At 60.4% G+C, this 230,686-nt stretch carries 189 protein-coding genes, 1 tRNA gene and 1 riboswitch (1 of these 191 cut by a window edge); of the genes, 120 read left to right on the top strand and 70 right to left on the bottom strand.

Going from position 1 to position 230,686, the window contains the following annotated elements:
• Together E4P01_RS04655 and E4P01_RS04650 are read left to right on the top strand one after the other, a co-directional pair.
• Positions 1-261: the end of an NlpC/P60 family protein gene (locus E4P01_RS04655; RefSeq protein WP_005790175.1), read on the top strand. It extends 369 nt beyond the left edge of the window; the window shows 261 of its 630 coding nt (coding positions 370-630); its start codon lies beyond the left edge, outside the window; it ends in the stop codon at positions 259-261.
• Between the two features lie 144 nt (positions 262-405).
• Complete coding sequence (locus E4P01_RS04650) at positions 406-945, top strand: C40 family peptidase (RefSeq protein ID WP_005790173.1); 540 nt, start codon at positions 406-408, stop codon at positions 943-945.
• Between the two features lie 131 nt (positions 946-1,076).
• On the opposite strand, the gene E4P01_RS04645 is transcribed toward E4P01_RS04650, so the two are convergent.
• Complete coding sequence (locus tag E4P01_RS04645) at positions 1,077-2,390, bottom strand: sorbosone dehydrogenase family protein (protein ID WP_216091917.1); 1,314 nt, start codon at positions 2,388-2,390, stop codon at positions 1,077-1,079.
• A gap of 99 nt (positions 2,391-2,489) precedes the next feature.
• A riboswitch (cobalamin riboswitch) is annotated at positions 2,490-2,736 on the top strand.
• A gap of 78 nt (positions 2,737-2,814) precedes the next feature.
• Here E4P01_RS04645 and cobO point away from each other — a divergent pair.
• The 13 genes from cobO (at position 2,815) to E4P01_RS04580 (ending at position 14,246) form a co-directional block, all read left to right on the top strand.
• Complete coding sequence (cobO, locus tag E4P01_RS04640) at positions 2,815-3,426, top strand: cob(I)yrinic acid a,c-diamide adenosyltransferase (protein ID WP_005790169.1); 612 nt, start codon at positions 2,815-2,817, stop codon at positions 3,424-3,426.
• Positions 3,423-4,814 (top strand): cobyrinate a,c-diamide synthase, encoded by a 1,392-nt coding sequence (locus tag E4P01_RS04635; RefSeq protein ID WP_032880028.1) that lies wholly within the window; start codon positions 3,423-3,425, stop codon positions 4,812-4,814. The genes cobO and E4P01_RS04635 overlap by 4 nt, the downstream gene beginning before the upstream one ends.
• A complete protein-coding gene (gene bluB, locus E4P01_RS04630; protein WP_078821987.1) occupies positions 4,811-5,461 on the top strand; it encodes a 5,6-dimethylbenzimidazole synthase in 651 nt (216 codons plus the stop codon). Before E4P01_RS04635 ends, bluB begins: the two co-directional genes overlap by 4 nt.
• Positions 5,458-6,366 (top strand): adenosylcobinamide-phosphate synthase CbiB, encoded by a 909-nt coding sequence (gene cbiB / locus E4P01_RS04625; protein ID WP_032880032.1) that lies wholly within the window; start codon positions 5,458-5,460, stop codon positions 6,364-6,366. Before bluB ends, cbiB begins: the two co-directional genes overlap by 4 nt.
• A complete protein-coding gene (gene cobD, locus E4P01_RS04620; RefSeq protein WP_216091916.1) occupies positions 6,359-7,348 on the top strand; it encodes a threonine-phosphate decarboxylase CobD in 990 nt (329 codons plus the stop codon). Before cbiB ends, cobD begins: the two co-directional genes overlap by 8 nt.
• On the top strand, positions 7,345-8,796 hold the full coding sequence (locus E4P01_RS04615) for a cobyric acid synthase (RefSeq protein WP_216091915.1): 1,452 nt from the start codon (positions 7,345-7,347) through the stop codon (positions 8,794-8,796). Before cobD ends, E4P01_RS04615 begins: the two co-directional genes overlap by 4 nt.
• Positions 8,797-8,957: 161 nt before the next feature.
• Positions 8,958-9,479, top strand: a complete 522-nt coding sequence (gene cobU, locus E4P01_RS04610) for a bifunctional adenosylcobinamide kinase/adenosylcobinamide-phosphate guanylyltransferase (RefSeq protein ID WP_032880036.1) — start codon at positions 8,958-8,960, stop codon at positions 9,477-9,479.
• Complete coding sequence (cobT, locus tag E4P01_RS04605) at positions 9,476-10,531, top strand: nicotinate-nucleotide--dimethylbenzimidazole phosphoribosyltransferase (protein WP_216091914.1); 1,056 nt, start codon at positions 9,476-9,478, stop codon at positions 10,529-10,531. Before cobU ends, cobT begins: the two co-directional genes overlap by 4 nt.
• Positions 10,528-11,103, top strand: a complete 576-nt coding sequence (gene cobC, locus E4P01_RS04600) for an alpha-ribazole phosphatase family protein (RefSeq protein ID WP_032880038.1) — start codon at positions 10,528-10,530, stop codon at positions 11,101-11,103. The genes cobT and cobC overlap by 4 nt, the downstream gene beginning before the upstream one ends.
• 2 nt (positions 11,104-11,105) lie before the next feature.
• Positions 11,106-11,834 (top strand): adenosylcobinamide-GDP ribazoletransferase, encoded by a 729-nt coding sequence (locus E4P01_RS04595; protein ID WP_078821983.1) that lies wholly within the window; start codon positions 11,106-11,108, stop codon positions 11,832-11,834.
• 42 nt (positions 11,835-11,876) lie between these two features.
• Complete coding sequence (locus E4P01_RS04590; protein ID WP_005790150.1) at positions 11,877-12,281, top strand: MarR family transcriptional regulator; 405 nt, start codon at positions 11,877-11,879, stop codon at positions 12,279-12,281.
• Positions 12,282-12,344: 63 nt separating this feature from the next.
• On the top strand, positions 12,345-13,544 hold the full coding sequence (locus tag E4P01_RS04585) for an MFS transporter (RefSeq protein WP_216092186.1): 1,200 nt from the start codon (positions 12,345-12,347) through the stop codon (positions 13,542-13,544).
• 150 nt (positions 13,545-13,694) lie between these two features.
• Positions 13,695-14,246 carry a redoxin domain-containing protein gene (locus E4P01_RS04580; protein WP_005790144.1) on the top strand — a complete coding sequence of 184 codons (552 nt, stop codon included), beginning with the start codon at positions 13,695-13,697 and terminating at the stop codon, positions 14,244-14,246.
• A gap of 65 nt (positions 14,247-14,311) precedes the next feature.
• On the opposite strand, the gene E4P01_RS04575 is transcribed toward E4P01_RS04580, so the two are convergent.
• From E4P01_RS04575 to E4P01_RS04560, 4 genes are all read right to left on the bottom strand, one after another.
• The gene (locus E4P01_RS04575; protein WP_005790143.1) at positions 14,312-15,589 is read right to left on the bottom strand and encodes an outer membrane protein transport protein; all 1,278 of its coding nucleotides are present in this window, start codon (positions 15,587-15,589) and stop codon (positions 14,312-14,314) included.
• Between the two features lie 146 nt (positions 15,590-15,735).
• Entirely contained in the window at positions 15,736-16,218 is a 483-nt protein-coding gene (locus E4P01_RS04570; protein WP_078821982.1) for a hypothetical protein, read from the bottom strand.
• A gap of 275 nt (positions 16,219-16,493) precedes the next feature.
• Positions 16,494-16,718 carry a hypothetical protein gene (locus E4P01_RS04565; RefSeq protein ID WP_005790139.1) on the bottom strand — a complete coding sequence of 75 codons (225 nt, stop codon included), beginning with the start codon at positions 16,716-16,718 and terminating at the stop codon, positions 16,494-16,496.
• A gap of 442 nt (positions 16,719-17,160) precedes the next feature.
• The gene (locus E4P01_RS04560; RefSeq protein ID WP_216091913.1) at positions 17,161-17,466 is read right to left on the bottom strand and encodes a hypothetical protein; all 306 of its coding nucleotides are present in this window, start codon (positions 17,464-17,466) and stop codon (positions 17,161-17,163) included.
• 457 nt (positions 17,467-17,923) lie between these two features.
• Between E4P01_RS04560 and E4P01_RS04555 the strand changes: the two genes are divergently transcribed.
• Positions 17,924-18,247, top strand: a complete 324-nt coding sequence (locus E4P01_RS04555) for a hypothetical protein (RefSeq protein ID WP_032880044.1) — start codon at positions 17,924-17,926, stop codon at positions 18,245-18,247.
• A 175-nt stretch (positions 18,248-18,422) separates the two neighbouring features.
• Positions 18,423-19,787: a DNA recombination protein RmuC gene (gene rmuC / locus E4P01_RS04550; protein WP_177464428.1), complete on the top strand. Its 1,365-nt coding sequence runs from the start codon at positions 18,423-18,425 to the stop codon at positions 19,785-19,787.
• A gap of 61 nt (positions 19,788-19,848) precedes the next feature.
• Here rmuC and E4P01_RS04545 read toward each other — a convergent pair whose 3' ends face one another.
• The 3 genes from E4P01_RS04545 to E4P01_RS04535 all read right to left on the bottom strand — a co-directional run bounded on the left by E4P01_RS04545 (position 19,849) and on the right by E4P01_RS04535 (position 24,429).
• Complete coding sequence (locus E4P01_RS04545; protein ID WP_032880045.1) at positions 19,849-23,319, bottom strand: PAS domain-containing hybrid sensor histidine kinase/response regulator; 3,471 nt, start codon at positions 23,317-23,319, stop codon at positions 19,849-19,851.
• A 118-nt stretch (positions 23,320-23,437) separates the two neighbouring features.
• On the bottom strand, positions 23,438-23,821 hold the full coding sequence (locus E4P01_RS04540) for a YbaN family protein (protein ID WP_103733678.1): 384 nt from the start codon (positions 23,819-23,821) through the stop codon (positions 23,438-23,440).
• 20 nt (positions 23,822-23,841) lie between these two features.
• Positions 23,842-24,429, bottom strand: a complete 588-nt coding sequence (locus E4P01_RS04535) for a YecA family protein (RefSeq protein ID WP_005790129.1) — start codon at positions 24,427-24,429, stop codon at positions 23,842-23,844.
• A gap of 275 nt (positions 24,430-24,704) precedes the next feature.
• Between E4P01_RS04535 and recQ the strand changes: the two genes are divergently transcribed.
• Together recQ and E4P01_RS04525 are read left to right on the top strand one after the other, a co-directional pair.
• The gene (recQ, locus tag E4P01_RS04530) at positions 24,705-26,834 is read left to right on the top strand and encodes a DNA helicase RecQ (protein ID WP_005790127.1); all 2,130 of its coding nucleotides are present in this window, start codon (positions 24,705-24,707) and stop codon (positions 26,832-26,834) included.
• Positions 26,835-26,955: 121 nt separating this feature from the next.
• On the top strand, positions 26,956-27,390 hold the full coding sequence (locus E4P01_RS04525; protein WP_003193007.1) for a MarR family transcriptional regulator: 435 nt from the start codon (positions 26,956-26,958) through the stop codon (positions 27,388-27,390).
• 128 nt (positions 27,391-27,518) lie between these two features.
• Here E4P01_RS04525 and E4P01_RS04520 read toward each other — a convergent pair whose 3' ends face one another.
• On the bottom strand, positions 27,519-29,708 hold the full coding sequence (locus E4P01_RS04520; RefSeq protein WP_005790125.1) for a patatin-like phospholipase family protein: 2,190 nt from the start codon (positions 29,706-29,708) through the stop codon (positions 27,519-27,521).
• A gap of 84 nt (positions 29,709-29,792) precedes the next feature.
• Here E4P01_RS04520 and E4P01_RS04515 point away from each other — a divergent pair, with 84 nt between their 5' ends.
• Positions 29,793-30,080 carry a SelT/SelW/SelH family protein gene (locus tag E4P01_RS04515; protein WP_043049661.1) on the top strand — a complete coding sequence of 96 codons (288 nt, stop codon included), beginning with the start codon at positions 29,793-29,795 and terminating at the stop codon, positions 30,078-30,080.
• Positions 30,081-30,114: 34 nt separating this feature from the next.
• Here the strand turns inward: E4P01_RS04515 and E4P01_RS04510 are convergent, their stop codons facing one another.
• The 3 genes from E4P01_RS04510 to E4P01_RS04500 all read right to left on the bottom strand — a co-directional run bounded on the left by E4P01_RS04510 (position 30,115) and on the right by E4P01_RS04500 (position 32,260).
• Positions 30,115-30,396 carry a hypothetical protein gene (locus tag E4P01_RS04510; protein ID WP_003193002.1) on the bottom strand — a complete coding sequence of 94 codons (282 nt, stop codon included), beginning with the start codon at positions 30,394-30,396 and terminating at the stop codon, positions 30,115-30,117.
• Positions 30,397-30,526: 130 nt separating this feature from the next.
• On the bottom strand, positions 30,527-31,411 hold the full coding sequence (locus tag E4P01_RS04505) for a DMT family transporter (RefSeq protein WP_032880046.1): 885 nt from the start codon (positions 31,409-31,411) through the stop codon (positions 30,527-30,529).
• Positions 31,412-31,510: 99 nt separating this feature from the next.
• Positions 31,511-32,260 (bottom strand): AraC family transcriptional regulator, encoded by a 750-nt coding sequence (locus E4P01_RS04500; RefSeq protein WP_216091912.1) that lies wholly within the window; start codon positions 32,258-32,260, stop codon positions 31,511-31,513.
• Between the two features lie 137 nt (positions 32,261-32,397).
• Here E4P01_RS04500 and E4P01_RS04495 point away from each other — a divergent pair, with 137 nt between their 5' ends.
• Positions 32,398-33,207: a UDP-2,3-diacylglucosamine diphosphatase gene (locus E4P01_RS04495; protein WP_216091911.1), complete on the top strand. Its 810-nt coding sequence runs from the start codon at positions 32,398-32,400 to the stop codon at positions 33,205-33,207.
• A 66-nt stretch (positions 33,208-33,273) separates the two neighbouring features.
• On the opposite strand, the gene E4P01_RS04490 is transcribed toward E4P01_RS04495, so the two are convergent.
• The 3 genes from E4P01_RS04490 to phhA all read right to left on the bottom strand — a co-directional run bounded on the left by E4P01_RS04490 (position 33,274) and on the right by phhA (position 35,713).
• Positions 33,274-34,467: an amino acid aminotransferase gene (locus E4P01_RS04490; RefSeq protein WP_078821979.1), complete on the bottom strand. Its 1,194-nt coding sequence runs from the start codon at positions 34,465-34,467 to the stop codon at positions 33,274-33,276.
• Positions 34,467-34,823, bottom strand: coding sequence for a 4a-hydroxytetrahydrobiopterin dehydratase (locus tag E4P01_RS04485; RefSeq protein ID WP_005790113.1), 357 nt, complete (start codon positions 34,821-34,823; stop codon positions 34,467-34,469). Before E4P01_RS04485 ends, E4P01_RS04490 begins: the two co-directional genes overlap by 1 nt.
• A gap of 98 nt (positions 34,824-34,921) precedes the next feature.
• The gene (phhA, locus tag E4P01_RS04480; RefSeq protein ID WP_043049667.1) at positions 34,922-35,713 is read right to left on the bottom strand and encodes a phenylalanine 4-monooxygenase; all 792 of its coding nucleotides are present in this window, start codon (positions 35,711-35,713) and stop codon (positions 34,922-34,924) included.
• Between the two features lie 257 nt (positions 35,714-35,970).
• Between phhA and E4P01_RS04475 the strand changes: the two genes are divergently transcribed.
• Complete coding sequence (locus tag E4P01_RS04475) at positions 35,971-37,524, top strand: sigma-54-dependent phenylalanine hydroxylase transcriptional regulator PhhR (protein ID WP_005790109.1); 1,554 nt, start codon at positions 35,971-35,973, stop codon at positions 37,522-37,524.
• Between the two features lie 66 nt (positions 37,525-37,590).
• Here E4P01_RS04475 and E4P01_RS04470 read toward each other — a convergent pair whose 3' ends face one another.
• Positions 37,591-38,568: a hypothetical protein gene (locus E4P01_RS04470; protein WP_216091910.1), complete on the bottom strand. Its 978-nt coding sequence runs from the start codon at positions 38,566-38,568 to the stop codon at positions 37,591-37,593.
• Positions 38,569-39,154: 586 nt separating this feature from the next.
• Between E4P01_RS04470 and E4P01_RS04465 the strand changes: the two genes are divergently transcribed.
• The 50 genes from E4P01_RS04465 to yegS all read left to right on the top strand — a co-directional run bounded on the left by E4P01_RS04465 (position 39,155) and on the right by yegS (position 89,764).
• Positions 39,155-39,895 (top strand): flagellar basal body rod protein FlgF, encoded by a 741-nt coding sequence (locus tag E4P01_RS04465; RefSeq protein ID WP_032880052.1) that lies wholly within the window; start codon positions 39,155-39,157, stop codon positions 39,893-39,895.
• A 62-nt stretch (positions 39,896-39,957) separates the two neighbouring features.
• Entirely contained in the window at positions 39,958-40,743 is a 786-nt protein-coding gene (gene flgG, locus E4P01_RS04460; protein ID WP_005790105.1) for a flagellar basal-body rod protein FlgG, read from the top strand.
• A gap of 53 nt (positions 40,744-40,796) precedes the next feature.
• Positions 40,797-41,492 carry a flagellar basal body L-ring protein FlgH gene (flgH, locus tag E4P01_RS04455; protein ID WP_005790104.1) on the top strand — a complete coding sequence of 232 codons (696 nt, stop codon included), beginning with the start codon at positions 40,797-40,799 and terminating at the stop codon, positions 41,490-41,492.
• Between the two features lie 27 nt (positions 41,493-41,519).
• Positions 41,520-42,608 (top strand): flagellar basal body P-ring protein FlgI, encoded by a 1,089-nt coding sequence (locus E4P01_RS04450; protein ID WP_164699565.1) that lies wholly within the window; start codon positions 41,520-41,522, stop codon positions 42,606-42,608.
• 4 nt (positions 42,609-42,612) lie between these two features.
• Entirely contained in the window at positions 42,613-43,878 is a 1,266-nt protein-coding gene (gene flgJ / locus E4P01_RS04445; protein ID WP_032880054.1) for a flagellar assembly peptidoglycan hydrolase FlgJ, read from the top strand.
• A gap of 10 nt (positions 43,879-43,888) precedes the next feature.
• The gene (gene flgK, locus E4P01_RS04440) at positions 43,889-45,934 is read left to right on the top strand and encodes a flagellar hook-associated protein FlgK (RefSeq protein ID WP_005790099.1); all 2,046 of its coding nucleotides are present in this window, start codon (positions 43,889-43,891) and stop codon (positions 45,932-45,934) included.
• Between the two features lie 14 nt (positions 45,935-45,948).
• On the top strand, positions 45,949-47,559 hold the full coding sequence (locus E4P01_RS04435; RefSeq protein WP_032880055.1) for a flagellar hook-associated protein 3: 1,611 nt from the start codon (positions 45,949-45,951) through the stop codon (positions 47,557-47,559).
• A gap of 276 nt (positions 47,560-47,835) precedes the next feature.
• Positions 47,836-48,765, top strand: a complete 930-nt coding sequence (locus E4P01_RS04430) for a ketoacyl-ACP synthase III (protein ID WP_005790096.1) — start codon at positions 47,836-47,838, stop codon at positions 48,763-48,765.
• Positions 48,766-49,028: 263 nt separating this feature from the next.
• Positions 49,029-50,741, top strand: a complete 1,713-nt coding sequence (locus E4P01_RS04425) for a flagellin (protein WP_078821975.1) — start codon at positions 49,029-49,031, stop codon at positions 50,739-50,741.
• Positions 50,742-50,817: 76 nt separating this feature from the next.
• A complete protein-coding gene (locus E4P01_RS04420) occupies positions 50,818-51,165 on the top strand; it encodes a flagellar protein FlaG (protein WP_078821974.1) in 348 nt (115 codons plus the stop codon).
• Positions 51,166-51,248: 83 nt separating this feature from the next.
• Positions 51,249-52,616 (top strand): flagellar filament capping protein FliD, encoded by a 1,368-nt coding sequence (fliD, locus tag E4P01_RS04415; protein ID WP_005790092.1) that lies wholly within the window; start codon positions 51,249-51,251, stop codon positions 52,614-52,616.
• A gap of 128 nt (positions 52,617-52,744) precedes the next feature.
• Positions 52,745-53,134, top strand: coding sequence for a flagellar export chaperone FliS (fliS, locus tag E4P01_RS04410; protein WP_005790090.1), 390 nt, complete (start codon positions 52,745-52,747; stop codon positions 53,132-53,134).
• Between the two features lie 25 nt (positions 53,135-53,159).
• Positions 53,160-53,456: a hypothetical protein gene (locus tag E4P01_RS04405; RefSeq protein WP_014719354.1), complete on the top strand. Its 297-nt coding sequence runs from the start codon at positions 53,160-53,162 to the stop codon at positions 53,454-53,456.
• 169 nt (positions 53,457-53,625) lie between these two features.
• Positions 53,626-55,098, top strand: coding sequence for a sigma-54 dependent transcriptional regulator (locus tag E4P01_RS04400; protein WP_078821973.1), 1,473 nt, complete (start codon positions 53,626-53,628; stop codon positions 55,096-55,098).
• A gap of 110 nt (positions 55,099-55,208) precedes the next feature.
• Positions 55,209-56,420, top strand: a complete 1,212-nt coding sequence (locus E4P01_RS04395) for an ATP-binding protein (RefSeq protein ID WP_005790086.1) — start codon at positions 55,209-55,211, stop codon at positions 56,418-56,420.
• A 7-nt stretch (positions 56,421-56,427) separates the two neighbouring features.
• On the top strand, positions 56,428-57,804 hold the full coding sequence (locus E4P01_RS04390; protein WP_032880060.1) for a sigma-54 dependent transcriptional regulator: 1,377 nt from the start codon (positions 56,428-56,430) through the stop codon (positions 57,802-57,804).
• A 131-nt stretch (positions 57,805-57,935) separates the two neighbouring features.
• Positions 57,936-58,265: a flagellar hook-basal body complex protein FliE gene (gene fliE / locus E4P01_RS04385; RefSeq protein WP_005790083.1), complete on the top strand. Its 330-nt coding sequence runs from the start codon at positions 57,936-57,938 to the stop codon at positions 58,263-58,265.
• 16 nt (positions 58,266-58,281) lie between these two features.
• Entirely contained in the window at positions 58,282-60,057 is a 1,776-nt protein-coding gene (fliF, locus tag E4P01_RS04380; protein ID WP_032880061.1) for a flagellar basal-body MS-ring/collar protein FliF, read from the top strand.
• Positions 60,050-61,066, top strand: a complete 1,017-nt coding sequence (fliG, locus tag E4P01_RS04375; protein ID WP_003192957.1) for a flagellar motor switch protein FliG — start codon at positions 60,050-60,052, stop codon at positions 61,064-61,066. The genes fliF and fliG overlap by 8 nt, the downstream gene beginning before the upstream one ends.
• Positions 61,067-61,076: 10 nt before the next feature.
• The gene (gene fliH / locus E4P01_RS04370; protein WP_032880062.1) at positions 61,077-61,841 is read left to right on the top strand and encodes a flagellar assembly protein FliH; all 765 of its coding nucleotides are present in this window, start codon (positions 61,077-61,079) and stop codon (positions 61,839-61,841) included.
• Complete coding sequence (gene fliI / locus E4P01_RS04365) at positions 61,831-63,189, top strand: flagellar protein export ATPase FliI (RefSeq protein WP_248129905.1); 1,359 nt, start codon at positions 61,831-61,833, stop codon at positions 63,187-63,189. Before fliH ends, fliI begins: the two co-directional genes overlap by 11 nt.
• 3 nt (positions 63,190-63,192) lie before the next feature.
• A complete protein-coding gene (fliJ, locus tag E4P01_RS04360) occupies positions 63,193-63,642 on the top strand; it encodes a flagellar export protein FliJ (RefSeq protein WP_216091909.1) in 450 nt (149 codons plus the stop codon).
• A 119-nt stretch (positions 63,643-63,761) separates the two neighbouring features.
• Positions 63,762-64,067 carry an STAS domain-containing protein gene (locus E4P01_RS04355; RefSeq protein WP_032880063.1) on the top strand — a complete coding sequence of 102 codons (306 nt, stop codon included), beginning with the start codon at positions 63,762-63,764 and terminating at the stop codon, positions 64,065-64,067.
• On the top strand, positions 64,064-65,782 hold the full coding sequence (locus E4P01_RS04350; protein ID WP_248129903.1) for a fused response regulator/phosphatase: 1,719 nt from the start codon (positions 64,064-64,066) through the stop codon (positions 65,780-65,782). Before E4P01_RS04355 ends, E4P01_RS04350 begins: the two co-directional genes overlap by 4 nt.
• Before the next feature lie 30 nt (positions 65,783-65,812).
• Positions 65,813-66,169: an Hpt domain-containing protein gene (locus tag E4P01_RS04345; RefSeq protein ID WP_078821970.1), complete on the top strand. Its 357-nt coding sequence runs from the start codon at positions 65,813-65,815 to the stop codon at positions 66,167-66,169.
• 69 nt (positions 66,170-66,238) lie between these two features.
• The gene (locus E4P01_RS04340) at positions 66,239-67,537 is read left to right on the top strand and encodes a flagellar hook-length control protein FliK (RefSeq protein ID WP_216091907.1); all 1,299 of its coding nucleotides are present in this window, start codon (positions 66,239-66,241) and stop codon (positions 67,535-67,537) included.
• A 210-nt stretch (positions 67,538-67,747) separates the two neighbouring features.
• Positions 67,748-68,251 (top strand): flagellar basal body-associated protein FliL, encoded by a 504-nt coding sequence (gene fliL / locus E4P01_RS04335; RefSeq protein WP_005790069.1) that lies wholly within the window; start codon positions 67,748-67,750, stop codon positions 68,249-68,251.
• A gap of 9 nt (positions 68,252-68,260) precedes the next feature.
• Entirely contained in the window at positions 68,261-69,229 is a 969-nt protein-coding gene (fliM, locus tag E4P01_RS04330; RefSeq protein WP_005790068.1) for a flagellar motor switch protein FliM, read from the top strand.
• Positions 69,230-69,272: 43 nt separating this feature from the next.
• Entirely contained in the window at positions 69,273-69,740 is a 468-nt protein-coding gene (gene fliN, locus E4P01_RS04325; RefSeq protein ID WP_005790067.1) for a flagellar motor switch protein FliN, read from the top strand.
• Between the two features lies 1 nt (position 69,741).
• Positions 69,742-70,176 carry a flagellar biosynthetic protein FliO gene (fliO, locus tag E4P01_RS04320; RefSeq protein WP_148852731.1) on the top strand — a complete coding sequence of 145 codons (435 nt, stop codon included), beginning with the start codon at positions 69,742-69,744 and terminating at the stop codon, positions 70,174-70,176.
• On the top strand, positions 70,176-70,919 hold the full coding sequence (gene fliP, locus E4P01_RS04315) for a flagellar type III secretion system pore protein FliP (RefSeq protein ID WP_005790064.1): 744 nt from the start codon (positions 70,176-70,178) through the stop codon (positions 70,917-70,919). Before fliO ends, fliP begins: the two co-directional genes overlap by 1 nt.
• Positions 70,920-70,923: 4 nt before the next feature.
• Positions 70,924-71,193, top strand: a complete 270-nt coding sequence (fliQ, locus tag E4P01_RS04310; protein WP_003192936.1) for a flagellar biosynthesis protein FliQ — start codon at positions 70,924-70,926, stop codon at positions 71,191-71,193.
• A gap of 4 nt (positions 71,194-71,197) precedes the next feature.
• The gene (gene fliR, locus E4P01_RS04305; protein WP_005790062.1) at positions 71,198-71,983 is read left to right on the top strand and encodes a flagellar biosynthetic protein FliR; all 786 of its coding nucleotides are present in this window, start codon (positions 71,198-71,200) and stop codon (positions 71,981-71,983) included.
• Positions 71,984-71,986: 3 nt separating this feature from the next.
• Complete coding sequence (gene flhB / locus E4P01_RS04300) at positions 71,987-73,123, top strand: flagellar biosynthesis protein FlhB (protein WP_005790061.1); 1,137 nt, start codon at positions 71,987-71,989, stop codon at positions 73,121-73,123.
• 662 nt (positions 73,124-73,785) lie between these two features.
• Positions 73,786-73,989, top strand: a complete 204-nt coding sequence (locus E4P01_RS04295) for a cold-shock protein (protein ID WP_216091906.1) — start codon at positions 73,786-73,788, stop codon at positions 73,987-73,989.
• 545 nt (positions 73,990-74,534) lie between these two features.
• On the top strand, positions 74,535-76,649 hold the full coding sequence (gene flhA / locus E4P01_RS04290) for a flagellar biosynthesis protein FlhA (RefSeq protein ID WP_248129912.1): 2,115 nt from the start codon (positions 74,535-74,537) through the stop codon (positions 76,647-76,649).
• An 11-nt stretch (positions 76,650-76,660) separates the two neighbouring features.
• Complete coding sequence (gene flhF, locus E4P01_RS04285; protein WP_005790047.1) at positions 76,661-77,977, top strand: flagellar biosynthesis protein FlhF; 1,317 nt, start codon at positions 76,661-76,663, stop codon at positions 77,975-77,977.
• A 105-nt stretch (positions 77,978-78,082) separates the two neighbouring features.
• Positions 78,083-78,916, top strand: a complete 834-nt coding sequence (gene fleN / locus E4P01_RS04280; protein ID WP_003192912.1) for a flagellar synthesis regulator FleN — start codon at positions 78,083-78,085, stop codon at positions 78,914-78,916.
• Positions 78,913-79,653 (top strand): RNA polymerase sigma factor FliA, encoded by a 741-nt coding sequence (gene fliA / locus E4P01_RS04275; protein WP_005790042.1) that lies wholly within the window; start codon positions 78,913-78,915, stop codon positions 79,651-79,653. The genes fleN and fliA overlap by 4 nt, the downstream gene beginning before the upstream one ends.
• Before the next feature lie 167 nt (positions 79,654-79,820).
• Positions 79,821-80,195, top strand: a complete 375-nt coding sequence (locus E4P01_RS04270) for a chemotaxis response regulator CheY (RefSeq protein ID WP_005790040.1) — start codon at positions 79,821-79,823, stop codon at positions 80,193-80,195.
• Positions 80,196-80,213: 18 nt separating this feature from the next.
• The gene (locus tag E4P01_RS04265) at positions 80,214-81,002 is read left to right on the top strand and encodes a protein phosphatase CheZ (RefSeq protein WP_032880071.1); all 789 of its coding nucleotides are present in this window, start codon (positions 80,214-80,216) and stop codon (positions 81,000-81,002) included.
• A gap of 11 nt (positions 81,003-81,013) precedes the next feature.
• Positions 81,014-83,191, top strand: a complete 2,178-nt coding sequence (locus E4P01_RS04260; protein WP_216091905.1) for a chemotaxis protein CheA — start codon at positions 81,014-81,016, stop codon at positions 83,189-83,191.
• A 48-nt stretch (positions 83,192-83,239) separates the two neighbouring features.
• Complete coding sequence (locus E4P01_RS04255; protein WP_216091904.1) at positions 83,240-84,370, top strand: chemotaxis response regulator protein-glutamate methylesterase; 1,131 nt, start codon at positions 83,240-83,242, stop codon at positions 84,368-84,370.
• Positions 84,370-85,110 (top strand): flagellar motor protein, encoded by a 741-nt coding sequence (locus E4P01_RS04250; protein WP_005790033.1) that lies wholly within the window; start codon positions 84,370-84,372, stop codon positions 85,108-85,110. Before E4P01_RS04255 ends, E4P01_RS04250 begins: the two co-directional genes overlap by 1 nt.
• Positions 85,111-85,126: 16 nt before the next feature.
• The gene (gene motD / locus E4P01_RS04245) at positions 85,127-86,014 is read left to right on the top strand and encodes a flagellar motor protein MotD (protein WP_032880074.1); all 888 of its coding nucleotides are present in this window, start codon (positions 85,127-85,129) and stop codon (positions 86,012-86,014) included.
• A gap of 51 nt (positions 86,015-86,065) precedes the next feature.
• Positions 86,066-86,854 (top strand): ParA family protein, encoded by a 789-nt coding sequence (locus E4P01_RS04240; RefSeq protein WP_005790028.1) that lies wholly within the window; start codon positions 86,066-86,068, stop codon positions 86,852-86,854.
• Positions 86,854-87,645 carry a CheW domain-containing protein gene (locus tag E4P01_RS04235; protein ID WP_216091903.1) on the top strand — a complete coding sequence of 264 codons (792 nt, stop codon included), beginning with the start codon at positions 86,854-86,856 and terminating at the stop codon, positions 87,643-87,645. The genes E4P01_RS04240 and E4P01_RS04235 overlap by 1 nt, the downstream gene beginning before the upstream one ends.
• Before the next feature lie 79 nt (positions 87,646-87,724).
• On the top strand, positions 87,725-88,207 hold the full coding sequence (locus E4P01_RS04230; RefSeq protein WP_005790025.1) for a chemotaxis protein CheW: 483 nt from the start codon (positions 87,725-87,727) through the stop codon (positions 88,205-88,207).
• Complete coding sequence (locus tag E4P01_RS04225) at positions 88,208-88,600, top strand: DUF2802 domain-containing protein (RefSeq protein ID WP_005790023.1); 393 nt, start codon at positions 88,208-88,210, stop codon at positions 88,598-88,600.
• Between the two features lie 243 nt (positions 88,601-88,843).
• Complete coding sequence (gene yegS / locus E4P01_RS04220) at positions 88,844-89,764, top strand: lipid kinase YegS (protein ID WP_032880078.1); 921 nt, start codon at positions 88,844-88,846, stop codon at positions 89,762-89,764.
• On the opposite strand, the gene E4P01_RS04215 is transcribed toward yegS, so the two are convergent.
• From E4P01_RS04215 to E4P01_RS04205, 3 genes are all read right to left on the bottom strand, one after another.
• Positions 89,723-90,382, bottom strand: a complete 660-nt coding sequence (locus E4P01_RS04215) for a response regulator transcription factor (RefSeq protein WP_005790019.1) — start codon at positions 90,380-90,382, stop codon at positions 89,723-89,725. The two genes, yegS and E4P01_RS04215, sit on opposite strands and share 42 nt — an antisense overlap.
• The gene (locus tag E4P01_RS04210) at positions 90,379-91,272 is read right to left on the bottom strand and encodes a sensor histidine kinase (protein WP_032880081.1); all 894 of its coding nucleotides are present in this window, start codon (positions 91,270-91,272) and stop codon (positions 90,379-90,381) included. Before E4P01_RS04210 ends, E4P01_RS04215 begins: the two co-directional genes overlap by 4 nt.
• 325 nt (positions 91,273-91,597) lie before the next feature.
• Positions 91,598-92,047: a hypothetical protein gene (locus tag E4P01_RS04205; RefSeq protein ID WP_216091902.1), complete on the bottom strand. Its 450-nt coding sequence runs from the start codon at positions 92,045-92,047 to the stop codon at positions 91,598-91,600.
• A 548-nt stretch (positions 92,048-92,595) separates the two neighbouring features.
• Between E4P01_RS04205 and E4P01_RS04200 the strand changes: the two genes are divergently transcribed.
• Together E4P01_RS04200 and E4P01_RS04195 are read left to right on the top strand one after the other, a co-directional pair.
• Positions 92,596-93,531, top strand: a complete 936-nt coding sequence (locus tag E4P01_RS04200; RefSeq protein ID WP_005790014.1) for a chemotaxis protein CheV — start codon at positions 92,596-92,598, stop codon at positions 93,529-93,531.
• Positions 93,532-93,569: 38 nt separating this feature from the next.
• Positions 93,570-94,376, top strand: coding sequence for an MOSC domain-containing protein (locus tag E4P01_RS04195; protein WP_216091901.1), 807 nt, complete (start codon positions 93,570-93,572; stop codon positions 94,374-94,376).
• A 48-nt stretch (positions 94,377-94,424) separates the two neighbouring features.
• Here E4P01_RS04195 and E4P01_RS04190 read toward each other — a convergent pair whose 3' ends face one another.
• The 8 genes from E4P01_RS04190 to E4P01_RS04155 form a co-directional block, all read right to left on the bottom strand.
• Positions 94,425-94,706 (bottom strand): pyrimidine/purine nucleoside phosphorylase, encoded by a 282-nt coding sequence (locus E4P01_RS04190; RefSeq protein WP_032880083.1) that lies wholly within the window; start codon positions 94,704-94,706, stop codon positions 94,425-94,427.
• A 64-nt stretch (positions 94,707-94,770) separates the two neighbouring features.
• Positions 94,771-95,313, bottom strand: a complete 543-nt coding sequence (locus E4P01_RS04185; protein ID WP_005790007.1) for an exonuclease domain-containing protein — start codon at positions 95,311-95,313, stop codon at positions 94,771-94,773.
• A 74-nt stretch (positions 95,314-95,387) separates the two neighbouring features.
• Entirely contained in the window at positions 95,388-97,271 is a 1,884-nt protein-coding gene (locus E4P01_RS04180) for an acetyl/propionyl/methylcrotonyl-CoA carboxylase subunit alpha (protein ID WP_216091900.1), read from the bottom strand.
• A 108-nt stretch (positions 97,272-97,379) separates the two neighbouring features.
• The gene (locus tag E4P01_RS04175; RefSeq protein WP_216091899.1) at positions 97,380-98,141 is read right to left on the bottom strand and encodes an enoyl-CoA hydratase-related protein; all 762 of its coding nucleotides are present in this window, start codon (positions 98,139-98,141) and stop codon (positions 97,380-97,382) included.
• Entirely contained in the window at positions 98,138-99,295 is a 1,158-nt protein-coding gene (gene atuD, locus E4P01_RS04170; protein ID WP_148852721.1) for a citronellyl-CoA dehydrogenase, read from the bottom strand. Before atuD ends, E4P01_RS04175 begins: the two co-directional genes overlap by 4 nt.
• 17 nt (positions 99,296-99,312) lie before the next feature.
• A complete protein-coding gene (locus E4P01_RS04165) occupies positions 99,313-100,929 on the bottom strand; it encodes an acyl-CoA carboxylase subunit beta (protein WP_078821955.1) in 1,617 nt (538 codons plus the stop codon).
• Positions 100,930-100,933: 4 nt separating this feature from the next.
• Positions 100,934-101,806, bottom strand: coding sequence for an SDR family oxidoreductase (locus E4P01_RS04160; protein WP_103733698.1), 873 nt, complete (start codon positions 101,804-101,806; stop codon positions 100,934-100,936).
• Positions 101,807-101,818: 12 nt separating this feature from the next.
• A complete protein-coding gene (locus E4P01_RS04155; protein ID WP_216091898.1) occupies positions 101,819-103,597 on the bottom strand; it encodes an acyclic terpene utilization AtuA family protein in 1,779 nt (592 codons plus the stop codon).
• Positions 103,598-103,750: 153 nt separating this feature from the next.
• Between E4P01_RS04155 and E4P01_RS04150 the strand changes: the two genes are divergently transcribed.
• Both E4P01_RS04150 and E4P01_RS04145 read left to right on the top strand, forming a co-directional pair.
• Positions 103,751-104,374: a TetR/AcrR family transcriptional regulator gene (locus E4P01_RS04150; protein WP_005789994.1), complete on the top strand. Its 624-nt coding sequence runs from the start codon at positions 103,751-103,753 to the stop codon at positions 104,372-104,374.
• 92 nt (positions 104,375-104,466) lie between these two features.
• Positions 104,467-105,255 carry a transporter substrate-binding domain-containing protein gene (locus tag E4P01_RS04145; protein ID WP_078821952.1) on the top strand — a complete coding sequence of 263 codons (789 nt, stop codon included), beginning with the start codon at positions 104,467-104,469 and terminating at the stop codon, positions 105,253-105,255.
• Positions 105,256-105,830: 575 nt separating this feature from the next.
• On the opposite strand, the gene E4P01_RS04140 is transcribed toward E4P01_RS04145, so the two are convergent.
• Positions 105,831-106,382, bottom strand: coding sequence for an RNA polymerase factor sigma-70 (locus E4P01_RS04140; RefSeq protein WP_005789991.1), 552 nt, complete (start codon positions 106,380-106,382; stop codon positions 105,831-105,833).
• 301 nt (positions 106,383-106,683) lie between these two features.
• Here E4P01_RS04140 and E4P01_RS04135 point away from each other — a divergent pair, with 301 nt between their 5' ends.
• The 3 genes from E4P01_RS04135 (at position 106,684) to E4P01_RS04125 (ending at position 123,268) form a co-directional block, all read left to right on the top strand.
• Positions 106,684-107,436 (top strand): alpha/beta fold hydrolase, encoded by a 753-nt coding sequence (locus E4P01_RS04135; RefSeq protein WP_032880094.1) that lies wholly within the window; start codon positions 106,684-106,686, stop codon positions 107,434-107,436.
• A 51-nt stretch (positions 107,437-107,487) separates the two neighbouring features.
• Positions 107,488-120,384: a non-ribosomal peptide synthetase gene (locus tag E4P01_RS04130; RefSeq protein WP_216091897.1), complete on the top strand. Its 12,897-nt coding sequence runs from the start codon at positions 107,488-107,490 to the stop codon at positions 120,382-120,384.
• A 166-nt stretch (positions 120,385-120,550) separates the two neighbouring features.
• Entirely contained in the window at positions 120,551-123,268 is a 2,718-nt protein-coding gene (locus tag E4P01_RS04125; protein WP_216091896.1) for a hypothetical protein, read from the top strand.
• A 68-nt stretch (positions 123,269-123,336) separates the two neighbouring features.
• On the opposite strand, the gene dsbG is transcribed toward E4P01_RS04125, so the two are convergent.
• The 3 genes from dsbG to dsbD are packed head-to-tail and all read right to left on the bottom strand — an operon-like array spanning position 123,337 to position 126,646.
• Positions 123,337-124,098 (bottom strand): thiol:disulfide interchange protein DsbG, encoded by a 762-nt coding sequence (gene dsbG / locus E4P01_RS04120; RefSeq protein WP_216091895.1) that lies wholly within the window; start codon positions 124,096-124,098, stop codon positions 123,337-123,339.
• Positions 124,074-124,919 (bottom strand): TlpA disulfide reductase family protein, encoded by an 846-nt coding sequence (locus E4P01_RS04115; RefSeq protein WP_122732071.1) that lies wholly within the window; start codon positions 124,917-124,919, stop codon positions 124,074-124,076. The genes dsbG and E4P01_RS04115 overlap by 25 nt, the downstream gene beginning before the upstream one ends.
• Positions 124,919-126,646 carry a protein-disulfide reductase DsbD gene (gene dsbD, locus E4P01_RS04110; protein WP_148852716.1) on the bottom strand — a complete coding sequence of 576 codons (1,728 nt, stop codon included), beginning with the start codon at positions 126,644-126,646 and terminating at the stop codon, positions 124,919-124,921. Before dsbD ends, E4P01_RS04115 begins: the two co-directional genes overlap by 1 nt.
• A gap of 177 nt (positions 126,647-126,823) precedes the next feature.
• Between dsbD and E4P01_RS04105 the strand changes: the two genes are divergently transcribed.
• From E4P01_RS04105 to E4P01_RS04085, 5 genes are all read left to right on the top strand, one after another.
• Positions 126,824-127,504 (top strand): response regulator, encoded by a 681-nt coding sequence (locus tag E4P01_RS04105; RefSeq protein ID WP_005789979.1) that lies wholly within the window; start codon positions 126,824-126,826, stop codon positions 127,502-127,504.
• Complete coding sequence (locus tag E4P01_RS04100) at positions 127,504-128,823, top strand: ATP-binding protein (RefSeq protein ID WP_078821947.1); 1,320 nt, start codon at positions 127,504-127,506, stop codon at positions 128,821-128,823. The genes E4P01_RS04105 and E4P01_RS04100 overlap by 1 nt, the downstream gene beginning before the upstream one ends.
• Before the next feature lie 123 nt (positions 128,824-128,946).
• Complete coding sequence (locus E4P01_RS04095; RefSeq protein ID WP_216091894.1) at positions 128,947-129,714, top strand: N-acetylmuramoyl-L-alanine amidase; 768 nt, start codon at positions 128,947-128,949, stop codon at positions 129,712-129,714.
• Between the two features lie 248 nt (positions 129,715-129,962).
• Positions 129,963-131,360, top strand: a complete 1,398-nt coding sequence (locus E4P01_RS04090) for an aspartate aminotransferase family protein (RefSeq protein WP_078821945.1) — start codon at positions 129,963-129,965, stop codon at positions 131,358-131,360.
• An 82-nt stretch (positions 131,361-131,442) separates the two neighbouring features.
• A complete protein-coding gene (locus tag E4P01_RS04085; RefSeq protein WP_003192847.1) occupies positions 131,443-131,667 on the top strand; it encodes an MbtH family protein in 225 nt (74 codons plus the stop codon).
• A gap of 112 nt (positions 131,668-131,779) precedes the next feature.
• On the opposite strand, the gene E4P01_RS04080 is transcribed toward E4P01_RS04085, so the two are convergent.
• The 8 genes from E4P01_RS04080 to minC form a co-directional block, all read right to left on the bottom strand.
• Positions 131,780-133,126 carry an amidohydrolase gene (locus tag E4P01_RS04080; RefSeq protein ID WP_216091893.1) on the bottom strand — a complete coding sequence of 449 codons (1,347 nt, stop codon included), beginning with the start codon at positions 133,124-133,126 and terminating at the stop codon, positions 131,780-131,782.
• A 16-nt stretch (positions 133,127-133,142) separates the two neighbouring features.
• Positions 133,143-135,308 (bottom strand): mechanosensitive ion channel domain-containing protein, encoded by a 2,166-nt coding sequence (locus tag E4P01_RS04075; protein WP_078821944.1) that lies wholly within the window; start codon positions 135,306-135,308, stop codon positions 133,143-133,145.
• A 72-nt stretch (positions 135,309-135,380) separates the two neighbouring features.
• The gene (locus tag E4P01_RS04070; RefSeq protein WP_164699536.1) at positions 135,381-135,557 is read right to left on the bottom strand and encodes a hypothetical protein; all 177 of its coding nucleotides are present in this window, start codon (positions 135,555-135,557) and stop codon (positions 135,381-135,383) included.
• Positions 135,558-135,710: 153 nt separating this feature from the next.
• A complete protein-coding gene (locus E4P01_RS04065) occupies positions 135,711-137,000 on the bottom strand; it encodes a M18 family aminopeptidase (protein WP_005789967.1) in 1,290 nt (429 codons plus the stop codon).
• Positions 137,001-137,171: 171 nt separating this feature from the next.
• Entirely contained in the window at positions 137,172-137,807 is a 636-nt protein-coding gene (locus E4P01_RS04060) for an RluA family pseudouridine synthase (RefSeq protein ID WP_005789965.1), read from the bottom strand.
• A gap of 93 nt (positions 137,808-137,900) precedes the next feature.
• Positions 137,901-138,155 carry a cell division topological specificity factor MinE gene (gene minE, locus E4P01_RS04055; protein ID WP_003175252.1) on the bottom strand — a complete coding sequence of 85 codons (255 nt, stop codon included), beginning with the start codon at positions 138,153-138,155 and terminating at the stop codon, positions 137,901-137,903.
• Between the two features lie 3 nt (positions 138,156-138,158).
• Positions 138,159-138,971, bottom strand: coding sequence for a septum site-determining protein MinD (gene minD / locus E4P01_RS04050; protein ID WP_003192835.1), 813 nt, complete (start codon positions 138,969-138,971; stop codon positions 138,159-138,161).
• 199 nt (positions 138,972-139,170) lie between these two features.
• Complete coding sequence (gene minC, locus E4P01_RS04045; RefSeq protein WP_005789962.1) at positions 139,171-139,908, bottom strand: septum site-determining protein MinC; 738 nt, start codon at positions 139,906-139,908, stop codon at positions 139,171-139,173.
• A gap of 119 nt (positions 139,909-140,027) precedes the next feature.
• Here minC and E4P01_RS04040 point away from each other — a divergent pair, with 119 nt between their 5' ends.
• Both E4P01_RS04040 and E4P01_RS04035 read left to right on the top strand, forming a co-directional pair.
• Positions 140,028-140,963 (top strand): lipid A biosynthesis lauroyl acyltransferase, encoded by a 936-nt coding sequence (locus tag E4P01_RS04040; RefSeq protein ID WP_005789961.1) that lies wholly within the window; start codon positions 140,028-140,030, stop codon positions 140,961-140,963.
• A gap of 29 nt (positions 140,964-140,992) precedes the next feature.
• Positions 140,993-142,141, top strand: a complete 1,149-nt coding sequence (locus E4P01_RS04035) for a patatin-like phospholipase family protein (protein ID WP_216091892.1) — start codon at positions 140,993-140,995, stop codon at positions 142,139-142,141.
• Between the two features lie 108 nt (positions 142,142-142,249).
• Here E4P01_RS04035 and E4P01_RS04030 read toward each other — a convergent pair whose 3' ends face one another.
• The 8 genes from E4P01_RS04030 to puuE form a co-directional block, all read right to left on the bottom strand.
• Positions 142,250-143,035 (bottom strand): outer membrane protein OmpK, encoded by a 786-nt coding sequence (locus E4P01_RS04030; RefSeq protein ID WP_005789957.1) that lies wholly within the window; start codon positions 143,033-143,035, stop codon positions 142,250-142,252.
• Between the two features lie 23 nt (positions 143,036-143,058).
• On the bottom strand, positions 143,059-143,430 hold the full coding sequence (locus tag E4P01_RS04025; RefSeq protein ID WP_143508472.1) for a hypothetical protein: 372 nt from the start codon (positions 143,428-143,430) through the stop codon (positions 143,059-143,061).
• Positions 143,431-143,474: 44 nt separating this feature from the next.
• A complete protein-coding gene (locus tag E4P01_RS04020) occupies positions 143,475-144,818 on the bottom strand; it encodes a nucleobase:cation symporter-2 family protein (RefSeq protein WP_103733708.1) in 1,344 nt (447 codons plus the stop codon).
• A 177-nt stretch (positions 144,819-144,995) separates the two neighbouring features.
• A complete protein-coding gene (locus E4P01_RS04015; RefSeq protein WP_032880113.1) occupies positions 144,996-146,279 on the bottom strand; it encodes a urate hydroxylase PuuD in 1,284 nt (427 codons plus the stop codon).
• Positions 146,280-146,330: 51 nt separating this feature from the next.
• On the bottom strand, positions 146,331-146,834 hold the full coding sequence (locus E4P01_RS04010; protein WP_005789953.1) for an ureidoglycolate lyase: 504 nt from the start codon (positions 146,832-146,834) through the stop codon (positions 146,331-146,333).
• 118 nt (positions 146,835-146,952) lie between these two features.
• On the bottom strand, positions 146,953-147,948 hold the full coding sequence (gene alc, locus E4P01_RS04005; RefSeq protein ID WP_005789952.1) for an allantoicase: 996 nt from the start codon (positions 147,946-147,948) through the stop codon (positions 146,953-146,955).
• A 41-nt stretch (positions 147,949-147,989) separates the two neighbouring features.
• Positions 147,990-148,505: a 2-oxo-4-hydroxy-4-carboxy-5-ureidoimidazoline decarboxylase gene (gene uraD / locus E4P01_RS04000; protein WP_032880116.1), complete on the bottom strand. Its 516-nt coding sequence runs from the start codon at positions 148,503-148,505 to the stop codon at positions 147,990-147,992.
• Positions 148,502-149,428 (bottom strand): allantoinase PuuE, encoded by a 927-nt coding sequence (gene puuE, locus E4P01_RS03995; protein WP_216091891.1) that lies wholly within the window; start codon positions 149,426-149,428, stop codon positions 148,502-148,504. The genes uraD and puuE overlap by 4 nt, the downstream gene beginning before the upstream one ends.
• 401 nt (positions 149,429-149,829) lie before the next feature.
• Here puuE and uraH point away from each other — a divergent pair, with 401 nt between their 5' ends.
• Together uraH and E4P01_RS03985 are read left to right on the top strand one after the other, a co-directional pair.
• Entirely contained in the window at positions 149,830-150,213 is a 384-nt protein-coding gene (gene uraH / locus E4P01_RS03990) for a hydroxyisourate hydrolase (RefSeq protein WP_179119841.1), read from the top strand.
• A 159-nt stretch (positions 150,214-150,372) separates the two neighbouring features.
• Positions 150,373-155,607, top strand: a complete 5,235-nt coding sequence (locus tag E4P01_RS03985; protein WP_216091890.1) for a DUF6543 domain-containing protein — start codon at positions 150,373-150,375, stop codon at positions 155,605-155,607.
• Here E4P01_RS03985 and E4P01_RS03980 read toward each other — a convergent pair.
• Together E4P01_RS03980 and E4P01_RS03975 are read right to left on the bottom strand one after the other, a co-directional pair.
• On the bottom strand, positions 155,591-156,229 hold the full coding sequence (locus E4P01_RS03980) for a LysE family translocator (protein ID WP_032880122.1): 639 nt from the start codon (positions 156,227-156,229) through the stop codon (positions 155,591-155,593). The two genes, E4P01_RS03985 and E4P01_RS03980, sit on opposite strands and share 17 nt — an antisense overlap.
• Before the next feature lie 12 nt (positions 156,230-156,241).
• Complete coding sequence (locus E4P01_RS03975) at positions 156,242-157,588, bottom strand: NCS2 family permease (protein WP_216091889.1); 1,347 nt, start codon at positions 157,586-157,588, stop codon at positions 156,242-156,244.
• Between the two features lie 307 nt (positions 157,589-157,895).
• Here E4P01_RS03975 and E4P01_RS03970 point away from each other — a divergent pair, with 307 nt between their 5' ends.
• Positions 157,896-158,498 carry a glutathione S-transferase family protein gene (locus tag E4P01_RS03970; RefSeq protein ID WP_032880125.1) on the top strand — a complete coding sequence of 201 codons (603 nt, stop codon included), beginning with the start codon at positions 157,896-157,898 and terminating at the stop codon, positions 158,496-158,498.
• 8 nt (positions 158,499-158,506) lie between these two features.
• Here the strand turns inward: E4P01_RS03970 and E4P01_RS03965 are convergent, their stop codons facing one another.
• Positions 158,507-159,403, bottom strand: coding sequence for a LysR family transcriptional regulator (locus E4P01_RS03965; protein WP_032880126.1), 897 nt, complete (start codon positions 159,401-159,403; stop codon positions 158,507-158,509).
• A 111-nt stretch (positions 159,404-159,514) separates the two neighbouring features.
• On the opposite strand from E4P01_RS03965, the gene E4P01_RS03960 reads away from it, so the two are divergent.
• From E4P01_RS03960 to E4P01_RS03950, 3 genes are read left to right on the top strand one after another with little or no spacing between them, the layout of a single operon-like run.
• Positions 159,515-160,807 carry a citrate:proton symporter gene (locus E4P01_RS03960; RefSeq protein ID WP_216091888.1) on the top strand — a complete coding sequence of 431 codons (1,293 nt, stop codon included), beginning with the start codon at positions 159,515-159,517 and terminating at the stop codon, positions 160,805-160,807.
• A 1-nt stretch (position 160,808) separates the two neighbouring features.
• Positions 160,809-162,134, top strand: coding sequence for an acyclic terpene utilization AtuA family protein (locus tag E4P01_RS03955; protein ID WP_216091887.1), 1,326 nt, complete (start codon positions 160,809-160,811; stop codon positions 162,132-162,134).
• Entirely contained in the window at positions 162,131-162,451 is a 321-nt protein-coding gene (locus E4P01_RS03950) for a hypothetical protein (RefSeq protein ID WP_078821936.1), read from the top strand. Before E4P01_RS03955 ends, E4P01_RS03950 begins: the two co-directional genes overlap by 4 nt.
• A 61-nt stretch (positions 162,452-162,512) precedes the next feature.
• Here E4P01_RS03950 and E4P01_RS03945 read toward each other — a convergent pair whose 3' ends face one another.
• The 5 genes from E4P01_RS03945 to E4P01_RS03925 form a co-directional block, all read right to left on the bottom strand.
• A complete protein-coding gene (locus E4P01_RS03945; protein ID WP_078821935.1) occupies positions 162,513-162,884 on the bottom strand; it encodes a glutathione S-transferase N-terminal domain-containing protein in 372 nt (123 codons plus the stop codon).
• A gap of 101 nt (positions 162,885-162,985) precedes the next feature.
• Positions 162,986-163,531, bottom strand: a complete 546-nt coding sequence (folE, locus tag E4P01_RS03940; protein ID WP_005789928.1) for a GTP cyclohydrolase I FolE — start codon at positions 163,529-163,531, stop codon at positions 162,986-162,988.
• A gap of 76 nt (positions 163,532-163,607) precedes the next feature.
• Positions 163,608-164,165, bottom strand: a complete 558-nt coding sequence (locus E4P01_RS03935) for a Smr/MutS family protein (protein ID WP_005789925.1) — start codon at positions 164,163-164,165, stop codon at positions 163,608-163,610.
• 75 nt (positions 164,166-164,240) lie between these two features.
• Positions 164,241-164,561 carry a hypothetical protein gene (locus E4P01_RS03930; protein WP_005789923.1) on the bottom strand — a complete coding sequence of 107 codons (321 nt, stop codon included), beginning with the start codon at positions 164,559-164,561 and terminating at the stop codon, positions 164,241-164,243.
• A 136-nt stretch (positions 164,562-164,697) separates the two neighbouring features.
• Entirely contained in the window at positions 164,698-165,288 is a 591-nt protein-coding gene (locus E4P01_RS03925; protein ID WP_032880134.1) for a cysteine hydrolase family protein, read from the bottom strand.
• Between the two features lie 239 nt (positions 165,289-165,527).
• Between E4P01_RS03925 and prmB the strand changes: the two genes are divergently transcribed.
• A complete protein-coding gene (gene prmB, locus E4P01_RS03920; RefSeq protein ID WP_216091886.1) occupies positions 165,528-166,436 on the top strand; it encodes a 50S ribosomal protein L3 N(5)-glutamine methyltransferase in 909 nt (302 codons plus the stop codon).
• A gap of 59 nt (positions 166,437-166,495) precedes the next feature.
• Here prmB and E4P01_RS03915 read toward each other — a convergent pair whose 3' ends face one another.
• Together E4P01_RS03915 and E4P01_RS03910 are read right to left on the bottom strand one after the other, a co-directional pair.
• Positions 166,496-167,299, bottom strand: a complete 804-nt coding sequence (locus E4P01_RS03915; protein ID WP_216091885.1) for a hypothetical protein — start codon at positions 167,297-167,299, stop codon at positions 166,496-166,498.
• 99 nt (positions 167,300-167,398) lie between these two features.
• Positions 167,399-168,361, bottom strand: coding sequence for an alpha/beta fold hydrolase (locus tag E4P01_RS03910; protein WP_078821934.1), 963 nt, complete (start codon positions 168,359-168,361; stop codon positions 167,399-167,401).
• A 143-nt stretch (positions 168,362-168,504) separates the two neighbouring features.
• On the opposite strand from E4P01_RS03910, the gene aroC reads away from it, so the two are divergent.
• The 4 genes from aroC to E4P01_RS03890 all read left to right on the top strand — a co-directional run bounded on the left by aroC (position 168,505) and on the right by E4P01_RS03890 (position 171,856).
• Positions 168,505-169,596 carry a chorismate synthase gene (gene aroC, locus E4P01_RS03905; RefSeq protein WP_032880139.1) on the top strand — a complete coding sequence of 364 codons (1,092 nt, stop codon included), beginning with the start codon at positions 168,505-168,507 and terminating at the stop codon, positions 169,594-169,596.
• Between the two features lie 90 nt (positions 169,597-169,686).
• Positions 169,687-170,850, top strand: a complete 1,164-nt coding sequence (locus E4P01_RS03900; protein WP_032880141.1) for an MFS transporter — start codon at positions 169,687-169,689, stop codon at positions 170,848-170,850.
• Positions 170,847-171,377 carry an acireductone dioxygenase gene (locus tag E4P01_RS03895; protein ID WP_078821932.1) on the top strand — a complete coding sequence of 177 codons (531 nt, stop codon included), beginning with the start codon at positions 170,847-170,849 and terminating at the stop codon, positions 171,375-171,377. Before E4P01_RS03900 ends, E4P01_RS03895 begins: the two co-directional genes overlap by 4 nt.
• 209 nt (positions 171,378-171,586) lie before the next feature.
• The gene (locus tag E4P01_RS03890) at positions 171,587-171,856 is read left to right on the top strand and encodes a helix-turn-helix transcriptional regulator (protein WP_032880144.1); all 270 of its coding nucleotides are present in this window, start codon (positions 171,587-171,589) and stop codon (positions 171,854-171,856) included.
• A gap of 58 nt (positions 171,857-171,914) precedes the next feature.
• Here E4P01_RS03890 and E4P01_RS03885 read toward each other — a convergent pair whose 3' ends face one another.
• Entirely contained in the window at positions 171,915-172,193 is a 279-nt protein-coding gene (locus tag E4P01_RS03885) for a DUF3509 domain-containing protein (protein ID WP_003172952.1), read from the bottom strand.
• 405 nt (positions 172,194-172,598) lie between these two features.
• Between E4P01_RS03885 and E4P01_RS03880 the strand changes: the two genes are divergently transcribed.
• The 5 genes from E4P01_RS03880 (at position 172,599) to E4P01_RS03860 (ending at position 178,363) form a co-directional block, all read left to right on the top strand.
• Positions 172,599-174,425 carry a long-chain-acyl-CoA synthetase gene (locus E4P01_RS03880; protein ID WP_078821930.1) on the top strand — a complete coding sequence of 609 codons (1,827 nt, stop codon included), beginning with the start codon at positions 172,599-172,601 and terminating at the stop codon, positions 174,423-174,425.
• A 106-nt stretch (positions 174,426-174,531) separates the two neighbouring features.
• The gene (locus E4P01_RS03875; protein ID WP_032880147.1) at positions 174,532-175,047 is read left to right on the top strand and encodes an ankyrin repeat domain-containing protein; all 516 of its coding nucleotides are present in this window, start codon (positions 174,532-174,534) and stop codon (positions 175,045-175,047) included.
• Between the two features lie 40 nt (positions 175,048-175,087).
• On the top strand, positions 175,088-175,618 hold the full coding sequence (locus E4P01_RS03870) for a hypothetical protein (protein ID WP_078821928.1): 531 nt from the start codon (positions 175,088-175,090) through the stop codon (positions 175,616-175,618).
• A 68-nt stretch (positions 175,619-175,686) separates the two neighbouring features.
• A complete protein-coding gene (locus E4P01_RS03865; RefSeq protein ID WP_003172956.1) occupies positions 175,687-175,878 on the top strand; it encodes a PLDc N-terminal domain-containing protein in 192 nt (63 codons plus the stop codon).
• 397 nt (positions 175,879-176,275) lie between these two features.
• Positions 176,276-178,363, top strand: a complete 2,088-nt coding sequence (locus tag E4P01_RS03860) for an LTA synthase family protein (RefSeq protein ID WP_005789904.1) — start codon at positions 176,276-176,278, stop codon at positions 178,361-178,363.
• A 55-nt stretch (positions 178,364-178,418) separates the two neighbouring features.
• Here the strand turns inward: E4P01_RS03860 and E4P01_RS03855 are convergent, their stop codons facing one another.
• A complete protein-coding gene (locus E4P01_RS03855) occupies positions 178,419-178,571 on the bottom strand; it encodes a DUF3309 family protein (protein WP_003192767.1) in 153 nt (50 codons plus the stop codon).
• Between the two features lie 329 nt (positions 178,572-178,900).
• Between E4P01_RS03855 and E4P01_RS03850 the strand changes: the two genes are divergently transcribed.
• Positions 178,901-179,716 (top strand): SDR family oxidoreductase, encoded by an 816-nt coding sequence (locus E4P01_RS03850; RefSeq protein ID WP_216091884.1) that lies wholly within the window; start codon positions 178,901-178,903, stop codon positions 179,714-179,716.
• 127 nt (positions 179,717-179,843) lie between these two features.
• On the top strand, positions 179,844-180,047 hold the full coding sequence (gene csrA / locus E4P01_RS03845) for a carbon storage regulator CsrA (protein WP_005789902.1): 204 nt from the start codon (positions 179,844-179,846) through the stop codon (positions 180,045-180,047).
• Positions 180,048-180,056: 9 nt separating this feature from the next.
• Here the strand turns inward: csrA and E4P01_RS03840 are convergent, their stop codons facing one another.
• The 5 genes from E4P01_RS03840 to mnmC form a co-directional block, all read right to left on the bottom strand.
• The gene (locus E4P01_RS03840) at positions 180,057-180,284 is read right to left on the bottom strand and encodes a YheU family protein (protein ID WP_003192759.1); all 228 of its coding nucleotides are present in this window, start codon (positions 180,282-180,284) and stop codon (positions 180,057-180,059) included.
• Between the two features lie 75 nt (positions 180,285-180,359).
• Complete coding sequence (locus tag E4P01_RS03835) at positions 180,360-181,544, bottom strand: osmoprotectant NAGGN system M42 family peptidase (RefSeq protein WP_005789901.1); 1,185 nt, start codon at positions 181,542-181,544, stop codon at positions 180,360-180,362.
• A gap of 171 nt (positions 181,545-181,715) precedes the next feature.
• Positions 181,716-183,461, bottom strand: coding sequence for an N-acetylglutaminylglutamine synthetase (gene ngg / locus E4P01_RS03830; protein ID WP_216091883.1), 1,746 nt, complete (start codon positions 183,459-183,461; stop codon positions 181,716-181,718).
• A 3-nt stretch (positions 183,462-183,464) separates the two neighbouring features.
• A complete protein-coding gene (locus E4P01_RS03825; protein WP_216091882.1) occupies positions 183,465-185,237 on the bottom strand; it encodes an N-acetylglutaminylglutamine amidotransferase in 1,773 nt (590 codons plus the stop codon).
• A 134-nt stretch (positions 185,238-185,371) separates the two neighbouring features.
• Entirely contained in the window at positions 185,372-187,372 is a 2,001-nt protein-coding gene (gene mnmC, locus E4P01_RS03820; protein ID WP_216091881.1) for a bifunctional tRNA (5-methylaminomethyl-2-thiouridine)(34)-methyltransferase MnmD/FAD-dependent 5-carboxymethylaminomethyl-2-thiouridine(34) oxidoreductase MnmC, read from the bottom strand.
• Positions 187,373-187,584: 212 nt separating this feature from the next.
• Here mnmC and E4P01_RS03815 point away from each other — a divergent pair, with 212 nt between their 5' ends.
• The 3 genes from E4P01_RS03815 (at position 187,585) to E4P01_RS03805 (ending at position 195,230) form a co-directional block, all read left to right on the top strand.
• Positions 187,585-192,420, top strand: a complete 4,836-nt coding sequence (locus E4P01_RS03815; RefSeq protein WP_216091880.1) for an NEL-type E3 ubiquitin ligase domain-containing protein — start codon at positions 187,585-187,587, stop codon at positions 192,418-192,420.
• A 101-nt stretch (positions 192,421-192,521) separates the two neighbouring features.
• The gene (pap, locus tag E4P01_RS03810) at positions 192,522-194,036 is read left to right on the top strand and encodes a polyphosphate:AMP phosphotransferase (RefSeq protein ID WP_078821923.1); all 1,515 of its coding nucleotides are present in this window, start codon (positions 192,522-192,524) and stop codon (positions 194,034-194,036) included.
• Between the two features lie 237 nt (positions 194,037-194,273).
• Positions 194,274-195,230, top strand: a complete 957-nt coding sequence (locus E4P01_RS03805) for a DMT family transporter (protein ID WP_216091879.1) — start codon at positions 194,274-194,276, stop codon at positions 195,228-195,230.
• Here E4P01_RS03805 and E4P01_RS03800 read toward each other — a convergent pair.
• Complete coding sequence (locus E4P01_RS03800; protein WP_032880155.1) at positions 195,227-196,609, bottom strand: class II fumarate hydratase; 1,383 nt, start codon at positions 196,607-196,609, stop codon at positions 195,227-195,229. The two genes, E4P01_RS03805 and E4P01_RS03800, sit on opposite strands and share 4 nt — an antisense overlap.
• A gap of 195 nt (positions 196,610-196,804) precedes the next feature.
• Here E4P01_RS03800 and E4P01_RS03795 point away from each other — a divergent pair, with 195 nt between their 5' ends.
• The 4 genes from E4P01_RS03795 (at position 196,805) to E4P01_RS03780 (ending at position 203,594) form a co-directional block, all read left to right on the top strand.
• The gene (locus E4P01_RS03795; RefSeq protein ID WP_032880156.1) at positions 196,805-197,323 is read left to right on the top strand and encodes a DUF2059 domain-containing protein; all 519 of its coding nucleotides are present in this window, start codon (positions 196,805-196,807) and stop codon (positions 197,321-197,323) included.
• 6 nt (positions 197,324-197,329) lie between these two features.
• The gene (locus tag E4P01_RS03790) at positions 197,330-197,623 is read left to right on the top strand and encodes a BolA family protein (protein WP_032880157.1); all 294 of its coding nucleotides are present in this window, start codon (positions 197,330-197,332) and stop codon (positions 197,621-197,623) included.
• Between the two features lie 147 nt (positions 197,624-197,770).
• On the top strand, positions 197,771-200,482 hold the full coding sequence (locus tag E4P01_RS03785; RefSeq protein ID WP_078821921.1) for an RHS repeat-associated core domain-containing protein: 2,712 nt from the start codon (positions 197,771-197,773) through the stop codon (positions 200,480-200,482).
• A gap of 124 nt (positions 200,483-200,606) precedes the next feature.
• Positions 200,607-203,594, top strand: a complete 2,988-nt coding sequence (locus tag E4P01_RS03780) for an RHS repeat-associated core domain-containing protein (RefSeq protein WP_216091878.1) — start codon at positions 200,607-200,609, stop codon at positions 203,592-203,594.
• 163 nt (positions 203,595-203,757) lie between these two features.
• On the opposite strand, the gene E4P01_RS03775 is transcribed toward E4P01_RS03780, so the two are convergent.
• Genes E4P01_RS03775 through E4P01_RS03765 form a run of 3 tightly spaced genes read right to left on the bottom strand, consistent with a single transcriptional unit; the run spans position 203,758 to position 215,998 of the window.
• Positions 203,758-208,341, bottom strand: a complete 4,584-nt coding sequence (locus E4P01_RS03775; RefSeq protein ID WP_216091877.1) for a SpvB/TcaC N-terminal domain-containing protein — start codon at positions 208,339-208,341, stop codon at positions 203,758-203,760.
• On the bottom strand, positions 208,338-213,164 hold the full coding sequence (locus E4P01_RS03770; protein WP_248129901.1) for a neuraminidase-like domain-containing protein: 4,827 nt from the start codon (positions 213,162-213,164) through the stop codon (positions 208,338-208,340). Before E4P01_RS03770 ends, E4P01_RS03775 begins: the two co-directional genes overlap by 4 nt.
• A 44-nt stretch (positions 213,165-213,208) precedes the next feature.
• A complete protein-coding gene (locus E4P01_RS03765; protein WP_248129900.1) occupies positions 213,209-215,998 on the bottom strand; it encodes a Tc toxin subunit A in 2,790 nt (929 codons plus the stop codon).
• A gap of 350 nt (positions 215,999-216,348) precedes the next feature.
• Between E4P01_RS03765 and E4P01_RS03760 the strand changes: the two genes are divergently transcribed.
• From E4P01_RS03760 to E4P01_RS03735, 6 genes are all read left to right on the top strand, one after another.
• Positions 216,349-219,105, top strand: coding sequence for an RHS repeat-associated core domain-containing protein (locus E4P01_RS03760; RefSeq protein WP_216091874.1), 2,757 nt, complete (start codon positions 216,349-216,351; stop codon positions 219,103-219,105).
• Between the two features lie 131 nt (positions 219,106-219,236).
• Positions 219,237-220,178: a rhodanese-related sulfurtransferase gene (locus E4P01_RS03755; RefSeq protein ID WP_078821910.1), complete on the top strand. Its 942-nt coding sequence runs from the start codon at positions 219,237-219,239 to the stop codon at positions 220,176-220,178.
• Positions 220,179-220,181: 3 nt separating this feature from the next.
• A complete protein-coding gene (locus E4P01_RS03750; protein WP_078821909.1) occupies positions 220,182-220,817 on the top strand; it encodes a DsbA family protein in 636 nt (211 codons plus the stop codon).
• On the top strand, positions 220,810-222,612 hold the full coding sequence (locus tag E4P01_RS03745; RefSeq protein ID WP_005789883.1) for an ABC transporter ATP-binding protein: 1,803 nt from the start codon (positions 220,810-220,812) through the stop codon (positions 222,610-222,612). The genes E4P01_RS03750 and E4P01_RS03745 overlap by 8 nt, the downstream gene beginning before the upstream one ends.
• 71 nt (positions 222,613-222,683) lie before the next feature.
• Positions 222,684-225,146 (top strand): EAL domain-containing protein, encoded by a 2,463-nt coding sequence (locus E4P01_RS03740; RefSeq protein ID WP_078821907.1) that lies wholly within the window; start codon positions 222,684-222,686, stop codon positions 225,144-225,146.
• A 45-nt stretch (positions 225,147-225,191) separates the two neighbouring features.
• Complete coding sequence (locus E4P01_RS03735; RefSeq protein ID WP_032880165.1) at positions 225,192-226,004, top strand: iron-containing redox enzyme family protein; 813 nt, start codon at positions 225,192-225,194, stop codon at positions 226,002-226,004.
• Positions 226,005-226,025: 21 nt separating this feature from the next.
• Here E4P01_RS03735 and E4P01_RS03730 read toward each other — a convergent pair whose 3' ends face one another.
• Both E4P01_RS03730 and lldD read right to left on the bottom strand, forming a co-directional pair.
• Positions 226,026-226,952 (bottom strand): GGDEF domain-containing protein, encoded by a 927-nt coding sequence (locus E4P01_RS03730; RefSeq protein ID WP_005789880.1) that lies wholly within the window; start codon positions 226,950-226,952, stop codon positions 226,026-226,028.
• Between the two features lie 407 nt (positions 226,953-227,359).
• Complete coding sequence (lldD, locus tag E4P01_RS03725) at positions 227,360-228,496, bottom strand: FMN-dependent L-lactate dehydrogenase LldD (RefSeq protein WP_194438814.1); 1,137 nt, start codon at positions 228,494-228,496, stop codon at positions 227,360-227,362.
• Between the two features lie 100 nt (positions 228,497-228,596).
• Between lldD and E4P01_RS03720 the strand changes: the two genes are divergently transcribed.
• From E4P01_RS03720 to E4P01_RS03710, 3 genes are all read left to right on the top strand, one after another.
• The gene (locus tag E4P01_RS03720; protein WP_032880168.1) at positions 228,597-229,493 is read left to right on the top strand and encodes a LysR family transcriptional regulator; all 897 of its coding nucleotides are present in this window, start codon (positions 228,597-228,599) and stop codon (positions 229,491-229,493) included.
• Between the two features lie 60 nt (positions 229,494-229,553).
• Positions 229,554-229,629: transfer RNA gene (locus E4P01_RS03715), tRNA-Asn, on the top strand.
• Positions 229,630-229,750: 121 nt separating this feature from the next.
• The gene (locus tag E4P01_RS03710; RefSeq protein WP_248129898.1) at positions 229,751-230,566 is read left to right on the top strand and encodes a ParA family protein; all 816 of its coding nucleotides are present in this window, start codon (positions 229,751-229,753) and stop codon (positions 230,564-230,566) included.
• Positions 230,567-230,686: the final 120 nt, after the last annotated feature.

Raw genomic sequence — 230,686 nt, 5'->3', positions numbered from 1 at the left:
GAAATGATCAACGTGGATGCACCGTTGGTCGCACGCAACAACCTCAAGCCGGGCGATCTGCTTTTCTTTAGTACCAGTGGTCGTGGTCGTGTCAGCCACGCCGGTATCTACCTGGGCGATAACCAGTTTATCCACTCCAGCAGCCGCCGCAGCGGTGGTGTTCGGGTCGATAACCTGGGCGACAGCTACTGGAGCAAAACCTTCATCGAAGCCAAGCGCGCACTCGCCATGGCCCCGACTACGGTTACCGCTAGTAAGTAAAGTTAAAGTGATACTTGAAGTTTGACGTGTAAGCGCTAGAATCCCTGGACATTGTTGTTATCCGTTCGCGCGAGCTTTGCTTGCGCGTTCTGGTTTTCAACGTTCGGCAGCGAAAGCCGCATCCAGACCAGGATTGTTCTGCACATGTCGACCTCGGCCCGCCTGATGCTCATTGTTTGCGCCGCGCTGCTCAGCGCCTGCGCCAGCCGTCCACCGCCGCCCGCGCCTGTAGCGGTCAAGCCCAAGCCGGTATTCAACTACGCCACGCAGAATTTTTCGCCTGCTGCCGAAGACGTGCTCTTCCGTGCGCTGGGCCTGGTCGGCACGCCTTATCGCTGGGGCGGCAACACACCGGATTCGGGGTTTGATTGCAGTGGCCTGATCGGCTTTGTGTTCCGCGACGCCGCCGGCATTTCCCTGCCGCGCACCACCCGCGAACTGATCGTGATGCGTGGCCAGGACGTCAGCGAGCAGAACCTGCAAACCGGTGACTTGCTGTTCTTCGCCACAGGCGGTGGTTCACGGGTCAGCCATGCGGGAATCTATGTCGGGGAAGGGCGCTTTGTGCATGCGCCGCAAACCGGCGGTACGGTTAAGCTCGACACGCTATCCAAAGCGTATTGGCAGAATGCCTACCTGAGTGCCAAGCGGGTTTTACCGGGGAATCTGGCACGCAACCCTTGAGTCGTACATAGATCCAGTGTGGGAGGGGGCTTGCCCCCGATAGTGGTGTAACAGTCGGCACATACTCAGCTGACAGACCGCAATCGGGGGCAAGCCCCCTCCCACATTATTTGCAATGCTCTTGAGATGGGTTACTTGGCTGCAGAAACCCGCCACACCTTATTGCCCACATCATCAGCCACCAGCAAATCACCCTGCTGATCAATCACCACGCCCACCGGCCGGCCCATGGCTTTCTCGTCGCTGTTGAGAAACCCCGTCAGCACATCCACCGGCTGTCCTTTCGGCTGGCCCTCTTCAAACGGCACAAAAATCACCTTGTAGCCACTATGCGGCTTGCGATTCCACGAACCATGCTGGCCGATAAACGCGCCGTTGCTGAATTGCGTAGGCAACTTGCTGCCCTCGGCGAAGGTCAGCCCCAGTGAAGCGGTGTGCGGGCCTACCGCGTAGTCTGGCGCGATGGCTTTGGCAACCAAGTCCAGGTTTTGCGGCGTGACGCGAACATCCACATGCTGGCCGTAATAGCTGAAGGGCCAGCCATAGAAGCCGCCATCCTTAACCGAGGTGATGTAGTCCGGCACCAGGTCGCTGCCGATTTCATCGCGCTCATTGACCGCCGTCCACAGCTTGCCGCTCTGTGGTTCCCAGGCCATGCCATTGGGGTTACGCAGACCGGAGGCAAAAATGCGGTGTTGGCCGGTGGCGCGATCGACTTCCCAGATTGCAGCTCGGCCTTGCTCGACGTCCAGGCCGTTTTCGCCAACGTTGCTGTTGGAGCCGACGCTTACATACAGCTTGCTGCCATCCTTGCTGGCCACCACGTTTTTCGTCCAGTGGTGGTTCAAGGGGCCACCTGGCAACTCCACGACTGTTGTGCCTGGGGATGTGATTGCGGTTTCACCTGGCTGATAAGGAAAACGCAGCAACTTGTCCGAGTCCGCCACGTACAGGTCGTTGCCCACCAGTGTCATGCCAAACGGCGAATTCAGATTTTGCAGAAATACCGTACGCGTTTCGGCCACGCCGTCATGATCGGCATCGCGCAACAACGTAATGCGGTTCGGGCTCGGCACACCGGCACCGGCGCGGCCCATGACTTTTTCCATCACCCAACCCCGCACGCCTTTGGTGTCGTCTGGCTTGGGTGGCGCATTGGTCTCGGCCACCAACACGTCGCCGTTGGGCAGTACGTAGAGCCAGCGTGGATGCTCCAGGCCCTCGGCGAATGCGGCCACTTGGGTGCCGGCGGCAGCCGTTGGCTTGGCGCCTTCAGGCCAACCGATCGCCGGGGCGATGTTGACGGTGGGAATCAGCGTCTTGTTCGGCTCCGGCAGTTTGGGCGAGGGCCCGGTGCCATCGGAGACTTGCAAGGTAGAGCTTTCGCCGCAGGCGGCGAGGCTGCCGGTGAGCATGATCAGTAAGGCCAGTCGGGTTTTAGGCATGGTTTTCTCCTTGATACCTGTAAGGGTAGAGAAGCACGCTGTACGGATGGTTCAAGTACAAGGCCAGCTTTAATTGACGCTCCACCCCCAACCCACTAACCTTCGCGGCTTGTTCCAGGTGCTCTGTGGCGTGCGCGTCGACAGGGTGAAACAGGGAAGCCGGTGAGCGAGCGCACTTGTACACAGTGCTGCCGCGATTCCGGCGCTGCCCCCGCAACGGTAAATGAGTCAAGACGGTGCTGTTTGCCACTGTATCGCCCGCGATATGGGAAGGCGCGCCCTCGGCTGCTTCGACAAGACGCGCCACTCATGAGTCCGGAGACCGGCCTTGAACATTCAACAGCATCACGGTGGGCGATGCTTGGCTGTCTGTTTTTTCTTTTTCCTGCCCGCCGTTTTTGTCCAGCCCCAACGGAGAGCTGCCATGACCGATTCCCCCGACCGCGACGAACGCCACCTGGCGCGCATGTTGCGCAAAAAAGCCGTGATCGACGAGCGCATCGCCAATTCGCCGAATGAGTGCGGCTTGTTGCTGGTATTGACCGGCAACGGCAAAGGCAAGAGCAGTTCGGCCTTCGGCATGTTGGCCCGCGCCATGGGCCACGGCATGCAGTGCGGTGTGGTGCAGTTCATCAAGGGCCGCAACAGCACAGGCGAAGAGCTGTTCTTCCGGCGCTTCCCCGAGCAAGTTCGCTTCCACGTCATGGGCGAAGGCTTCACCTGGGAAACCCAGGATCGTCAACGCGATATCGCCGCCGCCGAAGCAGCTTGGGCGGTGTCGCGGGCAATGCTCAATGACCCTTCCATTGGCCTGGTGGTGCTGGATGAACTGAACATCGCTCTCAAGCACGGCTACCTCGACCTGGACCAGGTACTAAGCGACCTGCAAGCCCGCCCGCCGATGCAGCATGTGGTGGTCACTGGCCGTGGTGCCAAGCCTGAATTGATCGAAATGGGCGACACCGTCACCGAAATGGGCATGCTCAAGCACGCGTTCCAGGCCGGTATCAAGGCACAGAAGGGCGTTGAACTTTGAATCAGCCCCGCCAATGCCCAGCCGTCTTGATCGCCGCTCCGGCGTCCGGCCAAGGCAAAACCACGGTCACCGCTGCGCTGGCCCGTTTGCATCGCAACCTGGGGCGCAAGGTGCGCGTGTTCAAATGCGGGCCGGACTTTCTCGACCCGATGATCCACGAGCGCGCCAGCGGTGCGCCGGTGTATCAATTGGACATGTGGATGGTGGGCGAGCAGGAAAGTCGTCGTTTGCTGTGGGAGGCGGCGGGGGAGGCCGACCTGATCCTGATCGAAGGCGTGATGGGGCTGTTCGACGGCACCCCCTCCAGCGCCGACTTGGCGCGGCACTTCGGCGTGCCAGTGCTGGGGGTGATCGACGGGACTGCCATGGCCCAGACCTTTGGTGCCCTGGCCCTGGGCCTGGCGCGCTATCAGCCCGACCTGCCGTTCGCCGGCGTGCTGGCCAACCGTGTCGGCACCCTGCGCCATGCCCAGTTGCTCGAAGGCAGCCTCACGGAGGGCTTGCGTTGGTACGGCGCGTTATCCCGCGAGACCGGTATCGAACTGCCGAGCCGCCACCTGGGCCTGGTGCAAGCCAGCGAACTCAATGACCTCGATGTACGCCTGGATGCTGCCGCCCAGGCATTGGGCAGCAGCTGCGAAGTGGCCCTGCCGCCGCCCGTGACCTTTGCCGCGCCCGAAGTGATCAAGGCCGAACCGTTACTTGCCGGTGTGCGTATCGCCGTCGCCCGTGACGAAGCCTTTGCCTTTACCTATGGCGCCAGCCTGGATTTGCTGCGGGCCATGGGCGCAGAGCTGACATTCTTCTCACCTATTCATGATCGCCAACTGCCGCAGGCAGACAGCCTTTACCTGCCAGGCGGGTACCCGGAGCTGCACCACCAGGCGCTGTCGGCAAACACCTCGATGCTGGAGGCCATCCGTGCTCATCACGCCGCCGGCAAGCCACTGCTCGCCGAATGTGGCGGCATGCTCTATCTGCTCGATTCGCTGACGGATGTAGAGGGCGCCCGAGCCGAACTGCTTGGCGTGCTGCCAGGCGATGCGGTGATGCAAAAGAAACTCGCGGCACTGGCCCTGCAAAGTGTCGAATTGCCGGAAGGTACGTTGCGCGGGCACACTTATCACCACTCCTTGACCAGCACCGCATTGGCGCCGATCTCCCGTGGCCTGAGCCCTAACGGCGGGCGCGGGGCTGAAGCGGTTTACCGACAAGGGCGGCTGACCGCTTCCTACGTGCACTTTTATTTTCCGTCGAATCCTGGCGCGGTGGCCGCGTTGTTCGCGCCAGACCTTGAGACCGCTATCGCAGGCAAGCCAGCTCCCACAGTTGACCGAGTTGAAACCCAATCCAATGTGGGAGGGGGCTTGCCCCCGATGAGGCCATGACTGACAACGCCTTCCCCGAGGCCGACCGCCAGGCCGTATACCGCGCCATCGCCGAACGCCGCGACATGCGCCACTTCACCGGCGGCAGCGTCACCCCGGAACTGTTGCACCGCCTGCTCCAGGCCGCGCACCAGGCACCCAGTGTAGGCTTGATGCAACCGTGGCGTTTTATCCGCATCAGCGACCGCTCATTGCGCAGGCAGATTCAACAGTTGGTGGAAGAAGAGCGCGCGCGCACCGCGCAGGCCCTGGGCGAGCGCTCCGATGACTTCATGAAGCTCAAGGTCGAAGGCATCAGCGACTGCGCCGAGGTGCTGGTGGCTGCACTGATGGATGATCGCGAGCGCCACATCTTCGGGCGCCGCACCTTGCCGGAAATGGACATGGCGTCTCTATCTTGCGCAATCCAGAACCTGTGGCTGGCGGCGCGCGTGGAAGGCCTGGGCATGGGCTGGGTGTCGCTGTTCGAACCCCTGGCGTTGGCCGAACTGCTGGGCTTGCCAGCCGGCGCGAAACCCCTGGCCGTACTGTGCCTGGGGCCGGTGGCTGAGTTCTACCCGGCACCGATGTTGCAGCTCGAAGGCTGGACCGAGCCGCGGCCGCTGAGTGACATGCTGTATGAAAACAAGTGGGGAGTGAGTCAATGAGTGTGGCCTTGCTGTGTGTCGCTGCGGTGGCGCTGGATGCGCTGCTGGGTGAACCCAGGCGCTGGCATCCGCTGGTGGCGTTCGGCAACTTCGCCGGGCGCATCGAGCAGCGTTTCAATAGCGGTGGGCGTGGCTGGCGCAGCCATGGCGTGACCGCGTGGTTTATCGCAGTCGTGCCCCTGACCTTGCTGGCCACCGCGTTATCGTGGGCGCCATATATAGGCTGGCTCCTGGAAATCCTGGCGTTGTACTGCGCCTTGGGCATGCGCAGCCTGGGCGAGCATGTGACGCCGGTGGCCCAGGCCCTGCGCAGCGATGATCTGGATGAGGCACGCAAACGCGTGAGTTACCTGGTCAGTCGCCAGACCAGCGAACTGGACCGCACCGAAGTTGCGCGCGCCGCAACCGAGTCGGTGCTGGAGAACGGCAGCGATGCGGTATTCGCCGCATTGTTCTGGTTTGTGGTGGCGGGCGTGCCAGGTGTGGTGCTTTATCGCCTGAGCAACACCCTCGACGCCATGTGGGGCTATCGCAACGAGCGCTTTGAGCGTTTTGGCTGGGCGGCTGCAAAGATCGACGATGTGCTCAACTACATTCCTGCGCGGCTGGTGGCCTTGACCTACGCGCTATTGGGCAAAACCCGCCTGTCTCTCAAATGCTGGCGCACCCAGGGCCCGACGTGGGACAGCCCTAACGCCGGTCCGGTGATGGCTGCCGGTGCCGGTGCGTTGGGCGTCGAACTCGGTGGCGCAGCGATTTATCACGGCGAGGTGCATCAGCGCCCGCAGTTGGGCGAAGGCCCGCCGGCCGATGCCGACTCCATTGATCGTGGCTGGCACCTGGTGCAGCGCGGCGTATGGTTGTGGCTGCTGGTCTTGTGCGTAGGGGCGCAAATCTATGCTTGAACACGGTGGTCGGCTGCGAAAGGCCGCGATTGAATACGGGATTGCCGAAGCGGATTGGCTTGATCTGTCCAGTGGCCTGGCGCCCTGGCCGTGGCCGATTCCCGAGATCCCGCTGCGTGCCTGGGCCCGCTTGCCGGAAACCGATGACGGCCTGGAGAAGGCCGCCTGCGAGTATTACGGCGCCGCCCAGTTGTTACCGGTGCCGGGCTCCCAGGCCGCGATCCAGTTGCTGCCACGCCTGCGCCGCTCCGGCAAGGTCGGCGTGCTTTCGCCTTGCTATGCCGAGCACGCCGAAGCCTGGCGTCGCGCCGGTTATGTGGTGCGTGAAGTGCAGGAGCAGGAGGTCGACTTCTTTCTCGACAGCCTCGACGTGCTGGTGGTGGTCAACCCCAACAACCCCACGGGCCTGAGCCTGTCCCCGCAACGCTTGCTGGACTGGCACGCACGGCTGGTCCAGCGCGGTGGCTGGCTGGTGGTGGACGAAGCGTTTATGGACGTGACCCCCGATTCAAGCCTGGCGAGCCATGCCGATCAGGTCGGTCTGATCGTACTGCGCTCGTTCGGCAAGTTTTTTGGCCTGGCGGGTGTACGCCTGGGCTTTGTGCTGGCCGAACGCAAGTTGCTCAAGTTGCTGGCCGAACAGGTCGGGCCCTGGGCAGTCAGCGGGCCGACGCGGGTATTGGGCCAAGTGTGCCTGCGCGATACGGATGGGCACACCCGCCAGCGCAATCGATGCATCGAAGCGGGCCAGCGCTTGTTCGAACTGCTTGAGCGCAGAGGCTTTCAACCTCACGGCGGCTGCGCATTGTTCCAGTGGTTGATCACGCCTCATGCCGAGCGCCTGCACGAATTCATGGCCCAGCGCGGCATCCTGCTGCGCCTGTTTGTGCACGACAGCAGCGTACGTTTCGGCTTGCCCGACACCGAAGCCGACTGGTTGCGGCTGGACGAGGCTTTGGCCGCATACAAGGAAGCCACATGAGTACACTGATGGTGCAGGGCACAACCTCCGACGCCGGCAAGAGTACCCTGGTGACCGCGCTATGCCGTTGGCTGGTGCGCCAGGGTGTTGCGGTGGTGCCGTTCAAGCCGCAGAACATGGCGCTCAACAGCGCGGTGACGGCCGAAGGCGGCGAGATCGGCCGCGCCCAGGCAGTGCAGGCCCAGGCCGCCAACCTGGCACCCCACACCGATATGAACCCGGTGCTGCTCAAGCCCAACAGCGACACCGGCTCGCAAGTGATCATCCACGGTCGCGCCGTGACCAGCATGAACGCCGTGGCCTATCACGACTACAAAGCCATTGCGATGCAGGCGGTGTTGGCTTCCCACGCACGTTTGAGTCAAGCCTATCCGGTGGTGATGGTCGAAGGTGCGGGCTCCCCGGCCGAGATCAACCTGCGCGCCAATGACATCGCCAACATGGGTTTCGCCGAAGCGGTGGATTGCCCGGTGCTGTTGATCGCCGATATCAATCGCGGCGGCGTGTTTGCCCATCTGGTCGGTACCCTGGAATTGCTGTCGCCCAGCGAGCAGGCACGGGTCAAGGGCTTCATCATCAACCGTTTTCGCGGTGATATCGCGCTGTTGCAGCCTGGCCTGGATTGGCTGGAGGCGCGCACCGGCAAGCCGGTTGTCGGCGTGTTGCCCTACGTGATGGACCTGCACCTGGAGGCGGAAGACGGCATCGACCAGCGCCAGATCGACAAGGCCGCCCACGTGCTCAAGGTGGTGGTGCCGGTGTTGCCGCGTATCAGCAATCACACTGACTTTGACCCGCTGCGCCTGCATCCTCAGGTGGATTTGCAGTTTGTCGGGCCGGGCCAGGCGATGCCTGCGGCTGACCTGGTCATCCTGCCTGGCTCCAAAAGCGTACGCAGCGATCTGGCCTTCTTGCGCGCCAATGGCTGGGATGCGGCCGTGGCGCGGCATCTGCGTTATGGCGGCAAGGTGCTGGGGATTTGCGGCGGTTTGCAGATGCTGGGTGAGCAGGTGCATGACCCGCTTGGGCTGGAGGGTGTGGCCGGGTCCAGTGCCGGCCTCGGGCTGCTGGCGTTTACCACAACGCTGGAGGAGCAGAAGCAACTGCGCAATGTGCGCGGACGCTTGGTGCTCGAAGATGCTGAAGTGAGTGGGTATGAGATTCACGCGGGTGTGACATCAGGCGATGCCCTGCTCAGCGCTGCGGTGCTGCTGGAGGATGGTCGCAGCGATGGCGCGCTGAGTGCTGATGGGCAGATTCTCGGCACCTACCTGCACGGGCTGTTCGAAACACCGGCGGCGTGCAGTGCCTTGCTGCGGTGGGCCGGATTGCAGGAGGTGCAAGAGGTGGATTATCACGGGTTGCGCGAGCGTGATATCGAGCGGTTGGCGGACTTGGTGGAGAACCACCTGGATACGGATTTATTGCGTCGATTGTGCGGGATTTGACGGCATGTATAGGACGCAAATGTGGGAGGGGGCTTGCTCCCGATAAGTGCTTCACAGTCACTGAGGTATCGACTGATACACCTTAATCGGGAGCAAGCCCCCTCCCACAATGGATGGTATCAATCGCAATTTTTTCGGCTGGCTGGAAAAGGTATTTGCTCATGTATCAATTAATCCTCGGCGGTGCCCGTTCGGGCAAGAGTCGCCTGGCTGAAAAGCTCGCCTGCGACAGCGCTTTGCCGGTCACTTATATCGCCACCAGCCAACCGCTGGATGGTGAAATGAATCAGCGGGTGGCGCTGCATCGCGAACGTCGCCCGGATCATTGGGGGCTGATTGAAGAACCCATCGAGCTGGCGCATGTGCTGCGTGAAAACGCCGCTACCGACCGCTGCCTGTTGGTGGACTGCCTGACGTTATGGCTGACCAATCTGCTGATGCTCGACGATAGCGATCGTCTGGTGTTCGAGCGCGATCAACTGCTGCAAACCCTGGCCTCGCTGCCGGGTGAAATCATTTTTGTCAGCAACGAGACCGGTCTGGGTGTCGTGCCGCTGGGCGAATTGACTCGCCGCTATGTGGATGAAGCCGGTTGGCTGCATCAAGCCTTGGCCGAGCGGTGTCAGCGTGTGGTGTTGACGGTTGCCGGCCTGCCCCTGACTTTGAAAGGTACTGCGTTATGACGGACTCCTGGTGGCTCAACCCCTGCAAGGCCATTGATACTGCGGCCCATGAACAGGCGCTGGCGCGTCAGCAACAATTGACCAAGCCCGCCGGTTCCCTCGGCCAGCTGGAGGCGCTGGCGGTGCAGCTGGCGGGTTTGCAGGGCCAGGTCAAGCCGTCGGTGGAGCAACTGTGGATCGCGATTTTTGCCGGTGATCACGGTGTGGTCGCCGAAGGCGTGTCGGCATTTCCTCAGGAAGTGACCGGGCAGATGTTGCATAACTTCGTCACCGGTGGTGCGGCGATCAGCGTGTTGGCGCGGCAACTGGATGCGCAGCTGGAAGTGATTGATCTTGGCACGGTGACGCCCTCGCTGAACTTGCCCGGCGTGCGTCATGTGAATATCGGCGCGGGCACGGCCAACTTCGTCGATGGCCCGGCGATGACCCAGGCTCAAGGGCTGTTGGCATTGCAAGCCGGCCGAGACAGCGCGCACCGCGCTCTGGAACGCGGTGCGCAGGTGTTTATCGGCGGCGAGATGGGTATCGGCAATACCACCGCGGCCAGCGCGTTGGCGTGTGCATTGCTGGATTGCCAGGTGAGCGACCTGACTGGCCCGGGCACAGGTTTGAATGCAGCGGGCGTCAGCCACAAGGTCGCGGTCATCGAGCGCGCTTTGGCGCTGCATGCCGGGCAACGGGGTGATGCGTTGCAAACGCTGTTCAATCTCGGCGGTTTTGAAATTGCCGCGTTGGTTGGCGCTTACCTGGCCTGTGCGCAGGCAGGTATCGTGGTGCTGGTGGATGGGTTTATCTGCAGCGTTGCCGCGCTGGTGGCGGTGCGCTTGAGCCCGGCGTGCCGCGAATGGCTGGTGTTCGGGCATCGCGGTGCCGAGCCGGGCCATCGCCATGTGTTGCACAGCCTGGATGCCGAACCGCTACTGGAACTGGGCTTGCGCCTGGGCGAAGGCAGCGGCGCGGCGCTGGCGGTGCCGTTGTTGCGTTTGGCCTGTGCGTTGCACGGGCAGATGGCAACCTTCGCCGAAGCGGCCGTGGCAGATCGCCCCGCATGACCTTGCACCTGGACCTGCTGCGCCACGGCGAAACCGAGCTGGGCGGCGGCCTGCGCGGCAGCCTGGACGATGCCTTGACCGCCAAGGGCTGGGCGCAGATGCGAGCCTCGGTGGTGGGGCAGGGGCCATGGGATCGGTTGATCGGCTCACCGTTGCAACGCTGCGCCTTGTTTGCCCAGGAGCTGGGAGCACAGCTCGGCCTGCCGGTCAGCCTTGAGCCGGCTTTGCAAGAACTCCACTTCGGTGCCTGGGAAGGCCAGAGCGCCGCGGCGCTGATGGAGACCGATGCCGAAGGGCTGGGTTTGTTCTGGGCCGATCCCTACGCGTTCACGCCGCCCCAAGGCGAGCCTGTCAGTGCATTTTCCGAGCGGGTGCTCGGCGCGGTGTCACGCCTGCATCAGGCTTACGCCGGCCAGCGCGTGTTGTTGGTCAGCCATGGCGGCGTGATGCGCCTGCTGCTGGCCCGGGCGCGTGGGATGCCGCGCGAGCAACTGCTGAACGTCGAGGTCGGCCACGGCGCGCTTTTCAGCCTGCAGGTCGGTGCCGACGGCGTACTGAAAGAAGGATCGTGACGATGTTGCCGTTCTGGATCGCCCTGCAATTTCTCAGCTGCCTGCCGATCCGCTTGCCGGGTATGCCGCAGCCTCAGGAGCTAGGCCGTTCGTTACTGTTTTATCCGCTGGTGGGACTGCTGTTCGGTCTATTGCTGTGGGGGTTGAACCTGGTATTGATGGGCGCGCCCTTGCTGCTGCACGCCGCGCTGTTGCTGACGGCCTGGGTGCTGCTCAGCGGTGGCCTGCACCTGGATGGCCTGGCGGACAGCGCCGATGCCTGGTTGGGTGGCTTTGGTGATCGCGAACGCACGCTCAGTATCATGAAAGATCCGCGCAGCGGGCCGATTGCGGTGGTTACCCTGGGCTTGGTGCTATTGCTCAAGTTCAGCGCGTTGGTGGCCTTGATCGAGCAGCATAATGGCGCCGCCCTGATCCTGGCACCGTTGATCGGACGGGCTTCGATGCTGGCGCTGTTTCTTACCACGCGCTATGTGCGGGCAGGAGGGTTGGGCCAGGCCTTGTCGGACTACTTACCGCGGATTGTCGGCCAGCAGGTGCTGATCCTCAGCGGATTGACCTGCATCCTGATCGGTGGTTTCAACGGCGGTATTGCGGTGTTGCTGGCGGCGCTGTGCTTTATGGGGCTGCGTCACTTGATGATCAGGCGCCTTGGCGGTACCACGGGCGACACGGCAGGCGCGCTATTGGAACTACTGGAAGTCGCTGTCCTGGTCGGGTTGGCGCTGTAACGCTTTCTTGCAATTCCTTAACTCCGGGTATATACACGCTCTATGCTTGCTTCCCAATGTTTATGCACCAACCTGCGACGCGCCGCCCGTGGCGTCAGCAGGCATTACGACGGCGCTCTCGACGGCTTCGGGATCAACGTCGCCCAGTATTCTTTGCTGTGTAACCTGCAGCGCCTTGACCAACCGAGCATTTCCAGCCTGGCCGAAGCCATGGGCCTGGATCGCAGCACCCTGGGGCGCAACCTGCGTGTTCTGGAGGGAGAGGGGTTGGTGCAATTGGTCGAGGGCGATGACCTGCGAAACCGCCTTGTGCTGTTGACTGAAAGTGGCCAGCAGCGATTGGCCGCCGCGTTGCCGGCATGGGAAGCGGCGCAACAGAAACTGATTGATAAGCTCGGCGCTGAAAAGCGCGAAACCTTGTTGGCCTTGCTGGATGAACTCGCCTGAACGGCGGTTTGTTCGACTACAAGCGGGTATATACCCGCGAGCGGAGAATAAAAAATGACCTCGATGTGGCGCACCAGCGGTTGGATCCTTGTGGGGAGTGCGCTGATCCTGGCGTTGTCCTTGGGCGTACGGCATGGCTTCGGCCTGTTTCTGGCGCCGATGAGCAGCGAATTCGGCTGGGGGCGTGAGACCTTCGCCTTCGCCATTGCCTTGCAGAACTTGATCTGGGGCCTGGCGCAGCCGTTTACCGGCGCCTTGGCCGACCGTTTCGGCGCAACCAGAGTGGTGTTTGTCGGCGGCGTGTTGTACGCCGTGGGCCTGGTGCTGATGGGGATGTCCGACTCCGCGTGGTCATTGTCCCTGAGTGCAGGCTTGCTGATTGGCATCGGCCTGTCCGGTACCTCGTTTTCAGTGATTCTCGGTGTGGTCGGTCGCGCCGTACCGCCGGAAAAACGCAGCATGGCCATGGGCATTGCCAGCGCCGCCGGGTCCTTCGGCCAGTTCGCCATGGTGCCCGGCACCCTCGGCTTGATCGGTTGGCTGGGCTGGTCCGCAGCGTTGCTGGCGTTGGGCTTGATGGTGGCGTTGATCCTGCCGCTGGTTGCCATGCTCAAGGACCGGCCGTTGCCGGTCACGGTCGGTCAGCAAACCCTGCGCGAAGCGTTGAAGGAAGCCTGCTCTCACTCCGGGTTCTGGCTGCTGTCTTTCGGTTTTTTTGTGTGCGGGTTCCAGGTTGTGTTTATCGGTGTGCACTTGCCGGCGTACCTGGTCGACCAACATCTGCCGGCCACGGTGGGCACCACGGTGCTGGCCTTGATCGGTCTGTTCAATGTGTTCGGCACCTATACCGCTGGCTGGCTGGGCGGGCGCATGTCCAAGCCGCGCTTGCTGACCGGCCTGTACCTGCTGCGGGCGGTGGTGATTGTGTTGTTCCTGTGGGCGCCAGTCACTGAAGTGACGGCCTATCTGTTTGGCATGGCGATGGGGTTTCTGTGGTTGTCCACCGTGCCGCTGACCAACGGCACCGTCGCGACGTTGTTTGGCGTACGCAACCTTTCGATGCTCGGCGGGATTGTGTTCCTGTTCCATCAACTCGGTTCGTTCCTCGGCGGTTGGCTGGGCGGGGTAGTCTATGATCGAACCGGCAACTACGATTTGATCTGGCAGGTGGCGATTCTGCTCAGCCTGCTCGCCGCGGCCTTGAACTGGCCGGTGCGTGAGCGGCCAGTGGCGCGTGTGCAGGCGCAGATGGAGGCGGCATGAGGGTAGCGGTGCGCTTGATGGTGATGGCGGCAGGGTTGCTTCTGTTGCTACTGGCCTGGTGGGGTTGGCAGCAAGGTGGCCTGGCGTTGATGCAACTGGGCATGGCGATCTGTTAAGTTCAATGCCTGAACTGACTCAAGGACTTTGATCATGTTGATGCGCTGGCTCGCTGTACCCGTCCTCATGGCTGTTGGCAGCGTGGCCATGGCCGCCAGCTGCCCGTCGCTGCTTACGGGCCAATTGCCCAAACTGCGGGCCAAGGAATCCATTGACCTGTGCCAGCAATTCGCTGGCAAACCCTTGGTGATCGTCAATACGGCGAGCTTCTGCGGCTTTGCCCCGCAGTTCAAGGGCCTGGAAGGCTTATATCAACGCTATAAGGGCGAAGGCCTGGAAGTGATTGGCGTGCCGTCCGATGACTTCAAGCAGGAAGCCAAGACCGGGGAGGAGACCGCCAAGGTCTGCTACGTGAATTATGGCGTGACCTTCACCATGACCGAGCCGCAGAAGGTCAAGGGGCCGGATGCGGTGCATCTGTTCAAGGTCCTTGCCGAGCAGGCCGACGCGGCGCCGAAGTGGAACTTCTACAAGTACGTGGTTGACCGCCAGGGCAATGTTGTCGCCAGCTTTTCCAGCCTGACCAAGCCGGACAGCCCGGAGTTGATCAAGGCGGTCGAGCAGGCGATAGCATCCAAACCCTGATAACCAGCCACTGAAAAGCCCCGCCTCCTTCACAGGAGAGCGGGGCTTTTTTATACGGTCGCGGTTTAGAACTTGTAGGTCATGCCCAGGCCGAAACCGTTGGCACTGTTTTCATACTTGGCGTTGTAGCTGGCCAATTGGTTGGAGCGCGAAACCTTGACGTCTTCTTCCTTCAGGTAGGAGTAGGCCAGGTCGATGGTCATGTTCGGCATGACCTCGTAGCCCAGGCCCAGGCTGAAGATCGTGCGGTCGCCGGTCGGGATGCGTGGCGAACGATCCGTGTTGTTGGTAGGCGACTGGTCGAAAGTCAGGCCGGTACGCAACACCACTTGCTTGGTGAGCTGATACGAAGTACCCACGGCATAGGCCCAGGTATCGTGCCAGTTCTGGTCTTCCTTGATAGTGCCTACCAAGGCAGGGGCGAGCGCGCCGCCTGTTGCGCCGGACACGCCGTCGTTCTTGACGGTGATGTCTTTCAAGCGGCTCCAGCGTGTCCAGGTTGCACCTGCATACAGCTTCCAGGCGTCAGTCAGGTCTTGGGTCACCGACAGGTCGTAGGATTCAGGCGTATCGATCTTCAGCGACGCATCGTAGCGATTGCTGCGCAGGGCGGCAGCGGTCGCGGCTGGTGCGGTGACTTCGGTGTGGCCGTCCAGCTTGTAGCTGACCTTGGAGTGATAGGTCAGGCCGACGCGGGTGGTATCGGTGGCTTGTACCAGCACGCCGATGTTGAAGCCCAGCGCGGTGTCGTCACCCTTGATCTTGATGTTGGTGTCTGGCGCGAGAGCGTTCAGCGTCAGGTCTGATTCCAGGGTGCCGGCGATGCGGTTGATGGTCGGGCCAAAACCAACGGAAACACGGTCGTTGAAGGCGTAGCTGACCGTTGGCTGGAAGGTGATGACTTTCACTTCACTCTTGCTGCCAAAGCCACGGCCCTGGAAGCCGCTTTCGTAGTCGGTTACCAGGCCGAACGGTGCATAGACACCGAAGCCGACAGCCCACTGATCGTTGAGTTTATTGGTGTAGAAACCGAAAGGGACGGCGGTGAATGGCACCATGTCGCCTTTGTTGCTGCCGCGGGAGCGGCCGCTGACGTCGCTGATATCAGTAGAAGCATCAATGGCTGCAACGCCGCCGGTGATCTGTTGACCTTCCAGGCGTGCCATACCGGCAGGGTTGCCGAACACAGTGCTTGCATCATCGGCAGAAGAAGATCGACCTGCAAAACCAGTACCCATCCCGCTGACGCTCTGTTCGTTCAGGGCAAAGCCGCTGGCGAATAGTTGGGAGGATGCCATGGCAACGGCGAGGCTAAGTGTGGTCTTGAGCATTACTTTTTTCATTATTAGAACTCCGAGGTGATCACCGCAGCGGAAAGTAACAATAAATTTGCGATCGCGCTATAGGGTGTAATGCAGGAGATAGAGCGGTTTTGTAGGACAATCCGACCAGATTCGCTGTTTTTTGCCGAATCTTGCAATTTACCCGGTCAGCAGATCACCTGTTTCATGGCTGGAACACAGGTTTGCCAGGCTTGGGTGAAATCCCGCAGCCGACCTTGAGGGTGGAATATTTCTTTCCAGATACGCGCCATGGCCAATACGTCGCCTGGGGCGGGGAGTGCTGGGCGATGTTGTTCTACCAGCAGCCAGGCGATTGCCGTGGCGTATCGCAGGTTTACCGTCAACTCCAACTGGGGCGCACTCAGAAACGCATGTTGGCTGGCCAGCCCGCGCACCAGGCTTGCGCGTTCCGGGTCCAGCGCCAGGTATTCGTCCCAGAGGGCACGGTGGCGGGGTTCAGTGATGCTATAGAGGCCATGGCCGCGCCGATCATGCAGGGCCGACCCCAGTTCTGACTGGCTGGCGGCGATCCCCAGTAACAAGGACTCGGCTGTTGGGTTATGGCAGCCGAGGTAGGTCAAGGTCGGCCTGATCACATAACGACACAATTCGCTGGCGGCAATACCCATACAAGCCTCAGTCCATAAATGGGGTTGACGAGCCTGAGAATGAGGGCTTGGCAGCGGTGAATCGGATCTCAGGCCCGTCGCAAGCGGACGATGCCGCTTGAGTTGAAGTGTAGTGTCATATTCATGATGTAAAGGACTGTTTTTAAAACATCTTATCTATTCAGTTATAACGTTTATATCTATCGGTGCTTAGTAAATACCGGCCCGCGCCAAATTTCAGGCAATAAAAAACCCTGTTTTTCAGACAGGGTTTTTGTTTTCAGCGACTCGGTCGATCAGGCAGTCAGTGCCTGACGGGTACGCTCGATCACGGCCTGCAGCGGTTCTGCGCTGGAGTATTGATCGGGGTACAGGCGTTCGCTGTGACGAGCGATACCGTGTTCATTGACCAGGGTGAAGCTGAAGCAGCCTTTGCGAGCGGCCATGATCAGGCAGTTCATTGGGGCAAAAGCGTTAGTGAGGGTGCGAATGGCATCCTGAGTGTGGATTTGAGCGTTCATATTATTGGTGTTCCTACAAATGACACGGATAAGAACCGTGCAACGTTAAAACGTTCCAGTAACGCTGATCACCATTGATCAAACGAAGAACCTGACTGGAACAAAGCAGCCAGTTTGAAGCGCTAATAATTTAGGCGCGCTTGGGCTGGCAGGTAGGTACTTAGGAGGGCAGGCAACACAACAGGGGCAAAGGTTCTGGGCCCGGGGTGAAGATCCTGATCAATTTGCAGGTTGGTTCGGTCAGAGTATGTAAACTTCGCGACACCCTTTGCTTGTTCAAAGGCAGTGTCGTCGCAAGCGATACCTGGAAACCATCGAGGTGGTCGATCCCGTGTGGTTCAGGGGACTTGTTCGACCAGAATTGACTTTCAGCTTGGTACTAACGCCGCGGATAGTAACGGAATGAAGCAGGGAAGGGAAGGGGGTTGGTAAAAAACTTTAATCAGCCGCCGAGCAGTCCACGATAGACCAATACGGTCATAGACGCAGCCAGGGCGCAGCCCAGTGCGTAAGCGGCGAGCGTCAGGCGCAAGGACTGGCCGGTCTCGATCAGTTTCATGACCTCGTGCAGATCATTGATCCGGCCGTCACTCAGTTCGATGCACAGGCTCGCGGCGGTAAAGGCGGCCGAGAGCAAAATCGCGATAGCGAACAACGCGCCGTCCGGAGAGGGTAGCGCTGCATTGATTCCCAACGATGTCGCGCAGATGGCCAACAGCAGCATGGCGAAAAGCAGAATTCCTTTCATCGGCCCTACAGAGTTGCGTTGACGGTGGCGCAGTGTGGCGAGCCGGGACAGATTTGAAAAGCCCCCGGGTTTGTCCTGGCAGTAACATGTTTAACGCGTGTTGAATCAAAAAACGCCGGCGATATAACCCTTGAATAGTTACTTGTGCACATTGGTTGCGGCATGTGTAACCCTCCTGCCACTCACCGCGAAGGGCGCCCATTTGCCTGTAATCAAAATTTAAGTCAATGAAAAATCTGGCTTTTTTTTATTGGTGAAAAAATCGTCAGTTTGACCGGGGGCCCCGTTCCATGGGCCTTTGCGCGAGTTCAAGGAGGGTTGTCCACTGAGTTATCCACAGCTTCTGTGGATTGTCCCAAGCGCTTGCTCTAGGACGGGCGTGCAGGTTTTTTTCAGCTTTACCTGTACGAAAAAAAGAGTAGAGTGGCGCGCCTTCCGTTCTGTCCCACAGTGCTTTATGAAGTTTCGCTCAGTATCACCTTCTGTTACCGACACTACTCAAACTGTTACCGCACCCAAGCGTTTTTCCTTGAAGGTCGCTCTGTGGCTGCTCGACAGCCCGCGTCTGGGCCAGAGCCGCAACGTCAAGCACTTCGCTGGGCGTTTGCTCAAGCAGCCTGCCCGGGAAGGCGTGGTGGCCGCACAGAGTCGTCTCGGCCAGCTGATGTGCCGCGAGTGCGGAAACGCACGTGACCGGCGCATTGGTCATGATCTATTACGCTCGGCCGCTCGCGCCGGCGATCGTCGCGCCCAGAGTGAACTGCGCCAGGTCGAAGACTGAGCTGTCTTCGGGCCCTGTGCTTGGTTACCCTTGATCTTTTTTGGTGATGGCAGAAATGGCTATGGTTTTTGACTGGACCAGTATTGCCTTGGGGCTCGTTGGCGCAGCCGTACCGTTACTGGCGCTGTGCTGGCAGATTCAGCGGCGCTTGAACGCGCGCAACACCGGGTGGGAACTGCTGGAAGAACGCCTGGCAAACGCGCAACTGGCCCAAGAGGGGCTCGCCGCCCAGCTGGATGCCAGTCGCGATGAAATCAGCGACCTGAGCCAGGCCAACGCCGCCAAACAAGCCGACCTGGCGGCACTGGGTCGCGAAGTCGAACTGTTGCAGATCGACCGCGATAACGCCCGCGATGCCGCCCATGCCTGGAACCTCGATCGCAGCGCCAAGGAAACCGAACTGCGCCGTCTCGACGCCTTGGCCGCAGCCCTGAGCGCGGAATTGCGCGAGCAACAGGAGAGCCATCAGCAGCGCCTCACTGACCTGCAAGGCTCACGGGACGAGCTGCGTGCTCAATTCGCCGAGCTTGCCGGTAAAATCTTCGACGAGCGTGAACAGCGCTTCGCCGAAACCAGCCAGGAACGCCTGGGCCAGTTGCTCGACCCGCTCAAGGAGCGCATCCAGTCCTTCGAGAAACGCGTTGAAGAAAGCTATCAAAACGAAGCCCGTGAGCGGTTCTCCCTGGCCAAGGAGCTTGAGCGCCTGCAGCAACTGAACCTGCGCCTGTCGGACGAAGCCACCAACCTGACCCGCGCCCTCAAGGGGCAGAAAACCCAGGGCAACTGGGGGGAACTGATTCTTGAGCGGGTGCTGGAACACGCAGGCCTGGAAAAAGGCCGCGAATACCAGACCCAGGTCAGCCTCAAGGGCCCGGATGGCGAGCGCTTCCAGCCGGACGTGCTGATCATGTTGCCGGGTGACAAGCAGGTGGTGGTCGACTCCAAGGTCAGCTTGACCGCCTATCAACAGTACGTGGCGGCGGATGACGAAGTGATTGGCCAGGCGGCGTTGAAGCAGCATGTGCTGTCTTTGCGCAATCACGTCAAGGGCTTGGCCGGCAAGGACTACAAGCGCCTGGAAGGTTTGCACAGCCTGGATTTCGTTCTGCTGTTCGTACCGATCGAGGCGGCTTTTTCCGCGGCCTTGCAGGCTGAACCGAATTTGTTCCAGGAAGCCTTCGATCGCCATATCGTGATTGTCAGCCCCACCACCTTGCTCGCCACCCTGCGGGTGATCGATAGCCTGTGGAAGCAGGAGCGTCAGAGCCAGAACGCCCGGGAAATCGCCGAGCGTGCCGGTTGGCTGTACGACAAGTTCGTGTTGTTTATCCAGGACCTGGACGAAGTGGGCAACCGGCTGCAGCAGTTGGACAAGGCTTACAGTGCGGCGCGCAACAAATTGACGGACGGGCGTGGGAATCTGGTCAGCCGTACCGAGCAGTTAAGGTTGCTCGGCGCCCGAGCCAGCAAGAGCCTTCCGGCGGATTTGCTGGAGCGAGCGATGACAGATTCGGATGGCGTGGCGCATCTCCCCGAATAGACTTGGGGCCAAATGTGGGAGTGGGCAAGCCCCTCCCACATTTTGACCACGCACGACCCTTTTACAAGGGCAGGTGCCTGCTCAACAGTGCCCTCAACGCCGCCGGCTTCACCGGCTTGGCCAGGTAGTCCAGCCCCGCCCCATGCACCTGCGCCACCATCTCCGGGCGCCCGTCGGCACTGATCACAACGCCGGGAATAGGCTCGGCCAATTGCGCTCGCAGCCAGCCCATCAGTTCGGTGCCGGTTTCGCCGTGGTCCAGGTGATAATCCACCAGCGCCAGTTGCGGTCGCATACCGTCGGCCAGCAGCGCTGCGCACTGGGCCTGGTCGGTGGCGGTCCAGACTTCGCAGCCCCAGCGTGTCAGCAGGCTGCGCATACCGATCAGGATGCTTTCCTCGTTATCCACGCACAGCACCCGCGCACCGCTCAGGGGCAGGCCGTTCTCCACGGCGGCTTTTGGCTGCGGGCTGGCCTGGTTGCGCGCCAGCGGCACGCACACGCTAAACACGCTGCCCTTGCCCGGCCACGAGCGCACGCTCAGGCGATGGCCCAACACGCGGCACAGGCCGTCGGCAATCGCCAAGCCCAGGCCCAGGCCCTTCTCGGCGCGGGTCTGGTGGCTGTCCAGGCGCTTGAATTCTTCGAAGATCACTTTTTGCTTGTCCGGCGGAATGCCCGGGCCTCGGTCCCATACTTCCAGGCACAGTTCGCCCTGACGTCGACGTACGCCCAGCAGTACGGGCCCGTCGGCATAACGGAAGGCATTGGTCAGAAAGTTCTGCAACACCCGCCTCAGCAACTTGATGTCGCTGTCCACTCGCAGGCGGCTGCCGCGCCAACGGAAGCGCAAGCCTTGCTCATGGGCCAGCGCCTTGAATTCTGCGCCCAGGGTGTCAAATAGCTCATTGAGTACAAAGGGCTGGCGTTGTGGATTGATCTTGCCGTTTTCCAGGCGCGATATGTCCAGCAAGTCGCTGATCAGGTCTTCGGCTGAGCGCAACGAGCTGTCCAGATGCTGCACCAGTTGCCGCGCCTCGTCGGACAGGCCGTCGTGCTGGTGGGAGAGGGCGGCGGAGAACAGACGTGCGGCGTTCAGCGGTTGCATCAGATCGTGGCTCACCGCCGCCAGGAATCGCGTCTTCGATTGGCTGGCAGATTCGGCCACGCCTTTGGCGTCGGTCAGCGCCACGTTGAGCTGCGACAACTCATGGGTGCGCTCGGTCACTCGCTGTTCCAGGCCCTCGTTTGCCTCGGTCAGTGCCTGTTCGGCTTCGCGGAACGCGGTGATGTCGGTGAAACTCATGACAAAACCGCCACCGGGCATCGGGTTGCCGATCAACTCGATCACCCGGCCATTGGGAAACAGGCGCTCGGAGGTGTGCGCGCGGCCCTGGCGCATCCAGTGCAGGCGTCGCGCCACGTGCACTTCGGCTTCACCCGGCCCGCACAGGCCGCGCTCGGCGTTGTAGCGAATAATGTCGGCAATCGGCCGGCCGACGCTGATCAAACCGTCCGGGTAGTTGAACAGCTCCAGGTAGCGCCGGTTCCAGGCCACCAGCTTGAGCGACTGGTCCACCACGCTGATGCCCTGGGTAATGTTCTCGATAGCGCCTTGCAGCAGGGCGCGGTTGAATTGCAGCACCTCGGAGGCTTCGTCGGCGATGCGTACTACGTCCTCCAGCTGCATTTCCCGGCCTTCGATCGCGGCTTTCACCACTGCCCGCGTCGAGGAGGCGCCGAGTACGCCGGCCAACAAACGCTCGGTATGGGCGATCCAATCGTTGTCGGCATTCTGGTTGGGGTTGAAGCCTTTACCCTGGCGATAGGCAAAGCGAATGAAGCTCTGCTGGGCACGTTCTTCGCCGACGAAACGTGCAGCCAGGCTGAGCAGGTCGCTGATCTGCACCGACAACATGGAACGAGCATTGGCGCGCTGGTTGATTTCCTGGCCGATAAACCGGCCGGCCTGCCAGTGCTCGGAAACTCGCGTGCGCGACAGCATCGATACCCAGACGAAGAGGGTGAAGTTACCCGCCAGGGAGAACACTGTACCCAAGGTCAGCGACGTCACCGACAGCCCGAATGGGTGGGAGTGCATCCAGGTCAGGCCGGGGAAAAGGCTGAGCGACCAGCCAAGGCTTTTCGCCGTCACCGGTAGGACCAAGGTGTAGAACCACAGGAATGTACCGGCGGCCAGGCCGGCAAATACACCGCGCCGGTTGGCCTGCTTCCAGTAGAGCGCACCGAGCATTGCCGGGGCCAGTTGGGTCACGGCGGCAAAAGCGATCTGGCCGATGGTGGCCAGGCTGGCAGTCGAGCCCAGCAGACGGTAGCTCACATACGCCAGCAGCAGAATGATCACAATGCTCACCCGGCGTACCGAGAGCATCCAGTGGCGGAACACTTCGAACGGCCGCTCGGCGCTGGAGCGGCGCAGCAACCACGGCAACAGCATGTCGTTGGAGACCATGGTCGACAACGCGATGCTGGCCACGATGACCATGCCGGTGGCTGCCGAAGCCCCGCCGATGAACGCCAGTACGGCGAGGGCCGGGTGGGCCTGGGCCATCGGCAGGCTGATCACGTAGGAGTCGGGCAGCACCGAACCGGGCAACAGCATTTTTCCGCCCAGGGCGATCGGTACCACGAACAACGCGGCGAGGATCAAGTACGCCGGAAATACCCACTTGGCCAGGCGCAGGTCCTGCGGGTCAATGTTCTCAACGACAGTCACATGGAATTGCCGGGGCAGGCAGATGATCGCCATCATGGCGACGCCAGTCTGCACCACCATTGATGGCCAGTTGATCGTTTCTTTCCAGTATTCCTCCAGGCGCGGCGCGAGCATGGCCTGGCTGAACAGATCGCCGAAACCGTCGTACAAGCCGTAGGTCACAAACGCGCCGACCGCGAGAAATGCGAACAGCTTGACCAAAGACTCAAAGGCAATCGCCAGCACCATGCCCCGGTGGTGTTCGGTGGCATCGAGGTTGCGCGTACCAAACACGATAGTGAACAGCGCCAGCACCAGCGACACGATCAAGGCGGTGTCCTGAGCCCGGGTACCGGTGGTGTCGGGGCCTGCGCCGATCAACAGGTTTACGCCCAGCACGATGCCTTTGAGTTGCAGCGCGATATAGGGCAGCACGCCGACCAGACAGATCAGCGCGACCACCACCGCCAGGGATTGGGATTTGCCATAGCGAGCGGCGATAAAGTCGGCGATGGAGGTGATGTTTTCCTGCTTGCTGATCAGGATCATCTTCTGCAGCACCCAAGGCGCCAACACCAGTAACAGCACCGGCCCCAGGTAGATCGGTAAAAATGCCCACAACTGCTCGGCGGCTTGGCCTACCGCTCCGAAGAACGTCCAACTGGTGCAGTACACCGCCAGCGACAAGCTATAGACCCACGCACGCACCCGGGGTGGCAGCGGCGCATGGCGGCGGTCACCGTAAAAAGCGATGGCAAACATAATGGCCATATAGGCCAGGGCAACGGCGGCGATCAGCCCGCTGGACAGCGTCATGGTAACTCCGAGCATAAGAACACCCGGGCATTCCGGGCCCGGTTGGACAGTCTCGCATGATGCCTGTTGTTAGTCAGTGTCGACCAAGGTCGCGTGGGATCTAATGTCGCAGGTGCGTTCAGCGCGGGGGCAGGGTTTTCTGGCGCAGGATGTAGATCGTCACCAGCACGGCGCTGGTCAGCATGAAGCCGCGAGCCCACGGCAAGGGCACCAGGTAACATGATAGCGCGATGCTCAGCCACATCAGGCCGATGGCGTAGACCTTACCCTTGAGTGGAATGCCGTTGCCATCCAGGTAATCACGAATCCATGGGCCCAGCCGTGGGTGTTCCACCAGCCAGTGATAGAACCGCGGGGAGCTTCGAGCGAAGCAGGCGGCGGCCAGCAGTAGAAAGGGCGTGGTCGGCAATACCGGTAGGAAAATGCCAATCACTCCCAGCGCTACGCTCAGCCAGCCGATGGCCAGCAGTACGTAGCGCAGGAGCAGTGAGCGGTCGCCCATGGGTGCCACGGGCAAGCGACTCAGTGGTGACGTGGCTTGAGGATCGCCGGTTTTTCGTCAGGCGCGTTGCACAGCAGGTACAGCGCGGTCAGGGCTTCCGGGATCTGCACGATCATGTCGTCCATCAGGTTGGCATCGGCGGCGATGTCGGAGAACTCTGCTTCTTCTTCGAACAGGCCCGAACCAACCATGATCGGCAGGAGCATTTCGCTGACTTCTTCTTCGGCGGTTTCGAACCAGGCGGCTTCACGCAGGAACACGCCTTCCATGAAACCGATGCACCAGCCGCGCAGGTCGGAGTCATCCGGGTCGTCGCCCAGGTCGAGGTCGCATGGCAGCTCGAACTCTTCGTCGGAGGCCAGTTGGCGCGCAATGTGGGCCTTGAGGGCGATCAGGGTGGATTCGATTTCTTCGCGCTGGGCGGCGTCGCTGTAATGAGGCTCTTCAGCGAACAGCGCGTCGATCCATTCACGGTCCGGGACGGTTTCGGAGCAGATCGACAGGGCGGTCAGGTAGCCGTGGGCGGCCACGTAGTCCAGCGCCTCGTCATGCAGCTCATCGGCGTCGAGGAAGGCTTGCAGGCGGGTTAGTTGCTCAGCGAAGGACATTGAAGGGCTACCTTGGGAATAAACGATGCTGAATTCTAGGCTTTCTTGAGCGCCCAGGCCAGCCGCACGGCATATTTGCCCGGTTTTAGAGCGGGCGTCTATTCGTCAGTCGCGCCCTTTGGCCGATGACGCTCGGGTATACTGCCGCGTTTTGTGATGCCCCTGCAGGCTTAGCGCCAATCCGGGAAAACTTCGCTTACGGATTATTTTCCGTGAAAGCGTATTTTTTCGGCCAGCCTGTACAGAGGGATTTCGGCACCATTTTGGAGTTTTACATGCTCGAGCAGGCTCAACGCGTCCTCAAGGACATCTTCGGCTACGACAGTTTTCGTGGCCGCCAGGGTGCGATCATTGAGCGTGTGGCCAGCGGCGGCGATGCCCTGGTGCTGATGCCTACCGGTGGCGGCAAGTCGCTGTGCTTCCAGGTACCCGCGCTGTTGCGCAACGGCCTGGCGGTGGTGGTGTCGCCGCTGATCGCGTTGATGGACGATCAGGTTGCCACCCTCGAAGAGCTGGGCGTCGCCGCCGCTTCCCTGAACTCCACTCTCAGCGCCGAGCAGCAGCGCGACCTGGCCGCACGAATCAAGCGCGGTGAAGTGAAGATGTTGTACCTGGCGCCGGAGCGTCTGGTGCAGCCACGCATGTTGGCCTTTTTGCAGAGCCTGGAAATCGCCCTGTTCGCCATCGACGAAGCCCACTGTGTATCGCAGTGGGGCCACGATTTCCGCCGCGAATACCTGCAGCTTGGTCAATTGGCGGAGCTGTTCCCCGACGTGCCGCGCATCGCCCTGACCGCCACCGCCGACAAACGTACCCGTGAAGAGATCGTCGAGCGCCTGCATTTGCAGAATGCCGAGCGCTTCCTGTCCAGCTTTGACCGGCCGAATATCTTCTATCGCATCGTACCCAAGGAGCAGCCACGCAAGCAGTTGCTCGCGTTCCTGTCCGAGCGGCGCAGCGATGCGGGTATTGTCTACTGCCTGTCACGCAAGAAGGTCGATGAAGTCGCTGCGTTCCTGTGCGAGCAAGGCTACCCGGCGCTGCCTTACCACGCCGGCCTGCCCAATGAAACGCGCTCTGCGCACCAGAAACGCTTCCTCAACGAGGAAGGCCTGATCATGGTGGCGACCATCGCCTTCGGCATGGGTATCGACAAATCCAACGTGCGTTTCGTGGCGCACATGGACCTGCCCAAATCCCTTGAGGCCTATTACCAGGAAACCGGACGTGCCGGCCGTGATGGCCTGCCGGCGGATGCCTGGATGGTCTACGGCCTGCAGGACGTGGTGATGCTCAAGCAGATGCTGCAGAACTCCGAAGGGGACGAGCGTCACAAGCGTCTGGAGCAGCACAAGCTCGACGCCATGCTTTCGTTGTGCGAAGAAACCCGCTGCCGCCGTCAGACGCTGCTGGCGTATTTCGACGAAGACATGCCGCAACCCTGCGGCCACTGCGACAACTGCATCGACGGCGTGCAAACCTGGGACGCTACCGAGCCTGCGCGCCAGGCGTTGTCGACGATCTATCGCACTGGCCAGCGCTATGGCGTGGGCCATCTGGTGGATGTGTTGCTCGGCAAGGACAATGAAAAAGTTCGTAGCTTCGGCCACGAAAAACTGTCGGTCTATGGCGTCGGCAAGGCCCGTGCCGAGGGCGAATGGCGTTCGCTGTTTCGCCAGATGGTTGCCCGTGGCCTCGTCGACATTGATATCGAAGGCTATGGCGGGCTGCGCCTGAACGACAGTTGCCGGCCGTTGCTCAAGGGTGAAGTCAGCCTGGAACTGCGCCGCGACCTAAAGCCGCAGGCCAGCGCCAAAAGCAGCAGCACCAGCCAGGCCAGCCAGTTGGTGCGGGGCGAGGAGCGCGAGCAGTGGGAGGCGTTGCGTACCCTGCGGCGCAAATTGGCGCAGGAACACAGCGTGCCGCCCTACGTTATCTTCCCCGACTCCACCTTGCTGGAAATGCTCCGCGAGCAACCCACCACCATGGCCGAGATGGCTCGGGTCAGTGGCGTGGGTGCGCGCAAGCTGGAGCGTTACGGCCAGGCCTTCCTCGAAGTGCTCGGCGGCCAGGCAGAAGCGCCGAAGGAAATCGCCGATATTCGCCACGAACTGATCAGCCTGGCCCGCGCTGGCATGACCCCGATCCAGATCGCCGGCCAACTGCAATGCTCGGAAAAAAATGTGTATACCCTGCTCGCCGAAGCCATTGGCAAGCAACAGTTGTCGCTGGAGCAGGCCCTTGATTTGCCTGAGGATTTACTCGGCGAAATCCAGGATGCCTTCCTCGACGGAGAAGGCGAATTGCCACCTGTAGTGGAGATCGCTCCATTGTTCACCGGGCGTGTTCCCGAGGGTGTTTTGTACTGCGTGCGTGCCGCTTTGCAGTCGGAATTCGAAATTTAGTGTGGCAATTACGACAATGTAACGAATCAGTACATACCGGGCCTTGCCTACTGGCATGGCTCATGCTTAGCTGACTAATAATTAGCCACACTTTATTTTCAGTCTTAAACATGAGTTTTTTATGCCGTTAACCGATCAACACCGTTTTGGCATGCAGTTGGCGCAAATGTCCCGAGGTTGGCGCGCCGAGCTGGACCGTCGTTTGGCGGGGCTAGGGTTGTCCCAGGCGCGCTGGCTGGTGCTGCTGCATCTGGCCCGTTTTGTCGAAGCACCTACCCAACGTGAACTGGCACAAAGTGTCGGCGTCGAAGGGCCGACCTTGGCGCGCCTGCTCGACAGCCTGGAAGGCCAGGGCCTGGTGCAACGCCAGGCCGTGGTGGAAGACCGCCGCGCCAAACGCATTTTGTTGTGTGATACCGCTCAACCGCTGATCGACCAGATCGAGACCATCGCCACGGCCTTGCGCCATGAGCTGTTCGTTGGGGTGAATGAAGAGGATCTGCGCGTGTGCATGCGTGTGCACGAGCACATTCTGGCTAACCTGGAAAAGTCCTGACTCCCAATTCGCCGAGAACCAAATGTGGGAGGGGGCTTGCTCCCGATTGCGGTGGGCCAGCTACAGAATTGTTGACTGATACCCCGCCATCGGGAGCAAGCCCCCTCCCACATTAGTTCTGTGCTGTGTCAGAAGGTCTGGCCCAGGTTCAGGTACACCGCCTTCTGATTATCATCATTGAACCCATAGCTGAAATTCAGCGGCCCCAGTGGCGTATCAAACCCCAGGAAAATACTCGCGGCATTGATATACCCGCTGTCGAATTCGTTGTCGTTGTTCCACGCCCGGCCCCGTTCCAGTGAGGCACCCAGGTACAACGGGAAGTCCAGTGGCAGGTACGAGCGTGGGGTCAGCCGGCGGAAGTACACCGCGCGCATCAGGCTGACGTTCTGGCCCGAAATCGCATCCTGGCGAAAGCCCGACAATTGCCGCGCCCCACCCAGCAGGAAGCTGGAGATCACCACATCGGAATTATCCAGCGTGCGTCCATAGCGACCGCCGAGTATCAGAGTGTCCGGGCCATGGCTCATGGCCTTGTCCAGTTTGAACTCCCATTGACGGTAGCGCTGGTCCGAACCCAGTCCGGGTTCGAATTCGCGAAAGGCCAGGCCTATGTCTTCGCCGCTGTGCGGGAAGTAGACGTTGTCGAGGGAGTCGAAGGAATATTTAAGCTCATAGAACCCTTCGCTGAAACTCACGCTCGGCAGGTCGCGCTCGCCGATACGCACGTCCGCCTTGCCCCACGCCTCACCTACGCCGAAGCGGATCTCGCCGCTGTTGCCGATCTGGCGTCCTACGTTCAAGCCAAAGCCATAGCGTTCCAGGCGATATTCGGAGATGGGGTCGTTGTCCAGGATCAGCTCAACGTTCTGCGCCTCGGCTCTGATGTAAGGCGCGACGAAGTAGCGCGACCCGGTGTCCATCGGTTGGTAGAACTCGCTGTACAGCTCCTGTCGATCACCGATCTGCACCCGAGTCAGCCATTCCGCGCCGAGGCGGTTGATGCCGTTCACTCGATAGCTGGCGCCAAGGTTGAAAGCGCTGTCGCCGCGCATGTCATCCGACAGGTTCAAGCCCAGGCGCAGGTAGTCGGTGCCGCTGCGCTTGCCCCGCGCGCTGATCACCAGGGTGTTGTCCTGGCCCTTTTTGACCACGCGGTATTGCACCTGCTCGAAGTAATCCAGGCCGTACAGTGTGCCCATGTCCGATTGCAGGCGCCCCAGGTTCAGCGGTTCTCCCAGCCCCTGACGGATGTAATAGCGGATCACGTCGTCGCTGACTTTGGAGTCGTTCTCCACCTTGATAGCGGTGATCACCGGGGTGCGCTCGCCCGGCGTGCGTGCAGCCACCAGTTGCGCGTCGATGGGCTCGACCGGACGCAGGTTCGCCAGGCGCACATCCAGGGCGCGGGTGGCGCGGTAACCGGCGTCGATCATGTCTTTGGCGCGGCCGAAGTCGGTCACGCCATAGGCGGCCAGAGGCGGTTGGATCAGCACATCCTTGGGGTTCAGAGCCTTGAGTTGCTCCTCGGAATTGCGCCGGGTCATCAGGGTGATGGACTGGTTGAGCACGTCCACCACGGTCGCCAATTGCTTGCGCGAGCGCAGCGGGGTGCCGATGTCGACCACGATGGCAATATCGACGCCCATCTCCCGCGCCACATCCAACGGGATGTTGTCGGTCATACCGCCGTCCACCAGCAGGCGGCCGTCCAGTTCCACCGGGGCGAACACGGCGGGGATCGACATGCTGGCGCGTATCACCTGGGGCAGGTGGCCCTTGCTGAACACGACTTTTTCGCCGGTGGTAATGTCGGTGGCCACTGCGCGGAACGGGATCGGCAGCTTGTCGAAGTTACGCGTGTTGCTGCTGTGGGCAAACATGCTTTCCAGCAGCAGCGCCAGGTTCTGGCCCTGGATCACACCCAGTGGCAGGCCGAGGCTGCCGTCGTCGCGGAAACTGAGTTTCTGCTTGACCAGGAAATCCCGGTCGTCCTGTTTGCGCCGAAATGGTACGTCTTCGCGTGGTGGGGCGTCCGACAGGGCCTGTTGCCAGTCGATGCCCAGCGCCAGCTTCTCCAGTTCGTCGATCTTGTAGCCCGATGCGTACAGCCCGCCAATTACCGCACCCATGCTGGTGCCGGCAATCGCATCAATATGGATGCCCTGTTCCTCAAGGGCTTTGAGCACACCGATATGCGCCAGGCCACGGGCGGCACCACCGGACAACACCAGGCCGATTTTAGGGCGGGGTGCTTCCAAGGCTTCGGCAAGCAGGGGGACTAGGCACAGGAACAGGCAAGACAGCAGGCGGCGCATCATCAATCTCGAGGCTGGGCGATAAAGGCCGCTATTATAGCCACTCGATTCGCTGGGCCCGTCATGTCAGGAGCCGCTTAAATTATGTCTGCAAGCAAACCCGAGATCGTTATCACTTATTGCACCCAGTGCCAGTGGTTGCTGCGCGCCGCGTGGCTGGCCCAGGAGTTGCTCAGTACATTTGCCGATGACCTGGGGCGCGTGGCGCTGGAGCCGGCCACCGGTGGCGCCTTTCGCATCACCTGTGATGGCGTGCAGATCTGGGAACGCAAAGCCGACGGCGGCTTTCCCGAGGCCAAGGTACTAAAACAGCGGGTACGCGACCAGATCGACCCGCAGCGCGATCTGGGCCATAACGATCGTACGCAATGAAAGTCACCGCCACAGAGGGGCGGTGACCCTACCGCTACTTGGCAGCGAGCTTTTGTTTGATAAAACCGACGGCCCACGTCAATACCAACCCACCGACGCCACCGCCGACAATATTGCTGCCGATCGCGGCAACATCCAGCGCTTCGCCGCTGGTGGTGCCCGTGAGTGCGGCGACAATCTGGCCCAGCACCAAGCCGCCGACTCCGCCGAGAAAGGTATTGAGCCCTGTCCCCAGGCTCTGTTTGGTCATGCCGGCGATGTTGCCACCGACGGCACCGCTGATGATCTGGACCAGCAAGCTGATGAGCATTTCCATGATGAAACTCCTGCATCGCATTGAGGGGTGACCACTCGCTTGCAGCAACTTCAGAAAGCACCATGGCTGTCGTCGAGGAGTCTTTATCCGTTGAACGACTACAGACTGTTGCGGACGTTTAAAGTATAGATCAGGCTGTGGTTGCCGGTTGTTTGGCCTGGCTGGCGCTGCCCATCAGGCCGGAAAGCACGATGGCGAGGATGATCAAGGCGCCGCCCAGCAACATGCGTAAGGTCGGGGTTTCGGCAAACAACAGCCAGGCCACGGTGATGCCGTAGACAGGTTCCATGGCAAACACCACCGAGGCGGTGCGCGCCTTGATCACGGCAAGGCTGGCGACAAACAGGCTATGGGCAAGACCAGTACAAAACACTCCCAGCAACCCGATCCACAGCCAGTCAATCCCACGTACATCCGCCAGCCCTGGTGCGGCCACCGGCAGCAGGCAGGCCGCGACCACCACGTTCTGGCACAGCGCGGCCTGTACCGCAGGAATGCGCCCGGAGCTGGCGCGATTGTTCAGCGATAACAACGAGAACAACAGCCCCGAGGCGATCCCCCACAGTAGGCCGCTGGTGGCCTCGCTGGCGAGGTTGAAATCCGGGGTCACCAGCACCAGGCCAACGGTGACCAGGGCCACTAGCAGCACTTCATTGGCGCGAATGCGCTCGCGGAAGATCAACCCTTCAAGGATCACGGTAAAGGCCGGAAAGGCGGTAAACCCCAGGGTCGCCACGGCCACGCCGGCGACTTTGACGGCAATAAAGAACGTCACCCAATGCGCGGCCAGCAACACACCGCTGACCAGCAGGCGGCGCCAGTCGCGCATCTCCAGTGTCTTCCAGGGCGCGTTGCTGGCAAAGCGGGCAAACACCGCCAGGGCGAGTACAGCAAACGCGGCGCGACCAAACACGATGATGGCAGGGGAGGCCGCCGCCAGCTTGCCGAATACGCCGGTGAGGCCAAACATCAATGCGCCGATATGCAGGGCGCCGAGGGCTGAACGGGGAGTCATTGCGATCCTTGAAGCAACGGGGGTAACAGCCTCGCAGTCTAGAGGCATGGTTTGCGGGCGTCTGTCGCCGGCCTCGCGATTCTTAGCGTAGGGCTCTTGTCAGTCGGCCCGACGCAGGGCGCTAGGGGAGGCGCCAAACTCGCGAAGCATGGCTGCACTGAATGCGCTTTGCGAGGCATAGCCAACGCGCTCGGCAATCTCACCAATGGCCACCGGTGTGCTGCGCAAAAGCTCCAGGGCCATATGCAGGCGACGACTGCGTAGATAATCCATCGGCGTTTGCCCGCATTCGGCCATGAAGCGTGCATGCAGGCGCGCCACGGAAAGCCCGGCGATGCGCGCCAGGTCGGCCACCTGCAACGGGCGCGCAGCATGGCGCTGGATATGGGCATTGAACGCTGCATAAGGCAGGCGCCGGCCAGGCTGCGATTTAGCCTGGGGATGATTGAGGCTGGCCAGTAACAGCACCGCACCTTGCTGGACGATCAGCGGGTCGTCCACCGGGCTGTGCGCCAGCCACTGCACCAGTTGGCTTTGCCGCGGATCCAGCGTCAGTCGCGCCGGTTGCCCCAGCAAGCGGCGACTGGCATCGGCATGCTCGCCCAGGGATTGCACCACCCAATGCTCGGTCGGCACATCCAGCACCAGGCAGCGGCTGCCATCGCGGCTGCCACAGGCATGATGGGTGGAGAAGGGCAGCACCATCACACTGCTCTCGCGCACTTGGCTGCCACGGCCATCGACTTCCAGCTCCAGGTGCCCGGACAGGCCGAACACCAACTGCGCATGGTCATGGCTGTGGGCGATGGGGGCTTCGAGGTAGTGGCGTAGCGTGAGGCTCGGGCTCATCGCAATCTCCAGGGCGGCAAGGCGCCAGTCTACAACGCTTTGCGGGCATTTAGCGCTGTCATCAGACTGACGCACAGCTGTCATGGGCTATTAATCGCCAAGGCGCAAGCTCGCGAAAACAGCGTCGAGGGATGCCCATGACCCATGCCGAGTTCACCAAGCCCAGCCGCAAACAACGGGTGCGAACCCTGTGGATTTCCGACGTGCATCTAGGCACCCGGGATTGCCAGGCCGAGCACTTGTCGCAGTTTCTCAAGGGCTACCACGCCGACAAAGTCTACCTGGGGGGCGATATTATCGATGGTTGGAAAATGCGCGGCGGCATGTATTGGCCCCAGGCCCACACCAACGTGATCCGTCGCTTGCTGACCATGGCCAAGCGCGGTACCGAAGTGATCTACGTCACTGGCAACCATGATGAATTTTTACGACGCTATTCCAAGCTGATCCTGGGCAATATCCAGTTGGTCGATGAGGCAGTGCATGTGACCGCCGACGGTCGGCATCTATTGGTGATCCATGGCGACCAGTTCGATGTGATCACCCGTTATCACCGTTGGCTGGCGTTCCTCGGCGACTCGGCCTACGAATTCACCCTCACGCTTAACCGCTGGCTCAACCATTGGCGCGCGCGCTACGGTTATGGCTACTGGTCGCTGTCGGCGTACCTGAAACACAAGGTGAAAAGCGCCGTGAGCTTTATCAGCGATTTCGAAGAAGCGATTGCCCACGAAGTCACCAGGCGCGAACTGCATGGGGTGGTGTGCGGGCATATCCACCATGCCGAGATTCGCAAAGTGGGCGAGGTGGATTACCTCAATTGCGGGGATTGGGTAGAGTCGTGCACCGCGCTGATCGAGCACTGGGATGGGCATATCGAGTTGTATCGGTTGGCGGACGTCCAGGCCAGGGAGGCGCAGCTCAAGGCTGAAATGGTCGCTGGCTAAAAGCCTCGCCTCGGTAAAAATGTGGGAGGGGGCGTGCCCCCTCCCACATTTTTGATCCCGCAGTTTTCAGTTGGAAACGTCGGCGATAGCTTGGGCCAGCAGCGTCAAACGTGTCGCATCCACCCCGGCCACGTTGGCCCGGCCTGAACTGACCATATACACGCTGTGCTCCTCGCGCAGTTGCTTGACCTGCTCGGCACTCAAACCGGTATAGGAAAACATCCCGCGCTGCGCGCCGATATGGGCAAACTTCTCGGCCAAGCCATGGGGCTTCAAGGCTTCCACCAACCCGGAGCGCAAGTGCGCGATCCGCGAGCGCATGGCCTCGACTTCCTCGCTCCACAGTTTTTTCAGCTCGGTATCACCGAGGATGGTCGCCACCACGGCAGCGCCATGATCCGGCGGCGTCGACCACAGGTTGCGGGCGATATTCGCCAGTTGGCTGCGCACATCGGTGAGCTTTTCGGCATCCGCAGCACACACGATCAGTGCGCCGACCCGGTCGCGATACAGACCGAAGTTCTTCGAGCAGGAACTGGTGACCAGCACTTCCGGCAACTCGGCTGCAAACAGGCGCACCGCCCACGCGTCCTGCTCCAGGCCATCACCAAAGCCCTGGTAAGCAAAGTCGATCAGCGGCAGCAACTGGCGTTCCCGCACAATCTGCAACACCTGGCGCCAGTCATCCTGGGTCAGGTCGAAGCCGGTCGGGTTATGGCAGCAGGCATGCAGCAGCACCACGTCACCCTTGGGTACCGTGGACAGGGTCGCAAGCATCGCCGCCACATCCAGGCGATTGTCGCTGCCTACGTAAGGGTAGTGACTGACCTTAAGCCCGGCCTTGGCAAAAATGGTCTCGTGGATCGGCCAGGTCGGGTTGCTCAACCACACGCCACGGCCAGGCAGGCTCTGGGCGATAAAGTCAGCGCTCAGGCGCAGGGCGCCGGTACCGCCTGGGGTCTGGGTGGCGCCGGCGCGGCGTTCGCGCAACAATGCCGAATCGGCACCGAGCACCAGCTCACTGATCAGGGTGCCGAAAGCCGCGTCACCATGGCCACCGATGTAGGTCTTGGTCACCTGGGTATCAACCAGGCGCTGTTCCGCCAGCTTCACCGAGTGGGGAATCGGCGTCAGGCCCTGGTCGTCCTTATACACGCCCACGCCCAGGTCGAACTTGTTCGGGTTGGCATCCTGGGCATACAGGTCCATCAGCCCGAGGATCGGGTCACCGGGCACGCGGCCAATCGCATCGAAGTGCATTACTTGCGGCCCTCGGCAGTCTTGGCCACTTCGTCGGTGCGCGCAGCCATGATGAAGTCGTTGCGGTGCAGGCCCTTGATGGAGTGGCTCCACCAGGTCACGGTGACTTTGCCCCATTCGGTGAGCAGGCCAGGGTGATGGCCTTCGGCTTCGGAGATTTCACCCATGGCGTTGGTGAAGGCCAGGGCGAACTTGAAGTTCTTGAACAGGAAGACCTTTTCCAGCTGCATGACGCCGTCGCGCACTTCGATGTTCCAGTCAGGGATCTGCTTGAGCAGCACCGGCAGTTCTTCATCGCTGACTTGCGGGGCATCGGCGCGGCAGGCTTCGCAGTGGGCTTGGTTCAAGGTGGTCATGGGAGGTGTCCTGAATTCGAATGTTTGAAGGTCAGTGGCGTTACCCTAAAGCAACGCGCGGCCAGGGAACAGACTCACCTGGCCTAAAAAGGCACAGCTCAAGCAGCCTTGGGCTTTGGCGGGAATTTCGGTGCGTGCAAGCCCAATTCCATACCGCGCTCGACCATGCCCATGATGTCTTCCTGCGCCACGTCGAACAGGCGCTTGAGTTCGGGCAATACGAAGTACAGCGGTTGCAGGATGTCGATACGATAAGGGGTGCGCATCGCTTCCAGCGGATCGAAGGCTTGGTGCTCGGGCTCATCCGACAGGCAATACACGCTTTCTTTAGGCGAAGACAGAATGCCGCCACCGTAGATGCGCCGCCCTTGGGGCGTGTCCACCAGGCCGAACTCGATGGTCATCCAGTACAGGCGCGCCAGGTACACCCGTTGCTCCTTGGTGGCCGCCAGGCCGAGCTTGCCGTAGGTGTGGGTGAATTCGGCGAACCAGGGGTTGGTCAGCAGCGGGCAGTGGCCAAAGATCTCGTGGAAAATATCCGGTTCTTGCAGGTAGTCCAGCTCTTCACGGGTACGAATAAAGGTCGCCACCGGAAATTGCTTGCTGGCGAGCAATTCAAAAAAGGTCTGGAAGGGAATCAGTGCGGGTACACGCGCGACTTGCCAGCCGGTGGTTTCGGCCAGCACCTTGTTGATTTCGCCCAACTGGGGGATGCGATCCAACGGCAGGCCGAGCTTGTCGATGCCGTCCAGGTATTCCTGGCAGGCACGGCCTTCGATCACTTTGAGTTGGCGAGTGATCAGCGTGTTCCATACCGCGTGTTCTTCTGGCGGGTAATGGATAAAACCTTGCGCATCGGGCTCGCGGGCCACGTAGTGCGTCTGCTTCATACGGCTCTCCTGCTAGGCATTCGTTCTTGTTATGTCCTGCGATGCACCTATTGATAACCCGAACAGCGCCGGATTCCATCGCGGTCTTGCCTGGGTGCGTAGGAAAAACTACCCGTTTTCGTAAAGTATTCGTTACGGGTGTAGGCCTTATCTGTGTCTTGGGCTGTGAAAAGGTGACGCGCTGTCACATAATCTTGACGACTATCTGCGCCCAGCGGCAAAAAGACGCGGTGCCTCCCTACTTTTCGAGCCTTTCCATGCGTATCAAAGTGCACTGCCAGAACCGCATCGGCATCCTGCGGGACATCCTCAACCTGTTGGTGGAGTACGGCGTCAACGTCGCCAAGGGCGAGGTCGGCGGTGAGCATGGCAATGCCATCTACCTGTTTTGCCCGAACCTGGTGAACATGCAATTCCAGGCATTGCGCCCGCAGTTCGAGGCGATTGCCGGCGTATTCGGCGTCAAAAGGGTGGGGCTGATGCCGAGCGAGCGGCGGCATATGGAACTCAATGCGCTGCTCGGCGCCCTGGAATTTCCAGTGCTGTCCATCGACATGGGCGGTTCTATCGTCGCTGCCAATCGTGCAGCGGCACAGTTACTCGGTGTGCGGGTGGATGAGGTGCCGGGTATTCCACTGTCGCGCTATGCCGAGGACTTCGATTTGCCGGAACTGGTGCGTGCCAGCAAATCGCGGATCAACGGCTTGCGGGTCAAGGTCAAAGGTGACGTGTTTTTGGCGGATATCGCCCCACTGCAATCCAGCGAGCATGACGACAGTGAGGCCATGGCCGGTGCCGTGCTGACCTTGCATCGCGCTGACCGTGTGGGTGAGCGCATCTACAACGTGCGCAAGCAAGAGCTGCGCGGCTTTGACAGCATCTTTCAAAGCTCCAAAGTGATGGCTGCGGTGGTCCGCGAAGCACGGCGCATGGCACCGCTGGATGCGCCGCTATTAATAGAAGGCGAAACCGGCACCGGCAAAGAACTGCTGGCCCGTGCGTGTCACCTGGCCAGCCCGCGAGGGCAGTCGCCTTTGATGGCCCTCAATTGTGCGGGGTTGCCCGAGTCGATGGCTGAAACTGAACTATTCGGCTACGGCCCCGGTGCTTTTGAGGGGGCGCGAGCGGAGGGCAAGCTCGGGCTGCTGGAGTTGACGGCGGGCGGTACCTTGTTTCTTGATGGCGTTGGTGAAATGAGCGCGAGATTGCAGGTGAAGTTGCTGCGCTTCTTGCAGGATGGGTGTTTCCGTCGGGTCGGCAGTGATGAAGAGGTGTATCTGGATGTGCGGGTGATCTGTGCGACCCAGGTGGACTTGTCGGAACTCTGCGCCCGGGGTGAGTTTCGCCAGGATCTCTATCACCGACTGAACGTGCTGTCGCTGCACATTCCACCCTTGCGTGAATGCCTGGACGGCCTGGCGCCCTTGGTCGAGCATTTTCTTGACCAAGCCAGTCGGCAGATCGGTTGCCCGCTGCCCAAGTTGGCGCCCGCTGCCATGGAGCGTCTTAGCCACTACCACTGGCCAGGCAATGTGCGGCAGTTGGAAAACGTGTTGTTTCAGGCGGTATCGTTGTGTGAGGGCGGCACGGTCAAGGTCGAGCATATTCGTCTGCCGGATTACGGCGTGCGTCAGCCGCTTGGGGATTTTTCGTTGGAAGGCGGTTTGGAGGATATCGTGGGGCGGTTCGAAAAGGCCGTGTTGGAAAGCCTGTACGCCGAGCACCCAAGCAGCCGGCAACTGGGTAAGCGCTTGGGTGTATCGCACACCACCATTGCGAATAAGTTGCGCGACTATAAGGTGATCAAGTAAGGGTATCGCGATGCTGGACACTGCGTCTTGTGAACGCAGTGTCCGATCTGACAACTGTCCAGTGTGTCAGCCGTAGACAATGTTGTACTGGCCTATTTCTTCAATCTTGCCTGTACTTTTGTCCCTCCAGGCCAGCGTTGTGTTTTCGTTGTCAATTTTAAAGAGCTCAATCAGGCTGTAGTTCTTGTCATGTTCCAAGTTGCTCAAACTTTTTTGAATCTCGGGAGAGAGTTTTCCGTACTTGCCGTTTTTCAGGTCCTTGGCAGTTACGCCGTAATCCTTGAATTGTTGGGCTTCGGAATTCGAATTCAACAGCTTTAATAAATCCGTACCGCTCGTTGGCGTCATATAGCCGTTTTCTGGCTGTTCAATAAATACAGGCCTGCCACCGTCGACGGGTGCCCAGAGGTAGGTCAATGCGTATCCGTTAAACTGAGTCACCATCCGGTAGTCCCTATGTTCATCCAGTTTCCCCAGTTCCTTGGTAATACTGGGGGAGAGTGGCCCATATTTGCCGCCAAGCAGATCCTTGGTGGTGATATCCATGTCCATACGGATCATGGCCTGTGGCAGTGTGTCGATAAGTTTATCCAGCGCCTTTACGGCCGGGTTCCAATGTTGATTTATTGGTGCGTATTCGTCTGCGAGCCTTGGAGAGACAAGATAACTTGGCCGCTGATCAGCATACCTGTCAGTAGGGTAGTTCCAGTCACGGCGCATGTCTGGTACGCGCCGCTCGGGAAGGTAGTCCCAGTCGCGACGCATTTGCGGCAAATCCCGGCCAGGGCGATAGTCCCAGTCTGGTTGCATGTCCGAGATGCGTCGGTCGGGGTAATAGTCCCTGGCACGGTGCATCTCTGGAAAGTATCGGTCAGGACGATAGTCTGAAACATCGGCCCTGTGCTCGTGGGTGCACGCGTGATAATGGGGCGCGGCCGATGGGTAGTTAGGTCGGTATACATCATGGTCCGGTCTGCCACCCGCTCTTGTAGGGAAGTAAGGAACACTGAAAGGCAGGGTGGGTACTTGTGAAATAGTGGACATGATACTGATCCTGTAGTTAGTGATAGGTGTGTCGCAAACACGCAACTTTAAATACTCGGGGTGGTGATGTTGCGATGGGCAGAATTTACGCAGGCAGTAGGGTGTGTTCAAGTTGTCGTTGTTTAGTAATTGTAAGCGTGTGTCGAGACGTTTTAATTTGGTGTAAGTGTCGTGAGATGTCCGAGAAAGCAAGCGTAAAAACATGTATTAACTAAATGCTCAAGCGCCTGATAAAGATGGGTTTCACTCGCTGTACGTGAATTTGAAATAATAAGTCTGGTAGTCACCGCGTGTGTATTAATAACCCATCGCAACATTTCCCTCGATAAGAGCGGCCCAGGAAGCTGAAATGGCGACGCACCGGCGTAATTCAGGCATGGGGAGGGCTTCGGGCGTCAGGTCTTGCCGCAAGCGGCATAAGTCCGCCGTTTTTTCGACTCTTGAGAGTGGGTCTGCTCGACGCTCCAGCCCTCAACCCCCCGTATTCAGGGGGCTCCTTCGTTTTTTTTAAAGTTGGTTCGCAAATTGCTTAAGCCTCCTCAGTACAGCGGTGGGCGGCAAGCGTCCGTCAGAAAGAGGAAAGAGCGTGGACAAGTACCTTTATGTGGCAATGACCGGCGCCAGCCAGAATGCACTGGCGCAGAAGGCCCATGCCAACAACCTGGCGAACATTTCCACCAACGGTTTCCAGCGCGACCTGGAGCAGGCGCGTTCGATGCCGGTGTTCGGTGACAGCTTTCCGGCGCGGGCATTTGCCATGACCGAGCGGCCGGCCACTGACTTCTCCCCGGGCGCGATGATCGAAACCGGTCGCGACCTGGATGTGGCCGTCAGCGGCGACGGCTGGATGGCCGTGCAAACCCCCGATGGCGGCGAAGCCTACGTACGCAGCGCCAGCATGAACGTGGATGCGCTGGGGGTGCTGCGTGCCGGCAATGGTATGCCGATCATGGGTAACGGTGGCCCGATTGCCGTGCCGCCCCAGCAGAAAATCGAAGTCGGTGCCGACGGCACCATCAGCATCCGCGCCATGGGCGAAGGCCCGCGGGTGATGGCGGAAGTGGACCGGATCAAGATGGTCCAGCCCGACCTCAAGAACATGACCAAGGGCCTGGACGGCACCATCCACACCAAGGATGGCCAGCCAGCCCAGGCCGATGCGAACGTCAAGCTGACTTCGGGCTTCCTGCAGGCGAGCAACGTCAATGCCGTGGAAGAAATGACCGCGGTGCTGGCGCTTTCCAAGCAGTTCGAGCTGCACATCAAGATGATGAACAGCGCTAAAGAAGACGACCAGGCCATGACGCGCGTCATGCAGATGAGCTGATTCAAGCCCATTAACTAATTTGCAACGTAGCGCCCACCACCCGGCGCACGAAGGAGAACAGCATGCTTCCGGCTCTATGGGTTGCCAAGACAGGCCTGTCCGCCCAGGACACCAACCTGACGACCATTTCCAACAACCTGGCGAACGTGTCGACCACGGGCTTCAAACGTGATCGCGCCGAGTTCCAGGACCTGCTCTATCAGATCAAGAAGCAGCCAGGTGCCCAATCGACCCAGGACAGCGAATTGCCGTCGGGCCTGCAATTGGGTACCGGTGTGCAGATCGTCGGCACCCAGAAAAACTTCAGCGCCGGTAACCTGCAGCAAACCGGCCAGCCGCTGGACATGGCCATCAATGGCCGTGGCTTCTTCCAGATCCTGCAACCGGATGGGACTACCTCCTACACCCGCGACGGTACTTTCCACCTGGACTCCAACGGCCAGATCGTCACCGCCAACGGTTTCGCCCTGGAACCGGCCGTGGTGGTTCCGGCGGATGCCAAGACCTTTACCGTGGGCAACGACGGCACCGTGTCTATCACTGTGGCCGGCAACCCGGCGTCGCAAGTGATCGGCAACCTGCAAACCGCCGACTTCATCAACCCGGCCGGCTTGCAAGCGATGGGCAATAACCTGTTCCTGGAAACTGCCTCCAGCGGCGCGCCGCAAATCGGCACCCCGGGCCTGAACGGGTTTGGCACCACGCTGCAAAGCACCCTGGAAACCTCCAACGTCAGCACCGTTGAGGAGATGGTCAACATGATCACCACCCAGCGCGCCTACGAGATGAACTCCAAGGTGATTTCCACCGCCGACCAGATGCTCTCGTTCGTCACGCAGAATCTGTAATCACGTTTATGGGGCGCTCTTGACGGCGCCTGCAACACCATGAGGTAAGGGTCATGAATCGCTATGTTTCCGTTTTGGCATTGAGTGGGATCGCCGTGCTCGCGGGCTGTGTCGCCCCCACGCCAAAGCCCAATGACCCGTACTACGCGCCGGTGTTGCCACGCACGCCGCTGCCGGCGGCGGCCAATAACGGCTCGATCTACCAGGCTGGTTTCGAACAGAACCTGTACAGCGACCGCAAGGCCTTCCGGGTCGGTGACATCATCACCATCACCCTCAACGAGAAGACCCAGGCCAGCAAGAACGCCAACTCGCAGATCGGCAAGAACAGCAAGACCAGCATCGGCCTGACGTCGCTGTTCGGCGGTGGCCTGAACACCAACAACCCGCTGGGCGGTGGTGACCTGAGCCTGGACGCCGGCTACAGCGGCGACCGTGCCACCAACGGCAAGAGTGCGGCGGGGCAGGGCAACAGCCTGACCGGTTCGATCACCGTGACCGTGGCCGACGTATTGCCCAACGGCATCATCGCCATACGCGGTGAAAAGTGGATGACCCTCAACACCGGCGACGAGCTGGTGCGTATTGCCGGGATGGTCCGTGCCGATGATATTTCCACCGACAATACCGTGCCGTCGACGCGCATTGCCGATGCGCGCATCACCTACTCGGGGACGGGTTCGTTTGCTGATGCAAGCCAGCCGGGCTGGTTCGATCGTTTCTTCCTTAGCCCGCTGTTCCCTTTCTAGGTGGCCATTTTGAATTTCAAGCAGCTGATGGCGACGGCGCTCTTGCTGGCCTTGAGCACTGTGGCCCAGGCCGAGCGGCTCAAAGATATCGCCAGTATTTCCGGCGTGCGCTCCAACCAGTTGATCGGCTATGGCCTGGTGGTGGGGCTCAATGGCACGGGTGACCAGACCACCCAGACGCCGTTCACCCTGCAGACCTTCAACAACATGCTGTCCCAGTTCGGTATCAAGGTGCCGCCAGGCTCGGGCAACGTGCAGTTGAAGAACGTTGCCGCGGTGTCGATCAGTGCCGATTTGCCGCCATTCGCCAAGCCGGGCCAGGTGGTGGACATTACCGTTTCGTCCATGGGCAACTCCAAAAGCCTGCGTGGCGGCACCTTGCTGATGACGCCGCTCAAAGGTATCGACGGCAACGTCTACGCCATTGCTCAGGGCAACCTGGTGGTCGGCGGGTTTGACGCTGAAGGCCGCGATGGTTCGAAGATCACTGTCAACGTACCGTCGGCCGGGCGCATTCCCGGTGGCGCGACGGTTGAACGCACCGTGCCGAGCGGTTTCAACCAGGGCAACAGCCTGACCCTGAACCTCAATCGCTCCGACTTCACCACTGCCAAGCGCGTGGTCGACAAGATCAACGACATGCTCGGCCCAGGTGTGGCCCAGGCCATCGATGGCGGTTCGATTCGCGTCACCGCACCACTGGACCCCAGCCAGCGTGTGGACTACCTGTCGATCCTGGAAAACCTGGAGGTCGACCCTGGCCAGGCTGTGGCAAAAGTCATCATCAACTCGCGTACCGGCACTATCGTGATCGGTCAGAACGTCAAGGTCTCGCCGGCAGCTGTGACCCACGGCAGCCTGACGGTGACCATCACCGAAGACCCGATCGTCAGCCAGCCGGGCCCGCTGTCCAACGGCCAGACCGCCGTGGTCCCGCGCTCGCGGGTCAATGCCCAGCAAGAAGCCAAGCCGATGTTCAAGTTCGGCCCCGGCACCACCCTGGACGAGATTGTCCGTGCGGTGAACCAGGTGGGCGCAGCGCCCGGCGACTTGATGGCTATCCTCGAAGCTTTGAAACAGGCCGGCGCCTTGCAAGCCGACCTGATCGTGATCTGAGGCCATGGCCATGGATATGCGCAAGAGCGGCATCAGCAGCACGGCGGACTCGGGGTCTTACTCCGACCTGAATCGGCTTAACCAACTGAAGGTCGGTGATGACAAGAACAGCGAAGGCAACATGCGCAAGGTGGCGCAGGAATTCGAATCGCTGTTCTTGAACGAGATGCTCAAGTCCATGCGCTCGGCCACCGACGCTCTGGGCAAGGACAACCCGCTGAATACCCCGGCGGCCAAGCAGTATCAGGAAATGTACGACCAGCAACTGGCGGTGTCGATGTCCCGCGAGGGCGGTGGTATCGGCCTGGCCGACGTGCTGATGCGTCAGATGCAAAAGAACAAACCTGTGGAGGCCCAGGCCGCCACCTTGCAAGGCCCGGCAGCGGATGGGCCGGTGAGGAAAGTCGATGTGCCGACCGAGATTGCTGCCGGTACCCAGGCTGAGGGCCCGTTGGGGCGCTCCAATGGCCAGCGTCCATTGTGGGCCTATCGTGTGGCCGAGCCGCAGGCCGGGGCCGTTGCGTCTCACAGCAACGACATGGAGCTGATGAACCAGCGCCGTATCGCCTTGCCCAGCAAGCTGACTGACCGTTTGCTTGCCGGCATCGTGCCCAGTACCCAGGTCGAGGCCAAGGCCGCGCCGTTGCGCAACAGTGCCGCCGATGACAACGTCATCAACAGCAGTGCGCGCACCTTTGCCGTACCGAGCGGGCGCATGCAGGTGTATGGCCGCGCCATTGCCCAGCCACCGCTGGCACCGGCGAAGAAAGCCTTCAGCTCCCAGGATGAATTCGTCGCCACCATGCTGCCGATGGCCAAGGCCGCCGCCGCACGGATTGGCATCGATCCCAAGTACCTGGTGGCCCAGGCAGCGCTGGAAACCGGTTGGGGCAAATCGGTCATGCGTGCCGAAGACGGCAGCAGCAGCCACAACCTGTTCGGCATCAAGGCCGGCCAGAGTTGGCAGGGCGGCCAGGCCCGTGCGATCACCAGCGAGTTTCGCGATGGGGCGATGGTCAAGGAAACGGCGCAGTTCCGTTCCTACAGCTCCTACCAGGACAGCTTCCACGACCTCGTGACCCTGCTGCAAAGCCATGATCGCTATAAAGAAGTTGTGAAGTCAGCCGACAACCCGGAACAGTTTGTACGCGAGTTGCAAAAAGCCGGTTATGCAACCGACCCGGATTACGCCAGCAAGATTTCGCAGATCGCAAAAACCATGAACAGTTACCAGAACTACGCTGCCGCTGGCGCAACCACACATTTATAAGGTCTGAACCATGAGTTTGCTCAGTATCGGGATGTCAGGGCTCAACGCCGCTCAAGGATCGCTGTCGGTCTTGAGTAATAACATCGCCAACGTTAATACCCCAGGGTACTCGCGTCAGCAGACCACGCAGAATACTAATGCGTCGAACCCGTTCGGCGGTGTGTTCATCGGCACTGGTACCACCCTGGCCGACGTGCGCCGGGTGTACAACGAATACCTGGACACTGCCTACCAGAACAGCACGGCCCTGAACAACGATGCCAAGGCGTATCTGGATCAGGTCGGCGCCGTCGACAAAGTGCTGTCGGACAAGACCACCGGTCTGTCATCGGTGCTCAGCTCGTTCTTCGCTACCCTGCAAACCGCAGCGTCCAACCCCAGCGACCTGTCGGCCCGCCAACTGCTGGTGACCAACGCCCAGACCCTGAGCAGCCGTTTCAACGCGATCTCGACGCAGTTGACCCAGCAGAAAGAGACTATCAACAACCAACTGAGCAGCATGAGTGAGCAGGTCAATCAATTGACCGCCTCGATTGCCTCGCTCAACAAGCAGATCTCCCAAGTGCAAGGCGCGTCGGGCAATGCACCGGCCAACCTGCTGGACTCGCGTAACGAGGCGGTACGCTCGCTCAATGAGCTGATCGGCGTAACGGCCACCGAGAAGAACGGCCAGTTCAGCGTGACCACCGGCAGCGGCCAGTCCCTGGTGGAGGGCGGGATCTCCAATACGATTTCCGCAGTGCCGAGCAAAACCGATAACAGCCAGTACACCATTCAGCTGGACATGAACGGCACCACCATGGACCTGGGCGGCGTCATCAGTGGCGGCAGCATCGGTGGCCTGTTGCGTTATCGCAGTGATGCCTTGATGCCGGCTATCAACGACCTGGGCCGTATCGCCATCGCAACCGCAGACACCATCAATAACCAACTGGGCCAAGGCCTGGACCTCAATGGTGACTTTGGCGTTTCGCTGTTCAAAGACATCAACAGTGCCGCCGCCATTGCTTCGCGCAGCCAGGGCGCCTCGGGCAACAGTGCCGGGGCCGGCAACCTGAATGTGACGATCAAGGACAGCAGTAAGTTGTCCACGTTTGACTACACCGTGACCTTCAGCGACAAGACCGACCCCAACAAGGTCACGGTACTGCGTTCGGACGGCAAGGCAATGGGCACCTTTGACATGGGCTCCACACCGCCGCCGACCATGGATGGCTTTACCCTGGCGCTGGACGGCAAGGGCGCCATGGCGTTTGGCGACAGCTTCAAAGTCAGCCCGACCGCCACCGGCGCAAGCGGTATGGGTGTAGCGCTCACCGATGCCAACAAGCTGGCGTTTGCCGGCCCGCTGGCGGGTACCAGCAGCAAGACCAACAGCGGCACAGGCACATTTACCCAGCCGTCGTTGACGGTGCCGCTGGACATCCATGGCGGCACCGACACCGCACAGTTGCGCGCCGGTATTGAAAACTCGATGCCGGTGAAGATGGTGTTTGGCAAGCCCGCCGCTGACGGCACGCAGTCGTATACGATCAGCGATTCCAAGGGCAACCCGATTGGCACTGGCTCAATCATCCCGGGGCAGGGCAACAAGATCACCGTCGACGTACCGATGCGCGACGCCAGCGGTGCAGCCATCCCCGGCAAGAGCTTCAAGTTCGACACCACCGTCAATGGCTCCCCGGCAGACGGCGACAGCACTACCTTCGCCTTCAACAGCGGCGGCAAATCCGATGGCCGAAACGCCCAGGAACTGCTGAACCTGCAAACCAAGGCCACCGTTGGCATGGGCGAGGGCAACGGGGGCACCAGCCTGGTGGGGGCCAATAGCAAGCTGGTCTCCACTGTCGGCGCCAAGGCCAGCCAGGCCGGGGTCGACAGCGCCGCCACCGGTGCGTTGCTGAGCGCCAATAAAGATGCGCGCAACTCGGTGTCCGGGGTCAACCTGGATGACGAAGCCGGCGACATGATCAAGTTCCAGCAGTACTACACCGCGTCGTCGCAGATCATCAAGGCTGCGCAGGAAACCTTCACCACACTGATGAATGCTCTTTAAGGGAGGCTGGGACGATGCGTATTTCTACACAGCAGTATTTCGAGACCAGCTCTGCCAAGTACCAGAGCAACTATTCCAGCGTGGTCAAGGCCCAGGACCAGGCCAGCACCGGTGTCCGTGTGCAAACCGCCGCGGATGATCCGGTAGCGGCGGCGCGGTTGCTGATGCTGCAACAGCAGAAAGATATGCTGGCGCAATTCAACGGCAATATCGACACGTTGAAGAACTCGCTGACCACCCAGGACGGCGTGCTGGAAAACATCAATATCGCGATTCAGCGGGCCAGTGAGCTGGCGTTGAAGGCGGGTAACGTTGGTATCAGCGACGCTGACCGCAAATCGACTGCCGCCGAGATCGGCGCCATTGAAGATCAGGTCCTGGGCCTGCTCAATACCAAGGACGCCAGCGGTAATTACCTGTTCTCCGGGAGCAAGACCGACACGCCTCCCTACACCCGCAACAATGACGGCACCTATAGCTACCAGGGCGATGACACGCCATTGAGCCTGAAGGTGGCTGAGAACCTGTCGGTCGCCATGGGCAATACCGCCAAGAGCATGCTTGAAAGCTCGGCGAATACGGGCCGTACGCAAACAGCACCGATCCTCGTGCCGCCAGCGGTCGATGATGGCAAGGTCACCGTGTCTGCCGGGTTGATCGCGGCCAACACCAGCTATAACAGCAGTTTTTCCGACGGCCAGCCGTACAAGCTGACCTTCACCAGCAGCACCCAATATGTCGTAACGGACAATGCCGGCAAGGACATCACCTCGGAGATTCCGGGCAACGGCACTTTCGATGCCACCAAGGAAGGCGGTTCGAGTATCAATCTGCGCGGGGTCAAGTTTGACATCGGCTTGAACCTGGGCAAGGACGCACTGGGCAAAGACATACTGCCCGGCGCGCCATCGGACGCCATCGTCAAGGATCGCGAGTTCAGCTTGTCGGTCAAGCCGGACACCTTCAGTGTTTCACGCACCCCGAGCAATCCGTCCACTGCGCAACTGAGCGGCGGCACGGTGAGCGATCCGGCGGCATACGCCAGCACCTTTCCCAACTCGGGTGTCGTCGTCAAGTTTGGCGCGGCCGGTGCCTATGATCTGTATGCGCAGCCGTATACCGCAGACAGTAAATCCATTGCCAGTGGCACCCTGGCAGCTGGTGCAACGTCAATCACGGCGGCGGGCGTGACCTTCGATGTCACCACCGCACCGGCGCCGGCAGCCGGCGACCAGTTTTCGATCAGTGCCACCAGCAACAAGAATGAGAATGTCCTCGACACCTTGAGCCATTTGCGCAAAATCCTGGAAACGCCGTCAGACGGCAACCCGGCGGCGCAGAAGGAGCTCAAGGATGTGGTGGCCAAGTCCATTGGCAACCTGACCAATGCCTACAGTCAGATCGACCAGGCGCGCGGTTCCCTGGGTGCGCGCCTCAATGGCCTGGATATTCAGTCCAAGGAAAACGTCAGCCTGGACCTGGCCAATACCACCACCATGAATGCCCTGGGCAATGTCGACTTCGCCGAAGCCGCCATCAACCTGAGCTTGCAGCAGACCATGTTGCAGGCTTCGCAGTTGGCCTTTGTGAAAATCTCGCAGTTGAGCCTGTTCAACAAGATGTGATCGGCGCTGTGCACGACGGCCCAGCCTGGAAACAGGCTGGGCCGTCGTCGTTTCCGTGGCGCAATTGTTGAAACGTTTTGCATAAACCACGCAAAATTGAGTGACCTGTGAGTCATAAAGCGCATCTTCACTGTATCGTGTGAAAAGGATAAGTCGTCACAGGGCCTTCATCGGGCGGCTTTCACCGGGATTTTTATGGGGTTATCCCCTTTATTGTCAGCACTTCCGGCATAGCCCGAGGGGTGTTCTCCAGCTATTTAGTATTGGGAAGCCACAATGATTGGCATAAAAAGCATCGCCAGTTACGTGCCGGCGGACGGGATCGATAACTACGCCCAGGGTGCCAAGTTCGCCAAGGATGAAGAATTCATCATTGGCAAGATCGGCTCGGCGTTCCTGCCGCGCAAGGAAGCTGCACAGGAGACTTCCGATCTGTGCGTCGAAGCAGTCAACGCCTTGTTTGCCAACAACCCCGAATTGAAGCGTGAGTCCATCGACGCGCTGATCGTCGTCACCCAGAACGGCGATGAAGAGGGCCTGCCTCATACCGCCGCCATTGTTCAGGACAAACTGGGCCTGCCTACCCACGTTGCCGCCTTCGATATTTCCCTGGGCTGCTCCGGCTACGTCTACGGCATCTACGCGATGAAGGGCTTCATGGAAGCCGCCGGCCTGAAAAACGGCCTGCTGATCACTGCAGACCCGTATTCGAAGATCGTCGACCCGGAAGATCGCAACACCACCATGCTGTTCGGCGATGCCGCCACCGCCACCTGGATGGGCGAAGATGCGCCGTGGTTGCTCGGCAAGTCCAAGTTCGGCACCGACGGTTCCGGCGCGCCGCACCTCAAAGTCAGCGACGGCGTGTTCTTCATGAACGGCCGCCAGGTGTTCAACTTCGCGCTGCTGAAAGTGCCGGCGCACTTGCACGAGTTGCTCGCAGAGTCGGACCTCAAGGCCGATGACATCGATGCGTTCTGCATCCACCAGGGCAGTGCGGCCATCGTCGATGCCGTGGCGCGTCGCTTTGAAGAGGCGCCGGTGGACAAGTTCATCAAGGACATGGTCGAGACCGGCAACACCGTGTCGTCGAGCATCCCGTTGCTGCTGGAAAAGCACGTGATGGACGCTACCTGGAAGCGCGTGGCAATCAGCGGGTTTGGTGTGGGCCTGTCGTGGGGCTCGGCGATTCTCTATCGCCCGTGATGTTTTAGCCGCTGCATAAAAAACGCCGATGATCCTTCGATCATCGGCGTTTTTTATTGGCGCCAGAAAAGCCAATGAAACCGGGGTTTTGTGCCGGTGTAAGCCTTTGAAATGCAAGGGCTGGCACAGGGCTACTAAAAAAAATCAAAAAAATCCTCAAGCAACCGGCTACCACGACGATAACTATTACGTAGGTTCTCTAGGCCACACCCGGCGGTCGCCAGGGCCGGAAGCCGCAGTATCCAAACCACGAGGATTTCGTCATGGCATTATCAGTAAACACCAACATCACCTCCCTGGGTGTCCAGAAGAACCTGAACAAAGCTTCCGACGCCCTGAGCCAGTCGATGAACCGTCTGTCCTCCGGCCTGAAAATCAACAGCGCCAAAGACGACGCTGCCGGCATGCAGATCGCCAACCGTCTGAACAACCAGGTCAAAGGCCTGAACGTTGCCATCGCCAACGCCAACAACGGCGTGTCGATTGCCCAGACCGCTGAAGGCGCGATGCAAGAATCCACCAACACCCTGCAGCGTCTGCGTGAACTCGCCCTGCAAGCGTCCAACGGTGACAAAAGCGACGCTGACCGTGTTTCCCTGCAGCAAGAATTCACCGCTAAAGTGGGCGAGCTGAACCGTATCGCCAGCACCACCACCTTCGGTGGTCGTAACCTGCTCGACGGCTCGTTCAGCAACGTAGCCTTCCAGATCGGCGCCAACGCCAACGAGACTATCTCGTTCGGTATGACCGACATCAGCTCGACTGCGCTGAAGGGTAACTACAAAGAAGCTGCTGTCGACGGTGCTGCGATGACTGGCCTGGCTGCTACTGCTACCGGTTCCGTATTGGGCAATAGCGCCCAAAGAACTGGTACAGCCGCAGCAGGGGCGACTGTTGCTACCGACGCATTCACCATCAACGGCACTGAAATTGCCCTCGGTGTTGCCGCTGCCGGTGTTCCAGCAGCTACCGCTGCACTGAACGCCATCAACGCTCAAACCGCAACCACTGGCGTTACTGCTACTGCCGATGCTGCGGGCGTCGTAAGCCTGACCTCGAAAAATGCCATCGTTCTGGGCGCCTCGGCAACCGGTGGTGCAACAGACGGCCTGGCCAAGCTCAATCTGGGTGCAGCGGGCACCGTTGCTTCGAACAACAACCTCAAGTCTGCCGGTGCTGTCTCGGTTAATGGCACTGCCGTGACTTGGGCTGCTAACGACACCATGGCAGCTGTGCTGACCAAGCTAGAAAACGCGGCAGGCGGCGCAGCTGCTGGTGCTTCGGCCACTTTTACTGACGGCCGTGTCAAGCTGACTTCGGGTAATGGCGCAGACATTAAACTGTCCAACACCTCCAGTGGTTCTCTGACGCAGTTGGGTCTGTCGGCTGGTACTACTCAAGCCAAGTTGACCGCTGATACCTCTATTGACGTGAACGGCGTTGAAGTCAAGTTCAAGAAAGGTGACACCGCTGACGCGATCGTCTCTTCGATCAACAGCGCCAGCACCGGTGTTCAAGCCAGCAAAAACGCTGACGGCACCCTGAACCTGTTCGCTGACAAAGACATCACCATCAAGGATGGTAGCGCCGGTACTGGCCTGGCTGCACTGGGTCTGACCGCTGTTGCAGCGGCCGGCACCAAAACCGCCGTCACCATGGAAACCAGCGTTTCTGACCTGAACATCCTGACTGCCGCTGCTTCGCAGCAGGCTACCCAGGCTCTGGACGATGCCATGCAGCAGATCGACAGCCAGCGTTCGCAGCTGGGTGCCGTACAAAACCGCTTCACCAGCACCGTGGCCAACCTGCAGAGCATTTCGCAGAACTCCTCCGCTGCCAAAGGCCGCGTAGAAGACGCTGACTTCGCTTCTGAAGCCGCTGAGCTGACCAAGCAACAAACCCTGCAACAGGCTTCCACTGCGATCCTGTCCCAGGCCAACCAACTGCCATCCGCTGTACTGAAGCTGCTTCAGTAATAGCGCTAGCGGTTAAATAACGGGAGGGTGCGTTTAACGACGTGCCCTTCCGTTTTTTCAGTTTGGAGGTGGTGACATGGACATGAGCATCAAGCTGACCTCGTCTTACCCCGCAGCCACGGCTTCGGCCAACCTTGGCGCAGTGGTGACCCAGGCCAAGCCTGTGGCCAGCAATGAGCCGATCAAGAGTGAAGAGCCTCAGCGCGTGGCGCTGGAGAAGGCCGTTACCGATATGCGTGAGTTTGTGCAGGCTTCACAGCGCAACCTGGATTTTTCCATCGATGACTCTACCGGCAAGGTAGTGGTCAAGGTGATCGCCACCGACAGTGGCGAAGTGATTCGACAGATTCCATCGGAGACCGCGCTGAAATTGGCGCAGAACCTGAGCGATGCCGGCAGCCTGTTGTTTGATAGCAAGGCTTGAGTTGGCACGAAACATGTTTCTGATTGCGGTCTAGGCGTTTAAGCGCCAAAAAAACGGCCGCCGCAGGACAAGGAGAATGAAAAATGGCTAGTTCAACGATTTCCGGCCCTGGTTCGGGCTACGACACGCAAGCTATCGTCAAGGCGTTGGTGGGGGCTGAACAAGCGCCTAAACAACAGCAGATCACCAACGAGCAGAAAACTGCCACCGTCCAGTTGTCGGCAGTTGGTTCGATCAAGACGGCGTTGGAGGCCTATCAGGCGGCGATCACCAAGTTGAATAACCCCTCCGCGTTCAATGGGTTGGCGGCAAGTTCTTCGGAAGAGAAAAACGCCAAGGTGACGTTGGGTGACGGAGCATCCAGTGGCAAGTACGTGTTGCAAGTCGATAACCTGGCAACCGCTTCAAAAGTTACCACTGCGGTGAATGCTGAGGGTGCCTCGGGCAAGGCCAACACTACAGACGAAGACCAGACGCTGACCATCAACCAGTCGGGTAAAAGCTTCGATGTGGTGATTCCAGGTGGCGCGACCCTGCAACAGGTGCGAGAGTCAATCAATACCCAGCTCTCGTCGCAGGGTATCAGTGCCAACGTATTGAGCGACTCCAATGGTGCGCGACTGGTACTGACCTCGACCAATATGGGCGAAGGCACCGACATCACCCTCAGCGGTGATTCGCAACTGGCCAGCGGGTATGACAAAGGCACGCCGCCGACCAACGCCAAGTACTCCATCGACGGCATTGCAATGTCATCCAGCAGCAACAAAATCACGTCGGCGATCAGTGGCGTCACGTTGGAGCTGTTGGACACCATTGATGTGAAAAAACCGACGACCATTACCGTGGCCAGTAACACTGACACGTTGAAAACCTCGGTACAGTCCTTCGTCAGTGCGTACAACACGCTGATGACCGCCATCAATACCCAGACCAAAGTTACTGCAACCGGTGACGCGTCGACTACCACTGCCGGTGCGTTGACCGGCGATGCATCAATGCGTCAATTGGTGAACAGCCTGCGCTCCGAACTGGTCAGCGGCTCCGGCGCGGGCACCATGACCAGCCTGGCCCAGATGGGTATCACCACCGATCAGAAAACCGGCCTGCTGAGCCTGGATGACAAGACGTGGGACAAGGCGGTAGTCAAAGGCGCTGGCGATATTGCCAAGCTGTTCACCGGCGACACTGGTTTGATCACGCGCATGAACAAGGCGACGAAGAGCTACGTGGGCACCACCGGCACCCTGGCAACCCGGGCGACGGATCTCAACAACAAGTTGACCGACTTGACCAAAGAGACGGCCGACCTGACACGACGTATGGACGCCTTGCAAAAATCCCTGACCGCCAAGTACACGGCCATGGACACCATGATCGCGCAGATCAACGCCAGCAGCTCCAGCATCCTGACCACCCTCAACTCGCTGAACAATCCGAAATCGAACTGATGGGCGGCGCGCTTTCAGGCCCTGATTCAGGGCCTTGGCGTATGGTTGGGAATTAAAGTTTTCGTCGCCACGGTCGAAAAACTGGTTAAGCAAACCTATTCGATTGTCGCCAGTTACGAGGTAGCAACATGAACCCGATGAGAGCCCTTCGCCAATACCAGAAGGTCAGTTCCCATGCCCAGGTCTCCGAAGCCAGCCCGCACCGCCTGGTGCAGATGCTGATGGAAGGAGGCCTTGATCGCATGGCGCAGGCCAAGGGCGCATTGAACCGTGGGGATATTGCCCAGAAAGGGCTGATGCTGGGCAAGGCGATTGAAATTATCTCTGGCCTGCGTGACGGCCTGGAGCCAGAAAAGGCCGAAGATCCGGCAGCAGTGCACCAGTTGGACGCCTTGTATGGCTATATGAGCAATCGTTTGGTCGAGGCCAACCAGGTGAATGACGCCGAGATAATCGACGAAGTCGCCCGCCTGCTGATCACCGTCAAGACTGGCTGGGATGCCATCGCTCCACAATAAGGCCGATCGCCTTGAGGGACACATCATGAGCCATGCACTGCAACGCATCGACGAAACCCGCGAAGCCCTTCTCGGCGCGCTGGCTGAGCGCAATTGGGAAGCCGTGGGCGAGTTGGACCTGGGTTGCCGCGCGGTGATTGATGAGGTGCTCAGCGAAGCGCCGGTGGACGAGGGCGCCTTGCGCGAGAAACTGGAAAGCCTGTTGGTGGTGTATCAGCAGTTGCTGGAGGTCACGACCGGCGAGCGCCAGGCGATTTTCGAAGAGATGTCGCAGATCAACCAAGCGAAAAATGCGTCAAAGGTTTACCATCTCTTCGGTTGAACGGGCGCAGTTAATCCGCACGGCGCGTCATATATTTGACTGTGCCAGCATTTTTGACTTAACTAGTGCTGTTTTCAGATTTCAGACGTCTAGTAGGTAACAAATCTTACAGGCGTCTTGATTGCCCTCATTCCGGGGCAGGAAGTTTTACTAGGGAAGTTGCTATTGCATGTGGCGTGAAACCAAAATTCTGCTGATCGATGACGATAGCGTCCGCCGCCGCGATTTAGCGGTGATTTTAAATTTTCTCGGTGAAGAAAATTTACCCTGCGCCAGCCACGATTGGCAGCAGGCAGTTAGCTCTTTGTCGTCGAGCCGTGAAGTCATTTGTGTGTTGATCGGGACGGTAAACGCTCCTGGCGCAGTTCTGGGCCTGTTAAAGACACTGTCAACCTGGGATGAGTTCCTTCCAGTGTTGCTGATGGGCGATATTTCTTCCGTGGACCTGCCGGAAGACCAGCGCCGCCGCGTGCTTTCCACCCTGGAAATGCCGCCCAGCTACAGCAAATTGCTCGATTCGCTGCACCGCGCCCAGGTCTATCGCGAGATGTACGACCAGGCCCGCGAACGTGGCCGTCACCGTGAACCCAACCTGTTTCGCAGCCTCGTCGGCACCAGCCGGGCGATCCAGCACGTGCGTCAGATGATGCAGCAAGTGGCCGACACCGACGCCAGCGTGCTGATCCTCGGCGAGTCGGGCACCGGCAAGGAAGTGGTCGCACGTAACCTGCACTATCACTCCAAGCGTCGCGACGGGCCTTTTGTGCCGGTCAACTGCGGGGCGATCCCGGCAGAGCTGCTGGAAAGCGAGCTGTTCGGCCACGAGAAGGGCGCCTTTACCGGGGCGATCACCAGCCGTGCCGGGCGTTTCGAGCTGGCCAATGGCGGCACGCTGTTCCTTGATGAAATCGGCGACATGCCGTTGCCGATGCAGGTCAAGTTGCTGCGCGTATTGCAGGAGCGCACCTTTGAGCGCGTGGGCAGCAACAAGACCCAGAGCGTGGACGTGCGCATCATTGCCGCCACCCACAAGAACCTCGAAAGCATGATCGAGGTCGGCAGCTTCCGCGAAGACCTGTACTACCGCCTCAACGTATTCCCCATCGAGATGGCCCCGCTGCGCGAGCGCGTGGAAGACATTCCGTTGCTGATGAACGAGCTGATCTCGCGCATGGAGCACGAAAAACGCGGCTCCATTCGTTTCAACTCCGCTGCGATCATGTCCCTGTGCCGCCACGGCTGGCCGGGTAACGTGCGTGAGCTGGCCAACCTGGTGGAACGCATGGCGATCATGCATCCGTACGGGGTGATCGGCGTGGTCGAGCTGCCGAAGAAATTCCGCTACGTCGATGATGAAGATGAGCAGATGGACAGCCTGCGCAGTGACATGGAAGAGCGCGTGGCCATCAACGGTCATACCCCGGACTTCGGTGCCACCGCCATGCTGCCGCCCGAAGGTCTTGACCTCAAGGACTACCTCGGCAACCTGGAACAAGGGTTGATCCAGCAGGCCCTGGACGATGCGCATGGCATCGTTGCCCGCGCCGCCGAGCGTCTGCGCATCCGTCGCACCACCCTGGTGGAGAAGATGCGCAAGTACGGTATGAGCCGCAAAGAAGGTGATGAACAGGCGGATGATTGACGCCTGTTTTTCAACTAGCTGATTTATAGGTAGATTTTTTTCGGCACGGGTATTGCTACAGCCCTCGCAACGTTCCGTTTAACTGACGGTCAGCCAAGCGAGAGAGCATCATGCCCCACGCCGCCCAACTATCTTCGGCCCCTGCCATCCAGGGGCTGGTTTCGCCTGTAGAACCGCCGACCCGCCAGGGCCTGGAACAAGCGTTCTCGCAGTTCAACCAGATGTCGAGCCAACTGACCGACTCCTACAGTCTGCTTGAGGCGCGGGTGTCCGAGCTTAAAGGCGAGCTGGCGGTGGTCAGCGCCCAGCGCATGCAAGAGCTGGCGGAAAAAGAACGCCTGGCCAACCGTCTGCAAAATCTTCTGGACCTGTTGCCCGGTGGCGTGATCGTCATCGACGACCAGGGCCGTGTGCGCGAAGCCAACCCGGCGGCCTGCGACCTGCTGGGCCTGCCGCTGGAGGGCGAGCTGTGGCGCCATGTCATCACCCGCTGCTTTGCGCCGCGAGAAGACGACGGCCACGAAGTCTCCCTCAAGGACGGACGCCGCCTGTCTATCGCCACTCGCTCCCTGGATGCCGAGCCAGGCCAATTGGTGCTGCTCAATGACCTGACGCAAACCCGTCACCTGCAAGACCAGTTGGCCCGTCATGAGCGGCTGTCGTCGTTGGGCAGGATGGTCGCCTCGTTGGCGCATCAGATCCGCACGCCCTTGTCGGCGGCGTTGATCTACGCCAGTCATTTGACTGATGAGCAATTGCCTGTAGCCACTCAGCAACGATTTGCCGGGCGCCTCAAGGAGCGCTTGCATGAATTGGAGCACCAGGTGCGCGACATGCTGGTGTTTGCCCGCGGCGAATTGCCGCTGACCGACCGTGTCACGCCTGCCGGGTTGATGCAGGCCTTGCAAGCAGCGGCGGCGACCCATGTACAGGGCGCCAACCTGCGTTGGCAATGTGACAGCCACCAAGGCGAGTTGCTGTGCAACCGCGACACCCTGGTCGGCGCCTTGCTCAACCTGATCGAAAACGCCACTCAGGCCAGCGGCCCGGATGCACGCCTCAAAGTGCACCTCTACGCCCGCGAACAAACCCTGCGCCTGTGTATCAGCGACAGCGGCAGCGGCATCGACCCCCAGGTGCTGCAGCGCCTGGGCGAGCCGTTTTTTACCACCAAGACCAACGGCACTGGCCTGGGCCTGACCGTGGTCAAGGCAGTGGCACGCGCCCATCAGGGAGAATTGCAGTTGCGCTCCCGGTTGGGGCGCGGCACCTGTGCATTGATGACCTTGCCGCTGTTTTCCAGCGCGGCGAGCGCGGAGTAAAAGGATTATGGCTATCAAGGTTTTATTGGTGGAAGACGATCGCGCCCTGCGTGAAGCATTGGCTGACACGCTGCTGTTGGCGGGCCATGACTACCGGGCGGTCGGCTCTGCCGAGGAGGCCTTGGCGGCGGTCGAGCAGGAAGCCTTCAGCCTGGTGGTCAGCGATGTGAACATGCCCGGCATGGACGGCCACCAGTTGCTCGGCCTGCTGCGTGCGCGCCAGCCGCAGTTGCCGGTGCTGCTGATGACTGCCCATGGCGCCGTGGAGCGGGCGGTGGACGCCATGCGCCAGGGTGCGGCGGATTACCTGGTCAAACCGTTCGAGCCCAAGGCGTTGATCGAGCTGGTCGCCCGACATGCCCTGGGTGTGATGTCGGCGGGCGAGGGTGACGGCCCGATAGCCTTTGAACCGGCCAGCGCGCAATTGCTGGAACTGGCAGCGCGGGTGGCGCGCAGTGATTCCACTGTGCTGATTTCCGGCGAATCCGGCACCGGTAAAGAAGTGTTGGCACGCTACATCCACCAGCAGTCCAGCCGTGCCCAGCAACCGTTCATTGCGATCAACTGTGCGGCGATCCCCGACAACATGCTCGAAGCGACGTTGTTCGGCCATGAAAAGGGCTCGTTCACCGGCGCCATCGCGGCCCAGGCCGGCAAGTTCGAACAGGCCGACGGCGGTACCATCCTGCTCGACGAAATCTCGGAAATGCCCCTGGGCCTGCAAGCCAAGTTGCTGCGTGTGTTGCAGGAGCGTGAAGTGGAGCGCGTGGGGGCACGCAAGCCGATCCAGCTGGATATCCGCGTGGTTGCCACCACCAACCGCGACCTGGCCGGCGAAGTGGCAGCGGGGCGCTTCCGTGAAGACCTGTTCTACCGGCTGTCGGTGTTCCCGCTGGCCTGGCGCCCTTTGCGCGAGCGCCCGGCGGATATCATCCCCTTGGCTGAGCGCCTGCTGAACAACCACGTCAAAAAAATGAAGCATGCCCAGGCGCGGTTATCGCCGCAGGCTCAGGCGTGCCTGGTCAGCTATCCGTGGCCGGGCAACGTGCGCGAGCTGGACAATGCCATCCAGCGCGCGCTGATTTTGCAGCAGGGCGGGTTGATCCAGCCCCAGGATTTTTGCCTGGCCATGGGCAATGGTGCTGCGCCGTTGCCCAGCCTGGCGCCAGCGCCGGTGGTTGCCGAGGCAGAATCGGCCGGTGCCCTGGGCGATGACCTGCGCCGCCGTGAATTCCAGATGATCATCGACACCTTGCGCGCTGAGCGTGGCCGCCGCAAAGAAGCGGCCGAGCGCCTCGGCATCAGCCCGCGCACCTTGCGCTACAAGCTGGCGCAGATGCGCGATGCTGGTATGGATGTGGAAGCTTATCTTTTCGCCACATGACCGGTAACAAGTTCTACAAGCTTTGTCGCCTTTTCTTACGAGTTGCTCCAGAGCTGGCACCCTTGTTGCTACCACCCCTAGTAACCGCTGCGTAGTGTCAAAAAATTGCGGGTCGTCGGAGAGAGAAGGTCATGAGCCAGGGTATTGAGTTCAATCGGTTGATGTTGGATATGCGCGCCATGCAAATGGATGCCATGGCTCAACCGAAATCCGTCGCGCCAGCGCCGGAATTGGGCCAAAGCAGTTTTGCCGACATGCTCGGTCAGGCAATCAATAAAGTCAGTGATACCCAACAGGCCTCCAGCCAGTTGGCAACGGCGTTCGAGATCGGTAAAAGCGGCGTGGACCTCACCGATGTGATGGTCGCCTCGCAAAAGGCCAGTGTGTCCTTCCAGGCCTTGACTCAAGTGCGTAACAAGCTGGTTCAGGCTTATCAAGACATCATGCAGATGCCGGTTTAAGGACGAGATTTAAGTCATGGCAGAAGCACTCTCCGACAACCTCCCCGCCAAGGCAGACGGCAAGCCGCCGTTGTTTGGCCTGTCGTTCCTGGAAAACCTCTCGCAAATGACCATGCTGCGTCAGGTGGGCCTGATGGTCGGCCTGGCGGCCAGCGTGGCGATTGGTTTTGCCGTGGTGTTGTGGTCGCAACAACCCGATTACCGCCCACTGTACGGCAGCCTGTCGGGCATGGATTCCAAGCAGATCATGGAAACCCTCGCCGCTGCCGACATCGCTTACACCGTGGAGCCCAACTCCGGCGCCTTGCTGGTCAAGTCTGATGACGTGGCCCGTGCACGGATGAAACTGGCCGCCGCTGGCGTGGCGCCGTCCGACAGCAATATCGGTTTCGAGATTCTCGACAAGGACCAGGGCCTGGGCACCAGCCAGTTCATGGAAGCCACCCGTTATCGCCGTGGCCTGGAAGGCGAACTGGCGCGCACCATCTCCAGCCTGAATAACGTCAAGGGTGCCCGTGTGCACCTGGCGATTCCGAAAAGCTCGGTGTTCGTGCGTGATGAACGCAAGCCCAGCGCTTCGGTACTGGTCGAACTGTTTGCCGGCCGCTCCCTGGAGCCTGGCCAGGTGCTGGCGATCGTCAACCTGGTGGCCACCAGCGTTCCCGAATTGAGCAAGTCGCAAATCACCGTGGTCGATCAGAAGGGCAACCTGCTCTCCGACATGGCCGAAAACTCCGCGCTGACCCAGGCCGGCAAGCAATTCGACTACAGCCGCCGCATGGAAAGCATGCTCACCCAGCGCGTGCACAACATCCTGCAACCGGTGCTGGGCAACGACCGCTACAAGGCTGAAGTGTCCGCCGACGTAGACTTCAGCGCTGTCGAATCGACCTCCGAACAGTTCAACCCTGACCAGCCGGCGCTGCGCAGCGAGCAGTCCACCAGCGAGCAGCGCACCGCCGCCAATGGCCCGCAAGGTGTGCCGGGGGCCTTGAGCAACCAGCCACCGTCGGCCGCCTCGGCACCGCAGACCACTGGCGGCGCCGCTGCCACTGCTGGCGCGATCCAGCCTGGCCAGCCGCTGCTGGATGCCAACGGCCAGCAGATCATGGACCCGGCCACCGGCCAGCCGATGCTCGCACCGTACCCGGCGGACAAGCGTAACCAGTCCACCAAGAACTTCGAACTCGATCGCTCTATCAGCCACACCAAGCAGCAACAGGGCAAGATCAATCGCCTGTCGGTGTCGGTGGTGGTCGATGACCAGGTCAAGGTCAACCCAGCCGATGGCGCCGTGACCCGTGCGCCCTGGACCGCCGACGAATTGGCGCGCTTCACCCGCCTGGTACAGGACGCCGTCGGTTTCGACGCCAGCCGTGGCGACAGCGTCAGTGTGATCAACATGCCGTTCTCCGCCGAGCGCGCTGAAGTGATCAGCGACCCTGCGTTCTACACCCAGCCGTGGTTCTGGGACATCGTCAAGCAAGTGCTGGGGGTGTTGTTCATCCTGGTGCTGGTGTTCGGCGTGCTGCGCCCGGTGCTCAACAACATCACCGGCGGCGGCAAGAAACAGCTTGCGCTCGCAGGTGGCGACGTCGAGTTGGGTGGCATGGGCGGCCTGGATGGCGAACTGGCCAACGACCGCGTCAGCCTTGGCGGCCCGCAAAGCATCCTGTTGCCAAGCCCGAGCGAAGGCTATGACGCTCAGTTGAACGCAATCAAGAGTCTGGTGGCAGAAGACCCGGGCCGTGTGGCCCAGGTCGTGAAAGAGTGGATTAACGCTGATGAATGATCGAGCCGCTGTGGCCAAGCTCTCTCGGGTCGACAAAGCCGCCGTGTTGCTGCTGTCCCTGGGTGAAACCGACGCTGCCCAAGTGCTGCGCCACATGGGCCCCAAAGAGGTCCAGCGTGTCGGCGTGGCGATGGCGCAGATGCGCAACGTGCACCGCGAGCAAGTCGAGCAGGTGATGAGCGAGTTCGTCGAGATCGTCGGCGACCAGACCAGCCTGGGCGTCGGCTCCGACAGCTACATTCGCAAGATGCTCACCTCGGCGCTGGGCGAAGACAAGGCCAACGGCCTGATCGACCGCATCCTGCTGGGCGGCAACACCAGTGGCCTGGACAGCCTCAAGTGGATGGAACCACGTGCGGTCGCCGACGTGATCCGCTACGAACACCCGCAGATCCAGGCGATCGTTGTGGCTTACCTGGACCCGGACCAGGCCGGTGAAGTGCTTGGCCACTTCGACCACAAAGTGCGCCTGGACATCATCCTGCGCGTGTCGTCGCTCAACACCGTACAACCGGCGGCCCTCAAGGAACTCAACACGATTCTGGAGAAGCAGTTCTCCGGCAACTCGAATGCCTCGCGCACCACCCTGGGTGGCATCAAGCGCGCGGCCGACATCATGAACTTCCTCGACAGCTCGGTCGAAGGCCAGTTGATGGACTCGATCCGCGAGATCGACGACACCCTGTCCGGTCAGATCGAAGACCTGATGTTCGTCTTCAACAACCTTGCCGATGTCGACGACCGTGGCATCCAGGCGCTGTTGCGTGAAGTCTCCTCCGACGTGTTGGTGCTGGCCCTCAAGGGCTCGGACGAAAACGTCAAAGAGAAAATCTTCAAGAACATGTCCAAGCGTGCGTCCGAACTGTTGCGCGACGACCTGGAAGCCAAGGGCCCGGTGCGCGTCAGCGATGTGGAAACCGCGCAGAAGGAAATCCTCACCATTGCCCGCCGTATGGCCGAAGCCGGAGAAATCGTTCTCGGCGGGAAGGGCGGCGAAGAAATGATCTAAGGCGCCTTGCATGTCGAACAAAGATGAGACGCCCAGCGATCTGATTCGCGCGCGGGATGTCGGCGGGTTCGACATCTGGTCGTTGCCCAGCTTCGACCCCCATGTGCCGGAGCCCGAGCCTGAGCCGGTCGAAGAGCTTCCGGTGGAAATGGAAGAAGTGCCGCTGGATGAAGTCCAGCCACTGACCCTCGAAGAGCTTGAAGCCATCCGCCAGGAAGCCTACAACGAAGGCTTTGCGGCGGGTGAGAAAGACGGTTTTCGCAGCACCACCCTCAAGGTCCGCCAGGAAGCCGAGGCAGCGCTGGGCACCCAGCTGGCCAGCCTGGAACGCCTGATGGGCAACCTGTTCGACCCGATTGCCGAGCAGGACACCCAACTGGAAAAATCCATGGTCGACCTGGTGCAGCACATTGCCCGCCAGGTGATCCAGCGTGAACTGGTGCTGGACTCCAGCCAGATCGAAAGCGTGATGCGTGAAGCTCTCAAGTTGCTGCCCCTGGGCGTCGGCAATGTGCGGCTGTACATCAACCCCCAGGATTTCGAGCAGGTCAAAGCCTTGCGCGAGCGCCATGAAGAAACCTGGCGCATCGTCGAGGACGCTTCGTTGCAACCCGGTGGGTGCCGTGTCGAAACCGAACACAGCCGCATCGATGCCACGGTGGAAACCCGCATCAGCCAGATCATGGCCAAATTGTTGGATCAACTGCATGAGCAAGCCCTGCATCCGGCAGCGCCTGACGTGAGCGTTGACCTGGACGCTCCCGATGCGCCTTGATCGCACCAGCTTTGCCAAGCGCCTGAGCAGCTACGCCGAGGCAACCGAATTGCCCGGCCAGCCGATCCTTGAAGGGCGCTTGTTGCGCATGGTTGGCCTGACCCTTGAAGCCGAGGGCTTGCGCGCCGCCATGGGCAGCCGCTGCCTGGTGATCAATGACGACAGCTACCACCCGGTGCAGGTCGAAGCCGAGGTGATGGGTTTTTCCGGCAACAAGATTTTCCTGATGCCGGTGGGCAGCCTGGCCGGTATTGCCCCGGGTGCTCGCGTGGTGCCGCTGGCCGACACGGGCCGCCTGCCCATGGGCATGAGTATGCTCGGCCGCGTACTCGACGGCGCCGGGCGTGCGCTGGATGGCAAGGGCGGCATGAAGGCCGAAGACTGGGTGCCGATGGACGGCCCCACCATCAACCCGCTCAACCGCAACCCCATCAGCGTGCCGCTGGATGTGGGCATTCGCAGCATCAACGGTTTATTGACGGTCGGCCGCGGCCAGCGCCTGGGCCTGTTCGCCGGTACCGGCGTGGGTAAGTCGGTGTTGCTGGGCATGATGACGCGCTTTACCGAGGCCGACATCATCGTGGTCGGGCTGATCGGTGAGCGGGGCCGTGAGGTCAAGGAGTTCATCGAGCACAGTCTCGGTGAAGAAGGGCTCAAGCGCTCGGTGGTGGTAGCGTCGCCTGCGGACGATGCGCCACTGATGCGCCTGCGCGAAGCCATGTACTGCACACGCATCGCCGAGTATTTCCGTGACAAGGGCAAGAATGTGCTGCTGCTGATGGATTCGCTCACGCGTTTCGCCCAGGCCCAGCGGGAAATCGCCTTGGCCATTGGTGAGCCACCGGCCACCAAAGGCTATCCGCCGTCGGTGTTCGCCAAACTGCCCAAGCTGGTGGAGCGCGCCGGTAATGCCGAGGCCGGCGGTGGCTCGATCACTGCGTTTTATACCGTGTTGTCCGAAGGCGACGACCAGCAAGATCCGATTGCCGACTCGGCGCGGGGCGTGCTCGACGGCCACATTGTGCTGTCGCGACGCCTGGCAGAAGAAGGGCACTACCCGGCCATCGACATCGAAGCGTCCATCAGCCGGGTGATGCCGGCGGTGGTCACCCCTGAGCATATGGCCCGTGCGCAGCAGTTCAAGCAACTGTGGTCGCGTTACCAGCAGAGCCGCGACCTGATCAGCGTCGGCGCCTATGTGGCCGGCGGCGATCGCGACACCGACCTGGCCATTGCCTTGCAACCACAGCTGGTGAACTACCTGCGCCAGGGCCTCAATGACAAGATCAGCATGGGCGAAAGCGAAGCGCATCTGCAGTCCATCTTCGCCCCCGCGCCAGGCGGTTAAGCCATGGCCAACAGCCGCGCCGCGCGCCTGGCCCCGGTGGTGGAAATGGCCGAAAAGGCCGAGAAAACCGCCGTGCAACGCCTGGGTTACTTTCAAGGCCAGGTGCGCCTGGCAGAGAGCAAGCTGGGCGACCTGGAGCGCTTTCGCCTGGAATACCAACAACAGTGGATCGAGCGCGGCAGCAAGGGCGTGTCGGGCCAGTGGTTGATGGGTTATCAGGGCTTTCTCAATCAGCTTGAAACAGCCGTGGGCCAACAGCGCCAGAGCCTGGAATGGCACCAGAACAACCTCGATAAAGCCCGGGAAAGCTGGCAGCAGGCGTTTGCCCGCGTGGAAGGTTTGCGCAAGCTGGTGCAGCGCTATATCGACGAAGCGCGGGCGATTGAAGATAAGCGCGAGCAAAAGCTGCTTGATGAATTGTCCCAACGCCTGCCCCGCCAGGAACAATTCTAACTAACGACGCAGGGTAAATGTGGGAGCAAGCCCCTCCCACATTTGATTCGATGTGTTGCTCAGATCCGGTTCGCCTGCTAAACCTTGTTGCACAGTGCCAATGACAAGGAAGCAGTCACATGTCAATCGAGTCCGATGTATCCCTGGATGGGAAGAAGTTGACGATCGCAATCAAGGGCCGGTTCGATTTCGGCAGCCACCAAGACTTTCGCAATGTCTACGAGCATGTTTACCCCAAGCCGGAGACTGTTGTGGTGGACTTGAGGGGGACCACCTACATGGACAGTTCGGCCCTGGGCATGCTCTTGTTGCTGCGTGACCACACGGGTGGCGATACGTCCGATATTCGCGTGGTTAATAGCAACCCCGACGTGCGCAAAATCCTCGCCATCTCCAACTTCGACAAACTGTTCGATATCAGTTGAGCGCCTTGGCCCCGGTCCTTGAGGCGCTGACTATCCTGATCGCCGAAGACAGTGCCGCCGATCGGCTGTTGCTGTCGACCATCATCCGTCGCCAGGGCCATCAGGTGCTGACTGCCAGCAACGGTGCCGAGGCGGTGGAGATCTTCCGTCATGAGGGCCCGCAACTGGTGCTGATGGATGCGCTGATGCCGGTGATGGACGGCTTTGAAGCCGCCCGGCAGATCAAGCAGTTGGCGGGGGAGGCGCTGGTGCCGATCATCTTCCTCACCTCCCTGCGCGAAAGCGAAGCGCTGGCCCAATGCCTGGACGCCGGCGGCGACGACTTCTTGCCCAAACCTTACAACCCCCTGATATTGGCGGCGAAGATCAACGCCATGGATCGCCTGCGCCGCCTGCAGGCCACGGTCTTGCAACAACGCGACCTGATCGCCAGGCACCACGAGCACCTGATGCATGAGCAGCGGGCAGCCAAGGCGGTGTTCGACAAGGTTGCCCACTCCGGCTGTATCAATGCCGCACCCAATATCCGCTACCTGCAATCGCCCTATGCCTTGTTCAACGGTGATTTGCTGCTGGCGGCCTACACGCCGTCCGGTGACATGCACGTGCTGCTCGGCGATTTCACCGGCCATGGCTTGCCGGCCGCCATTGGCGTCATGCCGTTGGCCGAAGTGTTCTACGGCATGACTGCCAAGGGCTACGGCCTTACGCAGACCTTGCGGGAGATGAACGCCAAGCTCAAGCGCATCCTGCCGGTGGACATGTTCTGTTGCGCCACCTTGTTGTGCCTGAGCGCCCAGCGGCGTGCGGTCGAGGTGTGGAACGGCGGTATGCCCGAAGGCTATGTGCATGAAGTCGCCACTGGCAAGCGCACGCCGCTGATGTCGCGGCATCTGCCCCTGGGCGTGCTGTCGGCGGAAAGCTTTGATGACAGCACCGAGGTCTGGCCCATGGCCTTGGGCGACCGGGTGTTTCTGCTCTCCGATGGCGTGCTGGATACGGCTGACGCTAATGATCAACTGTTCGGCGCCGAGCGGTTGCAACAGGTGTTCGCTGCCAACCGCGAGCCTGACCGCCTGTTTGAGGATATCGAGCACGCCCTGGCTACGTTTCGGGGGCTGGCGCGCGATGACGTCAGCATGGTCGAGATCACTTTGCTCTCCGGCCAGGCGCTGCGAGTGGCCGAGCCGATGTATGCCGACAGCGGCCAGTCGTGCCCGCTGGATTGGTCGGTGGGTTTCGAGTTTCGCGCCCAGACGCTGCAGCGCTACAACCCGCTGCCGTACCTGCTGCAACTGCTGCTGGAGATCCATGGGTTGCGCGAGCAGAGCGGCGCGCTGTACAGCGTGATGGCGGAGTTGTATTCCAATGCCCTGGAACATGGTGTGCTGGGCCTGGACTCACGGCTCAAGCGCGATGCGCAAGGTTTTGCGCAGTATTATCATCAGCGCAATGAGCGTCTGGCGCAGCTGAGCAGTGGCTACGTGCGCGTGGATGTGCAGGTGGTACCGACCGACAAGGGCGGCAAGATGACCCTGTGCATCGAAGACAGCGGGCCGGGTTTTGATGTCGAACAGGAGCTGGCGCGGCCCTTGGAAATTGACCGTCTGTCTGGCCGAGGGCTGAACCTGGTGCGTCAACTGAGCAGCGCTGTACGCTGGTCCGAGGGCGGGCGCCGTGTCTGCGTGGAGTTTTGCTGGGAAGCTCTGGCATAATCCGCTGATTCTTGATCAAGGAGCGAGCAAGTGGCTGAGATTCATCTGGACCCCGACGTGTTGTCGGGTTTGCAGGACGTCATGGAGGGTGAGTATCCCAAACTGCTCGACACCTTCCTCGATGACTCGCAAAAACGCATCGAAGCGCTGCGCGACGCGCGCGACGATGCCAAGGCATTGGGACGGATTGCGCACAGTTTCAAGGGCAGCAGTGGCAACCTTGGGGCGGTGCGGCTGGCGCAGTTGTGTCAGCGGCTGGAGGCTGAGTCCGTCAAGCCATCATCGGATCTGGGTGAATTGGTTGACCAGATCGATCATGAGTTCGCGTTTGTCCGGCCGCTGTATGAGTCGGAGCGCCAACGTTCAGTTTCTGAATCATCGCGCTAAACCTGGCCCGAGTCTTGCTCTATCTCCACAGACTGCATCCCCGACCCCATGCAGTGGAGAGCCTTACCCATGCCAGTCGCCCCCAATTCGCTCCTTCAGGCTGCCCCTGCGGCCAAGCCGTCAGCGCCTGCCGCTAACCCGCCGGTAGCGGTTGCGGCCCCGCGAGACAAGGGCGCAGGCTTTGCTCAAGTGTTTGCCAACCAGGGCTCCAAGCCGACGCTGAAGGGCGACGACACCCCCAATAAAGTCACGCGTGACAAGCCTTCCGATACCGGCGCCAAACCGGCTGCCGGCAGCGACAAGCCTGCCGCCAGCACGCCGGCGGTTGCCGATAGCGGCAATCCCTTGCCTGCCAAACCGTCGGCCAAGCCCGATGACAGCGCCGGCACCGAGGGCGATGAACCCAGCGATCCAGTTCTGGCGCAGTCACCTGCGGTAGACCCTGTTGTCGACCCTGCGGTAATCGCCGCCGCGACGCCGGTGGCGGTGCCTGTACAAGTGTCGGCGGTTGACGAGGACGCCAAGGCCCAGCCGGTGGTCGCTGTGGTCGAGGAGGCCTTCGACCCGCAGGCTGATCCCCTGGATGCGATGCCGGCCGTACGCCTGGCGATGGAGCAGGGCGGTCATGTGTCGGCCAGCAGCCAGACGCCGCAGAAAAGCGCAGCCGCCCCTACGGATCAACCGACCGCCGCGCAGAGCTTTGCCGCTGGCCTGGCCACGATGGTCGACCAGCAAGCCACCAAGGACAGCACCGACCAGGGTGGCGACAAGGCGTTTGGCGCGTTGATCGATGACGGCCTCAAGGACCTCAAGAACGCCAGCAGCGACACCCGCGTGGACGATTTCGCCAACCGCCTCGCCGCGCTGACCCAGGCCGCCACGCCCAAAACCGCCAACGCCTTGCCGCCGGTTGCCAATGCACCGCTGGCCATGCACCAGAGCGGCTGGACCGAAGAGGTCGTCAACCGCGTGATGTTCCTCTCCAGCGCCAACCTCAAGTCTGCCGAGATCCAGTTGCAGCCGGCTGAGCTGGGACGTCTGGATATCAAGGTCAACATGACGGCGGACCAGCAGGCCCAGGTCAATTTCATGAGCGGCCATGCGGTGGTGCGTGAAGCGCTGGAAAGCCAGTCTGGCCGCTTGCGTGAGATGTTTGCCCAGCAGGGGATGGGGCAGGTGGATGTGAATGTGTCCGACCAGTCCCGTGGGCAGGACCAGCAGCAACAGCAGGGCCAGGCGCGGGGGGTGAGCGGCAGCGGCAGGCGTGCTGACAGCGGCGACGCTGGTGGCCCTGTGGACGTGGCCGAAGTGGCGGGGCCCGTGAGCCAGAGCGTGATCGGCTCCAGCGCGGTCGACTACTACGCCTGACTTCCTGTCCAAACCCGGTCAGTGTGGGAGCTGGCTTGCCTGCGATGGCGGTGTATCAGTGACACATATGTGAACTGACCCACCGCCATCGCAGGCAAGCCAGCTCCCACATTTGATTTGGGTTGCCTTCGCGCCAGACAACTCTGGCATAACACTTGCTCTTGCCTTCCCGTAGATCTATGAATTCCCGAATAGTGACGGATTATTGGCATGGCGAAGAGCGACGACGCAGCAACTCCCCCCGCAGCAGGCAAAGGCAAGCTCAAGCTGATCCTGTTGATTGTGCTGGGCCTGCTTTTGGCTATCGGTGCCTCGATTGGCGGCACCTGGTACATCATGCACAGCAGTGCAAGCAAGCCGGCACCCGCCGCCGATGCCGCCACCAACGTCAAGCAACCGGCAATCTTCGAGCAGATGCTCCCGGCGTTTGTTGCCAATTACAACGTCAACGGTCGCCAGCGCTACCTGCAAGTGAGCATTACCTTGCTGGCGCGCAACCAGGCGGACCTGGATGCCCTCAAGGTGCATATGCCGGTGATCCGCAACAACCTGGTGATGCTGTTCTCCGGGCAGGCCTTCGACAGCCTGGCCACCCCGGTCGGCCAGGAAATGCTACGCCAGAAGGTCACTGCCAGCGTGCAGGAAGTGGCCCAGAAAGAACTCGGCAAAGTCGTGGTCGAGCAGGCGCTCTTCACTAACTTCGTATTGCAGTAGGATCACGACATGGCCGTGCAAGACCTGCTGTCCCAGGATGAAATCGACGCGCTGTTGCACGGCGTGGACGATGGTCTGGTACAGACCGAAATGGCTGCCGAACCCGGCAGCGTCAAAAGTTATGACCTGACCAGCCAGGATCGCATCGTCCGTGGACGTATGCCGACCCTGGAAATGATCAATGAACGTTTCGCCCGCTACACCCGTATCAGCATGTTCAACATGCTGCGCCGTTCGGCGGACGTGGCGGTGGGCGGCGTGCAGGTGATGAAGTTCGGTGAATACGTGCACTCGCTGTACGTGCCCACCAGCCTCAACCTGGTCAAGATCAAGCCGCTGCGCGGCACCGCGCTGTTCATCCTCGACGCCAAACTGGTGTTCAAGCTGGTGGACAACTTCTTCGGCGGCGACGGCCGTCACGCCAAGATCGAAGGGCGTGAATTCACCCCCACCGAACTGCGTGTCGTGCGCATGGTGCTGGAGCAAGCCTTCATCGACTTGAAGGAAGCCTGGCAGGCGATCATGGAAGTCAATTTCGAGTACATCAATTCGGAAGTGAACCCGGCCATGGCCAACATCGTCGGCCCCAGCGAGGCGATTGTGGTGTCGACCTTCCACATCGAGCTCGATGGCGGTGGCGGTGACCTGCACGTGACCATGCCGTACTCGATGATCGAGCCGGTGCGCGAAATGCTCGACGCCGGTTTCCAGTCCGACCTCGACGATCAGGACGAGCGCTGGGTCAAGGCCCTGCGCGAAGACCTGCTGGATGTCGACGTGCCCCTGAGCGCCACCGTGGCCCGTCGGCAGTTGCGCCTGCGCGATATTTTGCACATGCAGCCCGGGGATGTGATCCCTGTCGACCTGCCGGAAGAACTGATCATGCGCGCCAATGGCGTGCCGTCGTTCAAGGTCAAGCTCGGTTCCCACAAAGGCAACCTGGCGTTGCAAGTGGTTGAGCCGATCAACCGACGCTGATTCAACCCTAATTCATGATTGTTTGCTGCGCCGAGGACATGTAATGGCTACCGAACACGAAAACACTTCCGCCGAAGACCAGGCCCTGGCTGACGAGTGGGCCGCGGCCTTGGAAGAAACCGGCGATGTTGGCCAGGACGACATCGACGCACTGCTGGCCGCCGACGCCGCCACTGCGCCTGCCGGCAAGCGCCTGCCGATGGAAGAATTTGGCAGCGTGCCGAAGAACAACGAGCCGGTGACCCTCGACGGTCCGAACCTGGATGTGATTCTTGACATCCCCGTGTCGATTTCCATGGAAGTGGGCAGCACCGAAATCAATATCCGCAACTTGCTGCAACTCAACCAAGGCTCGGTGATCGAGTTGGACCGCCTGGCCGGTGAGCCACTGGACGTGCTGGTCAACGGCACGCTGATCGCCCACGGCGAAGTGGTGGTGGTCAATGAGAAGTTCGGCATCCGCCTGACGGACGTGATCAGCCCGAGCGAACGCATCAAGAAGTTGCGCTGAGATGAAGTACTCGATGGCGGGACTGTTGCTGGCGCTGCCATTGAGCGCCCGGGCGGTGGAGCCGGTCGCGCAAGCGGCTGCGGCACCGGTGGTCGGCAGCGTCGGCGGGCAATTGACGCAGCTGGTGCTGGGCCTGTTGCTGGTGATCGGCTTGATCTTTGTGCTGGCCTGGCTGATGCGCCGCGTACAGCGCATCGGCCCGGGCAATGGCCAGGTGATCGAGCTGGTCGGTTCGCGCGCCCTCGGCCCGCGTGATCGGCTGGTGCTGGTGCAAGTCGGCGAGGAGCAGATCCTGCTTGGCATCACCCCCGGACGCATCACCCCGCTGCATGTACTCAAGACTCCGGTGGACGCGGCCAAGACCGAGACCGCCACGCCAGAATTCGCCCAGCGCCTGATGGAGTTGCTGGGCAAGGATCAGAAGGATAAGAAGTAATGCGCGTTTTGCTGACGCTCATGCTGTTGCTGGCCGCGCCGCTGGCCCTGGGCGCCGACCCGTTGTCGATCCCGGCGATCACCCTGGGCACCAACGCGGCCGGCGCGCAGGAATATTCGGTCAGTTTGCAGATCCTGCTGATCATGACCGCGCTGAGTTTTATCCCGGCCTTCGTGATGTTGATGACCAGCTTCACGCGGATCATCATCGTGTTCTCGATCCTGCGCCAGGCCCTGGGCCTGCAGCAGACGCCGTCGAACCAGATCCTCACCGGCATGGCCTTGTTCCTGACGCTGTTCATCATGGCGCCGGTGTTCGACAAGGTGAACCAGCAAGCCCTGCAACCTTACCTCGCGGAAAAGCTCAACGCCCAGGACGCCATCGACAAAGCCCAGGGCCCGATCAAGGACTTCATGTTGTCGCAAACCCGCTCCAGCGACCTTGAACTGTTCATGCGCCTGTCCAAGCGTACCGACATCGCCACTCCGGACCAGGCACCCTTGACCATTCTGGTGCCGGCGTTCGTCACCTCCGAATTGAAGACCGCGTTCCAGATCGGCTTCATGATCTTTATCCCGTTTTTGATCATCGACCTGGTGGTGGCGAGCGTGCTGATGGCCATGGGTATGATGATGCTGTCGCCGTTGATCATCTCGTTGCCGTTCAAGATCATGCTGTTTGTGCTGGTGGACGGCTGGGCGCTGATTATTGGCACCCTGGCCGGCAGTTTCGGAGGGGTATAGGGCCATGACCCCAGAAGTCGCCGTCGACCTGTTCCGCGAAGCACTGTGGCTGACCACCCTGATGGTCGCCGTGCTGGTGGTGCCGAGCCTGTTGGTCGGCCTGCTGGTGGCGATGTTCCAGGCGGCCACCCAGATCAACGAACAAACCCTGAGCTTTCTGCCGCGCCTGTTGGTGATGCTGGTGACCCTTATCGTCGCCGGCCCGTGGCTGGTGCAAACCTTCATGGAATACATCCTGCAGTTGTACGGCAGTATTCCGCAGTTGATTGGCTGAGCCGATGCAGTCCTTGCTGGCGTTGACCGACACTCAGATCAGCACCTGGGTGGCCTCGTTCATCCTGCCGTTGTTCCGCGTCACGGCGATGTTGATGGCCATGCCGGTGTTCGGCACCACCCTGGTTCCGCGTCGCGTGCGTTTGTACTTTGCCGTGGCGATCACCGTGGTGATCGTGCCGGGCCTGCCGCCGATGCCGCCGGTCAACGCGCTGGACCTCAGCGCCTTGCTGTTGATCGCCGAACAGATCCTGATCGGCGCCATGCTGGGGTTTTCCCTGACCTTGTTTTTCCAAGCCTTTGTGGTGGCCGGGCAAATCATCTCGATCCAGATGGGCATGGGTTTCGCCTCCATGGTCGACCCCACCAACGGCGTGTCGGCGGCAGTGATCGGGCAATTTCTGACCATGCTGGTGACCTTGCTGTTCTTGGCCATGAACGGACACCTGGTGGCGTTCGAGGTGCTGACCGAGAGTTTCACCACCTTGCCGGTGGGCGCAGGCTTGGTGGTCAACCACTTCTGGGAACTGGTGGGGCGCCTCGGTTGGGTACTCGGCGCGGCGCTGTTGCTGGTGTTGCCGGCGATCACGGCGCTGCTGGTGGTCAATATCGCGTTTGGCGTGATGACCCGTGCGGCGCCGCAACTGAACATCTTCTCGATTGGTTTCCCGCTGACCCTGGTGTTGGGCATGGGGATTTTCTGGGTCGGCCTGGCCGACATTCTCAATCAGTATCAACCGCTGGCCACCGACGCCCTGCAGTTCTTACGTGATCTGGCACGGGCGCGCTGAGCCATGGCCGAGAGCGAGAGTGGTCAGGACAAAACAGAAGACCCCACGGAGAAACGTAAAAAGGACTCCAGGGAAAAGGGCGAGATCGCGCGCTCCAAAGAGCTCAACACCTTTGCCACCATGATCGCCGGTGCCGGTGCCTTGCTGATCTACGGCGGGGGCCTGGCGCTGGATTTGCTGGAGATGATGAAACACAACTTCAGCTTGCCCCGCGAAGTGTTGCTCAACCCCGACGCCATGGGCCAGTACCTGCTGCACTCAGGCAAAATCGCCCTATTGGCGGTGCAACCGATCTTGATCACCTTGCTGCTCGCCGCGCTGATCGGCCCCGTTGCCCTCGGCGGCTGGTTGTTTGCCGCGGGCAGCATGGCGCCCAAGTTCAGCCGCATGAACCCGGGCGCGGGGCTCAAGCGCATGTTCTCCGCCAAGGCCTTGATTGAATTGCTCAAGGCCCTGGCCAAGTTTTTCCTGATTCTGTTCGTGGCGTTGGCGGTGTTGTCGTCCGACATCGACGACTTGTTGCGTATCGCCCATGAGCCGCTGGAGTCGGCGATCATCCACAGCGTGCAGGTGGTGGGCTGGAGCGCGCTGTGGATGGCCCTCGGGCTGATCCTGATTGCGGCCGTGGATGCGCCGATCCAGCTGTGGGAAAGCCACAAGAAACTGCTGATGACCAAGCAGGAAGTGCGTGACGAACACAAGGACCAGGAAGGCCGGCCCGAGGTCAAGCAACGCATTCGCCAACTGCAGCGCGAAATGTCCCAGCGCAAGATGATGGCTTCGGTACCCGACGCTGACGTGATCATCACCAACCCGACCCACTACGCCGTAGCGCTCAAGTACGACCCGGAGAAGGGTGGCGCACCGATGCTGTTGGCCAAGGGCAGCGACTTCACCGCCCTGAAAATCCGCGAAATCGCCGTGGCCAACGACATTCTGCTGCTGGAATCGCCGGCGCTGGCGCGCTCGATTTTCTATTCCACCGACCTCGACCAGGAAATCCCCGCCGGGTTGTACCTGGCCGTTGCCCAGGTACTGGCCTACGTTTACCAGATCCGCCAATACCGCGCCGGCAAGGGCAAGCGGCCTGATCCGCTCAAGGATTTGCCGATACCGCCGGATTTGCGTCGCGACACCTGATTCTTCTCTGACCTGTCAACTTTGACAGTAGCCATTACGCCGCCTTCACTGTTTGATACAGCGATGAGGCGCGCAGCCATGCGCGGCTCGGGAGGCGGTGATGGATAGGGGCACGGTCAGGTGGTTCGATGCGGTCAAGGGCATTGGTTTTATTGCTCGGGATCGCGATGGCAATGCGGTTGCCGTCCAATCGACGAATGTCAAATGCGCCGAACCCCCGCAAGCGCCTGCCAAGCAGCGCAAACCCCGCAAACGCAAAAAGTCAGGGGATGCATGATCCGCAACATTGCCATACCTACACTCACTGGAAGCCCGCGGCTACCTGTCAACTTTGACAGTAGCCAAAGGGCGCTGCCCGCTGTTTTATTACCCTCCATGCACTGCGCGTATGTAGTAAACGAGATGCAGGGAGAGCGGTTGTGAAGGTGGTTACGGGTACGGTCAGGTATTACGTTTGGCTCAGAGGCGATTGGTTGATCAAGCCCGATGGCGGGGGAGAGGATGTGTTTATCAATGGCAGAGACTGGCGTTGCACCGCGCTGTGGTTTGGCAAGCGCATGGAGTTCCAAATGGTCCATCGACCCGAGGGTATTTATGCGTTGCCCATTAAACGGTGCAACCCAGGTGAGCCGGGTCTCAAGTGAAGGGTAGGGAGTATGGCAATGGCAACTGGCACGGTGAAGTGGTTTAACGCGGAGAAGGGGTTTGGTTTTATTACTCCGGATGATGGGACTCCCGATGTGTTTGCCCATTACTCGGCAATCCAGTCGCAGGGGCACAAAACCCTGGCGGAAAACCAAAAAGTAGAATTTGAAATCACGCAAGGACCAAAATGCCCACAGGCTGAGAACGTGCGGCCAGTTTAAAAACTGAATCACAGGTGGGACCTGGCTTGCCTGCGATGGCTGACTCACAGCCAATATCCCAGTGGCTGACACACCGCAATCGCAGGCAAGCCAGCTCCCACCCTTGTCCGTATTATCCGCTGCTTGCTTTGCCCGCCATTGTGGCGCCAAGGTGCAGGCGATCAGCCAGTAATTGCGCCAGTTCGATCAACTGCGCAACACCAGTGGTGTACGGAGACTAGAGAGCCGGTTTCCTAGGGGTAACCCCAAATCCTTGTCAGAAATTTCCTCGATAGCCCCGGCTGTACACAGATCAAATGTGGGAGGGGGCTTGCTCCCGATAGCGGTGAATCAGCCAAACATCAGTGCCTGACACTCAGCAATCGGGAGCAAGCCCCCTCCCACATTTGGATTGATTTACACCCGGTGGCCCGGGGTGTTTGTGAGGTTCTCCGGGCCCAAAAGCAAAGTTGGAAGGCTTCTTGCAACCCCGCCTCCAAGTCGCCTTCCAGCGTCAAAACTTTGCTTCAAGGACCCGAGGAATACCGGTGGTAGATCGCTCTCAAATGCTCAACACGGCCCGTGGCACCCTGACTGACCTGTCGCGGGGCAATCTGGGTGTGCCGTTGTTGTTGCTGGTGATGCTGGCAATGATGATGTTGCCGATGCCGCCGTTCCTGCTCGATGTGTTCTTCACCTTCAACATTGCCCTGTCTGTCGTCGTGCTGCTGGTCTGCGTGTACGCGCTGCGGCCGCTGGATTTCGCGGTATTCCCGACCATTCTGCTGGTGGCGACCCTGCTGCGCCTGGCGCTGAACGTGGCGTCCACGCGGGTGGTGATGCTTCACGGCCAGGACGGCCATGCCGCTGCCGGTAAGGTGATCCAGGCGTTCGGCGAGGTGGTGATCGGCGGCAACTACGTGGTCGGTATCGTCGTGTTCGCGATCCTGATGATCATCAACTTCGTGGTGGTAACCAAGGGCGCCGGGCGGATTTCCGAGGTGAGCGCGCGGTTTACCCTCGACGCCATGCCCGGCAAACAGATGGCCATCGACGCCGACCTCAACGCCGGCCTGATCGACCAGAACCAGGCCAAGTCGCGCCGGGCGGAAGTCGCCCAGGAAGCCGAGTTCTACGGCTCCATGGACGGCGCCAGCAAATTTGTGCGCGGCGACGCCATCGCCGGCCTGCTGATTCTGTTTATCAACCTGATCGGCGGCATGGCCGTCGGTATCTTCCAGCACGGCATGACCTTCGGTGATGCGGGCAAGATGTACGCCTTGCTGACCATCGGTGACGGTTTAGTGGCGCAATTGCCATCACTGTTGTTATCGACAGCCGCGGCGATCATGGTTACCCGCGCTTCGGGCTCCGAAGACATGGGCAAGCAGATCAGCCGCCAGATGTTCGCCTCGCCCAAGGCACTGGCCGTGGCGGCGGGCATCATGGCGATCATGGGCATCGTGCCGGGTATGCCCCACTTCTCGTTCCTGAGCATGGCGGCCCTGGCCGGCGGCGCAGCTTACCTGTTCTGGAAAAAGCAGAACGCGGTCAAGGTCCAGGCCCAGCAAGAGATTGCCCGCCAGCAGGATCTGCTGCCATCCCCGGCCCGCGCCCAGGAAACCAAGGAGCTGGGCTGGGACGATGTGACCCCGATCGACATGATCGGCCTGGAGGTCGGCTACCGCCTGATCCCGCTGGTGGACCGCAACCAGGGCGGGCAATTGCTGGCGCGGATCAAGGGCGTGCGCAAGAAGCTGTCCCAGGACCTGGGCTTCTTGATGCCCACCGTGCATATCCGCGACAACCTCGACCTGGCCCCCAGTGCCTACCGCCTGACCCTGATGGGCGTGATCCTGGCCGAAGCCGAGATCTACCCGGATCGCGAGCTGGCGATCAACCCCGGGCAGGTGTTCGGCACGCTCAACGGCATTACCGCCAAAGATCCGGCTTTTGGCCTGGAAGCGGTGTGGATCGAAGTCAGCCAGCGCAGTCAGGCTCAATCGCTGGGTTACACCGTGGTGGATGCCAGCACCGTAGTTGCCACGCACCTCAACCAGATTCTCTACAAGCACTCCCACGAGCTGATCGGTCATGAGGAAGTCCAGCAATTGATGGGCTTGCTGGCCAAATCCTCACCGAAACTGGCCGAAGAGCTGGTGCCGGGTGTCCTGACACTGTCGCAGTTGCTCAAGGTGCTGCAAGCGCTGTTGGCCGAGCAGGTGCCGGTACGTGACATTCGCAGCATTGCCGAGGCCATCGCCAACAATGCCGCCAAGAGTCAAGATACTGCCGCTCTGGTGGCGGCGGTGCGCGTCGGATTGTCCCGTGCAATCGTGCAAAGCATTGTAGGCATTGAGTCCGAGCTGCCTGTGATCACCCTGGAACCCAGGTTGGAACAAATATTGCTCAATAGTATTCAGAAGGCAGGGCAAGGCCAGGAAGAGGGCGTTTTGCTGGAGCCGAGCATGGCTGAAAAGCTGCAGCGTTCGTTGATCGACGCCGCACAGCGCCAGGAAATGCAAGGCAACCCGGTGATCCTGCTGGTGGCCGGCCCGGTTCGGGCGATGTTGTCGCGGTTTGGACGCCTGGCTGTACCGAATTTGCACGTGTTGGCTTACCAGGAAATTCCTGACAATAAGCAAGTGACTATCGTCGCGACAGTTGGGCCCAATGGCTGAGGTAGTGGGTTATGCAAGTTAAGCGTTTTTTCGCCGCCGATATGCGTCAGGCCATGAAACTGGTCCGTGATGAGCTGGGCGCCGATGCCGCGATTATCGGTAACCGTCGGATTGCCGGCGGTGTCGAGCTGACGGCTGCCCTGGATTACACCCCCCAGGCGCTGGCCCCGCGCGTGCCGAACATGGAACTCGAAGACGAGCTGCGCAAGACCGCCTCGCGCATTGTGTCGGCCCAGGCTGAACTGAGTATGCGTGGCGACAGCGATGCCAGCACCAATCGTCAATTGTTCGCCGGCCTGCCGTTGACCGCCGCCGAGCCGCTGGTAGAGCCGACATTTGTCGAACCGCCGCGTCCAGCCGCGCCCGCCCCGGCTGCTGCTGTCGACCAGCGTGTGTTCGATTCGATGCGCTTTGAACTCAATGGCCTGCGTGAACTGCTGGAAGTGCAGCTGGGCTCGTTGGCCTGGACGCAACTGCAAGGCAGCAAGCCCCAGCAAGCCAACCTGTGGCGCCGCCTGCAACGCATCGGCTTGTCCGGCCCTTTGTCCCGCGACCTGCTGGCCTTGACCGCCGAAGTCGAAGAGCCGCGTCAGGCCTGGCGCATGTTGCTGGCGCACTTGGCGCGCATGATCGCCACCCCGGAAATCGAACCCCTGGAAGAGGGCGGTGTGATTGCCATGGTCGGCCCCGCCGGCATGGGCAAGACCACCACCCTGGCCAAGCTGGCCGCACGCTACGTACTCAAGTACGGCGCACAGAATATCGCCCTGGTGAGCATGGACAGCTACCGCATCGGCGCCCAGGAGCAGCTCAAGACCCTGGGCCGCATCCTCAATGTGCCGGTGACGCACGTCGATCCGGGCCAGTCCCTGGCCAATGCCCTCGACCCGTTGCTGCGCAAGCGCGTGGTGCTGATCGATACCGCCGGCCTGCAAGCCAGCGACCCGGCCCTGCGTATGCAGCTCGAAAGCCTGGCCGGGCGTGGCATCAAGTCGAAAAACTACCTGGTGCTTGCAACCACCAGCCAGAAACAGGTTCTTACCGCCGCGTACCATAGTTACAAACGCTGCGGTCTGGCCGGCTGCATCCTCACCAAGCTCGACGAAACCGCGAGCCTGGGCGAAGTGTTGAGCCTGGCCATCAGTCATGAATTACCGGTCGCCTACCTGACCGACGGGCCGCGGATCCCGGATGATCTGCATCTGCCGCGCCGTCATCAGTTGGTCAGCCGTGCCGTCAGTGTGCAAATGCAAGAAGAGCCTAGCGAGGAAGCGATGGCCGATATGTTCGCCGACCTTTACCACCACCCGGCAAAACGGGTCGGTTGAGGCAGGATGAACACCGTGAAATGTACCTACATCGATGGTCTGCAAGCGTTTCAAGCGGCCAAGCCATGTAGCCTGCGTCTAAGCAAGACAAGGTAAAGAAATAAAATGGGCAGCATGCATCCCGTACAGGTGATCGCGGTGACCGGCGGCAAAGGTGGCGTCGGCAAAACTAACGTGTCAGTGAATTTGTCCCTGGCCCTGGCAGAGCTTGGCCGTCGCGTCATGCTGCTGGATGCTGATTTGGGCTTGGCGAACGTGGACGTTCTGCTGGGGCTGACACCCAAACATACCCTTGCCGATGTGATCGAGGGCCGCTGTGAGCTGCGCGATGTGCTGCTCCAGGGGCCCGGTGGCATTCGTATCGTGCCGGCTGCCTCGGGCACCCAGAGCATGGTGCACCTGAGCCCCGCGCAACATGCCGGGCTGATCCAGGCCTTCAGTGATATCGGCGACAACCTCGACGTGCTGGTGATCGACACCGCCGCCGGGATCGGCGAATCGGTGGTCAGCTTTGTGCGCGCCGCGCAGGAGGTGCTGCTGGTGGTGTGCGACGAACCTACTTCCATCACCGACGCCTATGCGCTGATCAAACTGCTTAACCGTGACTACGGCATGAACCGCTTTCGCGTGCTGGCCAACATGGCCCAGAGCCCGCAGGAAGGGCGCAACCTGTTCGCCAAGTTGACCAAGGTCACGGATCGCTTCCTCGATGTGGCTTTACAATACGTCGGCGCAGTTCCCTATGACGAGTGTGTGCGCAAGGCCGTGCAAAAGCAGCGTGCGGTCTACGAAGCGTTCCCTCGTTCGAAATGCGCACTGGCGTTCAAGGCCATTGCCCAGAAGGTCGATACCTGGCCGTTGCCCGCCAATCCGCGTGGGCATCTGGAGTTTTTCGTCGAGCGTTTGGTGCATCAGACGAGTGCGGGACCGGTGCTATGACATCCAGCGGCTACAACCTTTACAAAAAGTCGGCACGTGACAGCCAGGGCGAATTGATCGAGCGCTATGCGCCTCTGGTCAAGCGCATTGCCTATCACCTGTTGGCGCGCCTGCCGGCGAGCGTGCAGGTCGAAGACTTGATCCAGGCCGGCATGATCGGCCTGCTTGAAGTGTCGACCAAATACGACGCGAGCAAGGGTGCGAGTTTCGAGACGTATGCGGGTATCCGTATTCGTGGCGCAATGCTCGACGAGGTGCGTAAAGGCGATTGGGCGCCGCGTTCGGTACACCGCAATACCCGCATGGTCAGTGATGCAATTCGTGCAATTGAAGCAAAAACCGGTCGTGACGCTAAAGATCATGAAGTTGCGGCCGAACTCCAATTGAGTCTCGACGATTACTACGGGATTTTGAACGATACCTTGGGCAGCCGCCTGTTCAGTTTCGACGACCTTTTACAGGACGGCGAACACGAAGGGCTGCACGAGGACGGCGCGAGTGCACATCTTGAACCGTCGCGCGATCTGGAAGATGAACGTTTCCAGAAAGCGTTGGCGGACGCGATTGCCAACTTGCCGGAGCGTGAGCGCCTGGTGCTGGCGCTGTACTACGACGAAGAGCTGAACCTCAAGGAAATCGGTGAGGTCCTGGGGGTCAGCGAGTCGCGTGTCAGCCAATTGCATAGCCAGTGCGCAGCCCGCTTGCGGGGGCGATTGGGAGAGTGGCGCGCGCGCTGACAGGCAGTGTGGGGACACTGCAGACGCTACCGCGAAACCGCAGGGTTTTGCGGGTGAGTACCGTGGTGCCCTGGGCAGTCCTTTTTGTGTAACGCCTGTTGATTGAAATGGCGCGTCCAGGTGCTGGGCGCGTTTAAGACTGCTTGGAGGTCGAATTGGACAAGAACATGAAAATCCTCATCGTTGATGACTTCTCAACGATGCGGCGGATCATTAAAAACCTGTTGCGTGACCTTGGGTTCACCAACACGGTCGAGGCGGATGACGGCATTACGGCGATTCCGATCCTCAACAGTGGCAGCATCGACTTTCTGGTAACCGACTGGAACATGCCGGGTATGACTGGTATCGACCTGCTGCGCCACGTGCGCGCCGATGAAAAGTTGCGCAGCCTGCCTGTGCTGATGGTGACCGCCGAAGCCAAGCGTGAACAGATCATCGAAGCCGCCCAAGCCGGGGTCAACGGTTACGTGGTCAAGCCATTCACGGCGCTGGCCTTGAAAGAGAAGATTGAAAAAATCTTCGAACGCATCGGTCATTGATGTCGCCACGGGGGAGCTATGGAGCATAACGAAACGTCACAGGGCGACTTTGAGTCGACCCTGAAAAAACATGCTCACCAGTTGGTCGACAGCCTGGAAAAAGGCCAGTTCGCCGATGCGGTGCAGTTGATCCATGAGCTTAACCAGACCCGTGACCGCGGCCTGTACCAGGAAGTGGGCAAGCTCACACGCGAGCTGCACAGTGCGATCGTCAATTTCCAGATTGACCCGCGCATGCCCCAGGCCGAAGAAATTTCGCAAATCACCGATGCCACTGAGCGGCTGTCCTACGTGGTCAGGCTGACCGAGGCCGCTGCCAACCGCACCATGGACCTGGTGGAAAACGCCACGCCTCTGGTCAACGGCATGGCCAGCGAAGCCCAGGCCCTGAGCCTTGACTGGGGCCGCTTCATGCGCCGTGAAGTGGGCGCTGAGGAATTTCGTGAGTTGGCGCGTCGGGTCGACGGTTTCCTGTCGCGCAGCGAGCAAGAGAACCGCACAGTGGCCAGCAACCTCAACGACATTCTGCTGGCCCAGGATTACCAGGACCTCACCGGCCAGGTGATCAAGCGCGTGACCCAGTTGGTCACCGAAGTGGAAAGCAACTTGCTCAAATTGGTGCTGATGGCCGGCCAGGTCGACCGTTTTGCCGGCATCGAACACGACCGCGAAGCGATCCTCTCGGAAAAAGATCCACAAAAACATCTCGCCAAGGGTGAAGGTCCGCAGATTCATGCCGATAAACGTGAAGACGTTATGTCAGGTCAGGATGACGTAGATGACCTGTTATCCAGTTTAGGCTTCTAAGGAGCACACCCATGAGCTTCGGCGCCGATGAAGAAATCCTTCAGGATTTCCTTGTAGAGGCCGGCGAAATTCTAGAGCAACTGTCCGAGCAACTGGTCGAGCTGGAAAGCCGACCGGATGATGCGAACCTGCTCAATGCAATTTTTCGCGGTTTTCACACTGTAAAAGGGGGCGCCGGCTTCCTCCAGCTCCATGAACTGGTGGAGTGCTGCCACATCGCCGAGAACGTGTTCGACATCCTGCGCAAGGGTGAGCGTCACGTTGATTCGGAATTGATGGACGTGATTCTCGAAGCACTGGATGCGGTCAACGGCATGTTCAGTCAGGTGCGTGAACGTGCGCCGATCACGGCGGCTACCCCGGAACTGCTGGCCGCCCTGGCGCGCCTGGCTGAACCGGCTGCCGCTGCGCCGGTTGCGCAAGCGGCGCCTGAGCCGGTGGTAGAAGCCGAGCCGGACGTGACCGACAGCGAGTTCGAACAGCTGCTCGACTCGCTCAATGCGGTCAAGGCCGAAGCCGAAGGCCCGGCGGCGCCTGTCGCCACGCCGACCAGCGAAGACATTACCGACGCAGAATTCGAATCCTTGCTCGACCAGTTGCATGGCAAGGGCCAGTTCGCGGCCGATGCCGTGGCCCCTGTGGCGCCGCCGCAAGTGCCGGATGCCAATGCCAGCACCGACATTACCGACGATGAGTTCGAAGCACTGCTCGACCAACTGCATGGCAAAGGCACCTTTGTGGCCGAAGCCCTGCCGGAAGTCGCGGCCACGGCTGCCGCCCCGACCACCAAGGCCGGGCCTGCCGACGACGGGCTGATCTCCGATCACGAGTTCGAAGCCCTGTTGGACGAGCTGCACGGTAAAGGCAAGTTCACCGAAGTGGCCCCGGCTGCCGCCGCAGCGGTCGCCACTGCCGCACCGGCGGCTGCCAAAGCGCCTGCGCCAGTCGCCAAACCGGCACCCGCGCCGGCACCTGCCCGTGCAGCGGCACCGGCCGCGGCGGAAAAGCCCGCCAGTGAAGCCGAAACCACCGTGCGCGTCGATACCGCACGCCTGGACGACATCATGAACATGGTCGGCGAACTGGTGCTGGTGCGTAACCGTCTGGTGCGCCTGGGCCTGAACAGCGGCGACGAAGCCATGCAAAAGGCCGTGTCGAACCTCGATGTGGTCACCGCCGACTTGCAAACCGCCGTGATGAAAACGCGGATGCAGCCGATCAAGAAAGTCTTTGGCCGCTTCCCGCGCCTGGTCCGCGACCTGGCGCGCCAGCTCAAGAAAGAAATCAACCTGGAACTGGTGGGCGAAGAAACCGACCTGGATAAAAACCTGGTCGAGGCCCTCGCCGACCCGCTGGTCCACTTGGTGCGCAACGCGGTCGACCACGGGGTAGAAACCCCGGAAGAACGCGAAGCCGCCGGCAAGTCGCGTAACGGCAAGGTGATCCTGGCTGCAGAGCAAGAGGGCGACCACATCCTGCTGTCGATCACCGATGACGGCAAAGGCATGGACCCGACCATCTTGCGCAATATCGCGGTCAAGCGCGGTGTGATGGACAAGGACGCCGCCGACCGCCTGACCGACACCGAGTGCTACAACCTGATCTTCGCCCCGGGCTTCTCGACCAAGACCGAGATTTCCGACGTGTCCGGCCGTGGCGTCGGCATGGACGTGGTGAAAACCAAGATCAGCCAGCTCAACGGCTCGATCAACATCTACTCGACCAAGGGCCAGGGCTCCAAGATCGTCATCAAGGTGCCGTTGACCCTGGCGATCATGCCGACCCTTATGGTGATGCTGGGCAACCAGGCGTTCGCTTTCCCGCTGGTCAACGTCAACGAAATTTTCCACCTCGACCTGTCGCGCACCAACGTGGTGGACGGCCAGGAAGTGGTGATCGTGCGCGACAAGGCATTGCCATTGTTCTACCTCAAGCGTTGGCTGGTGGCGTCGGCCAAGCATGAAGAGCAGCGTGAAGGCCATGTGGTGATTCTGTCCGTGGGCACCCAGCGCATCGGCTTTGTGGTCGATCAACTGGTGGGCCAGGAAGAAGTGGTGATCAAGCCTTTGGGCAAGATGCTGCAGGGCACCCCGGGCATGTCGGGCGCGACCATTACCGGTGACGGTCGGATCGCGTTGATTCTCGATGTTCCAAGCATGCTCAAGCGTTACGCCGCACGGCGTATTTGATTCTGGTGGGGCAGGGCGGTCATGCCCGCCCCACCTAACGGAGTGTTTATGGCAGTCAAGGTCCTGGTGGTGGACGATTCGGGTTTCTTCCGCCGCCGCGTCTCGGAAATTCTTTCCGCCGATCCAACGATCCAGGTGGTCGGCACGGCCACCAACGGTAAAGAGGCGATCGATCAGGCCATCGCGTTGAAGCCGGACGTGATCACCATGGACTACGAGATGCCAATGATGGACGGCATTACCGCCGTGCGTCACATCATGCAGCGCTGCCCCACCCCGGTATTGATGTTCTCGTCGCTGACTCACGAAGGCGCACGGGTGACCCTCGACGCGCTGGATGCCGGCGCGGTGGACTTTCTGCCGAAGAATTTCGAAGACATCTCGCGCAACCCCGACAAGGTCAAGCAGATGCTGTGCGAGAAGGTGCACAGCATTTCCCGCAGTAACCGTCGTAGCCTGTTCAGTGCACCTGCGCCGGCACCTGCGCCTGCGCCCGTAGCGGCTGCACCGACCTCATCGTTTGCACGCCCGGCCCCTGCGCCGGTGGCTCGGCCTGCGGTGGCGCCGGTACGTGCCGCCGCTGCACCGAGCACCCATTCGCCAGCGCCCAAGCGCAAGGCTTACAAGCTGGTTGCCATCGGTACCTCCACCGGCGGCCCGGTGGCCTTGCAGCGGGTGTTGACCCAGCTGCCGGCCAACTTCCCGGCGCCGATTGTGCTGGTGCAGCACATGCCCGCGGCGTTCACCAAGGCGTTCGCCGAGCGCCTGGACAAGCTGTGCCGAATCACCGTCAAGGAAGCCGAGGATGGCGACATCCTGCGTCCTGGCCTGGCGCTGCTGGCGCCGGGTGGCAAGCAGATGATGGTGGACGGCCGTGGTGCGATCAAAATCCTGCCAGGCGACGAGCGCTTGAACTACAAGCCGTGTGTGGATATCACCTTCGGTTCGGCGGCCAAATCCTACGGTGACAAAGTTCTGGCGGTGGTGCTCACCGGCATGGGCGCCGATGGCCGTGAAGGCGCACGCCTGCTCAAGCAAGGTGGCAGCGCCATCTGGGCCCAGGACGAAGCCAGCTGTGTGATCTATGGCATGCCCATGGCCATCGTCAAGGCTGACCTGGCTGACGCGGTCTACAGCCTGGACGACATCGGCAAGCATCTGGTGGAGGCCTGCCTCTGATGGATGTCTTGAGCCTGATCGGGATCACCATGGCATTTGTCGCCATCATCGGCGGCAACTACCTCGAAGGCGGCCACCTCGGCGCCCTGGCCAATGGCCCGGCGGCGCTGATCGTGATCGGTGGCACCGTGGGCGCGGCGCTGTTGCAGTCGCCGCTGAGCTCGTTCAAGCGGGCCATGCAGATCCTGGTGTGGATCATTTTCCCGCCACGGGTCGACCTGCCCGGCGGCATCGACCGCGTGGTCAACTGGAGCCTCACTGCCCGCAAGGAAGGTTTGCTGGGCCTGGAAGGCGTGGCCGATGCCGAGCCCGACAGCTACGCACGCAAGGGCCTGCAATTGCTGGTGGACGGCGCTGAGCCGGAAGCGATCCGCAGCATCCTGGAGGTGGATTTCTACACCCAGGAAAGCCGTGACATCAATGCGGCCAAAGTCTTTGAAAGCATGGGTGGCTACGCGCCGACCATCGGCATCATCGGCGCGGTGATGGGCCTGATCCACGTGATGGGCAACCTGGCTGATCCTTCGCAACTGGGCAGCGGTATTGCCGTGGCGTTTGTGGCGACCATCTACGGCGTGGCCAGTGCCAACCTGGTGCTGTTGCCGGTGGCCAGCAAGCTCAAGTCAATTGCCATGCGCCAGTCGCGTTATCGCGAAATGCTGCTTGAAGGCATCCTCTCGATTGCCGAGGGCGAGAACCCGCGCTCCATCGAATTGAAGCTCCAGGGCTTCATGGATTGATGGGGAGGAACCGCCTGTGAGCCGTCGCCGTCGCGAGCCTGAAGAACATGTCAACCACGAGCGCTGGCTGGTGTCCTACGCGGACTTCATCACCTTGCTGTTTGCGTTTTTCGTGGTGATGTATTCGATTTCGTCGGTCAACGAAGGCAAGTACAAGATCATTTCCCAGGCGCTGGTGGGCGTGTTCAACGATACCGAGCGTGCGCTCAAGCCGATTCCCATCGGTGACGAGCGGCCCAAGACCGTCACCCCGGCCAAGCCGCTGGTTAACGACAGCGATGAGATCGCTGCCGGTGTCGGCGGCACCAGTGACCCGCTCAAAAGCATCGCCGATGACATCAGTGCCGCCTTTGGTGACCTGATCAGTTCCAATCAGATGACCGTACGCGGCAACGAGTTGTGGGTGGAGATCGAACTCAACTCCAGCCTGTTGTTTGCCAGTGCCGATGCGTTGCCCAGTGACCAGGCGTTCACCATCATCGACAAGGTGGCGGCGATCCTTAAACCGTTTGAAAACCCGATCCATGTGGAAGGCTTCACCGACAATTTTCCCATCAGCACCGCGCAGTACCCGACCAACTGGGAACTGTCATCGGCCCGTGCATCGAGCATCGTGCGCATGTTGGCCATGCAGGGTGTGAACCCCCAGCGGCTGGCGTCGGTGGGCTATGGTGAATTCCAGCCGGTGGCCAATAACGCCACGGTGGAAGGGCGGGCACGCAACCGCCGGGTGGTGCTGGTGGTGTCGCGCAACCTGGATGTACGTCGCAGCCTGACCGGCACCGGCACGGCCAATGCAACACCGGATGCGGCGTTGAAGCGCGCTGGCACACAAACTGCACCGGCCCCTGTAAAGTCGCCGGTTCGGGCAAGCGCCGTCAATTCTCCGTCACCGGCTCAATAACCTTATGCCATGTCTCGGTCGCGCCTGTGCCCGCCGGGAGGAACCAACCGAATGAGAGTCTGGGCAGTTGCCAATCAAAAGGGTGGAGTGGGCAAGACCACCACCTCCATCGCCTTAGCCGGCTTGCTGGCCGAAGCGGGCAAGCGTGTGGTCGTGGTCGACCTCGACCCCCACGGTTCCATGACCAGCTATTTCGGCTACGACCCGGATGCGCTGGAACACAGCTGCTATGACCTGTTCCTGCACAAGGGCAGCGTGCCGGCGGATTTGCCCGGGCAATTGCTGCTGCCCACCAGCAACGAGAGCATTTCGCTGTTGCCGTCGAGCACCGCGCTGGCCACCCTTGAGCGCCAGTCGCCGGGGCAGAGCGGCCTGGGCCTGGTGATCGCCAAGACCCTGGCGCAGCTGTGGCAGGATTTCGACTACGCGATCATCGACAGCCCGCCGTTGCTGGGCGTGCTGATGGTCAACGCCCTGGCGGCCAGCCAACAATTGGTGATCCCGGTACAAACCGAGCACCTGGCGGTCAAGGGCCTGGAACGCATGGTCAGCACCCTGGCGATGATCAACCGTTCGCGCAAACAGGCGCTGCCGTTCAGCATCGTGCCGACGTTGTTCGACCGCCGTACCCAGGCATCCCTCAGCACTTTGCGTGTATTGCGCGATGCCTATCCGGACACCATCTGGAACGGCTACATCCCCGTGGATACGCGCCTGCGTGATGCCAGCCGTGCGGGGCTCACGCCGTCGCAGTTCGATGGCAAGAGCCGTGGTGTGCTGGCCTACCGTGCGTTGCTCAAGCATCTGCTGTCGCAGCAGCTTGTGGCGCAGGTGGCGTGATGAACCGTCCTGTCGAATTCAAGACCCGGCCGCAACTGGCGCTGGAATCCTACCTGGATGCCCTGCTGCAGGATGCGACTGACGAAGCGCTGCCGGAACCGATTCTGATACTTGAGCCTGCTGTCGAGCCTGACACTACGCTGGACGATTTCCAGCAGGCCGTCATGGAAGAGCAGGCGCGTGATGCGCAGGCGGTGGAGGCTCCAGTCGTGGTGCCGATCACCCCTGCGGTGGTGGCGCCGATGGTGGTCGAACCGGTGGTGGACGTGCACCTGCCGCCGAGTATCACGCCACCGCCGGTAACCGGTGACGGCCGCCCGGCGTGGGCGGCCGAGCCGTTCGAGTGCCTGCTGTTCGACGTCGCCGGCTTGACCCTGGCAGTGCCGCTGGTGTGCCTGGGCTCGATCTATTCTTTGGAAGGCCAGGAGCTGACACCGCTGTTTGGTCAGCCGGAGTGGTTTCTCGGCATCCTGCCCAGCCAGGCCGGCAACCTCAAGGTGCTGGACACCGCGCGCTGGGTGATGCCCGACCGCTACCGCGACGATTTCCGCCAGGGCCTGCAATACGTGATTTCGGTGCAGGGCTACGAATGGGGGCTGGCGGTGCATCAAGTCAGCCGCTCGTTGCGCCTGGACCCCAATGAAATCAAATGGCGCAGCCACCGCGGCCAGCGCCCCTGGCTGGCGGGCACCGTGATTGAGCACATGTGCGCATTGCTGGATGTCGCTGAACTGGCCGAGTTGATTGCCAGCGGTGCGGTCAAGGCGATGCCACAGAACAAACGTAGTTGATTGAACAATAAGGGCCGTGCGGTTGCGCGGCGCAATAGCATACACGCCGTCGATAGCGGCATTTGAAGGGGTTACACGAATGAACAAGTCAGCGTCCGCACAAGGTTTGGATGATCCGATCCTGCAATGGGTTACCTTCAAACTCGACAACGAGACCTACGGCATCAACGTGATGCGCGTGCAGGAAGTGCTGCGCTACACCGAGATCGCTCCGGTACCGGGTGCACCGAGCTATGTGCTGGGCATCATCAACCTGCGTGGCAATGTGGTGACAGTCATCGACACCCGCCAGCGTTTTGGCCTGGACACGGTTGAAGTCAGCGACAACACCCGTATTGTGATCATCGAAGCCGACAAGCAAGTGGTCGGGATCATGGTCGACAGCGTGGCCGAAGTGGTTTACCTGCGCCAATCGGAAGTGGAAACCGCACCGAATGTCGGTAACGAAGAATCGGCCAAGTTCATCCAGGGCGTGTGCAACAAGAACAACGAACTGCTGATCCTGGTTGAGCTGGACAAGATGATGAGCGAAGAAGAGTGGTCGGAACTGGAGAGCATCTGATTGTTCCTTGAGGCAGCGGTGATTGTCCTGGCCCTGTTGTGGGCCGGGACCTTGGCGTTTGTACTGCGCTATATGCGTCAGCAACGGGAGTTGGCCTTGCAACAGGCCGAACGCGATGCCGTGCGTGATCGGCGCATTCTGGAGCTGGTCAAGCGCGTGGATCATTACCAGCAGAGTGCGGTGCGGGTCGGCGATGAAGTGCATGAACTGCGCGCGATTCTCGGGCCTTTGCCGGATAAGTTGGTGCAACTGGAACAACGTGACCCTTCGAACCTGTCCTTTGCCCAGGCGGCCAAGCTGGTGGGGATGGGGGCGACGGTGGACGAACTGACCCAGTCGTGCGGCTTGACCCAGGCCGAGGCGCAGTTGATGAGCAAATTGCACAAGAGCTGATTCGGTTGGTCAGGTTCAATGTAGGAGCGAGCTTGCTCGCGAAAAACCTCAACATGACGCGTGCTTCCTGCATAAACACGGCGCCTATGGGTTTCTCGCGAGCAAGCTCGCTCCTACAGTGGACATTGGAGGTTGCCCCCTCCCACCTGTTGATCATCAGTCAATTTTTCTCCAGCCACAGACTTTTCCCGTTCTCCAAGGGTCAACATCCTTCAAGCACCTTGACCCAGGAGATACCCTCAAATGACTACCCCCAAAGCCCTGTTGATCCTTCACGGCAAACAAGCCCTGAACGAGGACGTGCGTGCCGCCGTGCTGGCCCGACGTGAGCAGGGTTGGGAGTTGGCGGTGCGGGTGACGTGGGAGGGTGGTGATGCCCAGCGGCTGGTCGATGAAGCCCTGGCTGACGGCTACACCCATATCATCGCCGGCGGCGGCGACGGTACGCTGCGCGATGTGGCCGAGGCCATGGCGCTGGCCAAGGCCGACGCCAGCCTGGTGTTGATGCCCCTGGGCACCGCCAATGACTTTGCCAAGGCCGCGGGCGTGCCGTTGGAACCGGCCGGCGCCCTGGCGTTGCTTGACGTCGAGCCCAAGGCCATCGACCTCGGCCAGGTGGGCGGGCAGATCTTCCTGAACATGGCCACCGGCGGTTTTGGGAGCCAGGTCACGGCCAACACCTCCGAAGACCTGAAGAAAGTCCTAGGCGGCGCCGCCTACCTGTTCACCGGTTTGTCGCGCTTCAGTGAATTGAAGGCCGCCTACGGGGAGCTGGAAGGCCCGGATTTCCACTGGAAAGGCGAGCTGCTCGCGCTGGGTATCGGCAACGGTCGCCAGGCCGGTGGCGGGCATGTCCTGTGCCCCGGCGCATTGGCCGATGATGGATTGCTCGACGTCAGCATCCTGCCAGCCCCCCAGGAAGTGGTCGGCACCCTGCGTGAATTGATGAACAATGGCTGGGGGCTGGACACCATGTTCGTTCGCGCACGTCTGCCATGGGTCAATATCAAGGTCGCCCAAGGCTTGTACATCAACCTCGATGGCGAGCCGCTGGAAGGCGACGACCTGCATTTCGAAGCGTTGCCCAAGGCGCTTCGCGTGCATCTGCCGCTGGGTTCGCCGTTAGTCGTCCAGGCTGATGATTTGCTCACGCACGGCGAATAACACCAGGCCCGCCACGTCGAAAATCTGCAAGCGCTTCATGATCTGCGAGCGATGGGCCTCCACTGTCTTGATGCTCAAGCCCAGGCCATGGGCAATTTCCCGGGTGGACTTGCCACGTACGATCAAACGCAAAATCTCCAGTTGCCGCGCCGTCAGGTTATGGCTGTGGGCAACGGGGGCGCTGGGGCTCTGGCTGCGGATCAGCGCCTGGTTGATCACCGTGTGGGCGATGGCGGGGCTCAGGTAGCGTTCGTTGTTACGCAGGGCCAGCAGCGCATGTTCCAGCTCGTTGGCGGTGGTGTCCTTGAGCAGGTAGCCGTGGGCTCCGGACTCCAGCGCGCGCATGATCAGGTCTGGTTCAGTGTGCATCGACAGAATCAGCACCTTGCAGTTGGGGTAAAAGCGCTTGAGTTGCTGCAAGGCATCCAGCCCACCGGTGTGCCGCATCGACAGATCGAGCAGCACGATATCCGGCTGCAAGGCGCTGTATTGCGCCAGCAGTTGTGCGCCATCGCTGGCTTCGCCGATGACGCTGTAGCCGGGAATATCCAGAATCAGCGCACGCACACCGGCGCGAATCAGTGCGTGGTCATCCACCAGGAGTAAATTGCAGGTCACTCGAGAACCTTAGGGGCGCTGGCCCGTTCGAGAGCGCGGGGCGCCCAGGGGAAAAGTGCGTTGATACGGGTGCCGTTGCCAGGCTGGCTGCTGATGGAAAAGGTGCCCCCCAGCTGGTGTGTCCGTTCGCACATACCGGCCATGCCCCGTTGGCCTTCCCGGCCCGGGTCGGGGGCAGGCGAGAACCCCTGGCCGTCATCGCAGATCATCAGCGACAGGCCTTCAGGCAGGCGTTGCAGGCGCACCAGCAGGTTGCGCGCCTTTGCATGGCGAAGCATGTTGGTCACCGCTTCCTGGGTGATGCGAAAGGCCGCCACGGCCACTTCTTCGGGGATGCCGGTGAGCCGTTGCTGACACTCCAGGCTCCAGCACACCTGGGTGTTTTCCAGGGTCTTGAGCAGGTGCGCGCGCAGGCTGGCTTCCAGGCCCAGGCTGGTCAGTTGGCGGGGGTTGAGGATGGCGCAGACGTCGCGCACCTTGGCCAGGGTTTCATTGAGCGTATTGCACAGCACCGTGCAATGGGTGTTCAGGTCCGGGGGCAGGCGGCGCTGCAACCATTCGCTTTGCAGTTTGGCGGCGGTCAGCAGTTGGCCGATATCGTCATGCAGTTCGCGGCTGAGCCGGTGGCGTTCGTTCTCCTGCACTTGCAGCAAGCGGTCGGCCAGCTCCTGGGGCTCGAACTTGATGGCTTTGCGCGAATTCCACTGTTGCAGCCCCACCACCACCAGCGTGGCGAAGTTGAGCAGCAGGATCGGCAACGGCAGCGGCGCGTCCTGCAGATAGGCCCACAGGCTGCCCAGCAATGAGCACAGGCACAGCGCAAGGGTGAGTCGGCGCACATGGCTGCGGGACACGGACCTGGCGATAAGTGACTTGAAACTCGCGTACATAGCGGATGGAGCCAATGAGGGTTCACTGCGGTGAGGCCGGTTGACCGGGCTCTGTTTGGAGTGCGCTGCCAAATCGTCTTTAAGCATGTTGAAGTTAAATCACTTCGAGCGGGGCATAGTACCACCCCGCTTACCGTTGGTCGCCTGATTGGTTTATGGCCCACACAAATACTCTGGCCGTTAATCCCAGAGTTGAAAGCGGAAAGTTGTATTAACGAAGTTGGTTTGTATAATTATTACATTGATGGCTAATTGATATTTTCCCATTGCGTCCAAGCCGGTCGTTTTTAGATAACTCGGCAGTTAAATACGACCTGCACGACGCTCACGACCCATGATGCAGCTGCTGCGGCGGTGTACGGCTCAAATCCTTTTGCGGGATCTGCAAGGCAACCGTTGCGATCAATGAAGTTTGCTCGCTGTCATCCAGGCTCAGTTCACCGGTGCGGGTGTCGATCAGTTCCAGTTGCCAGGCCAGCAGGGTCAGGCAGTCATGCAGCGCGTCCAGCGCCTCGTCATGCAACTGCAGAGGGCTTTGGGCATTGGCGATCAGATTTTGCAGATGCCCCGAGAACTCGCTGATTGCCTGCAGCGCCAGGCCATCGGCTTTTTCAGCCAGTTTGGCCAAGCTGGCTTTCATGCAGTCGATGGCGTCGCTGTCGTTGCGGATCAAATGCAGATGGCTCAAACACTCTTCGGATTTGCCCAGAAGCAGTTGAGCCTCGCCCAGAAATGCGAGAAGTGCTGTTTGCCATTCGTTTGCGCTATTCATCATGCAAGTCTCCGCAACGTAAGGTCGGGTGATGAGATGTCGCACCGGGTGAATGGCTTAAAACTAGCGCTGAAATACGACTTGGACTTGTAGGTCGCTTCCGATGTTTCAGTAGGACGTTTATTGAAATGCTCACGAAAGTCGTATGTAGCCCCTGGGGTGCGGGATGACACGACTTCAGTTGCCGATACGTGAGTGCCTGAAAGGCCCGTGGGCCAAGGGCTGGGGATGGCAAACAAAAGCCTGACTCCATTCATGCAATGAGAATGGCGTCACATTAATGGCTATTAGATATCGCGAATATCAGGTTGGGCCTGATTGCGTATAGGGGAACCCCCTATATGGTGGAACTGCACGTCGGTTCGACTGTCGCGCACGGCGCCTTGAAACAGTATTAAGGGCCGAAGCAGTAAAGCATGATGTCAGTGTGGCATCAATGGATTTACATGGCATTTTATTGGGGTCAAGGTCCGGCGCTTGCCGCCGATAATGTACCTATACGACTGCACACCCTCTCAACGCGCCTGCGGCGTGTACACCAGGAGCTTTTAATGGCCGGCATTCTCGACACGGTAGATCAACGCACGCAATTGGTGGGTGAGAATCGCCTGGAAATTCTCATGTTCCGCCTCTTCGGTCGGCAGTTGTTCGCGATCAACGTGTTCAAAGTGCAGGAAGTGCTGCAGTTACCCAAGCTGACCCTGATGCCCCAGCGCCACCCATTCGTGTGCGGGGTGGTCAACCTGCGGGGCCAGACCTTGCCGGTGATCGACTTGTCCCAGGCCATCGGTATGCGCCCTTTGGTGCCGGGGCCCAACAGCACCATCATCGTCACCGAATACAACCGTTCGGTGCAGGCGTTTCTGGTGGGCGGCGTTGACCGCATCGTCAACATGAACTGGGAAGCCATCCTGCCGCCGCCGACCAGCGCCGGTCGCCAGCACTACCTTACTGCCATCAGCAAGGTCGATGACCAGTTGGTGGAAATCATCGACGTGGAAAAAGTCCTCGCCGAGATCGTGCCCTATAACGCCAAGGTCTCGCGGGAAAAACTCGAAGACCCGGTGCTCGAACGTGCCCGTGGTCGCGAAGTGCTGCTGGTGGACGACTCCAACGTGGCCCTGTCGCAGTTGCGCGATACCCTGGGACAGTTGGGGGTGAAGATGCACATCGCCAGCGACGGTCTCAAGGCGTTGAACATGCTCAAAGCCTGGGCCGACAGCGGCCAGGTGATGACCGACAAGCTGCTGATGATCTTCACCGACGCCGAAATGCCCGAGATGGACGGCTACCGACTCACCACCGAAATCCGCAACGACCCGCGCCTGCGCGGCCTCTATGTGGTGCTGCACACCTCGCTGTCGGGCAGCTTCAATGAGTCAATGGTGAAAAAGGTCGGCTGCGACAATTTCCTCTCCAAATTCCAGCCGGACAAGCTGGTGGATGTGGTGCGCGAGCGACTGATGTTGGACGAAGTGCCCGCCTGACTTTAGGATGACACTTTGTTTCCCAGGAAGGCAGGCCCATGCTTCGTCTCAGCGCGTTGTACCGTTACCCCCTCAAATCCGGCAAGGCCGAAGCCTTGCAGCACATCGGCCTGGATAAACTCGGCCTGCAAGGGGATCGACGTTGGATGCTGGTGGACGAAGCCAGTGGGCGGTTCCTGACGCAGCGGGCGGTGGCGAAGATGAGCCAACTGTCGGCGCTGTGGAGCGACGCGGGCGGCCTGACCTTGAGTTCGCCGGGCTACTCATCGTTGGAGGTGGCGTTGCCGGAGGGTGCCAGTGAACTGCGCGGCGTGACCATCTGGCGCGACACCCTGCGCGTACCCGATGCTGGCGATGAGGCGGCCGCCTGGGTCAGCGAGTTTATCGGCAAGCCTACGCGCCTGGTGCAGCTTCCCCTGGAACGTGCGCGCACCACCGAAGCCGGCTACGGCAAGGATGACGACAAGGTCGGCTTTGCCGACGGCTACCCGCTGTTGCTGATCGGCCAAGGCTCCCTGGATGACTTGTGTGAGAAGATCGGCCGCCCGATGGAGATGCTGCGTTTTCGTCCCAACCTGGTGATCGAAGGCGCCCAAGCCTTTGCCGAGGATGGCTGGAAGCGCTTGCGCATCGGCGATGTGGAGTTCCGGGTGGTCAAGCCGTGCTCGCGTTGCATCCTCACCACCATTGATCCCCGCACCGGCGAGCGCAGCCCCGACCGCGAACCCTTCGCGACGCTGGAGACCTATCGCAAGACCGAGAAGGGCACGATGTTCGGCCAGAACCTGGTCAACGATGGCATCGGCCACTTGGAAGTCGGGATGCCGGTGACGGTCCTGGAATAAAAAGTGCCCGTCTCGCTGGAGACGGGCATTTTTGTTTACCGGTGATACTTAGCCGCGGTATTCACACAGGTAAGCGGTGTCTACGGCGACCTTCAACTGGAACTTGCTGTTGGCCGGTACGTTGAACTGGCTGCCGGCGGCGAAGGTTTCCCACTCGGCGTCGGGCAGTTTGACAATCAGTGCGCCGCAGACCACATGCATGATTTCACGCTGGGCGGTACCGAATTCGTATTCACCCGGAGCCATCACGCCGATGGTCGCCGGACCTTCTGCAGTGCCGAAAGCGATCGACTTGACGGTGCCGTCGAAGTACTCGTTGACTTTGAACATGGGTGAATCCTCGGAAAAAGGGTCTGGAAAGGTCGGCCAGTATGCCCAAGCCCACGGGAGCTGCCTAGACCGGCAAAATCAACGGTAACAGGCGTGCGGTGTTACGCGCGTCTTCCAGGGCGCGATGCTGTTGGCCATTGAACTGCATTCCCGCCAATTGCAGCGCACCATTGAGCCCCAGTGGTTTGTCCAGGCGCCGGGCCTTGGCAAAGCGTTGCTTGAGGTTCACATGGGGCGTTTGCCCCAGGGCGCTGGACAGGCCATGGCGCTGCCATTCGAGTTCAAGTTGCACGCGATCGTAATCACCCCAGCTGGCCCAGCCTTCCAGGCGTGCCTGGTGCTGGCCCAGCCAGCGCTCGAACAGCGGCCACACCTCGGTGATCGGTGTGGCTGCGTCGATATTGGCTTGGGTGATATGGGTCAGCTTGCGGCAAAAGGGCGTCAGCAACGGCCGTCGCAGTGGCCGCACAAAGCGCTGAAAGTGATCCAGTTCGCGGCCCTGGCGGTTGACCAGGCTGGCGCCGATCTCGATGACTTCCATCTCCGTCACGGGCCAACCGCCGTCATCCGTTGTGGCTTCAAGGTCAATAATCAGCCAATGAGGCATGGTGCAGGTTCCCGTACTCGTCCCTTTCTGATGGGGATAGAGCGTAGCCCGGCCCTGTAGTTCCGCCTAGGGCGTTATTCGATCTGTAGCAAAACCTGACGATTGCGCACCTGATCGCCCGCCATGACCTGCACCGCCTTGACGATGCCGTCGATCCCGGCCTTCAGCGGGTGCTCCATTTTCATCGCTTCGAGCACCAGCAACAGTTGGCCTTTGGTGACTGTGTCGCCGACGCTGACCTGGATATCGACAATGGCGCCATCCATCGGCGCCTTGACCGTGCCACTGCTGGCATCCACCTGGCGGCTGGCGACCTGCTGGGTGCGGTTGGTCACCTTCACGCCGGGCAGCCACAGTTGGGTATCGTCGATGTAGTAGGCGGTACGCCGCCGGATGCCGTTGAGCACCCAGGTGGCCCAGCGACCGTCGATGGTGAGTTGCAGGTCGTCGGCACTCACGGTGTGGGTTTGGCCATTGACCTCCAGGCGGTAGGTGCACGGCACATTGGCGGTGTTGCGCCATCCCGCCAGGCCTTGGGGATGCTGGTCGGCGCTGTGCCGGTAAAACAGCGCTGCGGCCAGGCTGAGCTGTTCAGTCGATGGCGCCTGGGGCGGTAGCTGGCCGAAGCGTTCGGCGATAAAGGCGGTGCTGAACTCGCCGGCGATAAAATCCGGCTGCTTGAGCAAATCAACCAAAAACCGCTGATTGGTGGTGACACCCAGTAGCACGGTGTCTTCCACTGCCCGCAGCAACTTTCGGCGAGCTTCTTCGCGAGTGGCGCCGTGGGCGATGATCTTGCCCAGCATCGGGTCGTAGAACGGGCTGATGGTTTCGCCTTCGCGTAGGCCATGGTCGATGCGCACGCAGGCGGCAGGCTCCCAGCGCAGCACGTCACCGGTTTGCGGCAGGAAGCCCTGGGCCGGGTCTTCGGCGTACAGGCGCACTTCCATGGCGTGGCCGCTCAGCACCACATCGGCTTGTGCCAGCGGCAGAGGCTGGCCGGCGGCGATGTGCAGTTGCCAGGCCACCAGATCGAGGCCGGTGATCAGCTCGGTCACCGGGTGTTCGACTTGCAGGCGCGTGTTCATTTCCAGGAAATAAAACCGACCATTGCGATCGAGCAGAAACTCCACGGTACCGGCGCCGACGTAGCTCACCGCCCGCCCGGCCTTGAGCGCCGCGTCGCCCATGGCCTGGCGCAGTTCGGGCGTCATCACGGGGCAGGGCGCTTCTTCGATGACTTTCTGATGGCGGCGCTGGATCGAGCAGTCGCGCTCGCCCAGGTAGATCAGGTTGCCATGGCGATCGCCGAACACTTGCACCTCAACGTGGCGCGGGTCGATCAGGGCCTGCTCAAGAATCAGTTCGTCGCTGCCAAAAGCGTTCATTGCCTCAGAGCGCGCAGTGCGCAGTTGCTCCAGCAGCTGTTCAGGTTGGTGTACCAGGCGCATGCCACGCCCGCCGCCACCGGCGCTGGCCTTGATCATCAGCGGGAAGCCGATGCGCTCGGCTTCCTGTTGCAGCGTGGCGTCGTCCTGGGCGCTGCCTTGGTAACCGGCGATACAGGGCACACCGGCGTCGAGCATGGCGATCTTCGACAGGCGCTTGCTGCCCATCAGCTCGATGGCTTCGCTGCTGGGGCCGATGAAAACGATATGGGCGTTCTGACAGGCGCGGGCGAAGTCGGGGTTTTCCGAAAGGAAGCCGTAGCCTGGGTGGATGGCGTCGGCGCCGGTGCGTCGGGCGGCGTCGAGGATGGCGGCGATGTTCAGGTATGACTGTTGTACGGGAGCCTGGCCGATATTCACGGCTTCGTCGGCCATCTGCACGTGCAGGGCATGGGCGTCGGCGTCGCTGTACACAGCCACGGTGCGGTAGCCCAGGGCTTGGGCAGTGCGCTGGATACGACAGGCGATTTCGCCGCGGTTGGCGATCAGGATTTTGGTGAAGGCGGGCATTGGGTTATCCCTTACTGGATGTGGCGTGTGTTGGGGCCTCTTCGCAGGTAAGCCAGCTCCCACATTTGAAATGTGTTCCCTGTGGGAGCTGGCTTGCCTGCGATGGCGTCATCGAGACCAACCCGGCTTTCGCTTCTGCACAAACGCCTGCGTCCCCTCAATCCCTTCCTCGCTTCTCACCGCCTCGGCAAACCACTGCGCCCCGCGGTCCAGTACTGCATCAAGCGGCTCATCCACGCTTGCCAGCAACAGGGATTTGGTTCGCGCATTGGCCCCCGGCGCGCACTGCAATACCTGCCCCAACACTTCATCCAGCCGCTGCGCCAGTGCCTGGGCATCGTGCTCGACAAAATGCACCACGCCCAAACGGCCAGCCTCGACCCCATCAAACCGCGCCGCCGTCAGCGCCAGCCGCCGTGCCTGGGTCAAGCCGATGCGCTTGACCACAAACGGCGCTATCTGCGCCGGCAACAACCCCAGGGTGGTCTCCGGCAAGCCGAACTGCGCCTTGTGTTCGGCGATCGCAATATCGCTCACACAGGCCAACCCAAACCCACCGCCCAGCACCGCGCCCTGCAGCACTACGATTACCACCTGCGGCAGCGCTTGCACCTCTTGCAGCAAGGTGCCAAACGCGCGGTTCAACGCGTGTAACTGATCCCCCGCGCCGACCAGGTCCTTCACATCGGCCCCCGCGCAGAAATGCCCCCCCGCACCGCTGATCACCACGGCGCGTACCTGTCTGTCCAATTGCGCCAGTACTGCACGCAGTTCCTTGACCATGGCCAGGCTCATTGCATTGCGGCATTCGGGCCGGTTGAGGGTGATATGCAGCACGCCGTTATGGGCTTCCAGCAGCAGGGTACTCATGGTTTTTTACCGGGCAGGGTGCCCATCAGTTTGCAGATGATGCCCAGCATGATTTCGTCGGCACCGCCGCCAATCGATACCAGGCGCACGTCGCGGTAGGCGCGGGCCACCGGGTTGTCCCACATGAAGCCCATGCCGCCCCAATATTGCAGGCAACTGTCGCTGACCTCACGGCCCAGGCGTCCGGCCTTGAGCTTGGCCATGGACGCCAGGCGAGTCACGTCCTGGCCCTTGATGTACTGCTCGGTAGCCTGGTAGACCAACGCACGCAGACACTCGATTTCGGTGGCCAGTTCGGCCAGGCGGAAGTGGATCACCTGGTTGTCGATCAGCGCCTTGCCGAAGGTCTGGCGCTCTTTGCAGTATTCGATGGTGCTGTCGATGCAGTACTCCAGGCCCTTGATCATATTGGCCGCGCCAAATAGGCGTTCTTCCTGGAACTGCAGCATCTGCATCATGAAGCCTGCGCCTTCATGGCCGATGCGGTTGCGCTGCGGCACACGCACGTCGTCGAAGAACACCTGGGCGGTTTCGGAGCTGTGCATGCCGAGCTTTTCCAGGGGCGGGCTGACGCTGATGCCCGGCGTGTTCATCGGCACCATGATCAGCGACTTGTTGATATGCGGCTTGTCATCGGAGGTGTTGGCGAGCAGGCAGATAAAGTCGGCGCTGGGCGAGTTGGTGATCCACATCTTGCTGCCGTTGATCACATAGTCGTCGCCGTCTTTACGCGCATGGGTCTTGAGCCCGGCCACGTCGGAGCCGGCGCCGGTTTCCGACACGCCGATGCAGCCGACCTGTTCACCGCTGATGGCCGGGCGCAGGAACTCCTCGCGCAATTCATCGGAGCCGAAGCGGGCCAGGGCCGGGGTGCACATGTCGGTCTGCACGCCGATGGACATGGGGATGCCGCCACAGCGGATGCTGCCGAACGCTTCGGCGGCGACGATGGAGTAGCTGTAGTCCAGGCCCATGCCGCCGAACTGCTGCGGCTTGGAAATGCCCAGCAGGCCCAGGTCGCCGGCCTTGCGGAAGATCTCGTGGATGGGAAAGCGCCCGGCTTTTTCCCACTCGTCGACATGGGGGTTGATCTCGCGGTCGACGAAGGCGCGCACGGTGCGGCGCAGTTCCTGGTGTTCCTGGGTGAAGATCATTTTTATTGTTCTCCTGATTAGAATCGCGCCACACCAAAGCTGTTCGGTTGCAGTTGCCTTAGTTCAGCCTCATGGCAGATATCCAGCAGGAACCCAAGCAAGGTGCGGGTATCCCGTGGATCGATCAACCCGTCATCCCACAGATTGGCGCTGCCGTAGAGCGCCGTGGACTGGCTGTCGAGCTTCTGCGCGGTGACCTGTTCGAGCATGTCCAGCACCTTTGGGTCGGGCACCAGGCCGTCCTTCAACTGCTTGGCCTCGGTGACGATGCGCAGCACCTTGCCGGCTTGCGCGCCGCCCATGACCGCTGTGCGGCTGTTGGGCCAGGCGAATATAAAGCGGGGGTCAAGGCCGCGCCCGCACATCGCATAGTTACCGGCACCGTAGGAGCCACCGACCACCACCGTGAGCTTGGGCACGCGGGCGTTGGCCACCGCCTGAATCATCTTTGCACCGTGCTTGATCACCCCTTGCTGTTCGGACTCGGTGCCAACCATGAAGCCGGTGGTGTTGTGCAGGAACAGCAGCGGCGTACGGCTCTGATCACACAGCTGGATAAACTGCGCGGCCTTGCTCGCGCCTTTCGGCGTGATGGGGCCGTTGTTGCCGATCACACCAACGGCGCGGCCCTGGATATGCAGATGGCCGCAGACGGTATGGGCGTCGAACTCGCTTTTGAACTCCAGGAAATGAGAGGCGTCGGCCAGGCGCGCGAGGATTTCGCGCACGTCGTAGGGCTTTTTCGGATCATCGGGGATCAGCCCCAGTAACTCGTCGATGGGGTACAGCGGCTCGGCATAGGTGTTTTTTACCGCTGGCGGCTGCCGGTCATTCCACGGCAGCAGGCCGACAATCTCTCGCACGATACGCACGCCATCGGCATCATTTTCCGCCAGGTATTCAGCGGTGCCGGCGGTTTGCGCGTGCATCTGCGCACCGCCCAAATCTTCGTCGCTGGCGACTTCGCCGGTGGCGGCCTTGAGCAGTGGTGGCCCGGCAAGGAACAGCTTGGCCTTGCCGCGCACCACCACCACGTAATCCGACAAGCCCGGCTGATAGGCACCGCCTGCCGTGGCCGAGCCATGCACCACGGTGATCTGCGGCAGGCCCATCGCCGACATGCGCGCCTGGTTGGCAAAGCTGCGCGCGCCTTCGACGAAAATCTCGGCGGCATAATTGAGGTTGGCGCCGCCGCTTTCGGCGAGGGTCACCACCGGCAGTTTGTTCTCCATGGCGATCTGTTGCAGGCGCAGGGATTTCTTCAGGCCCGATGGGGAAATGGTGCCGCCCTTGATCGCGCTGTTGTTGGCCACCACCAACATACGCACGCCGCTGACATAGCCGATGCCGGCGATCAGCCCGCCACCGGCGGCGCTGCCGTCCTTGTCGTCGTGGAGTTTGTAGCCGGCCAGGCTGGCCAGTTCCAGAAACGGCGCGCCCGGGTCGAGCAGCAGGTTGAGGCGCTCGCGGGGCAGCAATTGGCCGCGCTTGTCGAACTTGGGCTTGGCCTCCTCAGCCTTGGCCAGCAGGTTGTGTTCCAGTTGATGCAACTGGGCAATGGCGGCCAGCATGGCGGCGCGATTCTGTGCGAACTGTGGGCTGTGGGGATCGACCAGGGTTTCAATCGTCGGCATCGTGTTATTGCTCCGTCTTGAGCACATCCGGCAGATAGGCGCGGTGGAACCCATTGAAGGGTTGGCTCGGCGCCTGCGCCTTGTGCAGCGGCCATGCCCGACTGCCCAGGCTGGCGGCACCGTCGATGCGCAGCGTGCTGCCGCTGACAAAGGCCGCGGCCGGGCTGAGTAGAAAAACGATGGCCGCGCTGACTTCCGACTCGGTGCCGATGCGTTTGAGCGGCACATGCTCGCGCAAGGTGGGGATCACGGCCTTGAACGCGCCTTCATAGGTGTCCATGCCGCTGGAGGCAATCCAGCCGGGCGCCACGGCGTTGACGCGCACCCCGGCATAGCCCCATTCAAACGCGGCGGTCTTGGTGAAATTATCCATGCCCGCGCGCGCTGCGCCGGAATGGCCCATGCCGGGCATACCGCCCCACATGTCGGCGAGCATGTTGACGATTGATCCACCGTGCTTGCTCATCGACTGGTTGAACACTTCCCGCGCCACCAGGAAACCACCCACCAGGTTGGTGCGCAGTACGGTTTCAAAGCCCTTTTGGTTGATGGCGGCCAGGGGCGAGGGGTATTGGCCGCCGGCGTTATTGACCAGGCCATGGATGGGGCCATGGTCGTGCAGAATCTGCGTGACCAGCGCCTTCACCGCCTCTTCATCACGAATATCACAGACATGCCAATGGGCGACGCCGCCATCTTCGACAATTTCCGCTGCGACCTTCTGCAGTTTTTCCGGCTTGCGACCCACCAGGATCACGCGAGCGCCCAAGGCCGCCAGCTCATGGGCGGTGCAGCGGCCAATGCCACTGCCGCCTCCGGTGACAATCACGGTTTGCCCCTGGAACAGGTCGGCTTTGAAGATCGAGTCGAAGGCCACGGCGACGGTCCTTTAGGTGTGTTGGTCGGCAATGTGTTGCGGCACGGCGATGGGGATTTCCAGCAGTTGCTGGGCAAAGGCTTTGCCTTGCGGGTCGATGCGCAGGCTGGCGATACCACCGCCGCCCAGGGCATTTTCCAGCAGGAAATTCAGGCTGTGGCTGCCGGGTAGATACCAGCGCTCGACGCGGCCGTGACGGGGGTCGAGCACGTGGCTCATCCAGTCGACGATCACCTCCCGGGTCAGCGTTTCGGCGATCCATGGCAGGTAGTCGGGGTGGCGGGCGATCACGCCGATATTGCTGTGGTTGCCCTTGTCACCGGAGCGCGCCACGGCAAGTTTCACCAGGGGCACGCTGGCGTCGGCGCGGCCTTGGGGTTTGGGCGGTTCGATGGGGGCAGCGGGCGTGCGTAGGGGGAGCGCGGCGGGCAGTTCGACGGCATGGCGTTGGCCTTGATAATCGATGCTCAGTGCACAGGCCGCCTTGTCGATCAGAAACGAAAACAGCCGAATCAACGGGTAGACCGTAGGCCGCCCGCCGACGATGCCGGTGAGCCCCGGCGCCATGCCGGTGGCCGCTTGCGCTATCTCGCGGGCGAACAGCACCAGGGCCTGTTTGCTCGGGTGCCTCACGGCCAGTTTCATCACCACTTCGCGGCAATCCTCACGCCGGGCATGGGCGCCGTAGGTGGCTTCGCTGCCCAGCAGCTCAATGTTCACGTCGGTGTAGGGCGCCCAACCGCGTTGGCTGAACAGTTGCTCGGTCTTGTTGATGATCGCCTGGCTGACCCGCTCGGCCTTGGCCACTGCGTCGATCCCGGCAAGCAGGCAACTGGCGGTACAGCGGAAACCATCAGGATAGGTGGCGCTGACCTTGTACTGATCGGTGGGTGGCAGCCCCTTGGCGCCGTGCACGCGCACTGAATGCTTGCCTTGCTGCTGCAACTTGACCTGGCTGAAATCGCAGATCACATCCGGCAGCAGATAGGCGCGCGGATCAGCGATTTCATACAGCAGCTGTTCAGCCACGCTGAGTTCACTGATCAGGCCGCCGCTGCCTTCGACTTTGTTGACGGTGAACTGGCCGTCGGCGCTGACTTCGACGATGGGGAAGCCGATGTGCTCGTAGTCCGGTACGTCGCGCCAATCGGTGAAATTGCCGCCGGTGCACTGGGCACCGCATTCGATGATATGCCCGGCCAGGGCGGCCTGGGCCAGATGATCGTAGTCCTGCCATGACCAGTTGAACTCATGCACCAGGGCCGCGCTGACCACCGCGCTGTCGACCACCCGGCCGGTGATGACGATGTCGGCGCCGAGTTCCAGGGCCTGGGCAATCCCCGGCGCGCCGAGGTAGGCATTGGCGGACACGCACAAAGGTGGCAGCGGGGTGCCGTTGAACATGTCGGTGACGTTGGGCAGGTGTTTGAGTTGGGGGTGCAGGTCATCGCCGAGCAGCACCGCGATCTTCAGCGCAATGCCGGCCTGGTCGCAGGCCGCTTGCAGGGCGGCGGCGCAGGCCTGGGGGTTGATGCCGCCGGCATTGCTGATCACGCGGATGCCCTGGCGTTGGAGATCCGCCAGCAAGGGCGTGAGGACCTCGACAAAGTCCGTGGCGTAACCGGCCTTGGGGTCTTTCATGCGTGCTCCGGCGAGAATCGACATGGTGACTTCCGCCAGGTAGTCGAACACCAGGTAATCCAGGGCGCCGCCTTGCACCAATTGAGCGGCCGCCGTGCAGGTGTCACCCCAGAAGGCGCTGGCGCAGCCGATACGAACCGTTTTGCTCATGAGAAATCCGTCCTCCAGGGGCTGGCGTCGAGACTACCAAGCAAGCGCTTGGTTTGTAAACTGGGCGCACAAGTTTTACCCAAGCGCTTGCTTGGGTGGCGGCCACGGCCTAAATTGCCGCCCAAGATGTCAGCACAAGTGAAGGAGAGCAGCATGGATGAGCACAAAGCCCTGGGGGTGATGCGCGCCATGGTCGCCGGTGGCCGATTGACCGACCCCGAGAGCGCCCGGGGCAAATTGCTGCAAACCGCGGCTCACCTGTTTCGCAACAAGGGTTTTGAGCGCACTACCGTGCGTGACCTTGCCAGCGCCGTGGGCATACAGTCGGGCAGCATCTTTCATCATTTCAAGAGCAAGGACGAGATTCTGCGGGCGGTGATGGAAGAAACCATCCACTACAACACCGCAATGATGCGCGCCGCGCTGGAAGAGGCGAGCACTGTGCGCGAGCGTGTGCTGGCGCTGATTCGCTGCGAGTTGCAGTCGATCATGGGCGGCAGCGGCGAGGCCATGGCGGTGCTGGTCTACGAATGGCGTTCGCTGTCGGCCGAGGGCCAGGCCCAGGTGCTGGCCTTGCGCGACGTTTATGAAGATATCTGGTTGCAGGTATTGGGTGAGGCCAAGACCGCCGGGTATATCCGCGGTGACGTGTTTATTACTCGGCGCTTCCTGACGGGCGCGTTGTCCTGGACCACTACCTGGTTCCGTACCCAGGGCAGCCTGACCCTTGAAGAATTGGCCGAAGAGGCCCTGCTGATGGTGTTAAAGGCGGATTGAGGTGCACGTTATTAATTTGAGGGCGAACGTTGTCTCCCCCGATAAAAACGCCTAGCTTAGCGCCATCAGAATATTCAACGGTGTGTGCCTCGATGTTTTCGCCATGGCGGCTGGCTGCAGGACTTGCATTATGGGCACTGGGCAGCGCCGCGTGGACGCAGGCGGGCGCTGCGCAATTGGTGAGGATCGGCGCGGCGCACTTTCCGCCTTACACCGTACGTCCTGAACAAGGTGCCGATACCGGTTTGCTGCCGCAATTGATCGAGGCCCTGAACGCTGCGCAAACCGACTACCAGTTTGTCTTGGTACCCACATCTATTCCCCGGCGTTTCCGTGATTTCGAGCAAGGCCGGGTCGACATGGCGATCTTCGAAAACCCGTCCTGGGGCTGGCGGGATATTGCCCATACCAGCGTCGACATGGGCCTGGAAGACGCAGAAATCTTCGTCGCCCAACGTCAGCCCGGTCGCGACGAAAGCTATTTTGCCGACCTTGCCGGCAAGCGCCTGGCAGTCTTCAGCGGCTATCACTATGCCTTTGCGGGTTTCAACCCGGATCCCAGGAACATGGCCCAGCACTTCAACGCCACCTTGACTTATTCCCATGACAGCAACCTGTTGATGGTCGCGCGTGGGCGGGCTGATATTGCCTTGGTGACGCGTTCGTACCTGAGTGATTTTCTGGTGCGCAATGTGGACATGGCCGGGCAATTTCTGGTGTCCGAGCGCATTGACCAGGTGTATCACCATTACGCGTTGCTGCGGCCCAAGGCACCGATCACGGCAGAGGCGTTTTCCGCATTGCTCAAGGGCTTGCGGGACAATGGGCAGATGCTGAAGATTTTCGAGCCGTATCGTATTGATCTGACGCCAGTGCCCTGAGGGGGATTTGAAACCTTTTTGATGGGGCGCGAGGGAGCTGGCTCCCGTGACGGTCGGATAGCTGGCGCATATCTACCTGACACGCCAAGATCCAAATGTGGGAGGGGGCTTGCCCCCGATGGCGGCCTAAGAGCCGACCAGGATGTTGGATCAGACCGAGTACATATCCATTCCTGCGGTAACGGCCACTTAGGGTTCCGCTTTTACAGCGGGTCACTTTTGGAAAAGAGCCCCAAAAGTAACCAAAAAGGCTCTTGCCCCACCACTCGGCACCTCGCTTAGGCTCGGTGTGCCCGTAATCCGCCATGGATTTGGGGGGCCGCCGCCACGCGCCATCCATGGCGCGGGGCGGCTAAACCGGCATCCCTGCCGGTTTACCCCCCAAATCCATGGCGAATTACGGCCAGCGTGGTTTGACGGGGCGCCTGAGATCAAAAGCAGATCAAGATCAAGATCACGAGCGGCTCGCTTCGCATTGTGGTTACGGTTGGTTGCGGCTACACGAGTTGTGTGGATACCCATGCTCATCGGTACCAGCATCACGCCTCTGCTCCCGCAGCATGGGCCCGCCGCGCTCAAACCCTGCGCGCAAACGTATCGCTGTGGCTGCCCGACACCTTGCGGCAATGCACCAGCGCATCGCGAATCATGAAGTTCACCAATGTCGGCGAAACCCCCAACTCCTTGGCGATATCCTTTTGCGGCACGCCATGCAGGCGGTACATCTCGAACGCATAGCGGGTGCGCTGGGGCAGTTCCGTCAGGGCGTCGGCGATGTTTTCCAGAGTGTTGAAATTGATATGGGAGGTTTCCGGTGAAGCGCCGTGAATGACCACATTCAAGCCTTCCTCTTCGGTCCCGGAGTATTTGAGCTCCAGGGCCTGCTTGCGGTAATGATCGATCGCCAGGTTACGCACGATCTGGAACAGGTAACTCAGTTGGGCTTTGAACGATGAAGTGATCGTCGGCGCTGACTGCAATCGGAAGTAGGCGTCCTGTACCACGTCTTCGGCACGGGAGCGGCACCCGGTAATGCGTGCGGCGATCTTCACCAATATCAGTCGATTATCGACGAACGCCTGCAGAAGGGGTGAGTCGCACCTGCCTGTGGATACTTGTTCCGTCATGGAAATCACCTTGTCGCAAAAGAGGTTAGGGGAGGGCGTCCTTGCTGAGGCCTCCTACACATCGGGCAACAAATTATGCTTAATGATAATGATTGTCAAATGAGAAGGCGAACTAATCTTATGCCTTTGTGGAAGGTGTGAACTACGTCTCGCTCGACGCCTGCGACTAATTATTTGCCGGGGCCGTCCGTTCTTCTGGGTGACAGGCTTGTTAACAAACGGCCAAGGATCAGCACCCGCAGGAGGAGCAGATGGGTTTTTATCGTGCATTGGGCATGTGTCAGTTTGGAGTGCTTGCGTGATGAATACGCCCGCCCGGCTGCGTCTGTTTTGCCTGCCCCACTCAGGCGCCAGCGCCTCGGTCTATGCTCGCTGGCGCCGCGTCCTGCCGGATTGGTTGCAGGTATGCCCGCTGGAATTACCCGGGCGCGGCAGGCGCATGGACGAGCCGTTGCAGCGCGATATCAAGGCTCTGGCGGCGCAATTGGCTGAGGAAATCAGCCGTGATCTCGACGGTCCTTATGCCTTGTTCGGTCACAGCCTGGGTGGGCTGTTGGCGTTTGAGTTGGCCCATGCCTTGAGCGCGCGCAATGTGCCTGCGCCCCTGGCGTTATTTGCTTCAGGCACGGCTGGCCCGGCGCGGCGCGATGTCAGCGAATACGCTATCGAGAAGACCGATGCCCAACTCATCGCCCGCCTGCGCGAATTGCAGGGCACTGCCGAAGAAGCCCTGGCCAGCCCCGAGTTGATGCAGTTGATGTTGCCGATCCTGCGCGCCGACTTTCTGCTGTGCGGCAGTTTCATCTACGGCGAGCGCGAGCCGCTTGGCCTGCCAATCCATGTGTTTGGCGGCAAGCAGGACAGCGTACGCGCCGACCAGTTGCTCGACTGGCAACTCGACGCCGCCAGCGGTTTCTCCCTGGATATGTTCGACGGCCATCACTTCTTTCTCGTACAGCACGAAAGCGCCGTATTGCGCTGCCTGCGGCGCTATGCCGACGAGCACTTGGCGCGCTGGCGCATTGGCGCGGCACGGCAACTTGCCGCCGGCTGAACCTCACCGATTTCCCGAATTTCCCGTAAGCCGATTTCAGGCAGGAACCCCATGATGGACGCCTTCGAACTCCCCCGCACCCTGGTCCAGTCCCTTCAACGCCGCGCTGCGCAGACACCGGATGAGGTCGCGTTGCGCTTCCTCGCCGACAGCGCCGAGCACAGTGTGGTACTCAGCTACCGCGACCTGGACCAACGCGCCCGCACCATCGCCGCCGCCTTGCAAGCCAATGCCGGCCTTGGCGAACGGGCGGTGCTGCTGTTCCCCAGCGGCCCGGACTACGTCGCAGCGTTCTTTGGGTGCCTGTATGCCGGGGTGATCGCGGTGCCGGCGTATCCGCCGGAGTCCACGCGCCGCCATCACCAGGAGCGCCTGCTGTCGATCATCAGCGATGCCGAGCCGCGCCTGTTGTTGACGATTGCCAGCCTCAGCGAGGACCTGGCGCAGATTGAAAACGCGCCGCCGGTGCTGAGCGTGGACACCCTGGAGGCGCAGCTTGCCGAGCACTGGGTCGAGCCCCAATTGCAGGCCGACGACATCGCCTTCCTGCAATACACCTCGGGCTCCACCGCCTTGCCCAAGGGCGTGCAAGTCAGCCATGGCAACCTGGTGGCCAACGAAGTGCTGATCCGTCGTGGCTTCGGTATCGACCTCAACCCCGATGATGTGATCGTCAGCTGGTTGCCGCTGTATCACGACATGGGCCTGATCGGTGGCCTGCTGCAACCGATTTTCAGCGGCGTGCCCTGTGTGTTGATGTCGCCGGCCTATTTTCTCGGCCGACCGTTGCGTTGGCTGGAAGCGATCAGCGAATACGGCGGCACCATCAGTGGCGGTCCGGATTTCGCCTACCGCCTGTGCAGCGAGCGGGTCAGCGAGTCGGCCCTCGAACGCCTGGATTTGAGCCGCTGGCGCGTGGCCTATTCCGGCTCCGAGCCGATTCGCCTCGATACCCTGGAGCGCTTCGCGGAAAAATTCGCCGTCTGCGGTTTCACTCCGAACAACTTCTTCGCCTCCTACGGTTTGGCCGAAGCGACCCTGTTTGTTGCCGGCGGCACCCGTGGTTGCGGGATTCCCGCGATGCACATGGACGAGCAAGCGCTGGCCGCCAACCGTGCCGAACCGGGCCAGGGCAGTGCGATCATGAGTTGCGGCACCAGCCAGCCGGACCACGCTGTGCTGATCGCCGACCCGCATACCCTCACCGAGCTTGCCGACAACTGTGTCGGCGAACTCTGGGCCACGGGGCCGAGTATCGCCCACGGTTACTGGCGCAACCCCGAAGCCAGCGCCAAGACCTTCGTCCAGCACGCCGGCCGCACCTGGTTGCGCACCGGTGACCTGGGTTTCATCCGCGACGGCGAGGTGTATATCACCGGTCGCCTCAAAGACCTGCTGATCGTGCGCGGCCACAACCTCTACCCCCAGGACATTGAACAGACCATCGAGCGTGAAGTGGAGGTGGTGCGCAAAGGTCGCGTCGCCGCCTTTGCCGTGAATGACCAGGGCCTGGAGGGCATCGGCATTGCTGCGGAAATCAGCCGCAGCGTGCAGAAAATCCTGCCGCCGGAAGCACTGATCAAAGCGATCCGCCAAGCGGTGGCCGAGTCCTGCCAGCAAGCCCCGAGCGTGGTGGTGCTGCTTAACCCCGGTGCGCTGCCGAAAACCTCCAGCGGTAAGGTACAGCGCGCAGCCTGTGCGATTCGCCACGCCGATGGCAGCCTCGATAGCTATGCGCAATTCCCCGGAGTACAAGAGGCTGCGAGCGGCGCGGCGCTGGCGTCTGATGTGCAACAACAGATCGCGGCGATCTGGTGCGAGCAACTGCAACTGCCCAGCGTGGCCGCCGATGACCATTTCTTCCTGCTGGGTGGCAACTCCATCAGCGCCACCCAAGTGGTCGCCCGCCTGCGTGAAACCCTGGGCCTGGAACTGAACCTGCGCCTGCTGTTCGAGGCACCGACGCTGTCTGCCTTCGCGGCGGGCGTGGCGCAATTGCAACAGGACGGCGGCGTCGCCCAGGGCGTGATTCACGCGTTGTCGCGCCAGGAAGAGCTGCCCCAGTCGCTGGCACAGAACCGCCTGTGGATCACCTGGCAGTTGGACCCGCACAGCAGCGCCTACACCATTCCCGGCGCCTTGCACCTACGTGGCGAGCTGGATGAAGAGGCGTTGCGCGCAAGCTTCCAGCAACTGATCCAACGCCACGAAGCCCTGCGTACGCGTTTTTACGAGCGCGAGGGTCAGGGCTTTCAGCGTGTCGAGGCCGCGACGGATTTTGCGCTGCAAGTCATCGACCTCAGTGACTTGCCCGCTGCCGAGCGCGAAGCGCGTGCGCAGCAGATTCGCGAAGATGAAGCGCGTACCCAATTCGACCTGGAGAAAGGCCCGCTGCTGTGGGTTACCCTGGTGCGCCTGGACGATGAAGACCACCAACTGCTGGTGACGCTGCACCACATCATCGCCGACGGCTGGTCGCTGAATATCCTGATCGACGAGTTCTCGCGCCTGTACGCCGCTGCCGTCCAGGGCCAGCCCCTTGAGCTGCTGCCGCTGGCCCTGCACTACGCCGACTACGGCAGCTGGCAGCGCCAATGGCTGGCCGAAGGCGAAGGCTCGCGCCAGTTGGCGTACTGGACGGCGCAGTTGGGTGAGGAGCATCCGGCCTTGAACCTGGCCACCGATCATCCGCGTTCGGCCCAGCATCGGCACAGCGCCTCGCGGCATAGCCTGCGTCTGGATACACGCCTCAGCGCCGCGATTCGCCAAACCGCTCAGGCTCATGAGTCGACCCCGTTCATGCTGTTGCTGGCGGCGTTCCAGACCTTGCTTCATCGCTACAGCGGCCAGCGCGATATTCGCATCGGCGTGCCCAATGCCAACCGCCCGCGCCAGGAAACCCAGGGCCTGATCGGTTTCTTTATCAACACCCTGGTACTGCGTGCCGAGCTGGACGGGCGCCTGCCGTTCGACCAACTGCTGGCCGCCACCCGCCACAGTGCGTTGGGGGCCCAGGCCCATCAGGACTTGCCCTTCGAACAATTGCTGGAAGCCTTCCCCCAGGCCCGTGAACAGGGCCTGTTCCAGGTGATGTTCAACCACCAGCAACGTGATCTGAGTGCCTTGCGCCGCTTGCCGGGGCTGTTGGCCGATGAACTGCCATGGCACAGCCGCGAAGCCAAGTTCGACCTGCAACTGCATAGCGAAGAAGACCGCAACGGGCGCTTCAGCCTGTCGTTCGACTACGCCGATGAGCTGTTCGAAAGCGCGACTATCCAGCGCCTGGCCGAGCACTACGTCAGCGTGTTGCAAGCGGTCTGCGAGCAACCGCAACAGGCCATCGGCGACCTGCCGTTGATGCCGCCCGGCCAGCAGCAACCCTGGGGCGAAGCGCCCTGCGAGCCGGCCCGGCAGTGGTTGCCTGAGTTGCTCAGCCAACAGAATTCGGACGCCACTGCGCTGGTCTGGCAGCACGGCAGCCTGACCTTCGCCCAACTGCATACCCAGGCCAACCGCCTGGCTCACTACCTGCGCGACAAAGGCGTCGGCCCGGACGTGTGTGTGGCCATCGCCGCCGAGCGTTCGCCGCAACTGCTGATCGGCCTGCTGGCCATCATCAAGGCCGGTGGCGCCTACGTGCCGCTCGATCCGGATTACCCTGCCGAGCGCCTGGCCTACATGCTCAAGGACAGTGGCGTACACCTGCTGCTGACCCAAACCGCGTTGCTGGAGCAGTTGCCGACTGCCGAAGGCGTGTGCGTGATCGCCATGGACAGCCTGCACCTCGACAGCTGGCCAACCCAGGCACCGGGCTTGCACCTGCATGGCGACAACCTTGCCTACGTGATTTATACCTCCGGTTCCACCGGCCAACCCAAGGGCGTGGGCAACACCCATGGCGCGCTGGCCGAGCGTTTGCAGTGGATGCAGGCCACCTATCAATTGAATGAAACCGATGTGCTGATGCAAAAGGCGCCGATCAGTTTCGACGTGTCGGTGTGGGAGTGTTTCTGGCCGCTGATCACCGGTTGCCGCCTGGTGCTCGCGGGGCCGGGTGAACACCGCGACCCGCACCGCATCGCGCAGTTGGTGCAGGAACATGGCGTGACCACGCTGCACTTTGTGCCACCGTTGTTACAGCTGTTTATCGATGAACCGCTGGCAGCCGAATGCACCAGCCTGCGCCGTATGTTCTCCGGTGGCGAAGCCCTGCCCGCCGAGTTGCGCAACCGCGTGTTGGCGCAGTTGCCGGCGGTGCAGTTGCACAACCGTTATGGCCCGACCGAAACCGCGATCAACGTTACTCATTGGCATTGCTCCGCCACCGATGGTGAGCGCTCGCCGATTGGTCGGCCGTTGGGCAATGTGATCTGCCGCGTGCTCGACGAGCAGCTCAACCCGCTGCCGGCCGGGGTGCCGGGCGAGTTGTGCATCGGCGGCATCGGCCTGGCGCGTGGTTATCTTGGTCGTGCCGGGCTGACGGCCGAACGCTTTGTTGCGGACCCCTTGGGTGCGGCGGGCGCACGCCTGTATCGCACCGGTGACCGGGCGCGCTGGAGTGTCGATGGCGTGCTTGAATACCTCGGGCGCCTGGACCAGCAGGTCAAACTGCGTGGGTTCCGGGTGGAACCGGAAGAAATCGAAGCACGCCTGCTGGCCCAGGACGGTATCGCCCAGGCCGTGGTGCTGGTGCGCGACGCGCAGTTGATCGGCTATTACACCGCCCACACCGAACTGGATGAGCAACAGGTCAAAACCGCCCTGGCCGCCCAATTGCCGGAATACATGGTGCCCGCGCTGCTGATGTGCCTGGACGCCATGCCGCTGAGCCCCAGCGGCAAGCTCGACCGGCGCGCCTTGCCCGAGCCGGTCTGGCAAACCCGCGAACACGTCGAACCGCACACGCCTTTGCAGCTGCAAATCGCCGCGATCTGGCGCGAGGTCTTGGGCCTGCCGCGCATTGGCCTGCGCGATGACTTCTTCGCCTTGGGCGGGCACTCGTTGCTGGCCACGCAAATCATCTCGCGCACCCGCCAGGCGTGTGACGTCGAGCTGCCGTTGCGCACCCTGTTCGAAGCCAGTGAGTTGGGCGCCTTTGTCGAGCAGGTCGGGCTGATCCAGGCGGCGGGGCAGCGCAACCAACAAAGCGCAATCGCCAAAGTCGACCGTAGCGCGCCCGTGCCCTTGTCCTATTCCCAGCAGCGCATGTGGTTCCTCTGGCAGATGGAACCGGACAGCCCGGCCTACAACGTCGGCGGCATGGCGCGCCTGCGCGGCGTGCTGGATGTGCAACGTTTCGAGGCGGCGTTGCAGGCATTGATCATGCGTCACGAAACCCTGCGTACCACCTTCCCGAGCGTTGACGGCGTGGCGTGCCAGAACGTCGCACCGCAGACCGGCGTGCGCATGGACTGGCAGGACTTCTCAGCGCTGAGCGAAACCGAGCGCCAACAGCGTTTGCAGCAACTGGCGGATCAAGAAGCGCACACGCCGTTCAACCTGGAAACCGGGCCGCTGCTGCGGGCCTGCCTGGTCAAGGCCGGCGAGCAGGAACACTACCTGGTGCTGACCCTGCACCATATCGTCACCGAAGGCTGGGCCATGGACATCTTTGCCCGTGAACTCAGCGCCTTGTACGAAGCTTTTATCGACGAACGCGATTCGCCGCTGGTGCCGCTGCCGGTGCAGTACCTCGACTACAGCGTGTGGCAGCGCCAGTGGCTGGAGTCCGGCGAGCGCCAACGCCAGCTGGATTACTGGACCGCGCAACTGGGCACTGAACATCCTCTGCTGGAACTGCCCGGTGATCGCCCACGGCCTGCGGTACAAAGCCACCAGGGCGAGCTGTACCGCTTTGACCTGAGCGATGAGTTGGCCGCCCGCGTGCGCGCCTTCAATGCCGAGCGTGGCCTCACGCTGTTCATGACCATGACCGCCACCCTGGCCGTGTTGCTCTACCGCTACAGCGGCCAGACCGACCTGCGCATCGGCGCGCCGGTCGCCAACCGCATTCGTCCGGAAAGCGAAGGGCTGATCGGCGCGTTCCTCAACACCCAGGTGCTGCGTTGCCAGCTCGATGGGCAGATGAGTGTCGCCCAGCTGTTCGAGCAAGTCCGTCATACGGTGATCGAGGGCCAGTCTCACCAGGACCTGCCGTTCGATCATCTGGTGGAAGCCCTGCAACCGGCGCGAAGTGCCGCGTATAACCCACTGTTCCAGGTGATGTGCAACGTGCAGCGCTGGGAGTTCCAGCAGAGCCGCCAACTGGCGGGCATGACCGTCGAGTACCTGGCCAACGATGCGCGGGCGACCAAGTTCGACCTTAACCTGGAAGTCACCGACCTCGACCATCGCCTGGGTTGCTGCCTGACCTACAGCACCGACCTGTTTGATGAACCGCGCATTGCGCGCATGGCCGAACATTGGCGCAACCTGTTGCACGCCTTGATCGCCAACCCGCAGCAGCGTCTCAGCGAATTGCCGTTGTTGAGCGCAGATGAACAGCGCGCATTGCAGGACAGCCTCGGGGTTGAGAAGGGCGAGCATCGCCTCGACCAATGCATCCATCAGCTGTTCAGCCATCAAGCCAGCCAGCGTGCCGATGCCCCAGCGCTGACCTTTGCCGGTGTGACGCTCACTTATGCTGAGCTGGACGCCCGCGCCAACCGCCTGGCCTGGATGCTGCGCGAGCGCGGGGTGGGCCCGCAGGTACGGGTCGGCCTGGCACTGCCGCGCTCGCTGGAAATGGTCATCGGCCTGCTGGCGATCCTCAAGGCCGGTGGCGCCTATGTGCCGCTGGACCCGGAATACCCGTTGGACCGCCTGCATTACATGATCGAGGACAGCGACATCGGCCTGCTGCTCAGCGATGCGGCGATGTTCGAAGCCCTCGGCGAATTACCGACGACCGTGGCGTGCTGGTGCCTGGAAGACGACCTGCCGGTGCTGGAGAATTACCCTGCCGATGCGCTGCCGTTTGTGAGCCTGGCGCAACACCAGGCGTACCTGATCTATACCTCCGGCTCCACTGGCAAGCCCAAGGGAGTGGTGGTGTCCCACGGTGAAATCGCCATGCATTGTCAGGCGGTGATCGAACGGTTCGGTATGCGTCCGGATGACTGCGAGCTGCACTTTTATTCGATCAACTTCGACGCCGCCACCGAGCGTTTGCTGGTGCCGCTGCTCAGCGGTGCCCACGTGGTATTGCGCGCCCAGGGCCAGTGGGATGCCGAAGAAATCTGCGCGCTGATTCGTACCCATCGCATCAATATCCTTGGCTTTACCCCCAGCTATGGCAGCCAGTTGGCGCAGTGGCTGGCGACCCGGCAGCAGACCTTGCCGGTGCGCATGTGCATCACCGGTGGCGAAGCCTTGACCGGCGAGCACCTGCAACGTATTCGTGCGGCGTTCATGCCTGAGGTGTTCTTCAACGCCTATGGCCCCACCGAAACCGTGGTGATGCCGCTGGCCAGCCTGGCGCCGCAGCAGTTGGAGGAGGGCGCCGGCAGCGTGCCGATTGGCAGCATCATCGGTGAGCGCGTGGCCTACATTCTCGACGCCGACCTGGCGCTGGTGCCCCAAGGCGCCAGTGGTGAGTTGTATATCGGCGGTGCCGGCCTGGCCCAGGGCTACCACCGCCGGCCAGGGATGACTGCGGAGCGGTTTGTCGCCGATCCGTTTGCCGCCAAGGGCGGGCGCCTGTACCGCACCGGCGACCTGGTGCGTCAACGCGCCGATGGCCTGGTGGAATACCTGGGGCGTATCGACCACCAGGTGAAGATTCGCGGTTTCCGTATCGAGTTGGGCGAGATTGAAACGCGCTTGCTCGAACATGCCGCCGTGCGCGAAGCGGTAGTGCTGGCCCTGGATGCACCGAGCGGCAAGCAACTGGTGGCGTACCTGGTCAGCGATGCCGAGCCTGTCGCCTTGCGCGAGGCGCTGAAGGCGCACCTCAAGGCGCAACTGCCGGACTACATGGTGCCTGCGCATTTGATCGTGCTGGACAGTATGCCGCTGACCGCCAACGGCAAGCTCGACCGCCGCGCCTTGCCTGAGCCGGACCCTGAGGCCAATCGCCAAGCCTACGTAGCGCCACGCAATGCGCTGGAACACAGCCTGGCCGCCATCTGGTGCGCGGTGTTGAATGTGCAGCAAGTCGGCCTCGACGATAACTTCTTTGAGCTGGGCGGTGACTCGATCCTGTCGATCCAAGTGGTCAGCCGGGCGCGCCAGGCCGGGATCCATTTCAGCCCCCGTGACCTGTTCCAGCACCAGACCGTGCAAACCCTGGCCGCTGTCGCCACCCGTTCGCAGCAGGTCACCGCCGAGCAAGGTGTATTGACCGGCAGCTCTGGGCTTACGCCGATCCAGCATTGGTTCTTCGACACCGATATTACGGCGCGCCAGCACTGGAACCAGGCGCTGGTGCTCAAGCCATTGCAACTGCTCGACCCCCATCGCCTGGAGCAAGCGTTGCTGGCGGTGCTGGAACATCACGACGCGCTGCGCCTGAGCTTCACCCGGCGCGACGCGCAGTGGCATGCCGAACACCTGGCCGTGCCGGAAGGCGGCGTGCTGATGCAGGCGCAGGTGCGCGACATGGAGCAATGCACCGCGCTGTTCACCGATACCCAGCGCAGCCTCGACCTTGAGCACGGGCCGCTGTTGCGTGCGTTGCTGGTGGACGGGCCGCAGGGCCAGCAGCGCTTGCTGATCGCGATCCATCACCTGGTGGTCGATGGCGTGTCGTGGCGTGTATTGCTGGAGGATCTGCAAAACGTTTATCGCCAACTCAGTGACGGCCAGTCTGTCAGCCTGCCGGCCAAGACCAGCGCGTTGCGCGATTGGGCCGCGCGTTTGCAGGCGTACGCCGGCAGCGAATCCCTGCGCGAAGAGTTAAGCCTGTGGCAGGACCAGTTGGCCGGCCCGGCCGTGACACTGCCGGTGGCACGCGCGCAAGGCAGCTTGCGCAATCGTGACGCCGAGACGGTCAGCGTGCGCCTGGACGCAGAGACCACGCGCCAACTGTTGCAGCAAGCGCCGAGCGCCTACCGCACCCAGGTCAACGACTTATTGTTGACGGCCCTGGCCCGCGTGCTGTGCCGCTGGAGCGGCCACGACTCGGCTTTGATTCAGCTGGAAGGCCACGGCCGCGAACCGTTGTTCGATGAGATCGACCTGACGCGCAGCGTCGGTTGGTTCACCAGCGCCTACCCGTTGCGTCTGACCCCGCTGGCCGAGCAGGGCGCCTCGATCAAGGCGATCAAGGAGCAACTGCGCGGCGTGCCGCACAAGGGCTTGGGCTACGGCGTGCTGCGCTACCTGGCGGACGACCTGTGCAAACGCAGCATGGCGGCATTGCCAGGCGCCGACATCACCTTCAACTACCTCGGTCAGTTCGACCAGAGCTTTGGCGCCGAGGCGCTGTTCCACCCGCTGGATGAGTCCGCCGGCCTGGCCCATGACCCGGATGCACCGCTGCCCAATGAGCTGAGTGTCGACAGCCAGGTCTACGGCGGTGAGCTGGTGCTGCGCTGGACCTTCAGCCGTGAACGCCACGATGCGCACACCATCCGCAATCTGGCCGACGCCTACCTGGCCGAACTGCGCAGCCTGATCGCCCATTGCCTGCAGGACGATGCCGGTGGCCTCACACCGTCCGATTTCCCCTTGGCGCACCTGACCCAGGCGCAACTGGATGCCTTGCCGGTTCCGGCCAGCGCCATCGAAGACGTCTATCCGCTGACCCCGATGCAAGAGGGCCTGTTGCTGCATACCTTGCTGGAACCGGGCACCGGCCTGTATTACATGCAGGACCGTTACCGCATCAACAGTGCCCTGGACCCCGAGCGTTTCGCCCAGGCCTGGCAAGCGGTGATCGCCCGCCACGAAGCCTTGCGCGCTTCGTTCTGCTGGAACGTCGGCGAAGACATGCTGCAAGTGATCCACAAGCCCGGCAGTACGCCGATTGAATACCTGGACTGGAGCGCCGACCCGCAGGATGAGCAGGAACCGCGCCTGCAAGCGTTGCTCAAGGCCGAGCGTGAAGCAGGATTCGATCTGCTCAACCAGGCCCCGTTCCACTTGCGCCTGATCCGCGTGGGGGAGGCACGTTACTGGTTCATGATGAGCAACCACCACATCCTCATCGATGCATGGTGCCGTTCGCTGTTGATGAATGATTTCTTCGATATCTACATGGCCCTGGGTGAGGGTCGCGACGCGCAACTGGCGACGCCGCCGCGCTACCGCGACTACATCGCCTGGCTGCAACGCCAGAACCTCAATGAAGCGCGCCAGTGGTGGCAACAAAACCTGCAAGGCTTCGAACGCACCACGCCGATCCCGAGCGATCGCCCGCTCCTGCGCGAACATGCCGGCGGTAGCGGCGGCATGGTGGTGGGCGACTGCTACACCCGCCTCGATGCCCGTGACGGTGCGCAACTGCGTGAGCTGGCGCAGGCGCACCAGCTCACCGTCAACACCTTTGCCCAGGCGGCATGGGCATTGGTGCTGCGTCGCTTGAGTGGCGATCGCGATGTGTTGTTCGGTGTCACGGTGGCCGGGCGCCCGGTAGAGATGCCTGAGATGCAACGTACCGTCGGCCTGTTTATCAACAGCATCGCACTGCGGGTGAAACTGCCCGAGGACGGCCAGCCTTGCAGCGTGCGCCAGTGGTTGAGCGGTTTGCTCGACAGCAATATGCAGCTGCGCGAGTACGAATACCTGCCGCTGGTGACCATCCAGGAGCACAGCGAACTGCCCAAGGGCCAGCCGTTGTTCGACAGCCTGTTTGTGTTCGAAAACGCCCCGGTGGAAGTCTCGGTGCTGGACCGTGCGCAAAGCCTGAATGCCACGTCCGATTCCGGGCGCACCCACACCAACTTCCCGCTGACTGCCGTGTGTTATCCAGGGGATGACCTTGGTTTGCACCTGTCCTACGATCAGCGCTACTTCGACGAAAGCACCGTGCAAGGCATGCTCAGTGAGTTCAAGCGCCTGCTGCTGGCGCTGGTGCAAGGCTTCCATGGCGACATGGCTGATTTGCCGCTGATTGGCGAGCAGGAACGTGAATTCCTGGTGGAAGGCTGTAACCAGAGCGCACATGCCTACCCGCTGGAGCGCAGCTACATCGAGTTGTTCGAGCAACAGGTGGCGCAACATCCGCAGCGTATCGCCGCCAGTTGCCTCGACCAGCAATGGAGCTATGACGAGCTGAACCGCCGCAGCAATGGCCTGGGCCACGCGCTGATTGCGGCGGGTGTGGGCCTGGACCAACCGGTGGCGTTGCTGGCTGAACGTGGGTTGGACCTGCTGGGCATGATCATCGGCAGTTTCAAGGCCGGTGCCGGCTACCTGCCGCTGGATCCGGGGCTGCCGGGTCCGCGCCTGAGCCGCATCATCGACCTGAGCCGCACGCCCTTGCTGGTGTGCACCGAGGCGTGCCGGGAACAGGCCATCGAACTGCTCGAAGGCGTCGACTGCCAACTGCTGGTGTGGGAGGAAATCCCTGCCCGTGGCGATAACCCAGGCTTCTATAGCGGCCCGGACAACCTCGCCTACGTGATCTATACCTCGGGCTCCACCGGCTTGCCCAAGGGCGTGATGGTTGAACAGCGCGGGATGCTCAACAACCAGTTGAGCAAGGTGCCGTATCTGGGGCTGAGCGACGCGGATGTGATCGCCCAGACCGCTTCGCAAAGCTTTGATATTTCCGTCTGGCAGTTCCTCGCCGCGCCTCTGTTTGGTGCGCGGGTAGATATTGTGCCGAACACCATTGCCCATGATCCGCAGGGGTTGCTGGCGCACGTTCAAGCACAGGGCATCACTGTGCTGGAGAGTGTGCCGTCGCTGATCCAGGGCATGTTGGCCCAGGAGCGTATCGGCCTCGATGGCCTGCGCTGGATGTTGCCGACGGGTGAGGCAATGCCTCCGGAACTGGCGCACCAGTGGTTACTGCGCTATCCGCAGATTGGTCTGGTTAACGCTTATGGCCCGGCGGAGTGCTCGGATGATGTGGCGTTCTTCCGCGTCGACCTGGCCTCGACCCGTGGCACTTACCTGCCGATTGGTACGCCGACCGACAACAACCGTTTGTACCTGCTCGATGGCGCCTTGGAGTTGGTGCCACAAGGAGCTGTCGGCGAATTGTGCGTCGCCGGCACCGGTGTCGGTCGCGGCTACGTCAGCGATCCGCTGCGCACCGCCCAGGCGTTTGTACCCAACCCCTTTGGCGCGCCCGGCGAGCGCCTCTACCGTACCGGCGACCTGGCGCGGCGTCGCAGCGATGGTGTGCTGGAGTATGTCGGGCGTATTGACCACCAGGTGAAGATTCGCGGCTACCGCATCGAACTGGGTGAAATCGAAGCGCGCCTGCACGAACAACCGCAGGTGCGTGATGCGGCGGTGGGTGTGCAAGAGGGGGCCAATGGCAAGCACCTGGTCGGCTACCTGGTGGCTGCCGACGCCACGCTGGACCCGAGCGAACACTTGGAGCGCATCAAGCAACGCCTGCGTGCCGAACTGCCCGAATACATGGTGCCGCTGCAGTGGCTATGGCTAGAACGCCTGCCCCTCAACGCCAACGGCAAACTCGACCGCAAGGCCCTGCCGGCTTTGGAGATCGGCCAGTTGCACAGCCAGGACTATGTGGCGCCGCGCACTGAACTGGAAGCCACGTTGACGGCTATCTGGGCCGAAGTGCTGAAAGTCGAGCGGGTAGGGGTGCAGGACAATTTCTTCGAACTGGGTGGGCACTCGCTGCTGGCTACGCAGATCGCTTCGCGGGTGCAGAAAACGTTGCAGCGCGATGTGCCGCTGCGGGCGATGTTCGAGTGCAGCACGGTGGCGGAGTTGGCCGCGTATATCCACGGGTTGGCCGCCAATGAAATCAGTGCCGAGAAGGTGGATCGGTTGAGTGATTTGATGGCGGAGTTGGAGGGGCTCTAAGGCGCAAAGGGCGCTGTCCGTTGGTCGGGCAGCGCCGTTTTTTTAGCGCGAACTGTCAATTCTGACAGTAGGCGGGGGCGAAAAAATAGGACTCACTTAAGGGAGTGCCTTGGCCGGACTGGGCTGGTCGAGGATACCTACCTCTCTTGAACACGGAGTTCTGAAAGTGGCCAAGCAAACATCCACTCCTGAAACCCCCTCAAATACCGACAATGCGTCAACGCCTTCAATTACGCCACAGCCGCAGGCGCTAGAAGTCGACGCGCCCATCATCTCCAGTGAGCTGTACGGGACGATTACGGCAGAAGCGATGGAGAAGGACTCATACCTGACTGTCGACTCGCGCATGGACAGGTTGGACATCACCGTAAAGTTCAGCATAAAGGAGGCGCCAGAGATCCGCTTGAATGATGTTGTTAACTCAAGCGGGCAGCCGGGTGCCAGGGAAATCCTGATTCCGCAGAAATACCTGACCATGTCCATGGGGTACACGCTGATCGTATGGTACGAGGGCACAGTGAGCGGTAAACCAGCCGTTTCACTAACCAAGGAAGTGGGGGTGACTTTTTACTCTGCAGAACAAAGTAAAGCGCTAGCGCCTCGATTAAGAGATGAAAAGATATTCCAAAATACGCCAACCTATGACATGCACGATCACAAAGGCGATGAGATAGTTGAAATACCTATTCCTCCACTTGCCCAGGTTGGAGATAAAATTTATTGCAGTGTCGTTATTGAGCAATTCAGTGGAAAACCCGTTTTCTATATCGTGGCTTACGGGTATGCATTAACGCTCGAAGATATAGCATCAGGCGAAAAACTTGAATTTCCGATTCCTCGTGGTTGGCTGGCACGTCAAAAGCCACGTTACGAATCAATTACTTGTCAGGCTGCCTGGATCACCAGTGGCGAGGAGCCCCAACCGCCGGCTGAAGTTGAAAACCCTGATGAAGAGACCCGTCTTCCCAGGAACGCTCTTCAAATCCAACATCGTCGTACCGCTGCTTTCATTGGGGATCAAGGCCTGGAGAATTTGCTGCCTCCCCATTTGCGGCAGTCTGCGTTTTTCGATGATAAGTGGTGCCTCAATCCGGAGCTCACTAAAAATGGGGGAGATATAGATGCGCCGGAGCTGGACACTTATGCCGGTGATCAGATCTGCTTCTACGTAAGCGGTCCCGGCTACGGATCGAAGTTACTGGGTTGTGTGGATATTGAAAGCGATGGGGACCCGGCGTCCGTCAAGTTACCGCGCTGTGTGATTGCTTGTTTCTTTAATAAGCCGATGACGCTGAGCTATACCGTTCAATTTCCTAATGTGATGGGTCCAGAGCCTCAGTCGCCGGAGCGGGTGGTCGATGTGCTGAAGCCTAGACTTTCCAAGTCGGAAATTGCAGAGGCCACTCACGGCAAGGTTAACCTCAATATTTTCGATGAGGACGCATCGGCGTTTGTTCATATTGGCGACTATGCCACATGCTCAACGTTTTGCTGGATGTGGATCACCGGTGAACATGAGGACGGAAGTAGCTACCAATCGGAAATTTTGACGAAGGCGCCTGTTACGGAGGACTGGAAAAATAAAGGTGTTGAGACGTTTATCTCGAGAGACAAACTGCTACCACTGGCTGATTGCAGTGATTTTGAACTGCATTTTGCCGTGAGTTTCTGCGAAGCCTCTGACCGATCAAAAGCTATCGAGGCTCCGGCGGCGACTTTCCATATCGTCCAAGAAGAGCTAGTGCTGCCTGCGCCCAAAGTTGCGCAGGCGGAGGGGGACGAATTGGAGCCGTGGAATGCTCGACATGGCTTAGAAGTAATCGTCAATTATCTGCGTATGAGTGAAAAGCATGAGATCAGTGTTTGCTGGAAAAGACCCAACGGCCTCTGCTGGGAATTGAAATCTGAAGCTGGCAATCGTGACGGCATTGTCAAGTTTTCCCTGCCTGCTGATGCGGCGATAGAGAGCATGGGCGAAACGGTGGAAATCACTTACACCGTGGTCACCAAATGTAGTGAAGCACAGACTTCAGCGCCGTTGAATTTGAAGATTAACCTGCCCACGCGTCTGGAAACGCCAAACGTGCTGGAGGCGTCGCCGCCCGGGGTAGATCGTGGCGTTGTGGATTTGAGAGTCATTGACGGGAATGCTAACTCCTTCGAAAGTTCAATGTGGTTTTTGCGCAAAGGTCACATATGCTGGCTGCGCGCCACGGGCTTAGATGAAAACGGCAATCCGTACACGTTTGTTGTGTATGAGAACAGAGTCATTACGGATGAGGAGGTGACTAAAGGGGTGGCGGGCCCCGTGCTGCGAGCCGCCTTGGATAAGTTAAAAGACGACACCGACTTTATCCTCACTTTCAGCGTGTCCACGCAGGGCAGTTTGAAGGAGAACGTAGTATGCCCATCGCGGGTTTTGAAAGTGCGTGTTCCACCTAAGGTTCGCTATGAGAACTTCACTGGGCAGCCGACCCGACTGATTTCTGCAGGCGGAAGCATTAGCATCCCGACAATGAACATACGTTTTCTGTCTGGGCCAGGAACAATGGGTATCTCAACATTCCCATCGACGCCAGGGATGCTAGAGGGGCAGGCACTTGTTTTTGCGGATGGGTTAGGCCAGACGCCGAGTCATCAAAGAGTGCGCCTTGATTTAACCTTTACATGTAAGCGTGTGAAGTGTGCATATACCTGGAATCACTATCCTACGACAGTGAGTTTTTACAGTCCGTCTGGCGGATATTTAGGTGCAGTAAATTTAAATGGGAGTCCTTTGAATAGTTGGATCGATTTTTCTGCACCGGTAGGTTCGGTAATAGGCTACATAGAGATATCGTCTGGCGATTGGATGTACTTTGATTTCTTTACCTTCTGGTTGTAGCTTCAGTCAGCTTGACTAAACGCCCACCTGCTTAGGGTGGGCGCTTTATGCACGTCGTTTTTATCAACTTACTTCGGCCCCAAAATCTTCACCAACTTCTCCGGCGACGGCGCCCCCTGTTGCTGCTGCAATCCACCCTTGTCATCCAGATAGAAAATCGCCGGCGTTGCTGACAACTCCAGTTCATCCATCAACTTCATATTGGCATCGAGCTTGGCCTCGACCTCGGCCGGGATCTTCTCCAGCGCCTTGAGCTTACTGCCCTTGCCGGCGGCTTCGTGTTCTTGCAGGGCTTTTTGCGGGTCTTTGGCGGCGAGCAGGGCGGCGGATTTGCCTGGGCTGTCTTCGCGGATGATGCCGACCATGATGTGGCGCAACTGCACCTTGCCGGCCTTGACCCACGGCCGCGCCTGTTCCCAGAACATGTTGCAGTACGGGCAGTTGGGGTCGCTGAACAGGTACACGGTACGCGGGGCGTTTTTATCGCCGTCCTGGATCCAGCTGCTGTTTTCCATCTTGGCCCAGACTTCCTTGGCCATGGGTGCGTACACCAGTTTTTCCAGGGGCGCGGTGCTCAGGTCATTGCCCTGGGCGTCGTACAGGTTGCCGGCGATCACGTTTTTGCCGTCGGCGGTCAGGTACAGGGCCATGCCACGGTTCTGGTATTGCGCGGCGTAGCCGGTGAGGCCGCTGGGGGCATCGAATTTACCGATGATCCTGGCGCCCTTGGCTTCGATCTGTTTGATCGGCGCCGGCCAGTCTTCGGCCTGGGCCAGGGAGGCGGCGAGCGTCAAGGGCAGCAGGGTCAGCAGGTGGCGGAGGCGAGGCATGTCGGTTTCCTTGTCGTGGTGTCATCGAAGGGTTCCATGGCCCGGGCCAGGCTGGCTTCGGAGAGTTCGCCCAGGTGGCTGTTGATCAGGCGCCCATCGGCTTGGTAGAACAGCGTGGTCGGCAGGGCCATGGAGCCCACGGCCTGGCCGAGGCGGCCGCTGGCGTCGAACAGCATGTTGTCCAGGTTCAGGCCCTGGGTGGCCAGGTAGGTGCTGACGCTTTGCATGCTCTCGGCCTGGTTGACGAACAGAAAGGTCACGTCGGGGCGCATACGCTGGGCATTTTCCAGCACGGGCATTTCGCGCCGGCACGGCGGGCACCAGGTGGCCCACAGGTTGATCACCAGCGGGCCACCCTGGTAATCCGCCAGTTGCACCACCTCGCCATTGGCGTTGCGCAGGGTGATGTCCGGCAGGCGCGTGCCTTTTTCATACAGGCTGAGGGACAGGCTGGCCATGCCCCAGAACAACAGACCGGTGATCACCCCGGCGCTGAGCGGCTTGCGCAGGGCCGGGCGACGCCAGCCATACGCCAGCGCGCCGAGCACCAGCGCGATGATGCCGGGCCAGGCGAGGAAGCCACCGTCACGCAGGTCGACCATCTCGACCCAGTCGTTGCTGTAATAACTCCAGTACATCAGCACGAAGCTGACGCGGGCGGCCAACATGCCCAGCAGGAACAGGCTGAACAGCACCGATTCGGGGTTCTCACCGCCACGCTTGGCCACGCGCCAGCCCACCAGGGTGGCGAGAATCAGCGCGCTGATCAGCAGGATGTGATTCAGGGCGATGGCGAATGTGCCGATGGTCAGGGTCAACATCAGCGCGCGTCTCGGGTTTGCGTCCAGCGTTGCAGGAAGGCGGCGGCATCCACTTCGCCGGTGATGCGTTGGGCGCGACGTTCATCACCGTCCGGGCCGATCCACACGAAGCTCGGTGGCCCCGGCACCTTGTAGCGGCCCAGCAGTTCGCGGCTGGCAGCGTTGTCGGCGGTGACATCCAGGCGTAGCAGGCGCACGTCTTTGAGCGCGTCCATGACTTCGGGTTTGCCAAACACCTGTTTCTCCATGATCTTGCACGACACGCACCAGTCAGCGTAGTAATCCAGCAGCACCCATTGGCCCTGGGCCTTGGCGCTGTCGAGCTGGCTTTGCAGCACGGCCGGGTCATTGATGGTGGTGAAGGCGTCGTGAGCGCTCGGTGCACCGGCGACCTTTGAGCCGCTGTAAACCTTCAACGGTTGCCACAGCTCATCGCTGCCACCGGCTGCGCCCACCACCAGTACCGCGCCCCACAGGCCCAGCACCAGGGAACCTGCGCCGAACACCTTGGCGGCCAGGCCGAACTCACGGGCCAGTGTCCAGCCGCAGTACGCCATCACCAGCGCCAACGCACCCCACAGGCCGATCCACAGGCTGTCGCCGACCACTGGGCGAATCATCAGCACGGCGGTGCCCAGGAACAGGAAGCCGAAGATACCCTTGAGCACGTTCATCCAGGTGCCCGGCTTGGGCAGGAAGCGATTGCCCACGGTCACCAGCAGCAACAGCGGAATGCCGATACCGATGCCCATGGCGAACAGGATCAGGCCACCGTGCAGCGCATTGCCGCTCTGGGCGATATAGAGCAGGGCGCCGGCCAGGGGCGCGGTCATGCACGGGCCCACCAGCAGGCCGGACAGCGCGCCGAGCACACCGGCACCCACCAGGCTGCCACCGCTTTGCTGGCGGCTGACGTTATCGAGACGGTCGCGCAGGAAGGCGGGCAACTGCAATTCAAAGAAGCCGAACATCGGCAGGGCCAGCAGCACGAACAGCGCGGCAAAGCTGCCGAGTATCCACGGGGTTTGCAGCAGCGCGGCGAGGTTGGCGCCAAGCAGCGCGGCCATCACACCCAGGCCCGCATACACCAGTGCCATGCACACCACGTAGCTACCGGCCAAGGCAAAACCACGGCGCGGGCTGGCGCCACTGCCAACCACCAGGCCGGCGAGAATCGGCAGCATCGGCAGCGAGCAGGGCGCAAACGCCAACAACAGGCCCAGGCCAAAGAAGATCAGCAGGCTCCAGCCCAGGCTGCGTTGTTGCAGGCCGCTGGCCAGGCTTTGGTCCTGGGCCTGCGCGGTAGCGGCTACGGCCGGGTTGCCGCCCAGGTCCACGGTGATCGACTGCGGTGGATAACACAGGCCCGCATCGGCACAGCCCTGCCAGCCCAGCTTGACCTTGCCGGTGGCGCCGGCCGGGATCTTCACTTCCAGGCCCTGGCGATACACTTGCTGTTCGCCGAAGAACTCATCGCTATGGGCTTCACCCTGGGGCAGCACGGGTTGTTCGGCCAAACCGTCGAACTTCATGCGTTGCTGGTACAGGTAGTAACCGTCGGCTATCTGCCAATACAGTTGGGTTTCGCCACTTTCAAGACGTTCGGAGGTAAAGGTGAAGGCTTTGCCCACCGGGAGAAAGTCGGGTTTGGTTTCGAAGGGGTTGCCCGGCGCTGCCTGGGCGAATCCCGCGAACAACACCAGCAGAAAGGTAAACAGATGCCGCATGGTCAAGCCTTAGTTCGATGCAAGTGAGGCACACAATGTGTGGCGCTGATTAACCGATGATTAACCGGACGCTATTCTAGAGTGTAGGGATAATCTGATGTTGTGAACTTTAGCGGCATAATGCGCGCTTAATCTGGCGCTTTTCTAATCACCCCCATCTTTCATGAAGGGTTCAGCATGCACGTACTGGTCTGTGAAGACGACGAACTGATCGCCAGCGGTATCGTGGCCGGCCTCGGTGCCCAGGGCTTTACGGTCGAGCGCGTGGCCACGGCCGCAGCCGCCAGGGCGATGCTCAAGGCTGCAGCGTTCGACATCATGGTGCTCGACCTCGGCCTGCCTGACGAAGATGGCCTCAAGCTGCTGCAACAACAGCGCAGCCAGGGCCTGGAAATTCCCGTGCTGATCCTCACCGCGCGGGACTCGGTGACCAACCGCGTCGACGGCCTGCAAGCTGGCGCCGATGACTACCTGCTCAAGCCCTTCGACCTGCGCGAACTCGCCGCCCGCCTGCAAACCCTGTTGCGCCGGGTGGCGGGGCGCAGTGTCAACCTGATCGAGCACGGCCGCCTGGCCTACGACCCCAGCAGCCGCGAGACCTTCCTGGATGGCCAGCCGGTGGACCTGTCCCGTCGCGAACAGGCGCTGTTGCAGGCGCTGCTGCACAACAAGGGCCGTGTGTTGTCCAGCGAGCAGCTCAAGGACAGCATCTACGGGTTCAGTGATGAGCTGGAAAGCAACGCGCTCAACGTGCATATCCATCACCTGCGGCGCAAGTTGGGCAATGGCATCGTCGAGACCGTCAGGGGCTTGGGCTATCGCCTGGGGCCGGCTGATGCAGGAGAGAACACTCAGTGATGAGCTTGCGCCTGCGCCTGACGTTCAAGCTGGGCGCCGCTTTTGTGCTGATCTGGGTGCTGGCGGCCGCCTGGATGCTCAACGATTTGCGCAACCAGATGATGTTCTCCCTCGACCAGCGCCTGGTGGCCTCGGCGCGCATGGTAGCCGGGCTCACCGAACAGATGCCGGGTTTGGCCAGCGTCAGCGGTGGTGCACATTTGCGCACCGAACAATTGAACGTGCCGGGGGGCATGGCCTGTCAGGTCAGCTCTTTGCGCGGCGAGATCCTGGCACGCAGCCACACGACCCCGGATGAAGGTCTGGAGTCGCGCAGGAGTGGTTTTCGTGACCAGATGATCGATGGCGTGGGTTGGCGCAGTTTCACCCTGTCCCGGGGCGACCTGCTGATCACCACCGCAGACCGCCAGGTGGAGCGTGAGGCACTCAACCTGTCGATCCTGCTGGCGGCATCGGTACCGGTCGGCGTGGCATTGCTCGGTTGCCTGTGCCTGTTGTGGCTGGGCATCGGCCAGAGCCTGGTGCCGCTCAATCGTATGCGCGACGCCTTGATGCGCCGCAGCGCCGACTCTCTCGAACCCTTGCAGATTCACCCGTTGCCCAGCGAGCTCAAGCCGTTGCTCGACACCCAGAACCAACTGTTGCAGCGCATCGCCAAGACCATCGAGCGCGAGCGCCGCCTGACCGGTGACGCGGCCCATGAACTGCGCAGCCCGTTGACGGCAATCAAGACCCACCTGCAAGTGGCGCGCATGACCGAAGGTGCGGCGCGCGACCAGTCGCTGGCGCACGCCGAGGAGGGCGCCGACCGCTTGCATCGCACGCTGGAGCAATTGTTGCTGTTGGCGCGGGTGGAGGGCAGCTTGTCGTTTGACGATGGCTTGCAGTCCAGTGCCGAAGAAGTCGCCAGGTTGGCGATTCAGGACGCCAATGCCGGTGACAATTCCCGTATCGATCTTATTCTTGCGCCGGACCTCTCCCACGTTCCGGTAGAAATGCCCGTAGGCCTCGCCGTCGCGGCCTTGCGTAACCTGCTGGACAACGCCTTGCGCCATACCCCCGCCGATACCCGCGTGGAACTGCACGTGTTTTCTACCCCGGATAACGTGGTGTTTCGCGTGCGTGACCATGGCAAGCAGATCTCCAGCGAAGACCTGCAATACCTTACCCAGCGCTTCTGGCGTAATGGCAACAGCGAAGGCTGCGGCCTGGGCCTGGCGATCGTGCAGGCGATTGTGCAGCGCTGCGCCTGCTCGCTTGAGTTCGACAGCCAGCCGGACGGCTTGCGGGTTGAGCTGGGTATGCCGCTGCGCCGCTGAACCTTGCTTTTCATGTGCCAAGTAATTACCGCCCGCCTGACATTCAACCCTTCAGGATGGCGGTAATTTTTTTGCGCTTGAACGGGCCGAATGATTCGGCCTGAAATGAAAAGGACGGTTCTTATGTTGGTTATCGACACCAGTTTCCCAGCCAGGGATTTCAACGACCGCCAAGGTGAATCCGTGCAGCAGGTTATTCTGCACTACACCGCGGCGCCTTTTGCTTCGTCCCTGCGTACCCTTACGCAACACGGCGTCAGCGCCCACTATCTGCTGCCCGACCCCGATGAATCCAGCTACCGCGCCGCGGGTTATGAAGAGTTGCGCGTGTTTCGCCTGGTGGAGGAGGACAAACGCGCCTGGCACGCGGGAGTGAGCCATTGGGCGGGGAGGGACGACCTCAACAGCCGCTCGATTGGCGTTGAAATCGTCAACCTGGCGCGGGATGACGCGGGGGTATTTACCTTTCCCGAATACTCCCCGGCACAGATCGATGCGTTGATTGCAATAGTCCGCGACGTGCTTGCACGTTATCCGCAGGTCGGCCCGACTGACCTGATCGGGCATTCGGATGTGGCCTATTGGCGCAAGAGTGATCCGGGGCCGCGGCTGCCCTGGCGTGTTCTGCATGAGGCCGGTATTGGGGCCTGGTTTGATGAGCCAACACGGGCGATGTACCAGCGCCGCTTTTGTGTCGGCTTGCCACCAGAGGTTGAGGTAGAGCGGGCGTTTCAGCGTTTTGGCTACAAGCCCGCGCAGAATCGCCGAGCCTTTGAACAGCGCACCCGGGCGTTCCAGATGCATTTTCGGGCCAGGGATTATTGCGGGTTCCTGGATGCAGAGACTTGCGCGATCTTGTATGCACTGAACGACAAATACCGCGGGCTATGAAGTGTGGGGAGGGGGCTTGCTCCCGATTGCGGTGTGTCAGTCATCCTATCTGTCGCTGACCCACTGCTATCGGGAGCAAGCCCCCTCCCACATTTTAATCTCCACACAACCGGCAAATATCCGACCTACCTCCTAAATCCCCGTGCACCTGATGCGTTTCCAGAACAGGAAATCCGTGCGCATGCCCTTGGGCCAGCCGCCAACGGATCGGCAGTTTGGTCATCATCAGCGTATTGAGGGATCGAGAGATGTCAGTCGCTACCAGCCGTATCGAAGACGCCCTGGCGCCTGCGGAAACGCTCTACCAGTTTGACGAAACCCCGCTGCTGGCCCGCCAGCGCCAGCAGGAGTCCAACGCCCGCAGCTACCCGCGGCGTATCCCCCTGGCGCTCAAACGCGCCAAGGGCCTGTATGTGGAAGACGTCGAGGGGCGGCGTTTCATCGACTGCCTGGCCGGCGCCGGCACCCTGGCGCTGGGGCATAACCATCCGGTGGTGATCCAGGCGATCCAGCAAGTCTTGAGCGACGAGTTGCCGCTGCACACTCTGGACCTGACCACACCGGTCAAGGATCAGTTCGTGCAGGACCTGTTCGGCTTGCTGCCATCGGAACTGGCGCGGGAAGCGAAAATCCAGTTCTGCGGCCCCACTGGCACCGATGCGGTGGAAGCCGCGTTGAAGCTGGTGCGCACCGCCACCGGGCGCAGCACTGTGCTGTCGTTCCAGGGCGCTTATCACGGCATGAGCCAGGGGGCGTTGAGTTTGATGGGCAGCCTGGGGCCGAAGAAGCCGCTGGGGGCGTTGTTGGGCAATGGCGTGCAGTTCCTGCCATTTCCGTATGACTACCGCTGCCCGTTCGGGCTGGGCGGCGCCCAGGGTGTGCGGGCCAACCTGCACTACCTGGAAAACCTGCTCAACGATCCCGAAGCCGGGGTGGTGCTGCCGGCGGCGGTGATTGTCGAAGTGATTCAGGGTGAAGGCGGCGTGATCCCTGCCGACCTCGATTGGTTGCGTGGCTTAAGGCGTATCACCGCGCAAGCGGGGGTGGCGCTGATCGTCGATGAAATCCAGAGCGGCTTTGGGCGTACCGGCAAGATGTTTGCCTTCGAACACGCCGGCATCATTCCGGATGTGGTGGTGATGTCCAAGGCCATTGGCGGCAGCCTGCCGCTGGCGGTGGTGGTGTATCGCGACTGGCTCGACACCTGGCTGCCGGGTGCCCATGCCGGGACGTTCCGCGGCAACCAGATGGCGATGGCGGCGGGCTCGGCGGTGATGCGCTACCTCAAGGATCACGACTTGGCCAGTCATGCGGCGGCCATGGGCGAGCGTCTGTGCGAGCACCTGCGCATCCTGCAGCGCGACTTCCCGCAGTTGGGGGATATCCGTGGTCGTGGGCTGATGCTGGGGGTGGAGCTGGTGGATCCGACGGGCCCGCTTGATAGCCTGGGGCACCCGCCGGTGCATCGCCTGTTGGCACCGCTGGTGCAGCGTGAGTGCCTCAAGCGCGGGCTGATCCTGGAGATGGGCGGGCGCCATGGCGGCGTGGTGCGCTTTCTGCCACCGCTGGTGATCACCGCGGCCGAAGTCGACCAGGTGGCCGAGATCTTCGGGCGCGCCTTGGCGGCGGCGGTTGCCGGCGTTTAATTTTTGCGGTGCCTGGTACGTTTCTACAGATATCAGCGCTGCGCGTGGTGCGCAGCCAGCCTTTGAGCGATGGAGAACAGCAATGACCTCAGTATTTGACCGCGACGACATCCTGTTTCAGGTAGTGGTCAACCACGAAGAGCAGTATTCGATCTGGCCTGACTACAAGGCTGTGCCTGAAGGCTGGCGAACCGTGGGCAAGAGTGGCATGAAGAAGGAGTGCCTGGCGTATATCGAGGAAGTGTGGACGGATATGCGTCCGTTGAGCTTGCGCCAGAAGATGGACGGCGCCGCCCTCGCCAACTGATTCACTTGGGCCCGACTGTGGGAGGGGGCTTGCTCCCGATAGCGGTGTATCAGTCAGCCAATGTTCAACTGAAACACTGCTATCGGGAGCAAGCCCCCTCCCACATCAAGCATTAGTGCGGGGTGTGGGTGTAGAGGTAATCCGTCGCCAACGACGCCAGCGTCCTCACGCCCACCACCAACGCCGACTCATCCACAAAGAACCCAGGGTTGTGATTCGGCGCCGCCTTGCTCATGTCCTGGTCCCTCGGTGTCACCCCCAGGAAGACAAACAGCCCCGGTGCCTCTTTGGCATAGAACGAGAAGTCTTCGGCGCCACCCACCAACGGGCCTTGCACCACATCACCCTGAGCCGCCCAGCGCAGGCTCGGCAGCATTTTCTCGGTCAGCGCCGGGTTGTTGATGGTGGGGTCGTACTTCTCGATGATCGTCACTTCGGCCTTGGCGCCACCGCTTTCGGCGATTTTCTCTACGGTTTGACGCACGTCTGCATGCAGCTTCTGGCGAATGCCGTAGTCGTAGGAGCGAATGGTGCCGCTCATGTCTACCGACTCGGGGATGATGTTGTAGCGGGTACCACCGTTGATGGTGCCGATGCTCACGACAGAGGGGAATGACGAAATATCGGTACGGCGGCTGACCACGGTCTGCAGGCCGACAATGGTTTGCGCGCCAACGGTGATCGGGTCGATACCGTCCCAGGGGCGGCCGGCGTGGGTCTGTTTGCCGAGGATCTTGATGCGCAGGTCGTCGGAGCTGGCCAGGGTCGGGCCTGGGCGGTAGGCGATCTGCCCGGCCGGTATGCCGGCCCACACATGCAGGCCGAACACCGCGTCAGGCTTGGGCGCTTTCATCACGCCTTCCTGCACCATCATCTTCGCGCCCCAGGTGTTCTTGCCGTCGGGGATAAAATCGCTGGGGCCTTCTTCGGCCGGTTGGAAATAAAACACCACGGTGCCGGGCAGGCGGTCGCGCATCCCGGTAAGAATCTTCGCAGTGCTCAGCAGGATGGCGGTATGGGCGTCGTGACCGCAGGCGTGCATCACATCGACTTCCTTGCCCAGGTAGGTGCCCTTGGCTTTGGAGGCGAAGGGCAGGTCGGCGACTTCCTTGACCGGCAGCGCATCCATGTCGGCGCGCAGGGCCACGGTCGGGCCGGGCAGCGCGCCTTTCAATATGGCAACGACGCCGGTGCGAGCCACCCCGGTCTTCACCTCAAGGCCGAGTTCGCGCAATTGTTTGGCGACCAACTCGGCGGTGCGGGTTTCGGTATTGCCCAGTTCCGGATGGGCGTGGATGTCGCGGCGGGTTTCCAACAGGCTGGGTTCGAGTATTTTTGCCTGGGAGGCAATGGTTTCCCTGGCACCGTCCTGGCCGCTGCTGGCGGCAATCACTGCACTGCTCGTGACCGCGCAGAGCAAACCCAAAACCCATTGGTGTGTCAGACCGTTCATTCGCATACCAACCTCTGCTTGCTTATTGTTGTGGATCTTTCTCCTGCACGCTGCCGGCGGTCAGCACCTGCACGCTCAAGCGCGGCGTTGCCAGGTCGAGCCCTGCTTCATCCAGGTGCCGCTTGAGCGAGAGGTTGAACGCTCGCGAGACTTCCCACTGCTTGATCGGCGCGGTCTTGAAGCGTGCGCGCAGGATCGCGCTGCCGGATTCGAAACTCTCCACGCCCTGGATTTCCAGCGGCGACCAGATATTGCGGCGTTGCAGCGGGTCATTGCGCATGGCGTGGCCGACATCGCGCATCAGCTTGATTGCGTCGTCAATTTCCATGTTGTAGGGGATTGCCACCCGGAAGATCGCGTAGCCGAACTCTCGGGAGTAGTTCTTGATGCTCTTGATCTCGCTGAACGGGATGGTGTGCACGATGCCGTCGATATCGCGCAGGCGCACGGTGCGGATGGTCAGGCCCTCCACCGTACCCAGGTGGCCGCCGACGTCTACGTAGTCGTCGATGGCCAGGGAGTCTTCGATGATGATGAACAAGCCGGTGATCAAGTCCGCTACCAGCGACTGCGCACCAAAGCCGATAGCGATACCGATTACACCCGCACCGGCCAGCAATGGGGTGACATTCATGCCCATGTTCGCCAGCGCCACAATGGCGGCGATGATGAAGATGGTCACGAACAGCACGTTGCGGATCAGCGGCATCATGGTTTGCGCACGCGCGTTGGCCAGGCCTTTGCGTGAGCGGGTCAGGGCGTGGTGGATGGCGGTGTCGCTGAGGATCCAGATCAGCCAGGCAAACAGCAAGGTCCCACCGAGGCCAAACAGCTTCACGGCTATTTCATGGCCGTCACCTTCGGTAAAGCGAATCATCGACAGGCCCCACACCCGCAGCCCCAACTCGATAAACGCCAGCCACACCACCAGGTGCACCAGGGTGTAGACAAACCCTTTGAGGCGTTCGGAGTACAGCGCATGGCGTTTGTGCCCGCGCTGTGGCTTGAGGGCGTGGCGGCGCACCAGGCCGTTGATCACCATGCACAACACCAGCAGCACCGTGCACAGCAGCGACTGGCGCAGGGCGGTGCTGGTATCGCCGGCCGACAGGAAGGTCGCGAACAGTGAGATACCTACCAGCAGCAAGGCCGGGATGTACCAGAAGGTACCGATGATCGACAGGGTGTCGGTGAGGGCGCGGCGGGTCAGGCGGCGCGACAGCGGCTGGTTGCGGATCAGGTGTGCAATCGGTCGGCGGAAACGCAGGATAAACACGCCGGTGGACAGCGCCGCCATTACATTGGCTACGGTTGCGGCGGTGTGTGCCAGGTGCTGGCCGAGCGCCTCGACCAGGCGCGGATCGCTCAAGGCTTCACCGAAGGCCGCAAAGCTGCCGATCCACCACAGCGGGCGGAACGCCTGATGGCGCAGGATATACAGGGCGCGGTGGCGGTGCGGGCCGTCAAGTACGGAGAAGGCAATTACGCAGATTGCCGAAAAACAGGTGCCGACCACCAAGGCATAGGCCAGCACCATCGCCAGGGATTTGCCCAGGGAGGAAGGCAGGGCGTAGCTCAGGTAAACCGTGATCACCAGGGCGATCAACCAGGGACCCAGCTTGCGCAGGGCAAAGCGCAGCATGTCCCAGGTGCGCGGGTGTTGCGGCAACTCTTCGGGCAGGCCGAAACGCTCGCGTACCCGGTGGCTGAGCCAGATCAGCGCGGCGGCCAGCAGGCTCCACACTGCCAGGATCACGGCAAAACCAAAGATGATCGGCAGCCATTCGTTGGCCGGCAGCATCAGCGCGCCCAGTTCATCCTTGGCCAGGTCGACTTCATTGGACCAGCGCCCCAATGGGCTGTCGGCGCCGGAAAACTGCTGTTCAAAGCCCGACAGCGTGCTGCCGATCAACCCGAGCACACCTTGCTCTGTCGCGGGTTGGGCCTTTTGCGTGGCGGCGCGCAGCTTTTTCAGGTCGCTCAGCAACTGGGTGCGCTGTTGGTCGTTTTCGAGAGTCTTGATCACCTCGTCCAGCGACTGCCCCAGGGGCACTTCAGCCTGGGGTTGGGTCTTGCTGGAACCACCCAGCATTCCGGGCAAGCCTACGGCTTGGGCGGATGACAGCGGCAGCAGCGTGAGCAGGGCGATCAGCAGGTAGCAGGGCAGGGCAAACAGACGGGAAAGCACGAGGCGGTCAACCTTCAAAGCGACGAATTGACCGAGTGTACGAGGCCGCTATGCCCAATGCGAGCGCATTTGTCATTGCGCCAGTTTGGCGAGGATCTTGTAGACCACGGTGCCCAGGATCAGCAGCATACCAACCCACATGCCGAACACGCCGAGGGGCTTGTCGCGAAAGTTGAAGCCGACCGCGAGCATGATCATGCCGATCACGATGGGGATGAGCATGGCGTGGAATGAGGACATTGAAATCATGGGAGCAATAGCCTTGTCGCAGTGGAAGTTTTGACAAGTCTAGGCGCGATTGCAGGAAGTGCAGGTGATACAAGTCAGTTTGGCAGTACATCGAACCAAATGTGGGAGGGAGCAAGCCCCCTCCCACATTTCGATCACATTTTGCCCGTCAAATCAGGGCAGGTCGCGGCTCGCGTAAAACGCCCCCAGCACCTTCACCAGATGCGCCAGGTCATGGCTGCCGCACAGCTCTCGAATGGAGTGCATGGCAAACGTCGGCAAGCCGATATCCACGGTGCGTACACCCAGGTGGCTGGCGGTGATCGGGCCGATGGTCGAGCCGCAGCCCATGTCACTGCGCACCACAAAGCTTTGTACCGGCACTTCCTCGGCCATGCACAGGTGACGGAAGAACCCGGCAGTTTCGCTGTTGGTGGCGTAGCGCTGGTTGCTGTTGACCTTGATCACCGGCCCGGCATTGAGTTTCGGACCGTGGTTGGCGTCGTGCTTCTCGGCGTAGTTGGGGTGCACGCCGTGGGCGTTGTCCGCCGATACCAGCAGTGATTTCTGAATGGTGCGTACGAACTCATCACCTTCAGGCAACAGGCGGCGCAGGGTCTGCTCCAGCATCGGGCCATCGGCGCCGCAGGCCGAGCAGGAGCCGACTTCTTCGTGGTCGTTGCACACCAGCACGCAGGTTTCGTCGGTCTCGCTGGTCAGCAAGGCTTGCAGGCCGGCGTAGCACGACAGCAGATTGTCCAGGCGCGCACCGGCGATGAAATCGCCATTGAGGCCGATGACCGCCGCGCTTTGGGTGTCGTAGAAGCTCAGCTCGTAGTCGAGCACCACATCAGCGTTCAACCCATGCTCGCGGGCCAACTGTTCGGTGAGCACGGCGCGAAAGTCCACGCGTTCGTCACCGGCAAATTGCGCAAGGATCGGCGGCAGCTCGGTCTGGGCATTGATCGCCCAACCCTGGTTGGCCTCACGGTTCAGGTGAATGGCCAGGTTGGGAATGATGGCGATCGGCAGCTTGAAGTCGATCAATTGGCTTTCGACCTTACCGTCGCGGCGGAAGGTGACGCGGCCAGCCAGGGACAGGTCGCGGTCGAACCACGGCGCGAGCAGCGCACCGCCGTAGACTTCCACGCCCAACTGCCAGAAGCCCTGGCGTTGCAGCTCAGGCTGGGGTTTGACCCGCAGGCACGGGCTGTCGGTGTGGGCGCCGACCAGGCGGATGCCGCCCTGCAACGGCGAGTGGCGGCCGAGCTTGAAGGCGATAATCGAGGAGTCGTTGCGGGTCACGTAGTAGCGACCGTTGGCCTCGGTGGCCCAGGTGTCGCGCTCGTCGAGACGCTGGTAACCAGCCGCTTCCAGGCGCTGGGCGAGGGCCGCAGTGGCATGAAAAGGAGTAGGGGAGGCCTTGAGGAAGTCGATCAGGCCTTGATTCAACGCTTCGCGCATAAATAGCTCCAGACAGCAATGCGCGGAGTTTACCGTTCGATGGCCAGAAGTGCACAGAACAAATGCGGGAGGGGGCTTGCTCCCGATTGCGGTGTGTCAGTGAGCAAATACAGTGACTGACACTCCGCCATCGGGGGCAAGCCTCCTCCCACATTTACCTGTGTTCGCAGCTTAAAAGGGGGCAGGGCACTCGAAGCGCAAGCGCTCGCCGCTTTGTGGATGGGTGAAACTGAGCATGCTTGCATGCAGGCACAGCCGCGGCCAGGCAGCCAAGGCTTGTTCATGAGCATACAAACCATCACCCAGCAACGGATGCCCGATGGACAGCATATGCACACGCAACTGGTGCGAACGCCCGGTGATCGGCGTCAGCTCCACGCGGCACCAGTCGCCGCAACGCTCCAACACCTTCCAGAAGGTCAGGGCGTGCTTGCCGAACTCGTGGTCCACCACATGCCGTGGCTTGGTCGGCGGGTCGTAGCGCAGGGGCAGGTCGATGCTGCCGCTGTCCAGTTCCGGCTGGCCCCAGGCCAGGGCGGTGTAGGCTTTTTCTGTTTCGCGGTCGTGAAACTGGCGGGACAGTTCGCGATGGGTGTCGGCATCCCGGGCCAGCAGGATGATCCCCGAGGTTTCCCAGTCAAGCCGATGGACGATACGGGCTTCGGGGTAGCCGTTTTCCTGCAGGCGCGTGATCAGGCAGTCCTTGTTGTCGTCGGCGCGACCCGGCACCGAGAGCAGCAGGGTCGGCTTGTTCACCACCAGGACAGCGTCGTCCTGATGCAGGATATGTATATTGGACAGCGGCATTAAACAGCCTCGTAACAAACGCCAACGGCGGCTCGCCCACCTGGTTCCCGAAGGATCAAGGTGATCGAGCCGCCGTGGCGACCGCCCTTTCGATCAACGATCGGGCAGGGTGATATTGAGTTCCAGAATCGAGCAGCTGCCGTCATTTTCCAGAGCGACATGCACGTCATCGTTGCCGATATTGACGTACTTGCGGATCACCTCGACCAGTTCCTTCTGCAAGGCTGGCAGGTAATCCGGCGTGCTGCGTTGGCCGCGTTCGTGCGCCACGATGATCTGTAGACGCTCTTTCGCTACCGACGCGGTACTTGGCTTTTTGTTGGCGCGAAAGAAGTCGAGAAATTTCATTGTTTAGTTGCCTCCAAAGATACGCTCGAAGAATCCCTTCTTCTTAACATCGAGGAAGCGGTGTTCCACGGTCTTGCCCAGCAAGCGATCGACTGCATCGCTGTACGCCTGGCCGGCGTCGCTCTGGTCGTCAAGAATCACCGGCACGCCCTGGTTGGATGCCTTCAGCACGGCCTGGGACTCCGGAATCACGCCCAGCAGGGTCACTGCGAGGATTTCCTTCACGTCTTCAACGCCGAGCATCTCGCCATTGTTGACACGCTCCGGGTTGTAGCGGGTGAGTAACAGGTGCTCCTTGATCGGGTCCTGGCCTTCTTCAGCGCGCTTGGACTTGCTGGCCAAGAGGCCCAGCATACGGTCCGAGTCACGTACCGAGGAAACTTCCGGGTTGGTCACCACGATGGCTTCATCGGCGAAGTACATCGCCAGGTGAGCACCGGTTTCAATACCGGCCGGAGAATCGCACACCACGTATTCGAAGGTTTCCTTGAGCTCGGCGAGAACCTTGCCCACGCCTTCCTTGGTCAGCGCGTCTTTGTCGCGGGTCTGGCTGGCGGCCAGTACATACAGGTTCTCAAGGCGCTTGTCCTTGATCAGGGCCTGTTGCAGGTTGGCTTCGCCGTTCACCACGTTGACGAAGTCGTACACCACGCGGCGTTCGCAGCCCATGATCAGGTCGAGGTTACGCAAACCGACGTCGAAGTCGACGATGACTGTCTTGTGGCCGCGCAGTGCGAGGCCGGTACCGATAGCGGCGCTGGTGGTGGTCTTACCCACACCACCCTTGCCGGATGTAACCACGAGAATCTTGGCCAAGGTGTTTCACCCCTAAGGAAAAAGGACTTTCGGTCCCTGAAAAACATCTCTTGAAACTCGCTGCAGGCGGACAGCCTTTGCAGGAAAAAGAAGGAGTTTCCATGGAGAAACACCAACTTCCAAATATTCCTACACAAGTCTTGCCGGTTTCGCTTTGCTATCAGAGTCTAGAGATGCTTGGAAAATGCGGCAGTATCCGTTAAAGCCGGATGATGTTCAACACATCGCCCGACAGGTTGACCTGTACCGAAGCCCCCCACAGCGGATCACGGCGCAAATCTTCGGAAACCTTGTACTGACCCGCGATGGAAACCAGCTCAGCGGTCAACTGCTGGCAGAAAATCCGCGCTCTGGTATCACCCTTGATGCCGGCGAGGGCACGCCCGCGCATCGGGCCGTATACATGGATGTTGCCATCGGCGAGAAGTTCCGCCCCCGGGCTGACCGAGGAGATCACCACCAAGTCGCCGCCCTGGGCGTAAATCTGCTGCCCGCCGCGTACCGGCGAGGTGATGATCTTTGTCGGCTTGATCGCAGGCTCGGGTGGTTTTTCCGGTTTTTTCTTCTCTTCACCGACCAGCGGTTCCAAGGGACGCTCGCGGGCACCGGATGGAGGCAGTACTGGCAGTTCAATGGCGATGGCGGCGGCAATGTCTTCGATGCGGCTGGCACGAATCGCCAGGGTGCGCAGGCCATGGGAGCGGCACACGCGCATCAGCCCGGGCAAATCAATCACGCCCTGGCCGGCCGGCAGCTTGTCCAGCGCCAGCACCAGCGGGGCGTTGTTGAAAAAGTTTGGCGCCAGGGCAACCTTGGCGGCCAGTTGGCGGTCCAGGGCATCAAGGTCATTGCGCGCCAGTTCCAGCACGGTAATGGCGAGCATGCTGCCTTTTAGCTGGAACACGGGATCTTGGTCTAGCGGTTCGGTTTGGCTCATGGTCGGCGAAAGCGGCTTGTCACGAAAAGTGTCGAGACTTATAACGAGAACACTCACCCGCCGCAAGCCGAGTCGAACCGTTGTAGAATGCGCGGCCCTTGTCTTTACCGGAATCTGTAATGGATCGCCCGCGTTTTCGAGCTGTATTTCTTCACCCGCGTTTTTGGCTGCTATGGCTGGGGCTCGGCCTGCTGTGGCTGGTCACCCAGTTGCCGTACCGGGCGTTGTTGACCATTGGTCGCCTGCTGGGTGCGGGGATGTACCGCGTGGCTGGCGATCGCCGCCGTATCGCGGCGCGTAACCTTGAGCTGTGCTTCCCGGAAAAATCCGTGCAGGAGCGCAAACGCCTGCTCAAGGAAAACTTTGCCTCCACCGGTATCGCCTTTTTTGAAATGGCCATGAGCTGGTGGTGGCCCAAGCCGCGCCTGGCGCGACTGGCCCATGTCGAAGGGCTGGAACACCTCAAGCAGGCACACTTGGAAGGCAAGGGCGTGATCCTGATGGCCCTGCACTTCACCACCCTGGAAATCGGCGCGGCGCTGCTGGGGCAGAAACACACCATCGATGGCATGTACCGCGAGCATGGCAACCCGCTGTTCGATTTTATCCAGCGCCGTGGTCGTGAGCGCCATAACCTCGATTCCCTGGCCGTGGAGCGCGACGACGTGCGCGGTATGCTCAAGCTGCTGCGTGCCGGCCGGGCCATCTGGTACGCACCGGACCAGGATTACGGCGCCAAGCAAAGCATCTTCGTGCCGCTGTTCGGTATCCAGGCAGCTACCGTCACCGCTACCAGCAAGTTCGCACGCCTGGGCAAGGCGTTGGTGGTGCCGTTCACCCAGGAGCGCCTGGCCGATGGCAGCGGTTACCGATTGGTGATCCATCCACCGTTGACCGATTTTCCGGGTGAAACCGACGAAATCGACTGCCTGCGCATCAACCAATGGGTCGAAGCCTCGGTACGCGATTGCCCCGAGCAATACCTGTGGACCCATCGCCGCTTCAAGAGCCGGCCGCCGGGTGAGCCCAAACTGTATGAAAAGCGCCGTCGATAACGCTGATTTTTACCACACGGAGTGACGCAATGCGCTCAGTTGAACCGGTCACAGGCTTGATTCTTTCCGGCGGCGGGGCGCGAGCGGCGTATCAGGTGGGGGTGTTGGCGGCGATTGCCGAGTTGCTGCCACCGGGGGCGCCGAATCCATTTCCGGTGATTGTCGGCACCTCCGCCGGCGCGATCAATGCAGTGAGCCTGGCCAGTGGCGCTACCGATTTCTCGGCAGCGATCCAACGGCTGACGGCATTCTGGCAGGGCTTTCGCAGCCACCAGGTGCTGCGCAGCGACTGGCCTGGGGTAATACGCCAGGCCAGCCGTTTCCTCATCCACAGCTTATTGGGCCTGGGCGCCCAGGTGCCCGTGGCGCTGCTCAACAGCTCGCCACTGCGCGACTTGCTGCAAGAACGCTTGAACCTGGACGGCATCGACGAGGCTATTCGCCGCAAGCACTTGCAGGCAGTGGCGGTGACGGCGTTTGGCTATGAGTCCGGGCAAGCGGTGACTTTCTACCAGGGCGGCGGCACCATCGATGCATGGCTGCGCCATCGGCGTATCGGCGTGCCGACCCAACTGACGGTGGAGCACTTGCTGGCGAGTTCGGCGATTCCGCTGTTGTTTGCTCCGGTCAAACTCGACGAAGAGTACTTTGGCGATGGCGCGGTGCGGCAGTCAGCGCCCATCAGCCCGGCTTTGCACCTGGGCGCCAGCCGCGTGTTGGTGGTCGGCGTGAGCGGCAATCCCAGGGGCAATGAAGCGTCGACGCAACGTACCTACACCGGCCAGCAACCGACCCTGGCGCAAATCGGTGGGCATATGCTCAACAGCACCTTCATTGACAGCCTGGAAAGCGATATCGAACTGCTGGAGCGCTTGAACCAGTTTAGTCGGGTTGTCCCTGTCGACGCCGCGGTGCAGGGCCTGGCGCCGGTGGACGTGCTGGTGATTGCGCCCAGCCAGCCTATCGATGAAATCGCGGCGCGACATCGCCAGGAATTACCGGCGGCGTTGCGCTTGTTCTTGCGCGGGCCGGGGGCGACCAAGACCAGTGGGGCGGGGGTGTTGAGTTATTTGCTGTTCGAGGCGGGGTATTGCAGCGAGTTGATCGAGTTGGGGCGCAAGGATGCCTTGGCCAAGCGCGAAGAAATCACCCGATTCCTCGGCCTGACGCCGAACTGAATGTGGGAGCTGGCTTGCCTGCGATAGCGGTATGCCAGCCAACACTGCTGGCACAGACACACCGCGATCGCAGGCAAGCCAGCTCCCACAGGGAACCGCGATCAACCTTTAGAAGTGGTACTTGACCAGGAAGCTTGCCGTGTCCTGAGTCGTCTTGAACGCGCCGCTGTCTTCAATCCCGTACTTGTTCTTCCAGTAGTCGTATTCAAAACCTACATACAACTGCTTGTCGCCCCAGTGCAGCGCCTTGCCCAAGTCGTATTTGACCTGCGGGTTGAAGTGCAGGTTGGCGTGATAAGTGCCACGGGCGTTTTTGTCGTTATCCACCACCCAGTCCATGAAACCGTCGATCAGCACGTCGGAGTTGCCCACGGGGATGGTGTACGACCACACCGGAGTGATCTGCCACACACCGTCACCCGGGCGATTGCCCTCGGTCTGGCGCTGGTAGAAATTCAACTGGAAGTAGTCAAAACCGGGGATGTTCAAGTCGAATGCCGGGCCCAGCAGGTAGGACTCGTTATCGCCCTCGCCGAACTCGTAGGTGAAGGCCAGCAGCACGTCCTTGATCGGGCCGAACGACAGGTCCTTGTCGAAAATCTTGCCGAACGACAAACGCGGGCTGAACTCGCCGTAGTAAGTGTTCGGGCCGACATTGCCGTCTTCCTTGCCGTTGTAAAAGATACGGTCGAGGAAGAAGAAGTTGTCGCCGTACTTCCATGCGTCGGCATGTTCGAAGGTGACGGTTTGCTGGATCTGCGGGTTGACGGTAAAGCTCTTGCCCCACAGGTAAGTCAGGCTGTTGTTCTGCCACTGCAACAAGTCACCGGCGACGGCCTGGCCACCAGCCAGCAGGGATCCCGCCAGCATCAGGCCTTTGAACATGGGTTTCATTCGGTTGCTCCCGAGTTAAAGTTTTATGGTTTTTTTTCTTCTACGCAGGCGCTCTGGTATGGCGCCTTTTGGTTCGCTGCAAAAATCGTCTGTTCGGTCAGCTTTAATGCTGTTAGCAAGAGCTGCGCCAAGGTGTTTGAAAAGCCAAAAAATCCCCGTCGGCTGCAGCGGATGCAGTCGAATTCAGAGGACTTTTGCGCACTTTGGCAGCCAACATCAGGCCGGGATAAGTTGGCCTTGAAGTCAGCTTTTACATTCGCTGTTTTTTTTTGAGTCGATTCGAGCGGGCGCGGAGAATACTGGCTCCCAGGCCTGGGCTCAAGTGCGCTGTAACAGAGCGCGAGGGGCGAGAATGGGGCGCGGCGTGTGGCCGGCCCCGGTTGAAGGCTGTGCATGTGGCTGTTCCCTGTTTGTTGTTATTTTTGTACTAACAAAGGAATCAATGCGTATGGGCGACTTCGGGGCGTTCAGCGCCGCCGAGGATGTTGAACAGGATGTTCAGCGACAACGCGCTGAGTGTGGCCATAGCGATCCCGCTGTGGGTAATCGGGCTCATCCACAGTGGCAGTTGCGCGAAGAACTCCGGCCGTACCACGGGGATCAGGCCCATGCCGATGCTCACGGCTACCAATAGCTGGTTGCGACGGTCGGCGATGTCGGCTTCCTGCAGGATCTTGATCCCGGTCGCCGCCACCATGCCGAACATGGCTATCGCCGCGCCACCGAGTACTGCCGGCGGAATCGACGCGACCAGATAGGCGGCCTTGGGCAACAGGCTCAGCACAATCAGAAAGGCCCCCGCCATGATCGTGACCGAGCGGCAGCGCACGCCGGTCATTTGTACCAGGCCGATATTCTGCGCGAAGGAGGAGTGGGTAAAGGTGTTGAAGAAACCGGCAAAGAACGACGCGCCGGCGTCACACAACAGGCCACGGCGCAGCATCTTCGGGGTGACCTCCTGGCCGGTGATCTTGCCCAGGGCGAGGAACATGCCGGTGGACTCGACAAAGATAATCACCACCACCAGGCACATCGACAGGATCGGCGCCAACTCGAACTTGGGCATACCGAAGTGCAACGGCGTGACCACCTGCACCCAGGGCGCCTGGGCCAGGCCACTGAGGTCGACCATGCCGATAACGCCGCACAACCCGTAACCCAGGCCCATGCCGATCAGCACCGAGATATTCACCCAGAAGCCGCGCATGAAGCGGTTGATCAGCAGGATGGTCGCCAGCACCAGCGCGGCAATCGCCAGATACACCGGCGAGCCGAACGTGGCGGCAGCGCTGCCGCCACCGGCCCAGTTCACGGCCACGGGAAACAGCGAGAGGCCGATGGCGGTAATGACGGTACCGGTCACCAGCGGCGGGAAAAAGCGCACGACCTTGGACATGAATGGCGCGATCAGCATGCCGAAGAACCCGGCGGCGATAGTCGCGCCGAAGATGCCTTGCAAACCGATACCGGGCATACCGGCCATGGCGACCATGCTGCCGACGGCGGCGAAGCTGGCACCCATCATCACCGGCATACGGATACCTACCGGGCCGATGCCGAACGACTGCACCATGGTGGCGATACCGGCCACCAGCAGGTCGGCGTTGATCAGGAAGGCGATTTCTTCACGGCTCAAGCCTGCGGCCTGGCCAATGATCAGGGGGACGGCGACGGCGCCGCCGTACATCAGCAAGACGTGTTGCAAGCCAACCAGAATCAGTTGCAAGAGGGGCAGCCGCACCATGGCGGGCGCGGCAGGAGTCTGCGTTTCTAACTGGGACATGCAACACCTCGAATCTTTTTATTTTTGTGTTGTTTGCAAAGCAATTTTCAAAACACGGCAGATCTCAATTGTGGGAGCTGGCTTGCCCGCGATAGCGCAGGGTCGGCAACTCATCCGGTGACTGACACACTGCTATCGCAGGCAAGCCAGCTCCCACATTGGTCCCGTGTGAAACAGTCAGTTGGTGCGGGCCCCCTGATTGATCCAGGTGCCGATCAGGTCTCTTTCCTGCTGGGTCATCTGGGTAATATTGCCCAACGGCATGATCTGGCTGGCCACGGCCTGCGCTTGAATACGCGCGGCCTGCTGCTGGATCTGTGTCGGTGTGTCGAACATCACCCCAGCCGGAGCGGTGCTGAACAACGGGCTGGTGGGCTTGGCCGAATGGCACACGGTGCAGCGTTGCTCGATCACATGGTGCACCTGGCCGAAGTCGGTCGTGGCCTGGGCCGGTGCCGGTTCAGCGGCGGGGGCGGCAGGCGCTGCGGGTTTCAAGCCACCGCCCAGGGCGGTTTCCGGCAGCGGCTGGTACTCGATCGCAGCAGGTGCCTTGGCAATCGGTTCTGCAGGTTTGGGCCCGGTTACATACGCCAGGCTGATCATCGCCAACGCGCCCACCGGCAAGGTCCACGCATACTTCTGGCTGTCATGCCGGGTGTTGAAGTAGTGCCTTACCAGCACCGCCGCCACTGCGATCCCGGCCAGGATCAGCCAGTTGTATTGGCTGCCGTAGGTACTCGGGAAGTGGTTGCTGATCATGATGAACAGCACCGGCAAGGTGAAGTAGTTGTTGTGGCGTGAACGCAGCAAGCCCTTGGCCGGCAGCGCCGGATCCGGTGTGCGGTTCTCGGCGATGGCTGCCACCAGTGCACGCTGGGCGGGCATGATGATGCGGAACACGTTACCGACCATGATCGTACCGATCACCGCACCCACGTGCAGGTAGGCGCCACGGCCGCTGAACACCTTGCTGAAGCCATACGCCGCCGCAATCAGCAGCACGAACAGGATCAAGCCGAGCAGGGCAGGGCGCTTGCCCAGGGCCGAGTCGCAGAGGAAGGAGTAGATGAACCAGCCGGCGAACAGTGAGCCGATGCCCAGCAATACGCCTTCGGTGCCGCTGAGGCTGCTGCCGGGGGCGAGCAGGTACAGCGTGGGGTTGAGGTAGAACACCACGCAGAGCAGCGCGACGCCCGACATCCAGGTGAAGTAGGCTTCCCATTTGAACCAGTGCAGGTTGTCCGGCATGGTCGGCGGAGCCAGTTTGTATTTTTCCAGGTGGTAGATACCGCCACCGTGGATCGCCCACAAGTCACCGGCCAGGCCGTTCTTGGGGTTGACGCGATTGAGGTTGTTTTCCAGCCAGACAAAGTAGAACGAAGCGCCGATCCAGGCGACGCCAGTGATCATGTGAACCCAGCGCACGCTCAGGTTCAGCCATTCCAACAGATGTGCTTCCACAGTCTTTACCTCTCGCCTGTCACCCTTGTTGTCGGGTGATCCGGCCTTCTCTTATTGGTGGGGGGCGAGGATCAACCGCTCATCCTCTTTGAAAAAATGCTCATCGCAGTTATTGCCTGTGCCACTGCGATCAACCACCAGGAAGTCATCCCGCTTTTCGATCGTCAGCACCGGGTGGTGCCAGACGCCGCGATGGTAATTGATGCCCTGCCTGCCGTTGGTAACGAAGGCGCGGACCAAGCCTGATACAGGTGCATCGCCAAGTGGCGCGACCACGATCAGAAAGGGGTTGCCGAGCAGCGGTATGAACGCCTGGCTGCCCAGCGGGTGTCTCTCCAGCATGCACACGGTCAACGGCATGTCCTGCGCGTCGGCGCGGAAGATGCTGATGATGGCGTGGTCTTCAGGCTGTGCTGTTTCGACCGTTGCCAGTTTGTGAAAGCGCATGGTCGACCCGTTGTTGATCATGAAGTGATCGCTGCCATCGGTTTCGATAACGTCTCCGAAAGGGGCGAAGGCTTCTTTGGTCAGGGGTTCGATCATCAGTGTGCGCATGGCTGTCTCTTATCCGAATACTGTGTTGTTTGGTCTATTGCTATCGCGGGCAAGCCCGCTCCCACATTTGGAATGCATTCCCCTGTGGGAACTGGCTTGCCTGCGATGGCATCACCGCTTATTTCGACACTTTGCCCAGGACGCGCAGGCGACTCACACCGCCATCCGGGAACACATTCAGGCGGATATGGGTAATCGGCCCCAGCGCCTTGATCTGCTCGGCGAAGGTGTGTTCGGCGTGCATTTCCAGTTTCTGCGCCGGCAACAGTTCACGCCAGAACAGCGATTGGGTTTCGATCTGGCTGTCGGTGCCGCCTTTGACGAAGGCGCCCTGGATCGAGCAGGTGTCCGGGTAGTTGCCCTTGAAGTGCAGGGTGTCGACGATGATCTTTTCGATCTCGCCCGGGTGGCCCAACGCGACGATCACCCAGTCATTGCCCGGTGTACGACGACGCGCGGTTTCCCAGCCATCACCCATGTTGATGCCACGGCCTGGGTTGAGGATGTTGCTCATGCGGCCGAAGTGTTCATCGGAGCAGGCCAGGGCACGCCCGCCATTGAGCGCGGCAGCCAGGTCGACCTGTTCGTTGTCGCCCACCGAAGACCAATCGCGGAACGGCACGCCATACACACGCAGACGGGCGACGCCGCCATCCGGGTAGATGTTGAAGCGCAGGTGGCTGAACGCCTGGTCGTTGTTGATCTCGTGGTAGTGGTGACTGTTGCCTTGCAGCTCTACCGCCGACAGCACTTCAACCCATTGGGTATTGGCGTCCGGCTCGCCCGAGGCCAGGAAGCAGGCTTCCAGTGAGGCCGACGGCGGGAAGTTGCCGGTGAAGAATGAAGTGTCGATGTCCACGCCTTTGATCGAACCCGGCACGCCCAGGCGGATCACCGCGCTGTCGTAGCCTTCGAAGCGCTTGCGGCGTGACTCCCAGCCGTCCATCCACTTGCCGTTGTCATCGAAAACGCCCTCCTTCCACACTGCCGGGGTCGGCTGGAACAGGCGGTTGGCGTCGGCGAACCAGTCATCGGTCACCGAGATGATCTTGGTGCCCAGGCGGGCGTCGGCCAGGTTGACGAACTTTTCGAAAGGTACGGCGTAAGCTTTCATTCTTCTTGTCTGCCTTGGATAGAGTGGCTGGGGATGGTCGTTTAGAGGGTCAATAAACGGAACAACGCGATCTTGTTGATCTCGTCCAGCGCGCACTTGAACTCGGTGTCTGTCGAGTTATGGATGCGCGTTTCGAACGCGGCGAGAATCTGGTGCCGGTTGCTGCCTTTTACCGCCATGATGAAGGGAAACTTGAACTTGGCCTTGTAGGCGTCATTCAGCTCGGTGAAGCGAGAAAACTCTTCGGCCGTGCATTGGTGGATACCGGCGCCAGCCTGTTCATTGGTGCTGGCTTCGGTCAGTTGGCCCTGGACGGCCGCGCGGCCTGCCAGGTCCGGGTGAGCATTGATCAGGGCCAACTGGCTTTGATGATCAGCGCTCAACAGGATATCGCTCATGCGCTGGTGCAGGGTTTCGATCTGGTCGATCGACCTATCCTGGCCCAGCTCGAAGGCCTTTTCGGCCACCCATGGCGAGTGTTCGTAAATATCGGCAAAGGCTGCGACGAAGGCGTCGCGGCTCAGGGTCGACGGTTGCAAGGTCTGGAACGCAGTCATTTCGCCGCTCCCGTGCAGGGGTGGGTTTGGTGCCAGTGACGGGCGATGTCCACGCGGCGGGTGAACCACACCCGATCATGGCCTTTGACGTATTCAATGAAGCGCTTGAGCGAGGCCAGGCGTGCCGGGCGGCCGATCAGGCGGCAATGCAGGCCGATCGAAAGCATCTTCGGCGCTTCGGCGCCTTCGGCATACAGCACGTCGAAGGCATCCTTGAGGTATTCGAAAAAGTCGTCACCCTTGTTGAAACCCTGCACCTGGGTGAAGCGCATGTCGTTGGTGTCCAGGGTGTAGGGGATCACCAGGTGCGGCTTGCCGTTAGGGGTATTGGGTTCCCAGTAGGGCAGGTCGTCGTCATAGGTGTCGCAGTCATACAGGAAACCGCCTTCCTCCATCACCAGGCGGCGGGTGTTGGGGCCGGTACGACCGGTGTACCAACCCAGCGGGCGTTCGCCGGTCAGCTCGGTGAGGATGCGGATGGCTTCGAGCATGTGCTCGCGCTCCTGGGCCTCGTCCATGTACTGGTAGTCGATCCAGCGGTAGCCGTGGCTGCAAATCTCGTGGCCGGCGGCGACCATGGCGCGGATCACATCCGGATGACGCTGGGCGGCCATGGCCACGGCGAAGATAGTCAGCGGTATGTCGAATTCTTTGAACAATTTGAGGATGCGCCACACCCCGGCACGGCTGCCGTATTCGTACAGCGACTCCATGCTCATGTTGCGCTCGCCTTGCAGCGGCTGGGCCGAGACCATTTCCGAAAGGAAGGCTTCGGACTCTTTGTCGCCATGCAGGATATTGCGCTCGCCGCCCTCTTCGTAGTTGAGTACGAACGACAGCGCAATGCGTGCGTTGCCCGGCCAGTGGGGGTGAGGAGGGTTACTGCCGTAACCGATCAGGTCGCGTGGGTAGTCAGCGCTCACTGCAGTCTTCCTTCTTGTTCGTGGTAGCTAGGTGTGTGGCGGCCGGGCAGTGGAAAGACTGGGTGGCGTCACAGCGATGAGTGATTGTATACAACTTATCGCAAACTTTGTAAGCCTGCATTTCTGCATTTTTTCTGAACGGTCTGTCTGCAAGAAACTTGCCTAAGTGGTCAGGTTAAAATGAAAAAGCCCACTGCAGGAGCGAGCTTGCTCGCGAAAACCCTGAGGGCGCCACTTTTCATTCTGAGAGCCCGCGTCATCGTTGGCGTTTTTCGCGAGCAAGCTCGCTCCTACAGGAGGGTGGAAGCGCTGTGAAATTTATTGTGTACAATTTTTTGTAAAAGTGTCTTAATCGGCCATCGCCGGCTTTTTCACTGCCCTGAAAGAGTGCGGGTTTCTCTATGACTGACTTCGGGAGGCGCATAAAAGCCATGGGACGTTTGACCACACACGTTTTGGACGCCGCACACGGCTGCCCCGGCAGCGCGATCAAGGTCGAGTTGTATCGCGTCGAAGGCGCGCAGCTTGAACTGGTGGGTAGCGCCGTGACTAATAGCGACGGCCGTTGCGACGCGCCGCTGCTGCAAGGCGATGACTACCGCAGCGGTGTCTACCAATTGCAATTCAGCGCTGGCGACTACTACCGCGCCCGCGGTGTGCAGCTGCCGGAGCAGGCTTTTCTCGACGTGGTGGTATTGCGTTTCGGCATCAGCGCCGAACAAGACCATTACCATGTGCCACTGCTGATTTCGCCTTACAGCTACTCCACCTATCGCGGTAGCTGAGTCGTCACCTCGCTTCACACCCCCCCAAAAAAATGCTCTTCGTTGGTTTCGCCCGCGCACACTGCGGGCTTTTTTTGCGCGTGCTGCGTTCAACTATCTAAAGCCTTAAGTGCCTGTGCGTTGCCTAGGCTCGGTGTTTTCCTCAATCAAGAAAACATCATGGCCTCACTCAACCACATCCCCGACCCAGAAGATCCGGAGATCGCTGCTCAAGCAACGCTTCAGGGTATGCGCAGTCAGCTGACCCGGCGAATCAACGCTCACGCCCATCCAAGCCGCCTGATCAATCAGATTGCTTTTGCCGAACTGCGCTGCGTCGAGGTAATAAAGGTGCTTGGAAGGCTGATAGCGCGCGCGCCAAAAGTTTTGTGGGTGATCCGCGACGAGCTACGCAAAGAGTTTGAAATAGACCCGGACAGCCTGCTGTTCACCGTGCCCAAACCACCAGCAGAACCCCAGAAAGTCGACAGCCTGACTGATCGGGCGCTGCTGTCACTGGCCTTGCCCGCAGTGCCGATCAACCTGAATCAGTTCACTGCCCTGAGCGTCAAGGGTGACCCGACTCGCCAGTTGCCTTATACGCCGTTGCAAGTGCTGCAGCGAGTTATCGCCATGAAGCTGCAAGACAGAATTGCCTGGTCGGCCACGCCTTATTGGGACGCGCTGCAGCCCGGTTCCTCGCAAACACGCAGGGGGTATTGGGCAGAGCTGCACGCCGAACTCTTCGCTGACCGGGCTTTTATGGCGCAGCAATTGGACGAGCTGTCGAGTGCCGGGATGGCTCTGCTTCAGGCCCTGATCGACGCACCTAGTGCTGGGGCGCGCCAGCGAGCAGGGGGCGATTGGGCCACTGTGCGAGCGAGTTCGTTGATGTGGCCGGGTACGCCTGCGGTTGCAATTCCCGGTGCATTGCATATCTACCGTGAAGGCGATCCTGATGGTGCACCGCATGTGATTTACCTGCCGGGTGTGGTGCGCAATTTCTACGAGTACCCGTCCTTCTTAGACCTGCAATGCGGTTTGGTAAAGTTGGCCAGTGAGTCACTGTTCGACGAACTCTGGCAATGCCTGCCGTTAGGGCGCCGACATGAGTTGTGTCGGCCTACGGACCTGACCCCCGCGTTAAGCGTGGATCGCGGTTCGACAATCTCCGGTGATGTGCTGGCGATGAGCGCGCAAGCGTTGCTGGAAGGTCAATGGGAAAACGAGCTGGCCTGTGCGCTGGCGATCAATCACGCACACGTGTTTTCTCCAAAAAAGCCGCGACCTCAACCGCTGACCGCTGTGCCTTTTCTGCGTTTTATCGAGCGTGCAAGGAAGCAACTGGTCGGTAAAGTCCGGCTCGGGACCCTCCTCTATCAATTGCTCAAGTGGGACGAGCAGCGACGACGCGCAGAAATTATCTTTGCCAGCACCGCGCCCGGCCTGGCCCTGCTCACCGCAGAGCAGCAGGTCAAACGCTACGAAAAAGGTCTGCTCGCACTATTCAACGCCGATGACCTGAGCGTCGAGACTGCAGCGTTTGAGGAATTTGTGGTGCTTGAGAGCCAACTCAAAGCGCATAAAGAAGCGTTGAATTCGCTGATTAACGGTGCACAGCAGCGGCTCTACGATATGCCTTTTTGGATTGAGCGCCCAACCGGTGCGCACAAACGTTATGCCTTGTTCCTGCGTGCCCATGTCGAGGCCCTGCGCTGTGAGGTTCAGTTGCAACACCGGCTCAAGCTGATACCCACTGCACATCGGGACTTGGTGATGGAGGTCGTGGAGCGGCTGTCGGCATCCAAATACGTGGGCGGTAAAGCCCAGGTGTTTTCGGTCTCTGTGGGCAGCGTGCAGGCTGCCTTCTACCCGCTTCATAACGTTTGGGTAGTGGCTCGGGCGACGGCGATGAAGCACCCGTCCCGTGGGGTTCCGGTCGCGCTGTATGCATTCGGGCAATATGGCGGGCTGAAGGCTTTTTCAGGCCTGGACGCTTTGACCCGCGGTCTGAAAGCCAGCCTCGGGAGCAGTGATGATTCGGTCCTGTGGGGCTGTATAGAGCACGATAAGCGTCACGACTTACGTGACCATGCCCGGCGTGAAACCCTGACGGTGCGCTATGAACCCATTGAGGGGAACCCTGCGACGGTTTCTTTCAAACACTTGATGGCCTACTACTTTCGCTTGAACAAGCGCATTGAGGGTACTGCCGGTCTGTTCAATGAGGTAAAAGATGCCGAGCTGAGCCGTTTGTTGCTATTGGCTGAGCTGGACGCGCACTTGAAGATTCCCGACAGTCCCGCCTTGAACCAGGCTCAGGCCAACATTGATCTTCTGCGCAAGGCTGCGCTTGAGGCAAAAAAATTGCCACAGTGGTTAGCGGGCGCAACACCTGCCCAGCTTAAACACTTCAAGCGCTTGCAGCGCCTGTACCTGAGCAGCGCCTTTGCCTCTGAAAGCCTGCTTGAACGCGCTCTGAGTGACTTGGAAACGTTCGCCCGCCGCAAGTTGATCGCCCGCTTAACCGAGGATGGTTTCTACCCGGAGCTGGACATCGACAAGCCCCTGATCACGATGCCGGATGATGTCAGAGGCAGCTTCTGCGGTAATCAAAGCCACTGCACGCCGGGTGATCGCGGGCAGGTCCTGACCCCAAGTACTCAAACCACAACCTTCAGCATGTTGCAGCTGGCGTTGCATAATCTTGATCCGCAAGCACCCTGGGTGCCTTGGCGATTGAATCGAGCACGCTATCTGCAACCGCAGTGGAAGCAACGGCTGAACAAGGACTATCTGATCAAGACAGTCTCCTCGCTGGATATCGGCGGAAACTACGACACGCAGATCAACCATACCTTCTACCCCACGGTTAAAGCCAAACCGAGTTCGGATGCGGGTCGCATTCCTGCGCTGATCAATCGCACGCTGGATGAATGCGCGCACATGCAGCTTTTTTCGGCGGTTCAACAAGGGCTAAGCACCTTTGCACAGAGCCTGTTCAGCACGGCGATGGCGGCGCGAACGCCTGAGGACCTGCTGAAAAACGGGTATGATTTGAAGTTGTACGTCGTTCATCTGGCGGCGCACACGATGCAGCATGATCGCTATATCTCAGGGGTCGTGGTCATGCAGGATCAGGGCAGCGGGCGCTGCGTAGTTTACTGGCCTGCTGCGCCGCATGCCTTGATCATCACCGAGTACATCAGCGTGGCGATGGCGCGGGTAGAACTCAGTCGCGTTGCCGCTTCGGCTGACCTTGTAAAGTTACTGGCGCGGCAGGTAGCGCCCGGTTGGGCATTTGACGCAATCATTCATGACGCCGATGAAGCAGGAGAGCCTGGATGGCTTTCTGTCATGCCGGATGCTTATTATTTCGAAGGTAAGTGGAGGCTCCCTGGTTTTATTCGCTCCTTCAGCATTACACATCTGCAACCGACGCCAGTGCTCGATGAGATCGAAAAACTGATCCGCGAGCAAATTGCCAGTAACCCGTCAAACTGGCTGGCGATCGTTCCCATATCCCACAGTGAACCCAGGGCATTGCTGTATTACGCCAATGTGCTGGATTTGCAACGCCGCACTCAAGCTGCGAGTAATTCCGGCAAGGTGCTGGATGAGTATCGTGTCCGCCGCCTTGCGGAGCAGACTGATAGCAGCCTGCGAGCGCTCATATCGTTTTTCTTTCCGTTATTTGCGCTGGCTAACTCCTTTTATGAATTGCTGATTGTGGCACGACGTTTTCACCGTTTCGCAGACCCCAATGATGTCGTGGATATTGTGTTTATGACCCAGTATCTGGTGTTCGATTTGTGGCAGACCTTTACCCCCGGCCCCAAGGTCAGAGGCGTAGCGGCGGGTATCGTGCGGCGCCCGCTGGGGGCGGTGTTGAATCGGATACATCGTTCGCATTTCAGCCGTGGCCGAGTGCTGCGTCAGGCTGCGCCTTCTGCGGCCGCGTTAAAACCCTTGGACCGTTTCAAAGTCAAGGGCGTGCCTCCGGATGCTGTGGCGCTCAAAGGGCGTGGCAGGGAGGGCGTTTATGTGAAAGACGGTCAGCAATTTGTAACGGATGACACTCACCATTATCCCGTTTACCAACGTGATAGTGAGTCTGCGTTTCGGCTGAGAAACATGCTGAAAAGCGGTGAGGATGAGTTGGTCCTGAATATCCATCAGCCCAAGGAGTGGTTGCTGGAGGCCGATAATCCTCAACCTGGGCCCAGCTCCGGGGTGCATGACCCATGGCGCGCTCCCCGGGCGCCCTCGTCGGATTGGCAACCCCCTCGTGAGCGCATGGCGACTGAGAACCGGATTGTCCAGTCACGTACAACGGACACCCAGTGGTTGAGTTGGCGTGCTCAAGTTCACCCCCGTGACATTGTGGGCTTCCCTGCGCCTGGAGTGTTTGAGGTTGGCTCGGCTCCCAGAGGTTCTTCGCTCAATGCCAGGTTTTTGCGCGTGGCTCCTCCTTATACCGACTTCCAGGATCCGAACAGCGGTTTTTACCGGATGCTCCCGCAGGGCGACCATGCATCGTTGACTGACCTGGTGTTTATCACCCGAAATGAGCCACCGGGGCCATCCGCGCGAGCCGATATCATGCGCTGGACCAGCACTGATATTCGCGACCAGCCCATTCCCGTATCACGCCTGCCTACAGGTGAATGGCAACATCATTCGGCGCTGTTCGACAGTTCGTTGGAGCACTCTGTGGGCAGGGCCTTTCCCTCCATGACGAATGAAGCTCGAAAGTTTACCGTCATGAGAATGATTGAATTGGCGGATCCTTCCCACTCTGCCACGGCAAGCCATTTGCTCGGCATCCGCGCGACGCTGGACGAATGGCTACCCCCGCTCCCTGCGAGGAGCGGCCAAACGGACGATTTACTACGGATGTTGAGGACTAATGAACGGCGCAAGCAATATCTATACGTCGGTTTCGAAGGCAAGGCACCCGGCTTCACGCGCGTTGATTTCACGCCGCCTCATCCGTTAGACCCGAGCCTGCAATATGGTGTCGTCCCGGTCAGGACGCAGAGGCTTGAAGCGGAGCGCGCCGCCGTCAGGACCGTGCTGGAGCAGCAGGGTTACCGCGTCGAGGACTTGTCTGTGCGGCGCCCAGGGATGCGTTTCGGAGAACCCAGTATTGAATCAGTCGTTACTCATCCCCGTTCGAACACCATTTACTACGTGGCCTACCAATGGCTTGAACTGGGGCGAATGACCGTGAGAGGGAAGCTTTCGAACCGTTGGGTTCGGATAGCCATCAACTCACACCCCGACTCTCTTTTATTAAGGGCAGTTGACACCGCGATGCAGGAACAGCGCTTGGTGCGGATTGTGGCCGGCATCCAATGGCCCACAAAGGGGCGTCTCGATCCAACTGTTTATTTCGTCAAATTGACCCCTTAGCATTGATGAGTGCCATCGCACCGGCGCCGCCGAACAGTGCCGCGCTGATGCGGTTGAACCAGCTCTGGCCCGAACCGCTGCGCAAGTAACGCGCTGCGCCATGGGCACCCAGACCGTAGGCCAGCTTGCACAGCAGGTCGAGCACCGTCCAGGTGGCGATCATGATCAGCAATTGCGGCAGGAACGGTTGCTGGCTGCTGAGAAACTGCGGCAGGAAGGCAGCGAAAAACAGGATGTCCTTGGGGTTGCTGGCGCCCAACACAAAGGCTCGCCCAAACAACGCACGAAAGCGCGGTACAGACGGCGTTTGTGGGACTTCGGCGCCTTCGCTCGGCAGACGCGATTGCTGCCAGCTCTGCCAGGCCAGGTAGAACAGGTACAGCGCGCCGACAATTTTCAAGGCACTGAACAGCTGTTCCGAGGCCAGCAACAAGGCCCCCAGACCCAAGGCCGAAGCACTCAACAGGCAGATCGACGCAAACACTCCGCCCAAAAACGCCGGGTACGAGCGGCGCAGGCCGTAGTTGAGACTGTTGCTGATCATCAGCAGCGACAATGGCCCTGGAATCAGGATCACGATCAATGCAGCCCCACTGAACAGCAGCCAGGTATCCAGGTTCATCATTTGCTCCTTTTATAAAAATATGAATTTCGCAATGAAAATCGCGCACAACACCCACAGGCTGACAGAAATCTCGCGGTACTTGCCGGTGCCGGTCTTCAGCGCTACATAGGTGATAAAGCCCAGAGCGATCCCGTCGGCGACCGAGAACGTCAGCGGCATCATGATGGCAGTGACGATCGCCGGAATGCTGTCGGTAGCTTCATCCCAATTGATATGGGCCATGCTCGCCATCATCAGCATCGCTACGTAGATCAGCGCGCCAGCGGTGGCGTAGGCGGGAATCATGCCGGCCAGCGGTGCGAAGAACATCGCCGCCACGAACAGCACACCCACCGTTACAGCGGTCAACCCGGTGCGGCCACCGGCTGCCACACCTGCGGCGCTTTCCACGTAGCTGGTCACTGGCGGCACGCCAACCATGGCGCCGAACACACTGGAAGCACTGTCGGCCTTCAATGCGCGGGACAGGTTGTCGATCTTGCCGTCGGCCTTGACCAGCCCGGCCCGTTGGGCAACGCCCATCAGTGTACCGGCAGTGTCGAACATGTGTACAAAAAGAAAGGCAAATACCACGCTGATCATGCTCACATTGAACACACCCATCACGTCCATCGCCATCCAGGTCGGTGCCAGGCTCGGTGGGGTGGAGAGAATGCCGTTGTAATGCACCAGGCCCAGGCCCCAGCCGGCCAGGGTCACGGCGATGATGCTGATGAGAATTGCACCGAATACACGGTGATAACTGAGGATGGCGATCAGCAGGAAGCACACCGCCGCCAGCAGCGGGGCGGGTTCATGCAGGGAGCCGAGCTTGATCAGGGTGGCCGGGCTGTCGACGATGATGCCGGCGGTTTTCAGGCCGATCACCCCGAGGAACAGGCCCACACCTGCGCCCATGGCATGACGCAGGCTGACCGGAATACTGTTGAGCAGCCATTCTCGGATGCGTGACAGCGTCAGAATCATGAACAGCACACCCGAGACAAAGACCGCGCCGAGAGCGGTTTCCCAGTTGTAGCCCATGGTGCCGACCACGGTGTAAGTGAAAAACGCGTTCAGGCCCATACCCGGCGCCAGGCCCACCGGCCAGTTGGCGTACAGGCCCATCAACAGGCACCCCAGGGCTGCGGCGATGCAGGTGGCGACAAATGCCGCACCGTGATCAATACCGGCGTCGGCCATGATGTTGGGATTGACGAAGATGATGTAGGCCATGGTGATGAAGGTGGTGAGGCCGGCGATCAGCTCGGTCTTCACTGTGGTGCAATGCAAGCGCAGTTTGAACAGGCGTTCCAGCCAACCGCCTTGCGGCGTGGCCAGGTCCAGCGTAGGGGCTTCGGTTTTACGGCTATCCACAGCGAGTACTCCTCAATCGTTTTATTGTTATGTCCAGCGCCGGTCACATGAGTGGGCAACAGCGCTTTGAGGTACTGGCGGGTTTGTTGACCAATAGGTCAGGAACTCGCACGAAGCGAATTATGCTTTTGTATACAAATAAAGCAAATAATGTTTTCGAATGTCTGGGCGAAAGTGGATGAAAGGCTGACTCCCAGGGGGACAGGTAGATTTATTCCGCCCGCCGCCTTGAAACATTGCCGCAATACCCGCACTTTGAGGGCGCAAGCATTCGCTCGGAATGCGCAAAGCGGCATAAGGGGAGCCCATGTACAAGGTTTATGGCGATTACAAGTCGGGCAACTGCTACAAGATCAAATTGATGCTTAGCTTGTTGGGGATCCCGTTTCAGTGGATCGATATCGACATCCTCAAGGGCGACACCCAGACCCCTGAGTTCCTGGCGAAGAACCCCAACGGCAAGATCCCGGTACTGGAACTGGAAGATGGCACCTGCCTATGGGAGTCCAATGCGATTCTCAATTTCCTCGCCGATGGCAGCGAGTTCCTGCCCACGGAACCGCGCCTGCGCACCCAGGTATTGCAGTGGCAGTTTTTCGAGCAGTACAGCCATGAGCCGTATATAGCGGTGGCGCGGTTTATCCAGTTTTACCTGAATATGCCGCAGGACCGTCTTGAGGAATACAAGACCACCCACAAGGGCGGTTACAAGGCATTGAGAGTCATGGAGCGCCAGTTGCAAGCCACGCCGTACCTGGTGGGCGACACCTATTCGATTGCTGATATCGCGCTGTATGCCTACACCCATGTAGCCCATGAAGGCGGCTTTGATTTGGCGCCTTACCCGGCGGTGCAGGCGTGGTTGCAGCGGGTGGCCAGCCATCCCAAGCACGTGGCGATGCTGGATTGAGTTCACATTTAGAGCGATGTGCTTGTAGATAATGTGCTGTTGAGCAGTTCAAAGCAGCGCTGCGCCGCCGGGCTCAATGCCATCGCGCTGCGTGTGATCAAGCCGATCTCCCGGTTCACGCCGGGATGATCGATGTCGATTCGCTTCAATCCCTCCAGGCTGTCCGCCGCCGATTCCGGCAGCACGCTGATCCCCAACCCCTGGCGCACCAGCGCCAATACCGTCGACATGTAGTTGGCCTCCATGCCCGCATTCAGCGTCAGCCGTGTCTGGTCGAACAGTGCGTCGACCTGTTCGCGCACGCTGCTGTCACGTCCGGTAAGGATAATTGGCTGGTCGGCCAGTTGCGCCAGGGTCAGTGACCGATAGCGCGTCAGCGCATGATCCAGCGGCACAAACGCGCACAAGCGATCATTGAGCACCGGCTGAAATTGCAGGCCATGGCTCAGGCGCGCCCGTACGCCGATGCCGAAATCCACCTCGCCGTTGCGGACCTGGGCATGAATGCGATGGGCCACCAGGTCATGCAGGCGCACCTCGATCCCGGCAAAGCGCTGGCGAAACAGGCGCAAGGCCGGGGGCAGGGCGCCGGCGCAAACTGACGGCAGGGCGGCGATGGTCACCACGCCGCGACGCAAGGCTGCGAGGTCGCGTGAGCCGGTGACGATGTTGTCCAGGTCCAGCAGCAGTTTTTCCATGGGCCCGCGCGCATCCTGGCCGGCAGCGGTGATGCTCACATGGCGCGGGCTGCGGTCGAGCAGGGCGACGCCGAGCCAGTCTTCCAATTGCTGTACTTGCACGGTCAGGGCCGAAGGCGACAGGTGCAGCTCGTGGGCCGCCTTGGTGAAACTACCGGTGCGGGCCACCGCGAGGAAGGCCTGGATGTGCTGGATCGAGTTCTTCATTTTGTTTTTCCGAACGTGCTAGGCCGAATATTCCAATTTACAAAGACTAACCCGCTTCCAATACTCCGGGAAAACAATAACCGGCCCAAAACGGCCACCCTGGAGTTATCCATGCTCGCAACCCTGGGCGTCATCACCATTCTCAGCCTGCTTGTCGCTGTCATGAGCAAGCGTCTCTCGCCACTGGTGGCCCTGATCGCCTTGCCGATCATCGCCGCGCTGGTCGGTGGGTTCGGCCTGCAAACCAGTGCCTTTATCATCACCGGTATCAAGAACGTCGCCCCTGTGGTCGGCATGTTTGTGTTTGCGATCCTGTTTTTCGGGATCATGACCGATGCCGGGATGCTCGACCCCATCATTGATCGCATCCTGCGCACGGTAGGGACGCGTCCTACACGAATTGTGGTCGGCACCGCGACGCTGGCGTTGCTGGTGCACCTGGACGGCTCCGGCGCGGTGACCTTTCTGGTGACGGTGCCGGCGATGCTGCCGCTGTATACGCGGCTGGGCATTGATAAACGCATCCTCGCCTGCGTGTGTGCGATGGCCGCAGGCGTCAACTTCCTGCCCTGGACCGGCCCGGTGCTGCGTTCGTCGGCGGCGCTGCATGTGCCGGTGGCCGATCTGTTCCAGCCGTTGATCCCGGTGCAGATCGTCGGGCTGATCTTCGTCTTCGCGTGCGCCTGGTGGCTGGGCCATCGTGAAGAAAAGCGCCTCGGCCTGGGCGCCGGTTCCGGCGTGGAGGCGGTGCCGCAACGGGTGCTCAGCGACGACGATATCAAGCTGCGCCGCCCACGGTTGTTCTGGGTCAACCTGATCCTGACCGTGCTGGTGATGGTGGTGATGATTGCCGGTTGGGTCGACCCGGTGGTGATGTTCATGCTCGGCACCGTGGTTGCGCTGTGCATCAACTACCCCAACGTGGACGCCCAGCGTGCGCGCATCGACGCCCATGCGAAAACCGCCCTGACCATGGCCAGTATCCTGCTCGCCGCCGGGGTGTTCACCGGCATCATGCAAGGCTCCGGCATGCTCAAGGCTATCGCCGAAGTAGCGGTGGCGCAGATTCCGTCGGGCCACGGCAAGTTGATCCCGGCGGTCGTGGGGTTCCTGTCGATGCCCCTGAGCATGTTGTTTGACCCCGACTCCTACTACTTCGGCGTGATGCCGGTGATCGCCGAAGTCGGCAAGGCGCTGGGCGTCGACCCCCTGCAAGTGGCCCAAGCCTCGTTGCTGGGCGTGCACACCACCGGTTTTCCGGTCAGCCCGCTGACGCCCGCGACCTTCCTGTTGGTGGGCCTGTGCAAGATCGAGTTGGCCGATCACCAGCGATTCACGATTCCTTTTCTGTTTGCCGCCTCGGTGTTGATGACCCTGACGGCGTTGCTCCTGGGAGTGATTTGAGATGAACACCTTGCGCATTGGCTCCGGCGCCGGCTATTCCGGTGACCGTATCGAACCTGCCGTGGAACTGGCCGAACATGGCGACCTGGATTACCTGGTCTTCGAATGCCTGGCCGAACGCACCATTGCCCTGGCACAACAGGCGCGCATCGGCGACCCGCAGGGCGGTTATGACCCGTTGCTGAGTGAACGCATGCGCCGAGTATTGCCCTGCGTGGGCCAGCCCGGCGGTCGCCGTCGCTTACGGGTGATCACCAACATGGGCGCGGCCAACCCGGTGTCGGCGGCCATTGAAGTGCGGCGCATTGCTGCCGAGCTGGGCCTGGGTCTGAAGGTTGTAGCGGTGGTGGGGGATGATGTTCTGCACGCTTTGCCTGCCGAGCAGTTGTTGGATAACGGCCAGACCGTGGGTGCGCTGGGCGAGCGGCTGATTTCCGCGAATGCCTACTTGGGTGTGGAGGGCATTATTGAAGCGCTGCGCGCCGACGCCGATGTGGTGATCACCGGACGCGTGGCCGACCCTTCGCTGTTCCTGGCGCCGCAGATGTTCGAGTTCGGCTGGGCCTTCGATGATTGGCAACGATTGGGCCGGGGCACGTTGGTGGGGCATTTGCTGGAGTGCGCGGGGCAGGTCAGTGGCGGTTACTTCGCTGATCCCGGTTTCAAGGATGTGGAGAATCTGGCGCGCCTGGGCTTTCCCCTGGCCGAGATCGACGCCGACGGCAATGCGGTGATCACCAAGGTGGCAGGCTCCGGTGGGCGGGTCAGTCGCGCGACCTGCGCTGAACAACTGATCTATGAAGTTCACGACCCAGCAGCCTATTTGACCCCGGATGTGACGGCCGACTTTTCCCGGGTGGGGTTTGTCGAGGAGGGCGTGGACCGGGTGCGCGCTGAGGGGGCGAGCGGGCGTGCTCGGCCTGATGAACTGAAGGTCAGCGTCGGTTATCTGGACGGTTGGATCGGTGAAGGGCAGATGTCCTACGGCGGTCCCGGTGCTGTCGCACGGGCCGAGTTGGCGCGGGACGTGGTGCTCAAGCGCCTGGCGTTGATCGGCGTAAACATGCAGGACCTGCGCGCCGAGTTGATCGGCATGGATTCATTGCACGGCCCGCGCAGCAGCGTCGAGCCTTGGGAAGTGCGCCTGCGGGTTGCCGCCCGTTGTGACGAGCGCAGCGACGCGGTGCGGGTTGGCAATGAAGTGGAGACCCTCTACACCAACGGCCCGGCCGGCGGCGGTGGGGCGAGCAAGAGCGTGCGTCAGGTGGTGGCGGTGGCGTCGTTGCTGTTGCCCCGTGAAGCGGTCAAACCGAGGATTGAAGAATGAAACTGCACAGACTGGCTCATTCCCGCACAGGGGATAAGGGCGACACGTCAAACATCTCGATCATTGCCTATCGCGCGCAAGACTACCCATTGCTGTGCGAACAGCTGACGGCCGAGCGCGTCACGGAATTTTTCAAGGATTTGCTCGAACCGCTTGCGGCCCCGGTTCGGCGTTATGAATTGCCGAATGTGCAGGCGCTGAACTTCGTGTTGCCGGGCATCCTGCGTGGCGGCGTGACCCGCTCGCTGGCGCTGGATGCCCACGGCAAGTGCCTGGGCTCGGCACTGCTGGATCTGGACCTGACAACACTGACTTAAGAACACCGCACCGCAAATGTGGGAGCTGGCAAGCCAGCTCCCACATTGACCGCAGCGTGCTTCAGACCGCAGCGAAGCGCTTGTCCAGGTAGTCGATGATAACCTTGGAGTCGTACATCCAGGTGGTCTGGCCGTTCTCTTCGATGCGCAGGCACGGCACCTTGATCTTGCCGCCTTGTTCCAGCAGGGTCTGGCGGTCCTGCTCGTTGTTCTTTGCGTCCTTCAGGGCTACCGGCACGTTCAGGCGATGCAGGGTGCGGCGGGTCTTCACGCAAAACGGGCAGGCGTGGAATTGGTACAGCGTCAGCGCCTTGGCCGCGTCGTTCACCCGCGCCTGTTGTTCGGCGGGGCGCTGCTTTTTGCGTGGGCGGGTCAGAAAATCGCCCGCGATGATGATCTGGCCGAGGCCCACTCGAAGTGCTTTGACGAACATGGCTGTTACCTCTTGCCCATAACTGAGGGGGCGCAGCTTACCTGATTTCTGCAGGCGAAAAAAAACCGGCGATGAACGCCGGTTCTTTCCTACCCAGCCCGTTACTTGATCAGGCTGAGAAATTCGCTGCGAGTGGCCGCGTTATCGCGGAACTCACCGAGCATCACCGAGGTGATCATCGACGAATTCTGTTTTTCCACACCGCGCATCATCATGCACATGTGCTTGGCTTCGATTACCACGGCCACACCCAGGGCGCCGGTCACTTGCAGCACCGCATCAGCGATCTGGCGGCTGAGGTTTTCCTGGATCTGCAGGCGGCGCGCATACATGTCGACGATTCGTGCAACCTTCGACAGGCCCAGCACTTTGCCGCTTGGGATGTAGGCCACATGGGCCTTGCCGATAAACGGCAGCAGATGGTGTTCGCACAACGAGTACAGCTCGATGTCCTTGACCAGCACCATTTCGCTGTTATCGGAGCTGAACAAGGCACCGTTGGTGACTTCTTCGAGCGTCTGTTCATAACCGCGGCAAAGGTACTGCATCGCCTTGGCGGCACGCTTTGGCGTGTCGAGCAGACCCTCGCGGGAGACGTCCTCGCCGAGTTGGCCGAGAATCTCTGTGTAATTCTGTTCCAGGGACATGAAACTACCTGTGGGATTTTCGCAAAGCGCAAGGTTACGGTGGCGGGCACATCGCTGCAAGCCTGACGATGGCACTTTACTCGTCGCGGCCTTCGAGCATGGTGCGCTTGAGCATCACATACACCGCACCGGCACCGCCGTGGCGGGCCTGGCAGGAAGTAAAGCCAAGCACCTGGGCATGTTGACGCAGCCAGGTGTTGACGTGGCTCTTGATCATTGGCCGCTTGCCATCCAGCCGCACAGCCTTGCCGTGGGTGACGCGCACGCAGCGGATTTCGAATTTAGTCGCTTCGGCGAGGAAGGCCCACAGGGTTTCCCGGGCCTTTTCCACGTTCATGCCGTGCAGGTCGAGGCTGCCTTCGAACGGGACCTGGCCGGCCTTGAGCTTGCGCATCTGGCTTTCCTGCACACCATCTCGGGCCCACATCAGCTCGTCTTCGGGGCCGACGTCAATCACGAACTGATCCGACAGGCCATCCACGGTAGTGGCATCGCTGCGCACGGTCGCGGCCTGGCGCAGCTTGGCGATCTGTGCCCGGTCGGTCTTGGGTTTGCCGGTGTCGGCGCGGTCGTGCTTGATCGGCTTGACGCCGCGCAGCTCGTTTTTGAACAGGGAAAAATCGTCGTCTTGCATGTCAGCCTCCGCGAAGGGCGGGCAGTTTACCTAAATCGCGGCGGCCAGGGCGCAGCAAACGCTATCCAAGCGCCATCAGTCGTGCTTTTTCATCAGGTGCGAGGCGATATTCAACGACAAGGGCTGACGCATCCGCCGACGGCTGCGGCGCCATAACCATACGCCCAACCACAGCACCAGCAGGCCGATCCCCAACAGGATCGCCGAGCCGCCCGGGCTGGCATTCAACTCGCCCAGTGCCGGCGAATGCCCAAACAGGCCGGCGCCACCAGCGCCTGCCAACAACAAGCCTATGATCGCCAGCAACGCGGCAATGCCCGCCACCAGGCGCAGACGCCAGTTGCTCGGGCCCTTGGGGCGCAAGCGACGAGCATCAAAACCATCGGATATCTTCATTCCGACCTTTCCTCCAGGGTATCGGCCCTTCGACCGGACAATACACAGGTTGTTCCGGAGGGAGGGGTAAATGCGCCAAATGAAAGGGCTTTGCGGATGAGCGGAGCAATAAACACGCCGCTCAACGCCAGAATGATCAGATCAGATCTTTAGTCAGTGCGAGGGTGGCGAAGTTGTCGGCCATGATCGCCATTTCGGTGTGCTGCACATGTTCGGCGCTCAGGATGCCGCCCTTGTAGGGCAGGTCGCGAGTGGCGCAGGCGTCTTCCACCAGGGTGCAGCGAAAGCCCAGGTTCTTGGCCGCACGCACGGTGGTGCTGACGCTGGAGTGGCTCATGAAGCCGCAGACGATCAGGTCCAGGGAGCCAAGGTCCTGCAAGTGTTTTTCCAGGCCGGTGCCGTGGAAGGCGCTCGGCAGCAGCTTGCCGATGATGGTTTCGTCACCCTCTGGCTCAAGCCCCGGGATGAATTCGCCGCGCTCGCCCTGTGGATCAAACAGACCGCCTACGGTACCCAAGTGGCGTACATGCACAATCGGGCGCCCGGCATTGCGCGCGGCGCTGACCAGTTGTTTGATATTAGCGACAGCTGCGTCCATGCCCGAGAGGGCGAGCGGGCCGCTGAGGTATTCCTTCTGGGCGTCGATGATCACGAGGGTCGCATGACTGAGGTTGGCTGCTGCGTAACCGCGACCGCTGAGTTGAAACATCGTCTTTGGAACGGACATTCTGGGGCTCCTGTGAGTGGGGCTTTTGCGACATTGTCCACTGGCTGAGCGCTTCTGTGAATCGCTACTATCGTAAGGTACGCCGTTGCTGGCGTGCAGCCATGTCAAGAGGTGGGCTTGTTTAACACAATGCGGGGCAATTGGATGAAATCCGACGTACGGCGCCAGTGTTTTCGTACATCGTCGGTACAGGTGAAGGCTGTTAGAATTGCCAGTCGTTTTTTCCAGGAGCTTGCCCCGTGATCACTTCCCGCCTGCGCACTTTGCGCGACCATATCCGTTGGGCTGTCAGCCGTTTCCATGGGAAAGACCTGTTTTTTGGCCATGGCACCGACAATGCCTGGGACGAAGCCCGGCAATTGGTGCTCGGCGCCTTGCACCTGCCGTGGGAAATTGCTGACAGCTACCTGGATTGCAACCTCGAAGAAGAGGAAATCTCCCATGTGCAGCGTTTACTGCATCGCCGTATTCACGAGCGTGTGCCCACCGCCTACCTGTTGAAAGAGGCGTGGTTCTGCGGCATGTCGTTTATTGTCGATGAGCGCGTGTTGATCCCGCGTTCACCGATTGGCGAACTGATCGAAAACCGCTTCGAACCCTGGTTGGCGCAGCCGCCGGCGCGCATCCTCGACCTGTGCACCGGCTCCGGTTGCATCGGCATTGCCTGTGCGTACGAGTTCCAGGAGGCCGAAGTGGTACTGGGTGACCTGTCCTTCGAAGCCCTTGAAGTGGCAAACCAGAATATCGAGCGCCATGGCGTCGATGAGCGGGTCTATACCGTGCAGGGCGATGGTTTTGACGGCTTGCCCGGCCAGCGATTCGACCTGATCGTGTCAAACCCGCCGTATGTGGATGCCGAAGATTTTGCCGACATGCCGGATGAATACCAGCACGAGCCGGAACTGGGCCTGGCCTGTGGTGACGATGGCCTGAACCTGGTACGCCGGATGCTGGCCGAGGCGGCGGACCATCTGACCGAGAAGGGTTTGCTGATTGTCGAAGTGGGCAACAGCCAGGTGCATGTTGACGCGCTGTATCCGGAAGTCGACTTTGCCTGGCTGGACTTCAAGCGGGGTGGGCATGGGGTGTTCATGCTGACGGCTGAGCAGTGTCGCCAACACCAGGCCGTTTTCGCTGCCCGGATATAACTGCAGAAACTCGGTCAATGTGGGAGCTGGCTCCCACATTTTGATTGCATTTCAATCTATCAGCGGTGCGTGGCAATCCAGATCAACAACCCTGCCTGAAACACCGTAAACGCCACCAGGCACGTGATGGTAAAGCGCAGCCCGCTGTCCTCGCGCTTGAACTTGATGACTTTTTCCTCTTCCTTGCGCAGCTTCACTTCCTGTTCCGCCAGGTTCTGATCGGCCTGTTGCAGCATCTGCGCGGCTTCGAGGATCTCCACGAACTGCACCTTCTCGGTGTTCCAACTGTCCAGCACGTCGCCAACCTTGCCCGGCTGCACATTGCCTTTGAGGTGCTGCACGTCGGCATAGGCCACATCAAATCCCTGGATGCGCAGGAAGTGATCACGACGCAGGCGCGTGGCTTCGTTGAGGGCGTCCTTGTTGGCCAGGTCTACACCGTCGACGCGGTAGTGGGACCACTTCTTCTTCGCCCAGGCGGCGGCCTGAGCGACCAGGAAACGGCCGATCCCCCGGTTGGCCGGTTCGATTTCCAGGCTGTTGCCTGGGCCGAAATGCACGCGATGTTTATCGTGGTCCACCCAGATATCCAGGTGGTTCTGCTCGCGGCGTACTCGCTGGCCGGGCAGTTGAATAACCATGCGCAACAGGCTGTGGTGCTTGTCGTGGCGCTCGGCATAGCCGAACTGCACAAAGCGCAACGGCCGTGCGCCAGTGGCACGGTCGGTGGTCAGCGGAGCCAGGCGCAGCATCTTGAAGTGTTCGGCGTGGACGTCCGCCCACGGCAGGGCCGCCGCCTCGACGGCCGCGGTTGCAGTCGAGGTGTCGGCGGTAGATTCGGGTGTTGATTCGGTGGTTGTCATGCGGCGCGATCCTGTCCAAGCCCAGCAAGCCGACAGTCTTTTTACTGTCGACTCTGGACTTATCGGCCGGTTTGCCCAGGACTGGAGGCAAATTGTCGCTTAACGGGGTTGAAGTCCGTCGATAAACGCGACGATACGCTGGCCCAGTTCCGCAGCCAGGGGCAGTTTCGGGTCATTATAGGACGCCAGTTGCTGCTTCACGTTGTTGGGCACGATGCGCATCACGTGGTTCATGCCTTCGATAACCGTCAACTGCGCGTCGGGCTTGGCGTGTTTCAACTGCTGGGCATCCGCTACGCCGACCTGAATATCGTTGGTGCCCTGGATGATCAACGCCGGCATGTTCAGCCTGGCGAAGGCGGCCGATGGGTCGGCGCGGAACAGGCTGATCAGATAAGGCTGCACGCTTGGTCGGAAGATGCCTTCGAGTGGGCGCGGCACGTCGGCATCCACTTGGCCGGCCTTGAGGTGGACGAGGATTTCATTGCTGCGCAACAACAGGGCAGGGGGCAAGTGATCGGCCAGTTGCTGGCGAATCACCTGGTCTACCGGGCGGGCGCTGCCCGATAGGGAAATCACCCCGGCCGGCGCCAGTTGCGGCGCGGCGAGGGCGGCTACCAGCGCGCCTTCGCTATGGCCCAGCACAATCAACGGGCCCATGCGCTTGTCGGCCTTGAGCAGCTTGCCCCAGGCCACCGCATCGGACACATAGGCGTCCAGGGTGAGGTTGCGCTCATCCGGCGTGGCGGCCAGGCTGGCGGCGACCCCGCGCTTGTCGTAGCGCACGCTGGCGATGTTATGCCGGGCAAGCACCCAGGCCAGGCGCTTGAGGCTGTCATTGCGGGCGCCGTCGGCGCTGTTGCCATTGCGGTCGGTAGGGCCGGAGCCGGCGATGATCAGCACCACAGGCACCGGTTTGTCGGACTGCGGCAACAATAATGAGCCAAACAGTTGGCCGCTGCCGGTGTCCAGGCTGATAGGGCGTTGCAGTACCACAGGGGAGGCGGCCTGGACCGCGGCGGTAAACAGGGTAAGGGTGAACAGCAGAACTCGCAGCATCATCGCGCCATCATCAGTGAGGTGCCGGTTGGACCAATGTCTACCGGTAAGGTTTCGAGGATGAACTAGTCGGTTAGCCTGCGTATACTGGCCGCCTTAAGTTATTACGGTTGACTTGATTCAACTGATTTCACGGAGCGCCCTGCATGTCCGGCAATACCTTCGGCAAGCTGTTCACTGTCACCACCGCGGGCGAAAGCCATGGCCCGGCGTTGGTCGCCATTGTCGACGGCTGCCCACCAGGCCTTGAGCTGTCCCTGGACGACCTGCAGCGTGACCTCGACCGCCGCAAGCCCGGCACCAGCCGCCACACCACCCAGCGCCAGGAGCCGGACGAAGTCGAAATCCTTTCCGGGGTGTTCGAGGGCCGCACCACCGGCTGCGCCATTGGCTTGTTGATTCGCAACACCGACCAGAAGTCCAAGGACTACTCGGCAATCAAGGATGTGTTCCGTCCGTCCCATGCCGACTACACCTACCACCATAAATACGGCGAGCGCGACTACCGTGGCGGTGGCCGCAGCTCGGCGCGTGAAACCGCCATGCGCGTGGCCGCCGGTGCCATCGCCAAGAAATACCTGGCCACCCAAGGCATCGTCATCCGTGGCTACATGAGCCAGTTGGGTCCGATTGAGATCCCGTTCAAGAACTGGGACAGCGTGCAAGACAACGCCTTCTTCTGTCCCGACCCGGACAAGGTGCCGGAGCTGGAGGCCTATATGGACCAGTTGCGCCGCGACCAGGACTCCGTCGGTGCCAAGATCACCGTGGTGGCCGAAGGCGTCAAGCCGGGCCTGGGCGAGCCGATCTTCGACCGCCTCGACGCCGAACTGGCCCACGCGCTGATGAGCATCAACGCGGTCAAAGGCGTGGAAATCGGCGCAGGCTTCGCCTGTGTTGCCCAGCGCGGAACCGAACATCGCGATGAGCTGACGCCTGAAGGTTTCCTCAGCAACAATGCGGGTGGCATCCTTGGCGGTATTTCCTCCGGCCAACCGATTGTTGCGCACCTGGCGCTCAAGGCGACCTCAAGCATTACCACACCGGGCCGTTCGATCGATGTACACGGCAACCCGGTGGACGTGATCACCAAGGGCCGTCATGACCCGTGCGTCGGCATCCGCGCCACACCGATTGCCGAAGCCATGATGGCCATCGTGTTGATGGACCACCTGCTGCGCAACCGTGGGCAAAATGCCGATGTGCGCGTGACCACACCGGTACTGGGCCAACTGTGATCGCCGCCGGCAAGCGAGCTTGCCAGGGTGAGTGCGCTTGTTGTGGCGAGCGAGCTTGCTCGCGCCGGGCTGCGAAGCAGCCCCAATAAAATGACCCCACCGCTCCCATACTGGCGCCTTTCCAGCTTTTACCTGTTCTACTTCGCCCTGCTCGGGGCGACGGCGCCGTTCCTGGCGTTGTACTTCGATCACCTGGGCTTTTCCAGCGCGCGTATCGGCGAACTGGTGGCCATCCCCATGCTGATGCGCTGCGTGGCGCCTAACCTGTGGGGCTGGATCGGCGACTTCACCGGCCGGCGCCTGGCCATTGTGCGATTTGGCGCGGCCTGTACCCTGGCCAGTTTCTGCCTGATCTTCGTCAGCAAGACCTACGCCTGGCTGGCGATGGTCATGGCCCTGCACGCATTCTTCTGGCACGCGGTGCTGCCGCAGTTTGAGGTCATCACCCTGGCCCATCTGCACAAGCAAACCTCGCGCTACAGCCAGATCCGTCTGTGGGGCTCCATCGGCTTTATCCTCACTGTAGTGATCATGGGGCGGCTGTTCGACTGGCTGAGCCTGGATATCTACCCGGTCGTGGTGGTAGTGATCATGGCCGGCATCATCGGCGCCAGCCTGTGGGTGCCCAATGCCCAGCCTGCCAGCCATGGCAATCGCTTGGCCGGTGACGGTTTCCTCAAGCAATTGCGCAGTCCCGGGGTGCTGGCGTTCTATGCCTGCGTGGCATTGATGCAAATGAGCCATGGCCCGTATTACACCTTCCTCACCCTGCACCTGGAACACTTGGGCTACAGCCGTGGCGTGATCGGGATGTTGTGGGCCCTGGGGGTGGTGGCGGAGGTCCTGATGTTCCTGGCCATGAGCCGTATCCTGGCGCGTTTTTCGGTGCGCCGGGTGCTGCTGGCCAGCTTTGTGCTGGCGGCGCTGCGCTGGTTGCTGCTGGGCTCCTTTGCCGAATTTTTCTGGGTGTTGCTGTTGGCGCAGCTCCTGCACGCAGCCACATTCGGCAGTTTTCACGCGGCGGCGATTGCCTTTGTGCAGCGCAGCTTCGGCGACCGTCAGCAAGGCCAGGGCCAAGCCCTGTACGCTGCCTTGGCCGGTACTGGCGGTGCCCTCGGCGCCCTGTATTCCGGTTATAGCTGGAACCTGCTGGGCCCGACCCTGACGTTCAGTATCGCCAGCGTCGCTGCGCTGGCCGCCGCCATTATCATTGGCCTTCGATTGCAAGAGCCGAATCAAGGAACCGTGCAATGAGTTACGTAGCCGTTTACCACATCGCCACCGCGGACACACCCAACAAGGTGCTGACCCATTTCGACGACATCCAGTCGACCCTGGCCGAACACCGCATAGGCTTTGAACGTTGGCAGCCCAGCGTTATCGAGAAAGGCGCCAGTGACGCGCAAATGATCGCGGCGTACCGTCCACAGATCGATGCGCTCGGCTATGCCACGGCGAAGGTGATCAGCGTGACGGGCGACCATCCCCAGATGCATGAATTGCGTGACCCGTTCCTGGTAGAGCGCACCTATCGTGAAGATAACGCGTATTTCTTCATCGCCGGCCAGGGCCTGTTCATGCTGCATGTGGGTGATTATGTATACGGCGTGCGCGCCGAGAAAAATGACCTGTTGGTTATCCCGGCGGGTATGTCGCACTGGCTCGACATCGGCGAGAACCCGCACTTGGTGGCGCTGCGTTTGTTCAACACCGCCCAGGGCGAGGTGCCGACGTTCAGCGCAGATAACATTGCCGCGCGTTTTCCAGGGTTGGACGACTAAGCATAAATATCTAAATGTTCAACCCGGGCAAGTTGGAACTTGTTGTGGGAAAACGCCTGAATATTCGTAGGGCGAAGCTGTTTGTTCTGTGTTGTACGCTTTCACTCCGCTGGTTATGTAACTCTCTGTGCGGCGCCAATGTTTATGTCATCTGTCAATAGGAGGAGTCCGAAAGGCGGTGCCGCATCAGCAGATATAAGGAGAGAGCGATGAGCAGCCCAGAGCAGACGTGTGCCCCCATCGATAGCGTGCCGACGGCTATCAGAAAACGCCTGAACTTGTCCGGCAAGCCCCTGACCCCAACGGAGCTGGAAATCCTGCGGTGGGCTTCCGAGGGCAAGACCATCTGGGAGATCAGCCAGATTCGCGGCACCTCCGAAGCGGCGGTGAAGTTTCATCTGCGCAATATCTACGGCAAGCTGGACGTGACCAACCGGGTACAGGCGAAAAACGAAGCCACTCGCCAAGGCTTGTGCTGAAGGCACAAAAAAGGGCCGCGACGCTCAACGGCGTCGCGGCCCTTTTCATGTCTGTCGCTTATGCCGAATGGTAGGTCGGCAGCGCAAAGCGGTTCTGGCTTTGCAGCATGGAAATCTGCGGCAGCTCGCTGGCTTGTTCGGCCAGGTCACGGCGAATGGCGCTGATGACCCAGGTCAATTGATCGGCGGTGTGCAATTGCTGGTACGAGATCGAGCGCTTGACCTGTTTACCTTCGCTGTTGCGCAGGGTCAACAGGATCCCACCGTCAGGACGTGGCTGGGTGGTGACGTCGTAGTTGGAGAATACCGAAGCGAATTTATCTTGGATCAGGCTCATGTCTATCAGCTCCATTGGCTCAAGTTGGCAAGCATGGAGTGATAGGTGCAGTGATTGTGCCAGTATTGCTTAAAGAAAAAAGTCTTTAAAAATCAGATACTTATAAAACAATCGAATTTTCATTTTCGTGCAATTTGCATGAAAGGCCATCGTGCATCCTGCATTTTGCGTTATTTAGTCGGCGCCTTTGCGAAGGTGTCGGGCTTGCCTTACAGCTATTGACCGCCTTTTTTGCCGGAAAATTCCGTTGCCTGCGGCGACTGCCCTTTGGGATACAAAACTTTTCAAATCCCGCGTGTACAGCCCAAGAAGGGCTGACGTATTTTCCTGTAACGCATTGGCGAGTGCCTACGGGCTCGTCATGTATCTGGACTCGACCAAAAATAAGAAAAAGGAAGTCCCGCCATGAGCCATCGGCAAAACGACATGATTACCTGGGGCATGATGCTGCGAAAGGTGCCTGCCATCGTTCGGGCGCTCCCGCGTGTGGTACGCGGCATGCGCGCGGCCAATGTCACCGACCCCAGGCAATCCTGCGGCCTGGGCTGGCATTTCGAGCAAGCGACCTTGCGCAATCCTGACGGTGCCGCGCTGCTTTACGCTGACCAGGTGATCAGCTATCGCGACGCCAATCAGCAGGCCAATCGCATCGCCCATCACCTGCATGACCAGGGCATTCGCAAAGGCGACGTGGTAGCGCTGTTAATTGAAAATCGCCCCGAGTTGCTGCTCAACGTGTTGGCCGTGGCCAAGCTGGGCGGCGTCTGCGCCATGCTCAATACGTCGCAAACCCAGGGGACGCTGGTGCACAGCCTGACGCTGGTCGACCCGGTTGCCATTGTGGTGGGGGCAGAGTTGCTGAGCGCCTACGCAGCGGTGCGCGATCAGGTGCAGATCCCGGCCGAGCGCACTTGGTTTGTGGCGGATCAACCCGATGGCGCAGTTCCTGAGGGCTACATCGACCTGATGGCGGCCAGTGCCGGGCACCCGGTGGACAACCTTGCGATCTGCGCGCAGATTTCCTACAACGATCCCTGCTTCTATATCTACACCTCCGGCACCACCGGCTTGCCCAAGGCCGGCATCATGAAGCATGGGCGCTGGACCAAAACCGCTGTGAGCTTCGGCAGGATTGCCCTGGACATGGCACCGCACGACGTTCTCTATTGCACCTTGCCGCTGTACCACGGCACCGGTTTGTGCGTGTGCTGGGGCTCGGCCATTATCGGCGCGTCCGGCTTCGCCATTCGGCGCAAGTTCAGCGCCAGCCAGTTCTGGGAGGATGCGCGCAAGTTCAACGCAACCACCCTCGGCTATGTCGGTGAGTTATGCCGCTATTTGCTCGACCAGCCCCTCAGCGAACAGGATCGCGATAACCGCGTGACCAAGATGGTCGGCAATGGCCTGCGCCCCGGTGTATGGGCGCAGTTCAAACAGCGCTATGAGGTGGAGCATATTTGCGAACTGTATGCGGCCAGTGACGGCAATATCGGTTTTACCAACGTGCTGAATTTTGACAACACCATCGGCTTTTGCCTGCAGCATTGGGCATTGGTGGATTACGCCCCTGACACAGGTGAACCGTTGCGCGGCAGTGATGGGTTCATGCACAAGGTCTCAACGGGCGGGCAGGGCTTGTTGCTGGCGAAGATCGATGAAAAGTCACCGTTCGATGGCTACACCGACCCGCAAAAAAATCGCAAAGTGGTGATCAGCGACGTGTTCGAGAAGGGCGACCGGTATTTCAATACTGGCGATCTGGTACGCAGCATCGGCTTCGGTCATGCGCAATTTGTCGATCGCCTGGGGGACACCTACCGATGGAAGGGTGAAAACGTCTCGACCACCGAAGTGGAAAACGTGCTGCTGCAACACCCGCAAATCGCCGAAGTGGTGGCTTATGGTGTCGAGATCGCGAACACCAATGGCCGTGCTGGCATGGTCGCCATCACCCCGAGTGAGTCTCTGGCCGCCCTGGACATGCGCGAACTGCTGCAATTTGCCCACGGCCAGTTGCCGCACTATGCGGTGCCGCTGTTCCTGCGGATCAAGGTAAAAATGGAAACCACCGGCACCTTCAAGTACCAGAAAATGAAACTCAAAGAGGAAGCATTCGACCCCGCCAAGGCCGGCAATGACCCGGTGTACGCCTGGCTGCCAGGTTCGCAGAGCTACGTGCCGGTTACCGGGCAATTATTGGCGCAGATCCAGGGCGGGCACTTTCGTTATTGATTCTGGCTATGGCGGCTTTTGACAAAAAAGCCATGACAGGGGGGAACTCCATCGCGACACTGGGCGCCTTATTCAGTTACACAAGCCGCCTCAGCAAGGAGCCCCCATGTCAGATCAGCCTAAACAAATGACCGAAGACGAAGCCGCCGAATTTGCCGAGCAGGTCTTCGACGTGGCCCGCCGCGGCGATGCAGCCATGCTCGCTGCGTTGTTGACCAAGGGCTTGCCAGCCAACTTTCGTAACCACAATGGCGACACCTTGTTGATGCTCGCGGCCTACCACGGACACGCCGAGGCGGTAAAAGTACTGCTGGAATTCAAGGCCGACCCCTTGATCGCCAATGACAAGAACCAGTTGCCGATTGCCGGCGCGGCGTTCAAAGGCAACCTGCCGGTGGTTAGGGCCCTGATCGAAGGCGGTACGCCGGTTGAGGCGGCCTCATCGGACGGGCGTACGGCGTTGATGATGGCGGCGATGTTCAACCGCGTTGAAATGGTCGAATACCTGCTCGGTCAAGGCGCCAATCCCAAGGCTACCGACGCTCAAGGTGCCACAGCACTGGCTGCGGCACAGACCATGGGCGCGGTGGATACGGCGGCGCAGTTGCAGAAACTGGTGTAGGCTACGCGCCCTCGAAAACCCGCCCGCTACAGGATCGCCCATGAAAACCGCCCTCGTCGAACTCATCAGCAAAATCAGCGCCGGCGTCATGGCTGAGGACGAAGTGGCACGTATTGCCGACGAAGCGGCGCAAGCCTACGCAGACCCGGCCGCTTTCCTGGCGGCTAACCCGGATATCAACTACGACGACAGCTTCCCGATACCGCTGGGGGAGTGGGTGGTGGTCGGCAGCCTGCCCGACACGGTGTTGTTTCAGGCTGATACCTACGGCGACCTGTTCGCGCAGATCGTCGCCTCGTTTGGTCCGGGCGTGGCGTTCAATCTCAAGCCCAAGCAATTGACCAAGACTGAAGACCTGACCGCGTTGAACCGCATCCAGATTCAGATGAGCGCCTTGAGCCCGGAAGACGGCGGTTATGTGCTGATGAACTTCAGTCAGTTGCTCGATGATGAGATCCAGGCCGTATTGGTGTTCGGCAACGACCTGCCGCGCGTGCTGCAACTGTGCGTTGAAGTCGGCATCAAGGCTGAGCCGTCGCTTGAGGCATTGAAGATCGCCGTGCACGTCTGAAATTAAAACGGAACCCCCGCCAAGGCTGACTATCCTACAAGTGCATGCCCTCACTTAGGAGCGACACCATGGGTTCCACTTTCAACGGCCTGATTGGCCTGATCATCCTCGCGCTGGATATCTGGGCGATCATCAACGTGTTCAAAAGCGGCGCAAGTACGGGCGCCAAAGTGCTGTGGATCCTGTTGATCCTGCTGTTGCCGGTACTGGGTCTGATTATCTGGGCTATCGCTGGGCCACGCGGTAACGTGCGGATCTGAGCGCCTCACTCCTCCTGGAGTCGGCGCAGTCAATGTGGGAGGGGGCTTGCTCCCGATAGCGGTGGATCAGTGACAAATAAGCTCACTGACACACCGCTATCGGGAGCAAGCCCCCTCCCACATTTGTTCGAAAAATTTGTGTATCGAAATATTCGCTGTACAGAATTTTCACATTCCATCCAAGACAATTCGCCGGCTTTATTCGCCTGCCAAGGCTCTATCCCTGGGGCCTTTAAAGACACGACAAGGTTGCACGTTCAGTAATTAATAGCCTTGCCGGCCTTGATCGGGCACCATTTGTGCCACCGCGTAAACCGCTTACCCCAGCCAGCCTGGGCGAGGGCGGACGCCACTGCATTATTTCGCAACTTAAACTTCCAATGGGTCCTAAAACGACATGGCAAACCCGGACGCCCTGAATCAGCAGCGAGCTTCAAATCGCCTGCTGCAACCGACCGTCAAATCCCATCTGGCGTACACGCTGCTCTGCGCACTGGTCATGATGGTGATGTTCTCCCTGCTGCGCCTGGCGTTGCTGGTCTACAACCGCGAGATGATCCTGGACACGCCGGCCTCGACGTTCCTGGAAGCGTTTGCCAATGGCCTGCGCCTGGATATCCGCTTGGTGATGTACCTGCTGATCCCGTTGCTGCTGGCGTTGTTCAGTGTACGGGCCATGGCGGCACGGGGTTTCTTCCGTTTGTGGCTGACCGTCGTGTCCAGCATCGCCTTGTTCCTGGGGCTGATGGAAATGGACTTCTACCGTGAATTCCACCAGCGCCTCAACGGCCTGGTCTTCCAGTATGTGAAGGAAGACCCGAAAACCGTGATGAGCATGCTCTGGTACGGTTTCCCGGTGGTGCGCTACCTGCTGGCCTGGGCCGTGGGCACGCTGATCCTGAGCATGGCCTTCAAGGGCGCCGACCGTGCAACGCGCCCGCGTGGCCCGTTCAGCGGCGGTACGATCAGCACGCGCCAGGTGGCTCCGTGGTACAGCCGCATCGCTGTATTCGTGGTTTGCCTGCTGGTCGCCGTGGTCGCCATTCGCGGCACCCTGCGTCAGGGCCCGCCATTGCGTTGGGGGGATGTCTACACCACCGATTCGAACTTCGCCAACCAGTTGGGCCTCAATGGCACCCTGTCGCTGATCGCGGCGGCCAAGGCGCGGTTCGGTGAAGACCGTGCCAACATCTGGAAAGCCACCCTCGAACAACCGCTGGCCACCCAGACCGTGCGCGACATGCTGGTGTTGCCGAGCGAAAAACTGGTGGATACCGACACCGCTGCCGTGCGCCGTGATTTCACGCCGCCGGCCGAGAAAACCCTGCCGATCAAGAACGTCGTAGTGATCCTGATGGAAAGCTTCGCCGGTCACTCGGTAGGCGCGTTGGGGCGTCCGGGCAATATCACGCCGTACTTCGACAAGCTGACCAAGGAAGGCTTGCTGTTCGACCGCTTCTTCTCCAACGGTACCCACACCCACCAGGGTATGTTCGCCACCATGGCCTGCTTCCCGAACCTGCCGGGCTTCGAATACCTGATGCAGACCCCGGAAGGCAGCCACAAGTTGTCGGGCCTGCCGCAGTTGCTCAGTGCGCGTGATTTCGACGATGTGTATGTCTACAACGGCGATTTCGCCTGGGACAACCAGTCGGGCTTCTTCAGCAACCAGGGCATGACCAACTTCATCGGCCGTAATGACTTTGTCGACCCGGTGTTCTCCGACCCGACATGGGGCGTGTCCGACCAGGACATGTTCAACCGTGGCCTGGAGGAACTCAAAGCCCGTGAAGGCGGCAAGCCGTTCTACGCATTGCTGCAAACCTTGTCCAACCACACCCCGTACGCGTTGCCGACGCCATTGCCGGTTGAAAAAGTCACCGACCGTGGCAGCCTCAACGAGCATTTGACGGCCATGCGCTACTCTGACTGGGCCCTGGGCCAGTTCTTTGAAAAGGCCCGCAAGGAGCCGTACTTCAAGGAAACGCTGTTCGTGATTGTGGGCGACCACGGTTTCGGCAACGAGCAACAGATCACCGAAATGGACCTGGGCCGCTTCAACGTGCCGATGCTGATGATCGCACCTGGCATGCAGGAAAAGTTCGGCGTACGTGACCACACCGTGGGCACCCAGATCGACATCGTGCCGACCATCATGGGCCGCCTGGGTGGTGACACATTGCACCAGTGCTGGGGGCGTGACCTGTTGAACCTGCCGGAAGGCGACAAGGGCTTCGGCGTGATCAAGCCATCGGGCAGCGACCAGACCGTGGCCTTGCTTACCGCTGACCGCGTACTGGTATTGCCCAAGGAAATGCCACCCAAGTTGTGGGAATACACCCTGGGCGCCGAACCGACTGGCAAGGTGATCCCTGAGTCGCCGGACGAAGCTGCGCTCAAGCAGAAACTTGAGTCGTTCCTGCAGACCGCTACCAAGAGCCTGCTGGATAACACCGCAGGTGTTGTAGATGGTAAGCCGGACTAACTGACCGGCAATAAAAAAGAGGCCTCGATCGAGGCCTCTTTTTTTGTCCCGGCTTTTATATCTTGCCGAGCAACAACAGCACCAGCAGGACGACCAGCACCACACCCAGGATACCCGACGGTCCGTAACCCCAGTTACGCGAGTGCGGGAACACTGGCAGGCCGCCGACCAACAGAAGGATCAGGATAATGATTAGAATGAGGCTCATGGTTTTATTCCTTATAGGTTCTGTGCAAAAACCGGCTGTTTGACCGTTATCTCGTCCATGTGCATCGGGACGTCTTAACCATTCCGACTCATGCACTTCGCAGAAAATTCATTGTTTTTCTAAAACATTTTGATTAGTTGCTTATTTCTTTTAACCCGTGCGCAACTTGAACTAATCAGTTGAAAAAAATTGAACTTGGGCTATATGCGTGCCTGCGACCCGGCCCACGGTTTGCCTGGGGCATTCATCAATCTGATGGTGCGTGGGTGCGGGAAAAACCTTCGCTACACTGCCGGTCACTTCTTCGGTAAACCACAAGGCTACTTCCTATGCAAAATCGCATGATGATCACTGGCGCCGGGTCCGGCCTGGGTCGTGAAATCGCTCTGCGCTGGGCCAGTGAGGGCTGGCAGTTGGCGTTGTCGGATGTCAGTGGGCCCGGTTTGCAGGAGACCCTCAAACTTGTGCGCGAGGCGGGGGGTGAAGGGTTTATCCAACGCTGCGACGTGCGCGACTACAGCCAGCTCACCGCGTTTGCCCAGGCGTGCGAGGTCAAGCTCGGCGGCATTGATGTGATCGTCAACAACGCAGGCGTGGCCTCGGGTGGGTTCTTCGCCGAACTGTCCCTGGAGGATTGGGACTGGCAGATCGCAATCAATCTGATGGGCGTGGTCAAGGGCTGCAAGGCGTTCCTGCCGCTGTTGGAGAAGAGCAAGGGCCGGATCATCAACATCGCGTCGATGGCTGCATTGATGCAGGGGCCGGCCATGAGCAACTACAACGTGGCCAAGGCCGGCGTAGTGGCGTTGTCGGAAAGCCTGCTGGTCGAGCTCAAGCAGCAGGAAGTGGGCGTGCACGTGGTGTGCCCATCGTTTTTCCAGACCAACCTGCTCGACTCCTTCCGTGGGCCGACCCCGGCCATGAAGGCGCAGGTGGGCAAGTTGCTTGAAAGTTCACCTATTTCGGCGACCGATATCGCCGATTACATCTACCAGCGCGTGGCCGCGGGCGAATTCATGATCCTGCCCCATGAGCAAGGGCGCATGGCCTGGGCCCTGAAGCAGAAAAACCCGCAGTTGCTGTATGACGAAATGACGCTGATGGCCGACAAGATGCGCGCGAAGGCGCAGGTCGTTAAGGGCTGATTTGGATGGAGTCTGTCAGGCAAATTACCTACCTGTGTAGGTAATGCCTGATTTTCCAGCAAGCCATTGCCGGTCCATTTCCAAGGGCGCATGGTCCAGGTCCTGCTACTTGAAAAGGACACACGCCATGCTGGTCTTAAGCCGCACCATAGGCGAAGCCATCGCTATTGGCGATGACATCACCGTCTATATTCTCGAAGTGAACGGCACCCACGTGAAATTCGGTATCGAAGCCCCCGTGGGCGTCAATGTGCACCGCGCCGAGGTTTACCAGAAGATCCGCGAACGCCAGGGGCCCGTCACGCATCCCGTGTCGGTACCCAATCCTTAGGCGGGGTTTTCAGTCGAACAGGTGCTTGGGCACATCGTGCTTGAGCATCAGTTGGCATTGCTCGCTCTCGGGGTCGAAGACGATCAGCGCCTGGCCCTTGGTCAGTGCCTGGCGTACGCGCAGCACACGCGTTTCCAGCGGCGTGTCGTCGCCATTGTCGGTGCCGTCGCGGGTGACGAAGTCTTCGATGAGGCGGGTCAGGGTGTCGACTTCAAGTGCATCGTAGGGAATCAGCATACAAGCCTCAGGTGTCAGGTCCCGGCGATGCTACTGCGCCGGGACCTATGTTGCCAGTAGCAGCTGTCGCCGGCGTCAGGACTTGTTTCCGACCAGGCTGTCCACCGACGGCACGCGGGTGTCGCTCTCCATTTGCGTTTCATGCTCGATCTGATGACTGAACCGATCCAGGGAACCCTGGGCCGGTTGCGCATCGCTGGCAAAGACCGGCGGGCTGAGGATATAGGCGCCCAGCAAGCGACTCAGGGCGGCCAGGCTGTCGATATGGGTACGCTCGTAGCCGTGGGTGGCATCGCAACCGAAGGCCAGCAGGGCGGTGCGAATGTCATGGCCGGCGGTAACCGCTGAGTGCGCATCGCTGAAGTAATAGCGGAACAGATCGCGGCGCACCGGCAAGTCGTTATCGGCGGCCAGGCGCAGCAAGTGCCGCGACAGGTGATAGTCGTACGGCCCGCCGGAGTCCTGCATCGCCACGCTCACCGCGTGTTCGCTGGAGTGCTGGCCCGGGGCGACCGGGGCGATGTCGATGCCGACAAACTCGCTGACATCCCAGGGCAGGGCGGCCGCTGCGCCACTGCCGGTTTCCTCGGTGATGGTGAACAGCGGGTGGCAGTCGATCAGCAGCGGTTCGCCACTGTCGACGATTGCCTTGAGCGCGGCGAGCAGGGCGGCGACCCCAGCTTTGTCGTCCAGGTGACGGGCGCTGATATGCCCGCTTTCGGTGAACTCCGGCAGTGGGTCGAACGCTACATAGTCACCGACGCTGATGCCTAGGGAGTCACAGTCGGCACGAGTGGCGCAGTAGGCGTCCAGGCGCAGTTCCACATGGTCCCAACTGACCGGCATTTCATCCACTGCGGTGTTGAACGCATGCCCGGACGCCATCAACGGCAATACGCTGCCGCGGATGACACCGTTATCGGTGAACAGGCTGACCCGGCTGCCTTCGGCAAAGCGGCTCGACCAGCAGCCCACCGGTGCCAGGGTCAGGCGGCCGTTGTCCTTGATCGCTCGCACGGCGGCGCCGATGGTGTCCAGGTGCGCAGAGACGGCACGGTCAGGGCTGTTTTTCTGGCCCTTGAGGGTGGCGCGAATAGTGCCGCGCCGGGTCATTTCAAACGGGATGCCAAGTTCTTCCAGGCGTTCGGCGACGTAGCGCACGATGGTGTCGGTAAATCCGGTGGGGCTGGGAATGGCGAGCATCTCCAGCAGCACTTTTTGCAGGTAGGCGAGATCGGGTTCTGGGATGGTTCTGGTCATGGAAACTCCTGATGAGTTGAGGGCATCGATGGTTTCGATGATAGGGTTGAGAGATTCGTTGCCAGTGCCGGCCTCATCGGGGGCAAGCCCCCTCCCACCCTTGATGTGTGAACACAGGAAAATGTGGGAGGGGGCTTGCCCCCGATAGCGGTTTCACATTCAACACAAGCCTCAAGCGGCCGGTTGACTGTGTGGAAACAACAAATCCACAAACTTCTCTGCAGTCGGTTGCGGTTCATGGTTGGCCAGCCCGGCCCGTTCGTTGGCTTCGATAAACACGTACTCCGGTTGGTCGGCCGCCGGCACCATCAGGTCCAGGCCGACCATGGGAATATCCAGGGCACGGGCGGCGCGCACGGCGGCGTCCACCAGCGTCGGGTGCAGGATGGCGGTGACGTCTTCCAGACAACCGCCGGTATGCAGGTTGGCAGTTCGCCGCACGGCCAGGGTCAGGCCCCGGGGCAGGATGCTGTCGTAGTCGTAGCCGGCGGCCTTGAGCGTGCGCTCGGTCTCGCCGTCCAGGGGGATCTTGCTTTCGCCATCGGTGGCGGCCTGACGACGTCGGCTTTGCGCTTGGATCAATGCACGAATCGAATGCTGACCGTCGCCGATCACTTCGGCGGGGCGGCGAATCGCGGCGGCGACTACGTCGAAACCGATCACCAGGATGCGCAGGTCCAGGCCCTCGTGAAAGCTTTCGAGCAGTACGCGGCTGTCGAACTGGCGTGCCGTTTCGATGGCTTGCTGCACCTCCTCGATCGTTCGCAGGTCCACCGCCACGCCCTGGCCTTGTTCGCCATCCAACGGCTTGACCACCACTCGCTGGTGCTCGTCCAGAAACTCCAGGTTGTCGTCGGCACTGCCTGCCAACTGCTGCGCAGGCAACTTCAGGCCAGCGGCCTTGAGCACCTTGTGGGTCAGGCTCTTGTCCTGGCAAAGGGTCATGCTGATGGCGCTGGTCAAATCGCTCAGTGACTCGCGGCACCGCACGCGGCGCCCGCCGTGGCTGAGGGTGAACAGCCCGGCATCGGCGTCATCCACCTGCACATCGATACCGCGCCGATGGGCTTCTTCGACAATGATTCGTGCATACGGATTGAACCCCGCCTGCGGCCCCGGGCCGAGAAACAGCGGCTGGTTGATGCCGTTCTTGTGCTTGATCGCAAAGGTGGTCAGTGCGCGAAAACCCAGCTTGGCGTAAAGGCTCTTGGCCTGGCGGTTATCGTGCAGCACCGACAGGTCCAGGTAGCTCAAGCCACGGCTCATGAAGTGTTCCACCAGGTGGCGCACCAGCACTTCACCCACGCCTGGGCGGGTGCACTGTGGGTCTACCGCCAGGCACCACAGGCTGCAACCGTTTTCCGGGTCGTGAAAGGCTTTCTGATGGTTGAGGCCCATCACGCTGCCGATCACGGCGCCGCTGTCTTCGTCTTCCGCCAGCCAATACACCGGGCCGCCTTGATGGCGCGGTGTGAGGCGTTCGACGTCGACGGGCAACATGCCGCGGCCCTGATACAGCAAGTTGACGGCGTGCCAGTCGGCTTCGCTCTGTACCCGACGGATCCGAAAACCGCGAAACACACGGGTGGCGGGGCGGTAGTCACTGAACCACAGGCGCAAGGTGTCTGACGGGTCGAGGAATAACTGCTGCGGGTCGATCCCGAGGATTTGCTGGGGCGCGGCCACATACAGGGCGATATCACGTTCGCCGGGCTGTTCGTTGAGCAGCTCCAGGGCGAGGCTGGCAGGGTCGGGAAACGTATGCCCGATCAACAAGCGCCCCCAACCGCAATGCACGGCAATCGGTTCGGGGCCTTGCGGGCTGCCGTCTTCGGCAAGCCGGGCCTGCAGGCGCTCGTAGGTCGGCGCCTGGCCTTTGATCAAGCGTTGGCTATACGCCGCGGCGTTAGGTTTCATGGATCAGATTCCTTGTTCGCTGAGCCACAGGTTCAGCGCCGCCAGTTGCCACAGCTTGGAGCCGCGCAATGGGGTCAGTTGACCCTGAGGGTCCGTCAGCAGGCGATCGAGCATGGCCGGGTTGAACAGGCCACGGTCCTGGCTCGGGTCCAGCAGCAACTCGCGCACCCAGTTCAGGGTGTCGCCTTGTAAATGCTTGAGGCCGGGGACCGGGAAGTAGCCTTTTTTACGGTCGATGACCTCGCTGGGGATCACCCGGCGCGCGGCCTCTTTGAGCACCTGTTTGCCGCCATCGGGCAATTTGAATTTGCCCGGTACGCGAGCCGAGAGTTCCACCAGGCGGTAGTCGAGGAACGGTGTCCGGGCTTCCAGGCCCCAGGCCATGGTCATGTTGTCGACGCGTTTGACTGGGTCGTCCACCAGCATCACCGTGCTGTCCAGGCGCAGGGCCTTGTCTACGGCGGCTTCCGCGCCCGGCATGGCAAAATGTTCGCGCACAAAGTCGCCGGCAGCGTCGTTGGCGGTCAGCCATTTCGGTGCGACGGTGGCCGCGTAGTCATCGTAGCTGCGGTCGAAAAACGCCTCGCGGTACGCGGCATACGGGTCGCTTGCGCCATCCACCTGCGGGTACCAGTGGTAACCGGCGAACAATTCGTCCGCGCCCTGGCCGCTCTGCACCACCTTGCAATGCTTGGCGACTTCCCGCGACAACAGGTAGAACGCGATGCAGTCATGGCTGACCATCGGCTCGCTCATGGCGCGGAACGCCGCCGGCAGTTGCTCGATGATCTCGCTTTCGGCGATGCGCAGTTGGTGATGGCGAGTTCCGTAATGCTTGGCGATCAGGTCCGAGTACTGGAATTCGTCGCCGCGCTCGCCACCGGCGTCTTCAAAACCGATGGAGAACGTGGACAGGTCCTGCACACCGACTTCACGCAGCAGGCCGACGAGCATGCTCGAGTCGACGCCACCGGAGAGCAGCACGCCCACATCCACGGCGGCGCGTTGGCGGATGGCCACGGCTTCGCGGGTGCTGTCGAGCACGCGGTCGGTCCAGTCTTCCAGCGTCAGGTGTTTTTCATCCTCATGGGGCCCGTACGGCAGGGTCCACCAGGTTTTCTGTTCGGCCTTGCCGCTTGCGTCGATGCGCATCCAGCTGGCGGGCGGCAGCTTTTCAATGCCCGCCAACAGCGTGCGCGGCGCGGGGACCACGGCGTGGAAATTCAGATAGTGGTTGAGAGCGACCGGATCGAGGATCGGGTTGATGTCGCCGCCCCTGAGCAACGCCGGTAACGCCGAGGCAAAACGCAGGCGCTGGCCGGTGCGCGACAGGTACAAAGGTTTTACGCCCAAGCGGTCACGGGCGATGAACAGACGTTGGGCGTCACGTTCCCAAATGGCGAAGGCAAACATGCCGTTGAGCTTGGGCAGCAGTGCTTCGCCCCAGGCGTGGTAGCCCTTGAGCAGCACTTCGGTATCACCGCCGGAATAGAAGGCGTAGCCCAGGGCTTCCAGCTCTTCTCGTAGTTCCGGGAAGTTATAGATCGCGCCATTGAACGCCAGGGACAACCCCAGTTGGGCGTCAACCATCGGCTGCGCGGAGCCGTCCGACAGGTCCATGATTTTCAGGCGGCGGTGGCCCAGGGCAATCGGCCCTTGGGCGTGGAAGCCCCATGCGTCGGGGCCACGGGGGGCGAGGTGATGAGTGATGCGTTCTACGGCTGCCAGGTCGGCAGGTTGATGATCAAAGCGTAACTCGCCAGCTAATCCACACATAAGTTCCTTACCGGTTTTTCCGTTGGGGAGGGGTCAATACTCAATACGCCAAACGGCGCGTACCCAGAAACTGACCCAGTGCTATGCGTGGAGTTTTAGACCGATAAGTTATAAGGCAGATGGCCGCCTAGCCATCAATCCCGCTCTTTACGGGCTGCGGCCTGGCCTCGAACCAGAGCGCGCAGGGTAAACCGGTTGGGGTGGCAAGCCGCGGCCACGCTGGCCGGTACCGGCAGCGGTTCGCCATTCAGCCAGGCGGCCAGGAGTTCGCCGCACAGTGGTGCGGTGATCAGGCCGCGGGAGCCATGGCCACTGTTGAGGTACAGCCCGGGCAGCCAGGGGCACGGCGTATCCGGTACTTGCCGGGCGTCTTTGCCCAGCACGGCATAAGCCTGCTGGAACGCTTCATGGTCGGCCAGCGGCCCGACGATCGGCATGTAATCGGGGCTGGTGCAGCGAAACGCAGCACGCCCTTCCAACTGTTCGGCCGCCAGGCGGTCGGCGCCCAGGCGCTGCAGCAGGTCTGTGGAGATCTCGCGCAGCATCTCCAGGTTGCCGGTGTGTTCAGCGAGCGTGGGTGTGAGGTCTTGGTTGTTGAAGTCAAAACTGGCGCCCAGGGTATGTTCACCAAGGCGGGCTGGTGCGACGTAACCCTCGGCACAGACCACAGTAGTAAGGGCCTCACTGGCTGGGGTTTGTGCGAGCCGGGTGATCTGCCCGCGAATACGCTTGAGCGGCATGTCTGCGCTCAAGGGGAAACGCTTGATCTCGGCCGCCCCGGCGAGCACCACCACGCTGGCGCTGGCCAGCACGCGATCGCCTGCGCGGGCATGCCACTGGTCGTCTCGCCGGTCCAGCTCAAGCGCCTCATGGTGGCTGAGCACCTCAATCAGCGGATGCGTCGCCTGCCACTGGCACAGTGCGGGTGGATGTACCCAGCCGCCCTCGGGGAAAAACAGGCCGCCGTGGGCCAGTTGGATTCCAGCCTGTTGTTGCGCCTGCTCGCGGTCGAGCAGGTGCAGCAGGCTCGGTGCGAAGGCGTCGGCGAGTTGGGCCTGGCGCTGGCCTTCCTTGGCGTCGAACGCCAGTTGCAACACACCACAGCCATCCCAATCCACGCCACGGTGCAAGTGCTCCAGCAGGCGGCGGGTGTGGCCGAAACCGCTGAGTATCAGTTGGGACAATGCGGTGCCATGGGCCGACAGCTTGAGGTACAGCACGCCCTGAGGGTTGCCCGAGGCTTCCTGCGCCAGGCCGGCATGGCGTTCCAGCAAGCTGACGCGCCAACCACGGGCGGCCAGGCTGGCAGCCGTTGCGCAACCGGCCAGGCCACCGCCAATAACCATGGCGTGGCGTTCACCGTCGATGGCTGGGGGGCGAGCGAACCAGGGTTTGCTTTTTGCGGGCGGCGGCGTCTCGTCGGGCCAGCCGAGAAACTCTCCACGCAGGATCTCCCACTTATGCCCGATGCCCGGCGTGCGCTTCATCTTGAAGCCCGCGGCGTTGATCAGGCGCCGTACCCAGCCGGTGCTGGTAAAGGTGCTGATGGTCGAGCCCGGAGCGGCCAGGCGCGCCAGTTCAGCGAACAGTTCGGCGGTCCACATATCGGGGTTTTTCGCCGGGGCGAAACCGTCCAGAAACCAGGCGTCGATCTGCGCATCCAGTTGCGGCAATTGCTCCAGAGCATCGCCGATCAACAGGGTCAGGACCACGCGGCCGTTATCCAGTACCAGGCGTTGGAAGCCTTGGTGAATGGCGATGTATTGCGCCAAGAGTTGTTCGGCCAAGGGTTGCAGTTCAGGCCAGAGGGCGAGGGCGCGTTGCAGGTCGGCATGGCTCAGCGGATATTTTTCCACGCTGACAAAGTGCAGGCGCGCGCCGGCCGGTGCGTGTTGCTCAAACAATTGCCAGGCGCAGAGAAAATTCAAACCCGTGCCGAAGCCGGTTTCGCCGATCACCAGCCGCCCGCCCGCTGGCAAGCCAGCAAAGCGCTCCTGCAAGCGGTTCTGCTCCAGGAACACATAGCGGGTTTCTGCAAGGCCCGACTGGTCGGAGAAGTACACGTCGTCGAACACCCGCGAATGCGGGCGACCTTGGTCATCCCAGTCGAGCTGGGCGTGGGTGATGGGGGTCATGGGCGGCTCATAGACATACAGCAGGCAAAGACAAGGCGGCCATTCTAGCCGATCGCGGCGCGCAGGGCCGATTCCAGGTGGTAGCCCCATAGGTTTTGCATGGAAATAGCTGCTGCGTCCGGCCTGCAATCCATCAACTATCAGCGTTAATTCTGTGCAAGTTGCTGCGGTATCGTAATAGCTTGATTTATAGGCAATAAAGGACATTGCTGATGCGCCCGCAGGACGATTTGAACAGCAAACTGAACCAATTGACCCAGCGGCAACTGCAATCCGCCTTACTGGAAATGACGGGTGATTTGGACAAGGCCCAGGTGTTGCAAAAGCAACTGCCGGGCTGGATGGTCAACGCACCGCCTGGCGTGTTGGACGCACTGACCAGGGATGCCGCACGGGTTGCAGATGCCCAGGCAGTTGTCGCCGAGCAATTGAAGCCTTTGCAAGCACTGGATGAGTTTTGCAGTGAGCGGCTCAAGGCTTACTGTCAGACCCGATGGCAACTGACCGTGGAGCCGAAAAAAGATCTTTTGGTGCGTGCTGTAAACGAGTACGAGAAAGAAGTCTTGCCATTGAAATATGTGAAAACGGTGAGGCTGGTTCAGGACAGTCTCCTGCATGTGGCGATGCAGAATTTTTCCGAGGATGAAGTGCGAGCGCAGCACTTTCCGACGGGCTCGCTGCTGCGCTTGGGGGCTGCCGCTCGCGGGGTCATTGGCATAACCCCCCTGGAGTTTGCACAGGGGTGCCGTGCCCTGGATCTGGGTGGCCTGTATCAGCAGCACATCAGTGAAGTATTCAAGCTGGGGAGTGATCAGCCCAACCTCAATGATGTCGCAACCGATATCGGCCAGATGAAAACCCTGGATATGAAAATCGACGCCCACATTGCCCTGATGCGCGCAGATATTTCCCAAGGTGTCTACGAGGTGTTGTGCAAATTGTTGGACCGCAAGCTGACAGCGTCTCAGGCTCAGGCGGCAGGGATTTTGTTTGAATGGCGCCCCGTCACTTGGCAATGGCTGAATGTACAGGGCAGTTGCCTGTGGAGCATCCTGGTGTTCTCCGGCCGCTCGGTTGCGCAATACCCGCAAGAACCCTGTGTGGTGTACATGCCCAATGAGCCGGAGCGGCCATTGTTTGAGTATTCCTCGTTTGATGACTTTCAGGTCTACCTCAAGGGCAAGCTTGAAGTGCCGGCTTATCGTAGTTTCTTTACCCGGTACCTGAGCCAGGATGACCGGGTCGGCTTCTTCAGCCATTTCGATCAATCCCGTACCTTGGGGGCGCTGGAGGCAAACCCCATTACGGTTAGCCTGGCGGGGCATTTTTTCGCAACTTACGCCGCCAAACTCCAAGCCGACGCGCGGACCCTGGCGGTACCGGTGGCCGACGTGGATGAGGTGGCCCGCGAGCAGCGCTTGCAAGCGTACCTGGATGCCGGTTTGACAGTGCTCAACCTCGCCGGGTTTGTTGTGCCGGAGTTGGGACTATTGATGACTGGCGTGGCGGTGGGCCAGATGCTCGGCGAGCTGTATGAGGGCATTGAGGACTGGCGCCGTGGCGATAAAGAAGAGGCGTTCAAGCAGTTGGCAGCGGTAGCGCAAAACATCACCTCGATGGTGCTGTTCGCGGCGGGGAGCAAGGTTGTCGGTTCGGCGATGAAACGCAGCGGTCTTAACCTGGATAACTTTTTTCGCCAGTTTGAAGTGGTACGCCCCACAGATGGCAATCTGCGGCTGTGGCGGGCAAATGTCACGCCGTACTTCCATGATCAGCGTCTTGTCGACGACGAGGTTGCGGACGCTACGGGAATTTACAAAGTCGGAGGGCATTCATACGTCAAGGTCAATGATTGCGTACATCGGGTTGCGTTTGACTCGAAACTGGATCGATGGCGGGCCAGTCACCCGCTGCGGCAGACGGCTTATCGCCCGCTGTTGCTGCACAACGGCGAAGGACGCTGGCGTTTTGCGTTCGAAACGCCTGACGAATGGGAGGATCAGGAGTATCTCTTTTCACGCCTGAACCCGGCAGGCCCAGGTGCTTCGCTGCATCCCAGGAAACTTGTGCAGATCAAGGCCATTATGGATATGCCCCATGAATGGGGCGTCTATCAGGCCGAAGAGTGCCTGCCCTTTCCCGCACGTTTTCGTGATTTGTATGAGCGTTTCAAGCTGGACCAGTCCATTCGTGATCTGATCTGGCAGTTGGAAAGCGGTGCGTCCCCCAGTGTAGAAAACTTGACCTTGCAGATGCATGCCCTGCCCTTGTTAGACGGGTGGCCGGTGGGGCGCTATTTTGAGGTGCTGGATGCACAGGGCCGCGTCAAGGCGCGTTACCCCACCGGTGGGCCGTTTGACAATGCAGGCCTGCGTTTGACGCTCACTGAGCAGATGCTTCGTGAGGGCAAAGTGTTTGATGTGCTGTTGTCCGAGCTGGACGAGGCACAAAAAATCGGCCTGCTTGGAGAGGGGGTTGCTGCTGATCAGGAGCGCGGCGTATTGGAGCGTCGGTTGCTCGCACACCTCAAGGCTGACTGCAGGCCGTTGTTCGAGCAGTTGTATCAGGCCCATGACGGACCTGTACCGCCCGAATGGGCGTTGCTCAGGCGTACTTATCCGCAACTGCCCTGTACGCTGATGCGCGAATTGATGGCCCAGACCTCAACGGTGCAGCGCGAGACCCTGCGCGATAATCAACGTATCCCCATGGCATTGGCCGAGTCGGTCCAGCGTGCTCTCGGGGAGCAACGCCTGGACCGCGCCCTGATGGGGTTTGAGCAGCCTGAGCTGGCCAGCCTGGATACGGCGCGTGTGGCAGTCAGGTCCATGCCGCATTTATCAGGGTGGGGCAGGGAGGTGCGGCTTGAGTTGCGCCAGGGTTCGTCACAAGGTGATTTATTGGTTCTGGGCGCGAGCAATGGCGCCGGTGCGCGACGAATAGTGGTCAGCTCGGACGCTGGGTTTGCAACGTTCGACGACAACGGCCTGAGTCTAGGTGGGCCTTACTCCGGACCGGACGGCTTGTTTCAGGCGATTGAGTGCGCGCTGACCGACAGTCAGCGCGTAGCAATGGGGTTGCCGCTCAACGAGGCCAACAATCTCTGGCGCCTGCGCTACATGAGCGCTTCCCAGGCCAAGGGGGAACGGGAGGTGGCCGCCGAGGCTTTTTCCAGCAGGGGCAGCGAGCCGGTGCTGGACGCGATGCCCTGTGAAATGGCTGATTCGCCGACGGGGCCATTGGCGCACCCTCGCGCGCTGGTGCGCAAGGTGAAGCGTTTGTACCCCTTGTTCAGCACTGCACAAGTGTCTTCGCTGCTGATGGCCTTGGGTGCTGACCATCTTTCCCGGGCCAGGGCGGTAAAGCGTTTGAAGGCAGAGCTTACTCATCTGCGAGCGCTGCTCAAACACTGGAAGACCGATACCCAGGGCATGGATAAACAGCCGGGCCTGAGTGACATTCGTACCAGCCGCGAGCAGGTGGCTGAGCGCATTGAAGCTTGTTGGCGGCGTCAAAGCTTTGCTCTGGATGAACATCAGATGTCGGTTGCCAGTTTGAACCTGGACGGAATGCGCGTCGGATCGTTGCCGACGCTGCCTGCCGACATTCGTTTCGACCATGTCCGTCAGGTGTCACTCAAGAACATGCGATTGGGCGATGACGTCGCGTATTTCCTCAAGTGTTTCAAAGGCATTCGGCATCTGGCGCTGGACCGTAACCGCCTGACGCGCTTGCCGGAAATATTCTCGCGGATGCTCGACCTCGAAAGCTTGTCGATGCCCCATAACCGTCTTGCACTGACCGAGTATACCCAGCTGAAACTGGCTGATCTGAATACGCTGCGCCTGCTGGACCTGAGCCATAACCCACTGGATAAGCTGGTGGATGTCAGCAGGATGCGTGACTTGCACACGCTGTTGCTGCGGGACAGCAGACTCGTCGACCTGCCGTCGGGCATCGGGCGGTTGGCCCACTTGGAGCAGGTGGATCTGCGCGATAACCTGATCACCGTGCTGCCCGAGTGGTTGTTCACGGTGCCGCGCATTTTCAGCCAGTCGATCGACTTGGGCGGCAATCCGCTATCCGACACGACAGTAGAGGCACTCGAGCGTTACCGCGCTGACGTGGGTATTGGTATGGGGTATGTAGACGACGATCAGCCTCGTATGAGCGAACTGAAGGCCAGGGCGCGGTGGTTGCCGGACGAGGTGGCCGCCCGCGATGCCAACAAGCGTAGCGTCTGGGCCAACCTGCGGGATGATCCGGAGTCGACAGAGTTGTTCCTGTTGCTGGCTGAATTGACCAGTGCTGCTGACAGTCGCCGTGTGCGCGAGGATATGACGCAACGTGTCTGGGACGTATTGCAGGCGACCCATGACAATGTCGGGCTGCGCGAGCAGGTCTTCCAACTGGCAGCCCATCCGACTGGTTGTGAGGATGGGGCGGCGCAGATGTTCAGCCAGATTGAGGTTCTCAAGGAAGTCGAGAAGGCAACGCTGCAGGCGGGTCGTGCACAGAGCAACTCCGGGGCGCTGTTGAACTTGAGTCGAGGTTTGTTTCGCCTCAGCGAGCTGGAGAAAATTGCGGCGACATACGCGGTTGAAAAAGCCTCCTCGGATCCGCTGGAAATCAACCTGGCATTTCGGATCGGGTTGGCCAAGGACCTGCAACTGCCGGGGCAGCCGAAACATATGGTCTATGACTCGTTTTTCGAGGTGCCCAGCAGCGATTTGGCGATGGCGCAAGCCCAGGTGCGAACAGCTGAGCTGTCGCCTGCCTTCTTGCGTTTTATTACCCAGTTGACGTTCTGGAAAACCCATCTCAAACAGCAGTTTCCTGCTGAGTTCCTATCGGTGACTGAGCCCTTCGATACGCAGCAGCAAACACTTTTTGAGAATCGCCAGGACCTTACTGACGGGGAGTATTTCAAAAAAATGGAAGCCCTGCGCGCACCGCGACGGCAGGCAATAACCGCAGTGATGGAGCGCCTGACACAGCAGATGTTGAAGCATCAGGACCTGGGCCTATGTCACGTTCCTGGGTATTAACCGTAGCCGCGGTGATTGATCCACGGCAAGCCGAGTGAAATTCCTTGCCTGCCGTGGTGCCCAATCCGCTAGTCTTGAGCCATCTTGAAACGGAGCTGCCCATGTTCGAATCCGCCGAAATCGGTCACGCCATCGACAAAGACACCTATGACGCCGAAGTGCCGGCCCTGCGTGAAGCCTTGTTGGAGGTGCAGTACGAGTTGCAGCAGCAGAAGCGCTTCCCGGTGATCATCCTGATCAATGGCATCGAAGGCGCGGGCAAGGGCGAAACCGTCAAGCTGCTCAATGAATGGATGGACCCGCGCCTGATCGAAGTGCGCACCTTCGACCAGCAGACCGACGAAGAACTGGCGCGCCCGCCGGCCTGGCGCTATTGGCGGCAACTGCCGGCCAAGGGTCGCATGGGCATCTTTTTCGGTAACTGGTACAGCCAGATGCTGCAAGGCCGGGTGCATGGGCAGATCAAGGATGCGCGCCTGGACCAGGCCATCGCCGGCGCCGAACGTCTGGAAAAAATGCTCTGCGATGAAGGTGCGCTGATCTTCAAGTTCTGGTTCCACCTGTCCAAAAAACAGATGAAGGCGCGCCTCAAGGCCCTGGCCGACGACCCGCTGCACAGCTGGCGCATCAGCCCGCTGGATTGGCAGCAGTCCGAGACCTACGACAAGTTCGTGCATTTCGGTGAGCGTGTGCTGCGCCGCACCAGCCGCGATTACGCGCCGTGGCATGTGATCGAAGGCGTCGACCCCCATTACCGTGGGCTGACCGTGGGCAAGATCCTGCTGGATGGACTGCAAAGTGCCTTGAAACAGGCCAAGGTCAAGGCCAGCGGCATGAACCCGGCGCCGTTGCTTGCCTCGGTTGACCAGAAGAGCCTGCTCGACAGCCTGGACATGACCCTGCGCCTGGACAAGGACGATTACGAAGAACAGCTGATCACCGAGCAGGCGCGCTTCTCTGGTCTGATGCGCGACAAACGCATGCGCAAACACGCGCTGGTGAGCGTATTCGAAGGCAACGACGCAGCCGGCAAGGGCGGGGCGATCCGTCGTGTGGCGGCAGCACTGGACCCGCGCCAGTACCACATCGTGCCGATTGCCGCGCCCAGTGAAGACGAACGCGCCCAGCCTTATCTATGGCGGTTCTGGCAGAAGATCCCGGCGCGTGGCATGTTCACCGTGTTCGACCGCTCCTGGTACGGCCGCGTGCTGGTGGAACGCATCGAAGGCTTTTGCACCCCGGCGGACTGGATGCGCGCCTATGGCGAGATCAATGACTTCGAAGAGCAATTGCGCGATGCGAGGGTGATCGTGGTCAAGTTCTGGCTGGCCATCGACAAGGACACCCAACTGGAGCGCTTCCAGGCCCGCGAGGAAATCCCGTTCAAGCGCTTCAAGATCACTGAAGATGATTGGCGCAACCGCGACAAATGGGACGACTACCGCGCGGCGGTGGGCGACATGGTTGATCGCACCAGCACCGAGGTGGCGCCCTGGACCCTGGTAGAAGCCAATGACAAGCGCTGGGCGCGGGTCAAGGTGTTGCGCACCATCAACCGGGCGCTGGAGGATGCGTTCGCTAAAACCGATAAGCACGACAAAAAGAAAAAGAAATAGCCTGCACCCGGCTCGGTCCAAATGTGGGAGGGGGCTTGCTCCCGATGGCGGTGAGTCAGTCACAGATGTGCTGACTGACACTCCCTCATCGGGCCACAGCTCACTAGTTGTCTGCTCTAGCTCTTAACTGACTGGCATTGGGGCAAGCCCCCTCCCACATTTAGGATTGTGGCGTATCCCAATCCAGTGACTTGCCCCTAGAATGCGGTTCCACTTCCTCTGGCATCTGGGGCACTCATGCACATCTCCTCCGGCCGCTGGGTCTACGGCTTTTTCCTGACCCTGCTGACCGCGTTTCTGTGGGGCATCCTTCCGGTCAAGCTCAAGCAAGTGCTGCAAGTGATGGATCCGATCACCGTCACCTGGTTTCGCCTCACGGTGGCCGGTACTTGCCTGTTTGTCTATCTGGCTGCCACCAAGCGCTTGCCCAGCCGTAAAGTGCTCGGCCCCAGGGGCGGCTGGCTGGTGGGCATGGCGGTGTGCGGCCTGGTCGGCAACTACGTGCTGTATCTGGTTGGGCTGAAAATGCTCAGCCCAGGCACCGCGCAGTTGGTAGTGCAGATGGGCCCGATCTTTCTGATGGTAGCCAGTGTGTTTGTGTTCAAGGAGCGCTTCAGCTTGGGGCAGGGTGTGGGGCTGGTGGTACTGATTATCGGCTTTGGTTTGTTCTTCAACCAACGCCTGGTGGAGTTGCTGACGTCCATGGGCACCTACACCGCCGGTGTGCTGACGATCCTGCTCGCCACCACCATCTGGGTGTTCTATGCATTGGGGCAGAAGCAGTTGCTGACAGTGTGGAATTCGTTGCAGGTGATGATGGTGATCTACCTGTCGTGCGCGGTGTTGCTCACGCCGTGGGCGCATCCGCTGGAGGCGTTGCAGTTGAGCCCGCTGCAAGGATGGCTGCTGCTGGCGTGTTGCATGAATACGCTGGTGGCCTACGGCGCATTTGCCGAAGCCCTGGCGCATTGGGAAGCCTCGCGGGTCAGTGCGTCCCTGGCGTTGACGCCGTTGGTGACCTTTGTGGCGGTGGCCTTGGCGGCCTGGCTGTGGCCCGACTATGTGCAGGCCGAAGAGATCAATGCCTTGGGGTATGTGGGGGCGTTGGTGGTGGTGACGGGGTCGGCGATGGTGGCGTTGGCGCCTTCGCTGCTCGCCGGGCTCAGGGCCCGGCGGCTGCGGATATCGGTTTAAGCGCCGAGCATGTTTTCCGGGCGGACCCACTGGTCGAACTCGGCGTCGGTGAGGTAGCCGAGCTCCAGCGCGGCTTCGCGCAGTGTCAGCCCTTCGGCGTAAGCCTTCTTGGCGATCTCTGCCGACTTGTCGTAGCCGATATGCGGGTTGAGCGCGGTGACCAGCATCAGCCCGCGTTCCAGGTGTTCGGCCATTTGCGCGGCGTCTGGCTCAAGACCCGCGATGCAATGCTCCTGGAAGTTGTTGCAGCCATCGGCCAGCAGCCGGATCGACTCCAGCAGGTTGTGAATGATCACCGGTTTGTACACGTTCAACTGCAAGTGCCCTTGGCTGGCGGCCATGCCGATGGTCACGTCGTTGCCCAATACCTGGCAGGCCAGCATAGACAGCGCTTCGCACTGTGTGGGGTTGACCTTGCCGGGCATGATCGAACTGCCCGGTTCGTTGGCCGGCAACTTCACTTCGGCCAGCCCTGTGCGTGGGCCGGAACCCAGCAGGCGCAGGTCGTTGGCGATTTTCATCAGGGCCACGGCCAGGGTTTTCAGCGCGCCGTGCAAGGTGACCAGCGGTTCATGGCCGGAGAGGGCTGCAAATTTGTTCGGTGCGGTCACGAAGGGCAAGCCCGACAGCGCCGCCAGTTCGGAGGCAATCGCCTCGCCGAAGCCATGGGGTGCGTTGAGCCCGGTGCCGACAGCAGTGCCGCCTTGGGCCAGCTCGCACACGGCGGGCAGGGCGCTGCGGATCGCGCGCTCGGCGTAATCGAGCTGGGCGATAAACGCCGACAGCTCCTGGCCGAAGGTGATCGGCGTGGCGTCCATCATGTGGGTGCGGCCGGTCTTGACCAGCTTCATATGCCGCGCGGCCAGTTCCGCCAGGCCACCGGACAGCGTCGCGATAGCAGGCAGCAGTTGCTGGTGCACCGCTTGCACCGCAGCAATGCTCATGGCGGTTGGGAAGCAGTCGTTGGAGCTTTGGGAGCGGTTCACATGGTCGTTGGGGTGTACCGGGCTTTTACCGCCCCGATTGTTGCCGGCCAGTTCGTTGGCGCGGCCGGCGATCACTTCGTTGGCGTTCATGTTGCTCTGGGTGCCACTGCCGGTCTGCCAGACCACCAGCGGGAACTGGTCGTCATGCTGGCCGTCGAGGATTTCGTCGGCAGCCTGTTCGATCAGCCGGGCGATATCGGCGGGCAGGTCGCCGTTACGGTCATTGACCCGGGCGGCGGCCTTCTTGATCAGGGCCAGGGCATGCAATACCGCCAGCGGCATACGCTGCTCGCCAATCGCAAAATTGACCAGCGAGCGCTGGGTTTGCGCGCCCCAATAGGCATCATCAGGGACCTGTACTTCTCCCAGGCTGTCGGTTTCGATACGGCTCATCGGGCACCCTCCTTATCCAGTCGTGATTGGTCAGTTTAGGCCCTGGCGGCTGCCGTGGGTTCCCTAAATCCGCATTTGTGCCATTGCGCCCCGCAAAACCAGGGCCTACGTGGGGTGGGGTTGAGCCGCGAGGTTTTTTAGGCGCAGAATGGGCGCCCTTGGGGTCTTACCTCGCCTGCTAGAAAAGGAAACTCGATGACTCGTCTTCGTGCCATCTGTACCGCGGTTGCTCTGGTTTGCGCCAGCGGCCAGGTTTTTGCCGATACCGCCAGCCACAACGCCAGTGCCGAAGCCTTCCTTACCCTGGCCCACGCTGACAAGCTGGGGACCCCGGTGTACATGCAAGTGCAGCAAATGTTCGCCCAGCGTTTCGAACAGACCAAGGCGCCTGCCGCCAAGCAGTCCGTACTGGACAGCTACCAGGCCAAGGCCAACGCCGCCCTGGACCAGGCCATCGGCTGGCCGAAGCTCAAGCCCGATATGGTCAAGCTCTACACCACCAACTTCAGCGAATCCGAGCTCAAGGACCTGGTAGCGTTCTACCAGTCGCCACTGGGCAAGAAAGTCCTGGAAAAAATGCCGCAGCTGACTCAGCAATCGGCCCAGATGACCCAGGCCAAACTGGAAAGCGCCGTACCGGTGGTGAACAAGCTGTTGGAAGACATGACCAATGAGCTGGCGCCAAAAGGTGCCGCACCGGCCAAGAAGAAGTAAGCAGCAATGACCATGCAACAGCGTATCGAAACGGCGCTCGCCGCCCTGGGCCCGGAACACTTGAGTGTGCTGGATGAAAGCCACATGCACAGCCGTGGGTTGCAGACCCACTTCAAGGCCGTGCTGGTCAGCCCGCAGTTCGAAGGGCTCAACCGCGTCAAGCGCCACCAGAAGGTCTACGCCACCCTGGGTGACCTGATGAGCGAATTTCATGCGTTGGCGCTGCATACCTACACGCCTGAGGAATGGGCGAAGATCGACGCAGCCCCGGCCTCGCCGACCTGCGCCGGCGGGCACTGAAAACCTTTGAGGCCAGCAGGCGCCAAGCCTGCTGGTCTCGACAGGTGGTGCCAGAATCTGGTTACACAAGGCTACTTTTTATACCCCTTTATCGAGGCCGGTACCTCTAGGATTTGTTGACCTTAGTGCAAAACAGGTCATGAATTCATGTCTAACGCCCTTCATCGAAATACGCCTACCTTGACGGCCATTGACCCTCGCGGGTTAGCCGTGCGCACTGTGCAGTATCATCGTGCAACGCTCGCGGACTCCCCTCAGGCGCGGGTCAATCGCCAGGTGTTGAGTGCCAGTGGTTTTTTGCTTGAACAGTGGGACCCACGTCAGTTCGCCCTTGGCTCGACCGGGGTGGCGGCGCAATCGAACCTTTACAGCCTGTCGGGTGAAACCGTGCGAACCCAGAGTATGGATGCCGGTTGGCGCTTGGTCATGTACGGTGCAGCGCGGCAGCGGTTGCACAGTTGGGACTCGCGCGGCGCCCTCCAAGCGTTTCACTATGACAGTTTGCTGCGCCCTGTGGCGGTGTTCGAACAATCTGCAGAGGACCCGTCACCCCGTTGTGTCGAGCGTATGACGTACGCGCCCGCAATCTCGGCCGAGGTCGTCGGCAATCGCTGTGGACGGTTGATTCGCCATGCGGACCCGGCGGGTGTGCTGCTGGTGGAGGCGTACGCGATCGATCAACGCGTCATCAAGCAAACCAGACGGTTTCGCGCCGATATCGCTCTGGTCGACTGGCCAAACAGCGATGAGGCACAGGATCTGCTGACGGAACGCCAGGCCTATACCACCACCTGGCGTTACGATGCGCTGGGTGCAATGCTGGAGCAGATCGATGCCAAGGGCAACCGCCTACAGTGGCGCTATGGGCAACAGGGCTGGGTGTTGGAAATGCTGCTGATCTTCAAGACCGGCGAGCGCCAAGTGTTGATGAATCAGCGGGTATACAACGCCAGCGGCCAAGTCGTGTCCGAGCGGGCGGGCAATAACGTTACCAAAGTCGCCCGTTACGCCGAGCACGACGGTCGTTTGCAGCAACTTGAGGTGTACCGCCAAGGGCAGGCCGGCACGCCGCTGCAGCAGCTGGTATATGAGTACGATCCGGTCGGCAACATCCTCAGCCTCAGCGACCTGGCGCAACCGACTCGATGGCACAGCAACACCCGGATTGATGCGGTTAATCGCTACCAGTACGACACGCTTTATCAGTTGATCCAGGCCAGCGGTCGGGAAAATAGCGCCAATGCCGGGGGCCGGGCTTTGCCAACGCAGGTGCAGTTCGGGGCGACGGATCAGGGGCTCTGGCGCAATTACACCCAGCATTATGCCTATGATGGTGCGGGCAATCTGACGCGCCTTCGACACGTGCCCTCCAGCGGCACAGGCTATACCCGCGAAATGCAAGTGGCGGCGCTCACGAACCGCGCCGTGCCCGTAGCGCAAGGGCGGCAGGTTCAATGGGATGGGGCGTTCGATGCCAATGGCAATCAGTTGTCGCTCGACGGCACACAGCAGGCGGCCTGGAATGTGCGCAATCAATTGACCTACACCACCCAGGTACAGCGTGAGAACGGTGACCCTGACGTGGAGAGTTACCTGTATGACAGTCAAGGCCTGCGCGCACTCAAGGTTCGCAGCCGTGAGGCTCGTGCAAAACCTTACACCCAGGAAACCTATTACCTGCCGGGCCTGCAAGTACACAAGCAAAGGGCACAGCGCTTCAATGTGCTGGACATTGATACGGGCGGTGGGCGAGTCACCGTGGTGCAATGGGAGTCGGGCAAACCCAGCGAGATGAGTACCCACTCACTGCGATTCAGCATTCTGGATCACCTCAAGAGCTGTGCGCTGGAACTGGACGAGCAGGCTCGCTTGTTGAGCCAGGAGCATTACTATCCTTATGGCGCAACGGCGTGGTGGGCAACCAGCAATATCGTTCGTGGGCACCCTAAGATTCGCCGTTACTCCGACAAGGAGCGCGACGCCACGGGCCTGTACTACTACGGTGCGCGTTATTACGCACCGTGGTTGCAGCGCTGGATAAGCCCGGACCCGATGGGCGATGTGGACGGCTTGAACCTGTATGCGATGGCCCGAGGCAATCCCGTAGGGTTCAGGGATGCCGATGGCACGCAAACGACGTTTGGCGAGCAATTCCAACCCAGTCGTGGCGATATCATTTTCGGCTTGGCGGATACCGTGCGTCTCTACCGCAGCTTCTGGTCGAAGCTGACTGCACGTGGGGACATAATGGCCGCCTATTTCGGGAACGAGGAGATAGGGCCGGCGACTGCGAGGCTGAGAAAGGAAAGTGCCCCCATGTTCATTCAGTTCAAGCTCGGCAGGATCGATGAACACGAGTATGAGCAAAGGCTCACGGAGCAAGGCTCGTCGGTTGCACAACAGTTCTATGGCGCTATTGTGTCGAAGTATTCGGGCTGTACGTCGACCACCGCCAACCGGGAGTTCGCGAAGCGGTTCGTCAGTGATCTTGCTTCCAGTGAGTATTCGTTCGAGCGTACTCTGAAGGATTATATCGACGTGGACTTGAGTGAGTTCCAGCATAAGTTGGTCAGCCGCGCCAGTAAGTCGGCGTTGAAGACGCTGACGGACCCTCAGAGCACCCGGCAGGTGCATTTTGCCCTTGATAATCTGGACGTGGATGATGTGATCCATAAGTCCACGACTTCCGCCACAGGTTCGGAGTTGCGTTGGCTTTATCGGCATCGTCTGCAACTGGCAGGCCGTGTGACGTTCTATCGACACCAACAACGGGTCGACGCGCCTTGGGAGTCAAACGCGCGAGCTTGGCGTCGCTACAAACCCAGCCGTCCGAGGGTGTCAGGGCGGGCGGCACGCTGACACGTGAGCGGGTCGGGGCGATGCCAGTAACTGGATACACAAAAGCATCCTCCAGCACCACCTTTCTCATCCCCTCATCCCTAGGCTCTCAGGACTACTTGTTCAGCAATAAGGTCCTGAGGTCATGTCTGATTCCATCCATCGAAACACGCCGTCCCTGGTCGCAGTCGACCCGCGTGGGTTAATTGTTCGTAACATCGATTACCACCGTTCAAGCACAGAGGTTGAACCGCAGATGCGCATTCATCGTCAGGTGTATGGCAGTACGGGCTTGATGATTGAACAGTGGGACCCACGTTTGTTGCAGTTGTCACGCTCACAGCCTGACACCGCGCCCAATCAACGCACGGTCTATAGCCTTGGTGGACAAGCGTTGCGCACCGACAGCGTGGATGCCGGCTGGCGGCTGACGCTGATGGGGGAGGCTGGGCAGTTACTGGAAGAATGGGATGGGCGGGGCGCTCACCAGGCTCATCGCTACGATCAATATCTGCGGCCGGTGGCGGTCTTCGAGCAGGCGGCCAGTGACGGGCAAGCGTTGTGCGTCGAGCGTCTTGCCTATGCTGCATCTTCGAACGAAGAGGCGGCGCGCAACCGCTGCGGCCGGGTGGTTCGCCACGATGACGGCGGCGGCTCGTTGTTCCACGAGCGGTATGGGGTGCACGCAGAAGTTGCTCAGCAGACCCGACGCTTCCGGCAGGCGGATGCCGCGCTGGATTGGCCGCAGCTGTACGCACAACGCGAGGTGCTCCTAGAGCCCGAGAGATTCCAGACATCCATTGGGTTCAACGCGCTGGGTGAGCGCCTGCATCACACGGACGCCAAGGGCAATCGCTTCGACTACGCCTACGGCATTGACGGCCAGCCGGCGAGCATCTTTGTGACGCCCAGGGGCGGCGAGCGTACGCAGGTACTGGGCCAGCGGCACTATAACGCAGCGGGTCAGGTGCTCAGCGAACGCGCCGGCAACGGCGTTGTGCGTGCCATGCACTACCGTGAATTCGATGGTCGCTTGCGGCAAATGACTGCCCATCTGCCCGCGCGACCGGGCGCAGCGCTGCAAGACCTGCGCTACGAGTATGACGGCGTTGGCAACGTCGTGCGGATCGATGACCTTGCCCAGCCGACGCAATGGTCCAGCAACACCCGAATCAGTTCGACCAGCCTTTATGAGTACGACACGTTATCGCAACTGACCAAGGCCACCGGCCGCGAAACCGCCGGCAACACTGGAGGCCCGGCGTTACCAGCGAGTGTGACGTTCGGCTCGACTGACGACAGCGTATGGCGTCGCTACACCCAGCGGTTCAGCTATGACGCCGCCGGAAATATGCTTGAGTTGCAACATGTGCCCAGCAGCGGCACGGGCTTCACGCGGCAGATGAGCGTGGCCGCGGGCAGCAATCATTTTTTGCCGCAGGCCGATGGCAAGACTGCGCCGGGGTTGGGCCAGGGCTTTGACCGCAATGGCAATCTGCAAGCGTTGGCAGGCGATCACAAGATGGGCTGGGATGTGCGCAATCAACTGGTGCGCCTCACGCAGGTGCGGCGCGAGGGCGGCAACGACGATGAAGAACGTTACGCCTACGATGCCACGGGCCAGCGCATCCTCAAGCGCCGGGTCTCCCAGGCCCGGGGCGTGCTGCATAGGGCCGAGGTGCGCTACTTGCCGGGGCTGGAAATTCGGCATGACAGCGCGACGGGTGAGCAACTGAATGTACTCAACCTTGATGCTGGTACGACCACGGTCCGCGTCCTGCTTTGGGATCGCCACCCTTCGGGGGGGCGCCAGGACGCGCAGATCCGTTACGGCTTGTCGGACCACTTGGGCAGCAGCAGCCTGGAACTGGGCGAGCAGGCGCAACTGCTCAGCCAGGAAAGTTATTACCCCTTCGGCGGGACTGCCTGGTGGGCGGCGAAGAATGCCAGTGAGGCGAGTTACAGGTTCATCCGTTACTCGGGCAAGGAGCGCGATGCCAGTGGGTTGTCTTACTACGGCTTCAGGTATTACGCACCGTGGTTATGCCGATGGATCAGCCCGGACCCGATTGGCGATGCCGATGGTTTGAATCTGTACGCCATGGTTGGCGGTAATCCGGTTAGCAAGGTCGATGCGCAAGGGCTGGCTGCCACACCGGCTTTGGAGGAGTCGCAGGATAAACAAATACGCAGGCTTTCCATCAGCCGCAGGCTCGCGAATATAGGCAGGGTTATGCGCCCGAGGATACAACCGGCCTCGGCGGCAGCGATTCGCGATGGTTTATCCACCTATATCGCCAATGCAATTGCGACGGGCGTCGATCTGGCGGTCTTCAGTACCGTCCAGCCCACGGCACAACGCAACCAAATCTTGCGCCTTACCGTTGCGGTGCTGGATGCAGTGTCCACGGCACATATGAGCACCGGTATCGCCGGTAACTGGACGCGATATGCGCCACAGATCGGTGCTATTTTTGCAGGTGCCGCGGGTATGGGGTATGCCATGCATGGCGACTCGATAGGTGATCAAGCCGAGCACAGCTGGGACCCGGTGGCGGTCCAGCGGTTGGGCGGACATGTGCGCGCGCTCTCCAGAGAACTGGTGCAGCAGGTCCTTCGTGGGCACGGTACCGGCATCTCCTGGGGCAGCACGCCCCTGCGCGGCAGGGTCACGCGCACCGCCGGAGCGACGGCCGCCTATGCCCTTGCCACCGTGGCCAACGTTGTTTATGGCGGGGAAGTGCCTGCGCTGATGCAACCCAATGTCTCACCTGCAATAGAAGCCTACGATGGGGCGATGGGAACGATGATGCGTGGCGGTCACCGGACCGCCGTCCACGATCCCCATGGCCAAACCGTACAGTTGCCGGATCCTGTCGCGACGGCGCACGGTGGGCTGAGCAGAATGTTCAATCAGGTGTGGACGCACTGGGCCGCGTCCGGTGTCGAGGCATTGGCCGTTGCGCTGACGGGCCTGCCACAGGCCGCTCAAGGCCGGACCACTCGAACAATTGTCATGGCGGCCCGCGGCGTGATTGCATCATTGACCGAATGGCGCGGCTTTTTCGTAACGTTTGCCAGGCGCGGGTATACAACCTTGGCGTCGCGATGGGGCGCAGCCCGGCGATCCTGACAAGAACATGAATGGGTCGTCGCTGCGGCCCATTCAACATCCCAGTCGGCTTCAAGGCTGCCTTTGCAGGCAAGCCTCACACACATTTGAACGGCTCACGTTGGAGGGGCCAGACCGCTACAGGTCTGGCGCAGGAGCAAAAGTTCTGTAGATACCCAGGTCTTTAGGGGGTATCAGTCAGTATGTTGTCGGAGTTCAGCTCTGCATAAGTGTCGTTTTCGTCCTCATTGACGGTGTACCAGGCCCAATAGGTGTTACGCCGCATAAATCCTCCTGCGGTCAATGTCTTTGTCGGGCGCCCGAGGGGGTCGTAGAACTGTCGGTCGCTGTGGCCCAGCTCGCGCATGGATTGATCATTGACGTAGGTGTGCTTGTCGGCGAAGTAGGGGCGGTAGACGCGAATGACCAGGCCCTTGTTGTTGTATTCGACACGCTCGCTGATGCGCCAGCGGGGGTCGGCTTGCACTTGGCGCAGCTGTTTCTTCAAAGTGGCGTTTGCATCCGGCAGTTCGTCGACCAACAGGTTGCCCTTGTCGTCGACGGCATGGGCCGGGCCTGGTTCGGTCTTCTGCTTGGTCTGCAATGAGCGGCCGAAGCCATCCCAGCAGGTCAGGGTCATGCGAACCTGTTGTTCGGCATCGCCGGGGTAGCGGTCAGCTTGCAATATGAGCCCATGTACCGGCGTACGGCTGGCCTCATCGATCAACGCCTTGAGTTGTTTTGCACTGTCACTGAGGGGCTGGCGAGCACCACCCAGCCGCGATCGCGCGCTCATGCGGATATGCCCGCCGGGGAGCAGATACCCCTTGGTAATCCACTCGGGCTTGACCAGAGCCAAGTCGATGCTGCCCATCCAACTGAAAGGCGCGTAGCAGTGCGCGCTGGCCATGTCTTGCAGCACGCTTTGCGCCTGTTCGATGGCCAATGCGGGCGTTACATTTTTGCGCGGGCGGTAGCTTTCCAGAGCGGCGAAGCCCACTCTGAGGCTTTGTTCGTGGCCGTAAAAGGTGTTGGCGAGTAACTGCCCAAAACCGTCATAAAGCGCTTCTTGAATAGTGCCATTGGGGTCGACGATTTTTATCGGCAGCAGCAATCGATAGTCGTATTCGGCCTTGGTTACACAATCGTCGGGCATTTTTACGCGCACGGTTTGCAACGTGTAGGGGTCATAGGTGAGCTTTGTTTCGCCATGGGCCTCGGTGGCCCGCAGCGCCCTTATCCGATAAAACTGGGTGGCCTTGCCATAGCGGGGAAAGTGCCGGCGAATCGACCACAGTCGGTTTTCCTTGGGCGGCACCTCGCCGTCGAATAGAAAAAACAACTCCATGGTGTGATAGCCGCTGTCGGTGAGCTTTTGCACCAGGTCCACCTTGGGTTGGTTGGGCATGGCCGGAATGTCGTTGTAGGCACTTATGGCCTGGTCATCCAGCTCGGCGATTTCCAGATAGTCAGTCAATGCCTGGACGGTGGCGACGCCAGGCTCCAGGGTTTTACCGGAGCTACCGGCCTGCCGGTAGTACTGCAGCGACAAGCCGCTCAGGGTGCGGCTGGCCCCTGCGGCCAGCGGCCCGACGCTGGTATCGATGAACACCTCATAGGCGATACGCGCAGGGTCCAGCCCGCCAGGCGCCGGCGCCTTGCCGAGCACCAGGGCGTTGTCTCGTTGGCGGTAGGGCAAGGCCAGGCACCACTGCTGTGCGTCGTCCAGATGAATGGGCTGCGCCAGCGTTTCGCTCAGGTAATAGAATTGTTGCGCGTTGTCATGGGTATCGTGCCACCAGCGCTGCTGGTGCTCATCCACCAGCACGGCGGGCGGCGGGCTGTCGGTGGTGGTACGGCGGGCATAATGCAGGGTCACGCTATGCACCAGGTAACCATAGGCATCCCAGCGCAGATTGATCTGGTGCTGGCAGACGGGATCGTTTTCCACGCCTTCGTATTGATAGCTGATCGACTCCAGCGCTAATGGCAGCAACCGGGGGTAGGGCGTATGAGCACTGGCGGGGGCCAGTTCACGGACCAGATACCGCTGGTGTTTGACCGAGTAGGGCACGGCGTCTTGCGCCGGGTCTGCTGCCATCACTTCGACCCGCAGCACCGCGCCACTGAGTGCACGGGCCACGTCGCGTGCCAGCGCCGGTGCGGGGTCGCTGATCAAGTCGTCATGATGATCCAGCGGTTGTGCCCCAGCTGTCCCCCTGTAGCGGCTGACCAGCGTGCGGCCGGGAGCCTTGGCGTTCGGGTCGTGAGTGCTCTGGCCGAGGCAGGGCATGTCAAGGGATCGCCCGGTATGAAACCAGGTTTTGCTGAGCACGGGAGCGCTTGAACCCGGCGCGTGAGGGGCGTCTTTGCGGCTGTCGGTGTCGGTTTGCAGCAACAGCCCAAAGCCACGAAACTTGCGGTCCACACGGTCGTAATAAGCCTGACGATAGCTCACGCGCTGGGTCAGCTGGTTGCCGGTAATTTCGTCTCGTTGGGTTTGTTGGCTGGCCAGCAGCAGCGCAAAGGGTAACTGGCTGATAGCGGGCTGGCCCTTGGCATGCAGCTCGCGTTTTTCGTCCAGCCACTCCTGGGCGCTGCTGCGATATTTGATCGCCGCCTGGGCGCCCATGTTGTTGTCGGTGCGTATGAGCAGCCAGGGCTTGTGGCTGAAAAAGTCGTAGCGCCAATGGATGGGGGTCTGGTGGGCGGCGGTCAGGATCAGGCTAGGGCAGCCCCGGCCGCTCACGTCGACGATGTTGACCTGGCAGTGGTCGTCATACTGCACACCCTCTGGCCACGGGACCTTGATCGCCTGCGCCTCGAAACCGTTGCCGCCTTTATTGAGGAAAATCCACAGGTGGGCGGCGCTCAAATACAGCAAGTCCGTAGCGCCACCTCCATTGAGGTCGACGAGCAGTACATTGGCCGGCTTGAACGTTTCATAACGCAGTGGCAACGTAGCCAACACAAACCCTCGGGCAAAGCGGCCTCGACCCAGGTTCGGCCAACATTTCACTTCGTCATGCCGGATACGCACCAGATGCTGTTGGCCCGTGGCGAGTACATCGCTGAACGCCACCAGCTCGTTAGGCGAGGCGGAAACGATCGGCAAGACGTCATCGAGCTTATGAGGCACCTCAATGGCGGGTTCGAAGCCTTTTCTTCGGCGATTGGCATACAGGCGTACGCTACGGGGGCCGATCATGGCAACGTCAGGGCGTCCCGTCCCCATCAAGTCGGCGAGGATGCCCTGGGGGTGGAAGAACTCCGAGGGGAATGCATCGAACGACGTATAGGCTGACCAGTTACGCTGTTCATCCAGGCTGAAAAAGCCATTCATTCCTGGGTGGGCAACCAGCCAGTCCAAACGGCCATCGCCGTCCACATCGGCCAGCGCCTGGTGGATGGGCCGGCTGCTGTCGGCGACCGGCACCCGCGCCAACTCCTGGGCCGCGCCGTAAATCACCTCGTCGCTGGTTTTCGTGTGCTGCGGCCTGAGCGGTTCACGGTAGTACCAACTCTTGTCAGTGCGATACAACACACCCGGTATGCCTTCGCCATACAGATCGACCAGTTGATAGCGATCGCTGTCATGCAGCCCGGGCAGCGAACTGAAGGGCTTATAGCCGCTCTTGTCTACCTTGAGCTGGCTCGATTGGTAAAAACACTCCAGCGGCGGGCGGCTCACACTATTGCCCGAGCTGTCGAAGGCCTGCTCATGGACCCCAATCAACAGGCTGACATGGGTGGGCGCGCGGTATTCCAGCAGCAGACGTTTGACCAGCACCGGGTCGGTGCCCATTTGCGCTTCCTTGGGGAAGTGGTGAAACATCAGAATCTGGTTGCAACAGCGCAGGGTGCGTAGCTCGAAGCCGAACGAAAAATCCGAGCAAGGATCGGGTCGTGTCGGCCACTCCCGGATTTTCTGATACGTCGGCCGCTTATCCAGCTCAAGGTCACGTTCGCCATAGTCAAAGAGCAACTGAAAGTGCCAGCCCATGCCCGGCTCATCGTCGGTCTTCCAAAGGTAGAGTTGTTCCTGCTCCTCGGCGGTGAAGTTGCCGTAGCAGACGCGCTCCAGGTAACGCTGGGCTCGACAGTCCCTCGGGTAGCGTGAGGAGTCAGTTTCTTTTTTGTAGTGATAATAAATGTGTTCGCCGTGGGTATTCAGGCTTTCCTGCAACAACCATTGCGCCACATGGTGCGGGTGGTCCGGATCGGCAATTCGGGCCAATGGGGTCTTCCCGTAAAAGTGCTGACTGCCATCGGCACTTTGTATCAACCAGAAGCCTGCAGCATCGGTTGCCGAGTGCCAGTGCTCGATACGGTCGAAATGGCTCTCAACCCGCGGAAAGTACCGGGTGGCCGTGTAGGCGATGGTCAGTGGCAAACCATTGAAGGAGGTCGCGGCGCGGCTGACGATCGCACCTTCGGCGTCGCGTTCGGGTAGCCATATTTGCGCGTCGGGGCCCACCAGTACGTCGTGCTCCGTGTAGGCCGGCACACCATGGGAGGTACGCCGGCTGACAGCCGGCAGGGGTATCCCCCAACCCAATCCGAAGGGGCCGTTGCCAGCGCCGCTGTGATAGGCCAGCGACATGGCCGGCGCGTAACCGCGCGCGGGAGAGATCGGCAAGGGAATCTCAAAGGTGGCCATACCGCTGGCGCCGACATCGCCCCAGCCTTTGCCGGTGCCTTGAATGGCACCGCCGCCTTTGGGCAGGGCCGGGGTATTGACTTGGAGGTTGGGCGTATCGTCGTTCATACCTTACCCCCGCTGGCAACTGGCACCCTGGCGGTGTAACGCAGGTGAATGACGATATCGTTGATTGATTGGAGTACGGCTTCTTGCCGGCTGTGATTGGGGAATTCCAGGGTCCAGTTGGAGATGGCCCCGGTGTATTCGAAGGGCAAGTAGCGATCGTGGCTCTCGAAGTTGAGGGTGAACAGGCCGTTGTCATCCAGGCCGGTGGACAGTGCGATTTGCTGATGGGCACGCATGTCGCGGCGCCGCTCGCCTGCGGGCAATACGATTTCGTTATGGGTTTGGGTCAGTATCGCCTTGATGTCCTCATAGGGGCCTAGCGTCGCGGGCAACGACACGCTGATGCTTTTTATTCGCCGCAGGATGTGGTGGGGGTAATCCTCTTCAAACAGAGCCTCGGGCAACTTGAAGCACAGCGTGCCGTTATCGACCAGTTGTCGTTTATGCTCGGCCCATGTGTTTTGTGTACTCGATGATTGAGTGCCGGTTGTGTCTGTTGTGGGTGTGGAGACTTTGCAATCGATCATGCGATGACGCAGGGAGATGGTCTTGACGATCTCCAGGTCCCGCACGTTCTGGTCCACATAGGCCGCATTCATCTTCAACAGCGACAGCTTCAGGGCCTCACCCGCCAGGTAGCCGCGGTAGTTGTTGTTCCAGGCACCGGGCTGGATAAACGTGCTCGCATAGTCTGCGACTTCGTACTGCCAGCACGCTTGCGCGGTGCGGCACAGGGAAAGGCTAAGGTCATAGACTTGGTAGTAGAACTTGCTCAGTTGTACATTGAGCCAGTCATACAGTTGTGCCCTGGTAAAGCGCTTGGCCAGCAATTGATAGTTCGACCAGGCCTGGGCCAGGGAGGTCTCGGCCAGGCGTAATTGCAGGCGCGTGGCTTTTTCCTGCTCGGCATAGGCTTGTAACTGGGCATCGACCTGTGCCAATTCGAGTCGGGCCTGATCCTGGGCATGCGCCCACTCTTGCTCCCGACGGTTGAATTGCTCGGAACGGTCCAGGTCTGCGGCAGTGCCCCGCAACACTGTCGCGACGCCTTGAGCCAAGGCTTGGGCTGCATAAAACGGGCCCTCCCAGCGCGACCCGCCGGTACTCGTATCGAAGATGTTCGGCGCGATCATCGCGATGCCGGCCGCTGCGGCGGCGGCGGAACCTGCGGCCTCGAATCCGCTACTGATCAGGTAGAGTTGGCCTGCGTGTGCTTCTGCGGGGCTGATGCCTTCGGTGAGCAGGCGTTCGTAGTGGCGCATCCGGGATTCGATCATGCTACGACTGGCGCCGAGTGCCTGGCGGTTTTTCTCGTCGAGCAACAATGCCTGGTGTTGTTGGGTGACGACGATATTGGCCAAGTCCCAGGCTTGTTGTTGCTGCAACTCCAGGTATTCAGCCTGTTCCTTGCGCTCAATCAGGCTCAGCACCGTGTTGCCGAATTGAATCACCGCCTCGGTTGCCGTGAGCGCGTGGCCCAGCATGATCTGGAAGCGATAATGGCCGACTTGCGCGTCAATGAACGGCGCCGCGCCTCCTTCGCCGAAGGCACCGCTGCTGCGGCTGGCCAACAGCTTCAGAGGTGAGAGCGGGGTTGCGTACAGCGACAGGCGCAAGGGTTTGCCAGTGATATCGAGATTGTAGCGCAGGTTATGCAGGCGACTTTCGAGCTTGTCCCAGCGCGCCACCAGATCGGTATTGAAGGGTAGGCACAGATTATCGGTGTCCGTGAGCGAAGCCAGTGCGGTGCTTTCGGTCGCAGGGTTGACATTGATTGGTGGGTTTTCTTGCTCCAGTTCTACCAGGGCTTTAGAGCGGCTCGTCGTCAAACTTTCGAGGGTGATTTCATCCCACGGTTCAGTGGTGGTGACGCGGGGGCGTGGCCCGAGAAAGTGATTGGCTCGCGTGTACCAGAGTTTGGCCTGGGTCAGGCTGTCGGGGGTGAGTTGCCGATAGGCTGCATCGCCACGATTGAGCAGTATGTCGAGATAAAGCAGGTAGATTGCTTTGCGAAAATGCACCGGTGAGCGAATCGCCAGTTTATGTGGGTCGTGAGTGACTGAACCGGGGAGCGGACCCGTACGAACGAGCTCGTTGAATCCCCAAAATGCAGGGCGCTCGCTGGCCGTATCGGCCAATCGCCCTGGGTCGAAGATGTGTTTGAGCCAGGCTTGGGCTTCGACATACTGCTGCTCCTGATTCAGGCGGTGGGCAACCAACCAGGGCACGTACAGGAACAGCTCCCAGAAGTACTTGCCGTGAGCCCCGTTAAAGTCAATGTCCTCTGCTGCTCCACCTGGCGTGAGTGGAGGTTCTTGCCACGTTTTCGGTGTTAACGAAAACAAATGCTCAAGGCTGACATTGGCCGCCTTGACCAGGTTGCCGGCAAAACAGGTATTCATGCGAAGGCGGGGGGGCGTGTCGGCAGGCGGGGTTGAGGTGCTCGTTGGGAAATCAATAAATTCGGCGGTGCCGAGTTTTTCCGACGTCTGTCTTTTGATCGTCGGCGCCAGTTGTTGATTGAGCGTTGTGTCAGAGGTGGAAGGGGCCAGCTTCAAGGTGGTCGCTTTCAGGGTATAGCCGAGAATTGTCGAGTCGTCTTCTTTGGCAGGCTCAAGCGTCACCACCCCGTGTATCAGGGTGATGCCCGACGTTATTTCCTCCGTGGTCACTGGAATCCGCGCCGTGACCCGATGCCCGCTGGGTAATTCGGGATTTGATCCGGTGAGGCTTTCGTGGGTAGTGTCCTGATAGTTGATGATTTGATGTGAGTTGGCATTGATTTTTTCGGTGAATGGGTAGTCTTTGAAATTGGCTCTCATAATGATGTGCTTATAGGCACGTAAATTAGATGTGCGCACGTTGGGCCTTTTGATGGTCAACGTATTTTGTGCGTGCAGCGACGTCTTTTTGTTTGCGTCTGGGTATTTGCTGTAGCGGTCAAGGGCGACCTGGATGGAGTTTTTTGTACCGGTGTATAAACTGATGAACGCATTCTTGTCGATATAATGATCTTCGAGTGAGACGGTGTTCCCGTCTTTGGATTTAGCGTTAATGAGTAACCCGTTTTTGATATGTACAGCGTTGGGGAACTCGTCATGCGTGGCCGTGTTTTTAAAATAAAGAGCGTAAAAATCAGTTTTTAACTCGTCTGTTGGGCCGGTAATTTTAGACTCACTGGTCAGTTTGAGCTGAGTGGCTTTCGGATCATCCAGTGCGTCGTCTACTATCAGTATGATGCTAATATCCTTAGGGGCTTCTTTTGTTAATGTGACGCTGTACGATTGCCGGAAATTTTCATTGAGGGTGGAAGTAAATACGAGTTCATTGGTATTTGAATCAAAAGAGACGTCACTTGTTTCTGGGTTTTTTATTTTTTCTCGATTTTTTCCAAAGTTCCAATGAATGTTGTTTTCGGTAATCGTTTCCTCCCTGGGGGAAATCGAGTGCTTGTTTGGGGGGGTCACCTTGAACTGCAAGTTACCTTGGTTTTTATGAGCAAAGAACGTGAGGTATTGCCGGGCGGTGTCAGGCAGCAACTCACTGTAGTACCCACTCACGCTTTGATCTTTGCCTTGAACGACAGTCTGCACTTTTGTCTTCTGCGACGGATCGAAGTGTTCCAGGAGTCGGTTTATCTCTTCGTCCACCTGTGAGCCGGGCAGCACGCTGTAGCGCTCGGGGCTGCCGCCATCGGCGATGGTGGTGATGTTGAAGGACTGGTCGACGTGGACAGCCTGGAAAAATTTGCCAATAAAGTTCTCCTGCTGTTTGGGGTCTTTACGGCTGGTGGCCAGCACACTTAAAAACAGTACCGGGGGGCCGTTACTGTCGACGATAGCTACCGTCTGCGTAATGGTTTTCAGAAAGGCAGAGGTCAATGCGTTGACGTCTTCGGTGGCGCAGTGCTCCTCGATGCAGGCTTTGGGTGCACTCCAACTACCATCGTGCTTTTTATAAGAAAAATTGAGGCGAAACTTGACGTAGCGGCTGTTGATCCATTCGGTCAGCTGTTTTTTTTCCCCTGAATCCGTTTGCGCCGGTGGGACGGAACTGGTGGGGGCGGGTTTGATGCATTCGGCCCAGATGAAAAATAACCGGTTATTGAAGTACACCGGCCGGATACTTTGCTCGGCGGTGGCGTCGGAGACCGACAAGTTGATTCTCTCCCAGTCTGACCAGGCGTCCTGAAAAAGTACCGAGCCTGCGCGCTTGGACAGGTCGAGGGAGCGCCAGTAATAGGTGTTTTCGGAACTCGATTTACCGACGAAGTAATAGGTGCCGCTATGCAGCTTGCTCAAGTCGGCGTCGATATAACCGTTGATCGTGCGTATGTTGGCGGTTTCCTCGAACCTGGCCAAGTAATTGTGAACCGCCGTGGTGACGGTATCCGCTTGAATTCGATACTGGCTCAGGTCGTTTTCCAAGTGTTCAAAACTGTCGGTCTTGTCACGCCGTAATGTCGGGTCCAAGTAGTTGGCGGGGTGATAGTGCAACTGTTGGTTGGCGTTCCAGAGAGCGTAGGTGTGCAACTGTTCGCGCCATAACGTGTCCTGTTGCGCGGTCATGCCCTGCTTTTCATAGCCCGGTTCCAGGCCGAGTTGGATGCGCGTGATGTACTGCTGCAGGCTGGAGATGGTACAGGCTACCGGGCTGGTCGGTACGGCTTGGCTGACTTGTACGTCGAGCAGCCAGTATTCGTAAAGATCGTCGGCATGGGTGATCTTTTCCTTTAAGTCGGTAGGTACCTTGTAGGTCAGGTAGTACGCGAGCATGGCGTCGCGCAGGCTTTCATTGAGCTGTTGATTAAGCGAGTGAGACATGATCAATCCTTGAGCAGGTCGAATGTGAGTAGGGTGTGAGTGGGTTATGAATACGCACTTGTGATCGCCTCACCGACGCTCTTCCAGTCAGCAAATGTAGAGTCGGCTTTCAGTTCGCTGGCTTTGATCAGCATGTTGGCAGGCAGGCCTGTGTCGATGCTGGCTTGGCGGCAGCGCAGCACCCAGTCCAGGCGCATCATTGAGGTAATGCGTGGAGGTCTCAGTTTGTCGCAGAAGACGTCGATTTCACTGGCATTCCAACCTAAAAGTTGAGCGAGACGCTCGTTCGTTTCTTCACTGGTGTTTTGCGTAGCGCCGTTGGGCAGGGTATTGGCGTGTTCGAAGTAGTTGAGCAGTTGCTCTTCCGTGAGGCCGCAGTGGTGTAGGCAATGTTTGAACTGCTGCATGAGGTAGAGGTTGTACGGGGTGAGTTCAAGCAACGAAGACATCTTGTACTTGCTCGCGAGCCAGTGCGGATTGACCAGGAACTGGTGAAGTACTTGTGGGCTGAGGGGCAGTTGCAGAATATCGGCGGCGTGAGGTAACCGCAGTATCAGATAACTGAGCGTTTGCAGCGGCGAAGCAGCGGGGGCATATAACCGCAGGAAATGCTGGTCATTGTCGTATTTTTGATAGCCGTTGGCTTTGCTTGGCTCATGGAGGTCGGCTTGGGTGATTTCTTTAAGGCGTAGATATAAAGCCCACAACTCATTCCGCGCGTTGCTCAGCAGTGTGCTGAGCTTAGGTTTCGCTCGGTCGATCAACTGTGTCGTACGTGCAGGCATCGTGCTGATTTGAACGGAAGAGAGCACTTGATCGAGCGCCATCTCGATGCTGTTATTGGGACGCATCCGTTGCAGCGCCGTATAGGCCAAGGACTCCCAGTCAACGGCGGGTAAACGATCTTTTTCGTCACCGGGTTGCTGAGGAAGATCAAGCAGTTGCAACGCTTTGGAAAGAGACGCTTGGTCATAGCTGGCGAACTCCTTCAATAGCTGATTCATGATCGGGTCCTGGACCTGGCGATCCAGCAATAGCTGGCGTCTGAGCAGCGTCAGGCTGCTGCCGTTTTCTTTAAACCAACGGCTGGCCCACTCCAGGTGCATGAGTATGTCGAGGAAGTCAGTCGTGCCCTTCGGTTTGTTGCGTAACGTTGGGTTGCGCAGCTGCATGAGAAAGTTCGCATTCCCGAGCATTTGCACCAACTGTCGGCATTCCACGACCGATAACCCGAACAGGCGAGCGACTCTCGCTTGCCGATAGATCTCGCTGACCGTCTCGATCGTGCGGGTTGCAGGTTTGTTGGGGTTGATCAGTAGTTGAAGCGAATCCTGGGTGTCTTGCAGGCCCAACCCCGCGCAGAGCTGTTGCCGGGTGGTACCGTCGAACGTAGCGCTGTCCAGATACAGGGGAGGCAGGGCGGAACCCGTGCGATTGAACACCTGGTCGAACAATGACACGCGGTCGCCTGAGGCATGGACGGGTAACTGATGAAGCAGGGCGGCAAATTCTTCGGCTTGCAACGTGTAGCGTTTGCTCAAATAGCAAAAGACCCCCAGCGACCGGAGGGTGTTATGGGTGATCAGCAGCGTGCTGTTGCGATGGCCTTCACAGCGCATGGCGCTGACTATCAGGGTGTCCAATTGCGCGAAAGGCAGGCCGAGCCAGCGCTGTAGACGAATCATGCGTTGCAGCCTGTCGAAGCGCTCAAGGCTAACGTGGGTCAGCTTGGCGTTGTCCAGGCTGATAGCGGGTGTGGTCGTGCCGTTGATATAGCACGCACCGTAGGTGAGGCCGGGGTTTTGCTTGCAGTTAGGCGATTGGCGTGGTGACTGAGTCTGTTGTGCAAGCAGCGCCTGAAGTTGGTCGGCATCCAGTTGTGTATGGTTCAGAAAGTCAGTGAGTTTCTCTGGTCCTGTCTGATCTATCGTCCAGTTGTAAAACTGGAGATGGAACTTTTTCACCTTTTCCTCTTTTTCCACCTCTGTTTCGGTAACCCATTTAGCTTTCAGCATTGTCTGTTGTTGAGGGCTCAACCCCGATAACTGACACTGGACTTCGTTGTTCTGTTCGCCGACCTGCCCGTAAGTGCTGGTTTCTCCCGCCAGAGGCAATTGGCGACTGATGCGATAGTTCAACTCACCCAACGCCGGCTTGTCGCCCGACAGGCCCTGTTGGCATTGCTGATGGTGCAAATGATAGGGCAGAGAAAACGGATACCAGGTTTCACTCAGCACCTTATAGGTATCTTCTTCTTTGGCCGGCGCGATATTTTTGAGCAAGATCTGGTTGACGATCGACAACATGGGAACCTGGCCCGAAACGCTATGTTGGTTGATCACCTGGTCTTTGAGTTCCGGGCGTCGCTGCGACAGCTTGAGCGCGTTTGCGTCCTTGGTATTTTCTTCCAGCTGCAGGGCGAACAAATAGAGCGCCCGCAGGTAGGCAGTCGGTGAATCAACCGCTGCAATCGACGAACTGGAGCAGAACTGGTCCCACTTTTCCTTGAACAAGGCCTGGTAGGTTGCGCTGGTCTCGGGGGGGAGACTGCGTTTATTGCGCGGTGAAGAAGGGGGGGACGAGACTTGCTGTTCGCGAAATAGCGTTTCCAGTTGCGCGGCGACGCTCTGGGCCTTGAGGTACACCGTGTGTGCATCGTCATCGTTGTACGTTGCCAGTTGCTCGGCAAAGGCTCTTTCGGACAATCGTACGATGTCCAATACCGAGGTGAGGTTGAGGCGCTGCAGGGCGGTCTTGAAATCGTCCCGACCGGGGGCGGGAGGACGTGAGTGATCAATCAGCTTGGCGAGCAAGGGGCTGCTGTCGGTTTGCATATTCATACGTTCCTTCACGCCCGCCGAGGGTGCCGGCGGGCAATGAAAAACGCTATCACGCAGGTTAACGGGGCCAGGTATAGGTATTTACAGGCGTCGTCGGTGCACGCCGGTTGAGGTGCCTATACACCGATACCACCTCTGTGCAAGACATGAGCCCTAGGCTTTTCTGACCATTGTGCAACTCAGGCCATGTGATCATGTCTGCTTCACTTCATCGAAATACGCCCTCGCTTGTAGCATTCGACCCCCGTGGGTTGACGGTCCGCAGTGTCGCTTATCTGCGCGCTACCCCCCAGGCTGCGCCGACGGCCCGTGTCAGGCGTCAAGTCTATGGGGCCAGCGGCCTGATGCTTGAGCAGTGGGACTCTCGCCTGCATACCCTTAAATCACATGAACCATTGATCGAGGCGAATCAGGTGTCGGTGTACAGCCTGTCCGGGACGCTGATCCGCAACCACGATGTGGACGCCGGCATGCGGCTGATGCTGGCAGCGCCATCCGGGCAACTGTTGCAGGTCTGGGATGGTAGGGGGGCCTATCAGCGCCACGACTACGATGACTTGCAACGTCCGGTGGCGGTGTTCGAACAGGCTGCCGACGAAGAGCGACCCCGGTGTGTCGAACGCCTGGTATATGCCGCCCCAACGTCTGAGCACCGCGCGCTTAACCGCGGTGGCCGTCTGGTGTGCCATGCCGACCCGGCTGGCACCCAAGTGTTCGAAGCGTATGGGATGAGCGGGCAAGTGCTTCGGCAGACGCGGCGATTTCGCGAGGCGTCGGGCGATGTTGACTGGCCGCTTGCTCTGGCCGATCAGGACGCGCAGTTGGACGGCGAGCGTTACACCACACGCTGGATATTTGATGCCCTCGGCGGCACGTTGGAACAGGTCGACGCCAAGGGTAATGGTCGGCAGTTTGCCTATGGGTTGGACGGACAGACGAAACATATTCACCTCGCCTTGAAAAGTGGCGCACGCAAAACCGTGATAGATCGCTACGTCTATAATGCCGCCGGTCAGGTGGAGACGGCCCGGTTGGGCAATGGCGTGAGCAGTCTGGCCGCCTATCGGCCCGAGGATGGCCGTATGAACCGGTTGATGGCGTACCGCCAAAATGAGCCGGCGGCGCCATTACAGGATTTGCGCTACGACTATGATCCCGTGGGAAATGTTTCGAAGCTGCGGGATCAGGCGCAACCGGCCCAATGGAGCCACAACACGCAAGTGAATGCCGCCTATTGCTATCAATACGACTCGCTGTACCAACTGACCCAGGCGACAGGCCGGGAAAGTACCGTCGCCGCCATCACCCCAGCACTGCCTGCGCGTATTTCGTTCGGTTCGACCGATGCCGGTTTATGTCGCAACTACACCCAGCATTATGCTTATGACGAGGGGGGCAACCTGACCCGGTTGCGGCATGTGCCGTCCAGTGGCGTCGGTTACACGCGCGACATGCAGGTCGCCAGTGGCAGCAACCGCGCGTTGTCTAGCGAGCATCCGGTTGGCGCGTTGGCGCAGGGTTTTGACGCCAATGGCAATCAGCAACGGCTGGGGCGTGGTGTAGCGATGGCGTGGAATGTGCGTAATCAGTTGTCCAGGGTCACGTCAGTTGTGCGCGACGGAGCTGACTCGGATGAGGAAGCTTATGTGTATGCAGGCGACGGCCAGCGTGTGCTCAAGCTCACTCACCAGCAGGTTGCCGGCAGTCGACAAACGGCGCGTGTCTATTACCTGCCAGGCCTGGAAATTCGCCAGTGGCCATTGCGTCGATTGAATGTGTTGCGCCTTGACGTAGCGCGCTGCGCGGTGGAGGTCTTGCAATGGGAGCTGGGACTTGATGAGGGGGCTGACGATGAAGCCCTGCGTTTCTGCCTGACCGATCAGCAGTCGAGCCATGGGTTGGAGTTGGGCGAAGAGGCCGAGTTATTGAGTCAGGAGAGTTATTTCCCGTATGGGGGGACAGCGTGGTGGGCATCGCGCAACGCGGTGGAGGGCAGTTACAAAACCCGTCGATATTCAGGCAAGGAGCGTGACGGCAGCGGTTTGTATTACTACGGTTTCCGCTATTACGCCCCATGGTTGCAGCGCTGGATAAGCCCCGACCCCGTTGGGGGAGGGACGCAGCTGAATCCTTATCTCATGGCGTTCAACAACCCGGTCACGTTCGTTGATTCAATGGGGTTGCAGCCTACCGACATGGAAAATCCTCAGATACAGGACGAGATCATACTCATCCTGGTTCTGGCCTTGCTGGGCCTGGGGGCGGGAGCGTTGCTGGGCGATGCGAGGGTGGGAGCTGCCGTGGGGGGGCTGGTGGGAGGCCTGCTGGTTGGTACCGCCCGCTTCATTACCTATCAAAGCATGCAGCCGCAGGCCCTGGCCAGCGCAGCGCAACAACAGGAAGAAAATTTCGCCAGGGCCGTTTCGGAGACGGCGATTGCTGCGGCGGAGGATGCGGGGCTGAGTCACGAAGAAACGGAGCGGCTGGTGAATTTTGCCTACGCGCGCCGTCATGCTGAAAAAGGCATTACCCTTATGGTCCATCGGCGTCAGGGGACCCTCCGTGGCTACGTGGGGCCTGTGGACGAGGCGGAAGACCTCGAACGCGTACTGGGGGGGAATCGTAACCCGATGCCGGAGTTGAAACGCATGGGCTATGGCGTGATAGTGCTGCGAAGTCCAGCACGTGAGTCCGCTGCCGCGAGCGGTCAGCAGGCGGGGCCAAGCGCGTTCGAGGTTGGGGTGACGACACCGGTGGCTGGTTCAAGTCGCGCACGCGGTGGTCGGCAAGCACAGGCGCAGGTGCCGTTGGTGGCGCCGGCGGCAGCGAGAGCCGCTACCCCGCAGATGGAGTTCGATACCGCGAGGCTTGTAGATACCCAACTATCGGGCCGCGAGCGCCGCAGTATTGCCCTTACCCTCAGCCACTTGCGTGAAGGGCGTTTTGGCGCGGTTCATTGGCATGCTCACAGAGACCAACTATGGTCCGCTGATTTGCACGGCTACGCCGCTGCTCGTGGACGCGGTGCCTATCGTTTGATGTTCAGCCATCTCGGCGGCCAGCGGTACCGAGTGGAAGGGGTACGTAACCCACATCGCTGAGGACATATCAGCGGCTGCGTGTCGATGCGATGGCGCCGCACTTTTGTTAGAATGCGCGCCGCGTCGCCTGACCGACGCCTTTTTGCATCCGGTTCACCCCTTACGAGGGTAGCCACCTGGAGAGAACACCCATGACTCAACCGATTGTTGTGGCGGCACTGTATAAGTTCGTCACCCTCGAAGATTACGTCGCCCTGCGCGAGCCACTGCTGCAGGCGATGGTCGACAACGGCATCAAAGGCACCTTGCTGATCGCCGAAGAAGGCATCAACGGCACCGTTTCCGGCAGCCGCGAAGGTATCGATGGCCTGATGGCCTGGCTGAAAAAAGACCCGCGCATGGTCGACATCGACCACAAGGAATCCTACTGCGACGACCAGCCGTTCTATCGAACCAAGGTCAAGCTCAAGAAAGAGATCGTGACCCTGGGCGTCGAAGGTGTTGACCCGAACAAAAAAGTCGGCACCTACGTCGACCCGCAAGACTGGAACGCGCTGATCAGCGATCCTGAAGTGCTGTTGATCGACACCCGTAACGATTATGAGGTGTCAATCGGTACCTTTGAGGGCGCAATCGACCCAAAGACCACCAGTTTTCGCGAATTTCCTGACTATATCAAAGCCAACTTCGACCCGGCCAAGCACAAGAAAGTCGCCATGTTCTGCACCGGCGGCATTCGCTGCGAGAAGGCGTCGAGCTATATGCTCAGCGAAGGCTTTGATGAGGTTTATCACCTCAAGGGCGGGATCCTGAAGTACCTCGAAGAGGTGCCCCAGGAAGAAACCAAATGGCAGGGCGACTGCTTTGTGTTCGACAATCGCGTGACCGTGCGCCACGACTTGAGCGAAGGCGACTACGATCAATGTCATGCCTGCCGCACACCAGTGAGCGTAGAAGATCGCGCCTCTGAGCATTATGTGGCTGGCATCAGTTGCCCCCATTGCTGGGATAAGCTGCCGGAGAAGACCCGTCGCAGCGCGATCGACCGGCAGAAGCAGATCGAGCTGGCCAAGGCCCGCAACATGCCGCACCCGATTGGTTTCAACTACAAGCAAACTCCTTCCGAGGCCTGAGCCATGTCTGCGCGCCTGCTCTATGTAATGGATCCGATGTGTTCCTGGTGCTGGGGCTTCGCCCCGGTCGCGCAGGCGCTGGTTGAGCAGGCCCAGGCGGCCGGCGTGGACGTGCACCTGGTGGTGGGCGGTTTGCGTACCGGTAGCGGTGCAGCGCTGGAGCCGACCACCCGGCGCTACATTCTTGAGCACTGGCAAGCGGTGACCGAGGCCACCGGCCAGCCATTCAAGCGTGAGGGCGCATTGCCTGACGGGTTTGTCTACGACACCGAGCCTGCCTGCCGTGCCATCGTCACCGCGCGCAGCCTGGCGCCGGATTGCGCCTGGAAGCTGCTGGGGCTGATCCAGCGCGCGTTCTATGTCGAGGGACAGGACGTGACCCTCGCCCATGTGCTGGTGGACCTGGCCGAGCAGGCCGGTATTCCGCGTATCGAGTTTGCAGGCGAGTTCGACCGCGCCGAGCAGCATGCCGCCACGGCCGCCGATTTCACCTGGGTGCAGGATCTGGGGATCGCCGGTTTCCCGACGTTGCTCGCAGAGCGCAATGGCCAGTTGGCCTTGCTGACCAATGGTTACCAGCCGCTGTCCGAGCTGTCGCCGTTATTGGGTCGATGGCTGGAGCGAGCTGCCTGTGTATGAGCAACCTCAACGCACTGACCGCCTGACCTGGGCAGAGATTCGCCGTCTGGCGCTGCGTCACAAGAAAGCCCTGTGGATCGCCAATGGCGTGGCCGTGCTGGCGACGCTGTGCAGTGTGCCGATCCCCCTGCTGTTGCCATTGCTGGTGGACGAAGTGCTGCTGGGCCACGGCGATGCCGCGCTCAAGGTGATGAACCACGCGTTGCCCCTGGGGTGGCAGAAAGCCGCCGGCTACATCGGCCTGATGCTATTGGTAACGCTGGCCCTGCGCTGTGGTGCGTTGGTGTTCAACGTGGTGCAGGCGCGGCTGTTTGCGCGTCTGGCCAAGGACATCGTCTATCGCATCCGCGTGCGCCTGATCGAACGCCTCAAGCGGATCTCCCTGGGTGAGTACGAAAGCCTGGGTAGTGGTACGGTCACTACCCACCTGGTCACCGACCTGGACACCCTGGACAAATTCGTCGGCGAAACCCTCAGCCGTTTCCTGGTGGCGATGCTCACCCTGGTCGGCACGTCGGCAATCCTGGTGTGGATGCATTGGCAGCTGGCGCTATTGATCCTGTTGTTCAACCCGCTGGTGATCTACGCCACCGTGCAATTGGGCAAGCGCGTCAAGCATCTGAAGAAGTTGGAGAACGACAGCACCTCGCGCTTTACCCAGGCACTGACCGAAACCCTCGATGCCATCCAGGAAGTGCGCGCCGGCAATCGCCAGGGCTTTTTCCTCGGGCGCCTGGGCCAGCGTGCCCAGGAAGTGCGCGACTATGCGATTCATTCCCAATGGAAAACCGATGCTTCCAGCCGCGCCAGTGGGTTGCTGTTCCAGTTCGGTATCGACATTTTCCGTGCGGCAGCCATGCTTACGGTGCTGTTCTCCGACCTGTCCATCGGCCAGATGCTCGCCGTGTTCAGCTACTTGTGGTTCATGATCGGCCCGGTGGAACAACTGCTGAACCTGCAATACGCCTACTACGCCGCGGGCGGCGCGCTGACGCGGATCAACGAGCTGTTGGCACGCGCCGATGAGCCGCAGTACGCCGGTGGTGCCGACCCGTTTACCGGGCATGAGACTGTCGGTATCGAGGTGCGTGGCCTGGAGTTCGGCTACGGCGAGGACCTGGTGCTCGACCAATTGAACCTGGCGATCGCGCCGGGGGAGAAGGTGGCGATTGTCGGCGCCAGCGGTGGCGGCAAAAGTACCCTGGTGCAGTTGCTGCTGGGGCTCTACACACCACAGGCCGGCAGCATTCGTTTTGGGGGGGCCACCCAGCAGGAGATCGGCCTGGAAACCATTCGTGAAAACGTCGCCGTAGTCCTGCAACACCCGGCGCTGTTCAACGACACCGTGCGCGCCAATTTGACCATGGGCCGCACTCGCTCCGATCAAGCCTGCTGGCAGGCGCTGGAAATCGCCCAGCTGGATGCTACTGTCAGGGCGCTGCCCATGGGCCTGGACAGTGTGGTGGGGCGCTCGGGTGTGCGCTTCTCCGGTGGTCAACGGCAGCGCCTGGCCATCGCCCGCATGGTGCTCGCCGAGCCTAAAGTGGTGATTCTGGACGAAGCCACCTCGGCACTGGATGCGGCGACCGAGTACAACCTGCACCAGGCATTGGCGCGGTTTCTCAGCGGGCGTACTACACTGATCATCGCCCACCGGCTGTCCGCGGTGAAACAGGCTGACCGAGTACTGGTGTTCGATGGCGGGCACATCGCCGAGGATGGTGATCATCAGCAATTGATCGCCGACGGCGGGCTCTACGCCAAACTTTACGGACACCTGCAACAAGTGCGTTGATTTAGCTTAGGCTGTGCTATCGGAAGCGGATTTTCGCGTGCGTATCAAGCTGTGCATGTGTAAGGGACTTCATGAAGCAAAAGCGGACTCTCGGAACGCCACGGTTGTTGGGTATCGTCTGGCCCTTTATTGCCGTTGTCTTGTTCCAGGCATTGTTAGGCTGTGGCAGTCTCTACGTGCTCTCTGCGGTGCGTGGCTATGTGGCTGGCGAAAGCTTGTGGTCCAAGGGCCAGAAGGATGCCATCTATTACCTGACGCTGTATGCCGATAGCCGCGACGACGCCACCTATCTCAAATACCAGCATGCCATTGCCGTACCTCAAGGCGGGCATGAGCTGCGTGTGGCTCTGGATCGGGCCACGCCAAACCTGGCTGCCGCGCGCCTGGGCATCCTCAAGGGTGGCAATCACCCGGACGACGTCCCCAGCCTGATCTGGCTGTACCTCAACTTCCGCCATTTCAGCTACCTGGAAAAAGCCATTGAACTGTGGACGGTGGGCGATGATTACCTTGAGCAACTGGATGAACTGGCCCAGCAGATGCACAGCGCCATCAGCACCGATCAGGTCACCGAGCAGGATGTGCGCGCCTGGAAAGCGCGCATCATTGCCATCAACGAGGGTGTAACGCCGGCCGCCAAGGCGTTCAGTGATGCGCTGGGCGAAGGTTCGCGAATGATCCTGCGCCTGTTGTTGATCACCAACCTGGCCACCGCCCTGGGGCTGATCGTCCTGGCGCTGTTGCGTACCCACAAGTTGCTGGCCCAGCGCCACGCCTTCGCTGACGCGCTGCAGGCGGAGAAGGAGCGGGCGCAGATCACGTTGGAGTCGATTGGTGACGGGGTGATCACCACCGACGTCGACGGCGCCATTGCCTATATGAACCCCGCGGCCGAAGCGCTGACCCACTGGAAGTCGGAGCAGGCCCAGGGCTTGCCGTTGGCGGCGTTATTCAAGTTGCTGGATGAAAACGCCGAGCCCGACGGCTTTACCTTGATTGAACACATCATCAAGGGCCAACTCAGTGGCGGCAGCGAGCATTCCAAGCTGATCCAGCGCCTGGACGGCAGCACCGTCTCGGTCACGCTGGTGGGCGCGCCGATCCGCAGTGCCGGCAAGGTCAGCGGTGCGGTGTTGGTGCTGCACGACATGACCCAGGAGCGCCAGTACATCGCCAACCTTTCGTGGCAGGCGACCCATGACGCCTTGACTGGCCTGGCCAATCGCCGCGAATTCGAGTTCCGTCTTGAGCAGGTACTGCAACAGGTGGCACGCCAGCAAAATGGGCGACATGCCTTGATGTTTCTCGATCTCGACCAGTTCAAGCTGGTCAACGACACCTGCGGCCATGCGGCAGGCGACGAACTCCTGCGCCACATCTGCGCGCTGTTGCAATCTGACTTGCGCGAGGGCGATACGTTGGCACGCCTGGGGGGGGACGAGTTCGGCATTCTGCTGGAGAACTGCCCGGCGCCGGTGGCGGAAAAGATCGCCGAGAGCTTGCGCCATACGGTGCAAAGCCTGCACTTTGTGTGGAAAGGCCGACCGTTCATGACCACCGTCAGCATCGGCCTTGTGCATATCTCGCAAACCCCAACCACCCTGGAAACCTCCCTGCGGGCGGCCGACATGGCCTGCTACATGGCTAAGGAAAAAGGGCGCAACCGCATACAGGTCTATCACGCCGATGATTCCGAGTTGTCGCTGCGCTTTGGCGAAATGGCCTGGGTGCAGCGCCTGCACATTGCCCTTGAGGAGGATCGGTTTTGCCTCTATGCGCAGGAAATCTCGCCGTTGGGCCACACCGAAGCCGGCAATGGGCACATCGAAATTCTTCTACGCCTGCATGACGAAGCCGGGCGCATCATTTTGCCCGACAGTTTTATCCCGGCAGCCGAACGATACGGTTTGATGACGTCGCTGGATCGTTGGGTGGTTGAAAACGTATTCAAGATCATTGCTCGATGCATGACTGAACGTCCGGGCCGTCCTATGGCCATGTGTGCGATTAATCTGTCAGGAATAACTATCGGTGATGACGATTTTCTAGGTTTTTTACGTGAGAAATTCGGTGCTTACAGCATTCCACCAGAAATGATTTGTTTTGAAATAACTGAAACCAGCGCTATAGCCAATTTGGGTAGTGCCATTCGATTTATTAATGAACTCAAAGCGTTAGGTTGCCATTTCTCACTCGACGACTTTTGCGCCGGAATGTCCTCATTCGCATATTTGAAACATTTACCTGTAGACTTCCTGAAGATCGATGGAAGTTTCGTAAAGGATATGCTGGACGACCCGATTAACCGCGCCATGGTCGAAGTGATCAACCACATCGGCCACGTCATGGGTAAGCGCACAATTGCCGAATTTGTTGAAACACCCCAGATCGAACAAGCGTTGCTTGAGATCGGTGTGGATTACGCTCAGGGCTACCTGATTGAACGCCCGCAATTGTTTACCTTTGATAGCTTGCAGTGTCGACCCGTGCGGCCTCAGCCCTTGGTGTTCAAGGCGCCCGGCACATTCCGCTGAAACATTTGCTGGTCTGTAAAATCACACTTAAAAAGGAGCCCTACAGTGATCGACACATTCAACAGAACCGGGCCGCTTATGGAAGCCTCTAGTTACCCAGCCTGGGCGCAGCAATTGATCCAGGCCTGTAGCGAGAGCAAGCGTCGGGTTGTCGAGCACGAACTGTATCAGCGTATGCGCGACAACGCCCTCAGCGCCAAGACCATGCGCCACTACCTCATTGGTGGTTGGCCGGTGGTGGAACAGTTTGCTTTGTACATGGCGCAAAACCTGACCAAGACCAAGTTCGCCCGCCACCCGGGTGAGGATATGGCGCGACGTTGGCTGATGCGCAACATTCGCGTGGAACTCAACCATGCTGATTATTGGGTGAATTGGGCGCGTGCCCATGGTGTCAGCCTTGAAGAGCTGCAAGCCCAGGACGTGCCGCCGGAATTGCATGCACTGAGCCATTGGTGCTGGCACACCAGCTCGGCGGATTCGTTGATCGTCGCGATTGCCGCCACCAACTATGCGATCGAGGGTGCGACAGGGGAGTGGTCTGCCGTGGTCTGCTCTACCGGTGTGTATGCCGACGCCTTCCCCGAGGAAGATCGCAAGCGGGCGATGAAGTGGCTGAAGATGCACGCCCAGTACGACGACGCCCACCCGTGGGAAGCCCTGGAAATCATCTGCACCCTGGCCGGGAACAACCCTGGCAAGGCCCTGCAGGAAGAGTTGCGCCAGGCAGTATGCAAAAGCTACGACTACATGTACCTGTTCCTGGAAAGCTGCATGCGCCTGGAGAACGTAGAGAAAGACAAAGAGAAGGCGCCAGCCATTCGCGAGCGCCCGGTGCGCGTTGCCAGCGAGGCGTGATGTAAACGTGATGGCGGGGACTTACCCCGCCATCGCCAAGCGGTTGCGGCCTTCGCGCTTGGCCACGTACAGAGCGTTGTCTGCCCGGCGCAGCAGGCTTTCAGCCGATTCGGCCGCCAGCAGCGTCGAGCAACCCAGGCTCACCGTCAATTCGACCCGCGTGCCTTCCACCCAATAGTCCTGGGCTTGTGCCGCCTGGCGCAAACGCTCACCGACCATCTTCGCTGCATCGCGTCCGGTGTTGGACAGCAGGATCAGAAACTCTTCCCCGCCAAACCGAAATACCATGTCGACGTTACGCAACTGGTGTTTGATCGCCCCCGCCACGGTGCGCAGCACGCTATCGCCGGCGGCGTGACCATGGGTGTCATTGATTCTCTTGAAGTGGTCGATGTCCAGCATCAGCACGGATAAGGGGTGCAGATGCCGCCTGGCCATGTCGATTTCCCGTTGCAGCGTCTGATCCATGGCCACGCGGTTACCGGTTTCGGTCAGCGAATCGCGCAGGGCGCTGCGGGTGGCTGCACGGTAGAGCAGGGCGTTACGCATCGGATACAGCAACGTCACCAGCAGGGATTCGAGCTGGCTCAGTTCCTCGTCGATCAACCGTTGGTTGCGGCGAAACACCAGTTCCCCAAGGTGCTCGCCTTCGTGGCTCAAGGTGTAGCTCACCGAATGGTGGCCACGATGACCGAACTCGAGGCGCAGGTCGCTGGCGGCATGGCGATACTGCAACGCATCCAGCGGCACCAGGCGTTGTATTTCGCGAAAGAACAGACCGAGGATGCGCTCCGGCTCCAGGCTGGTTTGCAACTGTTGGCTCAGTTGCTGGCACAGTTCGCTCAGGGTTGCGGGGCGGCGTGGACGCAGGGAAGGTTGACCAAATCCCAGGCGCTGCAATTTGGCAGTGTCGAAGTCAATCGCGTTGGTCTGGGTGGGTGTTTTCATAAGCGGGTGGCCTCTAAGCACTTGGCTGTCTTACAGGCAAGATGAGGGCGGCAAGTGCCAGGCGTCTTACTGTTCCTTCAGTTCCGTAAAACATGGGAGCAGTTTAAACCGCTTTGCATTGAGTTATAACCCCGGGGCACGTGCCGCACGTCTTGTCATCACTTAACCTGCTTAGGAAGTGTTACAGCGAGATTCGTGCCAAAGCCGTTTTGTTTTAAAAAGTTCTTATAAATCAAAAGACTGTAATTAAAGCAAAAATTATCTTTTAATTAATGGCGCCAGTTATTTGGCTGGTATGGGCCGGCGTTGCAGCCGACCCGTTCAACTTTAATGTCACGGTGGTTCGCGTTGTTTGTCGCGAACAAACAACGTCTGAAATAAACCTCACATAAATGACACCGCCTTCATCACGGCTGGACCAGCGTCGTGCGGTCGATCTGCGCGATGGAAGTGACGCCGGTCAGCGTCATGGCCACGCGCATTTCCTTGGCGAAGATATCCAGCACGTTCTCTACCCCACGTTGGCCTTCGGCGGCCAGCGCATAGGTGGTCGCGCGCCCCAGCAGGCACGCCTTCGCACCCAGGGCGAGCATACGCACCACGTCGAGCCCGGAACGAATGCCGGAGTCCACCAGCACGGTCAAGTCATCGCCCACCGCGTCGGCAATCGGCGGCAACGCCTTGGCGGTGGACAGCACGCCGTCGAGTTGGCGGCCGCCATGGTTGGACACCACGATACCGTCGGCACCGAAGCTCACCGCATCCCTGGCATCCTGAGGGTCGAGGATGCCCTTGATGATCATCGGGCCTTTCCAGAATTCGCGGATCCACTCCAGGTCTTTCCAACTGATCGACGGGTCGAAGTTGTTGGCAAGCCAGCCAATGTAGTCCTCCAGATGGGTGGGTTTGCCCAGGTACTTGGAGATATTGCCCAAGTCGTGGGGGCGGCCCATCAAGCCCACATCGAATGCCCATTGCGGCTTGGTGACCGCCTGCAGCATGCGCCGCTGCGCCGCGTACGGCCCGGACATGCCCGAGTGCGCATCGCGATAGCGTGCGCCGGGTGTGGGCATATCCACGGTGAACACCAGCGTGGTCACGCCGGCCGCCTGCGCTCGCTCCAGCGCATTGCGCATAAAGCCGCGATCCTTGAGCACATAGAGCTGGAACCAGATCGACTGCGGGCTCTGCGAGGCCACTTCCTCAATTGAACACACCGACACCGTCGACAGGCAGAAGGGGATGTTTTTGTTGGCAGCTGCCTTGGCCGCTTGCACTTCGCCGCGCCGCGCATACATGCCGGTCAGGCCGACCGGGCTAAGAATGACCGGCATCGCCAGTTCCGTGCCGAACAAGTGGGTGCTCAGGCTCAGGCTGTCGACATTGCGCAGGATGCGTTGGCGCAGGCTGATCTCGGCCAGGTCCGAACTGTTGGCGCGCAACGTGTGCTCGGCGTAGGCGCCGCCGTCGATGTAGTCGAACAGAAAGCGCGGCAACTTGCGCTTGGCCGCAGCGCGGTAGTCGGAAGCGGACGAGATGATCATCGACGGTGTCTCCACAGGGCAAAGTGCTACACGATAAGCAAAGTTGTGACATGATAAAAACAACTTTTATCACTGCTATCCAGTCGCAAAAGGAATACTGATGAACCTGCGAACATTGCGTGCGTTTGTCGAAGTGGTGCGCCAGGGTGGGTTCTCCCAGGCGGCCGAGGTGGTAGCGTTGACTCAGTCTACCGTCAGCAAGGCGATCAAGACGTTGGAAGACGAGCTGGGTACGCCGTTGCTCAACCGCCTCGGCCACAAGAACGAGCTGACCGCCGCCGGTGAAATCGCCTACCGCCGCGCCTTGGTGATACTCGCCGAACGCAACGACCTGATGGCTGAAATCAACGACCTGCGCGGTCTTACACGCGGCGTACTACGCATTGGCCTGCCGCCGGTGGGGTGCGGGGTGCTGTTTGCCGCCATGTTCGCCACGTACCGCAGCCGTTACCCGGACATCGACATTGAACTGACCGAGTACGGCAGTAAAAAACTGCGTGAATGCCTGGAAGCCGGGGAGGTCGATCTGGCCGCACTGCTGTTGCCGGTGGACGAAGGCTTTGACTACCAACCGGTACGCAACGAACCCCTGATCGCAGTACTGCCCATCAGCCATCCACTGGCCCGACGCAAGCGCATCGACTTCACCGACCTGGCGGACTCGCCGTTCATCCTGTTCGAAGCCGGTTTCGCCCTCAACGCCAAGATTCTCAGCGCGTGTGAGCGCAAAGGTGTGACCCCGAAAGTCACCGCCCGTAGCGGGCAGATCGACTTTATCGTCGACCTGGTCACCGCCGGCCTGGGCGTTGCCTTCCTGCCGCGAATGCTGGCGCACAAGCACCAACACGCCGGCATCGCCTTGATCCCCCTGGACGAACCCCACACCGACTGGCACATCGCCCTGGCCTGGCGCGCCAGCGCCCACCTGCCACCGGCGGCACGGGCCTGGCTGGATCTGGCGGCGGAACCGGCGTTTTCAAGCGGTCATGGCGGGTAATTGAAGCGAATGTAACGCAAAGCTTGACTTCTTCTTTTTAATCAGTAACATACGGCGCATTCCGCGATAGCTCAGTTGGTAGAGCAAATGACTGTTAATCATTGGGTCCCTGGTTCGAGTCCAGGTCGTGGAGCCAGATAGAGAAAAGCCTGTAGAAATACAGGCTTTTTTTTGCTTGGGATTTGACCCAGCAATCCAAACGCTTAGCGCGCTTAGCATGACGCCATCTCTAATCCTTCGATTCAGAGGTAAGGCCAATGAAAGTCGCAGCAGTCGTTTCAACCAAAGGCGGACCGGGGAAAACCACGGTTGGCGCCAATCTGGGCGCGTTCTGCGCCGACGCGGGTCTTCGTACCTTACTCATCGATCTCGATACCCAGCCGTCACTGTCCTCGTTCTATACGCTAACGCATGAGGCGCCGGGCGGGACCTACCAACTGATCGCCAATAACGAGACGCGTACCGATCAGGTCATTTCCAAGACCTGCATCCCTAATCTCTCACTGATCCATTCGAATGATCCGTTAAATCAGCTTGGAAGTTTGTTGCTTCATGCTGCTGATGGGCGCTTTCGCCTCAAGAATTTGATACAGGCGTTCGCTCAAGATTTCGATTTGATCCTTGTAGATACCCAGGGTGCACGCTCCATTGTCCTTGAAATGGCGTTGCTAGGCGCTCAGATGGCTATTTCTCCTATCACTCCCGATATGCTGACTGCGAGGGAGTTTCAGCGTGGAATGCTCCAGCTTTATAGAGATGTGGAGCCTCTGGCAGCGCTGGGCGCTACGACACCCTTGCTCAATATCGTGATCAATAAGCTTGATGCTACTAATGACGCAAATCTGATTTATCACACGCTAGCCGAGACCTTTTCTGATCACCCCAAAGTGCGAATGCTTCATACCACAATCCCTGCAGCGGTGAGCTTTCGCCGCGCTGCGACTGAAGGAGTTCCCGCACATCGTCTGGAGTATCGGCTTCCGACTCACCGCCGCTCTCCAACGGCTTTCAAGGTCATCAAAGACCTTTCAATAGAGCTGTTTCCGAGTGGCGGGCGAAGTTTGATGCGCTGAACGAGGAGCGCCTTAGTCAGGCCTTGTCGCTGCTCTCGAAAAGGGTTGTCTCAAGGAGAGAGGCAGTATGAACTGGTCCAGTGATTTCGGACATTCTTTTCGGTTTTCACGCCGCTAGCT

This window comes from Pseudomonas sp. NCIMB 10586 (assembly GCF_023127895.1).
Taxonomy (GTDB): domain Bacteria; phylum Pseudomonadota; class Gammaproteobacteria; order Pseudomonadales; family Pseudomonadaceae; genus Aquipseudomonas; species Aquipseudomonas synxantha_A.
The sequence above is the reverse complement of the archived record's forward strand: the minus strand, read 5'-3'. Positions and strand labels throughout refer to the sequence as shown.

Excerpts from the sequence above, each read along its gene's own strand:
- E4P01_RS04500 (WP_216091912.1), bottom strand. The coding sequence starts at position 32,260 with ATGAGCCCGAGCCTCACGCTACGCCACTACCTCGAAGCCCCCATCGCC.
- E4P01_RS04355 (WP_032880063.1), top strand. The coding sequence starts at position 63,762 with ATGTCAATCGAGTCCGATGTATCCCTGGATGGGAAGAAGTTGACGATC.
- fliJ (WP_216091909.1), top strand. The coding sequence starts at position 63,193 with ATGGCCAACAGCCGCGCCGCGCGCCTGGCCCCGGTGGTGGAAATGGCC.
- E4P01_RS03850 (WP_216091884.1), top strand. The coding sequence starts at position 178,901 with ATGCAAAATCGCATGATGATCACTGGCGCCGGGTCCGGCCTGGGTCGT.
- fliI (WP_248129905.1), top strand. The coding sequence starts at position 61,831 with ATGCGCCTTGATCGCACCAGCTTTGCCAAGCGCCTGAGCAGCTACGCC.
- E4P01_RS03910 (WP_078821934.1), bottom strand. The coding sequence starts at position 168,361 with ATGATGCTGCGAGTTCTGCTGTTCACCCTTACCCTGTTTACCGCCGCG.
- E4P01_RS04260 (WP_216091905.1), top strand. The coding sequence starts at position 81,014 with ATGAGCTTCGGCGCCGATGAAGAAATCCTTCAGGATTTCCTTGTAGAG.
- fliQ (WP_003192936.1), top strand. The coding sequence starts at position 70,924 with ATGACCCCAGAAGTCGCCGTCGACCTGTTCCGCGAAGCACTGTGGCTG.
- fliF (WP_032880061.1), top strand. The coding sequence starts at position 58,282 with ATGGCAGAAGCACTCTCCGACAACCTCCCCGCCAAGGCAGACGGCAAG.
- E4P01_RS04615 (WP_216091915.1), top strand. The coding sequence starts at position 7,345 with ATGAGTACACTGATGGTGCAGGGCACAACCTCCGACGCCGGCAAGAGT.
- E4P01_RS04470 (WP_216091910.1), bottom strand. The coding sequence starts at position 38,568 with ATGTCCACTATTTCACAAGTACCCACCCTGCCTTTCAGTGTTCCTTAC.
- cobD (WP_216091916.1), top strand. The coding sequence starts at position 6,359 with ATGCTTGAACACGGTGGTCGGCTGCGAAAGGCCGCGATTGAATACGGG.
- E4P01_RS04030 (WP_005789957.1), bottom strand. The coding sequence starts at position 143,035 with ATGAAACCCATGTTCAAAGGCCTGATGCTGGCGGGATCCCTGCTGGCT.
- E4P01_RS04495 (WP_216091911.1), top strand. The coding sequence starts at position 32,398 with ATGACCCATGCCGAGTTCACCAAGCCCAGCCGCAAACAACGGGTGCGA.
- E4P01_RS04510 (WP_003193002.1), bottom strand. The coding sequence starts at position 30,396 with ATGGAAATGCTCATCAGCTTGCTGGTCCAGATCATCAGCGGTGCCGTC.
- E4P01_RS04420 (WP_078821974.1), top strand. The coding sequence starts at position 50,818 with ATGGACATGAGCATCAAGCTGACCTCGTCTTACCCCGCAGCCACGGCT.
- E4P01_RS04255 (WP_216091904.1), top strand. The coding sequence starts at position 83,240 with ATGGCAGTCAAGGTCCTGGTGGTGGACGATTCGGGTTTCTTCCGCCGC.
- E4P01_RS04645 (WP_216091917.1), bottom strand. The coding sequence starts at position 2,390 with ATGCCTAAAACCCGACTGGCCTTACTGATCATGCTCACCGGCAGCCTC.
- E4P01_RS04570 (WP_078821982.1), bottom strand. The coding sequence starts at position 16,218 with ATGGGTATTGCCGCCAGCGAATTGTGTCGTTATGTGATCAGGCCGACC.
- E4P01_RS04425 (WP_078821975.1), top strand. The coding sequence starts at position 49,029 with ATGGCATTATCAGTAAACACCAACATCACCTCCCTGGGTGTCCAGAAG.
- E4P01_RS03730 (WP_005789880.1), bottom strand. The coding sequence starts at position 226,952 with ATGAAAACACCCACCCAGACCAACGCGATTGACTTCGACACTGCCAAA.
- E4P01_RS04185 (WP_005790007.1), bottom strand. The coding sequence starts at position 95,313 with ATGCCTCATTGGCTGATTATTGACCTTGAAGCCACAACGGATGACGGC.
- E4P01_RS03980 (WP_032880122.1), bottom strand. The coding sequence starts at position 156,229 with ATGAACCTGGATACCTGGCTGCTGTTCAGTGGGGCTGCATTGATCGTG.
- flhB (WP_005790061.1), top strand. The coding sequence starts at position 71,987 with ATGGCCGAGAGCGAGAGTGGTCAGGACAAAACAGAAGACCCCACGGAG.
- E4P01_RS04580 (WP_005790144.1), top strand. The coding sequence starts at position 13,695 with ATGTTGATGCGCTGGCTCGCTGTACCCGTCCTCATGGCTGTTGGCAGC.
- E4P01_RS04150 (WP_005789994.1), top strand. The coding sequence starts at position 103,751 with ATGGATGAGCACAAAGCCCTGGGGGTGATGCGCGCCATGGTCGCCGGT.
- E4P01_RS04270 (WP_005790040.1), top strand. The coding sequence starts at position 79,821 with ATGAAAATCCTCATCGTTGATGACTTCTCAACGATGCGGCGGATCATT.
- E4P01_RS03720 (WP_032880168.1), top strand. The coding sequence starts at position 228,597 with ATGAACCTGCGAACATTGCGTGCGTTTGTCGAAGTGGTGCGCCAGGGT.
- E4P01_RS03750 (WP_078821909.1), top strand. The coding sequence starts at position 220,182 with ATGTCTGCGCGCCTGCTCTATGTAATGGATCCGATGTGTTCCTGGTGC.
- E4P01_RS04430 (WP_005790096.1), top strand. The coding sequence starts at position 47,836 with ATGATTGGCATAAAAAGCATCGCCAGTTACGTGCCGGCGGACGGGATC.
- E4P01_RS03805 (WP_216091879.1), top strand. The coding sequence starts at position 194,274 with ATGCACATCTCCTCCGGCCGCTGGGTCTACGGCTTTTTCCTGACCCTG.
- E4P01_RS03775 (WP_216091877.1), bottom strand. The coding sequence starts at position 208,341 with ATGAACGACGATACGCCCAACCTCCAAGTCAATACCCCGGCCCTGCCC.
- E4P01_RS04485 (WP_005790113.1), bottom strand. The coding sequence starts at position 34,823 with ATGACCACCTTGAACCAAGCCCACTGCGAAGCCTGCCGCGCCGATGCC.
- aroC (WP_032880139.1), top strand. The coding sequence starts at position 168,505 with ATGTCCGGCAATACCTTCGGCAAGCTGTTCACTGTCACCACCGCGGGC.
- E4P01_RS03780 (WP_216091878.1), top strand. The coding sequence starts at position 200,607 with ATGTCTGATTCCATCCATCGAAACACGCCGTCCCTGGTCGCAGTCGAC.
- lldD (WP_194438814.1), bottom strand. The coding sequence starts at position 228,496 with ATGATCATCTCGTCCGCTTCCGACTACCGCGCTGCGGCCAAGCGCAAG.
- E4P01_RS04065 (WP_005789967.1), bottom strand. The coding sequence starts at position 137,000 with ATGCGCGAAGCGTTGAATCAAGGCCTGATCGACTTCCTCAAGGCCTCC.
- E4P01_RS04475 (WP_005790109.1), top strand. The coding sequence starts at position 35,971 with ATGCGTATCAAAGTGCACTGCCAGAACCGCATCGGCATCCTGCGGGAC.
- cobO (WP_005790169.1), top strand. The coding sequence starts at position 2,815 with ATGACCGATTCCCCCGACCGCGACGAACGCCACCTGGCGCGCATGTTG.
- E4P01_RS03825 (WP_216091882.1), bottom strand. The coding sequence starts at position 185,237 with ATGTGTGGATTAGCTGGCGAGTTACGCTTTGATCATCAACCTGCCGAC.
- mnmC (WP_216091881.1), bottom strand. The coding sequence starts at position 187,372 with ATGACCCCCATCACCCACGCCCAGCTCGACTGGGATGACCAAGGTCGC.
- E4P01_RS04585 (WP_216092186.1), top strand. The coding sequence starts at position 12,345 with ATGTGGCGCACCAGCGGTTGGATCCTTGTGGGGAGTGCGCTGATCCTG.
- E4P01_RS04390 (WP_032880060.1), top strand. The coding sequence starts at position 56,428 with ATGGCTATCAAGGTTTTATTGGTGGAAGACGATCGCGCCCTGCGTGAA.
- E4P01_RS03900 (WP_032880141.1), top strand. The coding sequence starts at position 169,687 with ATGACCCCACCGCTCCCATACTGGCGCCTTTCCAGCTTTTACCTGTTC.
- E4P01_RS04400 (WP_078821973.1), top strand. The coding sequence starts at position 53,626 with ATGTGGCGTGAAACCAAAATTCTGCTGATCGATGACGATAGCGTCCGC.
- E4P01_RS04395 (WP_005790086.1), top strand. The coding sequence starts at position 55,209 with ATGCCCCACGCCGCCCAACTATCTTCGGCCCCTGCCATCCAGGGGCTG.
- alc (WP_005789952.1), bottom strand. The coding sequence starts at position 147,948 with ATGAAAGCTTACGCCGTACCTTTCGAAAAGTTCGTCAACCTGGCCGAC.
- fleN (WP_003192912.1), top strand. The coding sequence starts at position 78,083 with ATGGGCAGCATGCATCCCGTACAGGTGATCGCGGTGACCGGCGGCAAA.
- E4P01_RS04115 (WP_122732071.1), bottom strand. The coding sequence starts at position 124,919 with ATGTTGACCCTGACCATCGGCACATTCGCCATCGCCCTGAATCACATC.
- fliR (WP_005790062.1), top strand. The coding sequence starts at position 71,198 with ATGCAGTCCTTGCTGGCGTTGACCGACACTCAGATCAGCACCTGGGTG.
- E4P01_RS04555 (WP_032880044.1), top strand. The coding sequence starts at position 17,924 with ATGAAGTTTCGCTCAGTATCACCTTCTGTTACCGACACTACTCAAACT.
- E4P01_RS03760 (WP_216091874.1), top strand. The coding sequence starts at position 216,349 with ATGCTTGAGCAGTGGGACTCTCGCCTGCATACCCTTAAATCACATGAA.
- E4P01_RS04565 (WP_005790139.1), bottom strand. The coding sequence starts at position 16,718 with ATGAACGCTCAAATCCACACTCAGGATGCCATTCGCACCCTCACTAAC.
- E4P01_RS04165 (WP_078821955.1), bottom strand. The coding sequence starts at position 100,929 with ATGCCGACGATTGAAACCCTGGTCGATCCCCACAGCCCACAGTTCGCA.
- E4P01_RS03840 (WP_003192759.1), bottom strand. The coding sequence starts at position 180,284 with ATGCTGATTCCCTACGATGCACTTGAAGTCGACACCCTGACCCGCCTC.
- E4P01_RS04140 (WP_005789991.1), bottom strand. The coding sequence starts at position 106,382 with ATGACGGAACAAGTATCCACAGGCAGGTGCGACTCACCCCTTCTGCAG.
- fliS (WP_005790090.1), top strand. The coding sequence starts at position 52,745 with ATGAACCCGATGAGAGCCCTTCGCCAATACCAGAAGGTCAGTTCCCAT.
- recQ (WP_005790127.1), top strand. The coding sequence starts at position 24,705 with ATGCTCGAGCAGGCTCAACGCGTCCTCAAGGACATCTTCGGCTACGAC.
- folE (WP_005789928.1), bottom strand. The coding sequence starts at position 163,531 with ATGTCCCTGGAACAGAATTACACAGAGATTCTCGGCCAACTCGGCGAG.
- E4P01_RS03865 (WP_003172956.1), top strand. The coding sequence starts at position 175,687 with ATGGGTTCCACTTTCAACGGCCTGATTGGCCTGATCATCCTCGCGCTG.
- flhA (WP_248129912.1), top strand. The coding sequence starts at position 74,535 with ATGCTCAACACGGCCCGTGGCACCCTGACTGACCTGTCGCGGGGCAAT.
- E4P01_RS04100 (WP_078821947.1), top strand. The coding sequence starts at position 127,504 with ATGAGCTTGCGCCTGCGCCTGACGTTCAAGCTGGGCGCCGCTTTTGTG.
- cobT (WP_216091914.1), top strand. The coding sequence starts at position 9,476 with ATGACGGACTCCTGGTGGCTCAACCCCTGCAAGGCCATTGATACTGCG.
- fliD (WP_005790092.1), top strand. The coding sequence starts at position 51,249 with ATGGCTAGTTCAACGATTTCCGGCCCTGGTTCGGGCTACGACACGCAA.
- E4P01_RS04595 (WP_078821983.1), top strand. The coding sequence starts at position 11,106 with ATGTTGCCGTTCTGGATCGCCCTGCAATTTCTCAGCTGCCTGCCGATC.
- E4P01_RS03930 (WP_005789923.1), bottom strand. The coding sequence starts at position 164,561 with ATGAAGATATCCGATGGTTTTGATGCTCGTCGCTTGCGCCCCAAGGGC.
- csrA (WP_005789902.1), top strand. The coding sequence starts at position 179,844 with ATGCTGGTCTTAAGCCGCACCATAGGCGAAGCCATCGCTATTGGCGAT.
- E4P01_RS03755 (WP_078821910.1), top strand. The coding sequence starts at position 219,237 with ATGACTCAACCGATTGTTGTGGCGGCACTGTATAAGTTCGTCACCCTC.
- E4P01_RS03785 (WP_078821921.1), top strand. The coding sequence starts at position 197,771 with ATGTCTAACGCCCTTCATCGAAATACGCCTACCTTGACGGCCATTGAC.
- dsbD (WP_148852716.1), bottom strand. The coding sequence starts at position 126,646 with ATGCGGCATCTGTTTACCTTTCTGCTGGTGTTGTTCGCGGGATTCGCC.
- E4P01_RS03815 (WP_216091880.1), top strand. The coding sequence starts at position 187,585 with ATGCGCCCGCAGGACGATTTGAACAGCAAACTGAACCAATTGACCCAG.
- E4P01_RS04490 (WP_078821979.1), bottom strand. The coding sequence starts at position 34,467 with ATGCACTTCGATGCGATTGGCCGCGTGCCCGGTGACCCGATCCTCGGG.
- E4P01_RS04235 (WP_216091903.1), top strand. The coding sequence starts at position 86,854 with ATGAACCGTCCTGTCGAATTCAAGACCCGGCCGCAACTGGCGCTGGAA.
- E4P01_RS04560 (WP_216091913.1), bottom strand. The coding sequence starts at position 17,466 with ATGAAAGGAATTCTGCTTTTCGCCATGCTGCTGTTGGCCATCTGCGCG.
- dsbG (WP_216091895.1), bottom strand. The coding sequence starts at position 124,098 with ATGCCTCGCCTCCGCCACCTGCTGACCCTGCTGCCCTTGACGCTCGCC.
- cobC (WP_032880038.1), top strand. The coding sequence starts at position 10,528 with ATGACCTTGCACCTGGACCTGCTGCGCCACGGCGAAACCGAGCTGGGC.
- E4P01_RS03770 (WP_248129901.1), bottom strand. The coding sequence starts at position 213,164 with ATGTCTCACTCGCTTAATCAACAGCTCAATGAAAGCCTGCGCGACGCC.
- E4P01_RS04340 (WP_216091907.1), top strand. The coding sequence starts at position 66,239 with ATGCCAGTCGCCCCCAATTCGCTCCTTCAGGCTGCCCCTGCGGCCAAG.
- E4P01_RS03710 (WP_248129898.1), top strand. The coding sequence starts at position 229,751 with ATGAAAGTCGCAGCAGTCGTTTCAACCAAAGGCGGACCGGGGAAAACC.
- E4P01_RS04190 (WP_032880083.1), bottom strand. The coding sequence starts at position 94,706 with ATGTTCAAAGTCAACGAGTACTTCGACGGCACCGTCAAGTCGATCGCT.
- cbiB (WP_032880032.1), top strand. The coding sequence starts at position 5,458 with ATGAGTGTGGCCTTGCTGTGTGTCGCTGCGGTGGCGCTGGATGCGCTG.
- fliN (WP_005790067.1), top strand. The coding sequence starts at position 69,273 with ATGGCTACCGAACACGAAAACACTTCCGCCGAAGACCAGGCCCTGGCT.
- E4P01_RS04405 (WP_014719354.1), top strand. The coding sequence starts at position 53,160 with ATGAGCCATGCACTGCAACGCATCGACGAAACCCGCGAAGCCCTTCTC.
- minE (WP_003175252.1), bottom strand. The coding sequence starts at position 138,155 with ATGAAATTTCTCGACTTCTTTCGCGCCAACAAAAAGCCAAGTACCGCG.
- flgJ (WP_032880054.1), top strand. The coding sequence starts at position 42,613 with ATGGCCATGGATATGCGCAAGAGCGGCATCAGCAGCACGGCGGACTCG.
- flgG (WP_005790105.1), top strand. The coding sequence starts at position 39,958 with ATGCTTCCGGCTCTATGGGTTGCCAAGACAGGCCTGTCCGCCCAGGAC.
- fliG (WP_003192957.1), top strand. The coding sequence starts at position 60,050 with ATGAATGATCGAGCCGCTGTGGCCAAGCTCTCTCGGGTCGACAAAGCC.
- E4P01_RS04020 (WP_103733708.1), bottom strand. The coding sequence starts at position 144,818 with ATGTCCCAGTTAGAAACGCAGACTCCTGCCGCGCCCGCCATGGTGCGG.
- E4P01_RS04535 (WP_005790129.1), bottom strand. The coding sequence starts at position 24,429 with ATGTCCTTCGCTGAGCAACTAACCCGCCTGCAAGCCTTCCTCGACGCC.
- E4P01_RS04525 (WP_003193007.1), top strand. The coding sequence starts at position 26,956 with ATGCCGTTAACCGATCAACACCGTTTTGGCATGCAGTTGGCGCAAATG.
- E4P01_RS04060 (WP_005789965.1), bottom strand. The coding sequence starts at position 137,807 with ATGCCGCTGTCCAATATACATATCCTGCATCAGGACGACGCTGTCCTG.
- phhA (WP_043049667.1), bottom strand. The coding sequence starts at position 35,713 with ATGAAGCAGACGCACTACGTGGCCCGCGAGCCCGATGCGCAAGGTTTT.
- E4P01_RS04145 (WP_078821952.1), top strand. The coding sequence starts at position 104,467 with ATGTTTTCGCCATGGCGGCTGGCTGCAGGACTTGCATTATGGGCACTG.
- E4P01_RS03955 (WP_216091887.1), top strand. The coding sequence starts at position 160,809 with ATGAACACCTTGCGCATTGGCTCCGGCGCCGGCTATTCCGGTGACCGT.
- E4P01_RS04200 (WP_005790014.1), top strand. The coding sequence starts at position 92,596 with ATGGCCGGCATTCTCGACACGGTAGATCAACGCACGCAATTGGTGGGT.
- E4P01_RS04265 (WP_032880071.1), top strand. The coding sequence starts at position 80,214 with ATGGAGCATAACGAAACGTCACAGGGCGACTTTGAGTCGACCCTGAAA.
- E4P01_RS04195 (WP_216091901.1), top strand. The coding sequence starts at position 93,570 with ATGCTTCGTCTCAGCGCGTTGTACCGTTACCCCCTCAAATCCGGCAAG.
- E4P01_RS04575 (WP_005790143.1), bottom strand. The coding sequence starts at position 15,589 with ATGAAAAAAGTAATGCTCAAGACCACACTTAGCCTCGCCGTTGCCATG.
- minC (WP_005789962.1), bottom strand. The coding sequence starts at position 139,908 with ATGAGCCAAACCGAACCGCTAGACCAAGATCCCGTGTTCCAGCTAAAA.
- E4P01_RS04070 (WP_164699536.1), bottom strand. The coding sequence starts at position 135,557 with ATGATTTCAATGTCCTCATTCCACGCCATGCTCATCCCCATCGTGATC.
- cobU (WP_032880036.1), top strand. The coding sequence starts at position 8,958 with ATGTATCAATTAATCCTCGGCGGTGCCCGTTCGGGCAAGAGTCGCCTG.
- E4P01_RS04590 (WP_005790150.1), top strand. The coding sequence starts at position 11,877 with ATGCTTGCTTCCCAATGTTTATGCACCAACCTGCGACGCGCCGCCCGT.
- E4P01_RS04230 (WP_005790025.1), top strand. The coding sequence starts at position 87,725 with ATGAACAAGTCAGCGTCCGCACAAGGTTTGGATGATCCGATCCTGCAA.
- E4P01_RS03965 (WP_032880126.1), bottom strand. The coding sequence starts at position 159,403 with ATGAAGAACTCGATCCAGCACATCCAGGCCTTCCTCGCGGTGGCCCGC.
- E4P01_RS03960 (WP_216091888.1), top strand. The coding sequence starts at position 159,515 with ATGCTCGCAACCCTGGGCGTCATCACCATTCTCAGCCTGCTTGTCGCT.
- E4P01_RS04155 (WP_216091898.1), bottom strand. The coding sequence starts at position 103,597 with ATGAGCAAAACGGTTCGTATCGGCTGCGCCAGCGCCTTCTGGGGTGAC.
- pap (WP_078821923.1), top strand. The coding sequence starts at position 192,522 with ATGTTCGAATCCGCCGAAATCGGTCACGCCATCGACAAAGACACCTAT.
- atuD (WP_148852721.1), bottom strand. The coding sequence starts at position 99,295 with ATGATCTTCACCCAGGAACACCAGGAACTGCGCCGCACCGTGCGCGCC.
- E4P01_RS04010 (WP_005789953.1), bottom strand. The coding sequence starts at position 146,834 with ATGCGCACACTGATGATCGAACCCCTGACCAAAGAAGCCTTCGCCCCT.
- E4P01_RS03915 (WP_216091885.1), bottom strand. The coding sequence starts at position 167,299 with ATGACAACCACCGAATCAACACCCGAATCTACCGCCGACACCTCGACT.
- E4P01_RS03970 (WP_032880125.1), top strand. The coding sequence starts at position 157,896 with ATGTACAAGGTTTATGGCGATTACAAGTCGGGCAACTGCTACAAGATC.
- E4P01_RS04250 (WP_005790033.1), top strand. The coding sequence starts at position 84,370 with ATGGATGTCTTGAGCCTGATCGGGATCACCATGGCATTTGTCGCCATC.
- E4P01_RS04095 (WP_216091894.1), top strand. The coding sequence starts at position 128,947 with ATGTTGGTTATCGACACCAGTTTCCCAGCCAGGGATTTCAACGACCGC.
- E4P01_RS04025 (WP_143508472.1), bottom strand. The coding sequence starts at position 143,430 with ATGCACAGCCTTCAACCGGGGCCGGCCACACGCCGCGCCCCATTCTCG.
- E4P01_RS03945 (WP_078821935.1), bottom strand. The coding sequence starts at position 162,884 with ATGTTCGTCAAAGCACTTCGAGTGGGCCTCGGCCAGATCATCATCGCG.
- fliL (WP_005790069.1), top strand. The coding sequence starts at position 67,748 with ATGGCGAAGAGCGACGACGCAGCAACTCCCCCCGCAGCAGGCAAAGGC.
- E4P01_RS04135 (WP_032880094.1), top strand. The coding sequence starts at position 106,684 with ATGAATACGCCCGCCCGGCTGCGTCTGTTTTGCCTGCCCCACTCAGGC.
- E4P01_RS04105 (WP_005789979.1), top strand. The coding sequence starts at position 126,824 with ATGCACGTACTGGTCTGTGAAGACGACGAACTGATCGCCAGCGGTATC.
- E4P01_RS03985 (WP_216091890.1), top strand. The coding sequence starts at position 150,373 with ATGGCCTCACTCAACCACATCCCCGACCCAGAAGATCCGGAGATCGCT.
- fliA (WP_005790042.1), top strand. The coding sequence starts at position 78,913 with ATGACATCCAGCGGCTACAACCTTTACAAAAAGTCGGCACGTGACAGC.
- E4P01_RS03740 (WP_078821907.1), top strand. The coding sequence starts at position 222,684 with ATGAAGCAAAAGCGGACTCTCGGAACGCCACGGTTGTTGGGTATCGTC.
- E4P01_RS04435 (WP_032880055.1), top strand. The coding sequence starts at position 45,949 with ATGCGTATTTCTACACAGCAGTATTTCGAGACCAGCTCTGCCAAGTAC.
- E4P01_RS03860 (WP_005789904.1), top strand. The coding sequence starts at position 176,276 with ATGGCAAACCCGGACGCCCTGAATCAGCAGCGAGCTTCAAATCGCCTG.
- E4P01_RS04540 (WP_103733678.1), bottom strand. The coding sequence starts at position 23,821 with ATGGGCGACCGCTCACTGCTCCTGCGCTACGTACTGCTGGCCATCGGC.
- E4P01_RS03795 (WP_032880156.1), top strand. The coding sequence starts at position 196,805 with ATGACTCGTCTTCGTGCCATCTGTACCGCGGTTGCTCTGGTTTGCGCC.
- E4P01_RS03870 (WP_078821928.1), top strand. The coding sequence starts at position 175,088 with ATGAAAACCGCCCTCGTCGAACTCATCAGCAAAATCAGCGCCGGCGTC.
- E4P01_RS03935 (WP_005789925.1), bottom strand. The coding sequence starts at position 164,165 with ATGCAAGACGACGATTTTTCCCTGTTCAAAAACGAGCTGCGCGGCGTC.
- E4P01_RS03890 (WP_032880144.1), top strand. The coding sequence starts at position 171,587 with ATGAGCAGCCCAGAGCAGACGTGTGCCCCCATCGATAGCGTGCCGACG.
- E4P01_RS04090 (WP_078821945.1), top strand. The coding sequence starts at position 129,963 with ATGTCAGTCGCTACCAGCCGTATCGAAGACGCCCTGGCGCCTGCGGAA.
- E4P01_RS04515 (WP_043049661.1), top strand. The coding sequence starts at position 29,793 with ATGTCTGCAAGCAAACCCGAGATCGTTATCACTTATTGCACCCAGTGC.
- E4P01_RS03895 (WP_078821932.1), top strand. The coding sequence starts at position 170,847 with ATGAGTTACGTAGCCGTTTACCACATCGCCACCGCGGACACACCCAAC.
- ngg (WP_216091883.1), bottom strand. The coding sequence starts at position 183,461 with ATGAAACCTAACGCCGCGGCGTATAGCCAACGCTTGATCAAAGGCCAG.
- fliH (WP_032880062.1), top strand. The coding sequence starts at position 61,077 with ATGTCGAACAAAGATGAGACGCCCAGCGATCTGATTCGCGCGCGGGAT.
- E4P01_RS04650 (WP_005790173.1), top strand. The coding sequence starts at position 406 with ATGTCGACCTCGGCCCGCCTGATGCTCATTGTTTGCGCCGCGCTGCTC.
- E4P01_RS04205 (WP_216091902.1), bottom strand. The coding sequence starts at position 92,047 with ATGATGAATAGCGCAAACGAATGGCAAACAGCACTTCTCGCATTTCTG.
- E4P01_RS04545 (WP_032880045.1), bottom strand. The coding sequence starts at position 23,319 with ATGACGCTGTCCAGCGGGCTGATCGCCGCCGTTGCCCTGGCCTATATG.
- flgH (WP_005790104.1), top strand. The coding sequence starts at position 40,797 with ATGAATCGCTATGTTTCCGTTTTGGCATTGAGTGGGATCGCCGTGCTC.
- yegS (WP_032880078.1), top strand. The coding sequence starts at position 88,844 with ATGACTACCCCCAAAGCCCTGTTGATCCTTCACGGCAAACAAGCCCTG.
- fliO (WP_148852731.1), top strand. The coding sequence starts at position 69,742 with ATGAAGTACTCGATGGCGGGACTGTTGCTGGCGCTGCCATTGAGCGCC.
- uraD (WP_032880116.1), bottom strand. The coding sequence starts at position 148,505 with ATGACTGCGTTCCAGACCTTGCAACCGTCGACCCTGAGCCGCGACGCC.
- E4P01_RS04085 (WP_003192847.1), top strand. The coding sequence starts at position 131,443 with ATGACCTCAGTATTTGACCGCGACGACATCCTGTTTCAGGTAGTGGTC.
- E4P01_RS04080 (WP_216091893.1), bottom strand. The coding sequence starts at position 133,126 with ATGCGAATGAACGGTCTGACACACCAATGGGTTTTGGGTTTGCTCTGC.
- fliM (WP_005790068.1), top strand. The coding sequence starts at position 68,261 with ATGGCCGTGCAAGACCTGCTGTCCCAGGATGAAATCGACGCGCTGTTG.
- E4P01_RS04240 (WP_005790028.1), top strand. The coding sequence starts at position 86,066 with ATGAGAGTCTGGGCAGTTGCCAATCAAAAGGGTGGAGTGGGCAAGACC.
- E4P01_RS03885 (WP_003172952.1), bottom strand. The coding sequence starts at position 172,193 with ATGAGCCTGATCCAAGATAAATTCGCTTCGGTATTCTCCAACTACGAC.
- E4P01_RS03875 (WP_032880147.1), top strand. The coding sequence starts at position 174,532 with ATGTCAGATCAGCCTAAACAAATGACCGAAGACGAAGCCGCCGAATTT.
- E4P01_RS04450 (WP_164699565.1), top strand. The coding sequence starts at position 41,520 with ATGGCGACGGCGCTCTTGCTGGCCTTGAGCACTGTGGCCCAGGCCGAG.
- uraH (WP_179119841.1), top strand. The coding sequence starts at position 149,830 with ATGACTGACTTCGGGAGGCGCATAAAAGCCATGGGACGTTTGACCACA.
- E4P01_RS03765 (WP_248129900.1), bottom strand. The coding sequence starts at position 215,998 with ATGCAAACCGACAGCAGCCCCTTGCTCGCCAAGCTGATTGATCACTCA.
- bluB (WP_078821987.1), top strand. The coding sequence starts at position 4,811 with ATGACTGACAACGCCTTCCCCGAGGCCGACCGCCAGGCCGTATACCGC.
- E4P01_RS03855 (WP_003192767.1), bottom strand. The coding sequence starts at position 178,571 with ATGAGCCTCATTCTAATCATTATCCTGATCCTTCTGTTGGTCGGCGGC.
- E4P01_RS04180 (WP_216091900.1), bottom strand. The coding sequence starts at position 97,271 with ATGCCCGCCTTCACCAAAATCCTGATCGCCAACCGCGGCGAAATCGCC.
- E4P01_RS04040 (WP_005789961.1), top strand. The coding sequence starts at position 140,028 with ATGGATCGCCCGCGTTTTCGAGCTGTATTTCTTCACCCGCGTTTTTGG.
- flhF (WP_005790047.1), top strand. The coding sequence starts at position 76,661 with ATGCAAGTTAAGCGTTTTTTCGCCGCCGATATGCGTCAGGCCATGAAA.
- fliP (WP_005790064.1), top strand. The coding sequence starts at position 70,176 with ATGCGCGTTTTGCTGACGCTCATGCTGTTGCTGGCCGCGCCGCTGGCC.
- E4P01_RS04210 (WP_032880081.1), bottom strand. The coding sequence starts at position 91,272 with ATGTACGCGAGTTTCAAGTCACTTATCGCCAGGTCCGTGTCCCGCAGC.
- E4P01_RS03925 (WP_032880134.1), bottom strand. The coding sequence starts at position 165,288 with ATGTCCGTTCCAAAGACGATGTTTCAACTCAGCGGTCGCGGTTACGCA.
- E4P01_RS03950 (WP_078821936.1), top strand. The coding sequence starts at position 162,131 with ATGAAACTGCACAGACTGGCTCATTCCCGCACAGGGGATAAGGGCGAC.
- fliE (WP_005790083.1), top strand. The coding sequence starts at position 57,936 with ATGAGCCAGGGTATTGAGTTCAATCGGTTGATGTTGGATATGCGCGCC.
- flgK (WP_005790099.1), top strand. The coding sequence starts at position 43,889 with ATGAGTTTGCTCAGTATCGGGATGTCAGGGCTCAACGCCGCTCAAGGA.
- E4P01_RS04175 (WP_216091899.1), bottom strand. The coding sequence starts at position 98,141 with ATGAGTACCCTGCTGCTGGAAGCCCATAACGGCGTGCTGCATATCACC.
- E4P01_RS04295 (WP_216091906.1), top strand. The coding sequence starts at position 73,786 with ATGGCAACTGGCACGGTGAAGTGGTTTAACGCGGAGAAGGGGTTTGGT.
- E4P01_RS03880 (WP_078821930.1), top strand. The coding sequence starts at position 172,599 with ATGAGCCATCGGCAAAACGACATGATTACCTGGGGCATGATGCTGCGA.
- E4P01_RS04520 (WP_005790125.1), bottom strand. The coding sequence starts at position 29,708 with ATGCGCCGCCTGCTGTCTTGCCTGTTCCTGTGCCTAGTCCCCCTGCTT.
- E4P01_RS03800 (WP_032880155.1), bottom strand. The coding sequence starts at position 196,609 with ATGAGCCGTATCGAAACCGACAGCCTGGGAGAAGTACAGGTCCCTGAT.
- E4P01_RS04130 (WP_216091897.1), top strand. The coding sequence starts at position 107,488 with ATGATGGACGCCTTCGAACTCCCCCGCACCCTGGTCCAGTCCCTTCAA.
- E4P01_RS03790 (WP_032880157.1), top strand. The coding sequence starts at position 197,330 with ATGACCATGCAACAGCGTATCGAAACGGCGCTCGCCGCCCTGGGCCCG.
- E4P01_RS04505 (WP_032880046.1), bottom strand. The coding sequence starts at position 31,411 with ATGACTCCCCGTTCAGCCCTCGGCGCCCTGCATATCGGCGCATTGATG.
- E4P01_RS04035 (WP_216091892.1), top strand. The coding sequence starts at position 140,993 with ATGCGCTCAGTTGAACCGGTCACAGGCTTGATTCTTTCCGGCGGCGGG.
- E4P01_RS03835 (WP_005789901.1), bottom strand. The coding sequence starts at position 181,544 with ATGACCAGAACCATCCCAGAACCCGATCTCGCCTACCTGCAAAAAGTG.